The organism is Nonomuraea rubra (genome assembly GCF_014207985.1).
GTDB classification, from domain to species: domain Bacteria; phylum Actinomycetota; class Actinomycetes; order Streptosporangiales; family Streptosporangiaceae; genus Nonomuraea; species Nonomuraea rubra.
Genome location: NZ_JACHMI010000001.1, coordinates 7,792,530 through 8,023,215, shown reverse-complemented (window position 1 = coordinate 8,023,215; position 230,686 = coordinate 7,792,530). Strand labels below are relative to the sequence as shown.

Sequence of the window (230,686 nt, the reverse complement as noted above, 5' to 3'; positions counted from 1 at the left end):
GCACCCACAGCTCGTACGTGGCCGCGTCGAACGTGTGCGGGCTGTGCAGCAGGACCCGGTGGTGTTCCGCGAAGCGCCGGTCGGAGGCCAGCTCCAGGATGTTCGCGTGGGTGACGACGACGCCCTTGGGCGTGCCCGTGGAGCCGGAGGTGTACATGACGTACGCGGCGGCATGCGGATGCACGGCCCGTGCCGCGAACCCGGCCACCCGCTCATGCGGGCCGTCCTGGTCCGGCTCGCCACCGTTCAGCTCCGTCAGGACGAGCTGGGCGCCGCTGTCCTCCAGCAGCCAGTCCAGCCTGGCCCGCGGCTGTCCCGGGTCCAGCGGCATGTAGCAGCCGCCCGCCTTCAGCACCGCGAGCTGAGCCACCACCAGCTCGGGGGAGCGCTCCATGAGCAGCGCGACCGGTGTCTCAGGGGCCAGGCTCAGCCGCGCCGCCACCCGGTCGGAGCGGGCGTCCAGCTCGGCGTAGGTGAGCGGGTGGCCGCCGTGCTCGACCGCCACCGCGTCCGGCGTCCGCGCCACCTGCGCCGCGAACCGCTCCGGCACCGACCCGCCGACGCCCGCGCCCGCCCCGAAACCCGCCCCTGTCCGTTCAAAGGCCGCACCCGGCCGCACAAAAGCCGCACCCGGCCGTTCGAGCGTCGCGTCCGGCTCGGATGCCGGGTCGCCCGCCGCACCACCCCAGGACGCGAGCAGGCGGCGCTCCTCGGCGGGAAGCACGCCGGCGCCGTCCAGGTCCGCCGACCCCAGCGCCCGCACGAACCGGGCGGCGATGGCCTCGGCCTCGGCCCGGCTCACCAGGTCGGGACGGTAGCCGAGCCGCAGCCACAGCCGCTCACCCGCCACCACCGTCACGGTGACCGGGTAGTGGGTCCCATCGTGCACGCCCGTCAGCCGCAGGCCGCTCTGGGAGTCCAGGCCGTCACGGGGGTAGTTCTCGAAGGCCAGCAGGGTGTCGAACAGCTCGCCGCCGCCGCGCCGAACGTCCGCCAGGCGTGCGTGGTGGTACGGGGTGAGCCGGGCCTGCTCGTCCTGCAGCCGCCGCAGCAGCCCGGGCTCGCCGGCCCGGACGCGTACAGGCAGGGTGTTGATGAACAGCCCCACCATCGACTCCACGCCCGCCACCTCCGGCGGCCGCCCGGACACCACCGCCCCGAACACCACGTCCTCGCGCCCGGTCATCCGCGCCAGCACCAGCCCCCACGCCGCCTGCACCAGCGTGTTGACCGTCACCCCGGCGGCGCGCGCCCGCCGCCGCACGGCCTCGCTCAGCTCGGGCGGCAGCTCGCGCTCCACCGCCTCCTGCCGCGGGCTCGCGGCCCCGGCCCCCGGCCTGAGCAGCGTGGGACCCGGCAGGCCGTCGAGCGCCTCACGCCAGGCCTGCCGCGCCTCCTCGCGATCCTGGTAGCTGAGCCACGCCAGGTAGGCGTGGAACGGCGGCGCGGGCGGCAGCGGGGGCCCGCCCGCGTACAGGGTGGCCAGCTCGCGGGCCAGGATCGGCATCGACCAGCCGTCCACCAGCAGGTGGTGCATCGTCAGCACCAGCTCGCGCCGCCGCACGAGCATGGCCCGCACCAGCGGTGGCCTCGTCACGTCGAACGGCCGCAGCAGGTCCGCCTCCAGCATCCGCTCCAGGTCGGCGTCCGCCGGCGGCTCCACCTCCGTCCACGGGACACGGACGCTGCGCGGGACGAGCTGCACCGGCTGGTCGAGGCCCTTGTGGCGGAAGCAGGCGCGCAGGTTGGGGTGGCGTTCGAGCAGGGACTCCAGTGCCGCGCGCAGCCTGGCCGGGTCGGCCTCGCCGTCCAGGGTGAACCTGGCCTGGATCACGTACGCGTCGCCGCCGCCGTACAGGGCGTGGAAGAGCAGGCCCTCCTGGGCGGGGGAGAGCGGCAGCACGTCGGCCAGCCTGCCGCTCACCAGCCGCCGTCCAGGTCCGCTTCGAGGGCCTCGATCTGGGACTGGGTCAGCTCGACCAGCGGGAAGTCGGAGCTGGTCGCGCCGCCCTCACCGGCGTGGGCGGCCAGCTCCGTCAGCGCCGCCTCCCAGAGGCCGGCCAGGTCCGCGACGTCCTGGGAGCCGATGAGCTCGGCGGCGTGGGACCAGCTCGCCGTCAGGCGGGCGCCGTCCGCGCCGGTCAGGACCACCGTGTCCAGCTCCACCGCGTACGCCATCGGGGTGCCCGGCATGCCCACCAGCTCGCCCTCGAACCTGCCCAGATAGTTGAAGCGCAGGTCAGGGGCGGGCAGCGTGCTCAGCTTGGCGGCCGTGTCCCGGTTGAGGTGGCGCAGGAGGCCGTGGCCGAGGCCCGCTCCCGGGATCGAGCGCAGGGTCTCCTTGACGCGCTTGAGCGCGTCGGCGGGGGTGCCGGTGGCGTCGAGGCTGACGGGGTACTGGGTGGTGAACCAGCCGATGGTGCCGGAGATGTCCACGTCGTCGGTGAACGGCTCGCGGCCGTGACCCTCGACCTCCACCAGCACACCCGTCCCGCCGCGCCATCGGGTCACGGCGATGGCCAGGGCCGTGAGCAGCACCTCGTCCGGGCCGCAGCGGAAGGCGGCGGGCAGGTGGGTCACGGCCTGCTCGGTGAGCCCGGGCGGGAGCGTCCTGGTGAGGACGGCACGCGTCCGGCGCCCTCGCGGGCGGCCGGGGCTCAGCAGCGGCTCGCCGGCCGCCATGCGCTCCCACAGCGGGAACTCGGCCGCCACCCGCTCCGGCCGCTGCGCCTCGGCGGTCAGGAGGCGGGACCAGCGGGCGAACGACGTCCCTCGGGCGGCCGGGGTGGCGGCCTCGGCGGGGCCGTTGAGCAGGGCGGCCAGCTCGGGTCCGAGCACGCGCCAGGAGACGGCGTCCACGGCCAGGTGGTGGGCGGTGAGCAGCAACCGGCCGGGCGCGGTCCAGGTGGCCGCGAGCATGGCGCCGCGCAGGGGATCGGGCCGCGCCTCACGCGCGGCCTCATGCCTGGGCTCACGCGCGGCCTCACGCTCGGCCCCACGCCTGGCCTCACGCTCGGCCCCACGCCTGGCCTCACGCGCGGCCTCATGCCCGGCCTCACGCCTGGCCGGGCCGGTGGGATCGGTGGTGGTGGGGCCTGGGGGTCCGGTGTGTCCGGTGGGGCCGTCCGCGTCCGCCCAGGTGCGGATGAACGGGACCTCCGCAGCCTCCTCAGGGACCGGCACCTCCAGCTCCCAGTCCTCCTCGGAGTGCCGCAGCAGCCGCATGCGCAGGGCGGCGTGCCGGGCCGTCAGCGTGCGCAGGGCCGTCCTGATGCGCTCCTCGTCGCAGCCCTGCGGGACGGGCACCACCAGCGACTGGGTGAAGGTGTCCAGCGGCCCGCCGTGCTCGCGCCACCAGTGCATGATCGGCGTGATCGGGAACCGGCCGGTGGGAGAGTCCGCGACGGCACGCGTGGCGACCCGGGCCAGGGCGGCCAGCGCGGCGGGGGTCCTGGCGACGAACACCTCGCGCGGCGTGAGCCCGAGCCCCCGCTCGCGGGCCCGGCTGACGAGCCGGATCGCCGCGACGCTGTCGCCGCCCAGCCGGAAGAAGTCGTCCTCGGCCCCCACCTCCGGCAGGCCGAGGAGCTCGGCGAAGAGGGCGCACAGGGCCGACTCGCGTTCGGTGACCGGCGCGCGCGTCACCTCCGCCGGAGCGCCGGGCGCGGGCAGCGCGGCCCGGTCCAGCTTCCCCCGCGGCGTGAGCGGCAGCGTCTCCACCACCACGAACTCGCTCGGCACCAGGTGCACGGGCAGCGTGGCCATCGCGTGCGCGAGCACGCCGCCGGGGTCGGGCTCGGCCCCCGGGCGAGGGACGAGGTAGGCGACGAGGCGGTCGCCGTGCCGGGCCACCGCCGCCCGCGCGACCGTCGCGTGCGTGGCGAGCGCCGCCTCGATCTCGGCCGGTTCGATGCGGAAGCCGCGCACCTTCACCTGGTCGTCGGTCCGGCCGAGGAACTGGATCTGGCCGTCGGGCCGCCGCTGGACGAGGTCGCCCGTGCGGTACATGCGCTCACCCGGAGCCCCGTACGGGTCGGCGACGAAACGTTCGGCGGTGAGGCCGGGGCGGCCGAGGTAGCCGCGTGCCACCCCGGCGCCTCCCACGTACAGCTCGCCGGGCACCCCGGCGGGCAGCGGGCGCAGGCGGGCGTCCAGGACGTACAGGCGGGTGCCGGTGAGCGGGCGGCCGATCGGCGGGAGCGTGCCGTCCGGGGCGAGCGGGTCGCTGACGCTGGAGCAGACCGTGGTCTCGGTCGGCCCGTACGCGTTCCAGAAGCCCCTGTCCGCCCACCGCGCCACCAGCTCCGGCGGGCACACGTCGGCCCCGGAGGCGACGCCGCGCAGGTCGGGGTAGTCGCCGGGCGGTACGGTGGCCAGCACCGCCGGCGGGATCAGCCCGAACGTGACGCGCCGCTCCCGCAGCACCCGCCCCAGTTCGTCCCCGGCCAGCGGCCCGGCGGGCGGGACGACGAGGGTGCCGCCGGAGCCGAACGCCAGGCACAGCTCGCCCACCGAGATGTCGAACGTCGGCGCCCCGAGCTGCAGCACCCGGCTGCTCCCGCCGAGCCCGAACGACGTCACCAGCGAGTGCGCCAGGCAGGCGACACCAGCGTGGCTGACCACCACCCCCTTGGGGCGGCCGCTGGAGCCGGAGGTGTACATCACCCACGCCGCACTCCGCGGGTCGATGTCCGGAAATTTCGTGATGGGTCCGGAGGCGTCGGGGGAGATCCGCTCCACGTCGAGCGCCGGCAGCACCCCCGGCCCGGCGACCAGCAGGCCCGCCCCGGCGTCCCGGACCAGGTACGCCACCCGCTCCGCCGGATCGTCCGGATCGACCGGCAGGTACGCCCCACCGGCCCGCTGCACCGCCAGGATCGCCACCACCATGGCCGTGGACCGCCCCAGCGCCAGCGCCACCACCCGCTCGGGCCCCACCCCGCGCTCCACGAGCGCCGCCGCCAGCGCGTCGGCGCGCTCCAGCAGCTCCCGGTAGGTGAGCCGCCCGTGCTCCGACTCGACGGCCACCGCATCGGGCCTGAGCCCGGCCTGCCGCGCCACCAGCCCGTACAGCGTCGTCGCAGCGGGCATCACGGCGGGCATCACGGCGGGCACCGCGGCGGACGGCTCGCGCGGCTCCGCGGGCACCAGCGAGGCCCGGGAGACGGGCGCGTCCGGCTCCGTCACGAGCGAGTCCAGCAGGGTCGTGAAGGAGTCCGCCCACGCCCGCACGACCTCGGGCGCGTACACGTCGGTACGGATCTCCAGGCTCGCCTCGAACCCGTCGTCACCGTCACGCACGATCCCGATCAGGTCGTGCTCCCCGCCGGTGTGCACCCGCTCGGGATCGGCGATCTCCCGCAGCCTGGCCACGCTCTCCTGGCGCGGCAGGTGCATGAACACCCACTGGAACAGCGGCGACCGCCCCGCCACCCGCTCCGGGTCCAGCGCCCGCACGATCCGGCCCACGGGCACGTCGGCGTGCGCGAGCACCTGGGGGAACTCGGCGGTGAAACGCGCCAGCAGCTCGGCGAACGTCGTTCCGCCGCCGATCCGCCAGCGCACCGGGACGGAGTTCATGACGTAGCCGATGACGCGGTCCAGGCCCCTGGCCGACCTGTTGGCGACGGGCGTGCCGGTGATCAGGTCGGGCTCGCCGGTGAGCCGGTGCGCGAAGACCGCGAACGCCGTCATCAGCACGCCGTACACGGTGGCCCCGCGCTCCCTGGCCAGCGCGCGTACGGCGGCCTCCACGCGGGCGTCGATGCGGAAGGCGACCTGCTCGACCCCGAAACCGCCGGCCGGCGTCGCGGAGCCCACGGTGAGGGGCCTGGGCGGGTTCGCGAGGTAGCCGCGCCACCAGTCGAGCTGGGCGTCGAACACTCCGGCCGCCTCCAGCTCGCGCTGCCAGCAGGCGAAGTCGGCGTACTGGATGCCGGGCCTGCGCAGGCGCGGCGGGACCCGCTCGCGCACGGTCCGGTAGGCCTCGGTCAGCTCGCCGTGCAGCACGTCGAACGACCACCAGTCCGTCGCGATGTGGTGCAGCGCGAGCACCAGCGTGGCCCGCGTGTCGTCCACGGTGATGAACCGGCCCCTGATCAGCGGCCCGCCGTCCAGCTCGAACGTGCGGCGGCTGAAGGCGTGCAGCGCCTCGCGCAGGCCGGTGCCGCCGCCGCGCAGGTCCTGCCGCTCCAGCCGGAACGGCTCCGCCGGCGCGGACTCCACCCGCAGCTCGCCCACCTCGCCCGTGACGCGCATGCGCAGGGTGTCGTGCTGCCCCTGGACGATGGTCAGCGCCGCCTCCAGGTCGGTCGGGTCGACCGGGGTGCCGAAGTGGTAGGCGCAGCACAGGTTGAGCGCGGCGGTGTCCGGATAGAGCGACTCGTACACCCACAGGTCCTCCTGCGCCGGGCTGAGCCGCACCGGGCGGGCGGGGTCGCGCGGGGGCACGATGTCGGGGATCGCCTCCAGCCGGCCCGCCTCGACCAGGCGGCGCAGCAGCTCCACCCGGCGTTCGGTGCTCAGCGCGGCGAACCTGTCGGCGGTGCTCATCGGTCCTCCCCGCCCAGGTCGGCCAGGCGCCGCAGGCTCTCCAGGACCTCGGCCCTGCCGAGCCCGAAGTCGACGAAGCACGCCACCTCGTCACAGCCGAGGTCGGCCAGGTCCGCCAGGCTCTTGCGGCAGGTCTCGGGCGAGCCGATGAGGCTGCCCCAGGTCAGGTAGCGCCGGAAGGCGAACTCGGTGAGCGTGCCGAGCTGCTCCTCGCTCAGCGCGCCTGCCCGCGCCCCCTTGCCGGCAGCCGGCTTGCTCGCGACCGCCCCCTCGTGCGCGGCCGCCTGCTTGTTCGCGGCCGTCTGTGCCACGTACGACCTCAGGTACTCCTTGAGCGGCGCGCCCGCCTGCTCCCTGGCCGCCTCGTCGGTGCCGGCCACGTACGTGTGGGCCATCAGCGTGACCGTGCCCCTGGGCGGGGCGCCCGGCTGTTCGGGGGCGGCGGCGTAGGCGTCGCGGTAGAGGCGGATCTTGCCGGCCAGCTCGTCGCGGGTCTGGCCGATGGTGGCGCCGAGGATGTTCGTACGCATGCGGCCGGCCGCCTCCCACGTCTGCGGGCTGCCGGAGGTGGTGGTCCACAGCGGCAGGGAGGCCGAGTACGGCCTGGGCTGCGAGACGACCGCGACCCGCCCGCCGGTGCCGTCGGTGAACTCCGCGGCCTCGCCCGCCCACAGCCGCCGCAGCAGCGCGAGGTCGCGGAAGGCGCGTTCCCTGCGGTCCTGGTACGCGGCGGGGGCGAGCACGAAGTCCGTGGAGTGCCAGCCGGTGGCCACCGACACGCCGATCCGGCCGCGTGAGAGGTTGTCCACGACGGCCCAGTCCTCGGCGACCCGCAGCGGGTGGTGCAGCGGGAGCACGAGGCTGCCCGCGCGCAGGTGGATGCGTTCGGTGGCGGTGGCCAGGGCGGCGCTGAGCAGGGCCGGGTTCGGGAAGACCTGCCCGACCTGCTGAAAGTGCCGCTCGGGGGTCCAGATGGCGGTGAAGCCGAGCCGGTCGGCGGCGCGGGCGATGGCCAGGATGTCGTCATATTTGGCGGTATGTCCTGCATATTTGGCAGTGTGTCCGGCGCCGGCGTCGTCGGCGCCGAAGAACATCACGCTGAGGTCCATGAACGTGCTCCTCACCGGGGGCGGGTGCGCGGAGTTCTGGGCAGGCGGGCGATGGCGGGCCCGGGCCGCGTCCCGTCCGGCCCCGAGGCCAGGACGGCGGCCAGCGTGGTGGCCAGCATGGCGACGGTGGGGGAGGAGAACAGGTCGGTGGCGGTGGCGGGCAGGCCCTGGCCGGTCAGGCGGGCGGCGACCCGCACGGCGCTGAGCGAGTTCCCGCCCAGCGCGAAGAACCCGTCGTCCCGCCCCACCCGCGCCACGCCCAGCACGTCGGCCCAGACGGCGGCGATCCGCCGCTCCAGCTCCGCGTTCGGCGCCACGCTCCCGGCAGGCCCTCCGCCGGCGCCCGAGGCGACTCCGGATCGGTGCGGGGCGGATCCGGGTGGCGGTGGGGTGATCTCGGGTGACGATGGGGCGATCTCGGGTGGGAGTGCGGCGGTTTCGGGCGAGGGTGGGAGCGCGATCTGGGAGATGGGTGTGTCAGGCGCCGCCGCCATGCCGTCCAGGACGCGGAGCAGCGCGTCGGCCAGCCACTCCACCACCGCCCGGTCGAAGGCGCCCACGCGGTACTCCAGCGTCACCGCGATCCCGGCCGGCACCCCGCCGGGCAGGTAGTCGTCGGTCACGTCCACCAGCAGCTCGAACCTGGGCGCCCCAGTCCTGACCACCTCCACCCGCGCGTCCACCCCGGGCAGCGCCAGCTCGGCCCGCAGGTTGTTCTGCAACGCCAGCACCACGTCGACCAGCGGATGCCGCCCCGGGTGCCGGGCCGGGTTCAGCTCGTGCACGACCCGCTCGAACGGCGCCTCCTGGTGTGAGAACGCCTCCAGGTCGGTCTCCCGCACCCGCGCCACCAGTTCCCCGGCCGACGGATCGCCCGACAGATCGGAACGGAGCACGAGCAGGTTGACGAAGAACCCCACGAGCTCGTCCACCGAGCCCCCGGGCACTGCGCCGCCGGGCACTGCGCCGCCGGGCACTGCGCCGCCGGGCACTGCGCCGCCGGGTACCGCGCCGCCGGGTACTGCGCCGGACCTCGGGCTGCCCGGCATCGCGCCGCCGGGAACCGGGCCGCCGGACCGCCCCGCCACTGGCGCGCCGATGGCGACGTCGGAGCCCGCGCCCGCCCGCTGCAGCACGACGGCGAGCGCGGCGTGCAGCACCATGAACAGCGTGGCCCCGCGCGCCCTGCCCAGCTTGAGCAGCCGCGCGTGCAGCTCGGCCCCGACGTGCCGGACGACTGTGTCCGCCGCAGCCCCGGCGTGCCGGGCCGCCATGCCCGCCGCCGCCCCAGTGCGCGAGCCGGTGCGCGAGCAGGTGGGCGGGCCGGCGTGCTGGTCGGCGCGCGGGCCGGCCGTTCGGGACAGTGCCGGGTGTTCGGGCATGCCCTTCAGGGCCTCACGCCAGTACGCCAGGTCACCGGCGGCGATGGCGTCCACCCGCTCCCGGTGCCATGCGGCGTACTCGGAGTACCGGACGGGCAGGGGCGTCCAGGCGGCGGGCACGCCGTCCAGCCGTGCCCGGTAGGCGAGGGACAGGTCGCGCATGAGGGGCGGCAGCGACCACCCGTCCACGGCGATGTGGTGCATGACCAGCAGCAACGCGTGCTCGCCAGGCCCCGTCGTGAACAGCACGGAGTGGATGGGCAGCTCGGCTCCGAGGTCGAACCGGTGCCGCGCCGCCTCGGCGACCCGCTCGTCCAGCTCGGCGGCCGGCACCTCGACGGCCGTGAACCCGGGTGCGGGCTCCCCGGCGGGCAGGACCCGCTGCGCGGGCTCGCCGTCGTGCACGGTGAAGACCGTCCGCAGCGGCTCGTGGCGGGCCACCACGTCCTCCAGCGCACCGCGCAGCGCGGGCACGTCCACGGGGCCGCGCAGGCGTACGAGCATCGGCATGTTGTAGGCGACGCCCGCGTCCACCTGGTCGAGGAACCACAGCCTGCGCTGCGCCGCCGACAGCGGCGCGCCGCCACCCGGCACCTCCCGCGCCACCGGCAACGACCCCGAGCCACCCGCCGCCCGCGTGCCCGCCGTGAGTGGCGTGGAGGCGCCCGCGACCGATGGGGAGCGCGGCTCGGCGACGGTGCCGAGGGGCCCGGCGATCGCGTCGATGCGGTCGGCGACGGCGTCGATGTGCTCGGCGATGGCCGCCACCGTGGGGGTCTCGAACAGCGTTCTGACGCCTACCTCCGCCCCCAGCTCGGCGTGGATCCTGCTGAGCAGCCTGGCCACCATCAGCGAGTCCCCGCCCAGCGCGAAGAAGTCGTCGTCCACCCCCACCCCGGGCACCCGCAGCACCTCGGCGAACAGCCCGCACAGGGCCTGCTCCACCTCCGAGCGCGGCTCGCCCGCCCCGGCCGCCTCGTACGAGGGCGCCGGCAGCGCGGCCCGGTCCAGCTTCCCGGTTCCGGTCAGCGGCAGCGACTCCAGCACCACGAACGCCGACGGCACCATGAACTCGGGCAGCACCCCGGCCGCCTGCGCCCGCAACCCGGCCACGTCCACGGCGGCGGCGCCGGGGCGCGGCACGACGTACGCGACCAGCCGCCGATCGCCCGGCACGTCCTCCCTGGCCACCACGCACACCCGCGCCACCCCGGGATGCCGCGCCAGCACGGCCTCGACCTCCGCGGGCTCGATCCTGAACCCGCGCACCTTCACCTGCTCGTCCGCCCGCCCCACGAACTCCAGCACCCCGCCGGGCCCCCGCCGCACCAGGTCGCCGGTCCGGTACATGCGCCCGCCCGGCGCCCCGAAGGGGTCGGCCACGAAGCGCTCGGCGGTGAGCCCGGGCCGGCCGGCGTAGTAGAGCGCCAGCCCGTCCCCGGCCGCGTACAGCTCGCCGACCTCGCCGTCCGCGACCGGCCGCAGCCGCGCGTCCAGGACGTGCACGCGCTTGCCCCGCAGGGGTGTGCCGATGGGCACGGGCCCGCCCGTGTCCGTCACCGGGTGGGTGGTCATGAAGATCATGCCTTCGACCGGCCCGTACCCGTTGCGCAGGCGCAGCCGGGGATGACGGTCGAGGGCGCGGCGGAGGTGCGCGGGCGACGGCGCCTCGCCGCCGACGATCAGGCGGCGGAGCCCGGCCAGCGCGTCCGGGCACTCGTCCACGATCACGTTGAACAGGCTGCCCGACAGGTACGCCGCGCTCACCCCGTGCTCGGTGACCAGCCGCGCCAGCACGAGAGGGTCGGGCCGCGGCCCCGGGTAGAGCACGCACGTCCCGCCGGACAGCAGCGGCCCCCACAGTTCGAGCGCGAACGCGTCCCAGGAGGTCGGCGAGCACTGCAGCCAGACCGCGTCGAACGGCGCGTACTCCTGCCCGGTCACCGTGGCCGTGATCGCCCGGTGCGGCGCGGCGACGCCCTTGGGCCTGCCGGTGGAGCCCGAGGTGAACATCACGCACGCTACCCCGTCGTGCCGGGTCCCGCCGCCCGGCGAACGCTCCCGGCCGGCGGGGGACAGCACGCCGGCACAGGACAGTACGGCGGCGGCGCCGGTGTCGGCCACCATGCCGCGCAGCCGTTCCTCGGGGAAGGCGGGATCGAGCACGAGGTACCCGGCGCCGGCCTTCAGCACCGCCAGCAGCGAGACCACCAGCTCGACGCCGCGTTCCGCGCGCACCCCGACGAGGCGGCCGGCCACGTCGCCGAGCCCGGCGGCCCGCTCCCGGGCGCGCGCGTCCAGCTCGGCGTAGGTGAGCCGCTCGGCGCCGCAGATGAGCGCCGTCCTGCCGGGCGTACGGGCCGCCTGCGCCGCGAAGGCCTCATGAACCAGCTCGGGAACCGGCTCGGGCATGGGCCCCGCAACCGGCTCGGGCCCGGGAGCGTTCACGGCGGTCACGCCCGCGTGAGGCTCGCCGGGCGCAGGTCCGTCCAATGCGTCTCGATGTATTCCAGACAGGCGCCCCGCGGACCGGCCTCCAGCGCCACCCGCCAGCCCGCGGGCACGTCGAGGCCGGCCGGCCAGAGCGAGTGCTGGTTCTCGTCGTTCACGAGCACCAGGTAGGAGCCGTTCTCGTCCTCGAAGGGGTTGGTCGTCATGTCAGCCTCCCGCGGGTTGTTTCTCGAGGTCGGGCGTGAGCACGTCGATGTGGCGTACGGCACGGCGGGCCAGCCCCCACAGGGCGGCGCCGGCGCCGAGCAGGCCGGCGATCAGCAGCATGGCGGCCATGCCGCTGCCGGGGCCGGTCCCCACCAGGGGGCGCAGCAGGCCGGCGAGGCCGGTGCCGGCCGCCGCCTGGGGCTCGAAGACGTGGTCGGCGAGCGGCCCGGAGAAGGCCATCGCGACGGGCGAGGAGATCTGCGAGACGAACATGACGGCCCCGAACACCCGCCCCTGCCGGTCCTCCGGCACCTTGGTCTGGATGATCGACTGCATGGAGCCGTTCACGACCGGCATGATCAGCGCCCCGACGAGGATGGCCGCGGTCCACGCCACCACGCCGTGCACCATGGCCATGACGATCTGCGCGCTCACGCACATGCCGACGACGCCGAGCATCATGCCGCGCACCCGGTTCTTCGGCCCGCCCCAGGCGGCCAGCAGCAGGCCGCCCGTGATGCCGCCGGCGCCGATACCGGCGTTGACCGCGGCCAGGGCGGAGACGTCGCTGCCGGTCCTGGCCAGGATCATGGGCTGCACCACCGCGAACCCGAACACCATCACCAGGTTGACCGTGAAGAACACGAGGATCAGCCCGCGCAGGCTGGGCTGGGCGAACAGGTAGCGCAGCCCCTCCAGGGAGTCGGCGCCGAGCCGCTTGCGGGTGCCCGCCTCGCCGGCCCGGTCGCCGTCCATGCGCACCAGCCGTACGGTCACCAGCGCCACGGCGAAGCTGACCAGGTCGATCCAGAGCACCGCGCCGAGCCCGCCGGTCACCACGAGCAGCCCGGCCAGCGCGGGCCCGCCGACGTCGGCCACGCTCTTGGCGGTGGCCAGCAGCCCGTTGGCGCGCTGCAGTTGCTCCTTGCCGACCAGCAGCGGCACCGCCGACGACAGGGCGGGGAACTGGAAGGCCGCGGCGGCGCCGAGCAGCGCGACTGTCACGTACACCTGCCACAGGCGCAGGTCACCGAGGAAGAACACGGCAGCCAGGCCGGCCACGGCCACGAGCCCGCCCAGGTCGGCGAGCTGCAGCGCGGTGCGCTTGCGGCAGCGGTCCACGATGGCGCCCGCCGTGGGGCTCAGCAACATCTGGGGGAGCAGCGCGCACAGGGAGAGCGCCACCACCTGCGTGGCCTGATGATCGACGGTCCACGCCTGAATGACGAGAGAAAAGCGGAGAACGGAATTCCCGACGAGGGTGACGACCTGGCCACACCACACCAGGCCAAATCTGCCCATTCCAGAAAATCGCTGGATAAATCCGTTTTTTTGGGACGCTGGAGGTTGACCCATCTGTGCCCGAGGCCCTTCTGGTGAAAGGAACCTGCAAGGCGCCCCCGTTTCTCACGGCCGCCTCACCGGTACCTTCACACACAGTTTCGAGCGCGAGCAATAAGCTATTTGTGGTGTGGCAATTACCAGCCGTCAACGCGTGAGGTCAACCAGCCGCAGCGCCTCGGAAGCGACCGCCTGACGGAGCTCGCGGATGCCCTCGCGGCCCCGTACGGGATGCACGGCGTTCGTCAGCAGCACCACCGTCAGCCGCCGGGCCGGGTCGATCACCAGGGAGGTGCCGGTGAAGCCCGAGTGGCCGTACGCGCCGCCCAGCGGGCCCGCGGTGCCGGGGTCGCCGATGCGCACGCCCAGCCCCTGCCGGAACGGCGCGCCCGTCACCCCCTGGTCGCGCGTCATCTCGGCCACGCTGCCGGGGCGCAGCACGGGCCCGCCGCCGCGCCGCAACATCTCGCCGAAGGCCAGCAGGTCCCCGGCGGTGGCGAACAGCCCGGCGTGCCCGGCCACGCCGCCCAGCGCGTACGCGGTCTCGTCGTGCACCTCGCCCCGCACGCAACCGGGCCCCGGACGCTCGGCCTTGAACTCGGTGGCCGCGATCCGGTCCGCGCGAGCGGGCCGGTAACGGGTGTCGGCCAGCCCGAGCACGTCCGTGACGCGGGCGCGGACCAGCGCGTCCAGCGGCGCGCCGCCGGCCAGCTCGGCCAGCCGGCCCGCCATCACCATGCCGACGTCGCTGTAGAGGTACGGCCCGCCGGCCGGGTGGGTGACCGGCGTGCGCACCATGGCGTCCATCCGCGCCGCGGCGTCCGCGCCGGGCAGCTCCCTGTCGATGCGGCGGGTCGGGGGCAGGCCCGCCGTGTGCGTGAGCAGGCGGCGCGGCGTGATCCGCGGATCGGCCCCGGGGATCAGGCCGGTCACCGGCTCGTCCAGGCCCAGCCGCCCCTCCTCGGCCAGCGAGAGCAGCACGACCGTGGTGAAGAGCTTGCTGACCGAGGCCAGGTCGAAGATCGAGCCGGGGCCCGCGGGCGGGCGTTCCTGCGCCAGGCTCCCGGCGGCGTCGGCGTAGCGGACGAGCTCGCCGGTGGCGGCCGAGGCCACCACGGAGCCGTCGGCGGCGATCAGCGCGACCGCGGCCGCGCACACCCGAGGCACCGCGTCCGCCAGGACGGCCTCCAGCCGGTCGCTCATCGTCCCCTCCCCCTCATGCCCCCTCATTGCCCCGTGGCCCGCCTCAGCCGCTCAGCGCGTCGCTCAGGCGCTCGCCGTGCGACTCCAGCAGCGCGCGGGCGCCGTCGGCGTCGAGGCCGTGCCGGATCATCAGCACGGCGACCTTCGCCTGGCCACCGGCCGCGTCCAGCGCCGCTCCCGCGGTCTCGCGGTCGGCGCCGGTGATGTCGGCGACGATGCGCATGGCCCGCCCCGCGAGCTTGCTGTTCATGGCCGACATCTCGATCATCGTGTTCCCGTACGTGCGGCCCAGCTTGACCATCGAGATCGTGGAGATCATGTTCAGCACGAGCTTCTGCGCCGTGCCGGCCTTCAGCCGGGTCGAGCCGGTCACCACCTCGGGCCCCACGACCACCTCGATCGCGTGCTCCGCGGCGGCCGACAGCGGCGCGTCGTCATTGCACGACAGGCCGACGGTGAGCGCACCGGCGCTCGCGGCCTCAGCGAGCGCGCCCAGCACGAAAGGGGCCCGCCCGCTGGCGGACACGCCCACCACCGAGTCGAGCGGTCCCACCTCCAGGTCCTTCAGCGCGGCCGCGCCCGCCTCCGCGTCGTCCTCCGCACCCTCGACGGACCGGGTCAAGGCGTCGGGCCCGCCCGCGATCACGCCCTGCACCAGCGACGGATCGGTGCCGAACGTGGGCGGGCACTCGCTGGCGTCGAGCACGGCCAGGCGCCCCGACGTGCCGGCGCCCACGTAGAAGAGCCGTCCTCCCGCGGCCATCCTGTCGGCGATCGCGTCGATGGCCGCCGAGATCGCCGGGATGACCACCGCCACGGCGGCGGGCACGGCGGCGTCGGCCTGGTTCATCAGGCGGGCGATCCGCTCGGTCGGCAGCCGGTCGATCTGGCTGTAGCGGGGATCGCTCTGCTCGGTGGACAGCTCGGGTAGCGGATCAATCATGTCGCTAATTTCCACCCTCTACTTCTCTCTTGTAAATATCTTTCAGACAATGGGTTGCATGCCACACGTACGAACCGGAGCAGAACGGCTGGCCACGGACCCCTCCCTCGCGGGAGGCGCCCGCCTCGGCCTGATCTCCAACCCCACCGGAGTCCTGCCGGACCTGACCCCCACCGCCGACGCCCTGCTCGCGGCGGGGGTGAAGCTGACCGCGCTGTTCGGCCCCGAGCACGGCATGCGCGGCACCGCCCAGGCGGCGGGGGCCGAGGGCGACACCGTGGACGAGCGGACCGGGCTGCCGGTGTACGACACGTACCAGCTGTCCGGGGAGGCCCTGGACCGCGTGGTGGCCGCCGCCGGCGTGGACACGCTGGTCTTCGACATCGCCGACGTGGGCGCCCGCTTCTACACCTACGTCTGGACCATGTACGACCTGATGGAGTCGGCCGCCCGGCTCGGCCTGCGCTTCGTGGTCCTGGACCGGCCGAACCCCCTCGGCGGCACCGTCGAGGAGGGCCCGCCGCTCGACCCGGCGTTCGCCAGCTTCGTGGGCCGCTTCCCGCTGCCGCTGCGGCACGGCAGGACCGTGGGGGAGCTGGCCGGGCTGTTCGGGCTCGACGTGGACCTGACGGTCGTCACGATGGAGGGCTGGCGGCGCGAGATGACGTACGCCGGGACGGGGCTGCCCTGGGTGATGCCCTCGGTCAACATGCCGACCCCGGACACCGCGCTGGTCTACCCGGGCACCGGGCTCGTCGAGGGCACGAACTTCTCCGAGGGGCGCGGCACGACCAGGCCGTTCGAGCTGATCGGGGCGCCGTACGCCGACGCGCGGCTCGCGCCCGCGCTGGCCGGTCTCGGGCTGCCGGGGGTGCGGTTCAGGGAGGTGTGGTTCACGCCGACGTTCCACAAGCACGCGGGCGTCCCCGTCCGGGGGGTGCAGCTCCACGTGCACGACCGCGACGCCTTCAGGCCGGTGCTGACGGGGCTGTCCATCCTGCACGTGGCCCGCACCCTCTACCCCGAGGACCTGCGCTGGCACGGGCCCGACCTGTTCCTGGACCACCTGTGGGGGTCCGGCACCCTGACCAGGTGCCTGGAGGCAGGCGCCGACCCGCGCGAGCTGTGCCCGCCACCGGGCCGCCCCGAGGGATCGCTGCTCTACGGCTGAGGCCATCACGCCAGGTCGCGCCGGTAGAGCCAGAAGACGCGTTCCGCTCGCGCGCCCACCGCGCGCGAGTAGAACCGCAACGGCCCCACCCACCCGATCTGGGCGCTGTCCTGTCCCGCGGCCCGCTGCTCCGCCAGGCACCTGCGGAGCAGCACCCGGCCCAGGCCGAGGCCGCGCGCGTCCGGGGCGGTGCCCATCGGGCCGAACCAGGCGGGCCGCGCGCCCCAGGCGGCGAAGCCCAGGATCTCGCCGTCGCGCTCGGCGTAGTGCAGCCCGGCTCCGGTGGCCGCCTCCCAGGCCCACCGCTCGTTCCAGTGCTCCTGGACGAACGCGGCCACCCGATCGCGATCGGCACCGGCGGCGCGGACGGTGACGCCGGCCTTCTCCAGCCGCGCCAGGTCGTCCTCGACGGACAGGTCCGCCGACAGGTCGGCCGTCATGTTCCAGGCCACGTGGTAGCGCTCGTAGCCGAGGCTCTCGGCCAGGCAGGCGGCGGCGGTGTACCGCACGTCGATGCCGGGCCAGGCGTAACACGGCGGGTTCCCGGCGAAGCGGGCCTGGCGCGCCCCCTGCTCCCGCAGCCACTCCTCGGCCGCGCGCACCAGCGTCCTGCCGCGCCCCTCGCCCCTGGCCTCCGGGCGTACGGCGAGCAGGTCGAGGTGCCCGACGCCCGGGTCCTTGTCCGACATCGAGGCCATCACCACGCCGCCGTCCACGGCCAGCGCCGTCCACCGCCGCCCGGCCGGGGGCCGCGACAGGTGCCCGACCAGGGCGGCCCCCTCGCCGGCGTCGAGTGTCAGCGCGGCCTCGGCGACCTCGGCCGCCTCCGCGAGCTCCGCCGCCTTGACAGAGGACATCACACCTCGCTCATCGGGCGGGCGATCACGCTGCGCCGCTCGGGGTAGAAGCACGCGTGCTCCTGCGGCGTACCCTCGGTGACCTGCAGCAGCGGCCGCTCGCTCGCGCACCGCTCACCCCGGAACGGGCAGCGGCGGGCGAACAGGCAGCCCTCGTCCGCCTGGCTCTCGTCCAGCGACTCCAGCGGCACCACGGGCTGCTCGCCCGGCTGCTCCAGCCCGTGCAGCACCGGGATGGCCGACAGCAGCGACTGCGTGTACGGGTGCACGGGGTCGGCGATGATCGTGTCCACCGGGCCGCGCTCGACGACCTGGCCGCGGTAGATGACGTACAGCTCGCCGTCGGCGCCGATGTAGCGGGCCGTGGCCACGTCGTGCGTGATGAACAGCACGCTCACCCCCAGCCGCTCGCGCAGGTCCTTCAGCAGCGCCAGGATGCCCAGCCGGAGCGAGACGTCGATCATCGACACGGCCTCGTCGGCGACCAGCATCTCCGGGTCCACGGTCAGCGCGCGGGCGATGACCACGCGCTGCCGCATGCCACCGGAGAGCTGGTGCGGGTAGCGCGAGAGCACCGTGCCCGGGTCCAGGCCCACCAGCGACAGCACCTCGGCCGCCCGCTCGTCCATCCACGACCCGGACCGCCCGGTCTGCCTGGCCCGCAGGCTCAGCGGCGCGTGCAGCGTCTGGTGGATGGTCCTGGTCGGGTTCAGGGCCGAGTACGGGTCCTGGTGGATCATCTGGATCTTGCGGAAGTGCGGCTGGCGCTGCTTGGGCTTGAGCCCCGACATGGGGACGCCGCCGATGGCGATCTCCCCCTCGTCGTACGACTCCAGCCCCGCGATGATCCGCCCCAGCGTCGTCTTCCCGCAGCCGGACTCGCCGATGAACGAGGCCGCGCCGCCCTTGGGGATCGCGAAGTCCACGCCCCGCAGCGCCCGCACCTCGCGGGCCCCGAGCAGCTTGCCGCGCTGCTTGAAGGTCTTGACGACCCCGGTACCGGTGATCATGCATGCTCCTTCACGGTGACGGTCACGGCGTGGCAGGCCACGGTCCTCGGCCCGTCAGCCACCGCCTCGGGATCCACGGTGTCGCACACGTCCATGCGCAGCGGGCAGCGCTCCCTGAACACGCAGCCCTGCTTCGGCACGGTGGCCAGCGTCGGCGGCCGGCCCGGCAGCGCCTGCGCCTCGTCGATGTCGCCGACGAGCCGGGGGATGGCCCTGATCAGACCCCGGGTGTAGGGGTGCCTGGGCGCGCCGAGCACCTCCCTGGTGGGGCCCTGCTCGACCAGGCGGCCGCCGTACATGACGGCCAGCCGGTCGGCCACCTCGGCCACCACGCCGATGTCGTGCGTGATGACCAGCGTCGTCAGGCCGCGCTCCGCGTGCACCTCTCGGACGATCTTCAGGATGTTCGCCTGGGTGATCATGTCGAGCGCCGTCGTCGGCTCGTCCAGCACGACCAGGTGGGCGTTGAGCACCAGGGCCAGCATGATGCCGACGCGCTGGCGCATGCCGCCGGACAGCTCGTGCTGGTGCGAGTCCAGCACCCGGGCGCCGTCCAGGCCCATCCTGCCCAGCAGCTCCTTGGCCTCGCGCACCAGGCCGCGCAGGTCGTCCACGCCGTGCGAGCGGCCCAGGTCGAGCAGCTGCTTGCCGACCGTCTTGAGCGGGTTGAGGGAGTTCTGGGCGGCCTGGAAGACGTACCCGATGTGCTTGCCGCGGGCCTTGCGGAGCTGCTCGCCGCTCAGGCCCACGACGTCGCCGAGCCCGTCGATCTCGACGCTGCCCGCCGCGATCCTGCCGGGCGGCTGGACGGCGTTGAGCAGCGACAGCGCCAGCGTGGACTTGCCGGAGCCGGACTCGCCGACGATGCCGGTGATCGACCCGGGCTCCAGCGTCAGGCTGATGTCGCGGACGGCGGGCAGCTCGCCCGCGGGGGTCTTGTAGACGACCGTCAGGCCGCCGATGCGCACTCCCGGCGCTTGCTGAACCACCTGTTACTCCTCGCGCAGCCGGGGGTTGAAGATCTCGTCCATGGCGTCCACCACGAGCACGATGGCCAGGGTCAGCAGCAGGATCGCCAGCAGCGGCCCCAGCAGGTACCCCAGCGCGCTCGGGACGGTCAGGGCCCCTGAGCGGAACACGGCCGTGTTGAGCATCTGGCCCCAGTTGTTCGACTCGTACGGCAGCACGCCCAGGAAGAAGAGCCCCACCTGCGCGTACACGCCGCCGGTGATCGCGATGAGCATGTTCATCGCGATGTACGGCGCCATGCTCGGCAGCAGCTCCTTGCCCACGATGTGCGTGGTGGACAGCCCCAGTCCGCGCGCCGCCTCGATGAATCCCCGCTCCCGCAGGGACAGCGTCTGCGACCGCACGGCCCTGGCCACGCCGCCCCAGCTCAGCAGCCCCAGCACCAGGCCCATCTGCACGGCGCTGCCGAACTTCCACACGGTGGACAGCACCAGCAGCAGCGGCAGGCCGGGAATGGTCAGCTTCATGTCCGTCAGCCGCATGAGGACGCTGTCCCAGCGGCCCCGCTTGAAGCCGGCGAACAGCCCGATGCCGGCGCCCACCACCACCGTGATGACGGCGGTCACGAGCGCGGCCAGCAGCACGTACCGGGAGCCGGTGACCACCAGCGCGATCACGTCGCGGCCCTGGTCGTCGGTGCCCAGCCAGTGCTGCCAGCTCGGCGGCCTGGTGATCAGGTTCGGGTCGCGGGGCAGCGGGTCCGGGTAGAACATCGGCCCGAAGGCGCCCATGAACACGAAGCCCGCCATGAGCACCACGCCCACCATGCGGCTGGGCTTGCGCTTCATCACCCGCCACACGCCCGCCCAGAAGTTGCGGCGCATCGCGGCGCTCGTCGAGGAGCTCTCCAGGAGCACACTCATGCCGACACCTCCTCCCCGCTGCGGACCCGCGGGTCGATGACGCTGTAGAACAGGTCCGCGAGGATGTTCGCCACGATGATGGCCACCGTGATCAGCAGGAACGCGCCGCCCATCAGCGCGTAGTCGCGCATCGTGATGCTCTCGATGAGCAGCAGCCCGAGCCCGGGATAGTTGAAGATGCGCTCGATGAACACCGCGCCGCCCAGCAGCAGGCCGAGCGAGAGCGCCAGGATCGTGAACAGCGGCAGGATCGCGTTGCGCGCGATGTACCTGAAGATGATCGAGCGCTTCATCCCGCGCAGCTCCGCGGCCAGGATGAAGTCGTCGCCGAGCACCGTGACGACGCTCGACTTCATCGCCAGGATCCACCCGCCGTACGCGGCCAGCGCGTACGTCGCCACCGGCAGCACCGCGTGGTCGAACAGCGAGGCGATGTAACCGGCGTTGAACCCGGGCTCGTACAGGATGTCCACCGGGCCGTCCGCGGGCAGGATCGGGATCAGCGTGGCGAAGACCGCGCTGAGCAGCAGGCCCAGCACGTACTGCGGCACGCCGTGCAGCAGCGACCCGGAGATCGCCAGCGCGTCGCCCAGCTTGCCCGAGCGCTTGATCGCCGCGTAGACGCCGAGGATGATGCCGACCAGGAAGCTCAGCAGCGTCCCCGCCAGCACCGGTAGAACGGTCCACTTGGCCGCCTCGGCCAGCACGTCGGTGACTGGCGCGCCCGCGTGGGTGACCGACTGGCCCAGGTCGAAGGTGAGCAGGCCCGTCATGTAGTCGGTGTACTGCTCCCAGAGCGAGCCCTTGGGCTGGAAGCCGTACAGCACGCGGGTGGCCTGTTCGGCCGCCTCCGGCGCCATGCCCTGCTCGATGAGCTTCTGCACGTTCGCCGCCACAGGGTCGCCCGGGATGCTCCTGACGATGAAGAAAGTGATCGTGGCGACGACGAGGATCATGACGATCCCGCGGGCCAGGTGGCCCGCGAGTCGCCGTGCGATGATCGTCATACGTTCTTTCTCTACTGCTTGGCCTTGATCATGCCGAGCTGGATCCAGACACCGGCGGTCAGGCGCAGCAGGTCACTGTCCTGCTCCGGCCAGCCGGTGAAGCGGGCGGTGTTGGTGAACTGCGTGTTCACGTAGTCCCAGAGCTGGATGGCCGGCAGATCCTGGTTGGCGGTCCTGGCGAGCTGCGCCATGATCGGCTTGGCCTCCTCGGCGGAGGCGGAGTTCAGCTTGGCGGTCAGCTCACCGGGGTTGACCTTGCCGACGCCCTCGACGTCGATCTCCTCGGCGCCGCCCATCCAGTTGCCGGCCTTGCCGGGGGCGTTGTGCGTGACCTTGCCCGCGACGTTGGACCAGCCGTTGGAGACGCCGTAGAGGCGCTGGTAGATGTCGTACGGCGCGGGGCCGAGCGCCATCAGCCAGAAGCCGACGTCGTACTTGCCGGCCGCGATCTCCTCCAGGTAGACGGGGTAGTCGGCGACGGTGACGACCTCGGCGTCCACGCCGTTCTCGACGAGCTGGCTCTTGATGTTCTCCTGCGCGGAGATCCAGTCGGAGAAGCCGTTCGGCGCGGTCATCGTGACCTTCCACGGCGAGCCGTCGGCCAGCGCCCACTTGCCGTCCTTCTTCTGCAGGCCGGCCTCCTTGAACTCCGCCTCGGCCTTGGCCACGTCGTGCTTGTACGGCTCCAGGGCCGACAGCTCGGAGCCGATCCACTCCTGCGCGGGCTTCTGGTGGATGCCGGAGGTCGTGATGGCCGGCGTGCCGCCCTCGGGCGAGGCGACCTTGGTGACCTGGTCGCGGTCGATGAGGTAGGCCAGGCCGCGGCGCACGTGCACGTTGTCGTACGGCTTCTTCGACTGGTTGAACGCCATGCCGACGGCCACCGGCGAGAAGCCCTTGATGGTGTTGGAGCCGGGCGCCTGCTTGATCCGGTTCATCACGTCCGCCGGGGCGGCCACGAAGCCGGAGTGGTCGAGCTTGCCGGCGCTCAGGTAGTTCCAGATCTGCTCGTTGCCGCTGTAGTTGAGGAACTTGACCTGGTCGGGCGCGACGTTCGCGGCGTTGTAGAAGTTCTTGTTCTTCAGCAGCAGCGCCTCGCCGGGGTTGACGCGCTCCAGCACGAACGGGCCGGCGGAGACGTCCTTGGGCGGCGCGAAGGCCAGCACCTTCTGGCCGAGGGCGAGGATCTCCTCGCGGGCCTTCTCGGCGTCGGCGCCCTCACCCCGGGAGGTCTTGATCGTGTCCCAGAAGCCGGCCGGCAGCAGGGTGCCCCAGACGTGCGCCGGGACGACCCAGCTGTCCATGACGCCCCGGGCGAACTTCATGCTCGGGTTGGTCATGTCCTGGGTGACCTTGACCGTCTTGTCGTCCACGATCTGGACCTCGGCCGCGGCGCCCGCCGCGCCCGGCGTGATCGCGAATGCGGTGCTGCCGGTGGTGTAGGCCAGGCCGATGGAGGTGCGCACGTCCTCGGCGGTGACCGGCTTGCCGTCGGACCACTTGCCGTTGGGCTGCAGGTGGATGGTGATCGAGGAGTTGTCGGGCGCGATCTCCCAGCTGGCCGCGATACCGGGGTAGAACTGGTTCGGGTCGGTGAGGTGGTTCTTGACCCAGCCCAGCTTCATCGCGTTGTAGCCCTGGAAGGAGTTACCCTTCGGGGCCCAGGGGTTGGCGGGGCCCGACGCGTCGAGGCCCGGCCTGGTCACGTCGATCGTGGTGAAGAGCCCGCCGCCGCCACCGCCGCCCGAGCCGGATGTGTTGGTCGAACCACCGCTGCACGCCGCAGTCGCGGTGGCAAGGCCCAGCAACGTCACTACCGCTGCCAGTCGCTTCATTTGCCGCTCCGGGGGATGTCTCTAGGGATTGACCGGACATTACGATCGGGCCCGATCGACGTCAATAATCTCCACAGGTTGTGAGGCTAATGTAACTTTCCTTCATGAGTGTATGGACTGGTGCTTATCTCCATCAAGTGCCAGTTCAGCCCATGATCAGGACGGCGGCCCCGTTCACCCGGCCGGCCGCCAGATCGTCAAGCGCCCGGCCGGCCTCCTCGAACGGGTACGTCACCGTCGTCACCCGCGGCGGATGCGCCAGCGCGAGCTCCAGGTAGGCCCGCCCGTCGGCCCTGGTGTTGGCGGTCACGCTGCGCAGCGTGCGCTCCTGGAACAGGTGCCGCTCGTAGTTCAGCACCGGGACGTCGGTCAGATGGATGCCCGCCACCGCGAGCGTCCCGCCCCTGTCGAGCGCCTCCAGCGCCGGCGGCACCAGCTCGCCCACCGGCGCGAACAGGATGGCCGCGTCCAGCGGCTCCGGCGGCCCGTCGCCGGTCTCGTCGCGGGCGCTGGCGGCCCCCAGCTCCAGGGCCAGCGCCCGCGCCGACGCCGACCTGGTGACCACGTGCACCGCCGCTCCCTGGGCGATCGCGGCCTGCGCCGTCAGGTGCGCGGACGCGCCGAACCCGTAGATCCCCAGCCGCCCGCCCGCCGGCAGCTCGCACCGCGCCAGCGCCCGGTAACCGATGATCCCCGCGCACAGCAGCGGCGCCAGCTCCACGGCCGGGCGGTCGCCGGGCAGCGGATAGACGTAGTCCGCGGGCGCGACGACGTACTCGGCGTACCCGCCGTCCGCGTCCCACCCGGTGTAGGCCGACCTGGGGCACAGGTTCTCCATACCCCGCAGGCAGTACCGGCACGTGCCGCAGGTGGAACGCAGCCACGCCACGCCCACCCGCTCGCCCGTGCCCTCCACCCGGCCGACCACCTGGTGGCCGGGCGAGGTGCGCGGGCGGCGCGGCTCCAGATCGCCCTCCGCCAGGTGCAGGTCCGTACGGCACACCCCGCACGCCTCCACCTTCACCAGCACCTCACCGGGCCCAGGCTCGGGCCTCTCCCGCTCGACGAGCCGGAGAGGCCGCGTCGCCATCGGGCCCGGCCGCTCGACCACCCAGGCGCGCATGTCAGGCCGACAGCCGCTGGAACGCCAGCTCGGCGTAGAGCGCGGCGCCGTCGGGCAGCACCGAATCGTCGAAGATCGCCTCGGGGGAGTGGTTGTACGGCGCCGTCGCCGGATCCCGGTCGGACGGGCACGCCCCCAGGAACACGAACGCGCCCGGCACGTTCTCCAGCACGTACGAGAAGTCCTCCGACCCCATCACCGGCTGCGGCGAGACGAAGTACCGCCCCGGCCCGAACAGCCCGTCGGCCGTCCTGCCGACGAACCCCGCCTCGCTCCCGTCGTTGACCGTCACCGGGTAGCCGTTGTTGAACGACGGCTCCACCTCCAGCCCGTGCGCCGCCGCGATGCCCTGCACGACCTCCACCAGCCGCCGCTTGACCAGCACCCGATTCTCCTTGCTGAAGGTCCGCACCGTCGCGTCGAATCTGGCCTCGTCCGGGATCACGTTGTCGGCCGACCCGCCGTGGAAACTGCCCACCGTCACCACGACCGGGTCGAACACGTCGAACGTCCTGGTCACCATCGTCTGCAGCGCCGTCACCATCTCGCAGCCCGCCTGGATCGGGTCCAGCGACCGGTGCGGGCTCGAACCGTGCCCGCCGCGTCCCTTCACCGTCACGCAGAACGTGTCGGCCGCCGCCATGATCGGCCCCGGCCTGGACGCGAACAGCCCCGGAGGCAGCATCGCCGACACCACGTGCATGCCGTACGCCGCCACCGGCCGCGCGCCGGCCGCGTCCAGCACGCCCTCCTCGATCATGTACCGGGCGCCGTGGTGCCCCTCCTCTCCCGGCTGGAACATGAAGATCACATCGCCGGCCAGCTCCTCGCGCCGCGCGCTCAGCAGGTGGGCGGCCCCCGCCAGCATGGCGGTGTGCAGGTCGTGGCCGCAGGCGTGCATCTGCCCGGGCAGCTGGGAGACGTAGTCCAGATCGTTCTTCTCGGTCACGGGCAGGGCGTCCATGTCGCCCCGCAGCAGCACCGCGGGGCCCGGCCTGCCGCCCCGCAGCACGGCGGTGACGGAGCTCAGCGCCGTGCCCGTCTTGATCTCCAGCGGCAGTCCCTCCAGCGCCGCGAGCACCTTCTCCTGGGTACGCGGCAGGTGGAGCCCGAGCTCGGGGGTGGTGTGCAGCGAGTGCCTGAGCCGGACCAGCTCGTCCCGCATGTCCTGGGCGGATTCAGTGAACGACATGAGGAACATTGTTCATGTGCCGGGCAGGAAGTCGATAAGGCGCGCTCGGTACGATGGGCGCGTGACTCAGCGTAAGCGGATCGATTCCTGGTTGTCCGACATGGACGGCGTCCTCGTCCACGAGGGACGACCGGTCCCAGGTGCGGACGAATTCATCAAGCGGCTCAGCGAGTCCGGCAAGAAGTTCCGGGTGCTGACCAACAACTCGATCTACACCCAGCGCGACCTGTCCGTTCGCCTGGCGGGCGCGGGCCTGACCGTGCCCCCCGAGTCCATCTGGACCTCCGCCCTGGCCACCGCCCAGTTCCTGGACGACCAGCGCTCCGGCGGCTCGGCGTACGTGATCGGCGAGGCCGGCCTGACCACGGCGCTGCACGAGGTCGGCTACGTGCTGACCGACCTCGACCCCGACTACGTGGTGCTCGGCGAGACCCGCACCTACAGCTTCACGCAGATCACCCGCGCGATCCGGCTCATCGAGGGCGGCGCCCGCTTCATCGCCACCAACCCCGACCCGATCGGCCCCTCCACCGAGGGCTCCCTGCCCGCCTGCGGCGCCGTCGCCGCCATGATCACCAAGGCGACGGGCGTCGAGCCGTACTTCGTCGGCAAGCCCAACCCGCGCATGATGCGCAGCGCCCTCAACGAGATCGAGGCCCACAGCGAGACCACGGCCATGATCGGTGACCGGATGGACACCGACATCGTGTCGGGCATGGAGGCGGGGCTGTTCACGATCCTCGTCCTCACGGGCGTCACCCAGCGCCACGAGATCGACCGCTTCCCCTACCGCCCCTCCCTGGTCGTCGACTCGGTCGCCGACCTCATCGACCTCATCTGACCCACCCTCCCCGCACCCCGCCGACCCGCCCCTCGCACCGGCTCCCGCCGTGCAGGCCCGCCTGTGGCGCGGGCTCGTGCGGCGGTGGCCCGCCTCCCGCCGCCCCTGGGGCCGTTGCGAGCCCGTCGGCTTCTGCGGCGGCGGTGCGAACTCGCCGCCTCCCCCCGAAGGACCTCGCCGAAGTGCGGGGGCGCGAGGCGAACCTGACGGTCGCTGACAGGTACGCGTGGCAAGCTCGACCCCATGACCCGCGTCTACCTGGAGCTCGGCCCCAAGAAGGTCTTCGCCTGCTCCCTCGACTGGCCCGGCTGGTGCCGGATCGACAAGGGCGAGGAGGCGGCGCTCGACCGCCTCGTCGACTACGTTCCCCGCTACCGGCTGATCGCCGAGCGGGCCGGGCTGGCGTTCACGCCCGGCGATCCCCAGGTGGTGGCCAGGGTGCAGGGCACGTCGACGACCGACTTCGGCGTGCCGTACGAGGTGCCGGACCTCGACCTGGAGCCGCTGCCGGGCGAGGAGGCCGAGCGCGGGGTGGCCCTGCTGCGCGCGGCGTGGGAGCTGTTCGACGAGGTCGCCGCCGTCGCGCCGGAGGAGCTGCGCAAGGGCCCGCGCGGCGGCGGACGGGACCGTACGAAGATCGTCGACCATGTGACGGAGGCCGAGCGCGCGTTCGCCAGGAAGGCGGGCGTGCGGCACAGGCCGTTCACGTCGGTCGGGGACCGCGACGCGATGCGGGCGGAGCTCGCGGAGGTGCTGTCGCGCCCCTGGGAGCCGCCGCGGGTGACCGGCTGGCCGCCCCGCTACGCGCTGCGGCGCATCGCCTGGCACGTCATCGACCATCTGTGGGAGATCGAGGACCGGCGGTAGCCGGGTAGAAGATTTTCCACCCGCCCAGGCCCGTTTTCAGGTGGTCGCATCAGGGATGGAGCCTTCGTCCTCGGCCGGCCCGGAGGAAAGAACCACACCCCTGATTTTCTCCTCGCTCGTCCCGGCCGTTGACGGCCTGCGACGATGGAGTGACGCGAGGCCGTACGGTGAGAAAAGGCAGGGGTGCGTGGACATACGGGCGGAGATTCTCGATCTGAAACTCCGTGTCGAGGATCTTGAGAGCACCACGGAACGGGCCAGGGAGTCGCGCGAGCAGGAGGAGCTGCTGCGCGAGGTCATCGACCGGTCCAAGAGGCTGCAGGCCGAGATGGCCGCCCTGCGGGCGGATCTCGCCCAGGCCAGAGCGGGCCTCGGGGAGGAGGTCGCGGCTGTCGGCACCGAGGTCGCGGGGGTCAGGAGAGCGGTCGCGGCGCCCACCAGGCCCAGGGCCGACGAGGGAGTCGAGGAGGGCGACGTGCGTACGGAGATCGCCGTCGAGTTCGCGGTGATCCGATCGGAGATCGAGCACGAGTTCAACTTCCTCCGGTCCGAGGTCATGGACCTGGCCGTCAAGCTCGACCGGCTGAGCCCCGGCGCGGAGTAGTCCCGGTCCGTTCAGAGGGAGAGCGCGGGCTCCATCGCGGGCTCCATCACCTCGGCCGGGCAGAGCTGGCGGATCACGTTGCGCACCTGGGTGCGCAGGCCGGGGGCGGCCAGGCGGCCGTCCTCGTCGAAGTGCGGCCAGGTGGGCGAGATCACCAGCTCGGCCCCCATCACGACCGCGCCCGCCCCGAGAAGCTGCTTGTACAGCTCCGCCTGCGCCCACATGGCCCCGCAGGCGCGCGCGCTCGCGCTCATCACCGCCACGTGCTTGCCCGACAGGCCCTCCCGCGCCGACATCCAGTCCAGCGCGTACGTCAGCTCCACCGGCAGCAGGCTGTGCTCGGGCGCGGTCAGCAGGATCGCGTCACCGCCCGCGACCAGCGTGACCAGCTCTCTCGCCGGGGCCGGGACGGCGCCTGGCCCTGGACGGTACGCCGGGATCTCGCCCAGTCCCCGCCACACCTCGAAGCCGACGCCCGGCGGCAGCTCGCCGCCCGCCGCGTCCAGCAATCTGGTGATGAATGACCCCGCGTGGAGGCTGGCGGCGATCCCGATGATTTTCACCCTTGCTCCCCAGGGGTTCCGGTGTTACCGAGAACCTGCCCGATGCCTCGGATGTCCAAGACCATCTGCGGGTCAAGAGGCGCACAGACATTGCCGTCAGAACGGGACGCCGCCACCCGTCACGGCATGACAGGGAGCACCGGCGCTCGGGGGGCTGGGCTGCGGCGCCGGGTGCTTGGCTGCGGACGACAGGCGGCGTGGGCCTAACGGCGCACTACCTAGGGGCCTACCAACGGGCCTACCCCGCGGGCCTACTTGCGGGCCTACTTGCGGGCGGCGGCGCGGGCGCGGCGCTCCTCGCGGCGCTCCACGAACCTGGCGGCCGTGGCGTCGGCCTTCTCCAGGAACGCCGACAGCTCCTCGCGCGCCTTCTCACCGTCGGCGTCCAGCCCGGTCTTGTCGAACACCGACCACTGCCGCAGCACCGGCATGAGCACGTCGTCCAGGTGCAGGCGCAGGTCGTAGATGCCCTCGTTCGCGATGATCATGGCCTTGCGGGCGAAGCCGTCCATGCCCTGGCCGGGCATCTGGAACGTGGTCACCACGTCGGTCACGGCCCGCATGGTCTGGTTCGGGTCGAGCTCGAAGGCCGCCTTGAGCAGGTTGCGGTAGAAGAGCATGTGCAGGTTCTCGTCGGCGGCGATCCTGGCCAGCAGCCGCTCGCAGCCCTCCTCGCCGGACGCCCTGCCGGTGTTGCGGTGCGCGATGCGGGTGGCCAGCTCCTGGAAGGAGACGTACGCGAGCTGCTGCAGCATCGTGTCGTACTCCGTCATGAAGCCGCTCTCCATGTGCGCCATGCGAGCCCGCTCCAGCGCCACCGGGTCCACGGCGCGGGTGACGGTCAGGTAGTCGCGCAGGGCGGTGCCGTGGCGGTCCTCCTCGGCGGTCCACCGGTGCACCCACGTGCCCCAGGCGCCGTCGCGGCCGAACGTGGTGGCGATCTCGTGGTGGTAGCTCGGCAGGTTGTCCTCGGTGAGGAGGTTGACGATGAGCGACACGCGGGCCGCCTCGGGCAGTTTGGAGTGCCCTTCCTCCCACGCCTCGCCCCCGTAGATGCCGTCGAAGTTGCGGCCTTCGCTCCACGGGATGTACTCGTGCGGGAACCACTCCTTCGCCACCTTCTCGTGGCGGTTGAGCTCTACCTCCACGACCGGCTCGAGGGCGTGGAGGAGCTCCGTCTGAGTCATCGCCATAAAAGATCTTCTCCTTCAGGTTACGGTACCGTAGGTTAGGCTACCCGAAGGACATACCGGTCAAATAGGCTGTATGTATGCGACCTAGTGTCCGTGGTGTCCTACTCGACCACGACGAGCGGTTGGTCCTCTTCCGGCGCACGGTCCCCGGGCGCGCCCGCTACTGGAGTGTCCCGGGCGGTCACGTGGAGCCGCAGGACGGCTCCCTGGAGGACACCCTGCACCGTGAGCTGCTGGAAGAGCTGGGGGCGACGGTGTCCGACGTGACCTTCCTGGTGACCGTCTCGTACCCGTGGCGGGGCGAGGTCAAGACCCAGCACGTCTTCGGCTGCCGCCTGGTGTCGATGGATCCGGAGCTGCGGCACGGGCCCGAGTTCGAGGATCCCGCGCGCGGCTTGTACGAGGTGGAGCGCGTGCCGCTGGAACGTTCTGAGCTCTTCGCCCGCAACCTGATCCCGGAGGCGGTGGCCGGCTACCTCTCGGCCAACATCGCCGCCCTGCCCCGCCTCATCGGCTGAGGCTGGGGGATCGGCTGACCGGGCGCTAAGGGTTACGGCGCAGGCGCTTGACGTCCGAGCGGTGCTTCTTGGCCGCGATGCGGCGCTCGACGGATCCACGGCTCGGCTTGGTCGGGCGGCGGCGCTTGGGCGGCGGGGCGACGGCCTCGCGCAGGCGCTGCGCCAGGCGGTGCGCGGCGGCCTCGCGGTTGCGCAGCTGCGAGCGGTACTCGGACGCGGCGATCGTGATGGTGTCCGAGCCCAGCCGTTCGAGGGCGCGTGCCTTGAGCGCGGGCGGCAGGGCCGTGCTGGCGGCCACGTCGAAGCTGAGCTCCACCCGGCTGTCCGTGGTGTTGACGCCCTGACCCCCCGGGCCTGAGGAACGGGAGAAACGCCAGACGAGCTCGATGTCGGGAATGACGATCGAGTCGTTGACGACCAGCGGGCCGGGCATGCTGGGAGCTCCTGTTCTCGAAGCATCGCGTTCGTTGTGACATGTCACCGTATCCGGCAGCCATATGCCGCTCGCAATGGCATTTTCGCACCTGCCGCCCGCGCCCGCCGGTTGACGGCCGGTTGCAACCGGCGTATGGCAATATTCCGCCAAAAAATCACGGGGAGGCGCGGTGGCCGTCATCGTCGGCGTGCACGGGATCGGCAAGTACAACTATTACCTCGAGGCAGGCAGGTCCGCGACGGGGGCGGCCGAGGCCATGCGCCGGAAATGGGACCGCTACCTCCACGCGGGGCTCGGCGGGGAGCCGCGGCCGTACTTCGCCGAGATCGCCTACTTCTCCCACCTCCTCAACGACGACGAGCCCGGCGCGGCGGCGCCCAGGAGGGCCATGGAGGCGCAGACCCAGCAGGTCCTCGCCGGCTGGGCGCGGCAGCTCGGCGTGGGCGAGCACGTCACGGGGGCGCTCAAGTCGTTCACCGGCTGGCTGCTGGAACGGCTCGACGGCAGGTCGGCCGCGTTCGCCAGGCTGTTCGCGCCCGAGGTGGCCGCCTACCTCACCGACCAGGCCAGGCGCGAGAAGGTGCGGCGGGCCGTGGCCGACTGCATCAGGAAGAACCGGCCCAGGGTGGTGATCGCCCACTCGCTCGGCAGCGTGGTCGCCTATGAGGCCCTGTGGGCCGACCCCGATCTCGAGGTGGACCTGCTGCTGACGCTCGGCAGCCCGCTGGGCATGCGCAACGTCATCTTCGAACGCCTCCTGCCCGCCCCCGTCAACGGCCGCGGCGAGCGGCCCAAGGGCGTCAGGCGCTGGGTGAACATCGCCGACAAGGACGACATCGCCGCCATCCCGCCCGCACTGGCCGGCAGCTTCACCGGCGTGGACGCCGAGCAGCTCGTCAACCTCGACTGGATCGACTTCCACACCGCCGGGAAGTACCTGGGCTGCCCGGCGCTGGACCCGCATCTGCGACCATTCCTGGCATGACATGGATAGTCTTCGACTACGGCGGTGTCCTCTCCCTCCCGCAACCCGAGTCCGACGCCGACGCCATGGCGCGGGCCGTGGGGGCCGAGCCCGAGCAGTTCAAGCGCGGCTACTGGGAGCACCGGCTGGAGTTCGACCGGGCGAGCCTGACCCCGCACGCCTACTGGTCGGCGGTGCTGGGCCGGCCCGCCGCCCAGAAGGAGGTGGCGCGGCTGGTGGCCATGGACGTGGCGAGCTGGGCCTACCCCAACCGGGGCACGGTCACCCTGCTCGGCGAGCTGCTGGAGATGGGCTGTGACGTGGCGTTGCTGTCCAACGCGCCTGTGTGCGTCGGAGACGGCCTGGACGAGCTGCCCTGGATCGCCGCCATCGGCCACCGCTTCTACAGCGGCAGGATGGGCCTGGTGAAGCCGGACCGGGAGATCTACGAGGAGCTGGCGCGCGGGCTCGGCGCCGACCCCGCCGAGATCGTCTTCATCGACGACCGCCAGGAGAACGTCGAGGGGGCCGAGCGCGCGGGCATGACCGGCGTGCGGTTCACCGACGCCGCCGCGCTCCGTGCGGCACTCCCGGGCGTGCCCCGCGCCTGACCGCCGGTGGATCCCTGGCGCAGGCGGCGCCTGACCGCCGGTGGAGCACGCTGACCGACCGACGCTGTTCACCCGCGCTTGACTCCGCAGTCACGGCGGAGTCAGCGCAGGTGGACATACCTGGGAACGTGGACCGCAGAGCCTTCCTGACAGCGGCGACAGCCGGCCTTCTCCTCCCGCAGCCCGCCGCCCCGGCGGCCGCCGCGACCTCCGCCAGAACCCTCAGATCCGACCCGTTCACGCTGGGCGTGGCCTCCGGCGACCCCTCCACCGACGGTTTCGTCCTGTGGACCAGGCTGGCCGTCGACCCGCTCGGCGGCGACGGCCGCGGCGGCATGCCATCCCGCGACGTCGAGGTGGACTGGCAGGTCGCCACCGACGAGCGTTTCGCCAGGGTCGTCAAGTCCGGAACGGCCACCGCCAGGTCGAGCGCCGCCCACAGCGTGCACGTCGAGCTGAAGGGGCTGGAGCCGGGCCGCGACTACTTCTACCGGTTCAGGAGCCAGGGCCGCCTCTCGCCGGCCGGCCGCACCAGGACGACTCCGGCGGGGGAGACGCCGCTCAACTTCGCCGTCGCCGCCTGCGCGCACTACGAGCACGGCTACTACACCGCCTACCGCCGCCTGGCCGAGCAGGAGCCCGACCTGGTCGTCTTCCTCGGCGACTACATGTACGAGTACGGCCCCAGCGGCTACACGGCGCTGGCCGGCCGCGTACGCACCCACACGCCCGGCAAGTGCCGGACGCTCGCCGACTACCGCCTGCGGCACGCCCAGTACAAGAGCGACCCCGACCTGCAGGCCGCGCACGCCGTGGCGCCGTGGCTGATGTCGTTCGACGACCACGAGGTGGAGAACAACTGGGCCGGCCACGTCTCCAGCACCGGCGCCCCCGGCTTCGAGCAGCGGCGGGCGCAGGCGTTCAGGGCGTACTACGAGAACATGCCGCTGCGCCGCGCCAGCCTCCAGGGCGCCGCGCTCAAGGTGAACCGGCGCATCTCCTGGGGCACGCTGGCGCGCTTCCACCTGCTCGACACCCGGCAGTTCCGCGACGACCAGGCCTGCCTGGACGGCGTGCGGGCCGGCTGCGACGAACGGCTCGCGGACAGGCGCACGCTGCTCGGCACGGACCAGTGGCGCTGGCTGGAGAGCGGCCTGAACGACTCCACCACCCGCTGGAACCTGCTCGGCCAGCAGATCATGGTGGCGCACCGCGACTACAAGATCGGGCCGGGCCGCGAGGTGAACCTCGACTCCTGGGACGGCTACGCCGCCGAGCGGACGCGCCTGCTGCAGTCCCTGTCCCGCACGCCGAACCCCGTGGTGCTGACCGGCGACGCCCACATGCACCACCTGGCCGAGCTCAAGACCGACTTCGACGACCCCGACTCGCCGGTGGTGGCCAGGGAGCTGGTGGCCTCGTCGATCGCCAGCGACGGCGACGGGTACCGGGACCGTACCTGGATCTCGGAGGCCCTCCAGGAGAACCCGCACATCTCCTACATCGACCAGCGGCGCGGTTACCTGATGGCCCGGCTGACCCGGGACGAGCTGTCGGTGGACTTCCGGACGCTGGACTACATCTCCCGCAGGGGCGCCCGCGCCAGGACCGCCCACCGGCTCACGATCCCGGCCGTCACCGGGGCGGCGGCCGCGGGGCAGGCGGCTCCTCGCGCCGGGTGAGGTCGTGGTCTTTGCTGAACGTCCGCTGGGAGCCCGCTGAGGATCTGCTCAACCGGTTCGTCCACATGGTGAGACCCGGCCGGACTCCTGGTGGCAGGCGGATCGGAGTCCGGCCGGGCGGGACCGGCCCGGGCGGGCGGGTGGTTCCGCCCGGACCGGCCGGCTCATCGGCCGGGACACCTCCCGGCGGGGCCGCGGCGTGCGTTCGGTGTGGTCGTGGCGGTGTGGTGATGGGTCATGCGCCCGGCCAGCTTCCGTCGGGGAACTCGCCCGGCGTGGTGCCCGACATGACCACCTGGTCGGCCTCGGTCAGGCCCGAGACGACCTCCACGTACTGGTCGCCGCGAACGCCCGTGCGGACCGCCTTGGCCGAGTCCCGGCCGCCGGAGCGCACGGTGACCACCTGGGTGCCGTCCGACCTGGTGCGCACCGCGGCGGCCGGCACGTAGACGGCGTTCCTGGACTCGTCCGTGGTGATCGTCACCGAGGCGGTCTGGCCGAGCATCAGCCCCGCGGGCGGCTCGTCGAAGGCGAGGGTGACCGGGTAGCGGACGAGCCGGCCGTCCACCGTCGCGGTCGGCGCGATGGCCGTCACCGTGCCCTGGTACCTCTCGCCGCTCCTGGTGGCCAGGGCGATCTGGGCCTGCTGGCCGAGCTTGAGCCGGTTCACATCGGACTCGGTGACCATGGCGGAGACCTGGAGCTCGTCCAGGTCACCGAGGCTGATGAAGGTGCCGGTGCCCGCCGTGTCGCCGGCCTTGCCGGCGATGGACAGGACCGTGCCGGACGCGGGGGCCACGATGCGGGTGCCCCGCACGGCGTCGGCGGCCTCTTCCAGGGCGGCCTCGGCGCGGTCCACGTTCGCGGCGGCCTGCTCCTCGCTCGTCCCGGCCCTGGCGGGCCGGCCCGCGCCCGGGGTGGCCGGGTTGCCGGTGCGGGTGTTCCCGGTGGTCCCAGGGGTGGGGCAGGTGCCCTGCGAGGGGCGCGCGCCGGTCGTGGGCTTGCCGCTCGCCGATGGTTTCCCGCTGGTGGACGGCTTTCCGCCGGCCGAGGGCTTGGCCGTGGTGGACGGGCGTGCGGTGGTGGACGGGCGTGCGGTGGAATCGCCGGTCCCCGACGGCTGCCCTTCCGGCCGGCCGGTCCCATTGCCGCCGGTCCCGTCGCCGCCAGTGCCGGTGCCGCCGTTGGGTGCGCCGCCCGTCGGGGGGGCGGTGACCGTCGTGGTGACGGTGGCAGTGGCGGTGGCCGTCACCGTGGTCGTCACCGTGGCCGTCACGGTGGCCGTCACCGTGGGCTGGGGCTCGGGGTTCGTGGGGCCGGGTGTCGGTGTGGCCGCCGGGTGCGGCGTGGGGTCGGGCTCCGGGCTCGTGCTCGCCTTCGCGACCGCGCTCGTGCCGGTCTTCTCGCCGGACGGCGCGGACGGCCCGAACACACCATGGCCGCTGCCGCCCGTGGAGTGGGGTGCGGGAACGCCGGTCACAGCGCCGCCGGAAGGGGTCGCGGACCCGGAGGGGGCAGCGCTGCCGGTCGGGACAGGAGCGGTGCCGGAGGGGGCCGGGGAGGCGCCGTTCGCGGGCGACGTCGCACCGGGCGTCGCGGGCGCGCAGGTCGTCCCGGGGGTGCCGCCACCGGCCGACGAGGCCCGCCGGCCGGTACCGGCCGAGGGCGCGGCGGAGGTCCCGCCGCCTGTGCCGGCCGCGGCCGGGATGTCACTGCCCGTGCCCGCTGAACCGCCCGTCGAGGCTCCCGCGGAGGTGCCGGAGGACGCCTGTTCCAGGGCCTCCTCGGCGGCGGCCAGATCGGCCTTGGCCGCCGTGTACGCCTCGCGCGCCGCCTGCCCGTCGATCCTGGCCAGGACCTGGCCCTTCTTCACCTTGGTCCCCACCTTGACGTACACCTTGGTCAGCGTCCCGGAGGAGCCGAACGCCAGGTCCCTGCGCGAGCCGTCCACGGTGCTCCCCGCCGCACTCACCGAGGCCGTGACCAGGCCGCGCTGGGCGGAGGCCAGCGTTACCCGGACGGTGGGCGGGGCGTCGTCGCGCAGCACCAGCGCGAGGCCGGAGCCGGCCACGAGCACGGCGAGGGCGAGGCCGCCCAGCGCGAAAGTCGGTCTCATGACGGCACATCATGGCCCCGCAGGATCGCGGCAGCCTGCGAGCCGCCTCAGAGTTACCTGCGGGCCCGGACCAGGCGCGCCGTTCCCAGCGGACGTTCAGCTTGCCCACGGCTGCGGCGCAGCCTGATGTGCAAGGGTCCTCGCTCGTGAAGGTGTCGATCAGGCGCAGAGCGCTGATTACCAACGGAGCGCTCGCGGTGCTCCTGCTGGGCGGTGCCGGGCTCGCCTACGCACAGCTCGGCACGGGACAGGCCGCGGGCGAGACCGCCGTGCGGACGGTGACCGCGGGCCGCGGCTCCGTGACCGCCTCCGTGTCCGCCTCGGGAGCGGTCGAGAGCTCCCGGTCGCGGGCGCTCTCGTTCGGTACGAGCGGGACCGTGGAGAAGATCTACGTCAAGGCCGGGGACAAGGTGTCCAAGGGCGACATCCTGGCCAGGCTGGACGACGCCGCCGCCCAGGAGGGCCTGTCGGCGGCCAAGGCCACGTACGAGAGCGCCCTCGACGACGGGACGGACACGGCCCAGCTCTACGCCGCCTACATCAAGGCCCGCAACGCCTACAGGGAGGCCCGGCGCACGGTCGCGGGCACCGTGCTGAAGGCGCCGTTCAAGGGCACGATCACCGCGGTGAACGGCTCGGTGGGCGGCACGTCCTCGGGCTCGGGCTCCGGCAGCGGCCAGGCCACCGCGGGAGCGGCAGCCGGAACGGGCTCGTCCGGGTTCATCCAGCTGGCCGACACCACGAAGCTCCAGCTCGTCGGCACCTTCACCGAGTCGGACGCCGGCAAGCTCAAGCAGGGCCAGGACGCCACGATCACGTTCGACGCGCTGCCGGGCGTCACGGCCACCGGCGAGGTCACGCAGATCCAGCCGGTCGCCTCCACCAGCAACAACGTCGTCCAGTACCCGGTCACGATCACCTTCACCAAGGTGCCGGGCCAGGTCAGGCTGGGCCAGACCGCCACCGTCGAGGTCGTGGTGGGCCAGGCCGAGAACGTCGTCACCGTCCCGTCCACGGCGGTCTCCACCAGCGGCGGCCAGACCACGGTCACCGTGCTGAAGGACGGCAGGCAGACCAGGACGCCGGTCGAGGTGGGCCTCCAGGGATCCACGCTGACCGAGATCAAGTCCGGCGTGTCCGAGGGCGACCAGCTCGTGCCCCCGGCCACCACGACCGGCACCACGGGCAACAACGGCGGCGGGATGCGCGGCGTCGGCGGAGGCTTCCCCGGCGGAGGCGGCATGCCGGGCGGAGGCGGGCGATGACGGCCGCCGGCCTGCGCGCCGTGGACCCCGTGCCGGTCCTGCGCGTGCAGAACCTGGTCAAGGAGTACGGCGAGGGCGACGCCAGGGTACGCGCCCTGCGTGGCATCAGCCTGGACGTCCAGCAGGGCGACTACGTGGCCATCATGGGCGCCTCCGGCTCCGGCAAGTCCACGCTCATGAACATCCTCGGCTGCCTCGACGTGCCGACCTCCGGCACGTACCTCATCGACGGCACCGACGTCGGCCTGCTGAACGAGCACCAGCTCGCCATCCTGCGCAACCGCAGGGTCGGCTTCGTCTTCCAGTCGTTCAACCTGATCCCGCGCATGAGCGCGCTGGCCAACGTGGAGCTGCCGCTTGTGTACGGCGGCGTCGGCCAGGCCGAGCGGCGCGAGCGGGCGCTGGCCGCGCTGGCGCAGGTCGGCCTGACCGACCGGGTACGCCACGAGCCGAACCAGCTCTCCGGCGGCCAGCAGCAGCGCGTGGCCGTCGCCAGGGCCCTGGTCACCGCCCCGGCGCTGCTGCTGGCCGACGAGCCGACCGGCAACCTCGACACCGCCTCCACCGCCGACGTCCTGGAGATCATGGACGGGCTCAGCGCGTCCGGCCGCACGATCGTGCTGATCACGCACGAGGACGACGTGGCCGCGCACGCCAAGCGGGTGATCAGGCTGGTGGACGGCGAGATCGTGGAGGACCGCCGCCAGGCACCGGTGGACGGCCCGCCGCCGCGCACGGCGGAGGTCGCCCGGTGAACCAGGTGGAGATCCTCCGCTTCGCGCTGCGCGGCCTGCTGGCCAACAAGATGCGCAGCGCGCTGACCACACTCGGCATCCTCATCGGCGTGGCCGCGGTCATCCTGCTCGTCGCGGTCGGCGAGGGCTCCTCGCGGAGCATCCAGCAGAACATCCAGCGCCTCGGCGCGAACACGCTGACGATCTCCCCGTCCTTCTCGGGTGGCGGAGGCGGTGGCGGTGGCGGCATGCGCGCGCCCGGCGCCGGAGGCGGGAACACCGGGCCGCGCACCCAGGCCAGGCAGCTCAGCCTCGCCGACGCCAAGGCGCTGACCGACACGACGCTCGCCCCGTCGGTGCGGAGCGTCTCGCCGGTGGTCAACGCCTCCGCCTCGACCGCCGCGTACGGCGCCGCCAGCCACGCCATCTCGCAGTTCGTCGGCACCTACCCCAGCTACTTCGAGGCCGTCAACAAGCCCGTCGCCAGGGGCACGTACTTCTTCAACGACGACGTGCTGGCCGCCAGGAAGGTCGTGGTGCTCGGCCAGACCGTGGTGGAGGAGCTGTTCGGCGCCGTGGACCCGATCGGCAAGCAGATCAGCGTGTCGGGGGTGCCGTTCACGGTGGTCGGCGTGCTGAAGGAGGCCGGATCCAGCGGCATGCAGGACGCCGACGACGTGGCCATCGCGCCGCTGCCGGCCGTACAGCAGAGCCTGAGCGGGTTCGGCTCGCTCGGCCAGATCGTCGTGCAGGCCACCTCGGCGGAGACCACCACGTCGGCGCAGGCCGAGGTCACGGCTATCCTCAACCAACGGCACGGCATCACGAACGACAACCCCGACTTCCGCATACTCAACCAGGCCACCCTCCAGGAGACCGTCAGTGAGGCGACCGGCACCTTCACCGTGCTGCTGGCCGCCGTCGCCGCGATCTCGCTGCTGGTGGGCGGGATCGGCATCACCAACATCATGCTGGTGACGGTCACCGAGCGCACCCGCGAGATCGGCATCCGCAAGGCCATCGGCGCGCCCAGGAGCGCGATCCTGGGCCAGTTCCTGATGGAGGCGACGCTGCTGAGCCTGGTCGGGGGGCTGTCCGGGGTGCTGGTGGCGTTCGTGGGGACCAGGTTCACCATCGCCGGCATCGAGCCGGTCCTCGTGCCGTCGTCGGTGGTGCTGGCGCTCGGCGTGTCGCTGGGCATCGGGCTGTTCTTCGGCAGTTATCCCGCCAACCGGGCGGCCAAGCTCAGGCCGATCCAGGCCTTGCGCCACGAGTAAGGAGACAAGGACATGGACAAGCTGGACTCCTCGCCGTTCCCCGGCGACCTGCGGGAGGAGCTCGCCGTCCAGCCCGCCAAGGGCACCTCGAAGGTCACGCTGGCGCTGGCCGCCGGCGTCGTCCTGGTGGCAGGCATCCTGATCGGCATCCAGGCGGAGACCTGGTTCGGCGGCGCCGCGGGCGCGCCGCCGCAGGCCGCCGCCCAGCAGCGTCCCATGGGCGGCGGGTACGGCCAGCAGCGCGGCCAGATCCCCGGCGCCGGCCAGCAGCAGCCGGGCGGCGGGCAGCGGATCGGCGGCACCGTCGGCACGGTCGAGAAGGTCGAGGGCGGCAAGGTGTACGTCAAGACCATGGACGGCACCACCGTCACCGTCACCACCACCGACCAGACCACCGTGCAGATCTCCAAGCCCGGTAAGGTCTCTGACCTGGAGGCTGGCACCACGATCGTGGTGCGCGGCCGGCAGGGCGCCGACGGCGCGGTCGCCGCCACCTCGATCAGCCAGGGAAGCCAGGGATTCCAGGGAGGAGGCCCACGATGAGCGAGCCCGAGGCCAGGCTGCTGGTGGTCGACGACGAGCCCAACATCAGGGAGCTGTTCTCCGCCAGCCTGCGCATGGCCGGGTTCGAGGTGCTGACGGCGGCCGACGGCATGGAGGCCCTGCGGGTGGCCGAGGAGAGCACGCCCGACCTGGTGATGCTCGACGTGATGCTGCCCGACCTGGACGGCCTGGCGGTCGCGGGAAGGCTGCGGTCCCGCGGCCGCCGGGTCCCGGTGCTGTTCGTGACCGCCAAGGACACGCCGGAGGACCGCCTCGCCGGGCTGGGGCTCGGCGAGGACTACGTGACCAAGCCGTTCAGCCTGGAGGAGGTCATCGCCCGCATCCGGGCCGTGCTGCGCAGGACCAGGCGCGGCACGCCGCCGCCGAACCGCCTGCGCGTCGCCGACCTGGAGCTGGACGAGGAGAGCCACGAGGTGTGGCGCGACGGGGTGCCCGTGCGGCTGTCGCCGACGGAGTTCCGGCTGCTGCAGTACTTCATGCTGAACGTGGGGCGGGTGCTGTCGAAGACGCAGATCCTCGACCACGTCTGGAACGGCGACTGGCGCACCGACGTCGGCCTCGTCGAGTCGTACGTGTCGTACCTGCGCCGCAAGGTCGACACCGGCGAGCGCAAGTACCTGCACACGTTGCGCGGCGTCGGCTACATCCTGCGCCCGCCGAGAGTATGAGCAGGCACCTGTCCAAGGCCGCGAGCAGGCTCAGGACGCACCTGTCCCGGGCCGCGAGCAGGCTCAGGAAGCAGCTTTCCAGGGCGCCGCTCTGGCTGCGCCTGGTGTCGGCCACCCTGCTGCTGGTCACCGTCGCCATCACGGCGACCGGCCTGTTCGCCGTGCGGCTGCTGCGCAGCTACCTCGTCGAACGGGTGGACGACCAGCTCCGCGTGGCCACCGCGCCGCGCGACCCGCCCCCGCCGCCCGTGGACGCCCGCCCCGACGGCCGGCCGCAACGTTACTTCGGCCTCTTCCACGGCGTGGTGCTCGGACCGGACGGCACGCTCGTCAGGACCATCAGCGAGTCCACCGAGCAGCACTCGCCCGACCTGCCCCCGCTGACCCTCACCGAGGTCATCGAGCTGCGGGGGCGGCCGTTCACCGTGGAGTCACGCGAGCCCGGCGGCCCGAGCTGGCGGGTCGTCGCCGTGCCCACGCGCGCCGGCCAGATTCGCATGATGGCCATCAGCACGGCCGACGTGGACGCGACGGTCTCCCAGCTCATCCTGATCGTGGCGGCCGGCGGCGGCAGCACGCTGGCCGTGCTCGGGTTCGTCTGCTACTGGCTGGTACGCCGCAGCCTGCGCCCCCTGCGCCAGATCGCGATCACCGCGAACGACATCGCCGGCGGCGACCTGTCGCGCCGCGTGCCCCTCTGGGCCGGCACCACCGAGGTCGGCAAGCTCGGCCGCTCGCTCAACACCATGCTCGCCCAGATCGAGGTGGCGGTCCGCGAGCGCGAGGAGGCCGCCGAGTCGGCCCGCAGGTCCGCCGTGTCCGCCCGCGAGTCCGCCACGGCAGCCAGGCGCTCGGAGGAGCTGATGCGCCGCTTCATGGCCGACGCCTCCCACGAGCTGCGCACGCCGCTGACCTCGATCAGGGGCTTCGCCGAGCTGTACCGGCTGGGGCAGGAGAAGGACCTGGCCGAGGCCGTACGGCTGCTGAGCCGCATCGAGGGGCAGGCCGCCCGCATGGGGCTGCTGGTGGAGGACATGCTCCTGCTGGCCCGGCTCGACCAGCGGCGCGAGCTGGCGATGCGGCCCGTGGACCTGCTCAGCCTGGCCGCCACCGCCGTCATCGACGCGCAGACGCTGGCGCCCGGCAGGAAGATCGAGCTGGTCCGGCTGTTCGGCGGCGAGGGCGACGTGATCGTGACCGGCGACGAGGCCCGCCTGGGGCAGGTGATCAACAACCTCGTCACCAACGCGCTCACCCACACCCCGCCCGGCACCCCGTTCCAGGTGCGCGTGGGTCTCGACGGTGACCAGGCCGTGGTGGAGGTGGCCGACCAGGGGCCCGGGTTCTCCGAGGAGGTGGCGGAGCGGGTCTTCGAGCGCTTCTACCGGGCCGACCCCGCCCGCGGCGCCGGAGGGTCGGGGCTGGGGCTGTCGATCGCGGCCACGCTGGTGGAGGCGCACGGCGGGATCGTCGTGGCGGAGAGCGAGCCGGGCAAGGGCGCCCTGTTCCGCGTGATCCTCCCCGTGGAGGGCTCTCAGCCGGAGGCGTAGCCGTCGCCTCGGCCCGTCGCCTTGGCCCGTGGCCTTTGGCCCGTGGCCTTTGGCCCGTTGCCTCGGCCTCAGCCGAAGGTGTAGCCGTACAGGCCGGTCCCCTTGTCGAGCTGCCGCACCTTGCCCAGCTTGACCCGCCCGGACTCCCGCTTCCCCGGCGCGAACAGGATGAGCCCCTGGTCGGGCGCCGCCACCACCAGCCCGTACACCGGCGGCCGCTTGGCCAGCGCCCGGTACCGCTCCCACCCTGGCAGCGCCGCCACCGACGCCCCGAAGTCCTGCCCCTTGCCCTTCACCAGCAGGTTTCCTGCCCGCGTCAGCCCGCCCGACGACCGTCCCGCGAGCACCTGCACGGCCTTCTCACCGGGCACCCCGATGGCCAGCTCGTCGTTGCCGTCGCCGTTGAAGTCGCCGGCGGCCAGCGAGGCGCCGAACCGGTCGTAGTAGCGGGGCCTGCCGTCGAGCGTGTTCTGCGACCACGCCTCCGTCCTGTCGGTACGCAGCCCGGCCCGCGAGCCGTACAGGACGTCCACGGTGCCGTCGCCGTAGTCCATGGCGCGCTGGTTGGCGCTCAGCCCCTCGCCCGGCACCCCGATCGCCAGGTCGGCCTTGCCGTCGCCGTTGAAGTCGCCGCTGGCCAGCGCGGCACCGAAGTTGTCCCACTTCTCGGCGCCGCCCTTGATCCCCGGCGTGCTCTGTGTGAGGAACCGGGCCTTCCTGCCGCGCACGTCGATCACGGTCACCGAGCCCTGCCCGTCCTTCGTCACGCTGTCGGCGGGCGCCCCCACGACCAGCTCGTCCCGCCCGTCCCCGTCGAAGTCCCCGGTCGCCAGCGACGCCCCCCACTGGTCGGTGACGTTCGCCCCCTGCCGCACCCACGGCGTCCTCTGCGTGATCTGGTACGGCCCGCGCCCCTTCATCCAGTACACGGTCACCGCCCCGCCCGACCGGTGGCTCGGCGCCCCCACCGCCAGCTCGTCGCGCCCGTCCCCGTCCAGGTCCCCCGCCGCCAGCGAGGCCCCGAACCGGTCACTGGACGGCTTGCCCAGCTTCAGCTCCTTCCCCGCCACGAGCCCTTCCGGCGACCCGTCGAAGATCTGCACCACCCCGTTCCCGTCACCGCCCGGCACCCGCTCACCCGCGAACTCCTCCGACACCCCCACGGCCAGATCCGCACACCGGTCCCCGTTGAAGTCCCCCACTGCCAGCGCCGACCCGAACGAATCCCCCGGCTCGGCCCCCTCCTGCGTGAGCTTCACCTTCTCCCCGGACCCGTACATGACGGTCACGGACCCGGCCCTCTCGGCGTCGTACGGCGCGGCCACGGCCAGGTCGGGCCGGTCGTCGGCGTCGAAGTCGAGCGGATGCCCGCCACACGCGCGGGCGGCGGCCGGAGCCGCTCCAGAAGCGAGGGGAACGATCAGGCAGGCGGCGAGCAGCGCATTCATACCGGAAGTAATGACCAGGCAGGTCGAACCGGGCCTGAACGGCACGAGAACGGGCCAGGAGGGCAGGATGCACATCGGCTTCCGCGCGCGCACCCACCATGGGATGATGCCGCCACCTGGCTTGAGGTGAGGTGGACGGATGACCGCGCGCCATGCCCTGCTGATCGGTGTACCCCGGTGTGACGACCATGAATTCGACGACATCGGCGACGTGGTGCGGGCCGATGTGCGCGCCATGCGGCAGGCGCTCGACCAGTCCGGCTACACCGTCGTGAAGACCTACGGGGTCGAGGACGGCGAGGAGCCCACCCGCAGCCGGATCAGGAAGCAGATCGAACGCGCCTGCGAGGCGGTGCCGGAGGGCGGCGTGCTCCTGCTGTACTTCTCCGGGCACGGCATCTCCGTCGACGGCATGGACTACCTGGTGCCCAGCGACGCCGACCGCGACCCTGGCGCCGCCGCGCCCGCCGTGGAGGATTTGGTTCCGCTGCTTCCTCCGCTGAAACGATGCAGGGCCGGTCTGGTGGCGTTCTTCGTCGACGCGTGCAGGAACGCGCCCGCCGCCGATCACGGCCCGGCCTCGCGCGGCGGGCTGCTGCCGTACTGGGAGGGCGGCCAGTTCGTCATGATCACCGGCTGCCGCCCCGGGCAGAAGTGCCATTACGGCGAGGCGGGCAGCTACTTCACGCAGGCGCTCGCCCAGACGCTCGATCGCCGCAACGCCGCCCGCACGCTGCAGCAGGTCTTCGACGACGTCACCCGCCAGATGACACGGCGGGCCGGTGCGGCTGACGAGCACCCGCAGCAGCCGCAGGCGCACCATCTCGCCGGCCGCATGCCTGGCGCGGACCTGGCCATTTGCGACGGCGACGAGCTCACCGTGGCCTGGCGCAGAGCCGTGGAGAACACGCCGCTGTGGGAACTCGCCCACGTGTCGGGCGCTGGCCGGGAGGCGGTCCGAGAGGTGGTGGACAGGTGTGCCGTACGCTGCAACGAGGCCGCCGCCGAGCTGATGAGGCACGCCCGGATCCAGGACGCGTGGAGTGACCAGAACTACGCGATCCGCATTCTCGACCACCTGCCGCTCCTGCTCGAAGGCGCCGAGCTGACGCCGTCCGAGGTGGCGTTACTGGTGGCGGCGCCATTCCTGCGCGAGCGGGTGATCGCCGCTGGGATCCGGCAGGCTGCGCGCATCGCGCCGGACACGTTCGAACGCACGTACACCCCGGGGCCGCGCAGCGACCTGGAGGTCACGCACGAGATGCACCAGCACCTCCTGCAGCGTGCGGAGGGCCTGGCCGCCAGAGGGTCGAACGAGGCGCGGGATGCGCTGGGGATGTGGCTGGTGCACCAGTGGCTCGCCGTCGGCTCCGCCCTCTGGCGAGGAGAGGACGCCCGGCAGGTCTACGCCGAGGCCGCGATGGCCCTGAACATCGAGCCGAAGGCACCGAGTGGGGAGCGGGACGGTCTCGTTGAGGCGCTCGTCTGCGCCGTCGGTGCCGACCCCGCCGATCACGCGCTTGCCGAACGGCCCTACCTAACCGATCGCTGGCGGGCCCTGATGAGCCTGCTGGGGCTGGCGGGAACGCTCGCCGTGGACGTCAGGCGCCTCTCTCCGGTGATCGCCGATCACCTCGGCACGCAGCTCGAACTGCCGCTGCCGTCGGTCATCTCGGCGGTGGAACGGCTGGAGTGGCAGCGCGGCGAGGACTTCCTCGACCTCTGCCACAGCTGCGGGCATCCGGCCCTGCACCTGGCCCTGGAGGGGGTGGCACGCGCTGCTCACGACGTCCTGACCGCCGTGAGCGGTGACGCCCGGCTGCTCAAGCGCCTGCCGGCGCAGATCACCAGCACGGGCCTGCGGCCCGAGGAGCGTGGGCAGTCGGCGGCCTACGCGACGCCTGTCAAGACGTTCCGGCTGGCCGAAGAGAAGATCCGCGAGCTGCTCATGGGGCGGCAGCTGTACGACGATCCCTCGCTCGCGATCCGCGAGCTGTACCAGAACGCGCTGGACGCCTGCCGGTACCGGGCGACCCGGCTGGAGTACCGGAGACGCACCGGGCAGGCATGCTCGAAGTGGGACGGGCTGATCACCTTCCGGCAGGGGGCGGAGGACGGGCGGGAGTACATCGAGTGCGCTGACAACGGGGTCGGGATGGACGCCGACACTCTGCTGCACGTGTTCGCCAGCGCGGGGGAGCGGTTCGTGTACCGGCAGCAGTACCGCGCCGAGCAGGCCGAGTGGGAGTCGGTGGACCTGCGGATGGTGTCGAACAGCCAGTTCGGGGTCGGGGTGTTCAGCTACTTCATGCTGGCGGACGAGATCACCGTGCTCACCCGGCCCGTCGGGCGCAACGGCATCCCCTTTCAGGACGCCTACAACGTGCACATCGCCAGCAGCGGGAGCCTGTTGCAGATCACGCCCGCTGACGGCCTGCCCGACGGTGGCACAGTGGTGCGGCTCTACCTCACCGGCGATGACGACGTGTCGGTGCTGCGGACGTTGCGGCAGTTGTTGTGGGTGGCCGACTTCGACGTGGAAGCCGTGGAGGAAGGGGCGGGCAGAGAAAGCTGGCCGGAAGGGGAGCTGCGCTATCAGGGAAGCTCGCTCAAGTGCGGGAAGCACCTGTGGTGGGTGAGTGGAGATGGAGCGTTGCTGGCCGACGGCATCGTCACGGACCAGGGCACGTTCGGTCTGGTGGTCAACCTCCGTGACGTGCATAGGCCGAGGTTCACGGTCGACCGCAAGAACTTGCGGGAATGGGACGAGGACTGGGTGGCCGCGGAGGTCGTTCGCTGGCTGCCGGAGCTGGTGGAGTGGCCGGGGCTGACCATGGCCTGGCTGTGGGAGATGGCCTCCTACTCGCCCGCGCGCGCCCAACAGGTCTTCGACCACCTCGTGGCGGCAGACGTGCACCTTCCCGTCGGCGGGGGGTGGCCGCAGGAGGTGAAGGTCGCACTCAGGCGAGTCGGCTGCATGCCGCAGGACAACGAAATCCTCGCCCGGGAGAGTCTGAGCGGCTTGCGGACCGAGTGGTGGCGTTCCTGGCGCGTGAGGCAGTGGCACGACGTGGCTCCGCAGGTCGTCGAACCCTTGGTAGGGCCGGTCGAGCACGGAAGCATGGTGGGCTTCCCCCTCGTCGGGCCCGAGGACGCGAAGCTGCTGAAGGACCTGCGGCACGGCAGCGTGGACACGAGCACCCTACGCGAAATCCTCTTCGATCCGGCGGAGAGCGCGGAGAGCCGACTGAAGCGGATGCGACGGTACGCGATCACGGGGCTGAACCTATCTGCCGCCCGGAACCTTCCGCTGCCACGGCGTCCGATCAGCGCCGAGGAAAGGCCTCTGTTCGCCGTCCTGCGGCGAGAGGACGGCGCTGACGACGTCCAGACGACCAGACTGGCTGAGGCGTCACACCGCCTGACACTGCCGTTGAAAGAGGTCATCGCGCGTGCCGGGGAGCTCGCACCCCCTGGCTGGGTGCCACCCGACGCCAAGTTGGGCCCACTGAGCTCACACGTCTGCACCGAGCTGGAAGCCCGCCTCCTGTCCAGGGACCTCGATGGCCTCGACCCTTGGCTTTCGGGCGACATTCCGCTCAGCCATATCGTCAACGCGAGCTCGCAGCTGGGATGCCCCATCAGCGAAGTGCTCGACACGCTGGGCCGCCTGGAGCCCCTCGGAGTTCGCATCGGCGAGCGAGAGCACTACCTGGACGACCTCGACCGGTTCGAGGAAGCGGCGCTGCGGCAGGTCTCCATGTTGGGCGGACGGCTCACCCCCCTCGCGCTGGCGCTCATCGCGAGCAAGGAAGGCTTGTCGCCGCGTGAGGCATGGGAGAGGCTGGCGCGGCTGGAAGACGCCGGGATGATCGAGCGGCCGGACATGACGGGACTTCCGGATCTGCACCTGGACACCGAGCACGCCGACGCACTGTCGGCCCATCTGACCCTCCGCCACTTCAGGAGAGGGGCACAGGCGCTGGGCCGGCAAGCCGCCGCCCACGTCGTCTGCCAGCGTGTCGATGGTCGTGCTGATCTCGACGACCGGCGCACGGCGAGGCTGCGTTCGCTCATACCCTTCGCCCAGCCCGAGCGCCCCTTCGCCAAACTGGACCTCGTCCACCTTGCCGCCGTGCTCGCCATGACCGTCGGAGAGGCACGCGAGCGAGTCCGCACGATCTACCCACGGGCCGAGGTGGAAGCGATCACCGCAGAGCAGGCGCTGCTGCGGCCGCAATGGTTCGTGACCGAGCTCATCCCGGCCCCAGAAGGTGCCGAACCGCGTTGGGAGGCCGGAGCGTGGAAGGTCGCCTCGATCGCCTACCGGATGAGCCTGCCGCTCGGCGCCTGCCTTCGGCTGCTGCGCCCGTACCGCGAACTGGGCCTGCCCTTGCCGCCACTCGACGAGGACGCCCTGGACGACCTCCACCCCCAGCCGTCCGACGAGGTGCTGCTCACTCGCCACGACACCAGCATCTCCTGGGTAGGCCCGCTCGACCTCGTACAAGGTGCCGGCCAGCTCGGCTGGACGGTCGCCGAGACCCACCGCCGCCTGTCCCGGTACACCCCCCTCGGACTGACCCTCGATTACCCCCACGATGCCTGCCCCGAGACGATCGTCCACTGGCGGGACCTCCTGGCCCTGACCGTCCACCTCGACGGTCAGTCCCCCGCCATCGCCGGCCCGGTCACCCAGGACCACCTGGCCCACGCCGCGGACCAACTGGACGAGACCCCCGCCCAGGTACACGACCGCCTGCTCCGTTACGCCCCCCTGTTCGGCCTCACCCTCCCTGAGGAGCCACCCGTTGCCCCCTGAGATAGAGAGCCACCGCTCCATCGAGTACCAGCGTGTCAACCGCGGCCCGCAGCAGGACTTCACCGTCGCGAAGTCCCTCACCGAGGAGGGTTTCGAGGTGTCCGGCCTCTGCCCCGAGTGCAAGGGCAAGACCTCCACCCCATGGCCGTTCGGCATCGCCGGGGCCAAGGGCCTGTTCAAGAAGAACGAGGAACCGCACCCCTCCGGACCGCGCACCGTGGGCTGCGAATGCGGGTACGCCCACGCCAACCGCCCCGACGGCCTGTGGATCGTGGGCTGCGGCGCGTACTGGACCGTGGAGCTGCCGCAGTGAACACCGACGTGCTGCGCTGGCTGGAGAAGGCCAAGCAACTGCGGTTCGAGCAGCTCGAGATCGCCCGCAAGCAGGCCGAGAGCTGGCGTACCGGGCTGACCGGGATCACCACGCTGCTGGCCGCCGTGCTCGTCGTCAAGGGCAGGGAGAGCGTCAGCGAGCTGGCGCAGCCGTACAAGTGGGTGGTGCCGCTGCTGCTCGCGCTGGCGCTGGGCGCGCTGGTCTGGGCCACTCTGACCGCCGTCAGCGCCGCGTCCGGGAGCCCGTCGCGCAAGACGCTGCTGACCCCTGAGGATCTGCGTGACTGGACGGCCGGCGAGGTGCGGCGGATCGAGGCGGCGGTCGTGCGGGCGCGTCGGCTGACCGTGGGCGGGGTGGCACTGGTCGCCGTCGCCGTGGGGATGACGTGGCTGGCGCCCGCGGCCACCCCGCCTGCCGCGCTGGTCGTCGTCGAGTCGGCCGCAGGGCGGATGTGCGGGACGCTGGTCGACACGAGCGGGGGGAGCCTGCTGCTCAAGGTCCGTGAGGACCAGCAGGTCATCCCGCTCGCGGGGGTCAGCAGGATCCGCGGGGTCACCACATGTCCCCGCTGAGCGGGCTCTCAGGGCGCGGGGACGTGCCACCATAGACGGGTGGACATCGACCTCGCTGATCTGGATTTCTGGCGCAAACCGCTGAAAGAGCGGAATGAGGCGTTCGCCCGGCTCCGGCAACTGGAGCACCCGGTGTTCTTCCCGGAGAAGAAGGTGCCCTTCCTCCGCTCGGGCAAGGGTTTCTACGCCCTGGTACGCCACACCGACGTGGTCGAGGCCAGCCGCAACGCCAAGATCTTCTCCAGTGAGCCGGCCGTCACCAATCCCGAGCCGCCGAGCTGGGTGAAGCAGGTGTTCGGTGAGTCGATGGTCAACATGGACGACCCGCGCCACGCCCGCCTGCGCCGGATCGTGACCCGGTCGTTCAGCCCCAGGATGCTCGCCGGGCTGCAGAGCGACATCGAGGCCGCGTGCGGGCGCATCGTGGACGACGTGGTCAGGGATGGGCCGCGCGACTTCGTCACCCAGGTCGCCGCCCGGCTGCCCATCCACGTCATCTGCGACATGCTGGACATCCCGCAGGAGCTGCGGGAGAAGGTGCACCAGCACGTCGACATCTCCACCGCCTACACCGGCGTGCGCCCCAGCCTGGCCCGCAGCGTGCAGATGGCCGGGCAGAACATGCTGGCCCTGCTCGCCCTGCAGCGCATGGTCATCAAGCTCGGCCACGAGCGCGTCGCCGACCCCAAGGGCGACCTCGTCTCCCTGCTGGTCAACGCCAACCCCGACGGGGAGAAGCTGACCGACAAGGAGCTCGGCTCGTTCTTCTCGCTGCTGCTGGTCGCCGGCAACGAGACGGCCCGCAACACGATGGCCCACGGCATCAGGCTCCTCACGGAGAACCCCGCCCAGCGCGAGCTGCTGATGAGCGACTTCGACACGCACATCAACGGTGCCATCGAGGAGATGGTGCGGTACGTCTCGCCCATCATGCAGTTCCGGCGGACGGTCACCGAGGACTACTCGCTGCGCGGGCTGGAGCTGAAGAAGGGCGACAAGGTCGTGCTGTTCTACGGCTCCGCCAACCGCGACGAGTCGGTCTTCCCGAACGCGGACACGTTCGACATCACCCGCGACGCCAAGCCGCACGTCGGCTTCGGCGGCCCGGGCCCGCACTTCTGCCTGGGCGCCAACCTGGCCAGGCAGGAGATGCGCACGATGTTCCGCGAGCTGCTGACCCGGCTGCCGGGCATCCGCTCGGTCGGCGAGCCCGAGCTGCTGCTGTCGAACTTCGACAACAGCGTGCGCAGCCAGGCCTTCACCTTCTGACCTCCGGCCGGCCGGCGGGTCAGTCGTCGTCGGCGGCCAGGACGTTCGTCCTGATCGTGAGGAACGTGATCAGCGCGGCCACCACCATCATCCCCGCGCTGATCAGCATCGCCGTGCGGAAGCCCGCGTCGAACACCTGAGGCTGCTCGAACGCGTCTCCCACCAGCCCCACCAGCGGCGGCACCGCGGCCACGGCCAGCAGGCTGCCGGTGCGGGCCACGGCGTTGTTCACCCCGCTGGCCGTGCCCGCGTACCGCTCCTGCGCCGAGGCGAGCACGGTCGCCGTCAGCGGCGCGACCGCCGCCGACAGCCCCAGGCCGAACACGGACACGGCCGGCAGCACCTGCAGCGGGTACGACGCGCCGAACCCGATGGTGCTCATCAGCACGAACCCGGCCCCCGCCACCAGGATCCCGATCGTCATGGGCCAGCGCGGCCCCACCCGCTTGGCCAGGTCTCCGGCCCGCGCCGACAGCAGCAGCATCAGGATCGTCGTCGGCAGCATCGCCAGCCCGGCCGCGATGGGGGAGAACCCGGACACCACCTGGAGCTGCACCACCAGCAGGAAGAACACCACGCCCATGGCCGCGTACATGATCAGCGTCACCACGTTCACCGCCGTGAACACCCGGTCGCGGAACATGCCCACCGGCACCAGCGCGTCCGGCGACCTGCGGATCTCCAGCGCCACGAACGCCGCCGCCAGCGCCAGCCCGACCACCAGCGGCACCGAGACGCCCTTCTGGATCAGCCCGTACGTGATGCCGGCCAGCGCCAGCGCCGCCAGCACCGAGCCGAGCACGTCGAACCGGCCCGACGCCGACTCGTCCTTGCTCTCCGGCACGTGCCGCAGCGTGACGAACACGACGAACGCCGCGAACGGCAGGTTGATCAGGAACGCCCACCGCCACCCGGCCGTCTGCACCAGCCAGCCGCCCAGCAGCGGCCCGATGGCGCTGGCCACGCCCCCGAGCCCGGACCACACCCCGACCGCCCTGGGCCGGTCGTGCCGGACGAAGGACGCCTGGATGATGGCCAGCGAGCCGGGCGTCAGCAGCGCCCCGCCTATGCCTTGCAGGGCGCGGGCGCCGATGAGGAACTCGATGTTCGGCGACAGCCCGCACAGGGCCGACGCGACGGCGAACCAGACCGTTCCGACGAGGAAGAGCGTGCGGCGCCCGTAGCGGTCGCCGAGCGAGCCGCCCAGCAGGATCAGGCCGGCCAGGGTCAGGGTGTAGGCGTTGATCGTCCACTGCAGGCCGGCCATGCCCGCGTCCAGCTCCCGCCCCAGGAACGGCAGCGCGACGTTGACCACCGTGCTGTCGAGCATCGCCAGGCCGGAGCCGAGCACGGTCGCGAACAGGATCCACCGGCCGCGGGCCGATTTGAGCTCGACGTGTCCGTGCAGGAGGGCGGGGTCGTCGGTCATGCCGCCCATCCTGTCACCGGGCACCGACGGTCCTGCTAGGGGTCCTCGATTCAGCCGCCGGGGGGATTTCTCGGCTGGCCGCCAGGGGTTCTCGGCTCAGCCGGCAGAGGATTTCGACACAGGGGGCAGGGTTCTCGGCCCAGCCTGCCGAGCGGCCTCAGCGCCGGGCTGTGGCCCAGCCGGCCGGGTGCCCTCAGCGCCGGGCTGTGGCTCAGTCGCTGCCCAGCGCCCGCAGCACGAACTCCGACACCAGCTCCCCGGCCGTCTCCACCGTCACGTCCCCGCTGATCAGCGGCACCCGCTCGGCGCCGATGACCGCGAGGATCATCCGTGCCGTGGCGTTCACGTCCAGCGCCCGGAAGTCGCCGGCCTCGATGCCGTTCTCGAGGATCTCCACCAGGATGCGCTGCATCGGCGCCACATGCTCGGCCAGCCGCTGGTAGGCGTCCGGCCCGAGCGCGGCGCTGAGGTCGGCCGCCCCCGGGTGCGGGTGCGCGAGCAGCCCGGCGAGCTGCAACCGCACGAACGCGCGCAGCCGGTCGGCGGGCGACGCCCCGGCGGGCAGCTCCCGCTCGTAACTGTCGATGAAGTACCGGGTGACGCGCTCGGTGAACGCCAGCAGCAGCGCCGCCTTGTCCGGGAAGTAGTTGTACAGGACCGTACGCGTGATGCCGGCCTCGCCCGCCACGTCGGTCATGGAGATGGCGTCGATGCCCTGCACCCTGGACAGGCGCGAGACGGCCTGCAGGATTCGGTCACGCGTCTGAGCGCGGTGCTCGCCGATCGTGGCGGCCGAGATGCGGGGCATACGCCCATGGTAGGCCGGGCCGCCGCACATGTTCCCGCACAACGGGATCAAAGGCGAGGTTGCGCTGTGGTGGCTGGAGCGCTCGAACGAAGCGTTCGCGTGCGGGCTGGAGCGCTTGGAGAGGCGTTCGCGTGCGGGGGTGGGGCGACTGGCCGCCGCGCTGAAGAGCCGGAACGACTCCCGGCTGGACGGGCACGTGCACATGCTGCTGCTCCGGCTGGGCGGGTGCGTGCACGTGGTGCTGTTCCGGCGGGGCCGGATCAAGGTCCACGAGTGCACCCGCGAGCTCGCTCGCCACGTCGCGGCCGGTACGGCGTCAGGACTGAAGCCCGAGCCTGAGGGCTGCGGCAGGCGGGCTCAGGCGGCGGCCTTGACCACGTGTCGGAGCTCCGTCAGTACTTCCGTGTTGAGCTGGTAGGCCAGCTTGACCTCGCCGATCATGCGTTGCTGTTCGCGCTCGTCCAGCTCCAGCCCCAGTACGTCCAGACGCGAGCGGTACTCGTTCTTGAACCGGGGCAGACTGCCCAGCTCGTCGAAGAAGTAGAAGTCGACGCCTCCGCCCTTCGCGTAGCCGTAGATCTTCTGCAGCTCCATCCGGATGAACTGGCCCCCGGAAAGGTCGCCCAGGTAGCGGGTGTAGTGGTGGGCCACGTAGCCGCCGGGCCAGTCGGACACCTGGTGGATGCGGGCCACGAGGGTGCTGGTGGACTTCGACGGGGCGATCCGGTCTCGCCAGCTCGGCCCGTAGATCGTCGCGAGGTCGCGCTCCAGGGCCGGCTCGCGGTACAGCTCGGGGAACACGAAGCGGCCGGCCACCGGGTGGTCCGCCAGCCGGCGGGACACGGTGTCGAGTGCGGTGTACGCGAAATAGTGCTGAGCGACCATCTCGCCGTAGTCGTGCTCGCTCAACCGGCCGCCCATCAGCGCAGAGAGGTAGCCCTCCGATTCCGCCGACTGGTGATCGGCCCAGGTGGCGTTGCGCAAAGTTTCGGAGAACGACGTGGTCACGGCCCACCTCTGCTCGTGCTGGCGTTTCATGACGAAGTGTCACAAACGTCGGCGTCCGACGTCAAGCTGATGACGACACCATGTCATCAAAGCCTGCCTCCTCCGACTCGTACCCAGGAATGGCGGAGTCAAGAGCCGTCTTGATCGAGGGTCACCTCCTGGTGGCGGCCGAGGGCGATCAGGGTCAGGTTGCGCAGGGACGGGGTGCCCGGAGTGTAGTAGTCGCTGTGGCCGCCCGTGCCCGTTTCGAAGCGGCGGGCGCCGTACGGGCCCCGCATCGGGTCGGTGCCGAAACCCAGGACGCCGAGCTTGACCTTGGACGAGCTTGATCCAGTCGTTGTCGCCGAGGCCGGCCCAGACCCGGACCCGGACCGGGGGAGTCACGCCGGCCGCGCCTACGCCGGGGCTGCCGATGAAGGCCAGGTCGGTGATCGGTAAGCCGGGGGCCGCGAGGGCGCAGGTGTAGGAGCCGTAGCTGTGGCAGAGGAGGCTGATGGGGGCGGGGGTGCGCCGGTGCAGATCGGCGATCGTGCGGCGGAGCTCCCGGGAGCCGGCGACGGCCGCCGTGTCGGTGAGCGCGGCCAGGCTCAGGGTGGGCTTGAGGAGCGCGGATCGGTGGGTGAGAAAGCAGGTGCTGACGAGGCGCAGCGGGCGGGCGCGCGCAGCCTCGGAACGGGAAAGCGGATCCGATCGGAGTCCCGGTGACGGCAAACCGCACTAGCATACGAGCAACTGCCAGCCGCCCTCCCTGGAGTGATCTTTGTCCGTTCATGCCGATGTCAACAGGCGACGCATCGAAGAACTGCTCCGCCTCCACCAGGAGCAGATCGTCCGCCGCTGGGCGCAGCTCGCCAACGCGTCGTCCGAGGAGCTCACCGAGCTCTACCAGGCGCTGCTCACCGCACTGGACGAGGGCAAGAACGACTTCGCCGACGTCCGCGGCCTGCTGGCCGAGCTGTCGCGGGCCCGCGCCCGCGCCGGGTTCGCGCCGGCCGACACCGCCAGAGCCGTCTTCGGCCTGAAGGAGGCGATGTACGAGATCGTCGAGGTCGACCAGGAGGGCGTCGAGGCGGCACGCGGATTCATCTGGTTCTCCAGGCTGATCGACGATCTGGGGCTGTTCACGTTCGAGACGTACGCGGAAGCCCGCGAGAAGATCATCCTCGACCAGGCCGAGCAGCTCCTGGAGCTGTCGACCCCGGTGGTCAAGCTGTGGGAGGGCATCGTGGCGGTGCCGCTGGTCGGCACGCTCGACTCCGCCAGGACCCAGGTGGTGATGGAGAAGCTGCTGCAGACGCTGGTCGACACGGGCGCCGAGCACGCGGTCATCGACATCACCGGCGTGCCCGCCGTCGACACGCAGGTCGCCCAGCACCTGCTGAAGACGGTCGTCGCCGCCCGCCTGATGGGCGCCGAGTGCGTCATCTCCGGCATCCGCCCGCAGATCGCGCACACGATCGTCACCCTCGGCATCGAGTTCGGCGACATCGTCACGAAGGCGTCCCTGGCCGACGCGCTGGCCCACGCCTTCAAGCGCGGCGGCATCCACGTGAGCGGCGGCCGTGACACGCGCATCGCGATCCGGGCGGAGAGCGCGTAGCCGTGCAGCGCGTACCCATTCTCAAACTCGGCGACATCCTGATCGTCTCCATCCAGGTGGACCTGGAGGACCAGGGTGTGCTCGCCTTGCAGGAGGACCTCGCCGGCGCGGTCGTCGGGAACGGCGCCAAGGGCGTGATCATCGACATCACCGCCGTGGAGATCGTCGACTCGTTCATCGGCAGGATGCTGGCCACGATCGCCTCCACGTGCGGCATGCTCGACGCCCAGACCGTGGTGGTCGGCATGCGGCCCGCCGTGGCGATCACGCTGGTGGAGCTCGGGCTCTCGCTCGGCGGCGTCCGTACGGCACTCAATCTGGAGAAGGGGGTTGCGCTACTGGACCACATCAGGAGCGCGACCCGGTGAGCGGCGCACGCGAGGTCGTCATCGCCGGCAGCGCGGACGTCGTCGGCGTCCGCCAGCTCGTCAGGAGCGTCGCCGTCGAGGCCGGGCTGTCCCTCGTCGACCAGACGAAGATCGTCACAGCCGCCAGCGAGCTGGCGCGCAACGCCCTGGTGTACGCCGGCGGCGGCGACGTCCACGTGGAGATCGTCCAGAACGGCCCGCGGCGCGGCCTCAAGCTGGTCTTCACCGACGAGGGCCCCGGGATCCCCGACATCGACCAGGCACTCACCGACGGCTGGACCACCGGCAGCGGCCTCGGGCTGGGCCTCGGCGGGTCGCGGCGGCTGGTCGACGAGTTCGACCTGATCTCCGAGCCGGGCAAGGGCACGACCGTGACCGTGACGAAGTGGTCGCGATGACCGGCTGGGTCCGCGCCGAGGACCCGAGCGCGGTCGGCGCCGTACGCAGGAAGGCCGTCGCGCTGGCCGAGGCGGCCGGCTTCGACCAGGTGCTCATCGGCCAGACGGCCGTGGCCGTGAGCGAGGCGGTCTCCAACCTCGTCAAGCACGCCACGGACGGCACCGTCATCGTGCGCCCCCACCCGGAGGCCCCCGCCACGGTGGAGCTGATCACCGTGGACCGGGGGCCGGGCATGGCCGACGTCGCCCGCGCGCTGCGCGACGGCTACTCGACCTCGGGGACCCTGGGCATCGGCCTGGGCGCGATCTCCCGCATCGCCTCCGGCTACGACGTGCACTCCCTGCCGGGCAAGGGGACCGTGCTGGCCATGCACTTCACCGCGGGCCGCGCGCCCGCGCCGCCGCTGCGGGCCAGCGGGCTGACCAGGCCGATCGGCGACGAGACGGTGTGCGGCGACGGGTTCGCCATCGCCGAGGCCGGCCCGGCCACGACGGTGCTCGTCTGTGACGGGCTCGGGCACGGCCACATCGCCGCGCAGGCCACGCAGCGGGCGGTCGAGCTGTTCCTCGACGTACGGGACCAGGAGCCGGTCGACATCGTGCGGCGCCTGCACACCGGCATGAACGGCACCCGAGGGGGCGCGGTCGCGGTGGCCCGGGTGGAGCCGGGCCAGGTGCACTTCGCCGGGCTCGGCAACGTCTCCGGCTGGGTCGCGCACGCCGAAGGCCGGCAGGGCATGGTGTCGGTGCCAGGGATCGCCGGGCACCAGGGTGGGCGGCTGCGCCAGTACACCTACGAGCTGCCCGGCTACGCCACCGTGGTCCTGCACACCGACGGGCTCACGGACCGCTGGGACCCCGCGCTCCTGCCGGGCCTGTTCTCGCGCACGCCCGCCGTGATCGCCGCCGGCCTGATGCGCGAGGCGGGCAGCAGACGCGACGACGCCTGCGTGGTGACGGTCAGACCACCCCAGGAGCCCACCCGCCCGGCGCCGCCCGCTCAGGAGACCGGGCGGCATGGCGAAGTCTGAGGCCGGGGTGACCGAGCTCATCCGCGTCCGGCTGGACGCCGACCAGGACGTCTTCGTCCTGCGCCGGCTCGGCCGCGCCGCCGCCGAGCTGGCCGGCCTGGAGCCGCAGGACCAGATCCGCGTGGCGACCGCACTGAGCGAAGCCGGCCGCGAGCTGTTCGGCACCGGCTCGACGGCGGTCCTCGCCCTCGGCGACCAGCACCTGTACATCTCCCTGGAACACTCGCGGCACTCCGCCCCGCCCGGCCTGGAGGGCCTGAAGCTGGCGGGCAGGCTGGTCGACGAGATCATGCTGGACGAGGGCACCGTCACGCTCGCCAAGCGGCTGCACGCGCGCCGCCCGCCCGCCCCGGCGGCGGAGATCCGCGCCAGGCTGGCCGACCTCGCCCCGGTCTCGGCCCTGGACGAGCTGCGCGAGCAGAACAGGGAGCTGGCCGAGACCCTGGAGGACGTGGTACGGCTCAACGCCGAGCTGCAGGAGACCAACACGGGCGTGATGGCGATGTACAACCAGCTGTCGGCCGAGCTGGAGGAGACCAACAGGGGAGTGGTCGCCCTGTACGCCGAGCTGGACGAGAAGTCCAGCCAGCTGAGGGAGGCCAACGAGGCCAGGAACCGCTTCTGGGCCACCGTCAGCCACGAGCTGCGCACCCCGCTGAACTCCGTCATCGGCCTGGTCAGGCTGCTGACGGGCCCCGGCGGCGACCCCATGACCGAGGAGCAGGCCCACCAGGTGCGGCTCATCGGCGACTCGACCGAGACCCTGCTGGAGCTCGTCAGCGAGCTGCTCGACATGGCCAAGGCCGAGTCGGGCCGCCTGGACCCGCAGCCGTCGGCCGTGGACCTGGAGCGGATGGCCGGGCAGCTCCACGTGATGCTGCGCCCGAACGCGAGCAACGGCGTCGAGCTGCGCCACGAGGTGGCTCCCGAGGTCGCCGAGCTGTACGTGGACCAGGTCATGCTCCTGCGTATCCTGCGCAACCTGCTGTCGAACGCGGTCAAGTTCACGGTACGCGGCGAGGTACGCCTGGAGGCCCGCCTCGACCACGCCAGGAACGAGGCCGTCATCACGGTGGCCGACACCGGCATCGGCATCGCACCGGAGCACCTGACCCGCGTGTTCGAGGACTTCTACCAGGTCCCCGGCTCGCTCCAGGTCAGGTCCAGGGGCACGGGCCTGGGCCTGCCGTACGCGCGCAGGCTCGCCGAGGCGCTCGGCGGCACGCTGGAGCTGGCCAGCACGGACGGCGAGGGCACCACGGTCACGCTGCGGTTGCCGCACTACAGCGGCCCGCCCGAGCTGGAGCGCGTGCTGATCGCCGACGACGACGAGGTGTTCCGCGCGGCCGCCCGCCGCATGCTGCACGGCTTCACCGCGAACGTGGAAGAGGCCGCCGACGGCGCCGCCGCGCTCGACCTGATGGCGGCGGGGCCGCCCGACGCGATCCTGGTGGACCTGCTCATGCCGCGCGTGGACGGCAACGTGCTGCTCCAGCGCATGGCCGAGGACGAGCGGCTGAGAGACATCCCGGTGGTCGTGGTCACGATCGCGCCCCAGCGCGCCTCCGGCGACCTGGTCGTGCTGGACAAGCACGGCCTGCGCAGGGAGGACCTGCTGCGGGCCATCCGCAGCGCGATGGAGGGGCGGGCGTGAGCGGGACGGCGACCGTGCTGGTGGTGGACGACACGCCGACCAAGCGGTACATCCTGTCGAGCTGGGTGCGCCGCGCCGGGCACCGCGTGATCGAGGCGGGCGGCGGCGAGGAGGCGCTGGCCACGCTCGCCGCGCAGCACGTGGACCTGGTCATCCTGGACGTCCGGCTGCCCGACATTCCCGGACACGAGGTGTGCGAGCGGATCAAGGCCGACCCGGCGACCGCGTCGATCCCCGTCATCCAGGTGTCGGCCAACGCCATCACCGTGGCCGACCGCGCGGAGGGGCTGGAACGGGGCGCCGACGCGTACCTGGCCGAGCCGATCGAGCCGGCGGAGTTCGCCGCGACGGTGGAGGCCATGCTGCGGTACTACCGGGCGCGGTGGCGGGCCGAGCAGATGGCCGAGCGCCTGGCCCGGCTCGCGGACGTGACGCTGCGCATCAACGAGTCCGAGACGTTCGACGAGCTGCTGTCGGTCGCGGTCGAGGGCTCGGCCCGCGTGCTGGGCCGCTTCTGCGGCACGCTGGCGCTGCTGCCCGACGGGCGCACGCTCCGCTACCGCGCCCGCCCCGGCGAGCCCGCCACCTCCCATCCCGCCGGACCCGACCTGCTGGACCGCTTGAGCCGCATGGTGGAGCGGGAGGCGCAGCGCGCCCACGTGTTCACGCTGCGGGCGGAGGAGTGGCGCGGGCTGTTGCCGGACGTACGGATCGAGGGCAGCAGCACGGGCGTGCTCTGCCGGACGAAGAACTCCGGCCTGCCCATCTACCTGGGCGTGGAGAACGACCCTCCGCTCGACGTCGACGAGGTGAACCTGCTGCGCCAGCTCGGCCAGGAGCTGGCCCTGGCCGTGGCCGCGCTGCGCGCCTACACCGAGGAGCACGCGATCGCGCTGACCCTGCAGCGCAGCCTGCTGCCCACCCGCATCCCCGAGGTGCCCGGCCTGCGGGTGGCGATGCGCTACCGGCCGGCCGCCGACAACATCGAGGTGGGCGGCGACTTCTACGAGGTGCTGCCGATCGGCGACCGGGTGCTGGTGGCCATCGGCGACGTGGAGGGGCACTCGCTGCACGCCGCGACCGTGATGGCGGAGCTGCGGCACGCGATGCGCGCCTCGTTCATCGGCCAGGTGGATCTCAGCGCCTCGCTCGACCTGCTCAACCAGATGATGCGGCGCTACCACCCGCGCATGACGGCCACGCTCTGCCTGGTGCTCATCGACCCGGCCACCGGGGAGGTCCAGGTGGCCAACGCCGGCCACATCCCGCCCCTGTTCGCCGGGCCGGGCTGCGCCTACCACCATCTGGGCAACCTGCTGCTGGGGGCGCTGCCGGAGACGTACACGGTGGACCGGCTGAAGCTGCCGCCCGGCGGGACGCTGCTGCTGTTCACCGACGGGCTCGTGGAGGACCGCGCCGTCTCGCTGGACGAGAGCATGGAGAAGGCCAGGAGGCTCGCCGAGACCGTCGAGGACGACCTGGAGGAGTTCGCCGAGCGCATGCTCGGCGCGTTCGGGTCGCGCGAGGACGACGTGGCGCTGGTGGCCGTACGCAGGGAGCCGTGACGTCGCCTTCGTGGCGGTACGCGGGGAGCCGTGATGCGGACGCGGGCCTCAGGGCTCCGGCGGCAGTCCTGTGGTGTCGAGCAGGAACGAGTCGCGCGCCGGGTCGAGCCGCCGCCCGCCGCCGTGGTCCGGCAGCAGCTCGTACGGCAGCGTGAAGCCCCGGCTCGCGGACACCTGGCGCGGCCATTCGTGCACGTACTCGACCGAGGTCCCGCCCCGCGCCCGCAGTTGCGCGACGATCGCCTGCTCGGCGGCGTCGCCCCAGGTGCCGGGCGGGCCGGAGAACAGGCTCGGGTCCTCCTGGGCCGCCGCCTCGAAGGCCGGCCGCAGGACGGGGCCCGCGCGGCCGATCCGCCGGGTCGCGGGCGGCTCCGTCGCGGGACCGGCCGAGACCATGTTCGCCGGGGCCCTGATGTGCCAGCGGTGGACGATCGCCGTGCCCCGCTCGGAGGTGATCGTCGGCCGTCACCGCGTCCAGCAGGGTCGCCGAGCGCGGCTCACGTTCCGTGGCCGCGTCGGACAGCGACGCGTAGCGCTGGAACTCCATGACCGCCCGCCACGTGACCGCCGTGAACGCCGTCGCGTCCGGCGGCGCGAGCAGGAAACCCAGCTCGCGCAGGTCCCGGTGCAGGTCGCGCACGTGTGTGCTGCCGGTCTGCTCCGGCCGGTCCAGGCCGCCGTACCGGGCGGGCTGCCCGGGTGCCGGATCCCGGTCACCGGGCCGCAGGCCGAACTCGCCGTACAGGCCGGACGCGGGCCCGGCCAGCGAAGCCGTCAGCCAGGCGAACAACCGGCCGAGATCATCCAGCATGAGCCGTCACCTGCCCCGCCGCCCGCACCCGCCCCAGGGATCGCGCTAGGGAAAACTCTGGACCTACCGGGTGTACCGGTGCTTGGCGCCCGGCGGGAAGTACTCCGGGTCGCCCGACTCCCGCAGCCTGATGAACGGCGTCTGCTGCGGCACCGGCACGTACGCCGCGAACTCGCTGTTCAGCCGCAGCAACTGGGCCAGGATCGACTCGCCGACCGCCTGGGCGATCTCGCCGGTGGGCTTCTCGCCCGGCATCAGCTCCACCGTCACGGTCAGGTGCCGGTCGTGCCGCTCGTCCTCGACCGCCTCCAGCACGAACTTCCCCGTCACCCACGCGCTCACCCCGGGCTGCTCCAGGCCGATCGCGATGTTCTCCGGGTAGACGTTCGCGCCGTAGTAGGACACGGTGAAGTGGCTGCGGCCGAAGACGTACACGAACGGGCGCTCGGGCCCCTCCGCCCGCGGCTCGAAGCCGTGCCGCCGCACGAAGTCCAGCAGCTCCCCGTACGGGATGACGCCGCCCTCGTCGGCGATGTGGTAGCGGACGAGCGGGACGCCGTTGTCGCCGGAGAACAGCAGGGTGCCCTCGTGCTCCTCGAAGAAGCGCACGCCCGGGTCGTACTGGACGAGCGTCGGCAGCCGCGACTCGCCGAACAGCTCCCTGGCCTGCCGGGGCCGGTCGGACAGGAAGCGGCGGATCTCCACCGACAAGGGGGTCTCGTTGCCCAGGACGCCCGCGTCGGCGGTGCCGTACAGGGAGGCGACGCCGCGCACGGGGTCGGCGATCCCGGCCCGTTCGGCGACCAGCGCACGCCACTCCTCGCTGAACACCTCGCCCGCCGTCACCAGCTTGACGTTCCAGCGGGCCCACGGCAGGTCCCCGGTGTCGATGACGTTCTTCAGGAACGGCGGGTACCCCAGCAGCACGACCTGGTCGAAGTGCGGCGCCAGCTCGGGGATCACCCGCACGATCTCCCGCCGGTCGGTGCCGGGGGCGACCACGGTGATCGGGTAGCCGCGCTCGGCCAGGTGGCGGCAGCAGGCGACGGTGAACAGGCCGCCCACCCAGGTGCCCAGGGCGAAGCAGACCACGGCCAGCGTACGGCGCTCGCGGGCGGCGAAGGAGCCGCCGAACACCTCCTCGAACCGGTCGGCGATCACCCGCTCGTCCGCCGCCGAGCGCGGCCAGAACGACGGCACGCCCGTGGACCCGGAGGACACGGCGATCAGGTCGCCGATCACGCCGCCCCTGCACAGGTCGGGCAGGGGGTGGCGGAGGGTGTAGTTCTCCTTGGTGGTCATGGGCAGCCGCGCGAAGTCCGCCAGGGTGGTGACCTTCGCGGGGTCCACCCCGTGCTCGGCGAGGAACCTGCCGTAGGCGGGCACGGTGGCCGCCACCTGATGGAAGAGCTCAACCGGGTCCATCCGCCGACTGTACGACGCGGGCCGGGACAGGGGAACGCGCACGCCCGGGGGTGGTGCGCGGTCACTCGCTCCGGCGAGTGCGCCGTTACTCGCCCGGGCGCACCAGCCCGGTCTCGTAGGCGTACACGATCGCCTGCGCCCGGTCCCGCAGGCCGAGCTTCATCAGCACCCGCCCCACATGCGTCTTGACCGTCTGCTCGGCCACGAACAGCTTCCCGGCGATCTCCTGGTTGGACAGGGCCTGCGCCACCAGGCCGAGCACCTCCGTCTCCCGCTCGGTCAGCTCGTCGAGGCGCCGCCCCGCCACCGGCCGCGGCGCCCCCATCCGGGCGAACTCGGTGATCAGCCGCTTGGTGATCGCCGGGGCGATGAGCGCCTCCCCGGCCGCCACCACGCGCACGGCCTCGGCGAGCTGCGCGGCCGAGGCGTCCTTGAGCAGGAACCCGCTGGCCCCGGCCCGCAACGCCTCGTAGACGTAGTCGTCGAGGTCGAACGTCGTCAGGATGAGCACCTTCGCCGTCTCCTGGCGCGCCATGAGCTCCCTGGTCGCCTCCAGGCCGTTCAGCACCGGCATGCGCACGTCCATGAGCACCACGTCGGGGCGCAGCTCGGCGGCCCGCTCCACCGCCTCCCGCCCGTCGGCTGCCTCGCCCACCACCTCGATGTCCGGCTGGCCGCTCAGGAACACCGTGAACCCGGTGCGCACCATGCCCTGGTCGTCGGCGATCAGAACCCGGATCAAGCGCTCCCCCTCTCCGCGACCGGTAACGTCGCGACCACCTCGAAACCTCCGCCCGCCACGGGCCCGGCGTCCAGCGTGCCACCGAGCAGCGCCGCCCGCTCCCGCATCCCCACCAGCCCCTGCCCGGCCCCGCGCCCCTGCCCGCGCCCCGTCCCGCCGGCCGCGCCCGGCCCGTCCACGGCGCCTGGCTCGGTGGGCGAGCCGTTGGTGATCCGCAGCCGCAGCTCGCCGCCCCGGCGGGCGATCTCCACCGCGACGGTGGCGCCGGGCGCGTGCCGCATCACGTTCGACAGCGACTCCTGAACGATCCGGTACGCCGACAGCTCCGTGGCCTGGGGCAGCCCGTCGAGCGCCCCGGACCGCTTGACCAGCACCGTCAGCCCGGCGGCCCGCGTGTTGGAGACCAGCTCGTCGATCCGGTCGAGCCCCGGCTGCGGCGCCGTGTCGGTGGCGCCCTGCGCGTCGCGCAGCACGCCGAGCACCTGGCGCAGCTCCGCGATCGCCTCCAGCGACAGCCCCCGGATCTCCGCCAGGCCCGCCTCCAGCTGCGCCACGTCGCCGGCCGCCTTGAGCGGCACCGCCTCCGCCTGGATGGCGATCACCGACATGTGGTGCGCCACCACGTCGTGCAGCTCGCGGGCGATGCGGGCGCGCTCCTCCAGCACCGCCTGCGCGCCCTCCGCCTGCCGGCTGCGCCGCTCCTCCTCCACCAGGCGGGCCGTGGCGGTGCGCCGCGCGCGCACGTTGTAGCCGAACAGCACCGCCACGGACGCGATGATCGTGCCGATGAACATCGAGTCGGGATGGACGATCCAGAGGGCCAGAACCGTGACGAGCCAGACGCCCCCGGTGATCCGCCGCTCGCACCTGACCGCGACCGAGTAGAGGACGAGCAGGTACATGACGATGGCCGCGATGGGATAGGGCGGCACGACGTCGCCCACCGTCATGGTCACGTAGACGATCAGGGGCGCCATCACGGCGGCGACCCGCCACGCCGCCAGCGGCCATCGGTCGCGCAGGGCGACGGGCAGGGAGACCCCGATCGCGACCAGGTAGAGGAAGATCAACGGGGCGGGCCCGGGGATCAGCGGGTTGGCGGCGTGGGCGCGGGCCGCGGTGTCGTTCCAGTCGAGGCCGGTGCTGATCATGAGGCCGTACAGGAGGAAGGCCAGCACGAGGTCGGCCACCTGGACGAGGTCCCACGAGCCGTAGGGCACCAGCGCCTCGAACCAGCGCGGCACCTTCACCCGCAGGCGGCGTGCGGTGGCCGGCGGGTCGGCGTCTCCCTGGAGCAGCGCCAGCGCGAACGGCCGGATGACCGCCCGCCCGGCCCGCCTGAGCCGCTCCTCCCTCTCACTGCGCCCCTCACCGGGCGCGCCACCGCCCCCGGCGGCGTCGCCCCGCGCCCGCCCCCACGGGCGGCGGCGGGCGATCGACCGGCCGAGCGAGCGGGCACGCTGGACGAGGATCACCTGGTCAAGCTTAGGAGCGCACGCGCCGCCGGTCGTCACCCCAGGGTTTGACGTTCCCGTCCCCCTCAGGTACCGATTACATCATTACGATCGCCGTGAGCGAACATCGGCAAGGAAGGGAACAGCGAGAGGCTCCGATGAGTTGAGCCGGTATAACTCAACCCTTTGGAGTTCGCATGAGTGAGAGCTTGATCCTCCCGGTCCTGCCGCTGGACGACGAGGTCGTCCTGCCGGGCATGGTGGTTCCGCTGGACCTGTCCGACTCCGAGGTGCGCGCTGCCATAGACGCGGCCCGTGCATCCGGTGGCAACAAGCCACGGGTCCTTCTCGTTCCCCGGATCGACGGCCGTTACGGCCCGATCGGTGTTCAGGCCATCGTGGAGCAGGTCGGGAGGCTGCCGGGCGGCGAGCCCGCCGCCGTCGTGCGCGGCGTGAACCGGGTGCGCGTGGGCACCGGCACGACCGGCCCCGGCGCCGCACTCTGGGTCGAGGCCGAGACGATCGACACCGTCGCCGCCGGCGAGCGCGCCCAGGACCTGGCCAAGGAGTACAAGGCGCTGGCCACCACCATCCTGCAGAAGCGCGGCGCCTGGCAGGTGGTCGACCAGGTCAACACGATCGACGACCCCTCCGTGCTGGCCGACAGCTCCGGCTACACCCCGTGGCTGACCACGGCGCAGAAGGTGGAGCTGCTGGAGGAGGCCGACCCGGCCGAGCGGCTGGCCCGGCTGATCGAGTGGTCCCGCGACCACCTCGCCGAGCTCGACGTCGCCGAGACGATCCGCAAGGACGTCCAGGAGGGCATGGAGAAGCAGCAGCGCGAGTTCCTCCTGCGCCAGCAGCTCGCCGCCGTCCGCAAGGAGCTCAAGGAGCTCAACGGCGACTCCACCGAGAGCGAGGAGGAGGACTACCGCGCCCGCGTGGAGGCCGCCGACCTGCCGGAGAAGGTACGCGAGGCCGCGCTCAAGGAGGTCGACAAGCTGGAGCGGACCCCCGACCAGTCCCCTGAGACCGGCTGGATCCGCACCTGGCTCGACACCGTCCTCGACATCCCGTGGAACGAGCGCACCGAGGACAACTACGACATCGCCGGCGCCAGGGTCGTGCTCGACGCCGACCACACGGGCCTCGACGACGTCAAGGACCGCATCATCGAGCACCTGGCCGTGCGCAAGCGCCGCCAGGACAAGGGCCTCGGCGTGGTGGGCGGCCGGCGCAGCGGCGCCGTGCTGGCCCTGGCGGGCCCTCCCGGAGTCGGCAAGACCTCGCTGGGCGAGTCCGTGGCCCGCGCGATGGGCCGCAAGTTCGTCCGCGTGGCGCTCGGCGGCGTCCGCGACGAGGCCGAGATCCGCGGCCACCGGCGCACCTACGTCGGCGCGCTGCCCGGCCGGATCGTCCGCGCCATCCGCGAGGCCGGCTCGATGAACCCGGTCGTCCTGCTCGACGAGGTCGACAAGGTCGGCGCCGACTACCGCGGCGACCCCACGGCCGCCCTGCTGGAGGTGCTCGACCCGGCGCAGAACCACACGTTCCGCGACCACTACCTCGAGGTCGAGCTGGACCTGTCCGACGTGCTCTTCCTGGCCACGGCCAACGTCCTGGAGGCCATCCCCGGCCCGCTGCTCGACCGCATGGAGATCGTCACCCTCGACGGCTACACCGAGGACGAGAAGGTCGCGATCGCCCGCGACCACCTGCTGCCCAGGCAACTGGAGCTGGCGGGGCTGACCGCCGAGGAGGTCACGGTCGAGGACGCGGCGCTGCGCAGGCTGGCCGCCGAGTACACCCGCGAGGCCGGCGTGCGCTCGCTGGAGCGTTCGGTCGCCAGGATCCTGCGCAAGGTGGCGGCCAGGGACGAGCTGCCCGTCACCGTGGGCGAGGGCGACCTGGTCGACTACATCGGGCGGCCGAGGTTCGTGCCCGAGTCGTCCCTGCCCGAGGCCAAGCAGCGCACCTCGGTGCCCGGCGTGGCCACCGGCCTGGCGGTCACCGGAGCCGGCGGCGACGTCCTGTACGTCGAGGCGTCCCTGGCCGACCCGGAGACCGGCGAGACGGGCCTGACGCTCACCGGCCAGCTCGGCGACGTGATGAAGGAGTCGGCGCGGATCGCGCTGTCCTACCTGCGCTCGCACGGCGCGGAGCTGGAGCTGCCGGTCACCGCGCTGAAGGACCGCTCGGTGCACGTGCACTTCCCGGCCGGCGCGGTGCCGAAGGACGGCCCCTCGGCGGGCGTGACGCTGACGACGGCGCTGGCCTCGCTGCTGTCCGGGCGGCAGGTGCGCGGCGACGTGGCCATGACCGGCGAGATCTCGCTGACCGGGCGGGTGCTGCCGATCGGCGGCGTCAAGCAGAAGCTGCTGGCGGCCCACCGGGCGGGCATCACGACCGTCCTCATCCCGGCCCGCAACGAGCCGGACCTGGACGACGTGCCCGAGGAGGTCCGCGAGGAACTGACCATCCACACCGTCAGCGACGTGCGCGAGGTCCTGGACATCGCGCTCACGTCGGCCAAGGTCGCCTCCACTGTGCCATCCACCGCGGCGGCCTGACCCCAGGACGAACGCCCCGCCGCGCCCGGCCTTCCCAGGGCGCGCGGCGGGGCGTTCGCATGCGGGCGCGTACGCGCAGTGATGCAGATCACGAAACAGATCAGGAATACCGGGATCTAACCGCGGCGTTACCAACGGCGTGAACGAGGCAAAGGCGACCTGTCGCGGCATCCCCATGATGGGGGCCGCGTGTCGCCGCCTGCGCACGGGGCGAATGCCGGCCCGTTAAGAGCAACCCGTCCGCCCCGTTCTCCCCGAAGGCCGTCATGATCGCACCTGGTTTCGTGCTGCGCAGGCTGAGTCACCTGCCCTTCCACCCCGGCACCCGCTGAGGTCCTGAGCCCTTTCTCCGCCGGTGATGTACGTTCCCGCGGCCCCGGCCGCCCTCAGTCATGGGGATTCCCAGTGATCCAGGCTTCAGGCCTGCGCAAGCAGTACGGCACGACCGTCGCGTTGGACGGCGTGGACCTGCACGTGCGCGAAGGCGAGATCCACGGCGTGCTCGGCCAGAGCGGCGCCGGTAAGAGCACGCTCCTGCGCTGCGTCAACCTGCTCGAGCGCCCCACCGCGGGCACCGTCACCGTCGCCGGCCAGGACCTGACCGCCCTCGGCGACCGCGAGCTGAACCGCGCCAGGCAGCGCATCGGCATGATCCACCAGCACTTCGCGCTGCTCTCCTCGCGCACGGTCGCCGGGAACGTGGCCTTCCCGCTGGAGGTCATGGGCGTGCCCAGGGCCGAGCGCGAGCGCCGCGTCGGCGAGCTGCTGGAGCTGGTCGGCCTGGAGGGCCGCGGCAAGCACCGCCCCCACCAGCTCTCCGGCGGGCAGAAGCAGCGCGTCGGCATCGCCAGGGCGCTGGCGGGCAACCCGTCGGTGCTGCTGTCGGACGAGGCCACCTCGGCGCTCGACCCGGCCACCACGCAGTCGATCCTGGCCCTGCTCAAGCGGCTGAACACGGAGCTGGGCCTGACGATCCTGCTCATCACCCACGAGATGAACGTGGTCAAGAGCGTCTGCGACTCGGTCGCCATCATGGCGCAGGGCCGCATCGAGGAGTCCGGCTCCATCGCCGACCTGATCAGGACGCCCGGCTCCCGCCTGACCAGGGAGATCTTCCCGCTGCCCGAGCCCGCGCCGTCCGGCTCGGTGACGCTGACGTTCACCGGCGACCCGGGCCGGCCCGTGGTGTCGGAGGTGGTGCGCAAGTTCGACGTGGACCTGAGCATCCTGGGCGGCTCCATCGAGGACCTGGCCGCGGGATCCGTCGGCCGCCTGCGGGTGGCGCTGGACGGGGCCGAGGCCCCCGCCGCGCTGGCGCACCTGCGTGATTCCGGGCTGATCGTGGAGGAGGCGCCGTGACCTGGGAAGAGATGCTGCCGCTGCTGTGGCCGGCGACGGCGGAGACCGCGATGATGGTGGGCTGGGCCACGCTGTTCACCGTGCTGCTCGGGCTGCCGCTGGGCGTGGCGCTCGTGGTGTTCGACCGGGACGGGCTGCGGCCGCTGCCCGCGTTCAAGACGGGGCTCGGGTTCGTGGTCAACGTCGGGCGGTCGCTGCCGTTCATCGTGCTGATGATCGCCATCATCCCGTTCACCCGGCTCGTCGTCGGCACCACCATCGGGACCGCCGCGTTCGTGGTGCCGCTGACCGTGGGCGCGGTGCCGTTCTTCGCCCGGCTGGTCGAGACCGCGCTGCGCGAGGTCGGCAGGGACGTCGTGCAGGCGGCCCAGGCCATGGGCGCGAGCAGGACCGCGATCGTGCGCAAGGTCCTGCTGCCCGAGGCGCTGCCCGGCCTGGTGGCGGGCCTCACCGTGACCGTCGTCGCGCTGATCGGCTACTCCGCCATGGCCGGCACGCTCGGTGGCGGCGGGCTGGGGGACCTGGCCGTCCGGTACGGCTACCAGCGGTTCGAGACGCTCCTCATGATCGTGACGGTCGTGCTGCTGCTCGTGATCGTGCAACTCCTGCAGAGCCTGGGCGACTGGGTCGCTCGGCGCCTATCGCATAAGTAAGGAAAAATCATGAAAATTCACCGCTTTGTGGGTGCTGTCGCGCTGGCTCTGTCGCTCGCCGCATGCGGCACGTCGCAGTCCGCGACCGATGCCGGGACGGACACCGCGGCCGCCCAGGGCGCCGACGCCGTGCTGAAGGTCGGCGCCAGCCCCGTGCCGCACGCCGAGATCCTGAACTTCGTCAAGGACAACCTGGCCCCCGGCGCCGGCATCAAGCTGGAGGTCGTGGAGTTCACCGACTACGTGCAGCCGAACGTGCAGCTCGAAGAGGGCCAGCTCACGGCCAACTTCTTCCAGCACAAGCCGTACCTCGACGACTTCAACGCCACCAAGGGCACCAAGCTGAGCTTCGTCACACCGGTGCACCTGGAGCCGCTCGGCCTCTACTCCAAGAAGATCACCGACGTGTCGGCCCTGGCCAGTGGCGCCACCGTGGCCCTGCCGAACGACGCCACCAACCTCGGCCGCGCGCTCAAGCTGCTCGCGGACAACGGCCTCGTCACGCTCAAGGACGGCGTCGGCACCGCCGCCACCGAGCGCGACGTGACGGGCAACCCGAAGAACCTGCAGTTCAAGCCGCTGGAGGCGGCGCAGCTCCCGCGTTCGCTGGAGGACGTGGACGCCGCGGTGATCAACGGCAACTACGCCATCGAGGCCGGCCTCAAGCCCGCCACGCAGGCGCTCGTGCTGGAGAAGACCGAGGGCAACCCGTACGTGAACGGCCTGGTCGTGCCGGCCGGCCACGAGAAGGACCCGAACATCGTCACCCTCGGCAAGCTCCTCCAGGACCAGAAGGTCAAGGACTTCATCAAGCAGAAGTACGAGGGCTCGGTCATCGCCGCCGAGTAGCCTTCGGCGGGCCGCGGCCTCCGGCGGGAGGCCGCGGCCGGAAGGCGCGCGGGGCCGGGAGGCAGCGGCTCGACCGGCCGGGTTCTGGCGCGGCGGGCGATCAACCGAATACTGTTCTGTTCATGCATCCGGGAGCCATCGCAGCAGTCACCCCCGACAAGCCCGCTGTGATCATGGCGGGCTCCGGGCAGATCATCACCTTCCGCGAACTGGACGAAGAGTCGAACCGCCTGGCCCACCTGTTCCGCGCGGCGGGGCTGCGGCCGGGTGACCACATCGCGTTCATGCTCGCCAACCATCCCCGCTTCCTGGCCATCGCCTGGGCCGCGCACCGCTCGGGCCTGTACTACACCCCCGTCAGCTCGCGGCTGCAGACCGACGAGCTGGCCTACATCGTCGGCAACTGCGGCGCGCGGGTCTTCATCTCCAGCGCGGACCTGGCCGCCGTCGCCACCTCGATCACCGACGCCACCCCCGGCGTCGAGCTGCGCCTCATGCTGGACGGCGTGGCCCCTGGCTTCGAGTCGTACGAGGAGGCGGTGGCCAAGCAGCCGGTCACCCCGATCGACGACGAGTGCACGGGCGCGGACATGCTCTACTCCTCGGGCACCACCGGCCGCCCCAAGGGTGTCAAGCTGGCCGCCACGCACGGCCCGCTCGACGAGCCCGGCATGCTGTTCAAGCTGATCCAGGGCCTGTTCGCGCCCACACCGGACAGCGTCTACCTCTCGCCCGCGCCGCTCTACCACGCCGCGCCGCTGCGCTACAGCCTGACGTTCCAGCGGCTCGGGGCGACGGTGGTGGTGATGGAGCGCTTCGACGCCGAGCAGTACCTGGCGCTGGTGGAACGGTACGGGGTGACGCACTCGCAGCTCGTGCCGACGATGTTCATCAAGATGCTCAAGCTGCCGGAAGAGACCCGAGCGAAATACGATATTTCCTCACTTCAGTACGCCATCCACGCCGCCGCCCCCTGCCCCGTCCCCGTCAAGGAGCAGATGATCGACTGGTGGGGCCCGATCGTCCACGAGTACTACGCGGGCACCGAGGGCAACGGCTTCCTCTACGTCGGCCCCGAGGACTGGCTCCGGCACAAGGGCACGGTCGGCCGCTCCCTGCTCGGCATCGTGCACATCTGCGACGAGGACGGCAACGACCTGCCGCCCGGCGAGCACGGCACGATCTACTTCGAGAGCGGCGGCCGCTTCGAGTACCACGGCGACCCCGACAAGACCCGCTCCTCCCAGGACCCGCTCGGGCGCGGCTGGACCACCCTGGGAGACATCGGCTACCTGGACGAGGACGGCTTCCTGTACCTCACGGACCGCCGCTCGTACATGATCATCTCCGGCGGTGTGAACATCTACCCGCAGGAGGCCGAGAACGTGCTCTCGGTGCATCCGAAGGTGGCGGACGTGGCCGTGTTCGGGGTGCCGGACGAGGAGATGGGCGAGCAGGTCAAGGCCGTGGTCGAGCCGGTGTCCATGGCCGAGGCGGGGCCCGCGCTGGAGGCGGAGCTGATCGCGTACTGCCGGGAGCAGCTGGCCCACTACAAGTGCCCCAAGTCGGTGGACTTCCGCGCCGAGCTGCCCAGGCACCCGACGGGCAAGCTCTACAAGCGGCTGCTGCGCGACGAGTACTGGCCGCGCACCTGAACCGGCGCGGCGCCGGCCCACCCACCGGCGCCGCCCCAGCCCGGCTACGGCGATTGGTGCGACGGTGCGCGACGGCCGGTTCTCCTTCAAGTCACCGGTACGGAGAAGCGCGACAGGGTGGGCGGCGACTTCCCCGGCGCCGAGACCAGGGTGTCTACCAACCGGGCAACAGCGTGAAGGCATCGTCCTGTTCGACAGCCGAAGAACGTCAAGCCCGTGAGCATCGAGCTGCACGACTCCCTGTTCTCCGCAGGCGTGACGGTCTCGCTGACGGGCGCAAATTCTTAGAAGATCTTTTTGTCGCTCCCGTACGGCGGCCACGGCTGCCAGCAGCGCCGATAAGCCGTGCGTGAGCCGTCTCACAGTACTCAGATCACCGGCTTAACCAGGTCTTACGCGCTTGTTGACACCCTTGAACCATCGGGATTCGAGGGAGATGGAAATGAACGCGAACGAGCCTCGCGAGCAGGGCACCGGCGGGTGGAGCCAGTTCGGCGCCACCCCGCCGGCCGCCGGGGGCTTCCCCCGGCGGGACACGATCGCCATGGAGGTGCCCGCGCCCCCGCCGCCCCCTCCGCCGGCCGGTAAGAACCGTCTCACCACCGCGCAGAAGGCCATCGCGGGCCTCGCGATGGCCGCGATGGCCGTCGGCGGCGGTGTCGTGGGGGCCGCCGTCGCCACCTCGTTCCAGCCCGAGCCCGTCGCCGGCAGCAGCGGTCCCAGCTCGCCGAGCCCGGTGTTCAAGTCGGCCTCCGCCCAGCTCACCGTGGCGGAGGTGGCCGCGAAGGTGCAGCCGTCCGTGGTGATGATCCAGGGGCAGAGCGGCGAGGGCTCCGGCGTCGTGCTGTCGGAGGACGGGCTCATCCTCACCAACAATCACGTGGTCGTCGGCGCCGGGCAGGGCGGTCAGATGACGGTCAAGTTCAGCGACGGCAAGACGGCCAAGGCCAGCGTCGTCGGCACCGACCCCGCCACCGACCTCGGCGTCATCCGCGCCGAAGGCGTCTCGGGGCTGACCAAGGCCGTGCTCGGCGACAGCGACCAGCTCAGGGTGGGCGATTCCGTGCTCGCCATCGGCAGCCCGCTCGGCCTGGACGGGTCCGTCACGGCCGGCATCATCAGCGCCCTGGACCGTACGCTGAACCTCGGCGACGACCAGCCGCAGGTGCCGCCCGGCTGGGGCGAGCAGCAGCAGAGCGCGCCCACCACGATCGGCGGCGCCATCCAGACCGACGCCTCGATCAACCCGGGCAACTCCGGCGGCGCGCTGGTGAACGCCGCGGGCCAGCTCGTCGGCATCAACACCGCGATCGCCTCGCAGGCCGCCGGCGGCGGCGTCGGCTTCGCCATCCCGGTCAACACCGCCAAGCAGGTGGCCGACCAGCTCATCAGCACCGGCAAGGTCACCCACGCCTTCCTCGGCGTGAGCGTCACCGACGCGCCCGGCGACGTGCCCGGCGCCCTGGTCAGGCAGGTCACCGCGGGAAGCCCGGCCGAGCGGGCGGGGCTGAAGGAAGGCGACCTGATCACGAAGATCGGCGACAAGGCGGTTGACGGAGGCGATACGGTTGTCGGGCAGGTCAGAGGTTTCAAACCGGGTCAAGAGGTCAAGATCACATATATGAGGGATGGCGCGACGCACGAGGTCGGCGTCACTCTCTCGGAGAACAAGTAACAAGGACCCCCTCATGGACGGGTGTGCCGTTGAGATCGCTGCGGACTCGGCGGCACACCCCCCCGGTTTCTCAGGAGAAGCGCCGGCCCTCGTCGCGCCGGTAGGCCCAGGCCGCCGCGATCGCCAGCACCACGGTCCAGCAGGCCAGCGAGATGAGCGCCACCACGTCCGGCGTGGTGCCCGCCGTGACCGCCCACAGCAGCTCGGCCACCCCGCGCGTCGGCACGAACGGGGAGACGACCTCCACGAAGTCGGGCAGGATCTGCGGCGGCAGCAGCAGCCCGCCCACGATCGCCATCGGGAAGAACAGCACCTGCGACACGCCGATCGCCGCCTTGGCCGCCATCACGTACCCGATGAACAGGCCGATCAGCATGAACGGCACGGTCCCCGCGAGCAGCACGCCCAGCCCCAGCAGGAGCTGTAGCGGCGTGATGCTCGCCTCGGTGAGGAAGATCCCCACCAGCAGCACCGGCACCACCGAGACCAGCGTGACGGCGAGCGTCGACAGGATCCGGCCGGTGAAGCGGGGGAGCGGGCCCGCGGGAAGGGTGCGCAGGTACGGGTTCCACGCCTGCTCGCGGTCCTGGGCGACGGTGATGCTGACGTTGATGATCGAGTTCGCCATCGCGCCGAAGAACATCAGCGACCCCATCGCCATGGTCGCCGCCTTCGGGTCGTCGCCCGCGAACGGCACCACGAATGCCACCATCGAGATGGCCGGGAACAGCGCGCTCGCCAGCAGCCCGACGGGCACCCGGATCTGCTCCAGCAGCAGGAGCCGGGTGTGCGCGACGACCAGCTCAGACATGTGCGGACTCCTTCGAGGTGAGGGCGAGGAAGGCCTCCTCCAGGGTGGTCGGCCTGATCTCCAGGCCCGAGAACGGCGTGCCGCTGCGTACGAGCTCGACGACCAGCCGGTCGGGGTCGGTGGTCATCAGGTCGACCCGCCCGTCCACGCGCTCGGCGCCGAGCACGCCGGGCAGCTCGGGCAGCGCAGGCCGGCCGGGCGCGTCGAACGACACGCGCCGCACGCCCACGAGGTCGCGTACGGCGCGCACGGTGTCGTCGGCCAGCACCCTGCCGGAGCCGACCACCACGACCCGCTCGGCCAGCGCCTCGATCTCCTCCAGGTAGTGGCTCGTCAGCAGCACCGCGCCGCCGTCCTCGTGGAAGGCCCTGATGCCCGCCCAGAGCGAGCGCCGCGCCTCGACGTCCAGCCCGGTCGTGGGCTCGTCCAGGAAGACCAGCCGGGGCTTGCCCGCGAACGCCAGCGCCACCGCCAGCCGCCGCCGCTGCCCGCCGGACAGCCCGCCGACCTGCCGCTTGACCAGGTCATCCAGGCCGAAGCGGGCCAGCAGCTCGCCCCTGTCCTCGCGGTCGGGAAAGTGCGCCGACACGAAGTCGACGATCTCGCCGACCCGTAACGTCTCCGGCAGCCCCGTCTCCTGCGGCGTCACGCCGATGCCGCGGCGTACGGCGGGATCCTGGGGCGAGCCGCCGAGCAGCTCGACCGTGCCCGACGTCGGCCGGCGCAGCCCCACGAAGAGGTTGATCAGCGTGGACTTGCCCGCGCCGTTGGGGCCGAGCAGGCCGACCAGCTCGCCCGCCCTGATGTCGAGCGAGACGCGGTCGAGAGCCTGCACGTCGCCGTAGCGGCGCGAGACCTCGATCGCACGGGCCAGAACCGTCATCACGAGCCTCCAGCGTTGTCCAGCAAGGTACGGATCGCCTTGGTGTAATCCTCGAATGCCAGCCGCCCGCGCTTGGTGAGCCGCGCGAACGTGACCGGCGTGCGGCCCCGGTGGGTCTTGGTGATGGCCACGTATCCGGCCTCCTCCAGCTTGGTCAGGTGCACCGACAGGTTCCCGGCTGTCATGCCGAGCAGGTCCTTCAGCGAGTTGAAGGCCATCTCGTCGCCGTCGGCGAGGACGTTGAGCGTGGCGACCACCCGCAGCCTGGCCTGGGCGTGGATGACGGGGTCGAGCTCGGGCAGGGCCTGGTCCATGCTCACTGGCAGCGCCTCAGGAACACCCCCACGGCGATGAACCCGCCGCCCAGCAGCACGGCCGTGAGCAGCGCGTGCCAGCCGGCGCCGAGCAGCACGCCCAGCGCGTTCACGGCGGCGATCCAGCCGCCGAAGAAGAACATCGGCCAGTTGAGGAAGACCGCGCCGCCGGCCATGTGCAGCGCCGCCACCAGCGTCAGCGAGATGCCCGCCCACAGCAGGCCGCTCTCCTCTTCCGGCAGGAGCGGGGTCATCCTCGTGCAGATGACGACCATGAGCGTGAACCCCGCGAACCAGGCGTAGCCGTACATCGTCCCTCGGGCGTTCGAGTCGCCGCGCACGGCCTTGTTCAGCCGCGCGTATCCGTACGCGGCCAGTGCCCCCGCCACGAGCTGCGACGCCATCAGCACGCCCACCGCCTGCATCTGGCTGATCGGCGCGTAGGACTCGTCGCCCAGACCGTAGTGCAGGAACAGCGCCGTGAAGCCGAGCACCCAGGCCACACCCCACGGGACGTAGAGCAGCAGCGGATCGCCGTAGAGCCACCGGGAGGTGGCGGCGCTCTGCTCCTCGATGACGCGGAGCATCTCCTCGGGACTCGGCGCCTGCTCGTCCTCCGTCATGCAAACCCCCCGACTTCGCAAAGTGGTTTGAATCGTAAACCAGATTGCGTCGTCAACTCAACCACCCGGAAGGTCGGGTCTGCCGGCGGGGCCGGTCACCGCCTCGTCAGGACCTCGGACTCCCACAGGTCGCGGTAGTAGCCGGGCACGGAGACCAGCTCGTCGTGGCGTCCCCGCTGCACGACCCGGCCCTCCTCCAGCACGACGATCTCGTCGACCAGCTCCAGCCCCTTGAGCCGGTGGGTCACCAGCAGCGTCGTGCGGTCGCGGGTCACGTCCAGCAGGTCGGCCATCAGGCGGTCGGCGGTCTCCTCGTCCAGCGCCTCGGCCGGCTCGTCGAGCAGCAGCACCGGCGGGTCGAACAGCAGCGCCCTGGCCAGGGCCAGCCGCTGCAGCTGGCCGCCGGACACGGTCCTGCCGTCCTCGCCCAGCTCGGCGTCCCAGCCGGTGCGCTCCACCCAGCCGTCCAGCCTGGCGTCCCGTACGGCGCGCCGCAGCGCCTCGTCGTCCGCGCCGGGGCCGGCCAGGCGCAGGTTGTCGCGCAGGGTGGCGCGGAAGATGTACGGGTCCTGGGTCAGGCCCGTCATCAGCGCCCGCACGTCGTCGCCCGCCAGGGCTTCGAGGCCGACGCCGTTCACGGTGATCCGGCCGGACTCGGGCTCGACCAGGCGCATCAGAGCGGCCAGCAACGTGCTCTTGCCCGCCCCGCTGGGGCCGACGATCGCGACCCGCTTGCCGGGCGTCAGCCGCAACGACACCCCGTCCAGCGCCGGCCTCCCGGCCCCGCCACGTGCCGGCTCGGCCCCGTCCGGTGCCGGGCGGTCGCCGGGCTCCAGGGGCGGGTGGCCGTCGGTCAGGGGTGGCGTGGCGTGGCGGACCACGAGGTCGTCGATCTCGATGGTCAGCGGCGCCTCCGGCCGGGGAGCGGGTGCGGCGGGCTCCGTGGTCGCGGGCGCGGCGGAGCGTACGTCGCGCAGCCGCCGCAGCGCGGCGGTGATGCCCGCCATGCGCTCGCCCGCCGCGGCCAGCGGCAGCACGGGCTCGAAGGCGACCAGGGACGTCAGCGCCAGCACCGCCGTGCCCACCGAGCCCGCTCCGGCGCCCTGAGCGAGCAGCACGACGCCCGCCACGGTCAGCCCCTGCACCAGGGTGCCCCCTGCCAGGGCGGCGGCGTGCACGCGGGCCTGACGGCGTTCCAGCGCGGCCAGGGACTCGTCGGCCGTCAGCGCCTTGGCCAGCGCCTCGCCGTCGGCGCCGTACGCGGCCAGGTCCGCGGAGCCGTGCACCAGGTCGGCCACCCGGCTCGCCAGCGCAGCTCGCGCGGGGGCGATCCTGGCCGACCAGCGGCGCGCCGCCGCCGCGGTGCCCGCGGGCAGCGCCACCCCGGCCACCAGCAGCCCGGCCACCAGCACCAGCGCCGCAACCGGCAGGATCGCCAGCCCGACGACGACCGCCGCCAGCCCCGCCATCGCCGCCGCCGCGGCGGGCAGGAGGCAGCGGACGAGCAGGTCCTGTACGGCCTCGGTGTCGTCCACCATCCGGCTCAGCAGGTCGGCGCCGCCGTGGCGGGGGCGCTGGGGCGGGATGAGGGCCTCGTAGAGCCGCTCCCGGGTGCCGGCCTGGGCGCGGAGGGCCACGTCGTGGCCGGTGAGGCGCTCGGCGTAGCGGAACACGCCCTTACCGGTGGCGAACGCCCTGGTCGCCACGATCGCCACGCTCAGCGCGGCCAGGGGCGGCTGCTCGGCGGCCCTGGTGATCAGCCATGCGGCGGCGGCGATGAGCCCCAGCCCGGCCAGGTCGGCCGCCGACCCCGCCAGCACGGCCCACACCAGCCGCGTCCCCATCCTCCGGTTCATCGCGAGTCCCCCTCAGGCCGCACCACCGCGGCATCCACCCGCCCACGCGCCCGGCCGTCGTCGCTCTCCTCCTGCGCCGTCCTGCTGCCGGCGCCGGCGCTTCCGTCACGTGCCGCGCTGGTGGTGCCGGAGTGGGGGGTTCGGTCGTGCGCCGCGCTGGTGTCGGAGATGACGCGGCCGTCGTGGATGCGGATGACGCGGTCGGCGAGGTCGATCATGGCAGGGCGGTGGGCGACGATGACGGCCGTGCGGCCCTGGGACAGGTTCGCGGTGCCCGAGACCACCGCCGCCTCGCTGCGCCCGTCCAGGCGGGCCGTGGGCTCGTCCAGGAGCAGTACGGACGCGTCCGGGCGGCAGAAGGCGCGGGCCAGGGCGATCCGCTGGCGCTGGCCGGCCGAGAGGTTGGCGCCGCGCTCGCCCAGCACCGTGTCGAAGCCCTGGGGCAGGGACGCCACGAAGTCCGCGTGCGCCGCCGCCGCGGCCCCGCGTACGTCGTCCGGCGACGCGGAGGGAGCCCCGAGGCGGATGTTGTCGGCCACCGACGTGGCGAACAGGTGGGGCCGCTGTGCCACGAACGCCAGCCGCGCCCGCCAGCCCGCCGGATCGAGGTCGCGCAGGTCCGTGCCGTCCACGAGGACCCGGCCCTCGGACGGCTGGACGAAGCCGAGGATGAGGTGGAGCAGCGTGCTCTTGCCGCCGCCGCTCTCGCCCACCAGGGCGACCCGTTCGCGCGGGCCGATGGTGAGCGAGACGTTCTCCAGGGCGGCGCCGTCACGTCCGGGATAGCGCACGGTGACGTTCTCCAGCCGGATCTCCGGCGCCCCGGACCCGGCCGCGCGCCCGGCCGTCTCCGGCCGGGCGTCGTCCCCCGACCCATCCAGTACGGCGAAGGCCGCGTCGGCGGCCGCCACCCCCTCCATGGAGGCGTGGAAACGTGTCCCCATGGCCCGCAGCGGCAGGTACGCCTCCGGCGCCAGCAGCAGCACCAGCAACGCCGTCGTCAGATCCAGCGACCCCCCGAGCAGCCGCAGCCCGATCGGCACCGCCACCAGCGCCAGCGACAGCGACGCGCACAGCTCCAGCACCAGCGACGACAGGAACGCCACCCGCAACGTCCGCATGGTGGCGCTGCGGTGCGCGTCGGCGATCTGCTGGATCACGGTGGCCTGGTAGCGGGCCCGGCCGAAGGCGCGCAGGGTGGGCAGGCCGCGCACCACGTCGAGGAAGTGCCCGCCGAGCCGCGACAGCGCCACGAACTGCCGTTCGGTCACCGCCTTCGTGGTCATCCCGACGAGCGCCCCGAAGACGGGGATGAGCGGCAGCGTGACGAGGACGATCACCGCGCTGGCCAGGTCGGCGGCGAACAACCGGACGAGGACGGCCACGGGCACCACGGCGGCCACCGCGATCGCGGGCAGGTAGCCGGTCAGGTAGTTGTCGAGCCCGTCGAGGCCGCGTCCGGCCAGCGTGACGAGCTCGCCGGAGCGGTGCGCGGCGAGCCGGGCGGGGCCGAGCTCGCGCAGCCGCTCCAGGAGCCGGTGCCGCAGTGCGGACTTCACGCCGGTGGCGGTGCGCCCGGCGAAGACGCCCTGCGTCCAGGCGAGCAGCGCCCGCACGCCCACGACCGCCGCCAGCACAGCCAGCGCACCCGTGGCGAACCGCCCTGACAGCACCCCGGCCAGCAGCTCGGCCTGCACCAGCACGAGCAGCCCCGCCAGCACGGCGGCGGCCATGGTGACGCCCAGGTGGCGGCGGACCGAGCGTTCGGCCCGCATGAGTGCGAGAAGATCCTTGTGCACGTTCCCTCAGAAGAACGACGGGAGCCGGAAGGCGTCCTTGCCTGGCCGGAAAGTGCGCCATACCCATATTTGCGCCCCGAGCATGATGGGTGCGACGGGCAGGACCATGACACTGAGCACATTCAGCGTGGCCGCGGGCGCGCTGTGCTCCAGCAGGTACGGCATCGCACCCCCCAGCACCCCCAGCGCGGGCAGCGCGGCGACGAGCCCCGACACCAGCAGCACCCGCCCCGGCCTGGTGACCCCGAACACGCCCGGCGTCCGCCAGCCCAGGAACGTCCATCCGTGGAAGGCGAACAGCAGCGTCACCACCATGCCCAGCATGAGCCCGAGCGGGTGCACGGGCGAGGCCTCGAAGCCGGTGGCGGCGGCGTACAGGGCCATGCCCCAGCCGACCGACAGCCCCAGGGAGCCGAACGCGATCGCCGCGTCCCAGAAGCCCCGCCAGGCGGAGCCGTCCAGCCTGCGGCGGAACCACAGCCCGGCGTCGCGCAGCGCCCAGCACAGCAGCATGGCCACGACCAGCGGGTACAGCCCGAACAGCACCTCGCCTTCGAGCAGCGGGTAGACGCCGAACATGGTCCCGGCCACGGCCACCAGCCACACCTCGTTGGCCAGCACGTACGGGGCCATGGCGGCCACCATCCGGTCCCGGTTCCCGCGCGTCCTGCCGAGCACCGGCAGCAGCAGGCCGACGCCCAGGTCGAAGCCTTCGAGCGCGAAATAGCCGGCCAGCAGCACCGTGAAGACGGCGAACCAGATCACTTCCATTCCAGGGGCTCCTCAGTAGCTCATCGCGGGGGTCGGGGGCTCTTCGCGGGCGGTGGCGCCGAGGTCGAGGGCGTGCGGGCCGCGCCTGATCACCCGGGCGATGAGGACGTAGTCCACGATCGCCAGCAGCCCGAGCACGGCGCCGAACCCGATGAGCGACGTCGTCACCATCCCCGCCGTCAGGCCGGGAGACAGGGCGTCGGCGACGGTGAGCCGCTCCCAGATCATCCACGGCTGGCGGCCGATCTCCCTGGCCATCCAGCCGAGGATGGACAGGACGAACGGCAGCGGCGTCATCGCGATCAGGATGGGATGCGTCCACCGCGCCCGCGGCAGGATCGCGATCATCGGCAGCATCACGAACAGCACGACGAGCCCCAGGAGCTGTCCGAACTCGATCATGAACCCGAGCGGGACGGCCGCGGCGACGTTGTGGCTGCCGAACTTTCCCTCGGGGACGCCCGCGAACTGCGCGTATCCGAAGCCCATGGTCAGCAGGATCCCGATGGCCGCCGTGACCACGCCCATCCGCAGCGACCGGCTGAAGAACTCGACCTCCTGGGCCCTGCGCCGCAGCCGGTACGCGCTCGCGCCCACCAGCACCATGCCGCCGGTGAACAGCCCGGCCCCGATCACGTGCGGGAAGGCGAAGACGAGGGTCTGGTTCGTGAGCAGCGCGCCGAAGTCGGTCAGCTCCATCCGGTCGCCGCGGACGACGGCGCCGGCCGGGTTCTGCAGGAACGAGTTGGCCACCATGATGTAGAACGCGCTCGCGTACGCCGTGAGCGTCACGAGCCAGATGCACGCGAGGTGCGCCCACCTGGGCAGCCGGCTCCAGCCGAAGATCCACAGGCCGAGGAACGTGGACTCCAGGAAGAAGGCCACCAGCGTCTCCATGGCCAGCGGCGCGCCGAACACGTCGCCCGCGTAGTGCGACAGCCCGCTCCACGACAGCCCGAACTGGAACTCCATCACCAGCCCGGTCACGATGCCGAGGGCGTAGTTGATGACGTAGATCTGCCCCCAGAACCGCGTCATCCCCTCGTGCACCGGCTTGCCCGACATCGCCCACCGGGTGTGCATGATCGCCACCAGCGGCGCCAGTCCCAGCGTGAGCACCACGAAGAGGAAGTGCAGGCTGCCTGTCACCGCGAACTGTGTTCGTGCCAGATCAAGTACGTCCATGAATCGCTCCGTTGTTGTGCCTAGCTACATATAGGCAGCCTACATGTAGACTGGCTACTTAGCGGAACGATGTTTAGGATCAGAGACATGAACCCGGATGCGCTGCGCGGCCACATGGACGCGCTGTTGCTCTCAGTGCTGGAGCGCGAGCCGCTGCACGGCTACGCCATCATCGAGGCGCTGCAGGAACGGAGCGGCGGCGCGCTCAACGTGCCCACGGGCACCGTCTACCCGGCGCTGCGCAGGCTGGAGCGCATCGGCTACCTGTCGAGCGAGTGGGCGACGGTGGGCGGGCGCAAGCGGCGCACGTACCGGCTGACCGACTCGGGCAGGAAGCAGCTCCAGGGCGAGCGGTCGGCCTGGCAGGAGTTCACCAGCGTGATCGGCAGCGTCCTGCGGGCGGACGTGAGCGCCGTGCGCTGAGTCGTGTGCGGGGGGTGCGGCGGGAGGCTCAGCCGGAGGCCCGCGTCATGCGCACGCAGCGCGTGGCGCAGTAGATCTGGATGCCCCACATGGCCGAGGTCACCAGGTTGGCCAGCACGGCGGGCAGGCCCTGCAGGGTGTTGGGCGACTCCATGCCGAAGGTCATGAGCAGCCCCAGCCCGCCCGTGACCGGCAGGGAGGCGAAGACCAGCACGCCCAGCGACCTGGTCGCCAGCCGTGGCCGGCGGATCCAGCGGGCGCCCCGGCTCAGCGCGAACAGCACGAGGCCGCCGTACAGGCCGGTGCCGAGCTGGATGATGTCGAGCAGCCTGGAGGCGGGGGAGTACCACCACGGCTGGCTGAGCCAGACGTCGTCGCCGGCCGGATAGATCCGCCACAGGACCGACCACATGGCCACGGTGATCGGCACGCTGATGAACAGCAGCACCCCCAGCCGCCGCCCCGCGACGGCGGTCAGCTCGGCCTGGTAGCCGGGCGCGACCTCGTGCACCTCGCCGAACTCCGCCACCGCCTGCCGCTCGGCCTCCGCCCGCTCCAGCCCGTCGGCCTCGAGCGCGTCGGCGGTGTCGACCAGGCTGTCGCGGGCCTCGACGACCAGGTCGCGCTTGGGGCCGTGCGGGCCGCTCAGGACGCCGTCGAGCTCGGCCACGTAGTCGTCGATGAGCATGGCTCAAAGTTTACGGACGGCGATCTAGGGGGTCCATCCGGGAGCACCCTGAGATTCGTCGGGGTTGTCATGTAGGAAAATTCCTACGTATAGTGGCTGACATGCCAATCTCCTCCATCCTCACCATCACCGTGCCCGTCGGCGACCAGGAGCGGGCGCTCGGCTTCTACACGCGCGTGCTGGGCTTCGAGGTCCGCACCGACAACCCGTTCCCGATGGGCCGCTGGCTCACCGTCGCGCCCAAGGGCGCGGAGACCACGCTGCTGCTGGCCTCCTGGTTCCCCGGCATGGCGCCGATCGGCGGCCTCGTCGTGGGCGCGCCCGACCTCGACGCGCTGGCCGCCCGGCTCCAGGAGAACGGGATCGCCTTCCAGGGTCCGAGCGAGGAGGCGTGGGGCCGCCAGCTGCTGTTCCACGACCCGTTCGGCAACGGATTCGTGGTCAGCCAGACGTGACCGCCGATCACGTTTTCACCGCGCTGGCCAGCCCGGCCCGGCGCGAGCTGCTGCGCCTGCTGCTCGACGAGGGCGCCCAGCCCGCCGGGCGGCTGGCCGAGCGGTTCGACATGAGCAGGCCCAGCGTGTCGGAGCACCTCAAGGTGCTCAGGGACGCCGGGCTGGTGGCCGAGTCCCGCAAGGGCAGGGAGCGCCACTACCGGCTGGAGGCGGGGCCCCTCATGGAGATCCGCGACTGGCTCACCCCGTACGAGCGGTTCTGGCGCGAGCGCCTTACTGCTCTTACCGACCTTCTCGACGAAATGGAAGACGACGATGGCTCACGACCGGACCGCTGAAGACCTGCGCGCGATCAGGCTCGACCAGTTCATCGGGCATCCGCCAGCGAAGGTGTGGCGGGCACTCACCGAGCCCGAGCTCGTCGCCCGCTGGCTCATGCCGGGCGACTTCAAGCCGGAGGTGGGGCACCGGTTCACGTTCACCACCCAGCCCAAGAAGCAGGTCGGTTTCGACGGGATCGTCCACTGCGAGGTGTTGCGGATCGAGCCGGAGAAGCTGCTGCAGATCAGCTGGAGCGACAACAAGCGGGCCGACTGGACGGTCACCTGGCGCCTGGAGCCCGAGGGCAAGGGCACGCGGCTCTTCCTCGACCACGAGGGCTTCGACCCGGACGACGAGCTGCAGCAGCTCTCACGGCGGATCATGGGCGGCGGCTGGCCGCGCATGTTCGGCGCCATCGAGCAGATCGCCGGCGAGTTCTGACCCGCCGGTGCTCAGCGGTGCACCGCCGGGCCGACGGTTCCCGGGCGGTGGCCGGCGTGGGAGGCCGAGCTCCACACGACGGCCGCCGCCATCAGGGCCATCACCAGCGCGAGCCAGACCGCCGCGCGGCCCATGCGCATGCCGTACCCGCACAGCAGCCACGACACCGACAGCCACCAGCCGTGACCGGCCTGCCGGCGCATCTCCATGGCGGCGAAGGCGAAGTCGGCCGAGGTGGCGCGGTCGGCGGGCCGCAGCCCGGCGTAGAGCGCCGCCAGCCGGTCGGGTGAGGCGCCAGGGTCGCCGGGGTGGCCGGTGCCGGAACGGCTGTGCATCGTACGCTCGTCGGCCAGCGCCCGCCGCCGCGAGAACCACCGCAACATCGGCCACCGCAGGCTCACCCGCACCCCGCGGGGCGTGAGCGCGAACGTGCACTCCTTCACCCGCACCCCGGAAGGGTGCGCCAGCCCCGCGAACCGGCACGCCGACAGGTCCAGCCCGAACAGCTCCAGGCTGGTCGCGTCGGCCTGCCGCAGCGAGGTCAGCGTGGACCTGCCGCGCCCCATGACGGTGGCGGGGCCGCGCAGCACCGCGCCCTCCAGGTCGGCCTGCGAGTCCGTCAGCCGCACGGTCGTCGGGCCCGTCACCTCCACGTGCCGCAGGTCCACACCGCACCGCGCGACCGCCACGTCGAGCAGCCCGTCGGCGCGCGCCCTGGCCGCCGAGAGCCGGCCGGTCGCCGACAGGTACGCGTCCGCGGCGAAGTGCGCCGCCTCGAACCCGGCGTGCCCGCTGACCTTGCGGAACGACAGCGTACGGCCGAAGCGCGCCCCCCTGAACGCGGCCCCGTCGCCGAGCCGGGCGCCGTCGAAGGTGGCGTACCCGTCGAACCTGGCCCGCTCGCACGACAGCCCGTGGCCGAACACGGCCTGGCTGAACAGCGCGTCACGCGACATCACGGCCCGGTCGAGCGAGACGTGCCCGCGCACGGTGACCCCGTGGAAGGACAGCTCCCTGGTGAAGCGCACGCCCGCCAGCGACACGTTCCCCTCGAACCGGGCGCCGAAGAACGAGGCCAGCCGGTCGAACCGGGCGCCGTCGAGCGAGACGTCCCCGGCGAACGTCACCCCTGACAGCCGGACGTCGCCGGTGAACCTGGCCCGGTCCAGCCGCGTACGGCCCGGCCTGCGATCGGTCGCGTCGAGGACCCTGGACAGCAGGTCGCTGGTGACGGTGGTGCCGCGCAGGTCGATCAGGCGGCCGGGGGAGAGCGCGCTCAGGGCCGCGGCGAGTTGTTCGGGATCGAGGTGAGCCATGCAGAGGCCGGAGGTCCGGCTAGCGACTCCGGTGCAGGCAGCGGAATACGCGCAGGTGACCCAGTCCATGCATGGGTGATACCCGTCGCGGCCGGTGTCAAGGTTCGGGAATTTTATGTCTCCCCATGTTTGTGCGGAAATATGCGGTCTGAATTGGACCGTCCGGCTGTCTCCCGCACCGGGCCACACCGTGCGTCCGAGCATGGAATGCTGGTACTGGGTACGTGGTTGAGACGGATGCACTGCTAACGACAATGAGCGAGGAGCCACTTGTGGCGACCATCGAAGTAACCGAGAAGAACTTCAACGACATCGCCGACAAGGGGATCGTGCTGCTCGACTTCTGGGCCGAGTGGTGCCCGCCGTGCAAGAAGTTCGGGCCGATCTTCGAGCAGGCGTCGGACAAGCACGACGACATCACCTTCGGCAAGATCGACACGGACGCCGAGCAGGGGCTCGCGCAGGGGTTCGACATCACCTCGATCCCCACGCTGATGGCCATCCGCGACGGCATCGTGGTCTTCGCCCAGGCCGGCGCCATCCCGGCACCCGCGCTCGAGGACCTGATCCGCCAGGTCAGGGCGCTCGACATGGACGCGATCAGGGCCGAGCTCAGCGAGGAGCTGAAGAACGCCCAGCAGAACTGACCCGCCTGCGAGCAGGCCCCGCCCGCGCGGCGGGGCTTTCGCCTTTCCGGCGTTCCCTGAGAGCTCTTCCGCGTTCCCTCAGTGCTTTCCGGCGGTCCCTCAGTGCTTCCGGCGGTTCCTCAGTGCTGTCCGGCGGTTCCTCAGTGGGCGGGCTTGCGGCCGACGCCGACGTAGCCGAAGTTGATGCCGTTGCCCGGCGCGGACGGGTCGTCGGGGCGCCAGCCGTTCGGGAACGTCAGCCCCGGCTCGGCCAGCTCGTAGCCCTCGAAGAAGCGCAGGATCTCCTCGCGGGTGCGCAGGTTCAGCGAGGCCGTGGCCTTCTTGTAGATCTCCAGCGCCTGCGGGGTGACGTCCGGCGTGGGGTCCACCGCGTGGCTGATCACCAGATGGCTGCCCGGCGCGCTCGCCTTGCGCAGCTTGGCCACCACGTCGTAGGCGACCTCGTCGGGGATGAAGTGCAGGATCGCCAGCGCCAGGAACGCCACCGGCTGCTCGAAGTCCACCAGGCCGCCCAGCTTGTCGAGCAGCGCGTCCGGCTCGCGCACGTCGGCCTGCAGGAAGTCGACGTTGTCCTTCCTGGCCAGCAGCGCCCTACCGTGCACGCACACCACGGAGTCGTAGTCGACGTAGACGACGCGGGCGTCGGGCGCGATCTCGTGCGTGTTGCCCTGGGTCGGCAGGCCGGCGCCGAGGTCGATGATCTGGCGCACGCCCTGGTCCACCAGGTAGCCCACGGCGCGGCGCAGGAAGGCACGGTTGGCGCGGGCGCCCACCTTGGTGTCCGGGAACTTCTTCAGGATCTGCTCCGCCGCCGCCCGGTCCGCGGCGAAGTTGTCCTTGCCGTCGAGGTAGTAGTCGTACATACGCGCGACGTTGGGGACGTTGGGGTCGACCCCCTCCGGAGCACTGTCCACATCTTCTCCCGAAAAATGGGCTCTTTTCGGGGTGATCATAGCTCCGGAACGTGCAGGAATATCGGGAATTCGGTTTACCTGGAAATGAGAGGTAAATCACTCGAACGGGCTGTGATGACACCGACGCGGGCCGGAGTTCCCTCCGGCCCGCACCGGGCACAGCAGGCGTCCGGCCCCGGGTCAGCCGCGGTAGAGCTCCGCCACGCGGAAGGCGAGGTCGAGGGACTGGCCGCGGTTGAGGCGCGGGTCGCAGGCCGTCTCGTAGCGCGTGGCCAGGTCGGTCTCGCCGATCTCGAACCCGCCGCCCACGCACTCCGTCACGTCGTCGCCGGTGAACTCGATGTGGATGCCGCCCGGGTGCGTGCCCAGCGAGCGGTGCACCTCGAAGAAGCCGGCCACCTCGTCGAGCACGTCGTCGAGGCGGCGCGTCTTGTGCCCGCTCGGCGCCTCGAACGTGTTGCCGTGCATCGGGTCGCAGATCCAGGCCACCCTGGCCCCCGTCGCGGTGACCTCCTTGACCAGCGCGGGCAGGTGCTCGCGGATCTTGGAGGCGCCCATGCGGGTGATGAACGTGAGCCGGCCCGGCTCGTTGGCCGGGTTGAGCTTGTCGATCAGCGCCAGCGCCTCGTCGGGCGAGGTCGTCGGGCCGAGCTTGACGCCGATCGGGTTGCGGATCCTCGAGAAGAAGTCGACGTGCGCGCCGTCGAGCTGGCGGGTGCGCTCGCCGATCCAGACCATGTGCGCCGACACGTCGTACGGCAGCCCCGTCCGCGAGTCGATGCGCGTGAGCGCCCGGTCGTAGTCGAGGATGAGCGCCTCGTGCGAGGAGTAGAACTCGACCGTGTGGAACTCCTCGGGGTCGGCCCCGCACGCCCGCATGAACGCCAGCGCCTGGTCGATCTCCCTGGCCAGCTGCTCGTAGCGGCGCCCGGCGGGCGACTCGGCCACGAAGTCCTGGTTCCACGCGTGCACCTGCCGCAGGTCGGCGTAGCCGCCCTTGGTGAAGGCGCGTGCCAGGTTGAGCGTCACGGCGGAGGAGTGGTACGCCTTGAGCAGCCGCCACGGGTCGGGTCTGCGCGCCTCCTCCGTGAAGTCGAACCCGTTGACCATGTCACCCCGGTAGGCGGGCAGCTCCACGCCGCCCCGCGTCTCGGTGCCCTTGGAACGCGGCTTGGCGAACTGCCCGGCCACCCGGCCGATCTTCACCACCGGCACCCGGCCCGCGTACGTCAGCACGATGGCCATCTGGAGCAACGTCTTCAACTTCTGGCGCACGTTGTCGGCCGTCGCGCCGGCGAAGGTCTCGGCGCAGTCACCGCCCTGAAGGACGAACGCCTCGCCGCGGGCGACCGCGGCCATCTGCTCCTTGAGCTGGTCGCACTCGCCGGCGAAGACCAGCGGGGGCAGGCCGCCGAGCTCGGCGACAACCTTGTCGAGCTCTCCGCGGTCCGGCCAGTCGGGCTGCTGCGCCGCGGGGAGTGCTCGCCAGGAATCGAGATCCACTAGATTGCTGCTCACGAGATACGAGGGTATTCCACTGGCTCGGCCCCACCGACCCTCTTGTCCACGTTGTGAGAATGCGGTTATCCGCGGACGGACCCAGGGATGGTCAACGTTCCTTTACGGTGACGTGCTCGGGCCGGATGCCCTGGCCGATGAAGCGCGGCGCCACCTGGTTCAGCACCGGGATCCTCGTCAGATCGCGCGGCAGCCCCGACGGGTCGAACCGGCGGGTCAGCGCGGGGCTGATCAGCCGGTTCTGCACCAGCCGCTGGGCCGCCTGCGTGACCCTGGTCGGCAGCATGCGCCGGCGCTGCAGCCGGTGCAGCGCCGACTCGGGGATCGGCGCGCCCGACCTGAGCGGCCCTGCCAGCAGGTTCGCGGTGGCCACGGCGTCCTGCACGGCCAGGTTGATGCCCACGCCGAACACCGGCGACATGGCGTGCGCGGCGTCCCCGATGCACAGGAACCCGGGCCGGTGCCAGCGGCGCAGCCGGTTGATCGCGACCGTCAGCACGCTGACGTCGTCGTACGACTCGAGCTGCCCGATCCGGCCGGCCAGCCACGGCAGCAGCCGGGCCACCGGGCGGCGCAGCGCGTCGATGCCCTGCCCGGCCATCTCGTCGTAGCCGCCCTTGAGGATCAGGTAGGCGAGCTGCCAGTAGCTCTCCCGGTTGATGGCGACCATCATGTGCCCCGGCGAGATCCGCAGGAACGTGTCGTCGCGGTCGCCCGGCTCGCGGGGCAGCCTGAACCACACCACGTCCATCGGCGCGCCCACGTCCTCCGGCACGAGACCGGCCCGCTCGCGCAGCACCGAGTGCCGCCCGTCGGCGGCGACCGTCAGCTCCGCCCTGATCTCGTGCTCGCCGGAGGCGTCCCGGTAGCGCAGGCCGCGCACGACCCCGCCCTCGCGTACGAGACCGGTCGCCTCGGCGTTCATCAGCAGCCGGAACCCGGGGTACCGCGCGGCGGCGGACGTGATCAGGTCGAGGAAGTCCCACTGCGGCACGAACGCGATGTACCGGTAGCGGCCCGGCAGCCGGCGCAGCGTCGCGATCCGCACGTCGCCCCTGTCGGTCACCAGGCTGAGGTCGTACGCCTTGCGGTGCGGCAGCTCCAGGAACTCCCGCGCCAGCCCCAGCTCGTCCAGCACCTGCAGCGTCGAGGGGTGGATCGTGTCACCCCGGAAGTCCCGCAGGAAGTCACCGTGCTTCTCCAGCAGCGTCACCTCGACGCCCGACCTGGCCAGCAGCAGGGCGAGCATCGCTCCGGCGGGCCCACCGCCCGCTATCACGCATCCCATAATTCATCACCTAATGAGATTGTGCCATCTCCTCCGAAATGAGCAAGGCCCACGGCCATCCGGCGTGCCCGAGCCATCGAAGTACATGCAGTGAGCCGCCTCTCACACACAGGGAGTGGAAATGAAGGACGAACTCCACACCCTCTCTGGCGCCTACGCCGTGCACGCACTGCCGTACGCCGAGTGGGTGCTGTTCGAGAAGCACCTGCATGCGTGCGGCACGTGCGCGGCCGAGGTGCGCAAGCTGCGGGAGACGGCCGCGAGGCTGGCGGAGACGGTGGCCGAGCGGCCGCCCGCCGCCCTTCGCCGGCGCCTGCTCGACGCCGCCTCCCGGTCACGGGGCTTCGAGGACCCGCCGCGGCAGGCACACGACGACGGCCCGACCGCCTGGATGCGCCGGCCCGGCACGCCCGCACCGGAACAGGCGCGGCGGCCGGCGACGCCCGGCCTGTCGCAGGGGGAGGCCTGGCGGTCCGGGGCGCCCGGCTCCCCGGGAGAGGTTCAGCGGCCGGCGGCGTCCGGCCTGTCGCCGGGCGAGTCCGGTTACCGGATGGGGCCGGAGGTTCCCGTCACGGCCGATGGGGGGCAGGTGGTGCCGCTGCGGCGGAGGCGGACGCGAGTGGCGGCGGTGCTGGTCGCGGTGTCCGCCGCGGCGGCCGCCGTGTCCGGCGTGGTCGCCTACGACGCCCGCCGCGACCTGGGCGAGCTGAGCACCAGGAACGAGGAGCTGGTCAGCGTGCTGGCCGCGCCCGACGCCAGGACCATGCGCGAGGAGGTCACCACCGGCGGCACCGCCACCGTCGTGATCTCGCGCGAGCTGGGCCGCATGGTGTTCACCTCGTCGGGCCTGGCCGACCTGCCCGCCACCAAGGGGTACGAGCTGTGGCTCATGGGCCCGGACGGGCCACGCGCGGCCGGCCTGCTCGACCGGCGGCAGGACGGCGTGAGCCACCCCATGATGCTGACCCCGCAGGACCGGGACGGGCGCGTCGCGCTCACGGTCGAGCCCGCCGGCGGCTCCGAGCGGCCCACCACGCAGCCCATCATGCTGGCCGAGCTGCCCGAGGCGTGATCGGCCGGGAAGGGACGGGCGGGGATGGACGGGCGGCCCCGGCGGCCCGATAGTTCGATCATGCGTATTTTCGCCGCCCTGACACTGGCCACCGCCCTGTTATGCGTGTCCCCAGCGGCACCCGCCTCAGCAGCAGCCGAACCCGGCTCGGCCACGGTCGTGCCCGTCCAGGTGACGGGCGCCCCGGCCAAGAGATTCAACCTGATCATCCTCGGTGACGGCTACACCGAGGCCGAGCAGGCGAAGTTCCGTGCCGACGCCGACCGGCACCTGAACGTGATGTGGTCGATCGAGCCGTTCAAGTCCTACCGGAACTACATCAACGTCTACCGCGTCGACATCGTCTCCGGGGAGTCGGGCATCAGCTGTGACCCCGGGCTCGACGCGCCGCGCCGTACGACGCCGCTCGGCATGGGCTTCTGGGGCCGCTGCAACCCCGCCAGCGTCCAGCGCCTGATCACCATGGACAACGCCGCCGCCACCCGCTACGCCGACCTGGTCACCGGCACCGCCTCGGGCAACCGGCAGATCCTCGCCCTGGGCAACAGCGGCACGTACGGCGGCGCGGGCGGCTCGTACGCCACCGCCTCCGGCAGCAACAGCATGTCCGCCCTGATCAGCCCGCACGAGCTGGGCCACTCCCTGGGCGGCCTCCAGGACGAGTACGACTACTACCAGCGCGGCGTCCCCGGCGGCACGTACGCCGGGCCCGAGCCGTCCAGCGCCCACCACACGCTGCTGACCGAGCAGGAGATGCTCGACCAGCGCAGGAAGTGGTGGCGCTGGCTGGGCGAGCCCAGCGAGTCCGGCGGCCCGATCGGCCGCTACGAGGGCGGCCTGTACTACACGGCCGGCGTGTGGCGGCCCAGCGCCCACTCGATGATGAAGACCCTCGGCTACTACTTCGACCAGGTCAGCCGCGAGGTCATGACCCAGCGCATCACCGCCAAGACCATGCTGATCCAGGACGCCACCCCCGCCGGCGCGCCGGTCGGCGCCGACCGTGTGCTCTGGGTCGAGCCGATGCGCCCCGTCAGCCACTCCCTGGTCACCACCTGGTCCGTGGACGGCCAGGACCTGCCCGGCGACCGCGACTCCCTCGACCTGCGCACGCTCGGCCTGGCCCCGGGCACGCACATCGTCACCGCGACCGTCTCGGACCCGACCGGGTTCGTCCGCGACCCGGCCATCAGGACCGCCATGACCAGGACCCGCACCTGGACCGTGGACACGGCGATCACCACCCCGCCTGACGGCCTGGAGCCCGCGTTCGTCTCCTCCACGCCCACCGACCGGCCGCTCGGCCGCGAGGACGTCGTCTACGTCGAGACCACCCACCCCGCGGCCACCGTCCCCGAGGTCACCTGGACCCTGAACGGCCGCACCTACGAGGGCACCGATTTGGACCTGGGCAAGCTGGACGCCAAGCCGGGCACGCTCACCGCGACCCTCGGCGGCAGGACCCTCACCTGGACGGTAGACGCCACCGGGCCGCGCACGGCGTACGAGCTGTCACGGCCGCTGGCGTCGTCCGGCGACACCTACGTCTACAACGGCCCCTTCACCATGCGGCTCACCGGCACCGACGACCGCGACGGGTACGTGGTGTCGGAGTCGCGGGTGGACGGCGACGGCTGGTTCAACTACTTCGGCTGGCCCACCTCGTCGGAGCTGCCCTGGACGTTCTCCGAGCAGGGCACAGTGATCGACTCCCTCGTGTACGGCAAGCTGCCGCGCGGCAGGCACGTCGTCGAGTACCGCTCGATCGACGCCGCCGGCAACTACGGCAAGGCGAAGAGCTTCACCGTCACCACCATCGCCCCGCCGCCCGCCTGCACCAGGACCGTCACGGGCACCCACCGCGGCCCGCTCACCGTCACCGGCGGCGTCACCTGCCTCGACGGCGCCCAGGTCACGGGGGCCGTCACGGTGCGGCCCGGCGCGTCGCTGGTCGTCACCGGCGGCCGGATCACCGGGGCGCTCAGCGCGGCCAGGCCCGCCGAGGTGCACCTGCTCGGCGCCCGCGTGGACGGCGCGCTCGCGGTGAGCGGCGCCTCCGGCGTGACGATCGTGGGCGCCGACGTGCGCGGCGCCGCGCTGCTCAGCGGCAACACGGCGCCGATCCTGTCGGGCAGCACGATCAAGGGCGCGCTCGCCTGCCCCGGGAACACACCCGCCGACCTGGGCGTGCCGAACACGATCAAGGGCGGCAGCCGCTGCGGCGACCTGTCCGCCGGTCGCCCGTCCGACCGCGCCTACGAAGCCGTCCAGCACACCGGCCGGTGACCGTGCGTGCAGGCGGTCTGCCGCGCAGGCCAGTGACCGCGCTTGCGTAGCGGTCCGGCACAGCGGCCGGTGTCCGTGTGTGCGGGCGGTCCGGCACGCAGGTCCGTGACGCCGTCAGGACGTGCGTGCGAGGCGGTCCAGCACGTCGCTCAGTGACGCCGTCGCGAGATCGCGGACCCTGGCGTACTCGTTCTCCGGGTACTGCCGGGGTCCGTTCTCGACCAGCAGGATCAGGTACAGGTAGGCGCGGTAGAGGTCGAGCCTGGTGCGCGCCGCCGGCGTCAGCTCCAGCGGGGTCACCTCGCGGTACCCCGCCAGCAGCGGATCGTCCTCCGCCAGCTCACCGAAGATCGTCGGCGTGACGAACTCGGCCAGCGGGTCGCCCCAGAAGGCCCGCTCGTGGTCGATGATCGCCTGGATCCGGGGCGTCCCGCTCAGGTCGAGGAAGACGTTGCCCGCCCACACGTCGAAGTGCACCAGCCGCGGCGTCGTCACCTCGTCCAGCGCCGGCGCCGCGGCCTCGAACACGGCCATGACCTCCCCGGCGGGCAGCGGCAGCGGCGTCGGGTAACGCTCCGTGTCGCCGAGCAGCGCCGCCGCCATCGCCAGGAACGCCTCGCGCCATGTCGCGCCGGTGATCCCGGCGTGCGGGTAGCCGAACACCTCGCCCGTCACCGCGTTGAACCTGGCCAGATGCCCGCCCAGCTCCCTGCGCAGCTCCGCGTGGTTGTCCGGCTTGACGTCGTTCCACGACACGCCGTCGAGCGCGGCCAGCAGCAGGTAGTCGCCGCCGAGCACCGGGTCGTCGTAGCCCGCCCGCAGCAGCCCCGCCACGGGCACGCCCGCCGCGGCGGCCAGCCCGATCGCGGCGGCCTCCATGCGCAGCAGGTTGCGCTCGTAGCTGAGCTGCTCCAGCTCGGGCGGGGGAGACAGCTTGAGAACCGCCTCGCGCCCGTCGTCCAGCTTCAGCCGCCAGACGGCGTTGGCGTAGCCGTCGGTCAGCTCGGTCGCGGACGTGACGTCGGCGCCGACCGCGCGGCGCACCAGCGCGCCGAGCTCGGCGTCCGTTAACCGGCGCTTGGTCCTGCTGTCCACGTGACCCCTCTCAGGCCGATTCCCTGCGCACCGGAGTGGCCCTCTCAGGCCGATTCCCTGCGCACCAGATGCGTGTCGAGGATCACGACGGGCTGGCGCAGCTCCTCGCCGTTGATCCTGGCCACCAGCAGCTGCGCCATCTGCCGGCCCATGGCCTCGGTCGGCTGGTGCACGGTGGTCAGCGGCGGATCGGCGTGCAGCGCCGCCTTGGAGTCGTCGAACCCGATCACCGCCACGTCACCGGGGACCGACCGGCCCTCGGCCTTGAGCACGCGCATCGCGCCCAGGGCCATCGGGTCGGACGCGGCGAACACGGCGTCGAGATCGGGATGCGTGCGCAGCAGCTCCTGCATCGCCGCCGCGCCGCTGTGCTCGGAGAAGTCGCCGTACGCGACCAGCTCCGGCAGGCCCGACGGCAGCAGCGCGTCGCGGTAGCCCGACAGACGGTCGACACCCACGCCCATGTCCTGGGACCCGGCGATCGTGGCGATCGCCCTGCGGCCCAGGCCCAGCAGGTGCTTGACCGCCTGCCGGGCCCCGGCCCTGTTGTCCATGTCCACGTAGCTGTAGGGGTCGAGGCCGACGGGGCGGCCGCCCAGCACGGTCGGCACGCCCATCGCCTCCAGCCTGCCCGGCAGCGGGTCGGCGCCGTGCAGCGACAGCAGCAGCACGCCGTCGACGTGCTGGCCCGTCAGGTAGTGCTCGAGCCGCGCGTGCTCCTCCGGGGTGCGCGCCATCGCCAGGATGAGCTGCAACCCGGTCTCGGCCAGCGCCGAGCCGATGCCGCGGATCGTGCCCGCGAAGTACGGCTCGTCGAAGACCCGGAACTGGGACTCGGACACCACCAGGGCCACAGTGTCCGTGCGGCGCGTCACCAGCGCCCGCGCCGCACGGTTGGGCACGTAGCCCAGCTCGCGGATGGCCAGCTCGACGGCCTCGCGGGCCTTCGCGCTGACGTTCGGCGAGCCATTGATGACTCTAGACACCGTGCCCCGGCCTACCCCGGCCCGAGCCGCGACTGCCTCAAGAGTCGGTCGGTTCATGGCGCCTATTCTGCCGGATGATCTCCGAGTACCAGAGCGCGCTGTCCTTGACCAGCCGTTCCTGCGTCTCGAAGTCCACGCGGACCAGGCCGAACCGCTTGCCGTAGCCCCAGGCCCACTCGAAGTTGTCCATCAGTGACCAGGCGAAATACCCCTCCAGGGGCACGCCCGCGTCGATGGCCTGCTTGCAGGCGCCCAGATGGGCCTCCACGTACGCCAGCCGCTCCCGGTCGTGGATGCGGCCGTCGTCAAGCACGTCCTCGAAGGCCGCGCCGTTCTCCGAGACGACCATCGGGATCGGCGGGTAGTCGCGCGCCACCCTGGTGAGGATCTCCACCAGGCCGCCCTCGTCGATCTCCCAGCCCATCGCGGTGACCGGCCGGCCGCCGTTGACGAACGAGACGTGCTCGCTGCCCACCCACGGAGACCCCGAGTCCGTGGGTGCCGCCGCCGCCGACTGCGCGCCTCCCGGTGCTCCCGAGACCGTGAAGCGGCTGTAGTAGTTGACGAGCAGCACGTCGATGGGCGCGTTGATGGTCTTCATGTCGCCGGGCTCGATGAAGTCCTTGTCGAACGGCAGATCCGCCAGCACGTCCTCCGGGTAGCGGCCCAGCAGCAGCGCGTCCAGGAAGAAGCGGTTCTGCAGGCCGTCGATGCGGCGGGCCGCGTCGAGGTCGCGCTCGCTGTCGGTCTCCGGGGTGATGGCGTACAGGTTCACGCAGCCGCCGACCCTGCGCGCGTTCATCGCCTGGACGGCCAGCCCGTGAGCCAGGTTGAGGTGGTGCGCGCCCCTGATCGCGTTCTCCGGCTCGCGCCTGCCCGGGGCGTGCTCGCCCGAGGCGTAGCCGAGGAACGCGGCGCACCATGGCTCGTTGACCGTGCTGAAGGTGTGGACGTAGTCCTTGAGCCCGTCGTGCACGGCCGCCGCGTACTCCGCGAAGCGGTAGGCCGTGTCGCGGTTGGGCCAGCCGCCCTTGTCCTCCAGCTCCTGGGGCAGGTCCCAGTGGTAGAGGGTCAGCCACGGGTCGATGGCGTGCTGGCGCAGCTCGTCGCAGAGCCGCTTGTAGAAGTCCAGGCCCTTCTGGTTGATCGCGCCGGACCCCGCCGGCTGGATGCGGGGCCAGGAGACGGAGAACCGGTAGGCCGACAGGCCCAGGTCCGCCATGATGGCGACGTCGTCCCGGTAGCGGTGGTAGTGGTCGATGGCCACGTCCGCGTTGTGCCCGTTGAGCACCCGGCCCGGCGTCTTGGTGAAGGTGTCCCAGATCGACACGCCGCGCCCGTCCTCGGCGACGGCCCCCTCGATCTGGTACGCCGACGTCGCGGCCCCCCACGCGAAGCCCGCGGGGAAGCGCAGCTCGGCACGCGTCTGTTCTTCTTGAGTCGTCACGCCTTGACCGCACCTTCCATGAGTCCGCCGACGATCTGACGGCCGAAGAGGACGAAAACCAGCACGAGCGGGATGATGGACAGCGCCGTGCCAGCGAAGATCAGCGAGTACTCCGTGGAGAACCTCGCGTTGAGCCCGTTGATCGCGATCTGCACGGTCGGGTTTTCCTGGTTGAGCACGATCAGCGGCCACATGTAGTCGTTCCACATGAGCATGAACGTGTTGATGCCGAGCACGGCCATGCCGGGCCGTACGGCCGGCAGCACGACGTTCCACCAGATGCGCAGCGTGGCGGCGCCGTCCACGCGGGCGGCCTCGACCAGCTCCATCGGCACGGACTGCCGGGTGTACTGCGTCATGAGGAACACGCCGAACCCGTTGAGCAGGTACGGCAGGATGACCGCCTTGAGGGTGTTGGTCCACTCCAGGCTCACCATGAGCCGGTAGAGCGGCACCACGCCCATCTGCTGCAGCGGCACCGCCATCGTCAGCAGCACGAGCAGCAGCAGCGCGTTGCGGCCCTTGAAGTTCAGGTTCGCGAAGGCGAAGCCGGCCAGCGTGGAGATGAGGATGACGGAGACGGTGACGATGCTCGCCACGATGAACGAGTTCGTCAGGCCCAGCAGGAACTGCGCCTCCGGGTGGGTGAGGACCCGCACGATGTTGTCGCCCAGGTTCCCGCCCGGCAGGAACTTCGGCGGCGAGGCCACCGCGTCCGCGTTCGTCCGCGAGGCGATGACCAGCATCCAGTACAGCGGGAACGCCGAGACGAAGATGGCCAGCCCCAGCAGAACCCTGGTGAGGACGGTCGGTTTCCAGACGGTCATCGCGTGCCCCCGATCCTGCGCACGAACAGGAAGTTGATCGCTGCTCCGATGAGGATCAGCAGGAACAGCAGCCAGGCGGCCGCGGAGGCGTAGCCGTAGTCGAACTCCCGGAAGGCCTCCTTGTAGACGAACATGGCCACCGTCTGGAACTGGCCCTGCGAGCCGCCGTCGGGGTTGCCGTTGTAGAACGTCATCGGCTCCGAGAACAGCGTCAGGCCGCCGATCGTGGAGTTGAGCACCACGAAGATCATGGTCGGGCGCAGCATCGGCAGCGTGATCTGCCAGAACTGCCTGCGCCGCGAGGCGCCGTCGATCGAGGCCGCCTCGTACAGGTCGCGCGGGATCGTCTGCATGCCGGCCAGGAAGATGATCGCGTTGTAGCCGGTCCAGCGCCAGTCGACCATGGTGGCGATCGCGATCCACGACGGGACGCGCTCGGCCCGCCAGTTCGTGTTGTCGACCCCGAACAGGCCAAGCAGGTAGTTGACCAGACCCCAGTCGCGGGCGAACAGCTGCGTGAACACCACCGCGACCGCGACCACCGACGTGACGAGCGGAAGCAGCACGCTCATCCGGATCGGCAGGCGGAACCTCATGTGCTTGTTCAGCGCGTTGGCCAGGAACAGGGCCAGGAACATCTGGGGGACCGTGGCGATGAGGAACATGGCCACCGTGTTGACCGTGGCCCGCCAGAAGTCGTCGTCACCCAGGAGCGCGGTGTAGTTGCCCAGCCCGGCCCACTCCGTGGTCCCGGTCAGGTCGTAGTCGTAGAGCGAGTAGTAGAGCGTGAAGGCCAGCGGGAAGAGCCCGAAGGCGGCGAACAGCAGGAAGTAGGGAGACACCAGGGCGTACGGCATCGCCTTGACGTCCAGTCGGGAACGCCAGCGGCGGCCGGGCGGGCGTTCACGGCGGTGGGTGTTCCGTGACGCCCGCGGAAGGGTGTCGAGGCTCATAACAGACCTTTCGGCGGCAACATGCCCGGCCCGCGTCTCACGGGCCGGGCGGGGATGATCAGCCCGCGGCCTTCACCGCGTCGTCGACCAGCTGCTGCCAGGCCTTGTCGTGGGCAACGGAGCCGTCGTCCATGCCCTGGATGACCGACTCGATGGCGTTCTTGACCTGGGCGTGCTTCACGCCGAGGAAGACCGGCTGGAGGCTCGCCGCGGACTTGGCGAAGATCTCACCGATGGGGGCGTCGTTGAAGAACTCGTTCTTCGCGCCCTGGACGGCGGGGTCCTGCTGCGCCTTCGTGTTGCTCGGCATGTTGCCGAAGTCCGTGAAGACGGTCGCCTGTGTCTGCGCCTGCGTCAGGTAGTCGGCCACCATGGCCGCTTCCTTCGGGTGCTTGGTCTGCTTCGGCACGGCCAGCCACGAGCCGCCCCAGTTGCCGCCGCCACCGGGCACCGAGGCCACGTCCCACTGGCCCTTGGCGTCGTCGCCGGCGTTGCCGCTGACCACGCCGAGCATCCAGGAGGGGCAGCCGAGCGTGGCGAACGAGCCCTTCTGGGTGCCCGTCGCCCACTCGTCCGTGAAGTTGCGCAGCTTGGCGGTCAGGCCCTGCTGGGTCATCTTCTGGGCGAAGTCGAAGGCCGTCTTCACGGCCGGGTTCTTGTCGACGATGAGGTTGTTGCTCGTGTCGAAGTAGCTGACGTTGCCGTTCTTGGCCGCCTCCTGGTAGAGGACGACCTGGTACAGCGTGTTGGTGCCGTCAGCCCACTTGGTGTCCTTGACCTTGCCCTGGAACTTCTTGCCGACGTTCATGAACTCGTCCCAGGTCGGCCACAGGGCGCTGACCTCGTCGCGGTTCGACGGCAGACCGGCCTTCTCGAACAGGTCCTTGCGGTAGCAGATGCTCATGCCGCCGATGTCGGTGCCCAGGCCGAACAGCTTGCCGTCGGCGGCGACGCCGTTCTCCCACTTCCACGCCGGGAAGTCGGCCTTGCGGGACTCCAGGCCGTACTCCTTCAGGTCGGCCCACCACTCCGAGCGCGCCTTGGCCAGGCCCATGCCGCCCTCGTCGATGCCGACCACGTCGCCCGCACCGGAGCCCGAGGTCAGCCACTGGATCATCTGCGGCCAGTACTGCTGCTCGAACTGGTCGGTGAGGTTCTCGTGCTTGATCTGGATGTCCTTGTGCTCGGCGTTCCACTTGGCGATGGCGTTCTTGTAGCCGAAGTTCTCGCCGCCGCCGAACGTCTGGACCCGGATCGTGACGGGCTGAGCCGCCGCGGACGACGCGGGAGCGCTGGACTCCGAAGTGCCGCCGGAACCACAGGACGCGACGGTAAGCGCCACCGCGGCCAGGGCCGAAGCCGCGGCGATACCGCCGCGACGCTTGCTGATCATCATGGTGGACCCCTTCTCGGGTGAATGTTGGGGGAGTGCACCGCGGCACGCGCTCCGCCGCGGTGGGAGTCTTTGGGAGCGCTCCCACAAAGGGTGCACTCAGCGGGTGTGCACGTCAATCCCGCGAAACGTAACCGTTACCAATGGTGCAGTTTGGACAGGTGAAACTGGCTTTATGGGGATAAACGCCCCAAAGAGCCGATTGGGAGCGCTCCCACCTCAAGAGGCACTTTTCGTGTCACATCAAGGGCATGTCGCCCGCACCACCGCCCCTTTCCGCCGGTCACGAGGTCCGGTCACCAGGGCGAAGGGTCTACCGTGGGCGCGGTGGACGTGTTCATCTCCTGGCTCGGCGCCGCCCGGGTGTCGAGGTTCGACCTAGAGGACACCATCGAGGACGTCCTCGGCGAGGAGGGCGAGGACGAGCGGCACCTGCTTCGCGAGCTGCTGCCCGGATATGTGCACCCACCCGACCGGTTGCTTGCGGCGGCCGAGGGCATCCGCGGCGGGCTGAGCCGGGCGTTCGCGGCGAGCCCCGGCGGGCACCCGCCGTTCACGTGCCACTCGGGCATGGTGGACGGCACCACGGTGATCACCAACCTCGTCGGCCGGATCGAGGTGGAGGAGGTGCGCGGGCGGGTCCGGAGGTGGTCGGCCGGCGACGCCGCCTTCATGATCGAGGAGCCGCTCAGGCTGGCCGGCGCCACGGCCTGGGAGGCCCACTACAACGGCGTGCCGATCGTGCGGGTGCCCCTGGCCTGAGTCTCACCCGTTCCGGCAGGCGGTGGCGCGCTCCTCCAGCAGGGCGCGCTCGCGGGCGTTGCGCGTCATCCCCGCCGCCCGCTCGAACTCCGCCCGCGCCTCCTCCAGCCGGCCCAGCTTGAACAGCAGATCCCCCCGTACGCTGGGCAGCAGGTGATAGCCCTTGAGCGACGGCTCGGCCACGATCTGGTCGAGCAGCTCCAGCCCGGCCGCCGGGCCGTAGGCCATCGACAGGGCCACCGCCCGGTTGAGCTCCACCACCGGCGAGCGCGACATCCGGGCCAGCGCCTCGTACAGGGCGGCGATCCGCACCCAGTCGGTGTCCTCCGGGGTGAGGGCGCGCGCGTGGCAGGCGGCGATCGCGGCCTGCAGCGTGTACGGCCCCAGCGTGCCCGACAGCTCCTCCGCCCGGTCGAGCGCGGCCAGGCCGCGGCCGATGAGCAGGCGGTCCCAGCGGGCCCGGTTCTGCTCCAGCAGCAGGATCGGCTCGCCCTCCGGGCCGACCCGGGCGGCCGAGCGGGACGCCTGGATCTCCATGAGCGCGACCAGGCCGTGCACCTCGGGCTCCTTGGGCATCAGCCCGGCCAGCACGCGGCCCAGCCGTAGCGCGTCCGCGCACAGGCCCGGGCGCATCCAGTCGTCGCCGGCCGTGGCGGAGTACCCCTCGTTGAAGATCAGGTAGATGACCTCCAGCACCGACGACAGGCGCCCGGCCAGCTCGGCGCCCTGCGGCACCTCGAACGGCACCCGCCTGTCGGCCAGCGTGCGCTTGGCGCGCACGATGCGCTGGGCGACCGTGGACTCCGGGACCAGGAACGCCCGTGCGATCTCGTCGGTGGTCAGGCCGCCGAGCACGCGCAGCGTCAGCGCCACCCTGGCCTCCATCGACAGCGCGGGGTGGCAGGCCGTGAACACCAGCCGCAGCAGGTCGTCCTCGATCTCGTCGATCTCGGGCGGCTCCTCCTCCAGGTCGAGGCGGTGGCCGAGCTCGATGAGGTTGCGCTGGAGGCGTTCGTTCCTGCGGATGAGGTCGATGGCGCGGCGCTTGGAGACCGTCATCAGCCACGCGCCCGGGTTGCGCGGCACGCCCGACTCCGGCCACTGCTCCAGGGCGGCGACCAGCGCGTCCTGCGCCAGCTCCTCGGCGAGGCCGACGTCGCGCACGAGCCCGGCGAGCCCGGCGATCAGCCGGGGCGCCTCGATCCGCCAGACCGCCTCGATGGCACGGTGGGTGTCTGAAGCCGTCACCGGGCCATGAGACCAGCCGGGCGCCCGCCCACGCAACCTGGGCGGGCGCCGCCTGCTCGGGCGCGCGGCCGCCGGCGGGCCACGGGCGGCTCAGGTGGTGGGGTTGTCCGCGCCCAGGCGCTCGCGCAGGGCCTCCTCGCGGGCACGCTCCTCGGGAGGCAGCGAGTCGTCCGGTACGTCCGCGGCGTCGAACACCCGGTAGACCTGCAGCCCCACCCCGTCGTGCCCCGGCGGCACGGGCACCCGCAGGGCCCACTCGACGGCCTCCTCGCGCGACTTGACCTGGATGAGCCAGAACCCGGCGATGAGCTCCTTCGCCTCGGTGAACGGCCCGTCGAGCACGGTCGCCTTGCCGCCGCTGTAGGCGATCTGGACCCCCTGGGAGCTGGGGTAGAGCCCCTCGGCCGTCAGCAGCACCCCGGCCTTGGTCAGCGACTCGTTGTAGGCGTGCATGTTGTCGACCACCTCCTGGCTGGGCAGCGCCCCGGCCTCGGTCTCGGCGCTCGCCTTGCCCACGATCATGAACTTCATCGGTGTCTCCTTCGGTTGCGTACCGGCTCACCGACGCGTCGAACGGCTGTGATGCGGATCGACACGGCCCGCGAACATTTTGCACCCCACCCAATAAATCTACATTGTAAAGGCGCTCAGCTCGTCCAGGAAGGCACGCGCCGCGGGCGCGCAGTCCTCCAGCGACGGGACGGCCAGCGCCAGCGTCCGCGTCATCCCCGGCTCCAGCGGCCGGGTGACGACGCCGGGCAGGCCGGCGGGCAGGCCGAGCGCGGGCACGATGCTGACGCCGAGCCCCGCGCCCACCATCTCCAGGATGGCGGCCGGCCCGCTCGCCTCGAACGCGATGTCCAGCGACACCCCGGCCGCCAGCGCCGCGCCCGTGATCAGCGGCCGGCAGCCGGCGGTGGTCAGGATGAACGGCCGCCCGGCCAGGTCGGACAGGTGCACGGCCGCCTTGGCGGCGAGCGGGTCGCCGGCCGGCAGCACGCTGACCATGTCGTGCGTGCTGAGGTGCGCGGTGTGCAGGCCGGGGGCGGGCAGGGTGACCACGCCGACCTCGGCCGCGCCGCGCTGCAGCCAGGCGCGGATGTCGTCGTCCACGCCCTCGAACAGGCGGACCTTGACCTGCGGGTAGCGGTCGGTGAACGCGCGCAGCAGCCGGGCGACGAGCGTGCCCGTGGCGCTGGGGAGGCTGGCCAGGCGCAGCTCGCCGGTGATCTGCCCGCTGGCGGCGGCCACGTCGGCGCGGATGAGGTCGAAGTGGCGCAGCGCCTCGCGGGCCCGGGCGAGCGCGCGGCGGCCGGCCTCGGTGAGGGCGATGCCGTCGCGGTGGCGGACGAACAGGGCCGCGCCCAGCTCCCGCTCCAGGCTCGCGACGGCGCGGCTGACGGCGGGCTGGGACATGCCCACGAGCTCGGCCGCGGCGGTGAACCCGCCCTGCTCGGCGACCGCGATCAGCACTCTGAGCTGCGCTAACGTCATACCGACATACCTTAAATGGTATTTGACCGGGCGGTTGGCAGAACATCATCGTTATGCCATGTCGACGCGCATGACGATCGAGGTGGACGGGCGGCGGGCCAGCTATCTGACGGCCGGCGAGCGAGGGCCCGTGGTGTTGCTGCTGCACGGCACGTACTGGAGCAGGGTGTGGGAGCCGGTGCTCGACCGGCTGGCGGCGGCAGGGCTGCGGCCGGTCGCGGTCGACCTGCCGGGGCTGGGCCGGTCGGAGGGGGAGCTGACGGCGGAGACGGCGACGGTTCCCGCGCTGGCGGCGTGGGTGGGCCGCTTCGCGGCGGCGTTCGGGGTGGACGGGCCGCTGGCCGTGGCCGGGCACGACATCGGCGGCGGGATCGCCCAGCACGTGCTGGCCGGCGGGGTCGCGAAGGTGAGCAGGCTGGCGCTGGTGAACGCGGTGATGTACGACTCGTGGCCGGTGCCGGCCGTCGCCCGGTACCGGGATCCCGCGGTGGTGGCCGCCACGACGGTGGAGGACCTGCTGGCGGCGCGGCGCAAGGCGGTCACCACCGCGCTGGCCCGCCCGGCCGGTGAGGGGGAGATCGCCGAGTACCTCGATCCGTGGACCGACCCCCGGGTCGCCCGGTCGTGGATGGCGCTCGCGGGCGCGGCCGACAGCCGCTACACCCTGGACCTGGTGCCCGCGCTGCGGGCCGACGAGACGCCGAAGCTGCTGGTGTGGGGGGACGCGGACACCTTCCAGGAGGTGCGTCACGCCGAGAGGTTCGCCGCGGAGATGCCGAACACGCGGCTCGTGCGCGTCCCGGGGGCGGGTCACATCCCGATGGAGAACGACCCGGAGGGGGTGGCCGCGGCGCTGGCCGGGTTCTTCTCCGGTGTGAGCCCATCGGTTTGACCCTCCCGGGGTGGCCGGGTTACCGTCGCATCCATGTCAGACCGATGTGGTCGCATTGAATTGATGCGGTTGCTGCCGCTGGCCGGAGCGCGGCGGGTGGCGCCGTTCGCGGTGCTCGTGACGGGCGCGGCGGTGCTGGGGCCGCTGGGCACCGTCCCGCTCGGCCTGCTGGCTTCGGGTGGCGGGCTCGTCGCGCCGGCCGCGCTGCTGCTGGCGGCGCTGCTGGCGCAGGAGCTCTGCACGGCGTTGCGCGAACCCGCCGGAGCCGCCGTGGCCCGCGGGATCGACGGGGTGCTGCGCGCGCGGGTACGCGCGGCGACGGTCGCCATGCCGCTGGAGCGCCTGGAGAGCCCGCTGGTGCAGGCGGACGTGCGGCTGGCGCTCCACGGGCACCGGGGCAGGACGGCGGGCGCGGCGGCGGTGGCCGCGGCCGGGGAGGCGGGCCGGCTGGCCTCGGCGGTGCTGGGCGCGGCCGTCCTGTCCGCGCACGTGTGGTGGCTCGGGGGTGCCGCGCTCGTGCTCGCCCTGGCCCAGAACCGGCGCATCGAGACCATGCTGGTCGGCCCCGGGGGAGTGGAGTCACTGGCCGACAGCGCCGGTCAGGCCCGGCGCCGGCGGCGGGCCGACTACCTGGCCGGGGTGGCGGGAGGCCCCGGGGGCGTCGCCAAGGAGATCCGCGTGTTCGGGCTGGAGTCGTTCTTCGTGGCGCGGTACGTCGCGGCGATGCGGGCGTACCTCGCCCCGCAGGCGCGCGGGCGGCGGGCCGTGGTCCGGGGGTACGGGTGGGTGCTGGGGGTGCAGGCGGCCGCCGCGTGCGGCACGTTCGCCGTGCTGGGCCGGCAGGCCGGGGCGGGGTGGCTGGAGGCGGGGGCGCTGGCGCAGTGCGTGGTGGCCGCCCTGCTGGTCTTCGCGTACGGGGCCGGCGGCCACCAGATGTTCGACGTCGCGTACGGCACCGAGCCGTTCCGCGCCGTCACCCGCCTCCTGGCGCCCGTGCCCGCGCCACCACCCGCCGGGCACGGCGGCATCGATCTCACCGGCGTCACGTTCGCCTACCCCCACGCCGCCGCGCCCGTCCTGGACCGGCTTGACCTGCGGGTGCGGCCGGGGGAGCGGCTGGCGGTCGTCGGCCGCAACGGCGCCGGCAAGACCACCCTGGTCAAGCTGCTCACCGGCCTCTACACCCCGCGGCTCGGCACCGCCACCACGTGCCCGGCGGCCGTGGTGTTCCAGGACTTCGTCCGTTACCCCCTCTCGCTGCGTGACAACGTCCGGCTCGGGGATCCCTCGTTCGAGGGGACGGACGCCGACGTGCTGGCGGCACTGGAGTCGGCCGGCGCCCTCGACCTGCTGAACTTCCTTCCCGGCGGGCTCGGCACGCCGCTGTCGCGGGCCTTCACCGGAGGCCGCGACCTGTCGGGCGGCCAGTGGCAGAAGGTCGCGCTGGCGCGGGCCGTGTACGCCATGAACGCCGATCCCAGCCGCGCCCTGATCGTGGACGAGCCCACCGCCCACCTGGACGCCCGCGCCGAGCGGGAGGTCTTCGAACGGCTCCTGGACGGCACCGGGGGCCGCACCATGGTGCTCATCTCGCATCGTTTCGCCACCGTCCGGCGGGCCGACCGGATCGTGGTCCTGGAGGGCGGGGCGATCACCGAGCAGGGCGGCCACGCCGAGCTGATGGCCGCGGGCGGCCGGTACGCGCACTGGTACCGCCTCCAGGCGGACCTGATCACGAGGGACGGGCGATGACGCCCGGGCGGGGCACCACGTGGGGCACCCTGCGCACCCTGCTGATCCTGGCCTGGCGGACGGATCGCCGGGCCGGGCTCGTCCTGGCCGCGTTCCTCCTGTCGGGCGCGGCCGGCCACGGCCTGGTGGGCGTCTTCCTGCGGGAGCTGACCGACGCCGCCACCGCCGGCCGGCCGGTCCAGGCCGCGCTCTGGGCGCTGGCGGCGGGCGGCGCGCTGGCGGCCGGTGTCGCGCTGGGGCGGGCCGAGCTGGCCCTGATGCAGGAGCTGGCCGAGCGGATGGGGGTGGCCGTTCAGGCGGAGATCCTCACGCTGACCTCCGGCGTCCCCACGATCGAGCACCTGGAGCGGCCGGCGTACCTGGACCGGTTGCAGACGCTGCACGAGGAGAGCCGGGAGCTCTACTTCGCGGTGTGGGCGCTGGCCCTGGTGGCGGAGCACGCGGTGCAGATCGGGCTGGGCGTGGCGCTGATGGCCGCCGTGCATCCGCTGCTGCCACTGGTGCTCGGGGGTGCCGTCGTGCCGTCGCTGCTCGTCCGGGGCCGCGCCGCCCGCCGGCTCGACGCCGCCGCCGAACGCACCGCCGAGACCACCCGCCTGGAGCGGGAGCTGTCCGAGACGGCCACGGGCGCCGAGCCCTCTAAGGAGGTACGGCTCAGCGGCGCCGCGGCCGCCCTGGACGAGCTGGCCGTAAGGCACTGGGAGGAGGTGTCGGCCGTCCAGGCGCGGGCCGGGGTCCGGGCGGGGCTCCTCACCTTCGCGGGCTCGGCCACGTTCCTGGCCGGGTACGTCCTCGCCCTCGCCGGCACCGCCTGGCTGGCGCGGCAGGGGACGGCCACGGCCGGGGACCTCGTGCTGGTGGCCACGGTCGGCGTGCAGTTCGTCACCCAGGCGTCGCGGCTGGCGTTCCACGCCGGCTCGGTCGCCGCGGGGCTGCGCGCCACCGGCCGGCTGACCTGGCTCCGCGGCTACGCCCGCCGAGCTGCCCGGCCCGCCCGGAACGCCGATCACCGGTCGCCCGCCCTCGGCCCGCCGGAGCGGCTGAGCAGCGGCATCACCCTGCGCCAGGTGTCCTTCACCTACCCCGGCACCGGCCGTCAGGTGCTGCACGACCTCGACCTGCACCTGCCCGCCGGCGCCACGATTGCCCTGGTCGGAGCGCACGGCTCGGGCAAGACCACTCTGGCCAAGCTCCTGTGCGGCCTCTACCACCCGGACCGGGGCGAGATCCGGGCGGACGACGTCCCCCTCCACGCCCTGGCACCGGGGGAGTGGCGGCAGCGCATCAGCGCCGTCTTCCAGGACCTGGCACGCTTCGAGCTGACCGCCGCCGAAACGGTCGGCGTGGGCGACCTGCCTCGCCTTGGCGACCGGCGTGCCGTGGAGGAGGCCCTGGCCCGCGCGGGTGCCGCCGGTCTGGTCGCGGCGCTGCCCGGCGGCCTGTCCACCGAGCTGGGCGACACCTTCGAACGCGGTCACCGCCTGTCGGGCGGTCAGTGGCAGCAGCTCGCCCTGGCGCGCGCCTCGATGCGGAGCTCCCCGCTCCTCCTCGTCCTGGACGAGCCGACGGCCTCACTCGACGCCCCGGCGGAGAGCGCCGTCTTCGCCCGCTACGCCGAGGCCGCCCGCCGCCATCCCGGCGCCGTCACCCTCCTGATCACGCACCGCTTCCCCACGGTCCGGACGGCGGACCTGATCGTCGTCCTCGACGCCGGCCGCATCGTCCAGCAGGGCACCCACGACGACCTCGTCACCCGCCCCGGCCCGTACGCCGACCTGTACGCCATCCAGCGCGACGCCTTCACCACCTGAACGGGTCCGTCAGCCCAGGTCGTCCAGGCCGACCTCCCTGAGGGAACCGTCGGGCTGGTAGCGGAAGATCCTGGGCTCGCCCATCCGCGCCACGATGGCCTCGTACTCCGCCCGCCGCTCCTCAGGAGTGGGCCCGTCCGGGTCGACGACGCTGAAGCCGAGCAGCTCCACGGCCTCCGCGTCCACGTCCCCGGGCTCGATCGAGCCTTCGACAGTGAAGCCGAGCAGCTCGCGCAGCGCGTCCTCGCCCAGCTCCAGCGGGTGGAACGGCAGGGGGTAGGGGTCTTGGTCCTCCCATTCAGGCATGAGCGGGACCGGGTGGTCGCCGTTCCAGTACGGCAGCTCGAACGGGTACGGGTCGCCGAGGTTCTCGATGATGCCGCTGCCCGGGGAGAGGCTGAGGGAGCGGGCAAGGCGGCCGTCCTCCCAGACGGCGAAGGCGAGCCAGTCGACCACGCTGTGCATGGCGTGCAGCACGAGCCGGCGGCCCCTGCTCGCCTCGACGAGGTGGGCGGGGAGCTGCGACGGGTGGTCGAGCATGAACGCCGAGCAGCAGATGACCTCGGCGCCGGGGAAGCTGGTGGCGTAGGCGAGGTCGTCGGGCGGGCGGATGTCGTCGGACAGGTTGCCCGGCCCGGCCGGGGAGATGTGCCGGCCGGGGAAGGAACGCTCGATCAGGGCCCTGGTGGCGGCCTCGCCGGGGCGGGCGGGCGTACGGAGGAGGCGGGGGAGAGGGGTGTCGGCGGAGGAGTAGGCGATGACGCCGGTCTTGGCTCCCATGCGGGCTCCCGGGGGGTGAGAGAGGTCGATGGAGAGGCAAGGTAGCGAGCCGGGCCGACAGAAGCGCGGAAACGCGACGAGCGCGCGTCCCCGGGAAGGGGACGCGCGCTCGTCGCGTCACATGGAAGGCAAGGAGCTGTCGCTCGGCCTTGGAACGTTCCGTCAGGCGGCGTACTGCGGGTAGCCGTAGCCGACGACCTGCGACTTCGGACGGATGCGCTCCTCGACCTTGCCGTTGCCGGTGTTGCCCTCGATCGTGGAGATGGTGCCGTTCTGGTTGTCCTTCACGACGAACCCGACGTGCTGGATGTCGCTCAGGCTCTTGCCGCCGTCCCAGGCGAAGAACACGACGGCGCCGGGCTTGGCGACGGTGCCCCAGCGGTCGTTGGCGGCGAACCACTTGGCGTGGGCGACGGTGTAGGCGTCCCAGCCGACCTGCGGGCGGGCGCCGGTCTGCTCGCCGACCCAGGAGACGAACATCGAGCACCAGGCGGCGTTCAGGTACGCGGCGCGGTTGCCGCCGTCGCGGGCGACGGTCTCGCCGGCGCGCTGCGAGGCGGCGTACCACTGCTGGAACTTGGTGCCGCCACCGGAGGCGTTCTCCGAGGTGCCGACCTGCGCCCTGGCCATGGCCAGGACCTGGTCGGCGGTTACGTTGATCTTGGTCTCGGTGCGGTCGTCCGCGGCGCCGGCCTTGTGGGCGGCGATGGCGGTGTCCGGGTGCCTGGCGGCGGTGGCCGCGGCGACGCCCGTCGCGGTGTCGGCGTTGGCCGTCATGGCGTTGACGCCGAGGGCGGAGGCGATGACGGTGGCGCCGAGGGCGGCGCGGGCGATGTTGCTCTTCGAGACAGCGGTAATACGGTGCTTGGCCATCGAGGGAGGTGCTCCTTGCTTCCATGCCGCTTACCGGGTTAGCTGACGGGCTCGGGCGTGGAAGCTGCCCTACGGCACCGGAGTGCCGATTCGCCCCAAAGACATGGGTCCCCGGTTCCGCCCGGAGGCGGATTCAGCGGTCGCAGGACGATCCTGCGAAGTGTCGTGCGATGGTCTGACATAGCCGGACAAACCGGGCGTATGCCTCAAGATGCCCCATAAGGTAATACATGAGGCAAGAGGATTACAAATCCATAAAAGCCCAGCTAGGCAATCTGCCTGCGAGCGTCGGCCAGAAGCCCCAGCATGGCAAGGGATTCGTCAAGAGGCATGATCGAGGATTCGGTCCTGCCTTCGGCCGTGGCGGCGCGGACTTCGCGTAGCTCTCCGGCGTATCCGTTGTCCGCCGGATCGAGCACATGCTCTTCCGGCTCCATGGAGGGCCCGGTGAGAACGATCCGCTGCGGAGCCCAGAACGGAGTCTGGAGGTCCGCCCGCATCTGAGTACCTACAACACAGGCCGTGTTCGGGTAATTCCCGAGCAATGAGGTCGCCACGAGAGCGTGCCTGCCACCGGGGTAGAGCAATACGCCGGCCGCCTCCGCATCCACCCCGCTGGGGGCCAGGGAGCCCGTGATGCGCAGGTCAGCGGGCATGCCCAGGAGGAGCTGGGCCAGCCCGAACGGGTAGATCCCCAGGTCGAGCAGGGCCCCGCCGCCCAGCTCAGGCGCCCACAGCCGGTGGGCCGGGTCGTACGGCGCCGCGAAGCCGAACGTGGCCTGCACCGAGCGGATCTCGCCGAAGCGCGGATCGGCCGCCAGGCGCCGGACGAGCGGGTTGAACCGCATCCACATGGCTTCCATCAGGAACACGCCCGCCTCGCGCGCCAGGCGCACCATCTTCTCCGCGTCGTCCACGGTGGCCGCCAGCGGCTTCTCGCAGAGCACGGCTTTGCCCGCGGCGATGGCCAGCTCGGCGACCTGCAGGTGCTGCGCGTGCGGGGTGGCCACGTAGATCGCGTCCACCGCCGGGTCGGCGCACAGCTGCTCGTAGGAGCCGTACGCGGACTCGGCCTCCAGCGTGGCCGCCAGGGCCTGCGCCCTGGCCAGGTTCCGTGATCCGACGGCGGCCACCCGCATTCCGGGCTCGGCCGCGATGGCGGCTCCGACCGTACGCGCGATACCGCCGGTCGCCGCAATTCCCCAAGTGAAATCTCGCACGCGGAGATGTTATAGGGCAGGTAAAGGAAAGGTTATGGGGGGATATGTCATTAAAGGCGTGGCGTCACAAATGCCACGCCAGTCACTTACGTCATGTTGAACCGATCGGGGTCCGGCCCGAGCCGCTGCCCCTTGTTCATGGCGCCGATGGCCGACATGTCCTCGGTGTCGAGGATGAAATCGAACACGTCGATGTTCTCCTTGATCCGCGCGGGCGTGACGGACTTCGGGATCACCACGTTCCCGAGCTGCAGGTGCCAGCGCAGCACGATCTGCGCGGGCGTCTTGCCGTACTTGCCCGACAGCACCGACAGCGCCGGGTCCGAGAGCAGGCCCTTGCCCTGCCCCAGCGGGCTCCAGGCCTCGGTGAGGATGCCGTTGGCCTCGTGGAAGGCCCGCATCTCGCGTTGCTGCAGGTACGGGTGGAGCTCGATCTGGTTGATGGAGGGCGTGATGCCGGTCTCGTCCATGAGCCTGGTGAGGGTGTTCACCGTGAAGTTGGAGACCCCGATGGCCCTGACCCGGCCGTCACGGTAGATCTTCTCCATCGCCTTCCACGCCTGCACGTACTTGTCCTGCTCCGGCACCGGCCAGTGGATCAGGAACAGGTCCAGGTGGTCCAGGCCCAGCCTGGCGAGGCTCTCGTCGAAGGCGGCCTCGGTGCGGCCGTGGTCGCCGTTCCACAGCTTGGTGGTCACGAACACCTTCTCGCGCGGCAGCCCGCTGCCGCGCACGGCCCGCCCGACGCCCTCCTCGTTGCCGTAGGCGGCGGCGGTGTCGACGTGCCGGTAGCCGGCCTGGAACGCGGCGGCGACCGCCTGCTCGGCCTCCTCGGCCGGGACCTGCCAGACGCCGTACCCGAGCTGCGGGATCTGCACGCCGTCGGTGTTGAGCATGAGCGAATTCATACCCTCCATTGTTCACGCCGCGTTTCTGAGGGCTTAAGGCGGTGGGGCTAGCTTGAAGCGGTCGTTAACGCGCCATCACCCCGCTGGGAGGGCAACGAGTGGTCGAGCAGGCGTCGGCCTGGGTGGAGTCCCCGCTCCAGATGCTGTGCGCCGTCGAGGCCCACCACGCCGGTCTTCTCGGCCCCGAGACGGCTGTCGTGCCGCGGGCGGGCCTGCGGCCGCTGAAGGCCACGCGCCGCGAGCTGCGCTCCCTGGGGCTGCCCGACGGGCTGGTGCTGGCCGAGCCGCGCGAGCGCATGCCCAGGCGCGTGCAGGCCGTCGGGGACGCCTTCTCCGGCAAGGTGCAGCTGCGCTGGCTCACCTCCAGGCCGGGCCGCATCGTCATCGTGGACGACGGGCTGGCCACGCTGCGGCTGCTCGAACTGCTCGCCGCGGGCCCGTTCCGGCCGCTGCTGCGCGCCCGCGCCAACCGCACCAGGCTGCGCGCCGCCCTCGGCGTGGCGGCCGCGCTGCGGCTGCGCCTGAGCCAGGTGTCCGTCTTCACCGCCCTGAACGTGGACGACAAGCTGGCCGAGGCCGTCCGCGAGGCGGGCGTCGACCTCGTCCGCCACGACTTCGCCTGGCTGCGCGCCCAGCCGCCCAGCGCCGAGAGCCCGGCCGAGCGCACGGTCGTGCTCGGCACCTCCCTGGTACGCAACGGCCTCGTGCACCGCGACCACTACCTGCGCTGGCTGACCGACCTGGCCGCGCGCGAGCCGCTGGCCTACTACCCGCACCGCCGCGAGGACCCCGTGGACGTCGCCCTGATCCGGGAGCGTCCCGGCATCACCGTCCACGACGCCGGCGTGCCCGCCGAGCTGACGCTGCGCGGCCTGGACCCGGGCCAGCGCGTGCTCAGCCTTCCCTCGACCGCGATCACCTCGCTGCGGGTGCTGCTCAGCCCGCGCGGCGTCGCCGTCGAGCCCGTGGACGTTCCCGATGCCTGGTGGACCAGCAGGGCGGCCCCCGCCCTGCGATCGCATTTGACCGGAGTGTCCAGTTGAAAGTGTTGGCGGTCGCCGACTCCGACTCGTATCTGAAATGGGCGGCCTGCCTGCTCGGTGACCTGCCTTCGGGCTGTGTGACGGAGCTGGTCGTGGTGCGTACCCCGATCGCCCCCTCGCGGGAGCAGATCGTCGCGGCGGTCAACGGCAGGGCGGGCGGCCCGCCGCCCGTGCTGTCCGCGCGCTCGGTGCGGCGGCTGGCCGAGCGGACCCAGCCCGACGTGATCCTCGTGGCCTGCACGGGCCCCGTGGTGGACGTGCTGGTGGCCGAGGTGCTGGACGACCTGCGGCCGCGGCCGGTGTTCGTCAGCGGGCTGCCCGGCATCTCGGTGCCGGCGACGGAGAAGGCGTGGTTGTTCCGCAGCGGCTGCGACCTGTTCGTGGTGCACAGCGAGCGGGAGGTGGCCGAGTTCTCCGAGATCGCCTCCAGGCTTGGCGGGGGAGGCGCGATCGGGCTGGCCCGGCTGCCGTTCCTGCGGCCCGAGCCGGCCGCGCCGGGAGGCAACCGGGTGGTGTTCGCCACGCAGGCCAAGGTGCCGAAGGGGCGGGAGGAGCGCGAGCGCGTCCTGCTGTCGCTGGCCGAGCTGGCCGCGCGCCGCCCCGACCTCGACGTGGTGGTCAAGCTGCGCGCGCTGGAGGACGAGCGGCAGACCCACAACGAGCGCTTCCACTACCAGCGGCTGTGGCGGGAGATGGGAGAGCCGGGGCGGCTGGCGTTCGAGGCCGGCTCGATGCAGGACCAGCTCCAGCGGGCGGCCGGCTTCGTGACGGTGAGCTCGACGGCGGCGCTGGAGGCCATCGCGATGGGCGTGCCGTCGCTGGTGCTGCGCGACTTCGGCGTCAGCGCCGAGATGATCAACCTGGTGTTCGAGGGCAGCGACCTGCTGGGCACGCTGGACGAGCTGGCGGCGGGCGAGTTCCGCGAGGCCTCCGGGGCCTGGTGCGCGGCCAACTACTTCCACCCGGCGGCGCACAACGACTGGGCGGGGCTGCTGAGCGGGCTGGTCGTCTCCCGCCCGCGCGTGCCCGCCAGGTCGCTGCTCGACGGGCCGGAACACGCGGCGGGGCGGCGCCGGGCCCGGCTCCGCGTGGAGGTGCCGCCCAAGATGTTGCGGGTGGGCTACCGGGCCAAGCGCCGCATGCGCCGCTACCTCAGATCGCTGACCTGATCTTCCTGCGGATCCTGGAGAACGTGCTGGGCTTCTCGGTGACGAGGCCCAGCGTCTCCAGGCGCTTGCGCTTGAAGTAGCGCCGGTCGAAGTCGATGCCGTCCGGCCGCAGGTCGGGGTAGGTCTCGGCCTGCATGCAGTAACCGACCGAACGCACGAGCGCCTGCAGGTCCGTGACCGGCGGGCGCTCGATGTGCCCCTCGGGCGACAGCCTGGGGAGCATGGCGTCGACGATGGTGGCCGGGATGCGGTTGCTGTTCTCGTACGGGGTCAGCCGCTCCAGCACCAGGTCCGTGCCGTACGAGGCCACCTGCAGCCCGAAGTAGCGCTGCGCGGTCACCAGCCCCGTGGAGAAGCAGCCCACCACCAGCTCGGGCCGCAGCGCCGCGAAGCACACCTCGGCGGGCACGCTCTCCCCCGCGACCGACAGGCGGACTCCCAGCGGCCCCGCGGCGGAGCGCAGGAGCTGGGCGTGCCGGCGGCCGGCCGCCGGGTGCGGCTTGAACACGACCTCGGCGTAGCCGCGGGCGACCAGGGCCTTGAGCATGGTCTCGTGCAGCCCCGCCTCCTCCTCCGGCGTGAGCAGCTCCAGCGCCGACAGGTACTGGCCGAGGATGATCGCCTGCCCGGCCATCATGTCGGGCGCCGTGGCGGTGACCTCGTGCACGATCGACAGGAACCGCTCGTCGGGCAGGATCTCGGGGGTGACGCCGTACTCGCTGAGCAGCAGCGGCTTCAGCCCCGGCACCAGGTCGAGGTGGATCAGCCGCTCGATGCGGCGGAAGATCTCCGCCGGCAGCGGGTCACGGGTCGGGCCGTAGCTCATCAGTCCGTCGGAGTAGACCGAGATCGGGCAGTCGCGTACCAGGCCCGCGATCGTCCGCGCCGGCGGCACCGCGATCGACTCCAGCACCAGCTCCTCGACCCCGTCCAGGCCCCAGTGGGAGCGGATGAGGCGCTCCATCATCGGCACCTCGATGACGCGGGCCCGCCAGTCGGAGGGGTGCAGCGGCGCGATCAGCTCGTTCCACGAGTGCACCTCCTCGAAGCGGGAGCGCAGGGCGGCGAAGCCGGGCGTCCTCTCCAGGGGAGTCGCCACCTCGGGGATGGCCGCGTTGTTCGAGACGATCAGGACGCGCCGGCCGTCGCCGAAGCGTCCCTCGTCGATGGCGGCCGCCAGCGACATCGCCCCGAACAGCGTCGAGGCGTAGAAGACCTTCACCTTTAGGACTCCTCCCGGTCGCGGCGGACCCGGACGTGCGGGCTGGGGGGCAGGTCGGGCACCAGGGCCCGCAGGGTGGCCTCGCGTTCGACGGACATCCGCGACACCGACTCGGCCACCAGCTCCGGCGGCAGCGCCCGCACCATCTGCGCGCCGCGCTCCTCGAAGCGGGCGCGCAGCGCCGGCGTGAGCCGGTCGCCGATCTCCAGGTGGTGCGCGAGCAGCGCGCAGAAGTTCCGCGCCGCCTTGGGCAGGAACTCCCGCTCCAGGTCCTTGAAGACCAGCTCGAACGCGTCGAAGAAGTGCAGCTGGCGCTCGTCGCCCACCTGGGTCAGCGACCCCGACACCATGCGCCGGTAGAACACCCCCGCCAGCGACACCACCGCGAACGTGGCGGCCTCCCTGTGCAGCCGCCAGATCCACGGCCGGTCCTCGGCGGTGTGCAGGGAGCCGGGGAAGTGCAGCAGGTCGCCCAGCGAGCGCCTGTACACGCCGGCCCAGGCGTACGGGTAGTCCACCATCGTGCGCACGTTGGCGGGGAGGATGGCGTCGCGGGGGGCGAGCACCGTGCCCCGTCGCGCCAGCGGGGCCCGGTGCACGACCCGTTTGCGGCCCTCCACCTGCACGTGGTCGACGCGCACGAAGTCGCAGCCGAGCCCGTCGATCGCCTCGACGAGCCGTGCCAGGTAGCCGGGGGCCAGCCAGTCGTCACCGTCCATGTAGGTGACGTACCGGCCGGTCGCGGCCGACAGGCCCGTGTTGCGCGCGTCCGCGAGCCCCACCGGAGCGGGGTTGCGGATCACGACCAGCCCGGGCAGCTCACCGATGAAGTCGTCGATGATGTCGCCCGTGGCGTCCACGGACCCGTCGTTCACGATGATGAACTCGAAGTCGCCCCGCGCGTTGCGGGACAGCGAGGTGAGCGCGTCGGCGATGAAGCGCTCGCCGTCCCGGATGGGCACGACGACCGAGAGCGTGATCAATGTTGTGGTTCTTCCTGATGGGTACGGTCAGACGGTCACCCGGCGAAGGCGGGCCTTCGGAGCCTCCTCACCCGGGAAGACCCGCTTGACGCCGTCGCCCAGGGCCTGCTCGATGATGCGGATGTCGCGGACGAGGTGCTCCAGCCCCGACGGCTCCAGCGAGGCCGCGTGGTCGGAGCCCCACATGGTGCGGTCGAGGGTGATGTGCCGCTCCACGCACACCGCCCCGAGCGTGACCGCGGCCAGCGAGATCTGCAGGCCGCGCTCGTGCCCGGAGTAGCCCACGGGCACGCCGTACCGCTCCTTGAGGGTGGTGATCGTCCGCAGGTTCGCCTCCTCCGGCGGCAGCGGGTACGTGGACGTGGCGTGCATCATGATCAGCTTGTCGGTGCCGAGGATCTCCACGGCGGCGTCGATCTCCGACAGCGTCGACATGCCCGTCGACAGGATGACCGGCTTGCCGGTGGCGGCCAGGGCACGCAGCAGCTCGTGGTCGGCCACGCTGGCCGAGGCCACCTTGTGCACCAGGACGTCCATCTCCTCCAGGAACTCCACCGAAGGCACGTCCCACGGCGAGGCGAACCAGTGCAGCCCGCGCTCGTCGCAGTACTTGGCGATCTGGGTGTACTCGTCGCGGCCGAACTCGGTGCGCTCCTTGTACTCCAGGTACGTCATCTCGCCCCACGGCGTCTGCCGGATCTGGCCCTTCTGCTCCTCCGGCACGCAGATCGCGGGGGTGCGCTTCTGGAACTTGACCGCCTGGCAGCCGGCCTCGGCGGCCACGTCGATGAGCTGCCTGGCCAGGTCGAGGTCGCCGTTGTGGTTGATGCCGATCTCGCCGATGACGTACACCGGCTCGCCGTCACCGACCAGCACGTCGCCGATCGCCACCGGGGCGAACTGCGGCCGGGTGCGCACCTGCACCGGAGCCGGCTCGGGCTCGGGCCTGGCGGCCACGACGCGGTCGCACAGCTCGCGCACCGCGCCGGACCCGCCGGCGGTGGTCAGCACCACACGGGCGGCGGCGCGCACCCTCGGGTGCGCCTCGGGGGTGGCGACGGGCCAGCCGACCTCGGCCATCGGGCCCAGGTCGTTGACGTCGTTGCCGACGTAGGCGACGCGGGCCGGGTCCAGGCCCTCGATGCGCAGCCAGTCGCGCAGCACGGTGCGCTTGTCGGCCAGCCCCTGCAGCACCGGCACGCCGAGCTTGCGGGCGCGGGCGGCCACCACCGGGTTCTGCTCGGTGGACATGATCAGGACCTTGACGCCGGAGCGCTTCAGCAGCGAGACGCCCATCCCGTCGGAGCGGCTGACCAGCACCATCTCGCGGCCGTGGGAGTCGACGTAGGCGCGGTCGTCGGTGTGCACGCCGTCGAAGTCGGTGATGACGGCGTCCACGTCGATCGGCTCGGGCTGGTCGATGAACGGGGCGAGCGCTCGCACGAGCTCCAGGTCCTCCGGGTTGTCGATCTCGATGGCGTGCTGGGGGGGCACCGGCTGGACGGCGATCTCGCCGAAGAAGCGGTGGCCGTGCTCGCGCAGGCCGGCGGTGCGCATGACGTAGAAGGCGCCGTTCTCGCGGAACTCCGGCGCGCGGTCCTGACGGCGCTGCCTGACGGCCGGGTCGTGGTTGATGCCGCCGCCCGTGGCCGTCCAGAGGAACTCGTGCGTGGGCAGCCCGGACACGACCGAGTCGGCCTCGCCGTCGAGCACCTTGCGCACCGCCGCGGAAAGGTCGTCGGGGTCGATGAACGCGCTGGTGGCCTGCACCAGCACGACGACCTCCGGGTCCTCGCCGAGGGCGTCGAGCGCGTGCAGCACCGCCGACTCGCTGGAGGCGGTCGAGCCGCTCAGCTCCGCCGGGCGCTCCACCACGATCGCGCCCGCCTCCCTGGCGGTCTCGGCGATCCCGTCGTGGTCGGTGCTGACCACGACCTGGTCCACCAGCTCGGCGCGCAGGCAGGCCCGCACCGCCCGGGTGACCAACGGGACGCCCCCGACCAGGGCGAGGTTCTTCAGGGGTACGCCCGCCGAACCTCCGCGGGCGGGAACAACGGCCAGGACTCGCAAGGTGTGTCTCCTCAGTGCATCGGATTGCACCCAGAAGCTAGAGGGCCGGATTGAACGGCCAGCGTCACCACCATTAACTTTCCATGGGGATCCGGTAGAGCAACTCTGGCCGGCCCACCCCGCCGTACTGCGGGATGCGGGCCGCCACACCCACCTCGACCAGGTATTCCAGGTACCTGCGGGCCGTCACGCGAGACACTCCGATCGCGTCCGCCACGGCCTGCGCGCCCATCCCTTCCGGGTGCGCGCGCAACTGTGACGCCACGGTGTCCAGAGTGTCCCGCGCCATGCCTTTCGGCAGCTCCGAGGGACCGCGCAGGGTGCCGAGCACCCGGTCCACGTCACCCTGCCCCACCGCCAGGCCCGCCTCCTCCTTGAACCGGGCGTAACGCGACAGCTTCTCCGCCAGTGTCGCGAACGTGAACGGCTTGAGCAGGTACTGCGAGACCCCGAGCGACACCGCTGAACGGACCATGGCCAGATCGCGAGCGGAGGTGACCGCGATCACGTCGCACATGAGGCCGCCCGCCCGTACGGCGCGGCACACGTCCAGGCCGTGCATGTCGGGCAGGTAGAGGTCGAGCAGGATGAGGTCCACGGGCCGCCTGCGCAGGAAGCGCAGTGCCTCCGCGCCCGACCTGGCCACGCCCGCCACCTCGAAGCCCGGCACCCGCTCGACGAAGATGCGGTTGGCCTCGGCGGTGATCTCCTCGTCCTCGACCACCAGCACGGAGATCATGGCTTCGGCAGCCTCACCGTGAACGTCGAGCCGTCCACCTCGATCGTGCCGCCCAGCCGCCGCACCGCCTGGCCCACCAGCGCCAGGCCGAGCCCGCGGCCGTCGCCCTTGGTGGTCCAGCCCCGCTCGAACGCCTCCGTGCCGGTCAGCCCCGGCCCGTTGTCGGACACCCTGATCAGCACGTGCCGCTCGCAGGCGCTCAGGTGCACCTCCACCCGGCCGGCCGCGTCGATGGCGTTGTCGATCAGGTTGCCCACGATCGTGACCAGCTCGCGGGGGTCCAGGCCCAGGTCGTCCAGCTCGCTGTCCTGGCTGATCACCAGCTCGGAGCCGCGCTCGGCCGCCTCGGCGCTCTTGCCCAGCAGCAGCGCCGCCAGGACCGGCTCGCGTACCGCGCCCACCACGCGGTCGGTCAGCGCCTGCGCGGCGCGCAGCTCCGCCGTGCCCAGCGCCACCGCCTGCTCGGTGCGGCCCAGCTCCACGAGCGTGATGACCGTGTGCAGCCGGTTGGCGGCCTCGTGCGCGGCCGAGCGCAGCGACTCGGCGAAGCCGCGCTCGGCGTCGAGCTGGCCGGTCAGCGCCTGCAGCTCGGTGTGGTCGCGTACGGTGACGACCGTGCCGAGCCTGCTGGCGGTGCTGTTGACGGCCAGGACCCGGTCACCGGCCAGGTGGATGCGCTCCTCGCCGGCGGCCGGCACCTCCCGCAGGCCCAGCTCCCGCACGTGGCGGCCCTCGGCGTCGGCGGGCAGGCCGAGCAGCAGGCGCGCGGCGTCGTTGCACAGCGTCAGCGTGCCGTCCCTGCCGATCAGCAGCAGCCCCTCCCTGACGGCGTGCAGCACCGCGTCGTGGTGGTCGTGGATGCGGCCCAGCTCGACCGGGCCCAGGCCGTGCGTCTGGCGGCGCAGCCGCGCCGTGACCAGCCAGGTGCCGGCCGCGCCCAGGCCGAGCGCCAGCGCCACGATCAGGCCGCCCCAGGCGAGCTGGCCACGCAGCCTGGCGCTGATCCGGTCGATCGTGATCCCGGCGCTGACCAGCGCCCGCACCCGGCCGTCCGCCATGACCGGCGTCACCGCCCGCTTGGAGGCGCCCAGCGTGCCGGTGTAGGTCTCGGTGAACGTCTCGCCGCGCAGCGCCGGCTCGATGTGGCCGAGGAAGCGCTTGCCGATCTCGGCCTCGTTCGGATGGGTGTAACGGGTGCCGTCCGGCTTCATGATGGTGATGAAATCGACCCCCGTCGCCGCCCGCGCCCGCTGTGCGTACGGCTGCAGCCGTACGGTCGGATCCCGCTCGCCGAGGGCCTCCAGCACGTCGGGCGAGGTCGCCACGCTGACCGCCACGGCCCTGGCCGTGGCGCCCGCCTCCTCCTGCAGCAGCTCGTGGGCCTGCAGCAGGGCCAGCACCGCGCCGCCCGTCGCCGTGACGGCGACCACGAGCAGCTGCAGGACCAGCATCTGCCCTGCCAGGCTCCAGCGCCGCATCGGATTCCCCTCCATGTACGAAACTTACGCAATGGTGACCTGCATCACTCGTGAGGCGCATAGTCGCACATCGAGAAGGTCCCTCGACAACCGCCGGAGAACCCCCCTATGCGTGATCGCACCCGCTACCTCTACCTGGCCGTCATCGTGGCGGTCGTGCTCGGGATCCTGGTCGGCTTCATCTGGCCGGACGTGGGCAAGGAGCTCAAACCCCTCGGCACCGGCTTCGTGGCGCTGATCCAGATGGTGATCGGCCCGATCATCTTCTGCACGATCGTGCTCGGCATCGGCTCGGTACGCCAGGCCGCCCAGGTCGGCAAGGTCGGCGGGCTGGCCCTCGGCTACTTCATCGCCATGTCCACGGTCGCCCTGGTCATCGGCCTGATCGTGGGCAACGTCATCGACCCGGGCTCGGGGCTGCAGCTCACCGACACCGCCAGGCAGGCCGCCGAGGCGGAGGCGGCCAAGGGCGCGGACGCCAGCACCGTGGACTTCCTGCTCGGCATCATCCCCGAGACGGTCGTCTCGGCGCTCACCGACGGCTCGGTGCTGCAGGCGCTGCTGGTCGCGCTGCTCGCCGGGTTCGCGCTGCAGGCCATGGGGCCGAAGGGCGCGCCGATCCTGCGCGGCGTGGAGCACTTCCAGCGGCTCGTCTTCCGCATCCTCGCCATGATCATGTGGGCGGCGCCGGTGGGCGCGTTCGGCGCGATCGCGGCCGTCGTGGGCGCCACCGGCATCGAGGCGCTCAAGAGCCTGGCCATCATCATGGTCGCCTTCTACGTGACGTGCGTGCTGTTCGTCGGCGTGGTGCTCGGCACCATCCTGTGGCTGGTGGCCCGGATCAACCTGTGGTCGCTGCTGCGGTACCTGGGCCGGGAGTTCCTGCTCATCCTGTCCACGTCCTCGTCGGAGACCGCCCTGCCGCGGCTCATCGCCAAGATGGAGCACCTGGGCGTCAGCAAGACCGTGGCCGGCATCACCGTGCCGACCGGCTACTCCTTCAACCTCGACGGCACCGCGATCTACCTGACCATGGCCACGCTGTTCATCGCCACGGCCACGGGGTCGCCGCTGGAGTTCGGGGAGCAGGTCGCGCTGCTGCTGTTCATGATGATCGCCTCCAAGGGCGCCGCGGGCGTCACCGGCGCGGGCCTGGCCACGCTGGCGGGCGGGCTGCAGGCGCACCGGCCGGAGCTGGTCGACGGGGTGGGCCTCATCGTGGGCATCGACCGCTTCATGTCCGAGGCCAGGGCGCTGACCAACTTCGCGGGCAACGCCGTGGCGACCGTGCTCGTCGGCACCTGGACCGGGGAGTTCGACCGGGACCGCGCGGAGCGGGTCCTGGCGGGCCAGGCGCCGTTCGACGAGGCCACGCTGCTGGACGACGACGACGCGGATGAAGAAGGGCCGCGCGAGCCGGCCAAGGAGCTGTCCCCGGCCTAGCCCGCCACCCCGGCCCGGACCCTGCCCTCTACCCCGGCCCTGACCCCGGCCGGGGTCAGGGCTTGCGGCCGATCCCCGCGTACGCCATCCGCGCCAGGTCCTCGTCCACGAAGACCGGGTTGAGCGGGTCGTGGAACGGCCAGACCCGGTGCGGCGGCAGCCCCGTGGCCAGGCCGGGCGGGATGAGCTCGAAGTCGCCGAAGAAGGCGCGGATCTCCGTCCCCGGGCGCGGCGTGAAGTCGGCGTTGGCCTTGCGGTAGAAGTCCGTGACCTGCGCCGCCCGCTCCGTGGCCACGTCGTTGGTCACGTGCGAGATGGCCAGGTAGCTGCCGGGCGCGAGGGCGTCGCGGTAGGCGGCCATGAACCGCTGCGGCTCGTCCTGGTCGCCGATGAGGTGCAGGACGAACATCATCAGCACGGCCACCGGCCGGTCGAAGTCGATCAGCCCGCGCACCTCGGGGTCGGACAGGATCTCCTCCGGCCTGCGGCAGTCGCCCAGCACCATCGCCACCCGGTCCGGGTCGGCCAGCAGCGCCCTGCCGTGCGTGGCCACCACCGGGTCGCTGTCCACGTACACCACGCGGGCCTCGGGGGTGTGGCGCAGCGCCACCTCGTGCACGTTCTCCTGCGCGGGCAGGCCGGAGCCCAGGTCGAGGAACTGGGTGACCCCCTGCTCGCAGAGGTGGCGCACCACGCGGCCGATCAGCGCGCGGTTCTCCCTGGTTCCCTCGCGCACCTCGGGCATCACGCTCAGGACCATGTCGCCGAGCTCGCGGTCGGCCTTGAAGTTGTCCTTGCCGCCGAGGAAGTAGTCGTACATCCGCGCCGCGTTGGGGACGTGGGGATTCACGCCCTGCGGCGCCTGTTCCGTCATACTTTCATGATCCACGACCGTGGCGGGGGAAATCTACTGATTCGCGAGTGGCAGCCGCAGGACGAAGCGGGCGCCGCCCCTGCAGTCGTCCACGCGGATCTCGCCGCGGTGGGCCATGGCCACGTCCCGCGCGATGGCCAGGCCGAGGCCCGTGCCGCCGGAGTCGCGGCTGCGGGCGGCGTCCAGGCGGGTGAAGCGCTCGAAGATGCGCTCGCGGTCGCTCTCGGCGATCTCCATGCCGTCGTTCTCGACCGCCAGCATCCCGGTGTCCGGCTCCTCCACGGCGACCGTGACGCACACGGTGTGCTCGGCGTGCCGCTGGGCGTTGTCCAGCAGGTTGGTCAGGACCCTGGCCAGCTGCAGCCGCACGCCCTCGACCACGACCCCGTCGGCCAGGTCCACCCGCACGGGCAGCTTGTCGCTGCGTACGGCGAGCTCCTTGCGCACGAGGTCGGCCAGGTCGACCCGCTCCCTGACGACGTCGACCCGGGAGCCGATCCTGGCGAGCAGCAGCAGGTCCGTGATGATCGCCTCCAGCCGGTCGGTGTCGCGCAGCGCGCTGTGCACCAGCGCCCGCATGTCGGTGTCGTCCGGATAGAGCTGGGCGCTCTCGAGCTGGGCGCGCAGCCCGGCGATCGGGGTGCGCAGCTCGTGGGAGGCGTCGGAGGCGAACTGGCGCTGCTGCTCGGCCGAGCGTTCCAGGCGGGCCAGGGTGCCGTTGACGGAACGCGCGAGCTGGGCCACCTCGTCGTCGCCCTGCGGCTGCGTGACGCGGTTGCTGAGGTCGCCGGCGTGCACGGCGTCCAGCTCGGCCCGCATGGTCGCCACCGGCCGCAGCGCCCGGCCGGTGACCAGCCACGTCGCCCACGCCGTCAGCCCGATGAGCATGGCGACCTCGGCGAACACGATGACTTCGAGCGTCCGGCTGGCCAGCACCTCGGGCGTGCTGCGGCCGGCGTAGACGATGGGGGAGTCGGCGAACATGCTGACCCGCACCGCCGTCAGGTGCACGCATTCGGTCGGCAGGCAGCTCGTGGTGTTGACGACCCGGTTCTTCGCCGTGGGGCGTACGTCGCTGAGCGGCGGCAGGGTCCTGGCGGCGTCGCTGCTGCCCAGGATCTGCCCGTCGGGCCCGACCACCTGGATGAGGTCCACCGTCGGGCGCGGCACCGGGATGGCGGCGCCCATGGGCAGGGCGCCGCCGCGCATCTCGTAGGCGATCCGCTCGGCCGTGTCGCGGGTCTCGCTGAACACGCTGGCGTTGATCACCGACCTGGTCACGAGGACGCCGGCGATGCCCACGGGGATGAGCACGAGGGCGGCTACGGCCGTCGCGATGAGGGTGACGCGTCCGCGCAGGGACCTGGCCCACCAGGGTGCCACCCCACGAGGCTACCGAGCATGATCACCGACAATTGTCCCGTAACGGGAAAGATTTCGCCAATCCCGTCAGCGCTGGATCCAGACCGTGGTGTCCGGCGGGATCGTGCCGTCGGCGGGCAGCGGGCCGCTGGACAGCAGCACCTCACCGGGAAGGTCGAGCGCCACCGGCTCCTCGCCCGTGTTGAGCACCACGACGAGCCCGGGGTCACGCTCGACGGCCAGCACGTCCTTGGGGGAGTCGAGCCACCTGAGCGTGCCGCCGCCGAGCGCCGGGTGCCGCTTGCGCAGCGCGAGCGCGGCCCGGTAGAGGTTCAGCGTGGAGCCGGGGTCGTCCTCCTGGGCCTCGGCCGACAGCGCCGCCCACTCGGACGGGATCGGCAGCCACGGGTCGCGCCAGCCGAGGTCGCCGGTGGACGTCCAGGGCAGCGGCACCCGGCAGCCGTCGCGGCTCTCCCCCCGGCGCAGGAACGCGGGGTCCTGGCGCAGCTCGTCCGGCAGGTCGAGCACCTCGGGCAGGCCCAGCTCCTCGCCGTTGTAGAGGTAGGCCGAGCCGGGCAGGGCCAGCATGAGCAGGGTGGCCGCGCGGGCGCGGGCCAGGCTGCCGTGCCGGGTGACGTGGCGCGGCTTGTCGTGGTTGGACAGCACCCAGGTGGTGGGCGCGCCCACCAGGTCGGCCTCGCGCAGCGACTTCTCGATCACGGTACGGAACGACTTGGCGTGGAAGTCGGCCATCATGAACTCGAAGTTGAACGCCTGGTGCAGCTCGTCCGGCCCCACGTAGCGGGCCAGCCGCTCGGGCGAGGACACCCACGCCTCGGCGACGGCCATGCGCCCGCCCGGGTAGGAGTCGAGGATCGGCCGCCACTCGCGGTAGATGTCGTGCACGCCGTCCTGGTCGAAGTACGGCACCCGCTCGTCGCCCAGCATCTCGGCCTGCGGGCCGTCCTTCTGGCCCACGTCCGGCAGCCCCTCGGCCTTGATCATGCCGTGTGCCACGTCCACGCGGAAGCCGTCCACGCCCCGGTCGAGCCAGAAGCGCAGGATGTCGCGGAACTCGGCACGCACCTCGGGGTTGTCCCAGTTGAGGTCCGGCTGCTCGGGGGCGAACAGGTGCAGGTACCACTGCCCGTCCTCGACCTGCGTCCAGGCGGGGCCGCCGAAGATCGACTCCCAGTCGTTGGGCCGGTCGCGGAAGACGTACCGGTCGCGCAGCCCGGCCTTGAACCAGGGGTGCTGGTCGGAGGAGTGGTTCGGCACCAGGTCCACGATGACCCTGATGCCCAGGGCGTGCGCGTCGGTGATGAGCGCGTCGAAGTCGGCGAGCGAGCCGAACATGGGGTCCACGTCCCGGTAGTCGGCCACGTCGTAGCCGCCGTCGGCCATGGGGGAGGTGTAGAAGGGGCTCAGCCAGATGGCGTCCACCCCGAGCCGGGAGAGGTATCCCAGGTGCTGGCGGACTCCTTCCAGGTCGCCCATGCCGTCGCCGTTCGCGTCGGCGAAGCTGCGCGGGTACACCTGGTACACGACGGCGTCACGCCACCAGTCGTCGTTGCCGAGCATGGCTGTCCTTCCCCCGGATGACCCGAGATGTCGGGTGATGTTCTGGTCAACGATGTCGCGATCACCAGAGAACGGTCAAGTGCAAGTTGCGGAAAGTTGCGGACCGCGCTCTCAGCATAAGCGGGCTCAGTCGCGAGGTCAGCCGGGGTGAGCCGGATGTGGATCAGGTAACGCTCTTTCGCAAGTTCTTCCAATTCTTGCAAAGAGCCGCTAACGTCCCGGAAACGTTCAAGCTTTCTTCTCCGGCGGCGGCGCCCCCGAGGCGCCGCCGTTCCTCCGTGACCTCAGGAGGTCCTCCATGCGCAAGCGGGCTCTGGGTGTGGCAGCACTCGCGACCCTGGCGTTCGCCGCGACGGCGTGCGGCAGCTCCCCGTCGGCCTCTCCGACGGCGGCGCCGAGCGCGTCCGCCTCAGCCCCCGCCGCCGGTGGCGGCACGCTGGTGATCTGGGCCGACCCCCTGCGGGTCAAGCCGCTGCAGCCCTTCGCCGAGCAGTTCGGCACCGAGAACGGCGTGACCGTCGAGGTGAAGGAGATCAGCAAGGACAACCAGATGACCTTCCTGACCGCCTCCCAGCAGGGCAGCGGCCCGGACGTCATGATCGGCGCCCACGACTGGATCGGGAACCTGGTGCAGAACGGCGCCATCGACCCGGTCACCTTCACCGAGGAGCAGAAGGCGTCGTTCTCGCCGAAGGCCATCCAGGCCGTGACGTTCGACGGCCAGATCTACGGCGCGCCGTACGCGCTGGAGAACATCGCCCTGATCCGCAACACCGACCTCGCCCCCGACGCGCCCGCCACGATCGAGGACATGATCGCCAAGGGCAAGGAGCTCAAGGAGGCCGGCAAGGTCAAGGAGGTGCTCTGCATCCCGGTCGGCCAGAAGGGCGACGCCTTCCACGTCTACCCGATCTTCGCCTCCGGCGGCGGCGCGCTGTTCGGCGCCACCGCGAGCGGCGACCCCGACCCCAAGCAGGTGCTGCTCGGCTCGGAGGAATCCGTCAAGGCGTTCGGGAAGCTCAAGGACCTCGGCGAGAAGGGCGACGGCGCCCTGCGCACCTCCCTCACCAACGAGAACTACATCGTCAACTTCGCCGGCGGCAAGTGCGCCTACCTCGTCTCCGGCCCGTGGGCGATCAGCGAGGTCAAGAAGGGCGGCATCACGTACGACATCAGCGCCGTCCCCGCGTTCAAGGACGGCAAGCCCGCCACCCCGTTCGTCGGCGTGCAGAGCTTCTTCGTCGCCTCCAAGGGCAAGAACAAGGCCCTGGCCCAGGAGTTCGTCGCCAACTACGTGACCAACAAGGACGTCGCCAAGGCGCTCTACGACGCCGACCCCCGGCCCCCGGCGCTGACCGCCGCGCTGGAGGAGGTCCAGGCGGCCGACCCCGACGCCGCCAAGTTCCTGGACGCCGGCAAGGACGGCATGCCGATGCCCGCCATCCCCGAGATGGCCGCCATCTGGGAGCCGTTCGGCATCGCCGAGAACGCCGTGGTCAGGGGCGGCGACGCGGCCAAGGCCGCCGCGGCGGCGCAGAAGGCCATCGACGGCGCGCTCAAGAACTGACGACATGGCTCTCGACGTGCGAGAGGCCGCCCCCGCAGGAACGCGGGGGCGGCCCCGCCGGGAGATCACCACGGCGTTCGTGGTGAGCAGGATCGTGGTGCTCGCCGTGGCGGCCGCGATCCTGCTCTACGCCGTGCCGCCGCTGGTCGCCACCGGGTCGTGGGTCGCGCTGGGGCTGCTGTGCGGCGTCAGCGCGGCCATCGCCTACCTCTACCTGACCCGGCGCTTCATCCCGGCCAAGTACCTCATCCCCGGCACCGTCTTCCTGGTCGCCTTCCAGGTGTTCCCGGTCGTCTACACGCTGACCACCGCGTTCACCAACTTCGGCGACGGGCACCGCGGCGACAAGGCCGCCGCCGTCACCGCCATCGAGACCGGCTCCGTCCGCCAGGCGCCCGGCTCGCCCGAGTACACCCTGTCCGTCGCCACGCGCGGCGAGGAACTGGTGTTCCTGCTGGTGGACCCGGCGACCAAGCAGGTCTCGCTGGGCACCGCCGACGGGCTGACCCCGCTGGACGGCGCCCGCGTCGGCGTCACCGGCAAGGTGCTCGCCGCGCCCGGCCTGACCGTGCTCAAGGCGCCCGAGGCCGCCGCGCGCGGGCAGGAGATCACGGCGCTGGCCGTGCCCACCGGCGACGGCGTGATCAAGGCCAACGGCCTCAGCCGCGCCGTCGAGGGCAAGGCCGCCCTGGTGTACGACGCCGCGTGCGACTGCGTCCGCGGCAACGGCGGCACCTGGACCGCCGACGAGAGCCAGGGCTACTTCGTCAACGCCAGGGGCGAGCACCTGGCGCAGGGCTGGCAGGTCAACGTCGGCCTGGACAACTTCGCCCGCGTGCTGACGAACCCCACCATCTCCGGCTACTTCGCGGGAGTCCTGGGCTGGAACCTCGTCTTCGCGCTGGTCTCCGTGCTCGGCTGCTTCGCCCTCGGCATGGGCGTCGCCCTCGCGCTGCACCACCCGCGCATGCGCGGCACCCGCGTCTACCGGATCCTGCTGATCCTGCCGTACGCGATGCCGGCCTTCGCCATGCTGCTGGTCTGGCGCGACATGTTCAACCGCGACTTCGGCCTGATCAACCAGCTCCTCGGCGCGGAGATCGACTGGCTCGGCCAGACGGGGACCGCCAGGCTCGGCGTGCTCCTGGTCAACATCTGGCTCGGCTTCCCGTACATGTTCCTCGTCACCACCGGCGCGCTGCAGGCCATCCCGCGCGAGCTGACCGAGGCCGCCTCCATCGACGGGGCCACGCCGTTCAGGGCGTTCCGCCGGGTGACGCTGCCGCTGCTGCTCGTCGCGCTGACGCCGCTGCTGATCTCGTCGTTCGCCTACAACTTCAACAACTACAACGCCATCGCGCTCACCACCGACGGCGGCCCGTTCCCCGCCGACAGCCCGCAGGTGGGCGGCACCGACCTGCTCATCACCTACACCTTCAGGCTGGCGTTCGGCGCGGGCGGCGCGCAGTTCGGCTTCGCGGCGGCGATCTCGGTGTTCATCTTCGCCATCGTGGCCGTCATCTCGGCCGTGGCGTTCCGCCGCACCCGCAAGCAGGAGGAGGTCTACGCGTGAAGATGACGCTCCGGCACGCCTTCGTGCTCGTCGTGTGCGCGTTCGCGGTGTTCCCGATCCTGTTCGTGCTCTCCGCCGCGATCAACCCGATGGGCACGCTCGCCTCCACCGAGCTGCTGCCCACGGGCGCGAGCCTGAACAACTTCGCCAACCTGCTGACCTCCGACACCTACCCGTTCGGGCGGTGGTTCTTCAACTCGGTGTTCATCGCGCTGGCCTCGTCGTTCGCGAGCCTGCTGCTGTCGATGTTCGCCGCGTACGCCTTCAGCCGCATGCGCTTCGCCGGCCGCCGGGTCGGCATGATGGCGCTGCTGCTCATCCAGATGTTCCCGCAGTTCCTGGCCATCGTGACGATCTTCATGATCTTCACCGAGGTGACCGAGCTCTACCCCGCCTTCGGCTTCAACACCGCGTGGGGCCTGCTGCTGCTCTACCTCGGCGGCGCGCTCGGCGTGAACACCTGGCTGATGAAGGGCTTCCTCGACACCGTGCCCAAGGAGCTGGACGAGGCCGCCACCGTCGACGGCGCCACCCACGCCCAGATCTTCTGGAGGGTCATCATGCCGCTGGTCACGCCGATCCTCGCGGTCACCGCGCTGCTGGCGTTCATCGGCACCATGAGCGAGTTCCTCATGGCCAACGTGTTCCTGCGCGACCCCGAGAGCAAGACGCTGGCCGTCGGCATGTACGGCATGATCGCCGGCGACCACCGCAACGCCAACTTCGGCATGTTCGCCGCCGCCACCCTCATTACCGCCGTTCCGACGGTCGGTGTGTTCCTCTGGTTGCAGAAGTACATCGTCTCCGGCCTGACCGCCGGGGCAGTCAAGGGATAGGTGCAGTGCTGCGATTTCTGGGGGAGCCGCATCACGACGGCTCGGCTCTGTATGTCTCCGACCAGCGGCCCGCGCTAGGCGCGCGCGTCACGCTCTGGCTGCGCGCGCCGCTGGCCGCCGGGGTCACCGCCGTGCACGTCCGGGCCGTGCACGACGGCGAGCCGCGCTACTTCGAGGCCGCGGTGGACCGGGGCAGGCAGGCGAGCGGGTACGGCAGGACCGACGTCTGGTGGCGGGCCGAGATCACCGCGGTCAACCCCGTCACCCCGTACCGCTTCCTGCTCCACACCACGGCCGGGCAGCGCTGGCTGACCGCGGCCGGGGTCGCCGCGCACGACCTCACCGACGCCGGCGACTTCCGCCTCGTCTGCCACCAGGCCCCGCCCGAGTGGATGTCGGACGCGATCGTCTACCAGATCTTCCCCGACCGTTACGACCGCTCGCGGCCCATGGCGGAGCTGCCCGACTGGGCGCTGCCGCGCGAGTGGGACCGCGACCCGGTGATCCCGGCCGGCCCCGGCACCGCCGAGCAGTTCTACGGCGGCGACCTCGACGGCATCACCCGGCGCCTCGACCACATCCAGAGCCTCGGCGCCGACACCGTCTACCTGACGCCGATCTTCCCCGCCCGCTCCAACCACCGCTACAACGCCTCCACCTTCGAGCACGTGGACCCGCTGCTCGGCGGCGACGAGGCGCTGCACCGCCTGTCCGGCGCGCTGCACGCGCGCGGCATGCGGCTGCTCGGCGACATCACCACCAACCACACCGGCGACACGCACGAATGGTTCACCGCCGCCGTCTCCGACGTGAACGCGCCGGAACGTGACATGTTCTACTTCGACCCGGTGACCGGCGACTACGAGTCCTGGTGGGGCTTCAAGACGCTGCCCAAGCTCAACTGGGGCAGCGAGCTGGTGCGCAGCCACATGACGGCGGTGCTGAAGAAGTGGCTCGGCCCGTTCGACGGCTGGCGCGTGGACGTGGCCAACATGACCGGCAGGCGCGGCGCCGACGACTACGCGGCCGAGGTCGCCGCCCGGCTGCGCGCCCGGCTCGGCCCCGGCGCCGCCTTCATCGCCGAGCACAACCACGACGCCACCCGCGACCTCGACCGCGACGGCTGGCAGGGCACCATGAACTACGGCGGCTTCACCCGCCCCGTCTGGACCTGGCTGCGCGGCCCCGACTGCGACCTGGAGCACTTCCTCGGCGTGCCCGGCGGCGTGCCGCACCGCGACGGCACCGCCACGCTGGCCGCGTTCAGATCGTTCGCCTCGCAGATGTCGTGGCGCTCGCTCGTGCACTCCTGGCAGCTCCTCGACTCGCACGACACGCCCCGCGTCCGCACAGTGACCGGCTCGCGCGAGCGCCACCTGCTCGCCACCGGCCTGCAGGCCACGCTGCCCGGCACGCCGATGGTCTTCGCCGGCAGCGAGTACGGCCTGACCGGCGTCAACGGCGAGCACTCGCGCACGCCCATGCCCTGGAACCGGCCCGCCGACCAGGACCTCCACACGCTGGCCGGCTACCGCGACCTGTTCGGGCTGCGCCGGGCCGAGCCCGCCCTGCGCCACGGCGGCCTGCGCTGGCTGCACGCCGACGCCGACTGCCTGGTGTTCGCGCGCGAGACCTACGACGAGACCATCCTCGTCTCCGCCCGCCGCGCGCCCGGCGAGCCGCTCGCCATCGGCACGCACGCCACCGGCCTCTACAACGCCCAGGACGGCGACGTCATCCCGGGCGGGGGACCTTCGCTACGCATGTGGCGCCTCACACGCTGATCACGCTACGGTGGCCTCTGCTGACTCTCCCGTCCCAACTAGATAGTGGTGTGCTCGTATGAGGTTGCTGTCCGTAGCCGTGCTGGCCTCGCTCCTGCCCGCAATACCGTCGACGGCCTTCGCTCAGTCCGGCGCCGCCAGTGCGGGCACCACTTACTACGTGGACTCCCGCGCCGGAGACGACGCCGCAGCCGGCACCAGCGCCGCCACGGCGTGGAAGAGCCTGGAGAAGCTCGCCGCCGCCGAGCTCAAGCCGGGCGACACCGTCGCCGTCAAGCGCGGCGGCAGCTTCACCGGCCCGCTCACGCTGGAGGCCGGCGGCACCGCCGCCCAGCCGATCACGATCAAGGCGTACGGCAGCGGCGCCCTCGCCAGGATCACCGGGAGCGACGACGACTGCGTCGTGGTCAAGGGCAACCACTGGGCGATCAGCGGCCTGCACGCCTCCAACTGCCGCTGGGCCGGCTTCCGGCTCGACGGCGACAACAACGAGCTGAGCGGGATCAAGGCCGACCGCAACATCGCCGGCGTCTTCGTCTCGCCCTCCGGCTCCCGCAACACCATCCGCGACAGCGTCCTGACCGACAACAACCGGATGAGCGTCAACGACGACGGCGGCGACAACGACTCCGGCGCCTTCGGCGTGCTCCTCAACGGCGACGACAACGTGGTGACCGGCAACACCATCACCGGCAGCTTCGCCAAGAGCGCCGACTACGGCATCGACGGGGCCGCCGTCGAGATCTTCAACGGCGACCGCAACACGGTCACCCACAACATCTCCAGGAACAACGAGACCTTCACCGAGCTCGGCGCCCAGAAGGGCAAGACCGCCACCGGCAACGTCTTCGCCTTCAACGTCGTCACCTCCTCCCGCAGCCGCGGCTCCTTCCTCATCACCCGCGGCTCCCGCCACATCGTCGGCCCCGTCAAGGGCACGATCGCCGTGCACAACTCCGTCTACCTGCCGGCCAAGGACACCATCGGCTGGTCCTGCCACGACGGCTGCTCCCCGTCGATCCTGAAGCTGCGCAACAACGTGATCTCGGTCGGCGGGGTGGCCGGCTGGGAGGACGGGTCGGGGGCCGACGAGGACGGCGGCGTCTACCAGGGGCGGACGTCGAAGTTCAAGCCGGGGCCCAAGTCGGTGATCGCCGATCCGAAATTCGTCTCCCGTACGGACCTGCGGCTGCGGCCGGGCTCGCCGGCGCTGGGGCGCGGGGTGGCGCTCACGCCCAAGTGGTACGGCGGCAAGGCGTACGGCAAGGACATCAAGGGCAAGGCGCTGTCCCGGCCGCTGGACTCCGGGGCCTACCAGCACTGACCCTCGCCCGGAGCGCCCGCGCCGCCGCGCTTCCGGCCGCGCTGGACCGTTCCGGCGCCCGCCGTTGCGAGGCACGGCCACCATGATTGATCATCTAGGGGTGGGCGGGCGAGGGGGCGCGGGACATGCCGGTGATCAAGCCGCTGCGTGCGGGGGATCCTTCGGAGATCGGGTCGTATCGGCTCGCGGGAAGGCTGGGCGCGAGCACCTACCTCGGTGAGCCGGACGACGGTGAGCGGGTGGTCGTCAAGGTCCTGCCCGCGGACGTCGATCCCGGGCGGTTCCTGGAGGCCGTCGCGCCGCTCCAGGACGTCTCCGCCTTCTGCACGGCGCAGGTCCTCGGCTCCGGCACGCTGGAGGACGGGCGGCCGTTCGTCGTGAGCGAGTACATCGACGGGCCGACGTTGCGGGAGGCCGTCGCCGCGGGGCAGCGGCTGAGCGACGCGGCGCTGCACCGGTTCGCGGTGGGGACGGTGACCGCCCTGGTCGCCCTGCACCAGCTCGGGTCGGCGCACGGCGAGGTGGGGCCGGACACGGTGGTGCTCGGGCCGGACGGCCCCCGGGTGATCGGGTTCGGCCCGGCCCGGGCGATGGCGTCCACCGGTGCGGCCACGACCCGCACGGTGGACGTTCCCGCGTTCGCCGCGCCGGAGCGGTTACAAGGAGCCGCGGCCGGTCCGGCGGCGGACCTGTTCTCGTGGGCGGCGACGATCGCCTACGCGTCGTCCGGGCGTTCGCCCTTCGACGGCGGCTCGATGGCCGGCACGGTGAACCGCATCGCCCACGCCGAGCCGGAGCTGCCGGAGCTCGGCGACCTGCGGGAGCTGGTGCTGGCCTGCCTGGACAAGGATCCGGCACGGCGCCCGCCCGCGAGCGACGTGCTGCTGCGCCTGGTGGGAGAGACGAGCTTCCTGACCGGCACGGTGCCCGGGAGCGGGCCGGACACGGACGAGCCGCCCGGCGGTGAGGCGCCGGCGCCGCCACCGGCCCCGCCGCAGGTCGCGGCGGCCGGACGGCGGCGGGGCACGGTGCTGGTCGCGGTGGCGGCGTTCGTCGCGGGGGCCGTGCTGTCGGGCGGCGGCGTGTACGCGCTCACCGGCCAGCGCGGCACGCCCCCCGGCCCGCCTCCCGCCGCCCTGCCCGCCACCGCCCTGCCCGCCACCGCTCCGCCTGGCACCGCCCTGCCCACCACCGCCGCTCCGCCCACGCAGGCGGGAGCGGTGATCACGGCGGCGCCGCGGATCACGGCCGGTGTGACGGCCGCGCCCGTGCCGTCGGTGGCCAGGAAGGCAGACAAGGACGTCAAGCTGCCCGACATCGGCGCCACCCTGCACGAGCACACCTCCGACGCGGTGCGCCTGGCCGCCTACCTGCAGGCCAAGGAGCCGTACCACGCCTTCGCCCGCGACGCCGCGGGCGCGTTCAAGCAGGCGGTCGAGGCCGAGTACTCCGACGACATCAGCCTGGCGTTCACCTTCACCCCGGACGGCGGGCTGGCACGCGGATACCACGACGGCGACACCAACGGCATCGACTTCTACAACGACGCCGGCCAGGTCACCCGGAGCATGCACTGGGTGGGCAAGCCGCGCAACCGCGACTGGTTCTCCCCCTCGGGCAAGCTGTTCTACACCGTCTGCCCCAAGGGCGGGGAGCTGTGCGTGTGGAACGCGGAGACGGGCGTGCGGGTGGCCACGGTCCCGGGGATCAGCTCCGACGCGCACCTGCTCGGCTGGTTCGACGAGGCCCACCTGCTCCTCCAGCAGCCCGACAAGAAGAACGACGAACGCGCCGAGGTGCGCATCCTGAACCTGGTCGGCGACGTGTCGCGGGTGCTCGCGGACGTCAACCCGCTCAACGGCGCCCTGAACTGGGCGCCCGTGGCGCGATGACGGCCGTGCCCGCCACCCCGCCGGTCCCCGGGGACCCCGCCGAGGTGGCGCCGTACCGCATCCTGGGCCGGCTCGGCGAGGGCGGGCAGGGCGTGGTGTACCTGGGAGAGTCGCCGCGGGGCGAGCGGGTCGCGGTCAAGGTGCTGCGGCACGGCCCGGAGGCCGACGGCGGGCCCGGCGACTGGGCGGACTTCGCCAGGGAGATCGAGCTGACCCGCCGCGTGAAGGCGTTCTGCACCGCCAACGTGCTGGCGACCGGCGACCTGAACGGGCTGCCGTACGTCGTCAGCGAGTACGTGGACGGCCCGTCGCTGGCCCAGGTGATCGCGCGGCGCGGGCCGTTGCGCGGCGCGGAGCTGCGCCGGCTGGCGATCGGCACGCTGACCGCGCTGACGGCGATCCACCAGGCGGGAGTGGTGCACCGGGACTTCAAGCCGGGCAACGTGCTGCTCGGCAGGGACGGCCCGAGGGTGATCGACTTCGGGATCGCGCGCGGGCTGGACGCGGGGGAGCGCACCGCGGGGGAACTGGTGGGGACGCCGCCGTACATGGCGCCTGAGCAGTTCTCCGAGGCGGGCTCCGGGCCGCCGGCCGACCTGTTCGCGTGGGCCTGCACGATCGTGGCGGCGGGTACGGGCCGGCCGCCGTTCGGCTCCGGCCACCTCCCGGTGGTGATCAACCGCATCCTCACGTCGGAACCCGAGGTGGGCGACCTCCAGGGCGATCTGCGGGAGCTGGTGCTGCGTTGCCTCGCCAAGAATCCGGCCGAGCGGCCGGCGGCGTCGCGCGCGCTGCTGGCCCTGCTCGGACACCCCGTGCCGCCCCAGCGCCTCCTCGCCACCGGCCAGGAGTCCGCAGCGCCCCCCGAGTCGCGCCCCACGCCCAACCAGGAGCCCGCGGCGCAATCCGCAGAACCCGGGGTGCGGGCGCCCCGGCGGGGGCGCCGGTACGCGGCCGCCGTGGCGGCGCTGGTGCTGGTGGCGGGTGGCGCGGCGTACGCGCTGACGCGGGCGCCCGGCGAGCAGGCCGCCCAGGCGGTCACGCCCTCGCCGGAGCGCCCGGTGCCCTCATCGGAGCGTTCGATGCCGTCGCCGGGGCGTTCGGCGCCCTCGCCCGAGCGTTCGGCGCACACACCCGCCGAGCCGATGCGGACCTCCTCGACGGCGACCGTCCGTCTCCCCGGCTGGTCGATCAAGGTGCACGACAACCCGGACGACCCGCTGTGGGTGTCGTCGGTCTTCGGCGCGGCGGACGACCCGGTGGTGGGCAACCCGGCGTACGTCCGCGACCCGGCGTCGGGAACGTTCACCTTCTTCGGCAACCTCCAGACCCCGGTGGTCTCCCCCGGCGGCCGATACGTCGCCGCCCTGAGCATCGGCACCCTGGCCCGTACCGACTTCAACGTGCTGCGCCTGGTGACCCGCCGCACCGGTGAGGACGTCGGGATCCGCACGTCCGACAAGCCCGGCGACACCACCGACCTGCGCTGGAGCGACGACGGGCGCCTGCTCCTGAGCGTCCACGAGGGCACGGGCAAGGCCCGCCGCGCCACCGGCTTCGTGGTCGTGGACCCGGTCACCAGGGCCGTCACCGTCCGCGACGTCCCCGGCGGCGGCGCCGGCCCGTACGTCTGGGGGCCGGGCGACAGCGTGCTGCACCAGAGCGGCGACGGCGCGGTCCGCCTGTACGACCTGAAGGGCGCCGAGCTGCGCTCCTTCACCGGAGTCGGCGAGCTCCTCGCCGCCAACGCGGTGACCGGCCCGGGGCACGGCACGGTGTTCGGCACCCGATGCCCACAGCCTGGCCGCCGCCTGTGCCTGTGGGACGCCGTCACGGGCCGGCGCGCGGCCGAGGTGCCGCTCGGCGAGGGCCACGAGTTCCAGGGCTGGCTGGACGGCGAGCACTACCTCGCCACGACCTCCAGCGGCGGCCGCACCAGGATGGTGATGACGGACCTGCGGGGCAAGGCGGTGCGCACCCTGGTCGAGGGCCCGGCGAAGGAGCTGGACGGAGTGACGGTCTCGCTGACCGTCCGGTGATGGCCGGCCGGCGAGAGCGACGGCCCATCCGGCCGGGCGCGCCCCGCACGCTCTAGAGTGGGGCGGTGGTTCCAGATCTCCGCCAGCCGCTGGTGCGGCAGCTCGCCGAGTCCGACGCTCCCCGCCACTACTGGCACCTGGGCGACGAGGACGGGCGGGCCTGGTTGTTCGAGAGCGTCGAGGGCGACCACCGCGAGCAGTGGGCCGTGCGGCAGGTCGAGGTCGGCGCCGACCGGGGTGCCCGCCGCTACTGGTGGCGGCACCTCCAGGACGAGTACGGCTTCCTGACCGACCAGCCGCTGGAGGTGTGGGAGCTGACCGAGATCACCCCCGAGACCTTCGAGGCGGTCTGGGAGGCGGCCGGCTGAGGCTAGCCCTCGTCCTCGTCCTCGCCGGCGCGGGCGTCGTGGGCCAGGATGGCGAGCTGGGTGCGGTTGGCCAGCCCCAGCTTGGCCAGGGCGCTGGAGATGTGCGCCTTGACGGCCCCCACCGACAGGTGCAGGAGTGCGGCGATCTCGGCGTTCGAGGTGCCTTCCGCCACGGCCAGGGCGACCTCGCGCTCGCGTCCGGTCAGCCGGGCCAGGCCGTCGCGGGCGCGCCTGGTGCGGGCGTCGGGAGCGCCGGTGACGTGGGAGATGAGGGTGCGGGCGACCCCGGGGGACAGGACCGGCTCGCCGGCGGCGGCCCGCCGTACGGCCTCGACGATCTGCTCGGGCGGCGTGTGCTTGACCAGGAACCCCGACGCGCCCGCCCGCAACGCCTCGATCACCGTCCCGTCCGCGTCGAACGTGGTCAGCACGATCACCCGCGGCGCGCGGCCCCGGCGCGCGGCGAGCGCCCGGGTCGCGGCGATCCCGTCCAGGTACGGCATCCGGATGTCCATCAGCACCACGTCGGGGGCCAGCCGCTCGACGGCCCCCGGCACGTCGGCCCCGTCGGCGGCCTCCCCGACCACCTCGACGTCGGGCGCGCCGCGCAGCATCAGCCGCAGCCCGGCGCACACCAGCGGGTCGTCGTCCACGAGCAGGACCCGGATCGGCTCAGCCACACGCCCTCCATCGATGAGTCCCTAGATCTGCCACGGTAGCCGCGCCGACAGCACGAACACCCCGCCGCGCACCCCGTGCTCCAGGCCGCCCCCGTCGAGCACGGCCCGCTCACCGAGCCCGATCAGCCCCTTGCCCCCGCCCGCCCCGGCGGGCGACCCGCCGCCGGTGACGGGGTTCTCCACCGTGACGATCAGCTCGTCGCCCGGGACGCCGGTCACGCGTACCCGCACCTCGGCGCCCGGCGGCCCGTGCCTGCGCGCGTTGGTGAGCCCCTCCTGAACCGTCCGGTACGCGGTCCGCTGCACGTGCGCCCGCACCGAGCCCGCCCGCGCCGCCACCTCGTCCCCGACCGTGAGCTCCACCCGCTGCCCGGCGGCCTCCGCCTCGGCGACCAGGCGCGGCAGGTCGGCCAGGCCCGGCTGCGGCGGGGCGCCCGCGGGCTCGCCGTCCCGCAGCACCGACAGCACGTCCCGGAGCTCGTCCAGCGCCAGCCGGGCGTTGTCCTGGATCACCTCCACCGCCCCGGCCACCTCCTCGGCGTCCAGCGGCGGCCCCGTCCCGGCGGCGGCGCGGGAGCTGCGGTAGGCGAGCGCGCCCGCGTGCACGCTCAGCAGCGACACCCGGTGGGCCAGCACGTCGTGCATCTCACGGGCCAGCCGCTCGCGCTCCGCCCTGCGCGCCTCGGCCAGCGCGAGCCGGTGCTCCCGCTCGGCCCTGCGCGCCTCGGCGAGCTCCAGCCGGTGCTCGCGCGCGCTCACCTCGGCCTCCCGCCGCAGGCCGGCGACCAGGAGGCGGCGCGCCCGTACGGCCATGCCCAGGCACAGCGGCCCGCCGAGCATCAGCAGCAGCGAGGCCAGCAGCACCGGCCGCTGCACCCCCGGCGGGTCGGCGAACAGCCCGTAGTACCCGCACACCAGCAGGTACGCCCCCGTGACCGCCGCCGCCCGCCCCCACGGCCGGTGCACGGCCACGGTGAGCCCCGCCACCATCGCCGCCCCCATGGCCGAGCCCGACAGGGCCAGCGCGCCGATCATCGCCACCGCGAGCCCCGTCGGGTGGCGCCGCCGCCACCACAGGGCCAGGCACGCCACCGCCGCCACCCAGGGATTGACCGCCACGAGCCACGCGGGCACGAAGTCCGCCCCGGCGGGAGGGTACGCGGCGGCCTGCTCCACCGCGATGATCACGGCGAACGCGAACAGCCCGGCGTCGGCGGCCCAGTCGCGTGCCGTACGGCGGCCGGCGGGCCACCCGTCGAGCGCGGCGAGCTCGGCGGGCAGCAGCCGGCGTGGCACGACCGTCATGCCGGGGAGCCTATGCGAGCACCGGCCCGCCGATCACTGGCCGATCGGCCACACACCCTGGCCACCCGGCCAGTGCACGCCCCCGGCCGGCCTTGCTGGACTGGCGGCATCCGCTTTCATGAGGCCCGGATCTTTCAGGAGGCCCAGATGACGACCACCAGGACGCTGCTGCTCTGTGGCGCCGCCGGCGCGCCCCTCTTCGTGATCGTGCTGCTCGCCGAAGGCGCCCTGCGCCCCCACTACAACCCCGTGTACCACTCCGGCAGCCAGCTCAGCCTCGGCGACCGCGGCTGGATCCAGATCGCGAACTTCGTCGTGTCCGGCCTGCTGATGCTGCCCTACGCCGAGGGCGTGCGCCGCGCCCTGGCCTCCCGCTGGACGGCCGTGCTGATCGCCCTGGTCGGCGTGGGCCTGGTCGGCGCGGGCGTGTTCGTGATGGACCCGATGCAGGGTTACCCGCCGGGCGCCCCGCCCGGGATCCCGGCCGCCACGAGCGGGCACCACAGCGCCCACGACCTGGCCTCGCTGCTGGTCTTCCTCGCGCTGCCGCTCGCCTGCGTGACCGCCGCGTTCCGGCTGAAGGGCTGGTGGCGGGCGTACTCGCTGGTCACGGCGGTCGCCACGGTGGCGCTGTTCCTCGCCTACGGCCAGGCGTTCACGCAGGACGCGCCCAACGCGGGCCTGATCCAGCGGGTGCTCATCGTGACGGGCTGGACCTGGCTCACCCTCCTGGCACTGCGGCTCAGCCGGACAGTCCCGACATCCCGGCCAGCCCGCCGATGATCAGCTTGATGGCCGTGTCGAAGTCCCGCTCGACCTCGTCGGGCGGCAGGTGTCCCGTCGTCTCGGCGATGACGAAGCCCGTGACGAAGGCGTGCAGCACGTCGCTCGTCCGCCGCAGCTCCTGCTCCGGCAGCCCGGCCAGGCGCAGGATGCGGTAGAGGGTCTGCCAGATGACCAGGCCCCGGTCCGCGATGATCTCGGGGTGGTTGTGCAGGTGGTGCCACATGGCCGGGTGTTCCAGCGCGTTGCGGTGGTAGGCCAGGGCCAGCGCCCGGAGCTGGTCCTGCCAGGGCGAGCCGTCGTCCGGCGGCAGCTCCATGCGCTGCGCGGCCGTCGAGCAGATCAGCCTGATCAGCGCTTCCTTGTTATCCACGTGGTGATACAGCGACATGGGGTTGACGCTCAGCTCGGCCGCCAGCTTGCGCATGGACAACCCTTCGACGCCGCCCTCGTCCATCAGACGCAGGGCGGTGGAGCTGATCTCTTCGAGAGTCAGGGGTGCGCCCCTGCGCGCGCTCACGGCCATACACCGTATGGTAGCGTCAGCCATACGGTGTATGGCTATGGAAGGGAGCACTCATGGCTCGGATCCCCGCCCCCGCGGGCCTGCCCCTCGTGGGCAACACGCTGCAGATCCCCTCGCACGCGCCGGTGGAGCACTTCGTCAAGGTCGCCTCGCAGTACGACGAGGGCATCTTCCAGCTGGAGATCGCCGGCCGGCGGGTCGTCCTCGTCTACGACCCCGACCTGGCCGCCGAGGTGTGCGACGAGAGCCGGTTCGTCAAGCGGATCAGGCCGCCGCTGTCGATCGTGCGCGACTTCGCCGGTGACGGCCTGTTCACGGCCGACCACGACGAGCCGGTGTGGGGTCACGCGCACCGCATCCTGATGCCGGCCTTCAGCCAGCGCTCGATGAAGGCGTACTACCCGCAGTTCCTGGAGGTCGCCGAGCAGCTCGTCGCGTCGTGGGCAGCCCGCCAGGGGGAGGACCTGCCCGTCGCCGACGACATGACCAGGCTGACGCTGGACACGATCTCGCTGACCGGGTTCGGCTACCGGTTCAACTCCTTCGACTCGCCGCACCTGCACCCGTTCCTGCAGGCCATGGGCGGGGCGCTGACCGAGGCCATGCACCGCAACCAGCAGCTCCCGTTCGTCACCAGGCTCAAGAAGCGCAATGAGGAGAGCTACCGGCGCGACATCGCCACCATGCATGAGCTGGTGGACGAGGTGATCAAGCAGCGCCGCGCCGAGGGCGGCGGGGGCGCCAAGGACCTGCTGGGGCTGATGCTGGAGGCGTCCGACCCGCAGACGGGCGCCCGCCTGTCGGATGAGAACATCCGCAACCAGGTCCTCACCTTCCTCATCGCCGGCCACGAGACCACCAGCGGCCTGCTCTCCTTCGCCCTGTACAACCTGCTGCGCGAGCCGCACGTGCTCGCCCGCGCGTACGAGGAGGTGGACCGGCTGCTGCCGGGGGACGAGCCGCCGGCGTACGAGACGATCATGAAGCTGGACGTCATCCCCCGCATCCTGGAGGAGACGCTGCGGATCTGGTCGCCGATCCCCGTCTTCGCGGTGAGCGCAGTCCAGGACACCATGATCGGCGACTACCTCATCCCCAGGGGGCAGGGCGTCGGCGTGCTGCTGCCGCCGTTGCACCGCAGCGCGAAGGCGTGGGACCGGCCGGACGAGTTCGACATCGACCGCTGGCTGCCGGAGAACAGGAAGCAGCACCACCCGGGCGCGTACAAGCCGTTCGGCAACGGCGAGCGGGCCTGCATCGGGCGGCAGTTCGCGCTGACCGAGGCCAGGCTGGCGCTGGCGATGATCCTGCGGCGCTTCGCCCTGTCCGACCCGAACGTCTATCGCATGAAGATCAAGCAGACCCTCACGCTCAAGCCGGACGGGTTCACGCTGCGGGTGCGCGAGCGGCGCGCGCACGAGCGGGCCGTCGTGGCCGCGCTGCCCGAGCAGGAGAGCGAGCAGCATGACATCGCGGTGACCGGCGTGCCGCTCACCGTCGCCTACGGCTCCAACCTCGGCACCAGCGCCGACCTCGCCGAGCGGCTGGCCGAGCGGGCCGGGCGGGCCGGGTTCGCCACCACGCTGACCACGCTGGACGAGCTGACGCCGCCCGCCGAGGGGCTGCTGATCGTGGTGGCCTCCTCCTACAACGGCAAGGCGCCCGACAACGCCCAGCGCTTCGACGCCCTGGAGACGCTGCCCGACCTGTCCGGAGTGCGGCTGGCCGTGCTGGGCTGCGGCAACACGCAGTGGCCCACGTACCAGGACTTCCCGCGCCGCGCGCATGAGAAGCTGGCGGCGGCGGGGGCCGTCCCGCTCATCGAGCGGGGCGAGGCCGACACGGACGGCGACTTCGACGGCGACGTGTCCGCGTGGACGGCCCGCCTGTGGGCGGCGCTGGCCGAGGAGTACAGCGCCTCGGCGGCCGACGCGGGGCCGCGGTACGAGATGGAGGTGCTCAGCGAGGCCGAGGTCAGGCCGTCGGTGGTGTCGGAGCGGGCCTTCCCGCTCACCGTCGTCTCGAACGAGGAGCTGACCGGCGACCCCGAGGGGCTCTGGGACTTCTCCACCGAGGCGCCCCGCCCCGGCGTGCGCTCCATCGTGGCCAGGCTGCCCGAAGGGGTGACGTACTCGGCCGGCGACCACGTGGCCGTCTTCGCCAAGAACGACCCCGAGCTGGTGGAGTGGGCGCTGCGCTGCCTGCGCGTCCCCCGCGAGCAGGTCGTACGGCTGCGCGCCGCCGGCGCCACCCACCTGCCCGTGGACACGCCGGTCACGGCCGGGCTGCTGCTGACCGAGTTCGCCGAGCTGCAGGAGGTGGCCACCCGGGCCGACCTGGAGGCGCTGGCCGCGCACACCGCCTGCCCGTGGACCAAGGGGCAGCTCGCCGAGCTGACCGCGAGCTACCCCGACGAGATCCTCGCCAAGCGGGTCTCCCCGCTGGCCCTGCTGGAGCGCTTCCCGGCGATCGAGCTGCCGCTGCCGGTGTTCCTGGAGCTGGCCGGGCCGATCAAGCCGCGTTACTACTCCGTCTCCTCCTCGCCGCTGGCCGATCCCGGGACGGTCCGGCTCACCGTGGGCCTGGTCGAGGGACCCGCCTGGTCGGGCACGGGCACCTACCAGGGCATGTGCTCGGCGTACCTGGCGGGGCTGAAGGAGGGCGAGGTCTTCTACGGCTACGTCCGGGTGCCCGCGCCGCCGTTCCGGCTGCCGGACGACCCGGCCACGCCGGTGATCCTCGTCGGCCCCGGGACCGGGTTCGCGCCGCTGCGCGGGTTCCTGGAGGAGCGGGCGCTGGGCGGGGCGACGGGGCGGGCCGAGGTGTTCACCGGGTGCCGCCATCCCGAGCACGACCTGCTGTACGCCGATGAGCTGGCCTCCTGGGAGGCGGCCGGCGGGGTGGGCGTGCATCGGGCGTACTCGGCCGTGGCGGGGCATCCGTACCGGTTCGTTCAGGATGCCGTCGCGGCTCGGGCCGATGAGGTGTGGGAGCTGCTGGAGCAGGGGGCGCACGTGTACGTCTGCGGCGACGGGCTGCGGATGGCGCCGGCCGTACGGCAGGCTCTGCTGGACATCCACCGGAACAGGACCGGCGGGGAGGACGGCGCGGCGTGGCTGGCCGCGCTGGAGGCGGACGGGCGTTACCAGCAGGACGTGTTCGCCTGACCCGCGGCGGCCCTTGAGTGGCGGCCCCGACCCTCGGCCCGCCGCGCCCCGGCCCGCCGCGCCCCGGCCCGCCGCGCCCCGGCCCGCCGCGCCCCGGCCCGCCGCGCCCCGGCCCGCCGCGCCCCGGCCCCCGCGCCCCGGCCCCCGTGCCCCGTGCCCCGGCCTCCGGCCCTGGGGGCCGGGGCGCCATGGCTCAGGATGCCGGGCGGAAAACCTCAACTTCCCTTTATCGACAATCCGGACTTAACACTGCATCTTGGGATATAACCGCAGCATGCGCGACATATCCGTGGAACATGCTCGAAACCTTGCCACGGCACTGTGAGAGCCTCTGGAAAGGGGGCGGAAATGCTGCTGCGACTGAGGGTGTCGTTGCCCGACCGGCCGGGAGGTCTCGGCCAGGTCGCCAAGGCGCTGGGCGCGCTGGGAGCGGACATCCTGCAAGTCACCGTGCTCGAACGCGAGGCCGGCCGCGCCGTGGACGACTTCACCGTCTCCTGGCCGGGGCCGGTGACCGCCGCCGAGGCGCGCGAGCGGCTGTCCGCCATGCCCGGCGTCCGGGTGGAAGGCGTGTGGGCCACCAAGGAGGTGCCGGGCTCCGCCCCCGACTACGACCTGCTCATGCACGTGGCCGCCGAGCCCGCCAGGGGCTTCGCCACGCTCGTGGACGCCCTGCCGGCGTTGTGCGGCGCGGAGTGGTCGGTGGCGGTGGCCGACGGGGCCGTGCGGCACGCCTCGCTGGCCGCGCCCGCCGAGTTCGAGCTGCCGGAGCCGCCGCCGCGGGCCATCTGCGTGGAGGCCAAGGAGGTGCGGCTGATGCTGCTGCCCGTCCTCACGGCCGGGCTGCACGTGGTCGTGGCGCGGGCGGAGGGGCCGCTGTTCCACCGGGCCGAGGTGGAGCGGGCCGCCCGCATCGTGGACGTGGTCTCGAAGCTGGCGGCGCGCGCGTCCTGACGTGATTGACCGAACAATGATCTGGTCACTAACGTGGGCCTCCTGATCGCGTAGCAACAGGAGCAGCCCGTGACCGTGCACGAGCCCGCCATCGGCCGCTACTACGAGGACTTCACCGTCGGCGACGTCTACCAGCACCCCATGGGCCGCACGATCAGCGAGGCAGACAACACCTGGTTCACGCTCCTGACCATGAACACGAACCAGAACCACTTCAACGCCCACCTGGCCGCGAAGTCGCCGACCGGCAGGATCATCGTGAACTCCGGGCTGACCGTGGCCATCGTGCTGGGCCTGTCCGTCATCGACGTCAGCCAGACCGCGATCATGAACCTGGGCTGGGAGGAGATCAAGCTCACCCACCCGGTGTTCGTGGGCGACACGCTGTACGCCGAGTCGAAGGTGACCGCGAAACGGGAGTCGAGGTCCCGCCCGTACGCCGGCATCGTCACCTGCTACACCCGCGGGCTCAACCAGGACGGCGACGAGATCATGTCCTGGACGCGGACCGTCATGGTCTACCGGCGCGACGCCCCGCACGACAAGGGTTACTTCCCCCAGGCCAGGACCGGCCCGCTCTGAGGAGGCGCACATGGACTTCGAGCTGACCGACGAGCAGAAGGCGTTCCGCGAGACCCTGCGCGCGTTCGTGGACAAGGAGATCGTGCCGGTGGCGACCGAGTGGGAGCACTCGGGGCGCTATCCCGCCGAGATCGTCGACAAGATGAAGCAGATGGGGCTGTTCGGGCTGTCCGTGCCCGAGGAGTACGGCGGCATGGCGGCCGACATGGTGTCGTTCGCGCTGGTCTTCGAGGAGATCGCGCGCGGCTGGATGGGCGTGGCCGGCACCATCGGCTCCCACTCGCTGGCCTGCTGGATGATCGCCCGCCACGGCACCGAGGAGCAGAAGCGGCAGCACCTGCCCGACCTGGCCACCGGCGCGCGCCGTACCGCGATCGCGCTGACCGAGCCCGGCGCGGGCACCGACCTCCAGGGCATCCAGACCCGCGCCGTCCGCGACGGCGACCACTACGTCGTGACCGGCACCAAGACGTGGATCACCAACGCCCGCCACGCCGACCCGCTGCCCGTCCTCGTCAAGACCTCGATCGCCGAGCCCGCCCACAAGGGCATGTCGGTGCTGCTGGTGGACCCCTCGTCGCCCGGCTTCGGCGTCAGCCGTGACCTGCCCAAGCTCGGCTACAAGGGCACCGAGACGTGCGAGGTGGTGCTCGACGAGGTCCGCGTACCGGTCTCCTGCCTGCTCGGCGGCGTCGAGGGGCGCGGCATGCAGCAGGTGCTCGGCGGGCTGGAGCTGGGCCGCGTCAACATCGCCGCCCGCGCCGTCGGCGTCGCCCAGGCCGCCTACGACGCCGCGCTCGGCTACGCCCGCGAGCGCACCGCCTTCGGGCAGCCGATCTCCGACTTCCAGGCCATCCAGCTCAAGCTCGCCGACATGGCCACGGAGATCCAGGCCGCCCGGCTGCTCACCTACTGGGCCGCGTCCCAGGCCGACGGGGGCAGGCGGGTGGACATGGAGGCGGGCATGGCCAAGTACTTCGCCTCGGAGGTGGCGCTCAAGGCGTCACTGGAGTCGATGCGCATCCACGGCGGGTACGGGTACTCGCAGGAGTACGTGGTCGAACGCCTCTACCGGGACGCGCCGCTGATGGCGATCGGCGAGGGCACCAACGACGTGCAGCGCATGGTCATCGCCCGCGCGCTCGTCTCGGGGAAGGGCAAGGTCGGCTGGTAGGCGGCCGATCGCGACTCCCTATCCTGAGGGAAGGGACGAAGGGCGCAAGCGAGGGATGCCATGTCCGACCAGCACGATCCCGCCGACGACGACCATGGGCACGGGCACGGGCATGGGCACGAGCACGGGCACGGGCATGCGAAGGCCGGGATCAGGGGCGTGCTGGGCAGGATCGGCCACGCCATCGCCCCGCACAGCCACGACACCTCCGACAAGACCGACAGTGCCCTGGAGGCCAGCGACCGGGGGATGCGCGTGCTGGCCGTCTCGTTCGCCGCGCTCATGGTCACCGCCGCCGTCCAGGCCGTCATCGTCGCCGCCTCCGGCTCCGTCGCGCTGCTCGGCGACACGCTGCACAACTTCGCCGACGCCCTCACCGCCGTGCCGCTGGCCATCGCGTTCTCGCTCGGCCGCCGCGCCGCCAACCGCCGCTTCACCTACGGGTACGGCCGCGCGGAGGACCTGGCCGGCATCGTCATCGTGCTGCTCATCACCGCCTCTGCGGCCCTGGCCGGGTACGAGGCCGTCCGGCGGCTGCTCGACCCGCAGGAGATCAGGGCCGTGGGCTGGGTGGCCGCGGCGGCGGTGATCGGGTTCGCCGGGAACGAGTGGGTGGCCCGCTACCGCATCAAGGTCGGCAGGGAGATCGGCTCGGCCGCGCTGGTGGCCGACGGACTGCACGCCAGGACCGACGGATTCACCTCGCTGGCCGTGCTCCTCGGCGCGGGCGGCGCCGCGCTCGGCTTCCCCGTGGCCGACCCCATCGTCGGCCTGCTCATCACGGTCGCCATCGGGTTCGTCCTGCGTGACGCGGCGCGCGAGATCTACCACCGGCTCATGGACGCCGTCGATCCCGCGCTCGTGGACGACGCCGAGCGCATCCTGGCCACGGTGGACGGGGTGCGGCGGGTGGAGTCCGTACGGCTGCGGTGGATCGGCCACGCGCTGCACGCAGAAGTGGAGATCCTCGTCGATCACGACATGTCCGTCGTGGCGGCGCACAAGGTGGCCGTCGAGGCCGAGCACCGCCTCATCCATGACCTGCCCCGGCTGCGCGCGGCCACCGTCCACACGGACCCGGACGGCCCCGACGGCGCCGACCACCACGCCAGCCTCACCGCCCACCGCGGCCCCTGAGGACCTTGGATGAGCCGGGGATCCCGGCATCACCGGCGCCGGAAAGGGTAGGTTGAGGCGGGTGTCCGCCGCCGCGCTTCCCGCCGTCACGCCCTCCGCCCCGTCCGCCGCGAGGCTCGCCTGGCTGGACGCCCTGCGCGGCATCGGCGCGCTCGCCGTGGTGGCCGAGCACCTGCTGCCCTGGTTCCTGCCCGCGCTCCGGCCCTACTGGTTCAGCCTGGGCGTCTACGGCATCCTGGTCTTCTTCCTGGTCAGCGGCTACATCATCCCGACGTCCCTGGAGCGGCACGGCGACGTCAGAGCCTTCTGGATCAGCCGCTTCTTCCGCCTCTACCCTCTCTACCTCGCCGTCATCGCCCTCGTCCTGGCCCTGGCGTGGTGGGTGCCGGTGCGGGGGGAGGTGCCGCGCGACGGGAGCGCGGTGGCGGCGCACGCCACCATGCTGCTGGACGTCGTCAGCGTCGGCGGCGTGGCCGACACCATGTGGACGCTGTCGTACGAGATGGTGTTCTACCTGCTGGTCACGGCGCTGTTCCTGATCCGCGGGCACGACCGCAGCGGGCTGCTGTCGATGGGGTTCGCGGCGGGGGCCGTGGTGGTGGGGCTGGTGGCGTCGGGCGCGGTGCTCAAGGGCGGGTGGCCGGCGTACGTGTCGTGCGCGGTGTTCGTCGTCGGCCTGGCCGGGGTGCTCCTGGGCAGGCTCCGTACGCTGTCGGCCTGCGTGCTCGGCCTCATGGCGGTGACGTTGCTGGTGCTGAGCAGCCGGGTGCCGTGGCTGGGCACGGCGGTGCTGGCCGTGATGTTCGCGGGCACGGCGATCCACCGGTGGGAGCGCGGGACGGGCCGGTTGTGGCCGGTCGCGGTCACCACGGCGCTCGTTGCGATCTCGCCCCTGTGGGCGATCGAGAGCGGCTGGTGGTGGGTGCGGGCAGACGTGTGGATCACCACGATCGGGCTGGCCGGGGCCACGTTCGCGATCGGGATGGCGCTGCGCGGCCGGCGGCTGCCACGGGTGCTGGTGTGGTTCGGCCTGATCAGCTACTCGCTCTACCTGGTGCACCACCCGGTGCTGAAGTACTTCGTGGAGATCTCCGGCGACCTGCGGCGGGCGGCCCTGCCGGTCCAGCTCGGCCTGTCGGTGCTGGCGGTGGCCGTGATCGTCGCCGCCAGCGCGCTGACCTACCGGTACGTCGAGCGGCCCATGCAGGAGCTGGGCCGCCGCGTGTCACGCCGGTGCCGTCACGGGCTCCAGGGCGGAGGCGATCAGCGGGTGGCGCGCCAGGACCCCGGACACGACAGGGTCCTCGGCCATCAGGAACGCCAGGTGCCTGACCGCGTGCGCGACCACGTTGGCCAGGGCGACCCGCTCGGGTGACGGCGTCGCGGGGGCCTCGCCGCGGGCGATCTCCAGCACAGGCACCTCGACGGCCGCCAGCCAGGGCTCGGGATCGGGGCAGATCGCGTACGTCAGCACGATCCTCCCGCCCGGCTCGTACCGCCAGCTCGTGGAGTGCACGACGACGCCGGGATCGCCGGCCGTGACGCCGGCCAGCCTGCGGGCGGCCTCGTCGGGGCTCTCCCCGTGTAGTGGCTGGGTAATGGCATGCCGGTATGACCACCGCTTGTCGGTGCTCACCCGTAGCATGAGCGTCTCAACCGAGACCACGTGTCTCCCCGTCACCGACAACAACTTACTGCCAATCATATGCAAGTGCGTTCGTGAGGCATATGTGTCCTGGTCTTGAAACTTCGCGGCGGGCCGGGTTGTAGTCGAGGGCGTGCGAGAGAGAGGCCGACACTGATGCCCGGTTTGCTGGTGTTGATGGGGTCGGGCGAGACCAGCCCGACCATGGTGGAGATCCACCGCGCCGCCGCGCGGACGCTGCGTGCCGGGGCGCGGGCCGTGCTGCTCGACACCCCGTACGCCTTCCAGGAGAACCGCGCCGACATCTCCGCCCGCGCTCGCGGATACTTCGCGCGCAGCGTCGGCCTGGATGTCGAGGTGGCGCCGGCGATCACCGGCGCCGACTGGGTGTTCTCCGGTCCCGGCAGCCCCACCTACGCGCTCGACCGCTGGGCGGGCTCCGGCGTGGCCGGCGACCTGCGGGCCAGGATCCGCGCCCGCACGGGCGTGACCGTGCTGGCCTCGGCCGCCGCCTGCACCGCCGGCCTGGCGACCGTGCCGGTCTACGAGATCTACAAGGTCGGCGCCGAGCCCCACTGGCGCGAGGGCGTCGACCTGCTGGAGCCGCTCGGGCTGCGAGCGGTGCTGATTCCGCACTTCGACAACGCCGAGGGCGGCACCCACGACACCCGCTACTGCTACCTCGGCGAGCGCCGGCTGTCCCGCATGGAGCGCGAGCTGCCGCCCGGCACGGCGGTGCTCGGGCTCGACGAGCACACCGCCCTGATCATCGACCTGGAAAGCGAGTCGGTGCGCGTCGCCGGGCGCGGCGGCCTGACCGTGCGGCGGCCGGGCTCGCTCACGGTCCTGCCCACGGGCACCACCACCGACCTCGGCGAGCTGCGCAGCCTGGCCGAGGGCCGCGCCGGCACCTCCGTCCCGCTCCCGCGTCCGGACACCGCCTCGGCCGGCGCGCCCGCCGAGGTGACGCTGGAGGAGTCGATCCGCTCCTGCGAGGAGCTCTTCGCCGCCGCCGCCGACCGGCCCGACATGGTGGCGGCGGCGCAGGCCGTGCTCGACCTGGAGGCGGAGATCGTCAAGTGGGCCGCCGACACGGAGGAGGACGCGGGCGGGGTGGAGCAGGCCAGGGAGCTGATGCGGCTGCTCATCGCCCGCCTGGGCGAGCGCGCCCAGGCCGCCGATCGGCGCTCCGAGGGGCTGCCCGCGCTGGTGGAGCCGCTGCTGGCGCTGCGGGCGGAGCTGCGGGGGAAGGGGTGTTACGACGTGGCGGACGCGTTGCGGGATGCGATGGGGCGGGGCGGGGTGGCGGTGGAGGACACTCCGGACGGGCCCCGCTGGAGCCCGGCCTCCTGAGAGCGATCGGCTGCCGCCGCCAGAGCGGCCAGGGTAACGTGACACCGTCGCGTTCCGTGCTCATCGGGTGACGCCAAGGAGTGGCGAGGGATGACTGCTTTGCCGGATGACGGCTGGCTGGCCGCGCACGCGCCACCGTGGCGGTTCCGGCTTCTTCCGTCGCCACGCGCCGCGGAGGGGTACACGGTCGAGGACTGGCTCGCGCTGCCCGTGACAGGGGAGCGGATCGAGTTGATCGATGGGCGCTACGTTGTGAGTCCCATGCCCGGCTACGCGTCCGCGGTCGCGGTCGGCCGACTGGTCGGCATCCTCGACGCGGCCCGTCCCGGGGACTACGAGGTGGTGGCCGAGGCCAAGGCGGGTGGCACGCTGACGGCGAGCGTGCCGTTCCCGATCACCTTCGACCCCGCCGCGCTCACCGGCCCGCGCCGCTAGAACGTCCTGGCGATCTCCCTGGCGCGCTCGTCCGCCTGCTTGCGCTCGTTCTCGTACGACCCCATCAGCGTCGGATGGTGCCGGATCGCCCGCACGTCGCCGACCCCCGCCCACCTCAGCCACTCCTCCAGGAACGTGGACTGGAAGTCTGCCCCGAACTCGGGCCCCAGCCCCGGCCCCCACACCGCGCTGGTGTAGACGACGGCGGCGCGCTTGCCCGTGACGAGGCCGCGGTAGCCGGTCTCCGGGTGCACGTCGAAGACCATCGCGGGCTGGCTGACGACGTCGATGAACTGCTTCAGCTTGTACGGCACCCCCGAGTTCCACATCGGCACGCTGAACAGATAACGGTCGTAGGCGTCGAAGCGCTCGAACGTGCGCACGGCCGCCTCCCAGGACTCCGCCTGCTCGCCCGCAGGCGTGCCGCCCCCGAACACGGTCATCTTGGCGTGCGCGGCGGCCGGGCCGAACTCGGGGAGCGTCCCGTCCCACAGGTCGAAGTGGTCGGCGGAGGAGCCGGGGTGGGTGGCGAGGTACTCGTCGGTGAACGTGCGGGCGATGGCCAGGGAGATGGACTCCGCTCCGCGCGGCGAGGCGGAGATGTGCAGCAGGCGGCTCATGGTGCAGGGTCCTTTCGCGGACGATTTCGGACTGTGGTCCGGTTGCGTGAGACGACGATACGGACTGCGGTCCGATTAGGCAAGCGAAAGAAAGGCCGGATGCCATCGGGGGTGGCATCCGGCCTGAGAGAGAAGGTTCAGCGGCGCGGTGGGTCGATGCGGGCGCCGTCCATCGTGAAGATCATGATGCGGGACAGGTCCACCCCGACCTTGGCGGCGTCACCGGCGCGCCAGATGGGCCGGCCGCCGAGCCGGACGATCAGGTCGGAGCGGCGGTGGATGCCGCTGTTGGGGTTCGCGCCCACCTGCTCCTGGTCCTGCCACTCCTGCTCCTGGCGCGGGAACAGCCGCCGCACCAGGCCCGACAGCTTGCCCGCGCCGTTCTTGTCGCCGTTGGCGCGCCCGCCCCTGGCGCGCGGGTCCGGCGGCTCGGGCACCGGAACGGCCGGCATCCCGCACTCCAGGTACGCCAGCCACTCGTGCCCGTGGTACTCCAGCGCCCGCACCCGCCCGAAGAACGACGGCCCCTCGTACGACTCCGGCACCGGGGCCAGCCCGTCCGGCCGCAGCCCCACCAGGACCTGCCCGCCGGTGTGCTGCGAGATGGCGTACGCCCTGGGATCGCTCCAGGGCATCGTGAGCCGGTGCGGGCCGAAGTCGAGCATCACGTACTGGTTCTGCGGCGTCCTGACACCCGCCGCCAACAGGTTCAACTGCTGGGAGTTGAGGAAGGCCGCCACGAAGGCCGTCGCTGGATCGTTGTAAATCTGGGCCGGAGTGCCGACGTCCTGGAGGACGCCGCGATTCAGGATCGCGATCCGGTCGGCCAGGGTCAGGGCCTCGACCTGGTCGTGCGTGACGTAGATGGTGGTGACGCCGAGCGACCTGACCAGCGCCGAGATCTCCATCCGCAGCTCGGTGCGCATGCCGGCGTCCAGGTTCGACAGCGGCTCGTCCATGAGGAACAGCCTGGGCTGGCGCACGATCGCCCGGCCCATCGCCACCCGCTGCCGCTGGCCGCCGGAGAGCGTGCCGGGGCGGCGGTCCAGCGTCTCGTCGATGTGCAGCGCCTTCGACAGCTCCGTGACGCGCTCGCGCACCAGCGCCGGGTCGGACTTGGCGATCTCCAAGGGGAAGGCGATGTTCCCGCGGACCGTGCGGTGGGGGTAGAGGGCGCCGTTCTGGAACACCATCGCCACGTCGCGGTCGCGCGGGGCCAGGTGGTTGGCCATCTGGCCGTCTAACCAGAGCTCGCCTTCGGTGATCTCCTCCAAACCCGCGATCATGCGCAGCAGCGTGGACTTGCCGCATCCTGAGGGGCCGAGGAGGACGAGGAACTCGCCGTCTTCGGCCCGGAGGCTCAGCCGGTCGACTGCCAGGTAGTCGCCCGGATACACCTTGGTCACTTTGTCGAGAACGACCGAGCTCATGGGCTCACACCTTGCGCGCGTGTCACCTGTGACGAGGCTGATTGAAGAGGTAGTACATCGCGCCTTAACGCTACATGTCCACCCTTGACATAAAGAATCTCTTTCGGGGGTGTTTCGGGCAGGAGTTTTGGGCATCCGAACGCCGAAATTTCCGGATCCGTCGGGCGTGGAAGGACTTGCGTAAAGTTGCGGAAAGGGCTTTCATAGTCGGGACGTTCAGGGGATGACTCGGGGGAAAACCATGGCCGCTTGGTGGCGAGACGCCGCGATCTACCAGGTCTACGTGCGCAGTTTCGCCGACGGCAACGGTGACGGCATCGGTGACCTGATCGGCGTACGCGATCGCCTGCCGTACCTGGCCGACCTGGGTGTGGACGCTCTCTGGCTGACGCCGTTCTACACCTCGCCGATGGCCGACTTCGGCTACGACGTGGCCGACTACCGCGATGTCGACCCGCTCTTCGGCACGCTCGCGGACGCCAAGGCGCTCATCGACGAGGCCCACGAGCACGGCCTGCGGATCATCGTGGACGTCGTGCCGAACCACACCTCCTCCGCCCACCCCTGGTTCCAGCAGGCGCTGCGCGGCGAGAGACGCGATCGTTACATCTTCCGCGACCAGCCGAACGACTGGGAGTCGATCTTCGGCGGGCCCGCCTGGACGCAGGTCGAGGACGGGCAGTGGTACCTGCACCTGTTCCACCCGTCCCAGCCGGACCTCGACTGGGACAGCGAGGAGGTGCGCGGGGAGTTCCTGTCGATCCTGCGCTTCTGGCTCGACCTGGGCGTGGACGGCTTCCGCGTGGACGTCGCGCACGGCATGGTCAAGCCGGCCGGCCTGCCCGACGTCGGCCGCGGCAACCAGGCCAGGATGGTCGGCAGGGAGCCGGTGCCGTTCTTCGACCAGGACGGCGTGCACGACATCCACCGCGCCTGGCGCGCCGTGCTCGACTCCTACCCCGGCGAGCGGATCGGCGTGGCCGAGGCCTGGGCGCCGACCCCCGAGCGGCTGGCCAGGTACGTCCGCCCCGACGAGCTGCACCAGGCGTTCAACTTCCACTACCTGTTCGCCCCCTGGGACGCCGCCGAGCTGCGTACGGTGATCGACTCCTCGCTGGCCACGGCCGGCTCGGTCGGCGCGCCGACCACCTGGGTGCTGTCGAACCACGACGTCAAGCGGCACGTCACCCGCTACGGCAGCCTGGCCCGCGCTCGCGCCGCCGCGCTGCTGACGCTCGCCCTGCCCGGCTCCGCGTACGTCTACAACGGCGAGGAGCTCGGCCTGCCCGAGGTGCTCGACCTGCCGGCGGAGCTGTGCCAGGACCCGCAGCGGCTGCGCGACCCCGACAGCGGCCGCGACGGCTGCCGCGTGCCGATGCCGTGGACGCGCGACGGCGGCTGGACCGATCCGTGGCTGCCCATCCCCGCCGCGTGGGCCGAGCTGAGCGTGCAGGCCCAGCACGGCGTGCCCGGCTCGACGCTGGAGCTGTACCGCCAGGCCCTGCGGCTGCGCAGAGAGATCGAGGGCGAGCTGGTTTGGCACGACTCGCCGGAGGGCACGCTGGTGTTCTCCCGCGGTACGTTCGTCTGCGCCGTCAACCTGACCGACACGCCCGTGGACCTCGGCGTCGACGGCGAGCTCCTGATCGCCTCCGATGTCCCTGGAGCAGCGGATTCGGCGGCCTGGTGGAAAGTAAAGTAAGTGCCATGAACGGTCACGCTCGCCTAGCCGACATCGCCGCCCAGGCCGGGGTGAGCGAGGCCACGGTCAGCCGGGTCCTCAACGGGAAACCCGGAGTCTCGGCCGCCACCCGCCAAGCGGTGATGACCGCGCTCGACCTCATGGGCTACGAACGCCCGCCCCGCCTGCGGCAACGCAGCAACGGGCTGGTCGGCCTGGTGACGCCGGAGCTGGACAACCCGATCTTCCCCGCGTTCGCGCAGGCCATCGAGAAGGCGCTGACCCAGCACGGCTACACGCCCGTGCTGTGCACCCAGCTCCCCGGCGGCGCGCCGGAGGACGAGTTCACCGAGCTGCTGGTCGATCGCGGCGTGAGCGGCATTGTGTTCGTCTCAGGGCTGCACGCCGACACCACCGCGCGGATGGACCGCTACACCCGGCTGACCGACCGCGGGCTGCCGATCGTGCTGGTCGACGGCTACAGCGAGCACATCGACGCGCCCTTCATCTCGCCCGACGACCGCATGGCCGCGCGGCTGGCCGTGCAGCACCTGGTCGACCTCGGCCACGAGCGCATCGGCCTGGCGCTGGGGCCGCGCAGGTTCGTGCCGGTGATAAGGAAGATCGAGGGCTACCGGCAGGCGATGGCGCAGCTCCTCGGCGCGGCCGGGCTGGACGACCTGATCGCGCACTCGCTGTTCTCCGTCGAGGGCGGGCAGGCCGCCGCGGCCCAGCTCCTCGCGCGCGGCTGCACCGGCATCGTGTGCGCGAGCGACCTGATGGCGCTGGGCGCGATCCGCGCGTGCAGGGAGAAGGGGCTGTCGGTGCCCGCGGAGGTGTCGGTGGTCGGGTTCGACGACTCGCCGCTGATCGCGTTCACCGACCCGCCGCTGACCACGGTGCGCAAGCCGATAGGAGCGATGGCCTCGGCGGCCGTGCAGACGCTGCTCGAAGAGGTCAACGGCGCGCCCGCCAAGCACGTCGAGCTGATCTTCCAGCCGGAGCTCGTCGTCCGCGGCTCCACCGGCTCAGGGCCTCTGGTGAACCGGTGAGCGCCGACGTTCTCGTGCTGGGCGGGTCCGGGGTCGACACCACCGTGTACGTGCCCGAGCTGCCCCTGCCCTACCGCGACACCTACCACGTGCCGCCGGTCGTCGACAGGATCGGCAACACCGGCTCCGGCGTCGCGCTCGGCTGCCACGCGCTCGGGCTCGGCGTCGTCTTCGCCGACCTCATCGGCGACGACCCGCAGGGCGCGCTGATCCGCGACGCGCTGAGCGGGCTCGACTGCCGCTGGGGCCGGGCCGAGGCCGGCACCACGCGCAGCGTCCTGCTCGTCGGCCCCGACGGGCGCCGGCTGTCGCTGCACGACCCGAAGGCCACGCCCGGCGAGCGCCTGCCGAGGGAGCTCTACACCGGCGTGGACGCCGCCCACGTGCACGTGTCGATCAGCGACCGCTGCCGCGACGTGCACCACGACCTGGAGGGCAGGTCCGTCTCCACCGACCTGCACGACTGGGACGGCGTCAACGACTACCACAAGGACTTCGCCTACCGCTCCGACCTGGTGTTCCTGTCGGCCGCGGCCCTTTCTGACCCCGCCGCGGCGATGCGCGGCATCCTGCGGCACGGGCGCGCCCACACGGTCGTGTGCACGCGCGGCGCCGACGGCTGCCTCGTCCTGACCCGCGACGCCGGCGAGGTGCGCGCGTTCCCCGCCGCCCCGCTGCCCGGCCCGGTGGCCGACAGCAACGGCGCCGGCGACGCGTTCGTCTCCGGCTTCCTGTACGGCCTGCTGCGCGGCAGGCCGCTGGAGGAGTCCGTACGGCTGGGCGCCATCGCCGGCGCGCACGCCTGCACGGTCACCGGCACCCACGAGTCCCCGATCGGCGAGGCGCTGCTGCTGGCCAGGGCTCAGGCGTCGGCCGGCTGACGCCGGTCGAGCTCCCGCCAGGCCCGGCAGACGAACGGCGGCACGGAGATCAGCAGGTAGACGCCGGTGAAGGCGAACAGGGTGGCGCCGAGGCCGATGACCGCGGTGAGCGAGCCGGCCAGCAGCCCGCCGAGCGGCATCCCCGCGTACGCGGCCGCCGTCATGGTGCCGATCACGCGGGCGCGCAGCGGGGCGGGGATCCGGTCGTACTGGAGGATGCCCAGGATGGGGTTGATCGCGCCCGCCGCGAACCCGGACATCGCCGTGACGGCGAGCGCGGCGGGGAACGGTGCGCCCATGGCCAGCACCAGCACGCGCGGCACCCCGGCCACGAGGAAGCACCATCCGTACGTCAGCCGCATGGGTAATCGGCCGCCGGCCGTGCCGTACACGATGGTCCCGGCCACCGCGCCCGCGCCCAGCACGCCGGTGAGCAGCCCGAACGCCCGCGGGTCGCCGGTCACCTCGCGCGCGTACAGCGCCAGCAGCACCTGGGTCACGCCGGTGTCCAGCAGGTTCACCACCACGATCATGGCGGTGGCGCTGAGCTGCAGCCGGTCCCGCCGCAGGAAGGCCAGGCCGGCCCGCAGCGCGGCGGCGTACCCGGCGGGGTCGCGCCGCCCCCGTTCCACGCGCGGCACGCCCGCGGCGACCAGCGCCGCGGACAGCAGGAACGTCACCCCGTCCACGAACAGCAGCAGGTTCGGCCCGAGCCACAGGATGAGCACCCCGGCCAGCGGCGCTCCCACCATCGCGGCCCCGCGGTGGACACCGTCGTAGGCGGACGTCGCCCGCTCGATCCGCACGCCCGCCGCCGCAGACAGGTCGGGCAGCATGGCCTTGCGCGCGGTCTCGCCGGGCGTGGCCGCCAGCCAGCGCAGGAACAGCAGCGCCAGCAGCAGCGGGTAGCTCAGCCCCACGGTCAGGAAGAGCACCGGAACGGCCAGCACGATCAGCCCGCTGACCAGGTCGGACAGCACGCTCACCGCGCGGAACCCGAGCCGGTCCACCATCGTGCTGCCGAAGGCGGCGGAGATGACGATGGGCAACGTCGTGGCGAACGAGGCCAGCCCGGTGAGCACGGGGCTGCCGGTGGTGTCCAGGACGAACCACGGGACGGCGAGCAGGCAGAGCATGGTTCCCGTGACGGAAAGGGCGTTGGCGGCCAGCAAGGTGATGAATGCACGCCTCACGCGGTATGCCCCCGGGCAACGACTCCGAATTGTCAGCGTTTCTCATGGGCGGCTTGTGGTCAAGGGGGCATGTTTGCGCACGCATGTCGTAAATAAGGTGATTTGATAGTACGATTCACGTGATCACGCCGTAAGACCGTCCACGCCAGGGGCTCGCACATGACGGCGGAGAGTCGGACGCTGTTGACATCCGAGAAAAGGAGTCCCATGTACCGCTGGGAGATCGTTCAGGCGGTCACCGAACAACGGGTGTTCGGGATCGTCAGGAGCGCGGGCCCGCAGGAGGCGCTGTCCGCCGCCGAAGCCGTGCTGGACGCCGGGCTGCGGGCCGTGGAGGTGGCGCTCACCACGCCCAGGGCGCTCACCGCCGTCGCGGAGCTCACCACACGGCGGCCCGAGGCGCTGGTCGGCGCCGGCACCGTGCTCGACGAGGCCGCCGCCCGCGCCGCAGTCGAGGCCGGGGCCCGCTTCCTGGTCTCGCCCAACCTGCACCCCGGCGTGATCCGCGCCGGGCACCGCTACGGCGTGCCGGTCTTCCCCGGCGTCGCCACGCCGACGGAGATCGTCCGGGCCCTGGAGGAGGGCGCGGACGCCGTGAAGATCTTCCCGGCGTCGGCGGTGACGCCGTCCTGGCTGCGTGACGTGCGGGCCGCGCTGCCGCAGGTCCCCGCCATCCCCACCGGCGGGGTGACCATCGACAACGCGCCCGCCTGGATCGCCGCCGGCGCCGTGGCCTGCGGCATGGGCTCCGCGCTGACCTCGGGCGGCGCCCAGGCGGCGGGGGAGCGGGTCGCGTCGCTGCTCGCCCGCCTCGCGCAGGCGGGCTGACGGGCGTGAAGCTCCAGGGCCTGCACGGGCAGGTGGTCGACGGCCTCGGCCGCTCGCTCGCCGCCGGTGAGCTGCGCGCCGGCTCGGTGCTGCGGCTGGAGGACGTCCAGGAGCGGTTCGGGGTCTCCCGTACGGTCGCCCGCGAGGCCGTACGCGTGCTGGAGTCCAAGCGGCTGGTCAGCAGCCGCCCGCGCGTCGGCGTCACCGTGCGGCCGATGAGCGCCTGGAACCTCTACGACCCCCAGGTGATCCGCTGGCGGCTCATCTCGCCTGGACGCGAGGCGCAACTGCGCGAGCTGGCCGAGCTACGCGCCGCCGTCGAGCCCGCCGCCGCCGCGCTGGCCGCCCGGCACGCCGCGCCCGCGGTACGACAGGAGCTCATGGAGCACGCGCGCGCCCTGACCGCCGCCGCCAGAGCCGGCGACAAGGAGGGCTTCGTGACCGCCGACGCCGCCTTCCATCGGGTGCTGCTCGGGGCGTCGGGCAACGGCATGTTCGCCCAGCTCTCGGAGGTGACGGAGGAGCTGCTCGTGGCCCGGCGCGACCTGCTGCTCCTGCCGGAGCGGCTCGACAACCCCGCCGTCCGGCGCCACCTCGACGTGGCCGCCGCCGTCGCCGAGGGCCGCGGCGAGGACGCGGCACGGGCGGCCGGCTCGATCGTGGCGGCGGCGCGCGACGAGGTGGAGAGCATCCTCGGCGGCACCGCCTGCCCTCTCGCCACGTGAAGGCGCGAGCGCAACCGCACCGCCGTCACACGACGGCGGCGAGCGTCACCGCACCGCGGCCCAGTGCCGCGCGGGGGCGGCACTGCGCCACCGTCGCCTGACAGCGCGGGCCGTCACCGCGCCGTGCGCCCGGTGATCGCCGGGCGTCATCGCGGCGCGCCGTTCAGGGGTACGCGAGCGTCACCGCAACCGCCGTCACGCGGCCGAGCCTCGCGACGAGGGCGCTGAACCCGTGGCCAGGGCTCGCAGTTCGTCCGCGATCGACGGCCAGAGGCCGCGCGGGAGGTCGTGGCCCATGCCCGGGTACAGGACCAGGCGCGCGCCGGGGACGGCGCCGGCGATCTCCCTGGCCGCCCGGAGGCGCACCATGGGATCGGCCTCGCCGTGGATGACCAGCGTGGGCGCGGTGACGCCACCCAGCCGCGGCAGCAGGTCACCGGCCGCCTGGAGCGCGGCGGCCTGCCGCATCGAGCCGGGGCCGGGCTCCGGGCACCGGTCGAACATCGTCAGCGCGATCTCCCGCCACAGCTCCTCGTCCAGCGGATGATCGGCGGAGGTGAGCGGCCGGACCGCCTCCACGAACCCCCGCGCGTAGCCCTCCCGCCCCGGCGCCGGCCGCCGCAGCCCCTTGGCGAGCATGCGCAGGATCGCGCCGGGACGCATCCGGCCGAGCCGCCACCCGGCGTACGAGGCGGCGAGGGCGAGCGTGCGCACCCGGTGCGGCCGGCGCAGGGCGACGAGCTGCGCGATCGTGCCGCCCGCCGCCGCGCCGAACAGGTGGGCACCCTCCCAGCCGAGCGCGTCCATGACGGCCACCGCGTCGTCGGCCATGTCGTCCAGCGTGTACGCGGGCCTCCTCCTGGACCCGCCCCGCACCTGTGACGACAGCCCCGAGTCGCGATTGTCGTACCTGACCACCGCGAACCCCCTGGCCCCCAGCTCGGCGCAGAGCCCGTCCGCCCAGGCGACCATCTGCAGCGCGGTGCCGGCGATCAGCAGCAGCGGCTCCCCGTCCTGAGCCCCCATCCGTTCGTAGGCGAGCTTCACCTCGCCGTTGCGCGCGAACTCGATCGGCATCCCGCCGCCCCCTTGTTCAGTTTTTTCAATGCAGTCGCATTTTAACCGGCGAGGCGAGGCCCGGTCGATCCGGACATCGTGTGCGATATAAGCTCACTCGTGATCAACGTGCTCTGACCGGGAGGCTGCTCCGATGACCGCCGCTGTTTACGTCGGCCCCGAGCCCGTGCCCGCGCTCATCGACGCCGTACGCCGCGCCGGCGCCCGCGTCGTGCCCCTGGCCGAGGCCGAGGCGATCGTCTACTACGGCAACGACGACCCCGCCGAGGTGCGCTCCATGCTGCACGAGGGCATCCGCTGGGTGCAGCTCCCGCACGCGGGCGTCGAGCGGTGGGCCGACGCCGGCGTCATCACCGACCACCCCGTCTTCACCGCCGCCACCGGCTCGTACGGCCGCCCCGTGGCCGAGCACGCGATGGCCCTGATGCTGGCCGCGGCGCGCGGGCTGCACCGGCTGGCCAGGGCCACGACCTGGGGGCCGAACACGTCCAGGGAACTGAGCGGGTCCACGGTCGCGATCATCGGCGCCGGGGGCATCGGGCGGGCGCTGATCGGGATGCTGGCGCCGTTCGAGTGCCGGGTGGTGGCGGTCAGCGACAGCGGCCGGGTGCCGGGGGCCGCCGAGGTGCTGCCGCGCGCCCGCTACCGCGAGGCGCTGCCCGAGGCGGACTACGTGGTGATCGCCGCGCCCGCCACGCCGGGGACCAGGGGCATGTTCGGGACGTACGAGTTCGAGCTCATGCGGCGGGACGCGTGGCTGGTGAACGTGGCCAGAGGCGGCCTCGTCGTCACCGATGAGCTGGTCGAGGCGCTGCGCGCGGGCCACATCGGCGGGGCGGCGCTCGACGTCACCGACCCCGAGCCGCTGCCCGACGGCCACCCGCTCTGGTCGCTGGAGAACGTCCTGATCACGCCGCACTCCGCGAACCCGCGCCCCGCCTACTGGCGCGGCCTGGCCGAGCGCGTCACCTCGAACGTGCGCCGCTTCCGCGCCGGCGAGCCCCTGGAAGGGGTCGTGTCCCCGGCGCGCGGTTTCTAGTACTCCAGCCGCAGATCGGGTCTTGATGGGCTGTGGCTGGGCGCGGTTGGTACGTACATGGGTACGTAGCCATGTCAACGTCGAGCGGCCACCGCTGTGATCATTCAGGTGTGATGGAACTGAAGATCATGCGGTGGCTGCGTTGGCCAGGGTAGAACGTCTCAGCGCCGCTCGTCTGCAGGCTGGTCCGGATGCCACGTTCGCGCTGGTAGCCGACCGGTTCAGACGTGCCGTTCGGCTGGGTGACCGCCGATGAGGCCTACGGCGACAACGGACCCCTGCGCCGCTGCCTGGAAGGCCACGGATCGGCTACGTGCTCGCGGGTGGCCGGAGCTCGCTGGACGATCGAGGAAGGCTTCCAGACCGGCAAGAACGAGACCGCCTTCGACCACTACCAGGTGCGTCTCTATCCTGCCTGGTATCGCTACATCACCCTTGCCATGCTCGCCCTGCCCTTCCTGGCCGTGACCCGCGCCGCCCTGCGCGCCAGCCCCGACCCACCGGCCCGGACCGGCCCGCTCGTCGAGATCTCCGCCAACGAGATCCGCAGCCTCTTCGCCCTGCTGACCCGGCCACTCGCCAGCCGGTCCCACATCCTGCACTGGTCACGCCGGCGACGACGCCATCAAGCCCGCGCCCGGCAGCGGTCCGCGTCGCCCCTGACGAAGCGTCCCTTTGGACCGCGTTTCCGGAGCCGGTGAGCGGCTGACCGCCGGCCGTCCGGTGCTCGTATTCCGGGCTCATCCCCTGGGTATACCGAGGGCCTTTACTGTGCTGCGTCAGGTCAGGTGAACGTCCACCCCAGACGTGCAATGCACGGTGAAGGAGAATCAGTGCCACCTCTCACGCGTCTCTGCGTTCCCACGGTCGGAGCGGCTCTCGCCGCCACCCTCGGAGCCGGCCTGCTGGTGGCGCCCGCCGCGCAGGCCGCGCCGCCCGACCAGAGAATGGTCTATGTCAAGCGCGTCAAGCCGATCCAGACCGTGTCCACCACGGTCAGCATCAAGGACCACCGCGGCCGGAACTATCCGATCAAGGTTTCCGTCACCTTCCGCTACCTGGGTCCGAAGTCCGCCCAGATGCGGACCATCGTGCTGCGCGAGGCCGGCTTCCCCAAGAACGGCTGCATCTACCCGGACCTCGCCCTGACGACCTCGAGCTGGAAGGCCTTGCGCAACAAGCACGGCATCCTCTGCGATGGCGGACACAAGGCTTACACGGTCATGAGGACCCTCACGGTGCGCCAGGCCCGTAACCTCGGGCAGCTCTGGATCCGCACCCCCAACCCGAGTCACCCCGGCTGCTGCGGCGCGCGGCAGTACACCATTCAGTACAACATCGCGGCGAGGTGAGCCCACCCTTCGGAACGCCGGGCCGGCTCGACAAGGGTTGGAGGGCGGCGGCAGGGAGTCGCCAGCGTGCCCTCATGGAGCGGTACGCGGACTCGGGGCCGGTGCGGATCTGGGCGGAGCGCATCGGGGACGCGGGGAGCCCGTGGTGCTGATGGTCATGGGGTCCGCGTCGTAGGGCGTCAGCTGCCCCGATGCGCTCGTGCGGCGGCTGGTCGAGCGCGGGGTGCAGGTGATCAGGTTCGATCACGGGGACACCGGCCGGTCGAGTGTCGTCGACTTCGACGCGCACCCGTAAACGACGGAAAGCCAGCCGACCCAGCCGGCCTGCCGCCGGGCGTGGAGTCGGAGGTAGCGCTGTTCCGGGCCTTCAACGAGCCGGTCCGGCCGTTCGACGAGCAAGCCGCTAGCGCGATGCTGGAGCCGGCGCTGCGCGGGCCACCTAGCCCCACGGGAGGGGCGTGTCGCCGGCGCGCGCTTCCGGCCTCTACGGGAGGTTGAGCCGGCTCCTGCGTTCCAGACCCTACGGGAGGTTGAGCCGGGCTCCCGCGCTCAGCCCGGAGTCGTGCACCTCGAGCCCGACCGGTTCGAGCTCCTTGGGCAGCTCGAACACCAGCGCGCCGGTGAACGACGCGCCGGCCTCGATGCGGATCGGCGTGATCTCCTTGCCGCCCTGGTCGAGCAGCTTGGTGCCGCCGTGCAGCTCGTCGTCCTCGTCGATGAGCTTCTGCTGGCCGGGGTAGAGCACCCTGGCCTCCTCACCGACGTTCCTGATCTGCACGCCGATCTGGCACGTGCGCTCGGCCGCGGCCTTGGCGGGCTTGGGGCACTTGGCGCTCGTCACGGCGAAGCGCAGCTTGCCGTCCTGCACGGGGCCGTCCTCGCCGACGGCGGGCGAGCGGAACAGCCACGCCAGTACGGCCAGCAGCACCACCATGAGCACCACGGCGATCACCAGCGCGGTCAGGCAGCCCGCGAACACGCCCCGCTTCGGCCTGGCCGGCCGGTAGCCGGGCAGCCGCCCCTGGCCGGTGGCCGAAGGATCGGGCAGCGGCCCCTGGCCGGTGGTCGAGTGGTGTGGCGCCTGGCCGGTGTGCGGCGGCGCCTGGCCGGTCGGGGGCGCGAGCGGCATCTGGCCGGTCTGGTGCGGTAACGGCCCCCGGCCCGCGCCCCGCGGTTGCGGCCCGCGCGAGGAGCCGGGCGCCGGCCCCGTCCGCTCGGCCGGCGACGGCGCGCGCCCGGGCATGGGCGTCGGCCCCGTCCGCTCCGCGGGCGGCGGCTGCGGCACGTGCGACCCCCCGGGCGCGCCCTGCGGCCCCCTGCCCGCCCCCGGCGTAGGGCCGGTGCGCTCGGCGGGTGAAGGTGCGTGGCCCATCCCCGACCCGGCTCCCGTGCGTTCGGCGGGAGAGGGCGCGTGGCCCATCCCCAGACCGGGGCCCGTGCGTTCGGCGGGGGAGGGCGCGTGGCTCATCCCGGGCGTGGGGCCGGTGCGTTCGGCGGGTGGTGGCTGGGGTGCGCGGTGCTGCTCCGGGTGGCGGGGCGGTCTCGGGCCGTGGCCGGTGCGGTCGGGTGGCGGCATCAGGGGGCCGAACTCCGACGGGTTCCACGCGTTGGTCAGGTGCTTGGTGGCGGCGAGCTGCGCGGCCGGCTCGTCGGAGGCCTCCACCAGCTCCAGCAGCAGCTGCCGGGCCGCGGGCCGCCGCGCCGGGTCGGGGTGGATGGCCGCCGCGACCAGCCGGTCCAGCGGCGCGGGCAGCCCCCGCAGGTCCGGCGGCGCCTGGCGGGCCCTGGCCGCCATCACGTACGCGTCCCCCTCGCCGAACGGATGCCCGCCCAGCCCCGCGTACGCGATCAGCGACCCCCACGCGAACACGTCGCCCGCCGGGCTGGAGACCCCCTCGAAGACCTGCTCGGGAGCGATCCATCCAGGGGTGCCCATCACCATGCCGGCGTTGGTGTGCCGGGAGTGCACGTGCGTCGAGCGCGCCAGGCCGAAGTCGATCACCCGCGGCCCGGCCAGCGTCAGCATCACGTTGGCCGGCTTGAGGTCGCGGTGCACCAGCCCGGCGGCGTGGATGGCGGTCAGCGCGGCGGCCACGCCGACGGCGGCGGCGTGCAGCACCGACGGCGACAGCGCGCCGTGCTCGATGAGGTGGTCCTCCAGCGAGATGCCGTCGATGTACTCGGTGACGAGGTAGAGCACGCCCCGGTCCTCGCCGTGGTCGAGCACGCGCGCCGTGCAGAACGAGGCCACCTTGCGGGCGTTGGACACCTCTTCGTGGAAGCGCGCCCGGTAGACGGGGTCGGCGGTGTAGTCACGCCGGATGGCCTTGAGCGCCACCCGCGAGCCGTCGGCGGCCTTGGCGAGATAGACGACCCCCATGCCGCCGGAGCCGAGACGGCTGATCAGCTCGTAGGGGCCGATCGCCGGCGGATCTTCCGGCTGAAGAGGAGTGCCTGCGGAGCGCCCCAACGTCGCCGTCCTCTCGCCGTCGTCTTCCCGTCTCAATCCGAACCGTTCCTCCCGCCGGTTCGTTACTCTGGCAACCCTCTGGCAACCCGAACCGTTCCGCCGCCCGGCATCCCGTTTGTACCCCAGACTCTAACGGAGGAAGGGCCTGTCCGTAGGACACTAGCCCCCAGGAGGGTCCCGCCGGAGGGGCCGCATGGCCACCCGCAGCCGCGCGAGATCGATCGTGTGGGGGAGCGGCCGGTGCTGGGAGATCAGCCGCCCGACCGGCTTGGGGCGGGCCGCGCTCAGCACGGCCCCGAGGAAGGCGGTGCCGACGGCGAGCGTCAGGTGCATGCCGCCGCAGCCGGGACGCGCCCACCACTCGCCGGCCGCCGTGCCGTCCAGCCAGATCTCGGGCGCGAACGTGTTCGCGTACGGCAGGCGCCGGCTGCGCTGGTGCGCCGCGACGGGCACGAGCACGGTGGTGCCGGCGGGCAGGACGCTGCCGTACCACTCGGTCTCGGCGGTGGTGACCCGGGCCAGGGCGGGCACCGGCGGCCACAGGCGCAGGCCCTCGCGCAGGCACGCCCGCAGGTGTTCCGGGTCCTTGCGGGCGGCCTTGCGGTGGGCGGGATGGGCGGCGAGCAGCGCCAGGGTCTGCGTCAGGCCCGCCGCGGTGGAGCCCAGCCCCATCAGCCAGAACGCGGCGTGCATCAGCGCGCGCGACTCGTTCTCCGGCGTCTCGGCGATCAGCCCGGCCAGGCTGCCGGGCTCGGCGCGGCGCAGGTGGTCGATGATGCGGGCGTCGTAGCGCCCGGACAGGATCTCCTGGCGCCGCCTGGCCCGCCACCGGCCGGCCCGCGTGACGCCTTCCAGCAGCCGGGTGAGCTCCTCGTCGCCGGCCGCGCCGTCGCCGTAGACGCAGCGCCTGGCCACGCGCTGCCAGCAGGCGTTGAGCCGCGCGTGGTCCACCACGCCTTCCGTCAGCTTGGCGGCCTCCTGCCTGGCGATCTCGATGAAGCGCGGCCGCAGCACGTCCGTGGGCAGGCCGAACGGGCGCTCGTCCAGGGTGGCGGCGTAGGCGTCGTCGTCCTCGGACAGCACGCGCAGGGCGTCGCGTTTGGACAGGACCAGCAGGGCGCGGACGTGCGGGCCGCGGACGAGCACGGGCCGGCCGCCGTACCGGGACTCCAGGGTGGCCAGCAGTGTGCGGGCCCGCAGCGGGTCGCCGCCGCGGGTCAGGTGCGGCGTGCCCGGCGGGACGAGCGCGGCCGCCAGGCGCAGGCTCTCCAGCAGGGTGGCCCTGGGCAGGCCCCTAGGCACGGGTGACCTTGTGCGCTCTCATGCGTCGATGTGATCGCCCCGGGGTGCGCGTTCGCAATGCCGGGTTTCGGTCAGTGGAACACTTCCGGTCTCAAGATCTGCGAGTGTTCCGGTGACCGGAACGGGGGTCACGCGGGGAGGAGCGCGGCGGAGATGGCCTGGGCGGCGCCCCGTACGGAGATGCCCAGCTTCGCCAGCGGCGCCAGGTGCGCGGGCGCGGCCACGCCGACCGACATGCAGATCCGCCCGCCCGGCCCGAACACCGGGGCCGCCACGCAGGCCACGCCCTCGGTGAACTCCTCCTGCGAGTAGGCGATGCCGTGCCGGCGGACCTGCGCCAGCTCCCGTTCGAGCCCGGCCAGGTTGGTGATCGTGCGGCGCGTCAGCCGTTCGAACGCGCCACGCGCCATCAGCTCCTGGCGCAGCTTCGGATCGAAGGCCAGCAGCGCCTTGCCGGTCGCCGTGCAGTGCAGCGGCGCGCGGTCGTGGCCGTCGGAGCGCGAGCCGACGCGGTTGTGGCCGTACAGGCGCTCGACGTAGCGGGCCTCCAGGCCGGACGGGACGGCCAGGTTCACCGTGTGCCTGGTGGTCTCGAACAGGTACAGCAGGTAGGGGAGCACCACCCTGCGCGTGCCGGGCACGCGCGCGCGGGTGATGCCCGCCATCGACTCCAGCAGCTCGCCCGGCAGGTACGCGTTCCCCACCCGCCGGGCCAGCTCGCGCGAGCAGAGCACGCCCAGGATCCGGTGCGCGGTCGACTTGGGCAGGCCCGTGCTGCGGCACAGCTGCGACAGCGTGACCGGGCGGGAGGCGGCGCCGAGCGCGAGCAGGATGTCGATCCCGCGCTCGAGGCTGCCCGGCTGGGACGCGGGGCGCTCGTCCGTCATCGGCTGCGCTTGGCTGACCGTTTCCGTCGGCATCAATATCCCTTTCGCTCTCCGGATAGCGGAAGGGGCTTCCCGGGGCTCGGCTTTACCTTCCCTGGCGTACCCGGTCGCCGCGCGCTGATACCCCGCCGTTCAACGCAGCCGGATGATCTCCGCGTACACCGAAACAGCGACCTCACCAGGCGTTCTGGCCCCAATGTCCAGGCCTGCGGGGACGTGCACGCGTTCGCCGCCCGCCACCCGCGCCAGCACCGCCGCGCCCCGCTTGCGGCTGGCGATCAGCCCGACGTACGGCACGCCCGCCGCCAGCGCCTCGCGCAGCACCGGCTCCTCGCCCACCCCGTGCGAGGCCACCAGCACGGCGGCCGTGTCGGCCGCGATGGGGCCCGCCCCGGGCTCGACCGTGTACCCCATCGCCCGGCCCACCTCGGCGAAGGCCCGCGCGATCGGGCTGTCGCCGTGCACGCGCACCAGCCTGGGCGGCGAGACGGACTCCAGGAAGATCTCCAGCGTGCCGCCCGACAGGCACGGCTGCCCCACGGCCACCAGGCCCTCCTCCTCGCGCGGCGCGTCCTCCTCGGGGGTGATCCGCAGCAGCGTGGCCCCGCCGGTGCCCATCAGGCGCAGGCCCTGCGCGCGTACGGTGTCCGTCGCGCACACGCCGCCGACGAACCCCTCGATCGTCCCGTCGGCCAGCACCAGCGCACGATCGCCCGCCTTGGCGCTGGTCGGCCGCTGCGCGCGCACGACGGTGGCCATGACGTACGGCTCCCGCCCCGACCGCAGCCCCGCCACCCTCACGTCGAGGTCGGCGGCGGGCCGCGGCCGGGACGTCGGCATGCCCAGGAACTCGGTCATGGGATCGCCAGGTCCGTCCTGAAGGGGTCGCCGTTGACGACGCGCCACACGTTCGCCGGCGTCAGCGGCATGTCGGCGTGCCGCACCCCGTACGGCCCGAGCGCGTCCACCACGGCGTTGACCACGGCGGCGGGCGAGCCGACCGTGGCCGACTCGCCGACGCCCTTGGCCCCGATCGGGTGCGTGGGCGAGGGCGTCACGGTCTCGCCCAGCTCCCACGACGGGCACTCCATCGAGGTCGGCAGCAGGTAGTCCATGAACGAGGCCCCCAGGTGGTTGCCGTCCTCGTCGAACGCCATCACCTGCATGAGCGCCATGCCCACCCCGTCGGCCAGCCCGCCGTGGATCTGCCCCTCGACGATCATCGGGTTGATCCGCACCCCGCAGTCGTCCACCGCCACGAACCTGCGCACCTTCACCTGCCCGGTGCCGGGGTCCACGTCCACGACGCAGATGTAGGCGCCGAAGGGGTAGGTGAGGTTCGGCGGGTTGTAGACGGTGACGGCGTCCAGGTGGCCCTCGACGCCTTCGGGCAGCTCCAGGTTCGAGTGGGCGGCCAGCGCGATCTCCGCCAGCGACTTGCCGGTGGACGGGTCGCCCACCACCGACCACTTGCCTTCGGCCCACTCCAGGTCGTCCGGGGAGGCCTCCAGCATGGCCGCTGCGACGATCTTGGCCCGGTCCCGTACCTTCCTGGCCACGATCGCCGTCGCGGCGCCCGAGACGGGCGTGGAGCGCGAGCCGTACGTGCCCAGGCCGAACGGCGTCTGGTCGGTGTCGCCGTGCACCACCTCCACGTCGTCGGCCGGGATGCCCAGCTCCTGCCCGACGATCTGCGCGAACGTGGTCTCGTGTCCCTGCCCCTGCGACTGGCACGACACCCGCAGCACCGCCTTGCCCGTCGGGTGCACGCGCAGCTCGGCGCCGTCGGCCATGCCGAGGCCGAGGATGTCCATGTGCTTGCGCGGGCCCGCGCCGACCGCCTCGGTGAAGAAGCTGACGCCGATGCCCATCAGCTCGCCCCTGGCCCGCTTGTCGGCCTGCTCGGCGCGGAGTTTGTCGTAGCCGGCCATGTCCATGGCCAGGCGCAGCGCCTTCGGGTAGTCGCCCGAGTCGTACTCCCAGCCGGTGGGGGAGGTGTAGGGGAACTGGTCCGGCTTGAGCAGGTTGCGCATGCGCAGCTCGGCCGGGTCCAGGCGCAGCTCGGTGGCCAGCACGTCCACCATGCGCTCGACCAGGTAGACGGCCTCGGTGACGCGGAAGGAGCAGGCGTAGGCGACGCCGCCGGGGGCCTTGTTGGTGTAGACGCCGGTGACCTCGCAGTGGGCGGTCTCGATGTCGTACGAGCCGGAGAAGACGTGGAAGAACCCGGCGGGGAACTTGGTCGGCTGCGCGGTGCCGTTGAACGCCCCGTGGTCGGCCAGCACCTTGACCCTGATGCCCTGGATCTTCCCGTCGCGGGTCGCGGCGATCTCGCCGCGCATGTGGTAGTCGCGGGCGAAGGCCGTGCTCATGAGGTTCTCGGAGCGGTCCTCCATCCACTTGACCGGCCTGCCGGTGACGATCGAGCCGACGATCGCGCAGACGTACCCCGGATAGATGCCGACCTTGCCGCCGAAGCCGCCGCCGATGTCCGGGGAGATGACCCGGATCTTGTGCTCGGGCAGCCCGGCCACCATCGCGTACAGCGTGCGGTGGGCGTGCGGCGCCTGCGTCGGGCACCAGACGGTCAGCTTGCCCGTGACCTTGTCGAAGTCCGCGAGCGCGCCGCACGTCTCCAGCGGGGCGGGGTGCACGCGCGGGTAGATCATGTCCTGCGCGACGGTCACCTCGGCCTGCTCGAACACGGCGTCGGTGCGCGCCTTGTCGCCGGCCTCCCAGTCGAAGATGTGGTTGCCCGTACGCCCTTCGAGGTCGTCGCGGATCACCGGGGCGCCGGGGTCGAGGGCCTTCCTGGCGTCGATGACCGCGTCGAGCGGCTCGTACTCGACGTCGATCAGCTCCAGCGCGTCGCGCGCCGAGTACGCGTCCTCGGCCACCACGAACGCGACCTCCTGCCCCTGGAAGCGCACCTTGTCCGTGGCCAGCACCGCCTGGGTGTCGTTCGACAGCGTGGGCATCCAGGCCAGGTTCAGCCCGGCCAGGGTCTGGCCGGTGATGACCGCCTTGACCTTCGGATGCGCCTCGGCCGCGCTGGTGTCGATGGAGACGATGCGCGCGTGGGCGTGGGGGCTGCGCAGGATGGCGCCGTACAGCATGCCGGGCAGGCGTACGTCGTCGGTGTAGTTGCCGCGCCCGCGGATGAAGCGGGCGTCCTCTTTGCGGTGCATGCGTCCATACGTCATTTGGCCTCCGTCGCGGACTCGGCGACATCCGAAGTCGCCGCCCATCGGATCGAACGGACGATGTTCTCGTAACCGGTGCACCGGCACAGTTGCCCCGAGATGGCCTCGCGGATCTGTGACTCGTCGGGGTCGGGATGGCGGTCGAGCAGGGCCCGCGCCGTCAGCAGCATGCCCGGCGTGCAGAACCCGCACTGCAGCCCGTGACACTCCACGAACCCCTTCTGCACCGCGTCCAGCTCGCCGTCCCGCTCCAGCCCCTCCACCGTGGTGACCTCGTGCCCGTCGGCCATGACGGCCAGGACCGTGCACGACTTGACCGGCACGCCGTCGAGCCGCACCGTGCACACCCCGCAGTTGGAGGTGTCGCAGCCCCAGTGGGTGCCGGTCAGGTCCAGCTCGTCGCGCAGGAAGTGCACGAGCAGCAGGCGCGGCTCGACGTCCCTGGTGTACGACTGCCCGTTCACGGAGACCGTGATCCGCATCGTCAGATCCTCCCTGCGGCCCTGGCCAGCGCGCGCCGGGTCAGCTCGGCGGCCAGGTGGCGCTTGTAGTCGGCGGGGCCGCGCTGGTCGGCGTGCGGCTCGCAGTGTTCGGCGGCGATCCGGCCCGCCTGCGCGAACGCCTCCGCGTCCGGCACCCGGCCGTCGAGGTAGGCCTCGGCCTCGGGGGCGCAGAAGTGCGCGGCGCCGACAGCCGTCAGCCCGATGCCGGCCTGGACGATCGTGCCGCCCTCGATCCGCAGCACCGCCCCGGCCGCCGCCACCGGCCAGTCGCCGACGCGCCGCTCGACCTTCTCGTACGCGCTGCCCGTGCCGGGCGCGACGGGCACGCGGAGCTGGATCAGCAGCTCGTTCGGCTCGACCGCGGTCTCGTAAGGCCCCTGGTGGAATTCCCTGACAGGAACGGTGCGCGTTCCGCCCGGCCCCTGGATGACCGCGGTCGCCCGCAATGCCGCGAACACGGCCGACAAATCCTCCGAGGGATCCCCTTGGCAGAGAGAACCGCCAACGGTCCCCCGATTTCGCACAATTGGGTCAGCGATAACACGCTCCGCATCCCGAAATATCGGGAAAAGGTCGGTGGCGGTGGCGCTCTCCAGCAACTCCGTGTGCCGCACCATCGCCCCGATCGCCAGCTCGTCGCCCTCCACGGCGATGCCGCCCAGCTCATCGGCCAGGCCGTTGATGTCGATCAGCGCCTCCGGCTGGGCCAGGCGGAGCTTCATCATCGGGATGAGACTGTGCCCACCTGCGACGACCCTCGCCTCGGGGCCGTAGTGCTCCAGGAGCTCCAGCGCGTGCGGGACGCTGTCCGCTCTTTCGTATTCGAACGTCGCGGGAACCTGCATGAGAGCACATTGCTGTTCCCGATTTGTCGCGACAATCCGCAAATAAGTCTTTCCTTAATGCGGGCCGGAGAACTAAGAAGGGATACGTGACTCTCAGCCAGCTCGGCGCGTTCGTTTTCGTCGCCCGCCTCGGCTCGGTCAAGGCCGCCGCGCGGGCGCTCGGCGTCAGCGAGCCCGCCGTGTCCCAGTCGCTGGCCCAGCTCCGGCGGCACCTCGGCGACCCGCTGGTGACCCGCTCGGGCGACCGCATGGTGCTCACGGAGGGCGGCCGCCGGCTGCTCGGCATCGCCGCCCAGATCGTCGCCCTCGGCGCCGAGGCCGTCGCCGCCGTCCAGCCGGGCCGTCCCGCCCGCCTGCACGTGGTCATGGACGCCGGCCTGGCCGAGTACGTCGCGGGCCCGCTGCTGTGCCTGTTCGCCCAGCGCAAGTCGGTGGAGGCCACCACCGGCGTGTCCGCGACCGCCGAGATCCCGCTGCTGCTGTCCAGCCGCCTGGCCGACGTCGCGCTCGGCGCCCAGACCGCGGGGCAGGGCCTGACGAGCCGCCCGGTGCTGCGCTGCCGCCTCATCGTGGTCGGCTCGCCCCGGGGGCGCCGCGACCACTGGCTGGTCGGCCCGTCCGGCACCGACCCGGCCAGCGACACCAGCCGCCTGCTCCGCCTGCTGCGCGTCCAGGAGTCGCAGGTACGCGTGTTCGCCAACCAGACCGCCGCCTGGAAGGCCGCGGCCGAGGGCGCCGGCGTCGCGCCCGCCACCGCGCACCTGGTGTCGTCGCAGTTACGCCGGGGCGAGCTCGTCCCCATCGAGACGCCCGCCACCCCGCTGCCCGCCTACTGGTACGCCACCGCCCTGGAGCCCGCCACCCGATCGGCCGCCGCGGGCACCTTCCTCGACTTCCTCACCACCCCGGCGGCCACCCAGATCATGCGGACGCCGGACGAGGGGATACCGCGCAGCCGCTTCCGGCCGCCGGTGCACGTGTCGATCTGGAGCTGATCACCTGCTGCGATAGAGCCGTCTGTCGAACAGGTGGCCGTTGCTCACCTCTTGGCCGGCCAGGAGGTGCACGTTCAGGTGGGCGTTGTTCGCCAGCGGCGCGAGATCCAGGCCGGGAGGGCAGGTGGACAGCCAGAGCGTACGCAGCCTGGGCAGCTGTGCCAGGGGCGAGAGATCCCGCACCGAGGTGCCCGCGAGCTGCAGCGATCGCAGCGTCCGACATCCCGCGATCGGGGAGAGATCGTCAAGCCAAGGGACCTGCCAGAGGACGAGCGCCTCCAACGCGAGTCGGGAGAGCGAGTCCAGGTCGGCGATGTTCTCGCGGTCACCGAGGACCAGGTCTCGCACGTGGGGGGCACGCTCCACGACGTCACGCGCGGAGACCAGCAGCGGAGTGCCGGAGAGCGACAGCTCCCGCAGACGGTCGAGTGGAGGCAGGGCTTCCCAGGCGGTCAGGGAGGCGGCCTCCGTGATATGCAGGGCCCGCAACCTGTCGAGGCCGCTGAGGAGGGTGAAGTCCGAGAGCCGGGGCACCTCGGCGAGCTGCAGGAAGGAGAGGTTCCGGAGACCGGTCAGAAAGTCGATCGTCGTGACGCCGCTCACGGTGAGGTCCGTCAGCGCGCTGAGCCGGCTCAGTGTGCGGAGCTCCGCCTTGTCGACAACGTTGCTCAGGTGAAGCTCGGTCAGCGATTCGCGATGGGTGAGCAACGGGCTGAGGTCCTTCACCCGCGCGCTGATCACGATGTGCTGCTGCGGGGGGAGCTCGCGCACGGCCTCCAGCTGCCCCGCGGTGACCACGGTGAGCCGGGGCGGGGTCTCCATGGCGGACAGCACCCGACGGGCGTAGGCCCGCGGCTCGAAGTAGCGCCAGCTCTTGACCAGCTCGTGCTGGACCCGCTCGTCGGCGGCGTAGCCCGCCAGCAGGTCGAGGGCCGCGGGCCCGTTGATCAGCTGAGCCGTCCTGGCGCAGGCCAGCGCGACGGCGGGAGAGAGCCCGCTCAGGTCCGCCGGTAACCGGTCGAGGACCACCTGCCCCGCCGGTGCCAGCGACCGCGCCGCGGTCGTGTCCCGCGGCGGGACGAGGTCGTCCAGGCACCGGTCCACCGCCTCCCGCAGCCGCTCGGGCACCGACGGCAGCGTCTCCAGGCACGCGCACACCAGGACCTTGAGCCGGCGCGCGCGCCGCGGCTCGGCGGCGATGCGGGACAGCAGCCCGCCGAGCAGCTCCTCGCGCAGCGGCCCGTTCGCGTGCCCGGCCGTCATCACCACGACCTCGCGCCACTGGTCGCGATGCGCGTTCGAGACGAGGGGCTCGACGTCGCCCACCTCGGCGGCGGCCCGTGCCGTCAGGTACTCCTGCATGGTCCGGTGCACGAAGTCGATCCGGCCCTCCGCCGCCTCGCGGATCACGCCGCTGCGTTCCAGCAGGTAGTCCAGCACCTGCGCGCCCGTGGCCCGCAGGCGCGGCATGGTGGCGACGACCCTGCTCGCCCACGCCAGCGCGGCCGGCTTGGCCAGCTCGACCCGGTTGGTGACCGACAGCTGCCAGGCCAGCTCCTGCAGCACCTGGATCTTCTGCGGGCGGTTCAGATGGACCTCGCCGTAGCTGGGGATGACCCGCTCGGCGTCCCTGCGCTCCAGCAGCATCTCCAGCGCCGCCGCGTACAGGCCCATGCGGTCGGGCGGGAGCTGGGAGGCCCGGTCGAGGTTGAGCGCGCACAACATGGACGCGAGCAGCGGCGTGGCCGCCAGCGCGCGCAGGTGCGGCGCGCTCTCCAGGTGCGACAGCAGCCGCGCCTGCACCACGGGCAGCTGCTCGGCCGGGCAGGGCAGGTCCGCGCTGCTCCTGATGGCCTCGTGCCAGTGCTCGACCAGCGCCCGCGTGTCCGCGGGCGTCATCCGCTCCAGGAACGCCGGAGCGAATCCCTCCTCCTCCAGCCACGACGACGAGGCGGCCGACGGGCGGCTGGTGACCAGGACCCGGATCGCGGGGAACGCGGCGAGCAGCCCGCGCAGCCACGGCTTGATCGCCCTGCGCTGCGCGCCGGTCAGCTCGTCCACGCCGTCGATCAGCAGCAGCGCCCGCCCCGACGCGAGCTGCCGGTGCGCCCACCCCGCCGGCATCAGCCCGGCCAGCGCCCCGGCGGTCAGGTCCAGGAACTGCTCCGGCCTGGGCAGCTCCCGATCGGCGTAGCTGCGCAGCTTCACCAGGAACGGCACGCATCCGTTCCAGTCGGCCAGCTCGCCCTCGAACCCACCCCGCGCGGCCGTGATCGCCAGCCAGCGCAACAGCGTGCTCTTGCCGCCTCCGGCCTCGCCCCGCAGCAACATCCGGCGGCCCTGGCCGAGCGCGCTCTCCACGCGCATGGTCGCGGGCTCGTCAGGAGAGTCGTGCCACGCGACGTGGGCGCCCGCGGCCTGGGCGGCGGTGACGGACAGGCTGATGTAGGCCACGCTCAGCGGCGTCCGGGGGCGGAAGCGCTCGACGCGCACGCCCAGCAGCTCCAGGTTGTCGAGCGTCCGGGAGACGTGCTCCAGGTAGCGGTGGGCGAACGCGGCGTCCCTGTCGGTGCCGTCGGGGGCCTCCAGCGTGCGGACGGGCAGCCGCGCCAGCATGGCGGCGAGCTGCTCGCCGAGCCCCGACAGGCGCGAGAGCGTCTCGGCGGCGGCGCGCGGCTGGAACTCCGGCAGGTGCCGGACGACCCTGACCAGGCAGTCGCAGCACTCGTCGAGCACGACGTCGTACAGCCGCGACTGCCCCTCGTCCAGGTCCCTGGGCGCGGGCAGGGTCCGGCGCAGGCCCCGCGCGAGCCGTACCGGGTCGGCGTCGGCGGCCAGGAGGGCGCCGTCGGACAGGTCCGCGAGGGTCAGGGTGTGCTGGACCTCGGCGAGCACGACCTCCCGGTCCTCGTCGCCGAGCCCGGGGAACTCGTGCCCGCACAGCTTCATGACCCGCGCCGTCACCGCGTCGGCGATGTCGTCGAGCTGCCGCTGCGCCTTGCGCCGCACGAGCTGGTCGGGCAGGCGCGTCCGCATCAGCTCGACGAGCGGCAGGCGGCTGCTCTCGCCGGCCGACCGGGAGGTCAGCCAGGCGCGCATGGCGCGCTCGCCGACTGCGGTGCCCACCTTCAGGGCGGCTGTCTCCAGAGCCACCCGATCATTATCCCGGGGATCAGCGCAGCGCGGCCGCCTCCGCGGCGAGCTTCTCCACGCGGCCCCAGTCCCCGGCGGCCAGCGCGTCGGCCGGGGTCAGCCAGCTGCCGCCGACGCAGCCCACGTTCGGCAGCGCGAGGTAGTCGCGGGCGGTCTCGGGCTTGATGCCGCCCGTCGGGCAGAAGCGCACGTCGGGCAGCGGCCCGGACAGCGACTTGAGGTACGGGACGCCGCCCGCGGCCTCGGCGGGGAAGAACTTCAGCTCCTTGATCCCCCGCTCGGCCAGCGCCATGACCTCCGACACGGTGGCCGCACCCGGCAGGTACGGCACGCCGCTGGAGTCCAGCGCCTCCACCAGCGACAACGTCGTGCCAGGCGAGACGAGGAACCTCGCCCCGGCCGACACGGACGCCGCGATGTCGTCGGTGGTCCGGATCGTCCCCGCGCCCACGGTCGCCTCCGGCACCTCCTCGGCGATCCTGGCGATGGCTTCCAGGGCGGCGGGCGTGCGCAGGGTCACCTCGATGACCGGCAGCCCCCCGGCCACCAGGGCGCGGGCCATCGGGACGGCGGTCCCGGCGTCCTCGATCACCACGACGGGGACCACTGGGGCGAGATCGAGCAGGCTCATGGGGTTACTCTCTCCTCGTCGGCCTCTCACGGCCGTCGTCTTGTCCTGTACAACCTGGTCACCTGCCCACCTGGTGGGCTTCAGTCAGCCCACCAGCTCGGTGCGGGCGTGCTGGCTCAGCCAGGCCGCCGCGCCCGTCATCCCGGGCTGGGCCGCGACGATCAGCACGGTGCCGATCTCCGACAGGTAGGCGGCCATGTCGGGGTTGTCCTCGAAGCGCGTACGGAACGCGCTGGCACGCACCCGCTCCACGATACGGGGCAGCACCCCGCCGGCCAGGTACACCCCTCCCCGGGCGCCGAGCGTCAGTGCCACGTTGCCGGCGAAGGTGCCGAGCATGCCGCAGAACACCTCGACCGTCTCCGCGCACAACGAGTCGTCCACCCTGGCGACGATGTCGGAGGCGGTCAGGTCGGGTGCGGTGACGCCGTTCACCAGGGCCAGCGCCCGGTGCAGGCGCACCAGCCCCGGGCCCGACAGCAGGTGCTCGGCCACCACGTGCGGCAGGCCCTGCGACTGGACGGCGCGGACGATCTCGATCTCGCGCGGCTCGAACACCGGCACCGTGGCGTGCCCGCCCTCGCCGGGGATCGCCGTCCAGCCGTGCACGCTGGGCACCAGCCCGCCGACGCCGAGCCCGGTCCCCGGGCCCAGCACCGCCTTGACGCCGTGCTCCGGCGCGGGCCCGCCCAGGGACACCAGCTCGTCGCCCGCCAGGTGGGGCAGCGACACGGCCAGCGCCTCGAAGTCGTTGAGCAGCCGCGCGTACGGCACATCCAGGTCCCGGATGGAGCCGGACCAGTGGGAGTTCGTGAGCCGGTAGTGGTCGCCGTCGATCGGGCCCGCGAGTGCCAGGCAGGCCGCCCCCGGCCGCACTCCGCCCGCGTGCTCCGCGAGATAGGCGGCTACGGCTTCGGGGAGGGTGGCGTAGTCGGCACCCGGCAGGACCGCGACGTCCGACGGGCGCGCCCCCGGCGCGGTGACGAGGCCGAACCGGGCGTTGGTCCCGCCGATGTCGGCGACGAGCCACGGAAGGTCAAAGGCACTCACGGATACCTCCGGCATTCGGGGCGGCGTCAAGATCGCTCGCCATACACCGAAGGATCCTACGATCGTTCACGTTTCCCCATGCGGGGTGGTGCGGACGTACGGGCTCTGGAGCGTTCAGCGCGCGCCAAACGGACACAGAGCACCGTACCGGCAAATATCCCGTCACCGGACCAGCGCGCCGACCGGCGCGCCCGTCTCGAGGTGGGACGAGCCCGCCTCGGCGGGGAAGCCCAGGCCGGGGCCGTGGTGCGGCGACTCGGCGCCGCTCACCCCGAAGATGCCGGCGCCCTGCTCGGCGTGCCCCGCCATCCGGCGGAAGGCGGCGAACAGCTCCCGTCCCGTGCCGACCCACTGCGCGTCGCTCAGCGGCCGGCCCTCGGGCGTGCGGCGGGCCAGCTCCTCGGCCGGCACCCGCAGCTCCAGCGTGCCCGCCGCCGAGTCCAGCCTGATCACGTCGCCGTCGCGGACCAGCGCGATCGGCCCGCCGTCGGCCGCCTCGGGCGACAGATGGATGGCCGCCGGCACCTTGCCCGACGCGCCCGACATGCGGCCGTCGGTGACGATCGCCACCCGCTGGCCCCTGTCGAGCAGCACCGCCAGCGGCGAGGTGAGCTTGTGCAGCTCGGGCATGCCGTTCGCGCTGGGGCCCTGGTAGCGGATGACCGCCACGAAGTCCTGCCCGTCCAGCTCCCCCGCCTCGAACGCCTTCAGCAGGTCGAGCTGGTCGTGGAAGACCTTGGCCGGCGCCTCGATCACCAGGTGCTCCGGCTTGACCGCCGAGACCTTGCTGACGGCGCGGCCCAGGTTGCCCTCGACCATGTGGATGCCGCCGTCGGCCGAGAACGGGTCGGCGGCCGGGCGCAGCACGTCCAGGTCCTTGCTGCCGCCGGTGACCGGTGCCCAGACCAGCTCGCCGTCCACCAGCTCGGGCGCCTCGCGGTAGCGGTCGAGGCCGGGGCCCGCCACGGTCATGACGTCCCCGTGCAGCAGGCCCTCGTCCAGCAGGTCGCCGATGAGCACCTGCATGCCGCCGGCGTCGCGGAAGTGGTTCACGTCCGCCTGGCCGTTCGGGTAGATCTTGGTCAGCGACGGCACGACCTCGGACAGGCAGGCCAGGTCGTCCCAGGTCAGCACGATGCCCGCGGCGGCGGCCATGGCGACCAGGTGCAGCGTGTGGTTCGTGGAGCCGCCGGTGGCCAGCAGGGCGACGCAGGCGTTCACGATCGACTTCTCGTCCACCAGCTCGCCGATCGGCGTGTACTCGGCGCCGTGCGCGGTGATCTCCACCGCCCTGCGCCCGGCGGCCTGCGTGAGCGCGTGCCGCAGCTCGGTGTGCGGGTTGACGAACGTCGAGCCGGGCAGGTGCAGGCCCATGACCTCCATCAGCGCCTGGTTGGAGTTCGCGGTGCCGTAGAAGGTGCAGGTGCCGGGGGAGTGGTACGACTTGGCCTCGGCGTCCAGCAGCTCCTCCCTGCCGACCTTGCCCTCGGCGAACAGCTGCCGGGTGCGGGCCTTGACCTTGTTCGGCAGGCCCGAGGCCATCGGGCCTGCGGGCACGAAGATCGCGGGCAGGTGGCCGAAGTGCAGCGCCCCGATGAACAGCCCCGGCACGATCTTGTCGCACACGCCCAGCAGCAGCGAGGCGTCGAACATGTCGTGCGACAGCGCGATCGCGGTGGACATGGCGATCACGTCGCGGCTGTAGAGCGACAGCTCCATGCCGGCGCGGCCCTGCGTGATGCCGTCGCACATGGCGGGCACGCCGCCCGCCACCTGCGCCACGCCGCCGGCCTTGCGCACGGCCTGCTTCAGCTCCGGCGGGTAGGTCTCGTACGGCTGGTGCGCGGACAGCATGTCGTTGTAGCTGGTCACGATGGCCACGCCGGGCTTGGCGGAGCCGCGCAGAGCCGGCTTGTCCTCGGCCGGGGCGCCCGCGAAGCCGTGCGCGAGGTTCGCGCAGCCCAGGTGCGCCCGCGCCGGGCCCTTCGCCCTGGCGGCCTCGCCCTCACGGCGGATCCGCTCCAGGTAAGCGGTACGGCTGGCGGCGCTGCGCTCGGCGATCCGGTCGGTGATCTCCTGGATGACGTGGTTCATCACATTTCCTCCTCGTGCCAGGCACGACCGCTGCGGCCGAGCAGCTCGTGGGCTCCGGCGGGCCCGGTGGTTCCTGCGGGGTACGGCTCGGGCAGCGCGGGGTCGGCCTGCCAGGCTTCGAGGATCGGGTCGATCCACCGCCAGGCCGCCTCGACCTCGTCGCGGCGCATGAACAGCGTCGGGTTCCCGGCCAGCACGTCCATCAGCAGCCGCTCGTACGCCTCGGGCACCCGCGCCGTGAACGTCTTGCCGAAGCTCAGCGACAGCGGCACCGGCTTGAGCGTCGTCTCGCCCGCGCCCGGCTCCTTGGCCATGATGTGCAGCTCGATGCCCTCCTCCGGCTGGAGCCGCAGCACGAGCCGGTTCGGGGCGCCGCCAGGGAAGATGGAGTGCGGCACGTCCTTGAACTGCACCACGATCTCCGAGCGCCGGTACGGCATGCGCTTGCCGGTGCGCAGGTAGAACGGCACCCCCGCCCACCGCCAGTTCTTGACCTCGGCCCGGATCGCGGTGAACGTCTCCACCCGCCGCGAGGCCTCGTTCGGCGGGGTGGAGGCGGGCTCGTCGAGGTAGCCGACCAGGTCGCCGGCCTCGGTGTACTGGCCGCGCACGGTGAAACGGTCCACCTCGCCGCCCGCGATCGGCCGCAGCGCCTGCAGCACTTTGACCTTCTCGTCGCGGATGGCCTCGCGGTCGTTGCGGGCCGGCGGCTCCATCGCGGTCAGCGTCAGGAGCTGCAGCAGGTGGTTCTGCACCATGTCACGCAGCGCGCCCGCGTGGTCGTAGTAGCCGCGCCTGCCCGGCGTGCCGACCGTCTCGGCGGCCGTGATCTGGACGTGGTCGATCCACAACGAGTTCCAGATCGGCTCCAGGAAGGCGTTGGCGAAGCGCAGGACCAGCAGGTTCTGCACCGTCTCCTTGCCCAGGTAGTGGTCGATGCGGAAGATCTGGCGCTCGTCGAAGATGGCGCCGACCTCGTCGTTGATGCGCTGCGCGCTCGTCAGGTCGTGGCCCAGCGGCTTCTCCAGCACCACGCGCGAGCGCGGCGTCACCAGGCCCGCCCGCTCCAGCTCGCGGCAGAAGGGGCCGAACGTCCTGGGCGGGCTGGCCAGGTAGAACACGCGGTCGCGGGCCTCGTGGCCGGCCAGCAGCTCGGCCAGCGCGCTCCAGCCTGAGCTGTCGTCGCGGCCGACGTCCACCGACACGTGGTGCAGGCGGGCCAGGAAGTGCTGCCACTGGCCCTCGTCCGTGACCGGGAGCTGGTCGCGTACCTCGGCGTCCACCTTGCCGCGGAAGTCGGCGTCGGTCAGCCCGCCCCTGGACATGGCGATGACGCGGGTCTCCGGGGAGAGCCTGCCCTCCCTGTCGCTGTGGTACAGCGCCGGGATCAGCTTGCGCATGGACAGGTCGCCGGTGCCGCCGAACACGACGAGGTCGGCGGTGTGGGCGGCAGGGCCGGTCGCGGGAGCGGCGGTTCCGGCGGCTTCGACGGCTTCGGCGGCTTCGGTGGTGGACGCGGTGGACACGGTGCGGGACTCCGATGATCTACCAAGCAGGGACAGAACGGACACTAACGAGAGTTTGGGTCTCACACAAGCGGAGTTTTGGTATTTGAGATAAAAAAGTCACGACTTTTCATGACACAACCGCATGTGGTTCACTTAGCCGATGCCTCGACGTACCGCTGCCGCCCTCGCCACCAGTGGCGAGGTGCTCCGCCTCATCCGCACCGGTGAGGCCGTGACGCGGGCCGACCTCGGCCGGGTGACCGGCCTGTCGCGCCCCGCGGTGCAGCTGCGCGTCGGCGAGCTGCTCGAACGCGGCCTGGTCGTGGAGCGCACCGACGCCCCGTCCACCGGCGGGCGGCCCCCCGTCCGGCTGGAGTTCAACGCGTCGGGCGGCGTGGTGCTGGTGGCGGCGCTCGGCGCCTCACGGACCCGCGTGTCCGTCTGCGACCTCGCCGGGGCCGAGCTGGTCGGGCGCGAGTTCGCGATGGACGTGGAGCAGGGGCCAGACACCGTGCTGCCGGTGCTCATGGACACCTGGGACGAACTGCTCGGCGACCGGCCGCGCTCGATGATCCAGGGCGTCGGGATGGGCGTGCCCGCCACGGTGGAGTTCGCGCAGGGCCGTACGGAGAGTGCCCGCGTCATGGCCTCCTGGACCGGCGTCGTCATCCCGCCGATCATCCGCGAGCGCTTCCCCGTACCCGTGCTCGTCGACAACGACGTGAACGTGCTGGCCATCGGCGAGCACCGCGGCGCGTACCCCGACCTCGACGACCTGATGTTCGTGAAGATCTCCACCCGCATCGGCGCCGGCGTGATCGCCGGCGGCGGCATCCTGCGCGGCGCGCTGGGCGCGGCGGGCGAGATCGGGCACATCCCCGTGCTGGACGGCGGCGGCGTGCTCTGCCGCTGCGGCAACTACGACTGCGTCGACTCCGTCGCCAGCGGCACCGCGCTGCTGCGCGAGCTGCGGGCGGGCGGCAAGGACGTCAGGACGATCGCCGACGTGACCGCCCTCGTACGGGCCGGCGACGCCGAGACCATGGCCACGGTCCGCGAGGCCGGCCGGCGCATCGGCGAGGTGCTGGCGGGAGCCGTCAACATCCTCAACCCGTCGGTGGTGGTGCTCGGAGGTGACGTGGCGGAGGCGTTCGGCCCGCTGGTGTCGAGCATCCGCGAGGTCGTCTACCGCCGCTCCACCGCCCTGGCCACCCGGCGGCTGCGCATCGAGCCCAGCCGGCTGGGAGCGGGGGCCGGGATCAGCGGGTGCGCGGTGATGGTGCTGGACCACGTGCTCTCGCCCGAGGCCGTGGACGAGACCATGACCCTTACGGCCTTGCGGCGGGACCGCCTGCCCGTCACGGAAGCGGGCTGAGGGCCCGCCGGGAATAACCGGTAGAGGATCACCAGAGGGCATGCCAGCATGACCCGTGGCATGCCCGGATTTTTCCGGCATCGAAGGCTTCCACTAGATCGGAGGTGCGGAGCGACGTGACCTCTCGTCTCATCGCGCTCTGCTTCGACGCGCACGACCCGACCGGTCTCGCGCGATTCTGGTCCGGCGTCCTGAACTGGGAGACCGCCGACGACCCCAGGGGCGGCATCACGCTCCTGCCGAACGATGACACCGGCTTCCGGCTGCGCTTCCTGCCCTCGCGGGAGCAGAAGGTCGGCCAGAACCAGATGCACTTCGACCTGACGAGCACGTCCCTGGAGAACCAGCGGGAGACGGTGGCCAGGGCGCTCGAGCTCGGCGGCCGCCACCTCGACATCGGTCAGGGGCCGGACGAGGAGCACGTCGTGCTCGCGGACCCCGAGGGCAACGAGTTCTGCGTCATCGAGCCGGGCAACAAGTTCCTCGCCGACTGCGGGTTCATCGGGGCGCTCGCGTCCGACGGCTCGCAGCAGGCCGGCTACTTCTGGAGCGCCGCGCTGGGCTGGCCCCTGGTCTGGGACCAGAACGAGGAGACCGCCATCCGCTCACCGCACGGCGGCCCGAAGATCACCTGGGGTGGCCCGCCGCTGGAGCCAAAAACCGGCAAGTACCGGCTGCACTTCGACCTCGCCCCGCCGGCCGGCGGCGATCAGCAGGCGGAGGTCGACCGGCTCATCTCCCTCGGGGCGGCGCCCATCGACATCGGCCAGGGCGACGAGGCCGACTGGGTCGTCATGGTCGACCCCGACGGCCACGAGTTCTGCGTCCTGCCATCTGCCTGACCGATCGCGCTGCTACCGGTCTGATAGATCGCGCTGCGATCGGCCTGATCGATCGCGCTGCCATCTGCCGGATCGATCGACGGCGCTCAGCCCTCACCGATCGCGGCCAGCTCTTGCGCCATGGCGGGGCGGGGAGCCGGCTTCCTGATCGCTTGACGGGCGCTCACCCTCCCGCACCGCAAGGTCGCAGCTCTTGCACAGAGGATGACACCTCCGGCGCCTGCTGCGAGGCGCGTTGATCCGCACCTCGTGCTCCGCCGGCTCGCGGACGGTCCGGCGTCAGAGGTCCCAGCGCGGTGTGTCGCTCTCCCGGACCAGCCCGTCCGCGCCGAAGATCAGATACCGGTCCAGGTCGTCGGCGAACCAGCGGTCGTGGGTCACGGTCAGCACCGTGCCCTCGAAGCCGCCGAGCCCGGCCTGCAGGGCTTCGGCGCTGGCCAGGTCCAGGTTGTCCGTCGGCTCGTCGAGGAGCAGCAGCGTCGCGCCCGACAGCTCCAGCAGCAGGATCTGCAGCCGCGCCTGCTGCCCGCCCGACAGCGTCTCGAACGGCTGGCCGCCCGCCGGCGCCAGCTCGTAGCGGGCCAGTGCCGCCATCGCCTCGTTGCGGGTCAGCGCGTGCTCGTGCATGACCACCTCGGCTGCGGGGCGGCCGAGCAGGTCCGGGCGCAGGTGGGTCTGGGCGAAGTGGCCGGGGGAGACGCGGGCTCCCAGGCGGGCGACGCCGGTGTGCGCGATCGGCTCGCCCGCCAGCAGGCGCAGGAAGTGGGACTTGCCGGTGCCGTTCATGCCGAGCACGCCGACGCGTTCGCCGTACCAGATCTCGGTGGAGAACGGGCGCAGCAGGCCCGTCAGCTCCAGTTCCTCGCAGACGATCGCCCGCTTGCCGGTGCGGCCGCCGCGCAGCCGGATGCGGACGTTCTGCTCCTTGGGCGCGCGCTGGGGCGGCCCCGCCCGCTCGAAGCGGTCCAGCCGCGTCACCGCCGACTGGTACGCCCCCGCCAGCGCGTCGTTCCCGGCCGAGCGTTGCCGCAGCACGTGGACGAGCCGCCGCAGCCTGGCCCGCTCCTCCTCCCAGCGCTGCCGCAGCTCCTCCAGCCGCTCCTTGCGCCGCCTGCGGGCCTCGGCGTAACCGGCGAACCCGCCGCCGTGCACCCACACGCCGCGCCCCTCGACCGTGATGATGCGATCGGCGGCCTCGGCCAGCAGCCGCCGGTCGTGCGAGACGAGCAGCACCGTCTTGCCCGAGCTCCTGATCGCCCGCTCCAGCCACTGTTTGCCCCGAACGTCCAGGAAGTTGTCGGGCTCGTCGAGCAGCAGCACCTCGTCCGGCCCGCGCAGCAGCGCCTCCAGCATGAGCCGCTTCTGCTCGCCGCCGGACAGCGTGGCCAGGCTCCGGTCCTTGATCTCCTCGTACGGGAGCCCGAGTGCCTCGGTGGCGCACACGTCCCACACCAGCTCCAGCTCGTAACCGCCGGCGTCGGCGTAGTCGGCGATGGCCTGGGCGTAGGCGAGCTGCCGCTCCTCGTCGTCGTGCGCTGCGATCGCCGCCTCGGCCCGCTCCAGCGCCGCCCATGCCCGCCCGGTCTGCGGCGGCGCCACGCTCAGCAGCAGATCCCGTACGGTGCCCTCGCCGAGGAACTGCCGCATGACGCCGACCCCGCCCGTGGCGGCCACCCGCCCCTCGTCCGGTGCCACCTCGCCCGCGATGAGCCGCAGCAACGTGCTCTTACCCGCACCGTTCGGCCCGACCAGCGCCGCCTTGGCGCCATCGCCGACCTTGAAGGACACCTCCAGCAACAAGGGACGTCCATCGGGCAGCAGGTACGTCACTCCGCTCACGTCGACATGCCCCATCCCCTGACCCTCTTCCCTCGCTGGTCCGGTGCTCGACTGTCCGGATCGTCGATCCGGCACTGGACCGATGTTCCATTCACTAGACCATTGATCCGGTCGTCGTACAACGTATTATCCCGGGGTGGACAACGTGTGGTCGCGCAGTCAGAAGTCCCCGAGACAGACGCTGACGCTGGAGCGGATCGTGGCGGAGGCGGTGGCGCTGCTGGATGAGGAGGGCGTGGGGCGGCTGACCATGCGTCGCCTCGCCGAGCGGCTCGACACCGGCTCGACCACGCTCTACTGGCACGTCAAGACCAAGGACGACGTGCTGGATCTGGCCATGGACGAGGTCTTCCGCGAGGTGCGGCTGGACGACCTCGCCGGACCGGCGGGCGGGGTGTCAGTGCTGGGTGGCGACGGTGCCGACAGCGCCGCGCCGAGCGACGGCGGGGGCGTGGGCAGAGGTGCGCCGGGCGGCGGTGGCGTGGGCAGAGCTGCGCCGGGCGGCGGTGGCGTGGGCGGTGCGCCGAGTGAGAGAGGCATGGCCGGCGGTGTGCCGCGCGGTGGCGCCGCAGGGGAGGCTGCGTTGAGCGGTGGTGGACGTGGCGGCACTGCTGGGGCGAGTGGCGCTGGGGGTGCAGGCGCTGGTGCGGCGAATGAGGCCATGGGCGCCGACGCTCCGGCGGTGAGTGGCCGTGATGGCGGTGCCGGCGTGGTGAGGGGCGGCGGGGGCGATGCTGGGGCTGCTGCGGTGAGGGGTGGCGGGGGCGATGTCGGGGCTGGTGCGGTGAGCCGTCCGGGTGATTGGCGGGGGCCGGTGCGGGGGTTGATGCGGCGCTGGCGGGCGGCGTTGCTGCGGCATCCCTGGTCGGCGACGCTGCTCGATCGCCCGCTTATGGGCCCCAACGCGCTGCGGCGCACCGAGTTCCTGTACGAGACGCTGACCGCCGCCGGGTTCGCCGCGCCGAAGACGGCCGCCTTCAGCCTCTCGAACTACGTGATGGGTTCGGTGATCATGCAGGTGACCTGGGAGCGGAGTGGGGGCACCGACACCGGTGCGTTCCTGCGCGAGCGTGCCGACCGTTATCCGGCGCTGGCCGAGCACGGGCTGGAGCACGACTGGGACGCCACGTTCGACGAAGGGCTCGGCTACCTCCTGGAGGGGATGGCCGCCTCCCGTGCCTGAGGCGGGCCGCCCCTCGCGTGAATCTTTCATGATCCACAATGAAGATCTCACGAGATGGTAGAAATGGGGCGAAAGTAGGGCCTTGAGGCTAGGAGCGAGGAATGATCCGGGTTCTGCTCGCCGAGGACATGCACCTCGTCCGCGGCGCGCTGGTCGCGCTGCTCGACCTCGAACCCGACATCAAGGTCGTCGCCGAGGCGGCGACCGGTGACGAGATCGTCCCCAAGGCGCTGGAACACGAGCCCGACGTGGCGGTGCTCGACGTCGAGCTGCCCGGCGTCGACGGGCTCACTGCCGCGGCCGAGCTGCGCAGGCGGTTACCTGGCTGCCGGGTGCTGATCGTGACCGGTTACGGCCGGCCCGGCAACGTGCGCAGGGCGTTCGCGGCGCAGGCGGCCGGGTTCATGGTGAAGGACGCCCCGCCCGGTCAGCTCGCCGACGCGATCAGGAGGGTCGCGGCGGGGGAGCGGGTGGTCGATCCGCAGCTCGCCGTGGCGGCGCTGGAGGCGGTCGAGAGCCCGCTCAAGCCGCGCGAGCTGGAGGTGCTCAGGCGGTTCGCCGAAGGTGAGGACGTGGAGCAGATCGCGCAGGCCCTGTTCCTGTCCGCGGGCACCATCCGCAACTACCTCACCCAGATCGTCACCACGCTGCACGCCCGCAACCGGCTGCACGCCGTGCGGATCGCCCAGGACGCCGGGTGGCTCTGAGCCCGACGTCCAGCTCGGGATTCCGGGTGGTGGCTCTGAGCCCGACGTCCAGCTTGGGATCCCGGGTGGTGGCCCTGGACTGGCCCAGCTCAGGATTCCGGGCGGTGGTGGCGATGAGCCGGTCCAGCTCATGGCACCGCGTGGTGGCTCTGGGTCCGCCCAGCGCAGCGCCCCTGGTTCGTCCGGCTCAGGGCGACGGATGGCGCCGGATTCGTCCGGCTCAGAATGGCGGATGGTGGCGGGTTCGTCCGGCTCAGAACGGCGGATGGCGCTGAGCCCGCCCAGCCCCCAGGACGCCGGATGGCGCTGAGCTCGCTCGGCGCGGCTCGCCCAGGCGAGCTGAGCCCGGTCCGTCTGGTGCTCGCGTTCATCGCCGTGACCGGCCTCCTGCGGGTGAGCTTCTACTTCACCGTGCAGGAGTTCGACCCGCTGACCGTGGCCTGCGTGGCCGTGGTCGCCGCGCTCCAGATTCCGATCTCGCTGCCGGGCCGCAGGCGGCTGTCCCTCGCGCTCCTCCCCGTGCAGGCCGCGGTGAACTACCTCCCGCTGCTCGCCGACCCCGAGAGCTGGGAGGTGGGCGGTTCGGGGTTCGTCGCGGCCTCGGCCCTGCTCGTGGTGAGCGGCCCTCCCGCGTGGCTGATCCTCGGCCTGGTCGCGGCCCTGGAGTGCGCCGTCGCGCTCGCCCACGACCGCCTCCCGTACCTGGTCTACTACGCGATCATCGCCCCGATCAACGTCGGCCTGATGCTGTACGGCATCAGCAGCCTCGCCGTCCTGCTGGACCAGGTGAGCCGGGAACGGTCCGAGCTGGCCGCCAGGGCGGGGGCGGTCGAGCGGCTGCGGCTGTGGGGGCGGATCCACGACCTCGTCGTACGGAACGTCGCCGCCGTCGACCGCCTCACCCGGGAGGCGCGGGAGGCGTCCAGCAGGGGCGACGCGGCGGCGGTGCGAGCGGCGGTGGGGACGGCGGTGACCCTCGCGCGGGAGGCGCTGGGCCGGGTACGGTCCCTGCCGCCCGCCGACGAGACGATCGAGGTCCCGCCCCGCGAGGACGACGGCCGCCTCCTGCGCCTGGCCACGCCGATCCTCCTCATCACCCACGTGCTGTTCATCGGGCAGGCGGTCTTCTACTTCGTCGCGGACGCGGAGCGCGGCCCCGGCTTCACGCACGCCGGCTACCTGGTGCTCTTCCCGTTGACGTTCGCCCTGCAGTTCTGGCATCTGGCCGCGCTGCGGTCGGGCGTCCGGCGCAGGACGCTGGCCTGGACCCTGACCGCGCACGCGCTCGCCATCTACGCGCCGCTGGCACTGGGCGAGGGCTCGGGGCTGCTCGCTTCGGGGTTCTTCGCGGGGGTTCTCCTGCTGTACCTGCCGTGGCGGGTGGCGTGGCCGCTCTGCGTGGTGATGAGCGGCGTCGCGGCGGCCGAGGAGGCGCTCTCCCTGGGACCGGTGGCTGCTCTCTATCCGTTCTTCAGCGTCCTGAACACCGCCCTGGCGGTGTACGGCCTCACCCGGCTGGTGGAGCTCGTCGGCGAGCTCAGCCGCACCCGGGCCGAGCTCGTCGAGGTGGCGGCCCTGCGCGAACGGCTCAAGGTGGGCAGGGACGTCCACGACCTGCTCGGCCGGGGCCTCACCACGATCGTCCTGCACGCGGAGCTGGCGCTGCGGCTGCTCGGCACCGATCCCGGCCAGGCAGGCGGCCGGTCCGGACGGCAACGCACCGATGCGGACGCGCAGCTCGAACGCCTGGCCGGAGCGGCGCGCGCGGCACTCTCGGACAGCGTGCGGCTGAACGCTCCCGGCCTGCCCCTGTCCCTGGAGGCGGAGATCGGCTCCGCCGGGGCCGTGCTGGAGCAGGCGGGCGTGCGGGTACGCATCGACGCGGCACCCGTGACCGGGACGGCAGGGCCGGTGCTCGCGGTGGTGTTGCGCGAGGCGGTCACGAACGTGCTCAAACACGGCACCCCGGCCGAGTGCACCATCGAGCTCGCCGTGGCGGACGGCCAGGTACGGCTCCGCGTCACCAACGACGGGGCCACGGCGAGCCAGGAGGTACGGCTTCGTGTGACCAACGACGGGGCCTCGGACGGGCAGGAGCCGGCGTACGGCTCGGGCCTGCGGAACCTGCGCGCCCGCGTGGCCGCCATCGGCGGCGAGCTGGCCACCACCCGGACCGGCGACCGCTTCGAGCTGCTCGCCCGCGCCCCGGTCGATCATGAGGATCTCACGATCACGAGGTGAGCCCGGCGACTGTGCCGGGGAGCCGCCGGTGCCGCACAGTGGGTCCGCCACACCCACACGAAAGATCATCCGGGGATCATGAACCGTCGACAGTTCCTCGCCATCGCCGCGCTCTCCGGCCTGGCCTCCACCACCGCCTGCGGTCCGGGCGAGCGGCCCGCAACGGCCGATCCGGCCGCCTTCCGTACGGAGCTGCGGGTGCCACCGCTCCTGAAACCCGAGGTGGACCGGAACGGGACGCGGCACTTCGCCCTGACGATGCAGCGGGGCCGCAGCGAGCTCCTGCCGGGCAGGCCGGTCGAGACCTGGGGGTTCAACGGCCCGTACCTCGGCCCCACGATCCGGGCGGCCCGCGGCGACCGGGTGCGCATGACGGTCACCAACCGGCTGGCCGAGGCGAGCACCGTGCACTGGCACGGCATGCGGCTGCCCGCGAAGATGGACGGCGGCCCGCACCAGCTGATCGAGCCGGGCGGCACGTGGAGCCCGCACTGGACGATCGACCAGCCCGCCGCCACGTCCTGGTACCACCCGCACCCGCACGGCCAGACGGCCAGGCACGTCTACCGCGGCCTGGCCGGCCTGTTCATCGTCGACGACGGGGACACGCCGGGCCTGCCCTCGGCGTACGGGATCGACGACGTGCCCCTCATCCTTCAGGACAAGGAGTTCGCCGAGGACGGCTCGCCGGCCGGCGACGTGCTGAGCGGCACCTTCGGCCTCCTCGGCGATCACGTGCTGGTCAACGGCGTGCACGCGCCGTTGATGAACGTGCGCGCCGAGCGGGTGCGCTTCCGGGTGCTCAACGGCTCGAACGCCCGCAGGTACCACCTCACGTTCGCCGACGGGCGCCGGTTCCACGTCGTCGGCGGCGACGCCGGCCTGCTGCCCGCGCCGGTCGAGGTGGAGCGGGTCTCGCTCTCACCGGGGGAGCGCGCGGAGGTCGTGGTCGCGTTCGCGCCCGGCGAGCAGGTGTTCCTGCGCACGGTCTCAGGCGGCGACGACCTCGACGAGGGCGACTTCGACCTGCTGAAGCTGGTCGCGGCGGAGCGGCTCACCCCCTCGCCCGGCCTGCCGGCCCGCCTGGCCGCGCCGGAGACGATCGCCGTCCCCGCGAACGCCAGGGTCCGCCGGTTCCGCCTGAACGGGCACGACGCCATCAACGGCAAGGAGATGGACCTGTCCAGGATCGACGAGGTGGTCCCGGCCGGCGCCACCGAGATCTGGGAGATCGAGAACACCGTGTACGCCCACAACTTCCACATCCACGAGGTGGCGTTCCAGGTGCTCGACGTGGACGGGGAGAAGCCGGCGGCGTACGCGAGCGGCCACAAGGACACCGTCTACGTGCCGCCGAAGAGCACCGTGCGGCTCGCGGTGCGGTTCGGCGGCTTCACGGACCCGGCCACGCCGTACATGTACCACTGCCACATCCTGCGGCACGAGGACTCCGGCATGATGGGCCAGTTCGTGATCGTCGAGCCTGGCACCGAGAGCCAGGTGTCGCGCACGATCGCCACCGCTCACCTGTCGCACTGACGGGCCGTGCGGCTCACCCCTTCGGGCCTCGCGTCTTGTGCGGATTCCTCGTGTGGCCTGGGGGCGTGCGGCCGGTCGTGGTGGGTGCCGGGGAGGCGGGCGCGGTGGTCGCCGGGCGCGTGGCGGTGGGCGTCGCGGACCGGCTCGGGACGGGGGTGCGCGAGCGGGTGACGCTGCTCGCCGGCGACGGCGCGGCCGTCCTGGTCCTGGTGCGGACGGGCGCCGGCGTGGAGCTGCGCACCGCCGGCGCGGTCGTGGCGAGGGGCCGGGCGCTGATCGGCCCAGGCGACTGCTCCGGCTCGGGCTCCGGTTCCTCGTCGGTGCCGGTGTCGGTGTCGGTGCCGGTGTCGGTTTCGGGGCCGGATGCGGAACGCGACCCGGGGGCGGGCTCCGGGCCGCCCGCGTCGACCCGGCTGCCGTTGAACGCGCCGCCGATGAAGACCACCGTGCAGGCGAGCAGCAACGTCCCGCACAGGACGCCGATGATCGTCACCATCCGCCTGCGCCGCCCGCTGGGGTCGGCGGGCTCCGCCGCGCCGGTCTTCCGTCGTGCCTCACTCACGGTCAGAGATCGTAGGGACTGCGGCGCCCGCGTCCGGCAGAAGACGGAATTTGCCGGACGAAATGTGATCAACCGCGCTGTCAGCTCGCTCCACAGCGGCGTGTCAGCAGGTGCACAGCAGCCCTCGCAGTGCCGTCTCCAGGCACAGGCCGGAACGCGCGGGCGTGGGCCAGGGGAAGCGCACCAGCGACTCGTCCACCCGCACCGTGGCCCCGAACCGGTCCAGCTCCCACAGCCACACGTCCGCGGCGGGCTCCCCGAGCTGCTGGGTGACCCCGGCGGTGAGCTGGGCCCGGTGGGAGGAGTTGACGTGGGCGAGCACCCGCTCCGCCGTCTCGGTGAGCGGATCGGGTGCCGCCCCCAGGTAGTCGTCGGCGTCCAGCACGCCCGACTCCTGCCCGGTCAGGTAGACCACCTGCCCCACGTCCAGCCGCAGCAACCGGGGCGCGTCGGGCTGCCCGAAGCGCTCCAGCGCGTCGAACAGGGCCTCGTCCGCGGTGTGCTCGGCCACCGCCACGGCCGCCGAGCGCGCCTCGGCCTCCGGTACGGCCTCCGCCCAGCCCTGCACCTCGATCAGCCCGCGCGGGTGGGTGACGGTGCCCAGTTGCCGCATCGCCGTCAGGTTCACCGCGACGACCGCGTCCGCGCGCAGCCCGTGCAGGGTCTCGCCGGGCCGGACGAGCAGGATGGGGCGGCCGCGCTCGTCCACGCCGCCGCGCGCGGGGGAGGGGGCGCCGTCAACGGAGAGCTTGGCGACGTCGGCCGTCGCGGCGAGGGTGCGGACCCGTTCGGGGATCGGCAGCATGGCGCCTCCTTGAGCAAAAGTGGTAGGTTAGGCTTGCCTAAGTAAGGATTACCTAATCACATCGAGGTGAACGTGCGCTACACCGGCCCGAAGGTGCGACTGTCGCGTCGCGCGGGCGTCCCGCTGACCAGGAAAGCCGTCCGCTACTTCGAACAGCGCCCCTACCCGCCGGGCGAGCACGGCCGCAAGACGAACCGCCGCAACACCGGCGACTACGGCCTGCGTCTGATGGAGAAGCAGAAGCTGCGCTGGTACTACGACGTGTCGGAGCGGCAGCTGCGCCGCTACTGGGACCTCGCCGTGCGCAAGTCGGGCGCCTCCGGCGCCGAGCTGGTCACGATCCTCGAGACCCGCCTGGCCTCGCTGGTGCTGCGGGCCGGCCTGGCGCCGTCGATCTACGCGGCCCGCCAGTACATCAGCCACGGGCACATCGCCGTGGACGGCCGCAAGGTGGACATCCCGAGCTACCTGGTCAAGCCGGGCCAGGTCATCTCGGTGCGGGAGCGCTCGCGCCAGATGCAGCCGTTCGTGGCTGCCGCGGAGGGCATCCACGCCGACGACCGCACGGCCGCGTACCTGTCGGTCGAGCTGCCGGAGCTGCGCTTCACGCTGGTCAGCCGGCCGCAGCGCGAGCAGATCGCCATCCCGGTGGACGAGCAGCTCGTGGTGGAGTTCTACTCCCGCTAACGTCGGCCGGGCCGGGCCCGGGGGCAGCGATCACGCGGACCGTGACCGCTTCCCCCGGGCCTTCTTCATACCGGGGGAGGGGGCCGGCTCGCGCAGGCCGCGCAGCTCGGCGACCTCCTTGCGCAGCTCGGCCAGCTCGTTGAGGATCTGCTGGGTGTGGGCCCTGGTGTCCTCCATGATGTGCGCGGAGGTGTCCTCCAGGGCCGCCCGCTCCTCGGCGTTCTCCTCGTCCATCGCGCTCACCACGACCGCCAGGAAGAGGTTGAGCACGACAAACGTGCACACGAGGATGAAGATGGTGAAGAAGATCCACGCCGTCGGGTGCCGGCTCATCACCTCCCTGGCGATGTTGCCCCAGTCGTCGCCCGTCATCGTCTGGTAGAGCGTGAACAGCGAGGTCGGCAGGCTGCCGAAGCGGTCGGGCGCGGTCTGCCCGTACAACTTCGTGGCCATGACGGCGGCCACGTACAGCACCAGCGACAGCAGCACCACGATCGAGCTCATCCCCGGCATCGCGCGCAGCAGCGCCGAGACCACGCGGCGCAGGCTCGGCACCACCGACAGCAGCCGCAGCACGCGCAGGATGCGCAGGGCGCGCAGCACCGACAGGCCGCCGTTGGTGGAGGCGAAGGCGACGGCGACGATGAGGGTGTCGAAGAGGTTCCACGGGTCGCGGGCGAAGGCGGCCCGCTCGGCGTAGAGCTTGGCGGCCAGCTCGGCGGTGAAGATGTAGAGCGCCACGTGGTCGACGACGGTCAGGAGTGTGCCGTACTCCGCGACGACGGCGGGGAAGGTCTCCAGGCCGAGGGTGGCGGCGTTGATCAGGATGACGCCGATGATGAACCGCTGGAAGTGGCGGTGGGCGAGCAGGGCGCGGGTGCGTTCACGCACGGGGGCAGGACTCCTCGGGGGTGGATCATGTGCCCTGCCATGATGACGCATGATGATCAAGTAGGAGACTGTGGTATAAAAGCCCGACCATGTCCTATCCCGAGTACGGCCCCGGCGGTTACGGGCCGCCGCCGCGCAGCCATCCCAATGGCACGGTCATCCTCGTGCTGGGCATCGTGAGCCTGGTGGCCTGCATGCTGACCGGCCCCTTCGCCTGGTCGATGGGCAACAGGGCACTGCGCGAGATCGACGAGAGCGGCTACTTCTACGAGAACCGCGGCATGGTCCAGGCGGGGCGCATCTGCGGCATCATCGGCACCGTGCTGCTGATCATCACCTTCAGCTTCGTGGCCCTCGGCGTGACCCTGGGCATCATCGGCGCCGCCATGGAGGGCTCCTGAGGGGCCGGGCCCCGGCCCCTCGGAGCGAAGGCCGTCAGGCCCCGTTCCTGAACCGCTTCTGGAGCGCGGCGATGATCCCCGCAGGGTCCACGGTGCCGTAACCGTAGTCGTAGTCGAACCCGACCTCGCTGCGGTCCTCGGCGGTCCTGCGCAGCAGCGCGCGGAGCTGGGCCGGCGACAGCCTGCTCGCGGGCCAGCGGGAGCGCACCGCCGCCACGAGCCCCGCCGCGACCGGGGCCGCCGCCGAGGTGCCCGAATCGGGCCGGCCGGCGCCGAACGCCTTGGAGCCCAGGAAGTGCGTGTACGCGCAGACGTCCGGCTTGCGGGCGGTCAGCCGCCCGGGCCCCTGCGAGGAGTACCCCACCCGCTCGCCGTTGACGTCGATGCCGCCCACCGACAGCACCTTGGGATGCGAGTTGGCGCCCACGATCGGCCGGCCGGAGTAGGCGCAGCGCCCGTCCGGGCAGTCGCGCCCGCAGTTGCCGGCCGCGAACAGGACGTCGGCGCCGGCCTTGTCGAGCGCGGCCACCATCAGGTTGAACGGGTGCGCCGCGTTGTCGGAGTAGTTGCCCGGATGCCCCACGGGAAAGTCCCACTCGGGGGAGAACGACCCCCACGAGTTGTTCACCACCAGCGCCCGCGACTCGGCGGGCTGGGCGTCGAGCACGGTACGCAGGTGCGCGAAGGCGGCCACCGCGTCCGACAGCAGCCCGTCCAGCGCCGAGCCGCCCGGCCGGGTGGACAGCAGCACGGGCAGGTCGATCAGCGTGGCCTGCGGGGCGGCGATGAGGGCGTCGAACGCGCACATCGTGCCGTGGTCGACCTCGAACTCGCCCGGCCTGCCGGACACGCCCGAAGGGCTCCAGCACCGCTCGGCGTCCAGGGTGACGCCCCTGCCGAGCTGCCTGGCCGTGTGCGCCGCGTTGATCCCGGTGTCCAGCACGGCCACCGTCACGCCGTCGCCGTCGAGCCCTTCGGCGTGCAGCCCGGGCACGTTCAGCAGCCGCTCGACGTCGTGCCAGTCGCCGGACGGCGGGTCGCCCCCGCACACCGGGGTGGACTCGATGACGGGGTCGGCGAAGACACCCACCACGTCCGGCCTGAGCGCGGGCAGCAGCGCGACCCTGGCGGTCAGCTCGTCGTCCGAGATCGTGCCGCGCACCAGCACCGAGGCGTCCTCCGCGGCGAGGGAGAAGTCCAGCGGCTGGCTGAGCGAGAGCGGATCGCCGTCCGCCGCGGGCACCGGGCGCGGCACGGCCACGGGCGTGAACGCGGGGTCGAGCTCGACGCCCGGCAGCCCGTCGGCGACGTCGGCCGTGGTGGCGGTCTGGCCGGGGTCCACGACCGCGGCGACCAGATCGGGGGAGGGACGGAGCTGGATCAGGATCCGCATGTGTCACCACCGAGACGTTTGTGGAGGGAAACGAACCTCCCAACATTCCTTCATCGGCAGGCGGCTCGTCCAGCGGATCTGAGGTGTTTTGACCTGCGGAAACTCCCTAAGTGGGGCGAAGCGGACGACATTTGTTCTGGGACGTCAGACTTCCTTGTTTTCGGTCTGTTCACTACGGTGAGGCGTTATGACGCTCCAGGCGCAAAAGCCGGTCGACGGCGGCGAAAAAGCCCACTGGTTGGCGGTGCGGCCGAGGCTCGTCCTCGCCAGTGCCTTCATGCTCTTCCTTGAGCTGGCACTGATCCGGTGGACCGGGTCCAACATCGTCCATCTCAGTTATTTCACCAATTTCGTGCTGCTCGGCTCCTTCCTTGGCATCGGGCTCGGTTTCCTGCGCGTGGGGCGCTCGCAGCGGCAGCCGTACTACTCGCCCATCGTCCTGGCCGTCCTGACCATCGTCGTGCTGACCTTCCCCGTCACCGTCGACCGCAATACCGAGGGCGTCCTGTACTGGACGAGTCTGTCCACCAACGGTCCGCCCGCGTGGGCGATCCTGCCGGTGATCTTCTGTGCCGCCGCGGTCGTGCTCATGGGCCCCGCCGAGCTGGTCGGGCGGTGCTTTCCCGAGCTGCCGCGCCTGGAGGCCTACCGGTACGACCTGATCGGCAGCCTCACCGGCATCGCCGCGTTCACCGCGCTGTCGTTCCTCAGCGCGCCGCCGGTGTTCTGGGGGCTCATCGCGGCCATCTGCTACGGCCTGCTGCTCGTGCCGAAGCCGCGGGTGCTCTACGTGGGGCTCGTGACCGTGCCCTCCCTGGTCGTGGTCGGGCTGCTGCTGGCCGAGACGCTCACCGCCGGGGCGATCTGGTCGCCGTACTACAAGGTCACCACCAAGCAGCTCGTGCAGGTCGGCATTCCCGTCACCGACATCGCGGTCAACGGCATCCCGCACCAGCAGGCCGTGCCCGCCCATGCCCGCCTGCAGTGGGAGGCCCAGTACGGCCTGCCGTACGAGCGGGCGAGCAAGCAGCCCAGGGACGTGCTCATCGTCGGCGCGGGCAGCGGCACCGACGTGGCGATCGCGCTGTCCAAGGGCGCCACCCGCGTCGACGCCGTCGAGATCGACCCGAAGCTGCGCGAGCTGGGCGGCTCCGTCCACCCTGACAAGCCCTACCAGGACCCGCGCGTCACCACCCACGTCACCGACGGCCGCGCCTTCCTGGAGCGCACCGGCGACAAGTACGACCTCATCCTGTTCGCCCTGCCCGACTCGCTCACCCTCGTCTCCGGCGCCAGCTCGCTGCGCCTGGAGAGCTACCTGTTCACCGAGGAGGCCATGCGGGCGGCCCGCGCCCACCTCAAGCCGGGCGGCACCTTCTCGATGTACAACTACTACCGCGAGAGCTGGCTGGTCGACCGCCTGGCCTCCACCATGCAGCTCGCCTTCGGGCACAAGCCCTGCGTGGACGTGGTCAGCACCGCCGGGCAGCAGGCCGTCATCACCGCCGGCCTGGCCGCCGCCGACCAGCGCTGCGCCGCCGAGTGGCCCGGTGCCGCCCCCGGCACCCCCGAGCCCGCCGGCGACGACCGGCCCTTCCTCTACCTGAAGGAGGGCACGATCCCGCCGATCTACGTCATCACGCTCGGCCTGATCCTCATCGTCAGCCTGCTGGCCGTGCGCGTCGTGGCGGGCCCGTACCGGCGGATGCGCCCGTACGCGGATCTGTTCCTGCTGGGCGTGGGCTTCATGCTGCTGGAGACCAAGAGCGTGACCGGGTTCGCGCTGCTGTTCGGCACCACGTGGGTGGTCAACGCGATCGTCTTCGCCGGCGTGCTCGTCGCGGTGCTCGCCGCCGTCGAGGTGACCCGCCGCTTCCGCACCCCGCCGCTGCCGGTCATGTACGGCGTGCTGTTCGCGGGCCTGCTGCTGGCCTGGCTCGTACCGAACGAATGGCTGCTGGCGCTCCCGGTCCCGCTGCGCGCGGTGGCCGCCGTGACGGTGGCATTCCTGCCGATCTTCGCCGCGAACGTGGTGTTCGCCAAGCGTTTCGCCGAGACGGCCGACGCGACCACCTCCTTCGGCGCGAATCTGCTGGGCGCCATGGTGGGCGGCTGCCTGGAGTACGTCGCGCTGGTGATCGGCTACAAGGGTCTGCTCATCGTGGCGGCCCTGCTGTACGTCGGCGCCCTGGCCCTGCTGCCCAGGAAGAACTCCGCCCTGGCGTGACCGCTCCGGAAATGCCGAAGAGCATTTCCGAAATAGTCTCCGTAATGCCTTGACCGATGGTCAGATGAACTGTTTCCGGCATGGGTTGATTTGTCGGAGACGGCGAGGTGAGCTAGAGATACCAGCCATGCCTTGATCGCGATGATCGTTTGTCTGAGAAAAGCGAAAATGCATCTTCCCGAAACGGAGGTAGGAGATCGGGGGTGACGTCCGGTAAACCCACGAGCAAAGGTGTAATCATGGCGACACAAGGGGCAGCAAGGATAGATGTCGAGCTCGCCCTGCGGCAGGAGTCCGACCCGGTGCCCGCCGGTCGTGCCGAGCAGATCGCCGCGGTGCTCCCGAAGGGGGTCCTGTTCGCGACCTCGGCACGGGTGGCCGGCCAGCCACCCGCTGAGCAGGCGCGGGTGCCGCAGATGGAGTGGGCCCTCACCTCCGCCTGGCCCTACCAGGGCCGCACCGCCACCGGCAGCGCCGCCGTCCACTACGCGGCCGGTCACGAGCGCCTCGTCCGGCCGATGATCCTGGCCGACGGCTTCGGCTACGGGCCCAGCGACGTGCGGAGCCTGTGGCACCACCTCAACACGCCCTACCCGCCTCACCAGCAACGCCTCCTGGACCAGCTCCTCGCCCAGGGCATCGACGTCGTCCTGCTCGGCTTCGGCGCCAGGCACACGCACATCCAGGCCAACGCCGGCGTGGCCGCCACCTGCATCCGCCGCGCCATCAGCGAGCAGGCCGGCAACGCGCCGCTGGTCGTCGGCGGCCTCGGCATGGGCGGCCTCGTCACCCGCTACGCCCTCGCCGAGATGGAGAACCGCGGCGAGGACCACCAGACCGCGACCTACCTGTCCTACGACGCGCCGCACAACGGCGCCTGGATCCCGCTGATACTCCAGCAGCTCGCGTACTTCGCCCAGGCACTCTCCCCGGCGGAACCCGGCCAGGCGGCCCTGATCGCCAGCCCCGCCGCGCAGCAGCTCCTGTGGGCGTGGGTCGAGAGCGGCCGCTACTCGGGGCCCGTCGCCACCTCCAGCCCGCTGCGCACCGAGTTCCTGGCGGATCTGCGCCGCGTCGGCTGGTTCCCGGTCCGGCCGCGCAAGCTCGGCGTGGCCAACGGGGCCGCCGACGGCACCGGCAGGAACGTGCCACCCGACCACCTCGTGTTCGAGTGGAGCGAGCTGGGCGGCCTCGTCGGCGCCACCGTACGCACCCAGCCGGAACGCGGCCTCAACCGGCACCTCGGCGGCATGCGCGCGGTGCCGATGTGGGCCAGCAAGAGCTACACCAGCGACGTCGGCGCGTTCGACGGCGTGCCGGGCGGCACGCTGCCCCTGTACGGCATGCTCGCCGACCAGCTGGGCGCGCCGATCGCGGGCCGGTACAGATCCACCTGCTTCGTCCCCTCGGTGAGCGCCGTCGCCCTCCAGTACGACCCGCTGGAGTGGCCGATCGACCTCTACACCGACATCACGTCCCTGTCGCCCGAGCAGAGCCAGCTCGACGACTACCAGTGCGACTCGCACAACTCCGAGCACGGCCAGGTGACAGGCGTGCTCGCCGACTGGATCCTGGGACAGCTCGGCAAGTAGCGGCGGCGCGGCGGGCACGCCGCCCGCCGCCCGTCCACCCTGGAGCTCGCACCCATGCTGAACGAGATGTTGCCCGGCTACGAAGGGCTGGTGGCCGACCCGTACCCGGCCTACGCCGACCTGCGGGCGTCCGGCGCGCCCCGCCTGGTGACCATGCGCAGCGGCCTGTACGGCTGGCTCGTGACCCGCTACGACGACGCCCGCGCCGCGCTCGCCGACCCGCGGCTGAGCAAGGACCCGCGCCACGCGCCCGCCGACTGGCGGGAGGCGGGGCGCGGGCGGCCCCTGGAGGACCGGTCGGGGCTGGGCACGCACCTGCTCACCACCGACCCGCCCGAGCACACCCGGCTGCGCCGCGTGGTGTCGGGGTTCTTCACGCCGCGCCGGCTGGCCCGGCTGCGGCCGGGGATCGAGTCCGCCGCGCGCACGCTCGCCGCCGGGCTGTCTCCCGGGGCCGACCTGGTGGGCGACTTCGCCTCGCCGCTGCAGTCCGGGGTGATCTGCGACGTGCTCGGGGTGCCCGCGGCCGACCGTACGGACTTCCAGCGGTGGACGGCGGCCGTGGTGTCGTCGGAGCCGGGGGAACCGGACGCCAGGCCCGCGGCGCTGCGGGCGCTGGGCGCGTACGTAAGCGGGCTGGCCGAGGGCAAGCGGCGGGCGCCGGGGGACGACGTCATCAGCGCCATGATCGCGGCGGCCGACGACGGGGACCGGCTGGGCGAGGACGAGCTGCTCTCGATGATCTTCCTGCTGCTCGTCGCCGGGTACGAGACGACGGTGGGGCTCGTGGGGCTGGGCACGTACACGCTGCTGCGGCATCCCAGCGCCCTGGAGCAGCTGCGCGCCAGGCCCGAGCTGATCGAGCAGGCCGTGGAGGAGCTGCTGCGCCACGACAGCCCGGTCGAGCTGGCCACGTGGCGGTTCACCCTGGAGCCGGTGGAGATCGGCGGGGTCGTGCTGCCGGCCGGGCAGCCTCTCCTGGTGGCGCTGGCCGCGGCCAACCGCGACCCCCTCCGGTTCGCCGACCCCGACCGGCCCGACCTCACCCGGCAGGACAACGCGCACCTGAGCTTCGGTCACGGGCCGCACTACTGCCTGGGGGCGCTGCTGGCCCGCCTCGTCGGGCGGGCGGCGCTGGCGGAGGTCGTCCGGTTGCCGGGGCTGGCGCTGGCTGTGCCGGTGGAGCGGTTGCGGTGGCGGGCCAGCCTCACGGTGCGGGGGCCGCGAGAGCTGCCCGTGACGTTCGGCTAGCCCGGCCGGGCTTCGGCTAGCCCGGCCGGGCGGCTGGGCCTGTCGGCAGGCCGGCCCGGCCGGCGCCGGGGCCTGGGTGGGGTCAGAGGCCGCAGAGGTCGTCCAGGGACTGGGCTCCCGCCTTCTGGCTGTTGCGGGTGGGGGTCTGGGTGGGGGTGGACGTGCGGGGCTTGGCGGGGGTGGAGCCGGTGACGCTGGGGGAGGCGCTCACGTTGGCCGTCTGGGCGCGGCGGGCCGGGCGGGTCGAGTCGTTGATCGCCTTCCTCGTCGCCGTACGGATCTTGGCCCAGTCGGGGCGGCCCGAGTAGAACTCCGGGGGTACGAACTGGAGGCTGGTGATCTTGGCGTCCTTGACCTTGACCGCCAGCTCCATCAGCGGCTTGACCAGGGTGCGGGGGATGTTGGTCTGGGCCAGCTGCTTGGCGGCACGGGCGATCTTCTCGAAGCGGGTCAGGATGACCGACGGGGTGGCCTGCTGCGCGAAGGCGCCGATGACACAGCGCTGGCGGGACATGCGGGAGAAGTCATCACTGCCGACGCGGGAGCGGCCGTACCACAGGGCCTCCTCGCCCGAGAGCTTCCGGTAACCGGCCTTGATCGTACCCGCGGTGCCGTAGAGGCCGCCCCACTTGACGTCCTGCTCCACCTTGATCTTGAGGCCGCCGATGGCGTCCACGAGGTCGGCGAAGCCGTACATGTTCATCAGCATGTAGTAGTCGATCTTCAGGCCGAGCGTGTGGCCGATGGCGTCCATCAGCGCGCGCGGGCCCTGGTTCTTGCCGCCCATGAGCTGCGGGTTGTCGTTGGCGTACTGCCAGACCTCGTTCAGCAGGCCGCCGTTGGGCAGCTCCGCCATGAACCCGTTCGGGAACTGCTTGTGCAGCGGGGAGGAGGCGGGGAAGCGCACGTGCTGCAGGTTGCGGGGGAGGCTGAACAGCACGGTCGCGCCGGTCTTGAGGTCCACGCTGGCGACGTTCATGCTGTCGGTGCGCACGCCCGTCCTGTTGCCGGCCGCGTCGCCGCCGATGAGCAGGAAGTTGACGCGGTCCCTGTCGCCCCAGGGGTTCTCCTCGTCGTGCGCCACCGGCGACTCGCCGGGCTCGGGAGCTTTGAAGATCGAGCCGACCGCGTCCCTGAGGGTCACGACGTAGTTCGCGGTGAGGGCGAACGGCGACATGACCGCCACGCACAGCACGCCCACCACGATGCCGGTCAGTACCTGGCCCTGCTGCCGCAGCCTGTTCGGGCCGAGCGCCACGTAGGAGGTCACCACCACCGCGAACCAGCCCAGTGCGAGCACCGAGGCGAGCACGACCACCACGACCATGTTCGAGTCGTCCACGAGGATGGACGCGTTGGACAGGTCGCCGGCGACGCTCAGGCCGTAGGCCAGGGCCGCGAGCAGCAGCACCGCGTACACGCTGATCAGCGCCAGTCCGGTGCGGCGGTGTCCGGCACGCAGGTGGGCGGCGCCGGGCACGATGGCGGACAGGGCCGTCCAGCCGAGCATGGAGGCGGGGGTCAGCGGTCTGGCGAAGCGCGGCGCGCCCGAGCCCGAGCGGGGCTTGCCGGGGCGGGAGGCGGCGGACGGCTTGCGCGGCTTGCCTGAGCGGGCGGAGGGCTTACGGGGGTTGCCGGACGTCCCGGAGCCGGAGCGGGATGTCTTGGGGCCGGACGCGCCGGAGCCGGACGGGTCAGCGCCGGGCGTGCCGGGGTCGGACGGGTGGGAGCCGGCCGCGCGGGAGTCGGGCGTGCGGGAGTCGGGCGTGCGGGGGCCGGACGAGCGGCGGGCGGAGCCGGCGACGAGCTTTCCGGGGGCGGCGGGCCCGGCGGGCGCTCCAGGGCTGGGAGTGCCCGCCGCGCCAGGCGCCGGCCTGCCTTTCGCGCCGGACGCCGGAGCGCCACCCGTGTCCGGGACGGGCCGGCCGCCCGCGTCGGGGGTGGGCCGGCCGCCCGTGCCCGGCGTGGACCGGCCGCTCGCGTCCGAGGCGGGCCCGCCGCCCGTACCCGGGGCGGGCTGGTCGCCTGCGTCCGGGGCGGGCTGGCCGTTCGTGCCGGAATTCGCGCGCGATCGTCGCGGGGGGCGCCGTTTCCTGCCTTCCGGCGTGGTGTCTACCCCATCGCGATTGCTCACACCTGGCTCCTTACACGCCTACCAGGCAAAACCCTCGTTTTGCCCCCCGATCGGCACAAGATTGCCAGGATTCTAGTCCCCATACCTGGACATCAGAGACATGTGCCCAAGCTGAGATGAACGCCACGCGTCCATCAGGAGACTGTTGAAGACGGCGCCAGCCACGTATTGCACTGGTACGCCTTGCTCCTCTCCCACCCCTGCCGGAACCACCGGCCGCTGTTCACCGGCTTGCCGTGGTCGCGCGGGTATCCCGGATGGTCGCCCACCTGGCTGAAGAACCAGAACAGCCGGCTGCGGTTGGCCGTGTTCACCGGGTACGTCGCCGCGACCGACCGCATCCACATGGCGCCGAAGCAGTTGGCCTGCAGCTCCAGCCGGCGGCTGAGCGCCAGCTTGCCGCTCTGGCTGGTGGAGTCGAGCGTCGCGGACCACCAGGAGTTCATCAGGCCGGTGAGGTTCTGGACGTGGTGGCCGTACTCGTGGGCCATCATGCCGATGATGCCGCCGTGCCAGGTGATGATCTGGCCGTAGCCGGCGGCGTTGCCGCGGCCCCTGGCCATGGCGGAGGTGGAGGCGTAGATGGTGTTGTTCCGCGGGCAGTAGTACGGCACCGTGCTGCCCGGCGACGGGTAGTCGCCGCAGGCGCCGCGGCCGCTCTGGGCCGCGATGGCGTAGTTGGGCGGGCTGAACCTGAAGCCCTGCTTCTCCAGCACCGGCTTCCAGGCCCGGTCCATGCACCTGCCGGTCTTGATGATCAAAGATTTGAGCTGGCTGTGGCTGAAGATGCTGGCGTTCCCGGCCGGGCAGCTCAGCCTGGGCAGGACACCCGCGCGGTACACGCTGTTGTTCTTCAGGCTCGTGTTGACCGTGACCTGGGCGGGCGGCGTGACGGTGGTCGACGGCTCGTCGTCGTCCTCGCTCTGGGTCGGCGTGGGCTGCCTGCTCCGCGACGGGGCGGGGTCCGGGTCGTCGTCCTCGGTGGCCCTGAACGAGGGCTCCTCGGACGGCTCGTACGTCGGGACCGCCACCGGCGTCGAGGTGTCAGAACCGGACGAGGCGGACAACATCACCGCCCCGACGATGATCAGCACGAAGAGCGCCGCCAGCGAGCCGAAGACGGCGCCGAGCACCCCGAGGACCCCCATCCCCGACTTCTTGCGCTGCGGCGGCCGGTGCCACTGCTGCGGCGGCATGGGCGGCGGCGGCGGTGGTGGCGGAGGAGGGGGCGGCGGCTGACGGTACGGCTGCTGCCCGTACGGCGGCTGCCCGTACGGCTGTTGCGGGTAGGTCGGCTGCTGCTGGTACGGGTTCCCCTGCGGAGGCGGAGGCGGTGGCGGTGGCGGGGGCGGGGGCGGCGGTTGGGGCGGCTGCGGGTAGGCGCCCCCCTGCGGTTGCGGCTGCCGGTATCCGGGCGGCGGCCACGGCAACGAGGGGGGCCGCTGGGGCTGGCCTGGCCCCTGCGGCGGGGGTGGATATTGCCCGTTCCCTGTCACCGTGTCTCCCGTTCGCCCCGTCGTCCGAAATGAAGGCATTTGCCATGCGACTTGTCGGACCCTTGCCAAATTTGGGGCAAAAGCATACTGATTTATCACCCGTCACGGATGTAGCAGTGCTCGGTTACAGTCCGAAATCATTCGAGGTGATCTCCGCTATCTCCCGGTCCGGGCGGCGGGCGTTGTCCTAGCTTCTTTTGCATGAATCTCCAGCAGCTCCGCTATGTGGTCGCGACTGCGGAGCACCGCACCATGACCGACGCGGCCAGGTCGCTCTACATCGCGCAGCCTGCGCTGTCCCGCGCGATCCGCGATCTCGAGCGCGAGCTCGGCATGACGTTGTTCGCCCGTTCCGGGCGCGGAGTGGTCGTCACCGCGCAGGGACGCCGGGTGGTCAAGCTGGCGAGGGAGGCACTCGACGCGGTTCACGAGATCGAGGGCCTGGCCAACCAGAGCACACCCACCGACGCGGAGCTCCGCATCGCGTCCACCCCCAGCCTCGAGCCCGGTCTCGCGGGGCGGCTGCTGCCCGCCTACGCGGCCGAGCATCCAGGCGTACGCGTGCACATCGTGCGCTGCGACGGCCGCGACGGCGTCGTCAGCGCCATCAGGGACCAGCGGGCCGACCTCGGCCTCACGGACCTGCCCGTGCCCACGGACCTCATCACCCACCCCCTCGAACGCCAGGAGATCGTCCTGATCTCCCCGCCGGGGCTCGAACTGCCCAACCCGGTGCCCATGGGCAGGCTGCACGGCATGCGCCTGGCACTGCCCGCCCGCGGCAGCATGCGGCGCAGGGAGCTCGACGCCATGTTCGGCAAGTACGCGGTCACCCCGGTGGTCGTGCTCGAGACCGACGAACGCAACGGCTGGCTCAACGCCGTCCGCGCGGGGCAGGCGTCGCTGCTGTGGTACCGCGGCATGGCCGAGCAGGCCGGACGCGCGGGCCTGGTGGTGCGCTCCCTCGAACCCGCCGTGCGCCGCGTCATCGCCGTCGTGCACGCCCGGCGCCGGCTGCCGCTCATCGCCCAGGACTTCCTGGCCACCGCGGAGAAGGGAACCGCCGCCTGACGACTCCTTTGGGAACGATCCATTTCCCGTCTCGCGTGACCTGATGGAGCACGCGACAGCAGCAGCCATGGGGCCCGGCATCGGCGCCGCGCCCCTGATGGCCTCCGGGGATCGATGGCCTCCGGAGAGCCCCGCCGTCAGCCCGTGATCCGCAACACCTCCCCGGACCCCGCCAGCGTGCCCCTGTTGGACACGTAGTACGCGCCGTCCGGCCCGGCCGCCACTCCCGTGGGCGTGAACAGGCCGTCCCCGGCGATGAGCGTCCTGGTCCCGTCGCGCTCGACGCGGTGCAGGGCTCCCGCCGGGTCGCCCGACAGCAGCCCGTTGGCGGCGATCTCCAGCACCAGCAGCCTGCCGCGCCGATCGAAGGCGAGGTCCACGATGTTGGTGAACCCGGAGGCGTACACCCGCGGCGGCTCGCCCGGCGACAGACGCCACACCTCGGCTCCCCCTACGGGGAAGGGGAAGCCCGTGAGCCGGCCCACGTACAGGGCGCCGTCGGGGCCGCGGGCCACGCTCGTCGGCACCGGATGCATCGGGACCTCACCGCCGCCCGGGCCCGGGACCGTACGGACGTCGAACACGGCGACCGTCGAGATCCGGCCTCCCGGGCGCACGCGGAGCAGGTCGTTGGCGCCCGCGTCCACGACCAGCGCGCCCGCGCCGTCGGGGAGCACCGCGTAGGGCTGGCTGTCCGGGCCGGTTCCCGGCTGGCCCTGGTCGGGGTCGTGGGCGGCCTCGTACGCGCCCAGGTCGGCGATGCTCCTCCAGCGCTTGCCCGTCGCCTTGACCAGCGTGGCGACGGCGGCCCCGTCCGGGCCGAGCTGCGCGCGCCTGGCCGGGTCGGTGCCCAGCCCGATCGGGACGAGCAGCCCGCCGTGTGCCGCGGCCACGTCGTGGGCGCCGAGCACCTCGCTGAGGTCCGGCGTGCCCAGGGACGGCAGGCCGGTCACGACGCGGCGCTGCCGGCCCTTCGAAACGGCCGTCACGGCGCCCGTGGGGCCCAGGCAGAACGTCTGGTTCTGGGCGCCGGCGATGCACGGCCCCGGGCCGCCCCTGCCCGCCTCGGCCACGTAGAGGACGCCGCCGGGGCCGAAGTTCAGCCCTCTGGGGTTGTCCAGGCCGGAGGCGATCACGGTCATGGTGGTCCGCGGGCCGGCGGTCGTTCCCGGGCCGGATCCGGCCGTGGCGGGAGCGGCGGCCACGGCGAGCGCGAGGCTCGCCGCGACGGCGGCGGCCGGGAGGGTGCGGCCTGCGGGTCGTCTGCGTGCTGCACGCATGCCCCGTGCGTAACACGCCAGGCGCCCGGTGACCAGGGCCCCTGGCCCCCACGTGACAGGAATGGTCTGACGCGCCCCCTGAGAGCGCGGGACAGGGCGGCTGGTCACGGGACGGGCCAGCCGGACGCCGGACGCCGGCCGACCGCGGGTCGGGTCAGCCGGCCACAGGGAGGCGGACGACCGCGCGCAGGCCCGGGTCAGCGTCCTCCAGGACCACCGTCCCCCCGTGCGCCCGCACGGTCTCCCGCACGATGGCCAGGCCCAGCCCCGCACCACCCTCGTCCCGGCTGCGGCCGGAGTCGAGCCGGGTGAAGCGGTTGAAGACCCGCTCGCGATCCTGCTCGGGAATCCCGGGCCCGTCGTCGGTGATGGTCAGCACGCCGTCGCCCGTCAGCGCCACCTCGACCTTGGAGGCGGTGTGGCGGACCGCGTTGTCCATCAGGTTCGTCAGCACCCGGCTCAGGTCGAGCGCGTCGCCCCGGACCACGACCGGGTCGCACACGGTCAGCCGGGCCTCGGCGTAGCGGTCCACGACCTGCCGCACCACCTCGTCCAGGTCGACCGGCTCGCGCCGGGCGGGCACGCCGCCGCGCTCGTCCAGCCTGGCCAGCGCGAGCAGGTCCTCGGCCAGCCGGGACAGCCGCATCGTGTCCTCCAGCACGCCCTCGGCCGTCTCCTGCCAGTGCTGCCCGTCGGGATGCCCGAGCGCCACTTCGAGCTGCAGCCGGATGCTGGCCAGCGGGCTGCGCAGCTCGTGCGCGGCGTCGGAGACGAGTGCGCGCTGGCGCTGCTCGGCCTCCTCCAGCCGGGCCAGCATGTCGTTGAGGGTGGTGGCCAGGGAGTGCACCTCGTCCTGCGACTGCGGCACCGGCAGCCGGCGCGACCTGGCGGTGTGCGTGATGTCCGCCGCGCCCCTGCGCAGCGCCGCGATGGGCCGCAGCGTACGGCCGATCATCAGCCAGCTCGCCACCGCCAGCAGCACGACCAGCGCCGGCGTGCCGACCAGCAGCACCCGCCCGGCCGTGACGAGGCTGTTCTGGATCTCGCTGATGGGGCGGGCCGCCACCACCGTCTGCCCGTGGTCGGCGCTGAGCACGACGACCCGCAGGAATCCCGGGATCGCGTACGGCCGCCCGTCCAGCAGCGTCGCCTGCCCGCTCTGCAGCACCCGCGCCCTGGCCCGGGCGTCCAGCATCGGCACCAGCCGGTCGGCGCCGTACGTGACGTGCGTGATCCGCCCCCGTGCGTCGATGACCTGCACGATCGTGCCGTCGTGGGTGGTGATGGGGCTGGTCAGCGTGCCCGCGTCGGCGGCCACCCGCACCGTCTGGGCCTGCGCCCTGGTGGAGTCGTCCACGGTGTCCATCAGGGCGCGCTCCAGCACGGTCACCAGCACCGTGGCCGACAGGGCGAGCGCCAGCGCGAGCACCGCGGCGGCCGCCACCGTGAGCCGGAAACGCAGCCCCTGCCGCCGCCACCAGACCAGCGGCGAGTCAGCCACCGTCGCCCGCCAGCCGGTAGCCCGCGCCGCGCACGGTCTGCAGGGCGTTCCTGCCGAACGGGGCGTCGATCTTGCGGCGCAGGTAGCCGACGTACACCTCGACCACGTTCGGGTCGGTGTCGAAGGTGTCCCACACGTGTTCCAGGATCTCCGACTTCGAGACCACCTCGTCCCGCCGCCGCATCAGGTACTCCAGCAGCGCGAACTCCCGGGGCGTCAGCTCGACCTGGCTCTGCCCGCGCTCCACCAGGCGCCTGGCCGGGTCCAGCGACAGGTCGCCCGCCGTGAGCACCGACGGCCGCCGTCCCGCGTCGCGCCGCATCAGCGCCCGCAGCCTGGCCACCAGCACCACGTACGAGAACGGCTTGGTCAGGTAGTCGTCGGCCCCCAGGTCGAGCCCGTCGGCCATGTCGTACTCGCCGTCCTTGGCCGAGAGCATCAGGATCGGCACCCAGTTCTCCTCGGCCCGCAACTGCTTGCAGACGTTGTAGCCGGACAGCCTGGGCAGCATGATGTCGAGCACCACGACGTCGTAGTCGCCCTGCCTGGCCGCGTGCAGCCCCTCCTCGCCGTCGTGCGCGAGATCCACGGCGAACCCCTCCGCCTGCAGCCCGCGCTGCAGCGCGGCCGCCATCCGCCGCTCGTCCTCGACGACAAGTACTCTCATATGGCAATTCTCCCGTCCTCGCGCTGAGACAACGCTGAGAAGGCTGAGAGCCGTCTCAGACTGTCTCAGGGTTGCCACAGGAACCATGACGCAGGCTCTGGGCATCGACATAACGTTAAGGAGTGAGATGCGCAGAGGCACGTTCGTGAGGTGGGGAGTGCCGATCGCGGCAGCGGCCGTGATCGGAGCCGCGATCGGCGCCGGCCCCGTCATAGCCGCGGTCAGCGGCGACCCTGTGCTGCCCGAGCGTTCGGCCGAGCAACTGCTCGCCGACGCCGTGGCGGCCACCAGCAAGGAGGGCGGCATCCCGCCGATGTCGGGCACCGTGCAACAGACGGCCTCGCTCGGCCTGCCGGCGCTGCCGCAGACCGGCGCGGTGTCGCCGCTCAGCCTGCTGTCCGGCTCGCACGAGGTGAAGGTCTGGTACGGCGCGGCCGACAAGCTCCGCGTCGCCATGCCGACCCAGCTGAACGAGACCAACCTGATCGTGAACGGCGGCCAGGCCTGGTACTGGGACAGCGCCACCAACACCGCCACCAAACTGACCGTCAAGCAGGGCACCGGCGGCCCGGCGGCGCACGCCACGCCGCTGCCCCAGGAGACCGAGCTGACGCCGCAGCAGCTCGCCGAGCGGCTGCTGGCCGCCGCCGACGAGCACACCGCGGTCCGGGTGATCAACACGGCGGAGGTGGCGGGCCGCCCGGTCTACCAGCTCGTGCTGGCGCCCAAGGACGAGAGCTCGCTGGTGCAGGAGATCCGGATCGCCCTCGACGGCGAGACGTACGTCCCGCTCCAGGTCCAGGTGTACGCCAAGGGCTCGGCCGAGCCGGCGTACCAGATCGGGTTCACCCAGGTGACGTTCACCCCGCCGGCGGCGGAGAACTTCACCTTCACCCCGCCCGCGGGCGCCAAGGTGGAGGAGCGGACGCTCGGCCTGAACGCGGACGACGCCGCCACCGCGGAGGAGCGCGCGGAGCACGCCAGGGAGGTCGCGGGCGACCTGAAGGTCGTCGGCGAGGGCTGGACGGCCGTCGCGGTCGTGCCGTTCTCCCCGTCGGACCTGACGGCGGCCCAGCAGTCCGCGAAGCCGGAGGACGGCGGCGAGCGGTTCGGCGGGCAGGGCGGCGACCCGGCCGCGCTGGTCGACAACGTGCTCAAGTCCGCCACCCCGGTGAGCGGCACGTGGGGCTCCGGCAGGCTGATCAGGACCAAGCTCGTCACGGCCCTGCTGACCGACGACGGCCGGCTGCTGGTCGGCGCGGTCACCCCGGAGGAGATCACCAAGGCGGCGGGCGTCAAGTGACCACCGTCACGCAGGAAGCGGGGGCGCCCTTCGGGGCGGCCCCGCCCTCCGGGGACCCGGCGGAGGACGCCGCGATCCTCACCCGGGGGCTGACCAAACGATTCAAGGGCGGCCAGGTCGCCGTGGACGCGCTCGACCTGACCGTGCCGCGCGGCTCGGTGTTCGGCTTCCTCGGGCCCAACGGCTCCGGCAAGACGACCACGATCCGCATGTTGCTCGGCCTGGTCGCGCCCACCGAGGGCGAGTACTCCGTGCTGGGGCTGCCGCAGGCCAGGGCCCTGCCCAAGGTGGGGGCGCTGGTCGAGGGGCCGGCGTTCTACCCGTACCTGTCGGGTGCGGCCAACCTGATGCGCTTCGACGCGGCCGACCCGACCGCGCGGCGCGGCACCGCCAAGAGTCGGATCGCCGACGCGCTCGACCGGGTGGGCCTGTCGGCCGCCGCGGGCAAGCGTTACCGCAACTACTCGCTCGGCATGCGCCAGCGGCTGGCCATCGCGGCCGCGCTGCTGGGGCCGCGCGAGCTGCTCGTGCTCGACGAGCCGACCAACGGGCTCGACCCGCAGGGCACCCGCGAGGTGCGCACGCTGGTCAAGGAGATCGCCGCGGAGGGCACCACGGTGTTCGTCTCCTCGCACCTGCTGGCCGAGGTCGAGCAGATGTGCACGCACGCCGCGATCATGCGTACCGGCAGGCTCGTCGCGCAGGGCACGATCGCCTCGCTCAGCGCCGGCCTGGTCACCCGCATCAGGGTGGAGACGCCGGATCCCGACGACGCCGCGCGGGTGCTGGCCGGGCTCGGCCTGGCCGACGTGCGCGCCGAGGGCCGCGAGGTCACGGCGGAGCTGGGCGGGCACGCGCCCGAGCAGGTGAACGCCGCGCTCGTGGGGGAGGGCGTGGCCGTACGCGGGCTGGCCGTGGCGCGGCCGAGCCTGGAGGACGTGTTCGTGGGACTGACAGGGGAGGGCTTCGATGTCGACGGGTGAGGACCCGGGGGCGGGCGGTGCGCGGACGGCCACGCTCGGTCCGCGGCGCACGCCGGGGCTGGTCCCGGTGACGGAGACGATGCGCACCACCGAACGCCACGAGCCGGAGCCCGCGCCCGCGGCCCCGCCCGAGCCGGCCGGGCGGGCGACGTGGGCGTTCTGGCGGCTGCTCGGCTCGGAGCTGGGCCTGACCTTCCGCCGGCCGCGCAACCTGGTCATGCTGTCCGTGCTGGCCGTCGTGCCGGTCGTGGTCGGCGTCGCGCTGCGCATGTTCGGCTCGTCGACGGACGACGACATGAGCGGGCTCGTCCAGGACGTGGCGGGCAACAGCCTCATGCTGACGTTCGTGTCGTTCTCGTTCCTGGTGCTGCTGCTGATGCCGGTGGCCGTGAGCGTGGTGGCGGGCGACTCGATCGCGGGGGAGGCCGGGGGCGGCACGCTGCGCTACCTGCTGGCCGCGCCGGCCGGCCGTACCCGGCTGCTGGCGATCAAGTACCTCAACGCGGTCGTCTACGCCTACGCGGTGACGGCGGTGGTCGCGCTGTCGGCGCTGGTGACGGGGCTGGTGCTGTTCCCGGCGGGGGACGTGACGCTGCTGTCCGGCACGACGGTGCCGCTGACCGACGGGCTGCTGCGGATCGCCATCTCGGTCGGGTACGTCGGAGCCGGCATGGCGGCGCTGGCCGCGGTCGCGCTGGCGCTGTCGGTGTTCACCGAGGTGTCCATCGGGGCCATCGCGGGGACCGTGGTGCTGGTCATCGTCTGCCAGGTGCTGCGGGCCATCCCGGAGCTGGGCTCGATCGCGCCGTACCTGCTGCCGACCAGGTTCACCAACTTCGACGCGGTGCTGCGCAGCCCGATCGACGTGGCGGCCCTGCGGGACGGGCTGCTGACGTTCGGGGCGTACATCGTGCTGTTCGGCTCGATCGCCTGGGCGCGGTTCTCCGGCAAGGACATCACGTCCTGATCTCCGCCACGCCGCCGCCCGTGCCCGGGACCGAGGCACGGCCGGCGGCGGCGCAGCGGGGGAGCCGTGCCCGTCAGGCGGACGGGCGGCGGCGCAGGCCCAGGGCGCCGATCACGACGCCGATGATGCCCACGACGAGCCCGGCCCCGCCGAGCAGGCGGGCGGTGCCGTCCGACGACGAGGCGGCCGCGACCGGCGTCACCGACGGGGCGCCGGAGGCTGACGCCGCGGCGGACGCGGACGCCGCGGCGGTGGCGGGGGTGGCCGTGGCGCCGTCCTCGGCGGCGGGCACCAGCTTGAGCAGCGGCGCCGGGTGCTCGGGCTCCGTGCCGTCGGCCTTCGGGGCCTCCGACCAGTCCACGACCTCGCCGCCCGAGTACGTCTGCTTGGTCGGGAACATCAGCGAGTCCACCTCGGGCAGCTGCCCCATGGACACCTCGAACTCCTGGAACTCCCCAGGATTGATCTTGCCGCCCTCCCAGACGACCTTGGTGACGGCCTCTTCCAGATCGCCGTACTCGGTCTTGACCGGCGCGGGCAGCTTGCCCTCGGTGACCTTGACCGTCCACCCGGGCACGGGCTTGACGGAGACGAAGGCCAGCGGGTGTTCGGTGGGGAAGGAGACCTCGATCTTGGTGGTCGAGGCGTTGTCGCGCTCGTTCGGCACCCGGAACGCGACCTTGGTGAACCCGCCCTGCTCGGCGGTGCCCGGCTGGATGGTGACGTGCGCGAACGCGGGCAGGGCCAGAGCGGCGGTGAGCGCGGTGGCGGCGGCGACCACGGTCGCGGCACGGCGTACGAAGGACATGTCGAAGGCTCCACTTGGGTGATGGGGGATGAAAAAGGGGTGTCAGAAGCTCAGGCGGGAAGTGGAGGACCACGCCTGGCCACGCTGTGCCGGAGATCCGGCTGCGGCGGCACCACCCTGGTGCGGACGACCGGCGCGCCGGGCCGCGACACGGGCGCGGCGGCCGGGGGGAGCAGGAGGACGAGACGGCGGCCGATGCGGCGCAGCAGCGACCAGAGCGCGGCCTCGCCGCGCGACAGCCACAGGCCGGTGATCACCGTGGCGGTGAGGTGCGTGAGCAGCATGCCGGCGTTGACGGCCAGGCCGCCCTGAGCGTGCCCGTGCACCGAGACGTAGGAGGCGCCCTCGCCCGCGAACAGCTCGTGCAGCCCGACCTGCGCGCCGACCAGCACCAGGTTGATCGTGCCCGCCGAGCGCTCCCTGCCGCACAGCGCCAGCCCGAGCGCGGACACGCCCGCGAGCCCGAGCGCGGCGGCCCAGGGCGCGGGTGCGGCGCCGCCGCCGAGGACGTGGGCGAGCGCGGCCAGGGTCACGCAGACGGCGGCGAAGGCGGCCGTCCGCGCGAGCCGGAGGGGAAGTCGCGCACGCATGGGTGTGCCCCATGCTCTCACGGGGCAGGGGAGGATGAGACCTCGAGTCCCAAGCTGGTCAATGCCTGGTCCGAAAATGGCATTTGTCGCTAGGGTCGTGCCGATCGCGCTGACATAGAGGTGAGAACGTTGCGGCACTTAGGTGGTTTGCTGGTCGGCCTATTGGTGACGGCGGCCGTGCTCGGGGGCGGCGGATGGGCGGTGCAGCAGGCCGTCGGGAACGCCGCGGCGAATCCACCGGACAGCCAGGGGATCTGGATCGCGCTCGGCGCGATGGCCGCGGTCGGGCTCGTCGCGGGCCTGGTTACGGCCGGCCGGATCTCCCCGCTGGCTACCTTCGTCCCGTCCATGGTGCTGCTGGCCTGGACGGTCGTGTACGCGCTCGACATGAACCGGGCGCTCTCCTTCATCCCGGCCGAGCCCTCGGTCAACCAGATCATCCGCGACGCCGGCTTCGGCGCCAGGACCCTCCTCACGACCGGGGTGTACGCGCTGCTCGGCGTGATCCTGTTCATCCCCGTGCTGATGCCGTCGCGGTGGTCGCGCCGCGACGACGAGCTCGACGAGGACTACGAGACCACCCCCGAGGGCAGCTACTACTGACCCTCGTGAACACCTGGACCGCGGCCGCCTCTTGCCGGGAGGCGGCCGCAGTCATGTGACGCAGGTCACATCGAAAAGCGCGAACTCCTCGCGGCCGTGCGGGCGAAAGCCAGCGGAAACACCGTACGGACGGGAGCGACATGTGATCGACGAAGTGCCCGGCGAGCCGGCCGACTCCGAGCTGATCCGGCGGTCCGGGCAGGTCCCGGAGATCTTCGCCGAGCTCTTCGACCGGCACGCGGCGGCCCTGCGGCGCTACGTCGCCAGGCGGCTCGGGGAGTCGCTGGCCGACGACGTCGTCTCCGACGCGTTCCTGGCCGCGTTCCGGCGCCGCCGCCACTACGACCCGAGCCATCCCGACGCCCGCCCCTGGCTGTACGGCATCGCCGCCAGGCTCATCCAGCGTCACCGCCGGGTCGAGGTCAGGCTCTACCGGGCCCTGGCCCGCACCGGGGTGGACGAGATCACCGAGCCGTACGCCGACAGGATCGACGACCGCGTAGCGGCGGAGCAGGCGGGCCTGGCCGCGGCGCTGGCGGACCTGCCGGCCGCCGACCGGGAGGTGCTGTTACTCGTGGCCTGGGCGGACATGACGTACGAGGACGTGGCCCGCGCACTGGGCATCCCCATCGGCACCGTCCGGTCCCGCCTGCACCGCGCCAGGGCCAGGACCCGCGCGGCGCTCGGCGGGAGCGACCCCACCACGGCACGAGAGGAGTCCTTCGGTGGATGACCTGCGATCCCTGCGCGAGCTGCGTGCCGTGGTGCCGGAGCCGGGCGAGGAGTGGACGGCCCGGGGCCGCCGCCGGCTGCTGCGCCGGATGCGCACGCGCAGGCGCGGATTCGGCCGCGCGCTCCTGCTGGCCGGCGCGCTGGGCACCGCGGCCGCGGTCGCCCTGGTCGTCGTCCGGCCGCAGGCGCCCGCGCAGCCGGTTCCATCGGCCCAGCCGCGGACCGTCCAGCTCGACCCGGACACCGTCCTGGCCCTGGCCGCCGACACGGTGGGCAGGCGCCGGGCCGCCGAGGTGCCGCTGCCGACGCAGTGGCAGTACAGCAGGACACTGGACAAGCAGCCGGCCCGGGACACGATCGAGACCAGGGAGTCCTGGATCCGCTACGACGGCAAGCAGACCGCCGGCTTCGGCAGGGACGGCAGGCTGTCCGTCCGGGACGTCCCGCCCGACCCGGGTGACGACGACCTGTCGCCGCAGCAGTACGACCGGAAGCTGCGCGAGCTGCCCACCGACCCGAAGCGGCTGCTCGCCAAGGTGACCAGGGACCGGCACTGGATCGACTACCCCAGGGAGGAAGGCGTCCCCCATGTCGTCGCCCCCGACGCCGCCCGCGCCTACGGCGTGATCATGCTCTACCTCAGCCGGTCCGGCGTCATGCCGCCCGAGCTGGAGTCGGCCCTCTTCGAGGCCCTGGCGCTCATCCCCGGCGTCCGGGTCGAGCAGGGCGTCACCGACGCGGCCGGCCGCAGCGGCCTGGGCATCTGGCGGGACACCGGCGAGGCGGACCCGGCCACCCGCCGCTACCGCATCCTGGACCCGCGGACCTACCGCTACCTGGGCGAGCGGACGATCTGGCTGCGCGACGAGAACATGTTCGGCGACGCGGAGCCCGAGGTCCGCAAGGGTGCGGTGTGGGCCACCGCCCAGCTCGCCTCGGTCATCGTGGACCGCCCAGGCGAGCGGGGCTGACCGGGCGGCGGTCCGGCGCCGCCGGCCTGCGTCCGGCGCCGGCGTGAGTCCGGCGCCGCCGGCATGCGTCGTCCCGTGCTGTCAGCGGGCGGTGCCCGTGTAGAGGCGGGTGACCACCTCCTCCAGCGACGCCTGGTCGGGGGCCGTGGCCATCAGGTCGTCGAGGGTGCCGTCGAACGCCAGCCGCCCGTGGTCGATCAGCATGACGCGGCGGCACAGGCGCTCGATGTCGCCGAGGTCGTGCGTGGTCAGCAGCACGGTCGTGCCCCGCTCCGCGTTCTGCCGCAGCAGGAACTCGCGGATGCTGGCCTTGCTGACCACGTCGAGCCCGATCGTCGGCTCGTCGAGCACCAGCACGTCGGGCGCGTGCAGCAGCGCCGCCGCCAGGTCGCCCCGCATGCGCTGGCCGAGGCTGAGCTGCCGCACCGGCGTGCGCAGGAACTCGCCCAGGTCCAGCGTCTCGGTCAGCTCGTCGAGCCGGGCGGCGAAGGCGGCGCGGTCGACCCGGTACAGGTGCCTGATCAGCTCGAAGCTGTCCCGCAGCGGCAGGTCCCACCACAGCGTCGTACGCTGCCCGAACACCACCCCGATGCGCCGCGCCAGCGTCGTGCGGCGGCGCGAGGGGTCCAGCCCCGCCACCCTGACCCGGCCCGAGGTGGGGGTCAGGATGCCGCACAACATCTTGATCGTGGTGGACTTGCCGGCGCCGTTGGGGCCGAGGTAGCCGACGAACTCGCCCGCCGACACCGTGAACGACAGGTCGCGCACGGCGTGCACGACGTTCCTCTTCACCTTGAACGAGCGTCCGGCCCGGTCAAGCTCGATCATTCGCGTCACCTCCCCGTGGATCGGTAGTGCCGGACGCCCTGCCGCCAGGCCAGCGCGGCCAGCAGGGCCAGGACCAGCGCGGCGGCCGGCCCGATGAACCGCATGAACCCGGGCGTGCCGAACGGGTCCGCCCTGCCCAGCACGTACAGGCCGGGCTGCCAGTTGACGAACGCCAGCGGCAGCACGTACGTCACGGCCCTGGCCAGGTCGCGGCCGTAGACGCTGAGCGGGTACTGGGTGAGCTGGCTGCTGCCGTAGGTCAGGGTGTTGACCACCTCGGGGGCGTCGGTCAGCACGAACTGCAGCGCGCCGGCGATCGTCCACAACGAGGTGAAGATGACGATCCCCGTCACCACCATGACCGGGATCATCCAGGCGCGCCCCCCGTCGATGCCGAGCGCGGCGACCGCGTAGCCGAGCACCAGCGCGGCCTGGAGGATGCGCCCGACGCGGTTGGCCATGAAGCGGTCGGCGGCGAGCTGGATCCACGCGCCGACCGGCCTGATCAGGAACGTGTCGAGGGTGCCCGCCTTGATGTGCTGGCTGACCCGGTCGAGGTTGCTGACGAACGTGTCGCAGATGGCGAAGGCCAGGCCCGCCGTCCCGTACAGGAACAGCACCTCCTCGCGGGAGAAGCCGGCCAGGGTGGTGGTGTTGGCGAAGACGACCAGGATCACGCCCACGTCGATGGCGGCGATGGCGAAGCCGAACGCGGTCATCATCGCGAACGAGACCGGGTACGCCGCCGCCGCGCGGGTCCACGTCCACAGCAGCAGGAAGTACGTCCTAGCCACCCTGGATCACCACCTTGTGGCGGATCGCCCGGGTGCCGAGCGCGCCCAGGCCGAGCAGGACCACGGCCCAGAACGCCTGGAACGCCAGCGTCTCCAGCACCGGGGCGTTGCCGAGGTAGAGGTCGGTGGGCAGCTGCACCATGGCGGCCCAGGGCAGCGCCATGGCCAGGTCGCCGAACCAGCCGGGGAACAGGTGCAGTGGCACCATCATGCCGCTGAAGAACGTGCTCAGCACCAGCGACACGACCGCGACGCCGCGGTCGTCGAGCAGCCAGCAGACCGACAGCGCGACCAGGTAACGCCAGCCGAAGCTGACGACCACGGCGATCGCGAAGCCGGCCAGGAACGCCAGCCACTGGCCGGGCGTGGCGGGCACGTGGATGCCGAAGATCGCGGCGCCGAGCAGCATCGGCGGGATGCCGCGTACCAGGAACAGGTAGGCGGCCCTGCCGACGTCCTCGGCGAGCGTCCAGAGCTGCAGCGAGGCGGGACGGACCAGGTCGAGCGCGATGTCGCCGCTGCGGATGCGCTCGGGGATGGCCAGCCCGCCGCCGAAGAGCTGCATCGGCCCGATGAAGGCCTGGGTGACGAAGCAGAAGGTGATGGCGTCGGTGATGTCGTAGCCGGCCAGGCCGGGGCGGGCCTGCCAGAGCGCGATCAGGATGTACGCGCGCAGGATGCCGAAGACGCTGTTGGTGAACGCGCCGGCGAGCGCGGCCCAGACGTAGGTGGCGTGTTTGCGGAAGCCGTACCGGACGAGCCGGGCATAGAGCGGGAAGGTTTTGCACCTCCAGGGGGTGATGACACGGTTACGCACCGTGCCTGGACCCGCGCACGGGTCTGCCGGTGGGAAACACGGATTATCCGTCGCGGGGTCGGCGGCCCGCAACGGGATTTTCCGGGGGCGCGGCGCGGGCGGTCATCGTGCCGAAATATCCGCGTAAGAGATGAGTTACTTACTGGCCGGTAGGGATCTCGCGAGAGAGGGAAGAAATCTTCTGGAAGGGGGCGGTATGCGAGTCGACAGGGACGTGATCCCGGAGTATCCGCTGAGCTGGCAGGCCAGGGCGCTCACCGGCCTCCTGCGCGGCACCGTGAAACCGGCCTCCAGCCTGCTGATGCGCCACCCGCTGGCCCTGTCCGGAGCCGCCCGGCTCGGCGAGCTGGCCCGGGTGGTGAACGTGCCGCATCCCGAGCACGTCGCGGTCGTCCCGGCGGCCTTCTCCGCGTGCGGCGGGGAGTGGGTGCGCGGAGGGCAGGGGCTCGACGAGCGCAAGGTGGTGCTCTACTTCCACGGTGGCGGCTACTTCTCCTGCTCGCCGCGCACCCACCGGCCCATCACCTGGCGGCTGTCGGCGGTGTCCAGGCGGCCGGTCCTGGCGCTGGACTACCGCCAGGGCCCGGTGCACAGGCTGGCCGACTCCCTGGCCGACGCGCTGGACGCCTACGACTGCCTCCTGCGGCGCGGGCACGCGCCGCAGGACGTGATCCTGGCGGGCGACTCGGCGGGCGGCCATCTCACGCTGGCGACCCTGCTGGCGCTGCGCGACAGGGGCCTGCCGCTGCCCGCGGCGGCGATCTGCCTGTCGCCGTGGGCCGACCTCACCGACTTCCCGCGCCGGGCGAACCGCTGGCAGGACCCCATGCTCCCGGCGAGCAGGGTGCGCTGGCTGGCCCGCCGGTGGACCTCCGGCCTGGACCCCTGGGACCCGCTCGTCTCGCCGGTGCACGGCGACTTCGCGGGGCTGCCGCCGCTGATGATCGTGACGGGCTCGACGGAGGTGCTGCGGGACGAGGCCAGGCGGGTGGCGCAGCGGGCGCGGCTGGCGGGGGTGCAGGTCAGGTACGAGGAGTGGCCGCGCATGCCGCACGTCTTCCCGATCCTGGCCGACGTGCTGCCCGAGGCGCGGCTGGCGTTCCGGCACATGTCGCAGTTCCTCCAGGCGGTGGCGGAACTGCCGGAGGCGATGGGGGATTCGGCGGCGGCGTGAGTTTTTGCCTGTCTCGTTTGGGGTGATAGGTCTGCGGTAGGAGCGAGGGACGGTATAAGGTTAGGTATGCCTAACTCAGGGGGGCTGTCCTATGGCTGAACAGCGTACGGATCACCACCGGGGTGTCGTCCAGCGAACCGAGCGCCTCTCGCGCAACATGGTCCGCGTGGTCGTGGGCGGGGACGGGCTGGCGGAGTTCGCCACCCGGGGGCTCACCGACCACTACGTCAAGCTGGTCTTCCTCTGCGAGGGCGTCGAGTACCCGCGGCCGTTCAGCGTGAAGACCTGCCGCGAGACCCTGCCGCGCGAGGTCTGGCCGAAGCTGCGGACCTACACCGTACGCGCCTGGGACCCCTACACCCGCGAGCTCACCCTCGACTTCGTCGTGCACGGCGACGAGGGCCTGGCCGGCCCGTGGGCGGACCGCGCGCGGCCGGGCGACGAGCTGCTCATCCTGGGCCCCGGCGGCGGCTACGCGCCCGACCGCGAGGCGGGCTGGCACCTGCTCGTGGGGGACGAGAGCGCGCTGCCGGCCATCGCCGCCTCGCTGGAGGCGCTCCCCGACGCCGTCCCCGCCCGCGTCCTCATCGAGGTGGACGCCCCAGAGGACGAGCTGAAGCTCGAAACCGCCGCCGACGCGCGGATCCGCTGGCTGTACCGGGGCGACCGCCCGGTCGGCGAGCGGCTCGTGGCCGCCGTGCGCGAGCTGGACTTTCCCGACGGCGACGTGCACGCGTTCGTGCACGGCGAGGCCGGATTCGTCAAGGAGCTCCGCCGCCACCTGCGCCTGGAGCGGGGGATCCCGCTCGACCGGCTGTCCATCTCCGGCTACTGGCGGCTCGGGGCGGACGACGAGGCGTGGCGTCAGGTCAAGGGCGACTGGAACCGTCAGGTCGAGGCCGAGGAAGCCGCCGCAATCGCCTCCTGACGCAGGAATCGCCTGGTTTCCCACCCCTTACTTACCTCGAAGGAATGATCGCCTTCCCTCCGATACCCCTTGCGTAAGACATGCGGAAAGCCCGCCCCGGATGCCGCCACAGTGTGCCTTGCCAGCACACTGATCAGGAGAGGCGAAACCGGATGGCGCGTGGTGCGAGCGAGCTGCCTCCTGGCGTGCGACCGCTTACGGTGGGGGACCCGGTCATCATCGGCCGATACCTGCTCCTCGGCCGCCTCGGAACGGGCGGGATGGGAGTGGTGTATCTGGCGGAGCACCCTCAGGGGGGCCTCGTCGCGCTGAAGACGCCGCATGCGGTGCATCTCAACGATGCCACGTTACGGGCGCGCTTCGCTGAGGAAGTGGCGTTCTCGCGAAGATTGGTGCCCTTCTGCACGGCCGCGGTCGTCGAGGACGGCACCGACAGGGACCGCCCGTACCTCGTCACCGAGTACATCCCCGGCCCCGCCCTCTCCCAGGTCGTCAGGGCCGGCGGGCCGCTGGCACCCGACCTCGCCTACGGGGTCGCGCTCGGCGTCGCGGCGGCGCTGGTCGCCGTGCACGAGGCCGGGCTGGTGCACCGCGACCTCAAGCCGGGCAACGTGCTGCTGTCCGCCCAGGGGCCGCGCGTCATCGACTTCGGCATCGCCCGTGACGTGGACACGCTCGCCGCGCACACCCAGGCCGGGCAGGTCATGGGCAGCCCCGGCTGGGTGGCGCCCGAGCGGCTGACCGGCGGCGCCGCCCTGCCCGCCTCGGACGTCTTCGCCTGGGGCTGCCTGGTGGCCTTCGCGGCCACGGGGCACCACCCGTTCGGGGGCGGGGAGCCGGACGTGCTGACCCGGCGCATCCTGTTCGACCCGCCGCGCGTCGAGCGCGTGCCGGCCCTGCTCAGGCCCGCCGTCACGGCCGCCCTGACCAAGGATCCCGCCGACCGGCCCAAGGCCGCCGACCTGCTGAGGGCGCTGCTGGCCGCCGGAGGGGTGGGGGATCCGTGGGAGCTGCGCCGGGCGGTGGAGGAGGTGCTGGGCAAGATCTGGACGCCCGTGCCCTATCCGCCCGGGGGAGGGCTGGTACGGCTGGTGGAGGAGCCCTCCGCGGAGGATGTGGAGCGTTCCGAGGCGCCTGGGCGGCGCGGCCGCGCGAAGTCCCGGGCAGGGGCTCGGGCGAGGTCGCGGGCTCAGCTCTCGCAGGCCAGTTTCGCGGCCCTGGCCACGGTCTCGATCGCGGCCATCACGGTCATCGCCGCCTCGGGCGGGGACGGGCTGAGCGTGGGCGGTGGCTCGCTGCTGCCCGGCAACCCGCCTGCCGTACGGTCCTCGGGCAGCGCCGGCTCGACCGTCCGCCCGCCGGCCGTCACCAGAGGGAACCCGCCCCCGGTCCAGCTCGCGACGAGGACGGCGGCGCCGGGCACGCCCACGGTGTTCGTCACGCAGACCAGGACGAAGGGGCCCGTCGTCGTGCTGACGCCCTCCGGCGAGCGGCGTGGCACGTTCCGGCCCACCCAGACCAGCGGTCCCGGTGACGGGGGCGGGGACGAGGGGGAGGCGTGCGCGTCACCGGCGGCCCGCAGGCGGGGCAACGCGGCGGCCAGGCGGGACTGCCCGCAACCGTCGGGCTCGATCAGCACGATCCCGCAGGACGGGCCGGGCGAATCGCCGGACCCGACCGGCTCGCCCTCGGACACCCCGGCGACGACCGGCACCGCCACTCCCTGAGGCCGTGAGGAGGCGGCGCCGGCCCCGCCGCTATCAGGGAAGGCATAAGGAGCCGCCCGCGCACCGGAACGGTCTCGCCGCGATGGTGGCCGGGACGGCACCGGCACGGCAACGCCGATCGAGGTGCGGGCGCCCTTCAAGGTGCCGGTCGAGGTGCCGGTCGAGGTGCCGGTCGAGGTGCCGGGCCGGGCGCAGATCAAGATGCCGAGCGAGGTGTCGCAAGGTGTCTCCTGACACGGACGGTGGTGCTGGTGCCAGTGTGACGAAACGGCACCGCCAACGGCTGTGCCGCTGGTCACAGCCTTGTTGTGCCGCCGGTGACACCCCGGGCGGGCAAAAGGGGCGAGCCGCGCCGGTGCTGGGGGGACCGGCGCGGCCCGCGTTCGCCGGGGGAACCTTCCCATGCCCTGGAGGTGGCCGGCGAGCTCATGGGTGGATCAATGGCCGAACTGCTCCTCCTCGGTCGATCCCCGCAGCGCGGTGGTCGAGGAGTCGGGCGCCACGGCCGTGGAGACCAGGTCGAAGTAGCCGGTGCCGACCTCGCGCTGGTGGCGGGTGGCGGTGTAGCCCCGCGCCTCGGCGGCGAACTCGGCCTCCTGCAGCTCGACGTACGCGGTCATGCCGTCCGCCGCGTACCCCTGGGCCAGGTCGAACATGCCGTAGTTCAGCGAGTGGAACCCGGCGAGGGTGATGAACTGGAACTTGTACCCCATGTGCCCCAGCTCCCGCTGGAACTTGGCGATGGTGGAGTCGTCCAGGTGCTTCTTCCAGTTGAACGACGGCGAGCAGTTGTAGGCGAGCATCTGGTCCGGGTACTCGGCCTTGATCGCCTCGGCGAACGCGCGGGCCACGTCCAGGTCGGGCGTGCCGGTCTCCATCCAGAGCAGGTCGGAGTACGGCGCGTACGCCAGGCCGCGCGCCACGCACGCCTCCAGCCCGTTCCTGACCCGGTAGAAGCCCTCGGACGTGCGGTCGCCGGTGGTGAAGGCCTGGTCGCGCGGGTCCACGTCGCTGGTCAGGAGCGTCGCGGCCTGGGCGTCGGTCCGCGCGACGATCAGCGAGGGCACGCCGGCGACGTCCGCGGCGAGGCGGGCGGCGTTCAGCGTCTTGATGTGCTGGCCGGTCGGGATCAGCACCTTGCCGCCCAGGTGGCCGCACTTCTTCTCGGAGGCGAGCTGGTCCTCCCAGTGCACGCCCGCGGCGCCGGCCGCGATCATGCCCTTCATCAGCTCGAACGCGTTGAGCACGCCGCCGAAGCCGGCCTCCGCGTCCGCCACGATGGGCGCCAGCCAGTGCGGGGCGTCATCGTCGCCCTCCGACCAGGTGATCTGGTCGGCGCGCAGCAGCGCGTTGTTGATGCGGCGCACGACGGCAGGCACGGAGTTGGCCGGGTACAGGCTCTGGTCCGGGTACGTCTGCCCGCCCAGGTTCGCATCCGCGGCCACCTGCCAGCCGGACAGGTAGATGGCCTTCAGACCGGCCCTCACCTGCTGCACCGCCTGGTTGCCGGTGAGCGCGCCGAGGCTGTTGACGTAGTCCTCGGTGTGCAGGAGCTGCCACAGCCGCTCGGCGCCGAGCCGGGCCAGCGTGTGCTCCTCCTGGACGCTGCCGCGCAACCTGATCACGTCTTCCGCGCTGTACGTGCGCTCGATGCCCGCCCAGCGAGGGTCGTTGTCCCATTCGTCCTGCAGCTGCTCGGCAGCTCCCTTGAGGCGATCGATCATTGTTCACTCCTTTGTCGTCCCCTGGGGCTCACGCCGAGTCTCTGCCCTGGCGACCACCGCCAAACAGTCCGAAGAGTGGAGAAGAACAGCGAATCTTCTGCTCACGTGCATTACCAACGGGTATTCAGTAGTGAAGAAATCGCAACTTTTACCGTTGGCCTAGACCAATCGAGCGCCGGGAACGCCCGGCGCGACACCGGCAACCGAGACCGCGCGAAGGCTAGAAAATGGGCCGAATTTCTGTCTAAGATTCCGGCATGGCCTCCTTGCTGGGCGAAGAACCGCTGTCTTTGACGCAGGAGCTTGATCTGATCGCGTTTGGCCAGCGCCTGCGCCACCTGCGCAAACAGCGCGGCCTGACCCTGTCCGACCTCGGCTCGCGCGTCGGCAGGGCGCCCAGCCAGCTCTCCCTGCTCGAGAACGGCAAGCGCGAGCCCAAGCTCTCCCTGCTCAAGTCGCTGGCGACCGCCCTGGGGGTCCCGGTCGAGGAGCTGCTGCGCCGCCAGCCGCCCAACCGCCGCGCGCAACTGGAGATCGCGCTGGAGGAGGCCCAGCGCGACCCCGTCTACGCCGGGCTCGGCCTGCCCCGTCTGAAGGTCTCCGCGCGCGTCCCGAACGACGTCCTGGAGCACCTCCTCGGCCTGTACGGCGAGCTGCGCGCCCGCCAGGCCCGCGGCACCGCCACCCCGGAGGAGGCCAGGGCCGCCAACGCCGAGCTGCGGCGCAGGCAGCGGGAGGTGGGCAACTACTTCCCCGACATCGAGAAGGCCGCCGCCCAGGCGCTGGAGGCGGTCGGCTACCGTACGGGCGCCCTGTCGCAGAGCACGATCCAGGGCCTGGTCACGCACTTCGGCTACACCGTGCACACCGCCCAGGACCTGCCCCGCTCCGTACGCTCCATCACCGACCTGCGCAACCGGCGCATCTACGTCAAGCACGAGCAGCTCGGCATGCACACGCCGCGCACGATCCTGCTCCAGACGCTCGGGCACCTGGCGCTCGGCCACGACAAGCCGCGCGACTTCGCCGACTTCCTGCGCCAGCGCACCGAGGCCAACTACTTCGCCGCCGCCGTGCTCGTCCCCGAGAAGGCCGCCGCCCTCTACCTCCAGGAGGCCAAGTCCGACCGGGCGCTGTCGGTGGAGGACCTGCGCGACGTGTTCGCGGTGTCGTACGAGATGGCCGCCCACCGCTTCACCAACCTCGCCACCCACCACCTCGGCCTGGTCTGCCACTTCGTGCGCAACGACGCCGGCGGCACCATCTACAAGGCCTACGAGAACGACGGCATCGTCTTCCCCGCCGACGAGCAGGGTGCGATCGAGGGTCAGCGGATGTGCCTGCAGTGGTCGGGGCGGCAGGTGTTCGCCTCGCCCGACCGGTTCTCGGTGTACTACCAGTACTCCGACTCGCCCACCGGCACGTACTTCTGCGTGGCGCACGTCGATCCGTCGCGCGAGCGGGACTTCGCGATCACGCTGGGGGTGCCGTACAAGGAGTCGCGCTGGTTCAGGGGCCGGGAGACCACCCACCGCACCAAGTCCGGCTGCCCGAACGGCGACTGCTGCCGGCGGCCGCCCGCCGAACTGGCCGAGCGCTGGGAGGGGTACGCCTGGCCGTCGGCCCGCGCCAACTCCCACGTGCTGGCCGCGCTGCCGCCCGGCTCGTTCCCCGGCGTGGACGAGGCCGACGTGTACACGTTCCTGGAGCGGCACGCCGCCGCAACCTGAGCGTCAGTCATCGGGCAGGCAGACGGTCAGCGCGCCCGCGGCCACCTCGGCCTTGAACCGGGTGGTGTGCCCGCGCTCGCCGCCGTCGAGCTCGAACCTCAGCGGGCGGCCGAAGCGGGCCGAGACCTTCCTGGCGCGCGAGACCCGGACGAGCGGCGAGCCGTCGGAGCGGCCCGTGGCCATCCTGGCGAGCACCCGCGCCCACTGCACCGGGCCCTGGGCGGTGGTGAGGCCCACCTCCAGCCAGCCGTCGTCCGGCCGGGCGTCGTCGAACGCCTCGACGCCGGCGGCGATCGTGCTGACGTTGCCCAGCAGCAGGCAGCTCGCCCTGCCCTCGAACCAGGTGGCCCCGTCCAGCTTGATCTTCATCGGCACGCGCGGCCCGCCGACGTGCCGTACGGCCGCCCTGAAGTAGCTCAGCTTGCCGAACCGCCGCTTGGCCCGCCCGTCCACGTCGGCGATCATCTCGGCCTCGAACCCGGCCCCCGCCATCACCGCGAAGTGCTCGCCGTTCAGCACGCCCAGGTCCAGCTTCTCGCGCCGCCCGTGGAAGCCGATGCGCACGGCCCCTTCCAGGTCGGCGGGGATGCCGAGGTTGGCGGCGAACAGGTTCGCGGTGCCTGCCGGGAGGATGGCCATCGGCACGCCCGAGCCCGCCAGCGCGTCGGCGCAGCGCTGCACCATGCCGTCGCCGCCCCAGACGAACACCAGCTCGGCCCCCGCGTCGAGCGCCTTGCGCACCTTCTTGCCGGCCTTCCTGCTCTTCGACACCTCGTGCCAGAGGACGTCGCCGACGTCCTGCTCGGCGAGGAGCACGCGCAGGGCGTCCAGGCCCGCGCCCAGGGACTTCTTGCGGTGTGCCACGACGGCCACGATGGGGGGCATGGGCTCGCGACTACCCCCGGCGCGTGCGGATATCCCTCGTGCACGATCGTCGTCCCGCCACGAAAGTGGGTAGTGTTGATGCACACTATCCATTCGGAAAGGGCAACCATGTCCGAGCGGACGAGCCGGCTGATCGTGCCGATCGGCGTCATCACCGGAGTGGCCACGACCGCGAGCGACCGCGGCCTACCTCGCCTACCGCCCCGAGCCGCCGCCCGCCTCACCCGCGGGCCTCACCTGGTCGGTGCCGGTCACCGGCCGCGTGGGCCTGGTCCGCATCGACTATCAGCTCAACCGGTTACCCCGCCTGGCCAGCAACCAGCTCGCCATCTGGATCGAGGACGCGCGGGGGCGTTGCGTGCGCACCCTGTTCGCCACCAGCTTCACCGCCAACGGCGGCTTCGAGCGCAGGCCCATGTCGCTGCCCCTGTGGCGGCAGGCGTCCGGCTGGGAGTCGGCCACCGACAGCGAGGTCAGGGCCGCCGGCCGGCCCGCCCAGGAGAGCGGCAGGCAGAGCGTCTACTGGGACACCACCGACCGCAGCGGCAAGCCGGTGCCGCCGGGTTCGTACACCTATCGTGTGGAGGGCAATGTGGTGTGGGAGAAACGGGTGCTGTTCACCGGCTCCATCGAGGTGGGGGACACGCCGCACGCCTCCCTGGCGCGGGTGGAGTTCCTGCCGGCGGACACCGGGCAGGAGCCCGCGCTCGTCGCCGACGTCCGCGCCGGCTACTCCCCGGGCCAGGGGCTGCCCGCCGGGGCCGTCACGACGTTCACGAGAGGGTCCTGAGGTGAAGGTCCTGCGCGATCGGGTGATGGGCACCGACCTCATGCTCGTCCTGCCGCCGGGGGAGCACGCCGCGGTGCTGGAGTGGCTGCGCACGGTGGAGCGCACCTTCAGCCGGTTCGACCCCGGCAGCGACACCAGCCGCGTGAACGCGGGCGGCGCGGTCGTCGTCTCCGAGCTGTTCCTGGCGGCGCTCGACGAGGCCTGCGGCTACCTCGGCGCGACCGGCGGGCTGTTCAGCCCGTTCCTCGGCGCCGAGCTCGCCCGGCTCGGCTACGACACCGACTTCGCGCTGGTGGGGACGCCCGACGTCGCCGCCGCGCCGCTCCCCATGGGAGTCCCCGCCGTGCACCTCGACCACGACCGCCGCACCGTGACGCTCTCGCCCGGCCTCGCGGTCGACCTCGGCGGGTTCGTCAAGGGGTGGAGCGTGCAGCGGGCCGCGGAGGCGCGGCGCGAGGGCGGGCGGGTGCCGTACGGGATGATCGACGCCGGCGGGGACCTGGTCGCCTGGCGGCCGGAGGGGGGCAGGCCGTGGCGGATCGGCGTCGAGCACCCGCTGCGCGAGCGGCCGGTCGGCACGCTGGAGCTGCCCGCGGGCACGGCGGCGGTGGCCACGAGCAGCGTCGTGCGGCGCAGCTGGCGCGACCGGGCCGGCACCGTCCTGCACCACATCGTCGACCCGCGCACCGGCGAGCCGGCCGCCTCCGACTGCGCGCAGGCCACCGTCATCACCGCGGACCTGGCCGCCGCCGAGGTGTACGCCACCTGCCTCATCCTGCTCGGCACCCGCGAAGGGCCGGACTGGCTGGCCGGGCAGGACCCGGACGCGCGCTGGATCACCGTCGGCCGCGACGGCCGGGTACGCTCCTCGGCGGCCCTGTCATGACCCGCGTCCTGATCGCGGCAGCCGTCTCCTTCCTCCCGCTGCTGCCCCTCGCGCTGCGCGCCTCCGACCTCGGCGACGTGGCCAACCTGATCGGCCTGGCCGGCACGCTCGTCAGCTGGTGGCAGGTGCTGCTCGGCGTGCGCCAGATCTCCCACCGGCTGGGGGACGACCGGCTGGCCTTCATCATGTTCCTGGTGCTCTGGCTGACCAGCACGCTGGCGCGCTACCTGGTCAGGCACCGGGTCTGGCGGTACGCGCACTACCTGTCCTACCCGCTGCTGGCGCTGGTGTTCGTGCACTCCTGGGGGCTGGGGAGCTTCCTGGCGGAGACGCCGTGGCTGCAGGCGTACTGGCTGGGGCTGGCCGTGGTGTTCGCCGGGGTGGTGGTGTGGCGGGGGTCGGTGCCGCGGTGGGCGGTGCCGTACCGGCTGGAGCGGGCCGAGCGGCTGCGCGCTCTCGGGCCGGGTGCGGTCGTCCACCTCGCCGGCCCCTACGGCACGTTCACCCGCTAAGCCCTGACCGGGGCCCGCCGGCCTGCGGTGCTGATCGCGGGCGGCATCGGCGTGACCTCCTTCGTGGAGCTGGTGCGCCAGGGCGATGACCTGCCCCTGTCGCTCGTCCACGTGGTGGCCTCGCCGCAGGAGGCGGTGTCCGGCGCGGAGCTGCGCCACCGCCTCGGCGAGCGCTACCAGGAGGTCGTACGCCCCCACCGGCCCGCCATCCCGGTCACGCCGCGCGCCCGCTACTTCATCTGCGGCAGCCCCCGCTTCGTCGACACCACGGCCGCGGGCCTGCGGGCGAGCGGCGCGCGCAGGGACCAGCTGTACATCGGGCGGTTCGACTGCTGATCGGCGGGCGCGTGCCCCGCGTCCGCCAGGATCCCGTGCTGGAGCCGCCTGGCCTCCGCCGAAGGCTCCAGCCCGAGCTCCTCGTCCAGGATCCTGCGCAGGTCGTGGTAGGCGAGCAGGGCCTCGCCGCGCCGCCCGCACCTGCACAGGCACTCGATGAGCCGCAGGTGGTACCACTCGTTGAGCGGGTTCCTGGCGATCAGCGTGCGCAGCTCCGCCACCAGCTCCCGATGGTGGCCGAGCCGCAGATCCGCCTCCAGCCGCAGCTCGACGGCGCGGTTGCGGATCTCCTCCAGGTACGTGAGATGCCGGGCCACGACCGGCCCCGGCGTGACGTTGGCCAGCGCGCGCCCCCGCCACAGGCTCAGCCCGTCACGCAGCCGCCGCGCCGCCTTCTCGGCCGCGCCCGAGCTCATGAGCTGCCGCCCCTCGGCGACCGAGTCGGCGAACGCCTCCGCGTCGAGCTGCCCGGGCTCGACCCGCAGCAGGTACCCGGTCGGCTCGGTGACCAGCATGTCGGCCACCGCGCGGGTGGCGGGCTGGGCGGCCAGCGCCGAGCGCAGGTTGTAGACGTGCGTGCGGATCGCGCCGACCCCCCCGCCGCGACCCTCCCACAGCTCCTCGGCGAACGTCTCCACGTCCACCACCTCGTTGGCCCGGAGCAGCAGCAACGCCAGGACCTGGCGTGCCTTCCGGCCCTTGGGCAGAGCAGAATCGGCTTCCGTGCGCACTTCCAGCGGACCGAGAACATTGAATTTGATCATCAAGTGCTCAATTCCCCGTCATTTGCGTACTCTCGAGAGAGAGCCGTTCTGTCGGATGGTACGACGGCCATCCCGATCCACCTCGGTGCCCGGCGGCACAGGCTGTCCGAAAGCGGAAGACGAATGTTTCCTTCGGCACATGAGCTGACCCGTTAGATCCGGCCGCTGTCACCCTTCGCTGGAGTCGCCCGGGACCACCCCCTGCCTACGGTGGCGCGGTGGACACCGAGAAGATCTCCCTGCCCGTCCTGGTCGTGGGCGCCGGCCCCACCGGACTGGCTCTCGCGACAGAGCTCCGCAGGCAGGGCATCACCTGCCGGATCATCGACCGTTCCCTCGACAGGCCCGCCCACCAGGCCAGAGCCGTGGCGATGTGGCCCGGCGCGCTGGACGTCCTCGCCCGGCACGGCACGGCCGACGGCGTGATCGCCGCCGGCCTCCGGATGGGCGCCGCCCGCTACTGGTCGGGCTCCAGGAACGTGGCGACCGTGCGCCTCGGCGACTGGCACAACGGCGGCCCGACCATGCTGGGCATCACGCAGCCCGCCGTCGAGGCCGTCATGGCCGCCAGGCTGCGCGAGCTCGGGGTGGCGGTGGAGTGGCGTACGGAGCTCGTCGGGCTCACCGGCCACGGCGACCACGTCGGCGTCCGGCTCGACGGCCCCGGCGGGCTCGAAGAGCTCACCGCCGCGTACGTGGTCGGCTGCGACGGCGCCCACAGCACCGTCCGCGAGCTGTCCGGCATCCCCTTCGCGGGCACCACCTACACCCAGAGCTTCATCCTCGGCGACGGCCACGTCTCCAGCGCCGTCCCGCGCGGCGAGGCGCACTACCACCTGCACCCCGACGGCGTGCTCGTGCTGGTGTCGCTGCCGGGCGGCGGCCTGCGCGTGTTCGCCGACGCCGGCCGGGCCGGCAGGCTCGACTCCGCGCCGAGCGCCGAGGAGCTGCAGCGGCTGGCCACCGAGCGCGCCCCCTACCCGGTGCAGATCAAGGACCTGACGTGGAGCACCCGCTTCCCCGTGCACATGCGCCAGGCCGCCGCCTACCGGGCCGGCCGCTGCCTGCTGGCCGGCGACGCCGCCCACGTGCACAGCCCGGCGGGCGGCCAGGGCCTCAACACCGGCATCCAGGACGCCGCCAACCTCGGCTGGAAACTCGCCCTCGTCCTCAACGGGCACGGCGACGCCGACCGGCTGCTGGACAGCTACCAGGCCGAACGCTCGCCGGTGGCCGCGCAGGTGCTGCGCGGCGCCCACCAGCA

At 72.3% G+C, this 230,686-nt stretch carries 197 protein-coding genes, 2 pseudogenes and 1 riboswitch (2 of these 200 only partly in view); of the genes and pseudogenes, 97 read left to right on the top strand and 102 right to left on the bottom strand.

All coding sequences use genetic code 11. The features are described from left to right. The 8 genes from HD593_RS36400 to murQ all read right to left on the bottom strand — a co-directional run. A protein-coding gene (locus tag HD593_RS36400) for a non-ribosomal peptide synthetase (RefSeq protein ID WP_185106461.1) crosses the window boundary here: on the bottom strand, positions 1-1,924 show its start. It extends 1,958 nt beyond the left edge of the window; only the first 1,924 of its 3,882 coding nucleotides appear in the window; it begins with the start codon at positions 1,922-1,924; its stop codon lies off the left edge, out of view. After that, the gene (locus tag HD593_RS36395) at positions 1,921-6,552 is read right to left on the bottom strand and encodes a non-ribosomal peptide synthetase (RefSeq protein ID WP_185106460.1); all 4,632 of its coding nucleotides are present in this window, start codon (positions 6,550-6,552) and stop codon (positions 1,921-1,923) included. The genes HD593_RS36400 and HD593_RS36395 overlap by 4 nt, the downstream gene beginning before the upstream one ends. Then, positions 6,549-7,661 (bottom strand): MupA/Atu3671 family FMN-dependent luciferase-like monooxygenase, encoded by a 1,113-nt coding sequence (locus tag HD593_RS36390; RefSeq protein ID WP_185106459.1) that lies wholly within the window; start codon positions 7,659-7,661, stop codon positions 6,549-6,551. The genes HD593_RS36395 and HD593_RS36390 overlap by 4 nt, the downstream gene beginning before the upstream one ends. 11 nt (positions 7,662-7,672) lie before the next feature. Next, on the bottom strand, positions 7,673-11,500 hold the full coding sequence (locus HD593_RS36385; protein ID WP_185106458.1) for a non-ribosomal peptide synthetase: 3,828 nt from the start codon (positions 11,498-11,500) through the stop codon (positions 7,673-7,675). Beyond that, the gene (locus tag HD593_RS36380; RefSeq protein ID WP_185106457.1) at positions 11,497-11,700 is read right to left on the bottom strand and encodes an MbtH family protein; all 204 of its coding nucleotides are present in this window, start codon (positions 11,698-11,700) and stop codon (positions 11,497-11,499) included. The genes HD593_RS36385 and HD593_RS36380 overlap by 4 nt, the downstream gene beginning before the upstream one ends. A 1-nt stretch (position 11,701) precedes the next feature. Continuing rightward, on the bottom strand, positions 11,702-13,003 hold the full coding sequence (locus HD593_RS36375; RefSeq protein WP_185106456.1) for an MFS transporter: 1,302 nt from the start codon (positions 13,001-13,003) through the stop codon (positions 11,702-11,704). 186 nt (positions 13,004-13,189) lie between these two features. Further along, positions 13,190-14,245 carry a serine hydrolase domain-containing protein gene (locus HD593_RS36370; protein WP_185106455.1) on the bottom strand — a complete coding sequence of 352 codons (1,056 nt, stop codon included), beginning with the start codon at positions 14,243-14,245 and terminating at the stop codon, positions 13,190-13,192. A 43-nt stretch (positions 14,246-14,288) separates the two neighbouring features. After that, on the bottom strand, positions 14,289-15,188 hold the full coding sequence (murQ, locus tag HD593_RS36365) for an N-acetylmuramic acid 6-phosphate etherase (RefSeq protein WP_185106454.1): 900 nt from the start codon (positions 15,186-15,188) through the stop codon (positions 14,289-14,291). Between the two features lie 58 nt (positions 15,189-15,246). On the opposite strand from murQ, the gene HD593_RS36360 reads away from it, so the two are divergent. Continuing rightward, the gene (locus HD593_RS36360; protein ID WP_185106453.1) at positions 15,247-16,359 is read left to right on the top strand and encodes an exo-beta-N-acetylmuramidase NamZ family protein; all 1,113 of its coding nucleotides are present in this window, start codon (positions 15,247-15,249) and stop codon (positions 16,357-16,359) included. Between the two features lie 5 nt (positions 16,360-16,364). Here the strand turns inward: HD593_RS36360 and HD593_RS36355 are convergent, their stop codons facing one another. From HD593_RS36355 to HD593_RS36320, 8 genes are all read right to left on the bottom strand, one after another. Continuing rightward, on the bottom strand, positions 16,365-17,216 hold the full coding sequence (locus tag HD593_RS36355; RefSeq protein ID WP_185106452.1) for a GNAT family N-acetyltransferase: 852 nt from the start codon (positions 17,214-17,216) through the stop codon (positions 16,365-16,367). After that, positions 17,216-18,226, bottom strand: a complete 1,011-nt coding sequence (locus HD593_RS36350) for an ABC transporter ATP-binding protein (protein ID WP_185106451.1) — start codon at positions 18,224-18,226, stop codon at positions 17,216-17,218. The genes HD593_RS36355 and HD593_RS36350 overlap by 1 nt, the downstream gene beginning before the upstream one ends. Next, a complete protein-coding gene (locus HD593_RS36345) occupies positions 18,223-19,215 on the bottom strand; it encodes an ABC transporter ATP-binding protein (protein ID WP_312903951.1) in 993 nt (330 codons plus the stop codon). Before HD593_RS36345 ends, HD593_RS36350 begins: the two co-directional genes overlap by 4 nt. A 3-nt stretch (positions 19,216-19,218) precedes the next feature. Next, a complete protein-coding gene (locus tag HD593_RS36340) occupies positions 19,219-20,118 on the bottom strand; it encodes an ABC transporter permease (RefSeq protein ID WP_185106450.1) in 900 nt (299 codons plus the stop codon). Next, entirely contained in the window at positions 20,115-21,125 is a 1,011-nt protein-coding gene (locus HD593_RS36335; protein WP_185106449.1) for an ABC transporter permease, read from the bottom strand. Before HD593_RS36335 ends, HD593_RS36340 begins: the two co-directional genes overlap by 4 nt. 11 nt (positions 21,126-21,136) lie before the next feature. After that, positions 21,137-22,960 (bottom strand): ABC transporter substrate-binding protein, encoded by a 1,824-nt coding sequence (locus tag HD593_RS36330; protein ID WP_185106448.1) that lies wholly within the window; start codon positions 22,958-22,960, stop codon positions 21,137-21,139. A 145-nt stretch (positions 22,961-23,105) separates the two neighbouring features. Then, positions 23,106-24,083, bottom strand: a complete 978-nt coding sequence (locus HD593_RS36325; RefSeq protein WP_185106447.1) for a zinc-dependent alcohol dehydrogenase family protein — start codon at positions 24,081-24,083, stop codon at positions 23,106-23,108. Between the two features lies 1 nt (position 24,084). Then, on the bottom strand, positions 24,085-25,275 hold the full coding sequence (locus HD593_RS36320; protein ID WP_185106446.1) for a M20 metallopeptidase family protein: 1,191 nt from the start codon (positions 25,273-25,275) through the stop codon (positions 24,085-24,087). A gap of 100 nt (positions 25,276-25,375) precedes the next feature. Here HD593_RS36320 and HD593_RS36315 point away from each other — a divergent pair, with 100 nt between their 5' ends. The 3 genes from HD593_RS36315 (at position 25,376) to HD593_RS36305 (ending at position 27,587) form a co-directional block, all read left to right on the top strand. Continuing rightward, a complete protein-coding gene (locus HD593_RS36315; protein ID WP_221526303.1) occupies positions 25,376-26,116 on the top strand; it encodes an HAD-IIA family hydrolase in 741 nt (246 codons plus the stop codon). A 243-nt stretch (positions 26,117-26,359) separates the two neighbouring features. Beyond that, entirely contained in the window at positions 26,360-26,983 is a 624-nt protein-coding gene (locus tag HD593_RS36310; RefSeq protein ID WP_185106444.1) for a hypothetical protein, read from the top strand. Positions 26,984-27,170: 187 nt separating this feature from the next. Next, entirely contained in the window at positions 27,171-27,587 is a 417-nt protein-coding gene (locus HD593_RS36305) for a hypothetical protein (RefSeq protein WP_185106443.1), read from the top strand. Positions 27,588-27,598: 11 nt separating this feature from the next. Here HD593_RS36305 and HD593_RS36300 read toward each other — a convergent pair whose 3' ends face one another. After that, the gene (locus HD593_RS36300; RefSeq protein WP_185106442.1) at positions 27,599-28,150 is read right to left on the bottom strand and encodes an NADPH-dependent FMN reductase; all 552 of its coding nucleotides are present in this window, start codon (positions 28,148-28,150) and stop codon (positions 27,599-27,601) included. A gap of 263 nt (positions 28,151-28,413) precedes the next feature. Next, positions 28,414-29,343 (bottom strand): acyl-ACP desaturase, encoded by a 930-nt coding sequence (locus HD593_RS36295; RefSeq protein WP_185106441.1) that lies wholly within the window; start codon positions 29,341-29,343, stop codon positions 28,414-28,416. Between the two features lie 77 nt (positions 29,344-29,420). Between HD593_RS36295 and HD593_RS36290 the strand changes: the two genes are divergently transcribed. Then, the gene (locus HD593_RS36290; RefSeq protein WP_185106440.1) at positions 29,421-29,861 is read left to right on the top strand and encodes an NUDIX hydrolase; all 441 of its coding nucleotides are present in this window, start codon (positions 29,421-29,423) and stop codon (positions 29,859-29,861) included. A gap of 25 nt (positions 29,862-29,886) precedes the next feature. Here HD593_RS36290 and arfB read toward each other — a convergent pair whose 3' ends face one another. Then, positions 29,887-30,294: an alternative ribosome rescue aminoacyl-tRNA hydrolase ArfB gene (gene arfB / locus HD593_RS36285; RefSeq protein WP_185106439.1), complete on the bottom strand. Its 408-nt coding sequence runs from the start codon at positions 30,292-30,294 to the stop codon at positions 29,887-29,889. Positions 30,295-30,466: 172 nt separating this feature from the next. On the opposite strand from arfB, the gene HD593_RS36280 reads away from it, so the two are divergent. From HD593_RS36280 to HD593_RS36270, 3 genes are all read left to right on the top strand, one after another. Beyond that, entirely contained in the window at positions 30,467-31,282 is an 816-nt protein-coding gene (locus HD593_RS36280) for an alpha/beta hydrolase family protein (RefSeq protein WP_185106438.1), read from the top strand. Then, the gene (locus tag HD593_RS36275; RefSeq protein ID WP_185106437.1) at positions 31,279-31,872 is read left to right on the top strand and encodes an HAD family hydrolase; all 594 of its coding nucleotides are present in this window, start codon (positions 31,279-31,281) and stop codon (positions 31,870-31,872) included. The genes HD593_RS36280 and HD593_RS36275 overlap by 4 nt, the downstream gene beginning before the upstream one ends. Positions 31,873-32,000: 128 nt before the next feature. Continuing rightward, positions 32,001-33,554, top strand: coding sequence for an alkaline phosphatase D family protein (locus HD593_RS36270; RefSeq protein WP_185106436.1), 1,554 nt, complete (start codon positions 32,001-32,003; stop codon positions 33,552-33,554). Positions 33,555-33,789: 235 nt separating this feature from the next. Here the strand turns inward: HD593_RS36270 and HD593_RS36265 are convergent, their stop codons facing one another. Then, positions 33,790-35,670 (bottom strand): efflux RND transporter periplasmic adaptor subunit, encoded by a 1,881-nt coding sequence (locus HD593_RS36265; protein ID WP_185106435.1) that lies wholly within the window; start codon positions 35,668-35,670, stop codon positions 33,790-33,792. A 146-nt stretch (positions 35,671-35,816) separates the two neighbouring features. Here HD593_RS36265 and HD593_RS36260 point away from each other — a divergent pair, with 146 nt between their 5' ends. Genes HD593_RS36260 through HD593_RS36235 form a run of 6 tightly spaced genes read left to right on the top strand, consistent with a single transcriptional unit; the run spans position 35,817 to position 41,728 of the window. Further along, complete coding sequence (locus tag HD593_RS36260; protein WP_185106434.1) at positions 35,817-36,935, top strand: efflux RND transporter periplasmic adaptor subunit; 1,119 nt, start codon at positions 35,817-35,819, stop codon at positions 36,933-36,935. Continuing rightward, a complete protein-coding gene (locus HD593_RS36255; RefSeq protein ID WP_185106433.1) occupies positions 36,932-37,690 on the top strand; it encodes an ABC transporter ATP-binding protein in 759 nt (252 codons plus the stop codon). Before HD593_RS36260 ends, HD593_RS36255 begins: the two co-directional genes overlap by 4 nt. Beyond that, complete coding sequence (locus tag HD593_RS36250) at positions 37,687-38,946, top strand: ABC transporter permease (RefSeq protein WP_185106432.1); 1,260 nt, start codon at positions 37,687-37,689, stop codon at positions 38,944-38,946. Before HD593_RS36255 ends, HD593_RS36250 begins: the two co-directional genes overlap by 4 nt. Before the next feature lie 12 nt (positions 38,947-38,958). Beyond that, the gene (locus tag HD593_RS36245; protein ID WP_185106431.1) at positions 38,959-39,489 is read left to right on the top strand and encodes a hypothetical protein; all 531 of its coding nucleotides are present in this window, start codon (positions 38,959-38,961) and stop codon (positions 39,487-39,489) included. Beyond that, positions 39,486-40,178: a response regulator transcription factor gene (locus tag HD593_RS36240; RefSeq protein WP_185106430.1), complete on the top strand. Its 693-nt coding sequence runs from the start codon at positions 39,486-39,488 to the stop codon at positions 40,176-40,178. Before HD593_RS36245 ends, HD593_RS36240 begins: the two co-directional genes overlap by 4 nt. Further along, complete coding sequence (locus HD593_RS36235) at positions 40,175-41,728, top strand: sensor histidine kinase (RefSeq protein ID WP_185106429.1); 1,554 nt, start codon at positions 40,175-40,177, stop codon at positions 41,726-41,728. The genes HD593_RS36240 and HD593_RS36235 overlap by 4 nt, the downstream gene beginning before the upstream one ends. Positions 41,729-41,796: 68 nt before the next feature. Here HD593_RS36235 and HD593_RS36230 read toward each other — a convergent pair whose 3' ends face one another. After that, complete coding sequence (locus HD593_RS36230; RefSeq protein ID WP_185106428.1) at positions 41,797-43,176, bottom strand: FG-GAP-like repeat-containing protein; 1,380 nt, start codon at positions 43,174-43,176, stop codon at positions 41,797-41,799. Positions 43,177-43,315: 139 nt separating this feature from the next. Here HD593_RS36230 and HD593_RS36225 point away from each other — a divergent pair, with 139 nt between their 5' ends. From HD593_RS36225 to HD593_RS36210, 4 genes are read left to right on the top strand one after another with little or no spacing between them, the layout of a single operon-like run. Next, positions 43,316-47,998, top strand: a complete 4,683-nt coding sequence (locus HD593_RS36225; RefSeq protein ID WP_185106427.1) for a wHTH domain-containing protein — start codon at positions 43,316-43,318, stop codon at positions 47,996-47,998. Next, positions 47,988-48,311 (top strand): hypothetical protein, encoded by a 324-nt coding sequence (locus HD593_RS36220; RefSeq protein WP_185106426.1) that lies wholly within the window; start codon positions 47,988-47,990, stop codon positions 48,309-48,311. Before HD593_RS36225 ends, HD593_RS36220 begins: the two co-directional genes overlap by 11 nt. Next, complete coding sequence (locus HD593_RS36215; RefSeq protein WP_185106425.1) at positions 48,308-48,904, top strand: hypothetical protein; 597 nt, start codon at positions 48,308-48,310, stop codon at positions 48,902-48,904. The genes HD593_RS36220 and HD593_RS36215 overlap by 4 nt, the downstream gene beginning before the upstream one ends. Positions 48,905-48,943: 39 nt before the next feature. Continuing rightward, positions 48,944-50,173 (top strand): cytochrome P450, encoded by a 1,230-nt coding sequence (locus HD593_RS36210; RefSeq protein ID WP_185106424.1) that lies wholly within the window; start codon positions 48,944-48,946, stop codon positions 50,171-50,173. A 19-nt stretch (positions 50,174-50,192) separates the two neighbouring features. On the opposite strand, the gene HD593_RS36205 is transcribed toward HD593_RS36210, so the two are convergent. The 5 genes and pseudogenes from HD593_RS36205 to HD593_RS65305 all read right to left on the bottom strand — a co-directional run. Further along, positions 50,193-51,602, bottom strand: a complete 1,410-nt coding sequence (locus HD593_RS36205; protein WP_185106423.1) for an MFS transporter — start codon at positions 51,600-51,602, stop codon at positions 50,193-50,195. A 211-nt stretch (positions 51,603-51,813) separates the two neighbouring features. Further along, a complete protein-coding gene (locus HD593_RS36200) occupies positions 51,814-52,410 on the bottom strand; it encodes a TetR/AcrR family transcriptional regulator (protein ID WP_185106422.1) in 597 nt (198 codons plus the stop codon). Positions 52,411-52,767: 357 nt separating this feature from the next. Continuing rightward, a complete protein-coding gene (locus HD593_RS36195; RefSeq protein ID WP_185106421.1) occupies positions 52,768-53,448 on the bottom strand; it encodes a biliverdin-producing heme oxygenase in 681 nt (226 codons plus the stop codon). Between the two features lie 98 nt (positions 53,449-53,546). Beyond that, positions 53,547-53,696 carry a hypothetical protein gene (locus HD593_RS62235; RefSeq protein WP_246546892.1) on the bottom strand — a complete coding sequence of 50 codons (150 nt, stop codon included), beginning with the start codon at positions 53,694-53,696 and terminating at the stop codon, positions 53,547-53,549. 52 nt (positions 53,697-53,748) lie between these two features. After that, positions 53,749-54,129, bottom strand: a pseudogene (locus HD593_RS65305) (alpha/beta hydrolase); the annotation flags it as partial. Between the two features lie 49 nt (positions 54,130-54,178). On the opposite strand from HD593_RS65305, the gene HD593_RS36185 reads away from it, so the two are divergent. The 6 genes from HD593_RS36185 to HD593_RS36160 are packed head-to-tail and all read left to right on the top strand — an operon-like array spanning position 54,179 to position 60,034. Further along, on the top strand, positions 54,179-55,018 hold the full coding sequence (locus HD593_RS36185; protein WP_185106419.1) for an STAS domain-containing protein: 840 nt from the start codon (positions 54,179-54,181) through the stop codon (positions 55,016-55,018). A gap of 2 nt (positions 55,019-55,020) precedes the next feature. After that, the gene (locus HD593_RS36180; RefSeq protein WP_185106418.1) at positions 55,021-55,386 is read left to right on the top strand and encodes an STAS domain-containing protein; all 366 of its coding nucleotides are present in this window, start codon (positions 55,021-55,023) and stop codon (positions 55,384-55,386) included. Then, entirely contained in the window at positions 55,383-55,784 is a 402-nt protein-coding gene (locus HD593_RS36175) for an anti-sigma regulatory factor (RefSeq protein ID WP_185106417.1), read from the top strand. Before HD593_RS36180 ends, HD593_RS36175 begins: the two co-directional genes overlap by 4 nt. Further along, on the top strand, positions 55,781-56,815 hold the full coding sequence (locus tag HD593_RS36170) for an ATP-binding protein (protein WP_185106416.1): 1,035 nt from the start codon (positions 55,781-55,783) through the stop codon (positions 56,813-56,815). Before HD593_RS36175 ends, HD593_RS36170 begins: the two co-directional genes overlap by 4 nt. Next, positions 56,802-58,469, top strand: coding sequence for an ATP-binding response regulator (locus HD593_RS36165; RefSeq protein ID WP_185106415.1), 1,668 nt, complete (start codon positions 56,802-56,804; stop codon positions 58,467-58,469). Before HD593_RS36170 ends, HD593_RS36165 begins: the two co-directional genes overlap by 14 nt. Continuing rightward, positions 58,466-60,034 carry a fused response regulator/phosphatase gene (locus tag HD593_RS36160; protein ID WP_185106414.1) on the top strand — a complete coding sequence of 523 codons (1,569 nt, stop codon included), beginning with the start codon at positions 58,466-58,468 and terminating at the stop codon, positions 60,032-60,034. The genes HD593_RS36165 and HD593_RS36160 overlap by 4 nt, the downstream gene beginning before the upstream one ends. Before the next feature lie 48 nt (positions 60,035-60,082). On the opposite strand, the gene HD593_RS36155 is transcribed toward HD593_RS36160, so the two are convergent. The 4 genes from HD593_RS36155 to HD593_RS64630 all read right to left on the bottom strand — a co-directional run bounded on the left by HD593_RS36155 (position 60,083) and on the right by HD593_RS64630 (position 64,487). Next, positions 60,083-60,430 (bottom strand): hypothetical protein, encoded by a 348-nt coding sequence (locus HD593_RS36155; protein WP_185106413.1) that lies wholly within the window; start codon positions 60,428-60,430, stop codon positions 60,083-60,085. A gap of 478 nt (positions 60,431-60,908) precedes the next feature. Next, a complete protein-coding gene (locus HD593_RS36150; protein ID WP_185106412.1) occupies positions 60,909-62,270 on the bottom strand; it encodes a phenylacetate--CoA ligase family protein in 1,362 nt (453 codons plus the stop codon). Between the two features lie 85 nt (positions 62,271-62,355). Further along, positions 62,356-63,012 (bottom strand): response regulator, encoded by a 657-nt coding sequence (locus tag HD593_RS36145; protein ID WP_185106411.1) that lies wholly within the window; start codon positions 63,010-63,012, stop codon positions 62,356-62,358. Continuing rightward, a complete protein-coding gene (locus tag HD593_RS64630; protein WP_185106410.1) occupies positions 63,009-64,487 on the bottom strand; it encodes a sensor histidine kinase in 1,479 nt (492 codons plus the stop codon). The genes HD593_RS36145 and HD593_RS64630 overlap by 4 nt, the downstream gene beginning before the upstream one ends. Before the next feature lie 176 nt (positions 64,488-64,663). On the opposite strand from HD593_RS64630, the gene lon reads away from it, so the two are divergent. The 6 genes from lon (at position 64,664) to HD593_RS36110 (ending at position 73,227) form a co-directional block, all read left to right on the top strand. Then, a complete protein-coding gene (gene lon / locus HD593_RS36135) occupies positions 64,664-67,036 on the top strand; it encodes an endopeptidase La (protein WP_185106409.1) in 2,373 nt (790 codons plus the stop codon). 405 nt (positions 67,037-67,441) lie between these two features. Beyond that, a complete protein-coding gene (locus HD593_RS36130; RefSeq protein ID WP_185106408.1) occupies positions 67,442-68,395 on the top strand; it encodes a methionine ABC transporter ATP-binding protein in 954 nt (317 codons plus the stop codon). Continuing rightward, entirely contained in the window at positions 68,392-69,048 is a 657-nt protein-coding gene (locus HD593_RS36125) for a methionine ABC transporter permease (protein ID WP_185106407.1), read from the top strand. Before HD593_RS36130 ends, HD593_RS36125 begins: the two co-directional genes overlap by 4 nt. 9 nt (positions 69,049-69,057) lie before the next feature. Then, the gene (locus HD593_RS36120; protein WP_185106406.1) at positions 69,058-69,897 is read left to right on the top strand and encodes a MetQ/NlpA family ABC transporter substrate-binding protein; all 840 of its coding nucleotides are present in this window, start codon (positions 69,058-69,060) and stop codon (positions 69,895-69,897) included. Between the two features lie 122 nt (positions 69,898-70,019). Beyond that, positions 70,020-71,552, top strand: a complete 1,533-nt coding sequence (locus HD593_RS36115; protein ID WP_185106405.1) for an AMP-binding protein — start codon at positions 70,020-70,022, stop codon at positions 71,550-71,552. A 442-nt stretch (positions 71,553-71,994) separates the two neighbouring features. Beyond that, positions 71,995-73,227: a S1C family serine protease gene (locus HD593_RS36110; protein WP_185106404.1), complete on the top strand. Its 1,233-nt coding sequence runs from the start codon at positions 71,995-71,997 to the stop codon at positions 73,225-73,227. A 70-nt stretch (positions 73,228-73,297) separates the two neighbouring features. On the opposite strand, the gene HD593_RS36105 is transcribed toward HD593_RS36110, so the two are convergent. The 8 genes from HD593_RS36105 to HD593_RS36070 all read right to left on the bottom strand — a co-directional run bounded on the left by HD593_RS36105 (position 73,298) and on the right by HD593_RS36070 (position 81,469). Further along, positions 73,298-74,038, bottom strand: coding sequence for an ABC transporter permease (locus HD593_RS36105; RefSeq protein ID WP_185106403.1), 741 nt, complete (start codon positions 74,036-74,038; stop codon positions 73,298-73,300). Further along, entirely contained in the window at positions 74,031-74,921 is an 891-nt protein-coding gene (locus HD593_RS36100; RefSeq protein ID WP_185106402.1) for an ABC transporter ATP-binding protein, read from the bottom strand. Before HD593_RS36100 ends, HD593_RS36105 begins: the two co-directional genes overlap by 8 nt. Further along, on the bottom strand, positions 74,921-75,235 hold the full coding sequence (locus HD593_RS36095) for a winged helix-turn-helix domain-containing protein (RefSeq protein WP_185112341.1): 315 nt from the start codon (positions 75,233-75,235) through the stop codon (positions 74,921-74,923). The genes HD593_RS36100 and HD593_RS36095 overlap by 1 nt, the downstream gene beginning before the upstream one ends. Before the next feature lie 2 nt (positions 75,236-75,237). Beyond that, positions 75,238-75,858 (bottom strand): hypothetical protein, encoded by a 621-nt coding sequence (locus tag HD593_RS36090; RefSeq protein ID WP_185106401.1) that lies wholly within the window; start codon positions 75,856-75,858, stop codon positions 75,238-75,240. Between the two features lie 95 nt (positions 75,859-75,953). Then, the gene (gene cydC / locus HD593_RS36085; RefSeq protein ID WP_246546890.1) at positions 75,954-77,714 is read right to left on the bottom strand and encodes a thiol reductant ABC exporter subunit CydC; all 1,761 of its coding nucleotides are present in this window, start codon (positions 77,712-77,714) and stop codon (positions 75,954-75,956) included. Beyond that, positions 77,711-79,513, bottom strand: a complete 1,803-nt coding sequence (gene cydD, locus HD593_RS36080) for a thiol reductant ABC exporter subunit CydD (protein ID WP_185106400.1) — start codon at positions 79,511-79,513, stop codon at positions 77,711-77,713. Before cydD ends, cydC begins: the two co-directional genes overlap by 4 nt. Positions 79,514-79,519: 6 nt before the next feature. Further along, positions 79,520-80,284, bottom strand: a complete 765-nt coding sequence (locus HD593_RS36075; RefSeq protein ID WP_185106399.1) for a cytochrome d ubiquinol oxidase subunit II — start codon at positions 80,282-80,284, stop codon at positions 79,520-79,522. A 12-nt stretch (positions 80,285-80,296) separates the two neighbouring features. Further along, complete coding sequence (locus HD593_RS36070; RefSeq protein ID WP_185106398.1) at positions 80,297-81,469, bottom strand: cytochrome ubiquinol oxidase subunit I; 1,173 nt, start codon at positions 81,467-81,469, stop codon at positions 80,297-80,299. Between the two features lie 87 nt (positions 81,470-81,556). Here HD593_RS36070 and HD593_RS36065 point away from each other — a divergent pair, with 87 nt between their 5' ends. After that, the gene (locus tag HD593_RS36065; protein WP_185106397.1) at positions 81,557-81,892 is read left to right on the top strand and encodes a PadR family transcriptional regulator; all 336 of its coding nucleotides are present in this window, start codon (positions 81,557-81,559) and stop codon (positions 81,890-81,892) included. Positions 81,893-81,920: 28 nt separating this feature from the next. On the opposite strand, the gene HD593_RS36060 is transcribed toward HD593_RS36065, so the two are convergent. Continuing rightward, entirely contained in the window at positions 81,921-82,580 is a 660-nt protein-coding gene (locus HD593_RS36060; protein WP_185106396.1) for a permease prefix domain 1-containing protein, read from the bottom strand. Positions 82,581-82,681: 101 nt separating this feature from the next. Between HD593_RS36060 and HD593_RS36055 the strand changes: the two genes are divergently transcribed. Genes HD593_RS36055 through HD593_RS36045 form a run of 3 tightly spaced genes read left to right on the top strand, consistent with a single transcriptional unit; the run spans position 82,682 to position 83,797 of the window. Beyond that, positions 82,682-83,035: a VOC family protein gene (locus HD593_RS36055; RefSeq protein ID WP_185106395.1), complete on the top strand. Its 354-nt coding sequence runs from the start codon at positions 82,682-82,684 to the stop codon at positions 83,033-83,035. Next, positions 83,032-83,373: an ArsR/SmtB family transcription factor gene (locus HD593_RS36050; protein WP_185106394.1), complete on the top strand. Its 342-nt coding sequence runs from the start codon at positions 83,032-83,034 to the stop codon at positions 83,371-83,373. Before HD593_RS36055 ends, HD593_RS36050 begins: the two co-directional genes overlap by 4 nt. Further along, a complete protein-coding gene (locus HD593_RS36045) occupies positions 83,351-83,797 on the top strand; it encodes an SRPBCC family protein (RefSeq protein ID WP_185106393.1) in 447 nt (148 codons plus the stop codon). Before HD593_RS36050 ends, HD593_RS36045 begins: the two co-directional genes overlap by 23 nt. Before the next feature lie 11 nt (positions 83,798-83,808). Here HD593_RS36045 and HD593_RS36040 read toward each other — a convergent pair whose 3' ends face one another. After that, positions 83,809-85,113: a pentapeptide repeat-containing protein gene (locus tag HD593_RS36040; protein WP_185106392.1), complete on the bottom strand. Its 1,305-nt coding sequence runs from the start codon at positions 85,111-85,113 to the stop codon at positions 83,809-83,811. Between the two features lie 272 nt (positions 85,114-85,385). On the opposite strand from HD593_RS36040, the gene HD593_RS36035 reads away from it, so the two are divergent. Continuing rightward, positions 85,386-85,760, top strand: a complete 375-nt coding sequence (locus HD593_RS36035) for a thioredoxin family protein (RefSeq protein WP_185106391.1) — start codon at positions 85,386-85,388, stop codon at positions 85,758-85,760. Between the two features lie 140 nt (positions 85,761-85,900). On the opposite strand, the gene HD593_RS36030 is transcribed toward HD593_RS36035, so the two are convergent. From HD593_RS36030 to HD593_RS36020, 3 genes are all read right to left on the bottom strand, one after another. Continuing rightward, the gene (locus tag HD593_RS36030; RefSeq protein ID WP_312903948.1) at positions 85,901-86,674 is read right to left on the bottom strand and encodes an SAM-dependent methyltransferase; all 774 of its coding nucleotides are present in this window, start codon (positions 86,672-86,674) and stop codon (positions 85,901-85,903) included. Between the two features lie 180 nt (positions 86,675-86,854). Further along, positions 86,855-88,192, bottom strand: a complete 1,338-nt coding sequence (locus HD593_RS36025; protein WP_185106389.1) for a class II 3-deoxy-7-phosphoheptulonate synthase — start codon at positions 88,190-88,192, stop codon at positions 86,855-86,857. Positions 88,193-88,283: 91 nt separating this feature from the next. Next, a complete protein-coding gene (locus tag HD593_RS36020; RefSeq protein ID WP_185106388.1) occupies positions 88,284-89,480 on the bottom strand; it encodes an FAD-dependent oxidoreductase in 1,197 nt (398 codons plus the stop codon). 121 nt (positions 89,481-89,601) lie between these two features. Here HD593_RS36020 and HD593_RS36015 point away from each other — a divergent pair, with 121 nt between their 5' ends. Beyond that, positions 89,602-90,552, top strand: a complete 951-nt coding sequence (locus HD593_RS36015; RefSeq protein WP_185106387.1) for an anti-sigma factor — start codon at positions 89,602-89,604, stop codon at positions 90,550-90,552. A 60-nt stretch (positions 90,553-90,612) separates the two neighbouring features. Continuing rightward, the gene (locus HD593_RS36010) at positions 90,613-92,838 is read left to right on the top strand and encodes a M64 family metallopeptidase (protein WP_185106386.1); all 2,226 of its coding nucleotides are present in this window, start codon (positions 90,613-90,615) and stop codon (positions 92,836-92,838) included. Positions 92,839-92,952: 114 nt separating this feature from the next. Here the strand turns inward: HD593_RS36010 and HD593_RS36005 are convergent, their stop codons facing one another. The 6 genes from HD593_RS36005 to HD593_RS35980 are packed head-to-tail and all read right to left on the bottom strand — an operon-like array spanning position 92,953 to position 99,542. Beyond that, positions 92,953-93,933 (bottom strand): phosphotransferase family protein, encoded by a 981-nt coding sequence (locus tag HD593_RS36005; protein ID WP_185106385.1) that lies wholly within the window; start codon positions 93,931-93,933, stop codon positions 92,953-92,955. Positions 93,934-93,977: 44 nt separating this feature from the next. Then, positions 93,978-94,976 (bottom strand): LacI family DNA-binding transcriptional regulator, encoded by a 999-nt coding sequence (locus HD593_RS36000; protein WP_185106384.1) that lies wholly within the window; start codon positions 94,974-94,976, stop codon positions 93,978-93,980. Further along, positions 94,957-96,366, bottom strand: coding sequence for a GH1 family beta-glucosidase (locus tag HD593_RS35995; RefSeq protein WP_185106383.1), 1,410 nt, complete (start codon positions 96,364-96,366; stop codon positions 94,957-94,959). The genes HD593_RS36000 and HD593_RS35995 overlap by 20 nt, the downstream gene beginning before the upstream one ends. Next, a complete protein-coding gene (locus tag HD593_RS35990; protein ID WP_185106382.1) occupies positions 96,363-97,193 on the bottom strand; it encodes a carbohydrate ABC transporter permease in 831 nt (276 codons plus the stop codon). The genes HD593_RS35995 and HD593_RS35990 overlap by 4 nt, the downstream gene beginning before the upstream one ends. After that, on the bottom strand, positions 97,190-98,146 hold the full coding sequence (locus HD593_RS35985; RefSeq protein ID WP_185106381.1) for a carbohydrate ABC transporter permease: 957 nt from the start codon (positions 98,144-98,146) through the stop codon (positions 97,190-97,192). Before HD593_RS35985 ends, HD593_RS35990 begins: the two co-directional genes overlap by 4 nt. Before the next feature lie 58 nt (positions 98,147-98,204). Continuing rightward, a complete protein-coding gene (locus tag HD593_RS35980; RefSeq protein WP_185106380.1) occupies positions 98,205-99,542 on the bottom strand; it encodes an ABC transporter substrate-binding protein in 1,338 nt (445 codons plus the stop codon). A 324-nt stretch (positions 99,543-99,866) separates the two neighbouring features. On the opposite strand from HD593_RS35980, the gene HD593_RS35975 reads away from it, so the two are divergent. Continuing rightward, a complete protein-coding gene (locus tag HD593_RS35975; protein ID WP_185106379.1) occupies positions 99,867-100,301 on the top strand; it encodes a hypothetical protein in 435 nt (144 codons plus the stop codon). Positions 100,302-100,304: 3 nt separating this feature from the next. Here HD593_RS35975 and HD593_RS35970 read toward each other — a convergent pair whose 3' ends face one another. The 3 genes from HD593_RS35970 to HD593_RS35960 all read right to left on the bottom strand — a co-directional run bounded on the left by HD593_RS35970 (position 100,305) and on the right by HD593_RS35960 (position 103,043). Beyond that, on the bottom strand, positions 100,305-101,549 hold the full coding sequence (locus HD593_RS35970; RefSeq protein WP_185106378.1) for an RNA polymerase sigma factor: 1,245 nt from the start codon (positions 101,547-101,549) through the stop codon (positions 100,305-100,307). A gap of 90 nt (positions 101,550-101,639) precedes the next feature. Continuing rightward, positions 101,640-102,080 carry a YciI family protein gene (locus HD593_RS35965; protein WP_185106377.1) on the bottom strand — a complete coding sequence of 147 codons (441 nt, stop codon included), beginning with the start codon at positions 102,078-102,080 and terminating at the stop codon, positions 101,640-101,642. Between the two features lie 99 nt (positions 102,081-102,179). After that, complete coding sequence (locus HD593_RS35960) at positions 102,180-103,043, bottom strand: LysR family transcriptional regulator (RefSeq protein WP_185106376.1); 864 nt, start codon at positions 103,041-103,043, stop codon at positions 102,180-102,182. A gap of 58 nt (positions 103,044-103,101) precedes the next feature. Between HD593_RS35960 and HD593_RS35955 the strand changes: the two genes are divergently transcribed. From HD593_RS35955 to HD593_RS35945, 3 genes are all read left to right on the top strand, one after another. Then, the gene (locus HD593_RS35955; RefSeq protein ID WP_185106375.1) at positions 103,102-103,935 is read left to right on the top strand and encodes an alpha/beta fold hydrolase; all 834 of its coding nucleotides are present in this window, start codon (positions 103,102-103,104) and stop codon (positions 103,933-103,935) included. Positions 103,936-103,998: 63 nt separating this feature from the next. Further along, a complete protein-coding gene (locus tag HD593_RS35950; protein WP_185106374.1) occupies positions 103,999-105,687 on the top strand; it encodes an ATP-binding cassette domain-containing protein in 1,689 nt (562 codons plus the stop codon). Beyond that, the gene (locus tag HD593_RS35945; protein ID WP_185106373.1) at positions 105,684-107,498 is read left to right on the top strand and encodes an ABC transporter ATP-binding protein; all 1,815 of its coding nucleotides are present in this window, start codon (positions 105,684-105,686) and stop codon (positions 107,496-107,498) included. The genes HD593_RS35950 and HD593_RS35945 overlap by 4 nt, the downstream gene beginning before the upstream one ends. Before the next feature lie 9 nt (positions 107,499-107,507). Here HD593_RS35945 and HD593_RS35940 read toward each other — a convergent pair whose 3' ends face one another. From HD593_RS35940 to HD593_RS35925, 4 genes are all read right to left on the bottom strand, one after another. Then, positions 107,508-108,278 (bottom strand): DUF6928 family protein, encoded by a 771-nt coding sequence (locus tag HD593_RS35940; protein ID WP_185106372.1) that lies wholly within the window; start codon positions 108,276-108,278, stop codon positions 107,508-107,510. Between the two features lie 162 nt (positions 108,279-108,440). After that, positions 108,441-109,151: a CHAP domain-containing protein gene (locus HD593_RS35935; protein WP_185106371.1), complete on the bottom strand. Its 711-nt coding sequence runs from the start codon at positions 109,149-109,151 to the stop codon at positions 108,441-108,443. 12 nt (positions 109,152-109,163) lie between these two features. Then, positions 109,164-109,300: riboswitch (cyclic di-AMP (ydaO/yuaA leader) on the bottom strand. 117 nt (positions 109,301-109,417) lie between these two features. Next, positions 109,418-110,371: a Gfo/Idh/MocA family protein gene (locus tag HD593_RS35930; protein ID WP_185106370.1), complete on the bottom strand. Its 954-nt coding sequence runs from the start codon at positions 110,369-110,371 to the stop codon at positions 109,418-109,420. Positions 110,372-110,457: 86 nt separating this feature from the next. Continuing rightward, on the bottom strand, positions 110,458-111,279 hold the full coding sequence (locus HD593_RS35925) for an aldo/keto reductase (RefSeq protein ID WP_185106369.1): 822 nt from the start codon (positions 111,277-111,279) through the stop codon (positions 110,458-110,460). 98 nt (positions 111,280-111,377) lie between these two features. On the opposite strand from HD593_RS35925, the gene HD593_RS35920 reads away from it, so the two are divergent. After that, positions 111,378-112,322, top strand: a complete 945-nt coding sequence (locus HD593_RS35920) for a hypothetical protein (RefSeq protein WP_185106368.1) — start codon at positions 111,378-111,380, stop codon at positions 112,320-112,322. A 2-nt stretch (positions 112,323-112,324) separates the two neighbouring features. Further along, positions 112,325-113,491 carry a DUF6716 putative glycosyltransferase gene (locus HD593_RS35915; RefSeq protein WP_312904466.1) on the top strand — a complete coding sequence of 389 codons (1,167 nt, stop codon included), beginning with the start codon at positions 112,325-112,327 and terminating at the stop codon, positions 113,489-113,491. Here the strand turns inward: HD593_RS35915 and HD593_RS35910 are convergent. The 5 genes from HD593_RS35910 to HD593_RS35890 all read right to left on the bottom strand — a co-directional run bounded on the left by HD593_RS35910 (position 113,475) and on the right by HD593_RS35890 (position 119,998). Then, a complete protein-coding gene (locus HD593_RS35910; protein ID WP_185106366.1) occupies positions 113,475-114,713 on the bottom strand; it encodes a polysialyltransferase family glycosyltransferase in 1,239 nt (412 codons plus the stop codon). The two genes, HD593_RS35915 and HD593_RS35910, sit on opposite strands and share 17 nt — an antisense overlap. A gap of 2 nt (positions 114,714-114,715) precedes the next feature. Further along, positions 114,716-115,696, bottom strand: a complete 981-nt coding sequence (locus HD593_RS35905; RefSeq protein WP_185106365.1) for a glycosyltransferase family 2 protein — start codon at positions 115,694-115,696, stop codon at positions 114,716-114,718. 27 nt (positions 115,697-115,723) lie between these two features. After that, entirely contained in the window at positions 115,724-117,766 is a 2,043-nt protein-coding gene (locus tag HD593_RS35900; protein ID WP_185106364.1) for an N-acetylneuraminate synthase family protein, read from the bottom strand. Between the two features lie 73 nt (positions 117,767-117,839). After that, positions 117,840-118,505, bottom strand: a complete 666-nt coding sequence (locus tag HD593_RS35895) for a response regulator (RefSeq protein ID WP_185106363.1) — start codon at positions 118,503-118,505, stop codon at positions 117,840-117,842. Continuing rightward, positions 118,502-119,998: an ATP-binding protein gene (locus HD593_RS35890; protein WP_246546888.1), complete on the bottom strand. Its 1,497-nt coding sequence runs from the start codon at positions 119,996-119,998 to the stop codon at positions 118,502-118,504. Before HD593_RS35890 ends, HD593_RS35895 begins: the two co-directional genes overlap by 4 nt. 93 nt (positions 119,999-120,091) lie before the next feature. Between HD593_RS35890 and HD593_RS35885 the strand changes: the two genes are divergently transcribed. Beyond that, positions 120,092-121,426, top strand: coding sequence for a cation:dicarboxylate symporter family transporter (locus HD593_RS35885; RefSeq protein ID WP_185106362.1), 1,335 nt, complete (start codon positions 120,092-120,094; stop codon positions 121,424-121,426). Positions 121,427-121,481: 55 nt separating this feature from the next. On the opposite strand, the gene HD593_RS35880 is transcribed toward HD593_RS35885, so the two are convergent. The 3 genes from HD593_RS35880 to HD593_RS35870 all read right to left on the bottom strand — a co-directional run bounded on the left by HD593_RS35880 (position 121,482) and on the right by HD593_RS35870 (position 125,243). Further along, complete coding sequence (locus tag HD593_RS35880) at positions 121,482-122,300, bottom strand: SAM-dependent methyltransferase (protein WP_185106361.1); 819 nt, start codon at positions 122,298-122,300, stop codon at positions 121,482-121,484. Positions 122,301-122,333: 33 nt separating this feature from the next. After that, complete coding sequence (locus HD593_RS35875) at positions 122,334-123,683, bottom strand: sensor histidine kinase (RefSeq protein WP_185106360.1); 1,350 nt, start codon at positions 123,681-123,683, stop codon at positions 122,334-122,336. Positions 123,684-123,749: 66 nt separating this feature from the next. Continuing rightward, a complete protein-coding gene (locus tag HD593_RS35870) occupies positions 123,750-125,243 on the bottom strand; it encodes a glycoside hydrolase family 13 protein (RefSeq protein ID WP_185106359.1) in 1,494 nt (497 codons plus the stop codon). Between the two features lie 298 nt (positions 125,244-125,541). Between HD593_RS35870 and HD593_RS35865 the strand changes: the two genes are divergently transcribed. The 8 genes from HD593_RS35865 (at position 125,542) to HD593_RS35830 (ending at position 136,626) form a co-directional block, all read left to right on the top strand. After that, complete coding sequence (locus HD593_RS35865) at positions 125,542-126,810, top strand: sugar ABC transporter substrate-binding protein (protein WP_185106358.1); 1,269 nt, start codon at positions 125,542-125,544, stop codon at positions 126,808-126,810. 4 nt (positions 126,811-126,814) lie between these two features. Continuing rightward, entirely contained in the window at positions 126,815-128,383 is a 1,569-nt protein-coding gene (locus tag HD593_RS35860) for an ABC transporter permease subunit (protein ID WP_185106357.1), read from the top strand. Positions 128,384-128,385: 2 nt separating this feature from the next. Then, positions 128,386-129,219 (top strand): sugar ABC transporter permease, encoded by an 834-nt coding sequence (locus HD593_RS35855; RefSeq protein ID WP_185112338.1) that lies wholly within the window; start codon positions 128,386-128,388, stop codon positions 129,217-129,219. A 5-nt stretch (positions 129,220-129,224) separates the two neighbouring features. Next, a complete protein-coding gene (locus HD593_RS35850) occupies positions 129,225-131,003 on the top strand; it encodes a glycoside hydrolase family 13 protein (protein ID WP_312903946.1) in 1,779 nt (592 codons plus the stop codon). A 58-nt stretch (positions 131,004-131,061) separates the two neighbouring features. Continuing rightward, positions 131,062-132,327 (top strand): right-handed parallel beta-helix repeat-containing protein, encoded by a 1,266-nt coding sequence (locus HD593_RS35845; RefSeq protein WP_246546886.1) that lies wholly within the window; start codon positions 131,062-131,064, stop codon positions 132,325-132,327. Positions 132,328-132,452: 125 nt separating this feature from the next. Beyond that, a complete protein-coding gene (locus tag HD593_RS35840; protein ID WP_185106356.1) occupies positions 132,453-134,219 on the top strand; it encodes a serine/threonine protein kinase in 1,767 nt (588 codons plus the stop codon). Next, the gene (locus HD593_RS35835; protein WP_185106355.1) at positions 134,216-136,258 is read left to right on the top strand and encodes a serine/threonine-protein kinase; all 2,043 of its coding nucleotides are present in this window, start codon (positions 134,216-134,218) and stop codon (positions 136,256-136,258) included. Before HD593_RS35840 ends, HD593_RS35835 begins: the two co-directional genes overlap by 4 nt. Before the next feature lie 65 nt (positions 136,259-136,323). Continuing rightward, complete coding sequence (locus HD593_RS35830; protein WP_185106354.1) at positions 136,324-136,626, top strand: hypothetical protein; 303 nt, start codon at positions 136,324-136,326, stop codon at positions 136,624-136,626. Positions 136,627-136,628: 2 nt separating this feature from the next. Here the strand turns inward: HD593_RS35830 and HD593_RS35825 are convergent, their stop codons facing one another. Both HD593_RS35825 and HD593_RS35820 read right to left on the bottom strand, forming a co-directional pair. Then, entirely contained in the window at positions 136,629-137,306 is a 678-nt protein-coding gene (locus HD593_RS35825) for a response regulator (RefSeq protein WP_185106353.1), read from the bottom strand. 21 nt (positions 137,307-137,327) lie between these two features. Then, complete coding sequence (locus HD593_RS35820) at positions 137,328-138,611, bottom strand: sensor histidine kinase (RefSeq protein ID WP_185106352.1); 1,284 nt, start codon at positions 138,609-138,611, stop codon at positions 137,328-137,330. A 147-nt stretch (positions 138,612-138,758) separates the two neighbouring features. Here HD593_RS35820 and HD593_RS35815 point away from each other — a divergent pair, with 147 nt between their 5' ends. Beyond that, positions 138,759-139,394: a DUF998 domain-containing protein gene (locus HD593_RS35815; protein ID WP_185106351.1), complete on the top strand. Its 636-nt coding sequence runs from the start codon at positions 138,759-138,761 to the stop codon at positions 139,392-139,394. On the opposite strand, the gene HD593_RS35810 is transcribed toward HD593_RS35815, so the two are convergent. Beyond that, positions 139,354-139,920, bottom strand: coding sequence for a TetR/AcrR family transcriptional regulator (locus tag HD593_RS35810; RefSeq protein ID WP_185106350.1), 567 nt, complete (start codon positions 139,918-139,920; stop codon positions 139,354-139,356). The genes HD593_RS35815 and HD593_RS35810 overlap by 41 nt on opposite strands. A 53-nt stretch (positions 139,921-139,973) precedes the next feature. On the opposite strand from HD593_RS35810, the gene HD593_RS35805 reads away from it, so the two are divergent. The 8 genes from HD593_RS35805 (at position 139,974) to HD593_RS35770 (ending at position 150,367) form a co-directional block, all read left to right on the top strand. Then, complete coding sequence (locus HD593_RS35805; RefSeq protein ID WP_185106349.1) at positions 139,974-143,087, top strand: bifunctional cytochrome P450/NADPH--P450 reductase; 3,114 nt, start codon at positions 139,974-139,976, stop codon at positions 143,085-143,087. 348 nt (positions 143,088-143,435) lie between these two features. Continuing rightward, complete coding sequence (locus HD593_RS35800) at positions 143,436-144,041, top strand: ACT domain-containing protein (RefSeq protein WP_185106348.1); 606 nt, start codon at positions 143,436-143,438, stop codon at positions 144,039-144,041. A gap of 69 nt (positions 144,042-144,110) precedes the next feature. Further along, on the top strand, positions 144,111-144,623 hold the full coding sequence (locus HD593_RS35795) for a MaoC family dehydratase (protein ID WP_185106347.1): 513 nt from the start codon (positions 144,111-144,113) through the stop codon (positions 144,621-144,623). Positions 144,624-144,633: 10 nt separating this feature from the next. Beyond that, entirely contained in the window at positions 144,634-145,797 is a 1,164-nt protein-coding gene (locus HD593_RS35790; protein ID WP_185106346.1) for an acyl-CoA dehydrogenase family protein, read from the top strand. Between the two features lie 60 nt (positions 145,798-145,857). Further along, positions 145,858-146,934 carry a cation diffusion facilitator family transporter gene (locus tag HD593_RS35785; RefSeq protein WP_185106345.1) on the top strand — a complete coding sequence of 359 codons (1,077 nt, stop codon included), beginning with the start codon at positions 145,858-145,860 and terminating at the stop codon, positions 146,932-146,934. Between the two features lie 61 nt (positions 146,935-146,995). Further along, positions 146,996-148,309 (top strand): acyltransferase family protein, encoded by a 1,314-nt coding sequence (locus HD593_RS35780; RefSeq protein ID WP_185106344.1) that lies wholly within the window; start codon positions 146,996-146,998, stop codon positions 148,307-148,309. A gap of 426 nt (positions 148,310-148,735) precedes the next feature. Then, the gene (locus HD593_RS35775) at positions 148,736-149,932 is read left to right on the top strand and encodes a CysS/YqeB C-terminal domain-containing protein (protein ID WP_185106343.1); all 1,197 of its coding nucleotides are present in this window, start codon (positions 148,736-148,738) and stop codon (positions 149,930-149,932) included. A 90-nt stretch (positions 149,933-150,022) separates the two neighbouring features. Beyond that, positions 150,023-150,367 (top strand): hypothetical protein, encoded by a 345-nt coding sequence (locus HD593_RS35770; RefSeq protein WP_185106342.1) that lies wholly within the window; start codon positions 150,023-150,025, stop codon positions 150,365-150,367. Here HD593_RS35770 and HD593_RS35765 read toward each other — a convergent pair. Both HD593_RS35765 and HD593_RS35760 read right to left on the bottom strand, forming a co-directional pair. Beyond that, a complete protein-coding gene (locus HD593_RS35765) occupies positions 150,364-150,987 on the bottom strand; it encodes an FMN-dependent NADH-azoreductase (RefSeq protein WP_185106341.1) in 624 nt (207 codons plus the stop codon). The two genes, HD593_RS35770 and HD593_RS35765, sit on opposite strands and share 4 nt — an antisense overlap. A 137-nt stretch (positions 150,988-151,124) precedes the next feature. Continuing rightward, positions 151,125-152,417, bottom strand: a complete 1,293-nt coding sequence (locus HD593_RS35760) for an ABC transporter ATP-binding protein (RefSeq protein WP_185106340.1) — start codon at positions 152,415-152,417, stop codon at positions 151,125-151,127. Between the two features lie 241 nt (positions 152,418-152,658). Between HD593_RS35760 and HD593_RS35755 the strand changes: the two genes are divergently transcribed. From HD593_RS35755 to HD593_RS35745, 3 genes are read left to right on the top strand one after another with little or no spacing between them, the layout of a single operon-like run. Beyond that, complete coding sequence (locus HD593_RS35755; RefSeq protein ID WP_246546884.1) at positions 152,659-154,119, top strand: glycoside hydrolase family 13 protein; 1,461 nt, start codon at positions 152,659-152,661, stop codon at positions 154,117-154,119. 5 nt (positions 154,120-154,124) lie between these two features. Next, positions 154,125-155,150, top strand: coding sequence for a LacI family DNA-binding transcriptional regulator (locus HD593_RS35750; protein ID WP_185106338.1), 1,026 nt, complete (start codon positions 154,125-154,127; stop codon positions 155,148-155,150). Further along, positions 155,147-156,031 carry a carbohydrate kinase family protein gene (locus HD593_RS35745; protein ID WP_185106337.1) on the top strand — a complete coding sequence of 295 codons (885 nt, stop codon included), beginning with the start codon at positions 155,147-155,149 and terminating at the stop codon, positions 156,029-156,031. Before HD593_RS35750 ends, HD593_RS35745 begins: the two co-directional genes overlap by 4 nt. Here the strand turns inward: HD593_RS35745 and HD593_RS35740 are convergent. After that, positions 156,013-157,224, bottom strand: a complete 1,212-nt coding sequence (locus HD593_RS35740) for an MFS transporter (protein ID WP_185106336.1) — start codon at positions 157,222-157,224, stop codon at positions 156,013-156,015. The genes HD593_RS35745 and HD593_RS35740 overlap by 19 nt on opposite strands. A gap of 207 nt (positions 157,225-157,431) precedes the next feature. Between HD593_RS35740 and HD593_RS35735 the strand changes: the two genes are divergently transcribed. Next, the gene (locus tag HD593_RS35735) at positions 157,432-158,052 is read left to right on the top strand and encodes a bifunctional 4-hydroxy-2-oxoglutarate aldolase/2-dehydro-3-deoxy-phosphogluconate aldolase (RefSeq protein WP_185106335.1); all 621 of its coding nucleotides are present in this window, start codon (positions 157,432-157,434) and stop codon (positions 158,050-158,052) included. Between the two features lie 5 nt (positions 158,053-158,057). Continuing rightward, positions 158,058-158,777 carry a FadR/GntR family transcriptional regulator gene (locus tag HD593_RS35730; protein WP_312903945.1) on the top strand — a complete coding sequence of 240 codons (720 nt, stop codon included), beginning with the start codon at positions 158,058-158,060 and terminating at the stop codon, positions 158,775-158,777. 195 nt (positions 158,778-158,972) lie between these two features. Here HD593_RS35730 and HD593_RS35725 read toward each other — a convergent pair whose 3' ends face one another. Then, on the bottom strand, positions 158,973-159,854 hold the full coding sequence (locus tag HD593_RS35725) for an alpha/beta fold hydrolase (RefSeq protein WP_185106334.1): 882 nt from the start codon (positions 159,852-159,854) through the stop codon (positions 158,973-158,975). Between the two features lie 133 nt (positions 159,855-159,987). Between HD593_RS35725 and HD593_RS35720 the strand changes: the two genes are divergently transcribed. From HD593_RS35720 to HD593_RS35710, 3 genes and pseudogenes are all read left to right on the top strand, one after another. Further along, positions 159,988-160,893 (top strand): D-isomer specific 2-hydroxyacid dehydrogenase family protein, encoded by a 906-nt coding sequence (locus HD593_RS35720; protein WP_185106333.1) that lies wholly within the window; start codon positions 159,988-159,990, stop codon positions 160,891-160,893. A gap of 320 nt (positions 160,894-161,213) precedes the next feature. Next, positions 161,214-161,594 (top strand): annotated as a pseudogene (locus tag HD593_RS62225) (hypothetical protein); the annotation flags it as partial. Positions 161,595-161,726: 132 nt separating this feature from the next. Then, on the top strand, positions 161,727-162,245 hold the full coding sequence (locus tag HD593_RS35710) for a hypothetical protein (protein WP_185106332.1): 519 nt from the start codon (positions 161,727-161,729) through the stop codon (positions 162,243-162,245). Between the two features lie 520 nt (positions 162,246-162,765). Here the strand turns inward: HD593_RS35710 and HD593_RS35705 are convergent. The 7 genes from HD593_RS35705 to HD593_RS35675 all read right to left on the bottom strand — a co-directional run bounded on the left by HD593_RS35705 (position 162,766) and on the right by HD593_RS35675 (position 171,455). Then, on the bottom strand, positions 162,766-164,715 hold the full coding sequence (locus HD593_RS35705; protein WP_185106331.1) for a serine/threonine-protein kinase: 1,950 nt from the start codon (positions 164,713-164,715) through the stop codon (positions 162,766-162,768). Positions 164,716-164,874: 159 nt separating this feature from the next. Beyond that, complete coding sequence (locus tag HD593_RS64625) at positions 164,875-166,017, bottom strand: cytochrome P450 (protein ID WP_185106330.1); 1,143 nt, start codon at positions 166,015-166,017, stop codon at positions 164,875-164,877. Between the two features lie 128 nt (positions 166,018-166,145). Next, positions 166,146-166,937 (bottom strand): IclR family transcriptional regulator, encoded by a 792-nt coding sequence (locus tag HD593_RS35695; protein ID WP_185106329.1) that lies wholly within the window; start codon positions 166,935-166,937, stop codon positions 166,146-166,148. 99 nt (positions 166,938-167,036) lie between these two features. Beyond that, positions 167,037-167,762: an XdhC family protein gene (locus tag HD593_RS35690; RefSeq protein ID WP_221525163.1), complete on the bottom strand. Its 726-nt coding sequence runs from the start codon at positions 167,760-167,762 to the stop codon at positions 167,037-167,039. After that, positions 167,759-170,107 carry an aerobic carbon-monoxide dehydrogenase large subunit gene (locus tag HD593_RS35685; RefSeq protein ID WP_185106328.1) on the bottom strand — a complete coding sequence of 783 codons (2,349 nt, stop codon included), beginning with the start codon at positions 170,105-170,107 and terminating at the stop codon, positions 167,759-167,761. The genes HD593_RS35690 and HD593_RS35685 overlap by 4 nt, the downstream gene beginning before the upstream one ends. After that, on the bottom strand, positions 170,104-170,589 hold the full coding sequence (locus HD593_RS35680; RefSeq protein WP_185106327.1) for a (2Fe-2S)-binding protein: 486 nt from the start codon (positions 170,587-170,589) through the stop codon (positions 170,104-170,106). Before HD593_RS35680 ends, HD593_RS35685 begins: the two co-directional genes overlap by 4 nt. A gap of 2 nt (positions 170,590-170,591) precedes the next feature. Then, positions 170,592-171,455 carry an FAD binding domain-containing protein gene (locus HD593_RS35675; RefSeq protein ID WP_185106326.1) on the bottom strand — a complete coding sequence of 288 codons (864 nt, stop codon included), beginning with the start codon at positions 171,453-171,455 and terminating at the stop codon, positions 170,592-170,594. A gap of 86 nt (positions 171,456-171,541) precedes the next feature. Between HD593_RS35675 and HD593_RS35670 the strand changes: the two genes are divergently transcribed. Beyond that, positions 171,542-172,450: a LysR family transcriptional regulator gene (locus tag HD593_RS35670; protein ID WP_185106325.1), complete on the top strand. Its 909-nt coding sequence runs from the start codon at positions 171,542-171,544 to the stop codon at positions 172,448-172,450. Here HD593_RS35670 and HD593_RS35665 read toward each other — a convergent pair whose 3' ends face one another. From HD593_RS35665 to zwf, 5 genes are all read right to left on the bottom strand, one after another. Further along, entirely contained in the window at positions 172,451-175,603 is a 3,153-nt protein-coding gene (locus HD593_RS35665; RefSeq protein ID WP_185106324.1) for an NACHT domain-containing protein, read from the bottom strand. A 19-nt stretch (positions 175,604-175,622) separates the two neighbouring features. Beyond that, positions 175,623-176,234 carry a bifunctional 4-hydroxy-2-oxoglutarate aldolase/2-dehydro-3-deoxy-phosphogluconate aldolase gene (locus HD593_RS35660; RefSeq protein ID WP_185106323.1) on the bottom strand — a complete coding sequence of 204 codons (612 nt, stop codon included), beginning with the start codon at positions 176,232-176,234 and terminating at the stop codon, positions 175,623-175,625. Positions 176,235-176,318: 84 nt separating this feature from the next. Continuing rightward, positions 176,319-177,284: a glucokinase gene (gene glk, locus HD593_RS35655; RefSeq protein WP_312903943.1), complete on the bottom strand. Its 966-nt coding sequence runs from the start codon at positions 177,282-177,284 to the stop codon at positions 176,319-176,321. 162 nt (positions 177,285-177,446) lie between these two features. Then, positions 177,447-179,378 carry a phosphogluconate dehydratase gene (edd, locus tag HD593_RS35650; protein WP_185106321.1) on the bottom strand — a complete coding sequence of 644 codons (1,932 nt, stop codon included), beginning with the start codon at positions 179,376-179,378 and terminating at the stop codon, positions 177,447-177,449. Next, on the bottom strand, positions 179,378-180,805 hold the full coding sequence (gene zwf / locus HD593_RS35645) for a glucose-6-phosphate dehydrogenase (protein ID WP_312904465.1): 1,428 nt from the start codon (positions 180,803-180,805) through the stop codon (positions 179,378-179,380). Before zwf ends, edd begins: the two co-directional genes overlap by 1 nt. Before the next feature lie 241 nt (positions 180,806-181,046). On the opposite strand from zwf, the gene HD593_RS35640 reads away from it, so the two are divergent. Next, the gene (locus HD593_RS35640) at positions 181,047-182,261 is read left to right on the top strand and encodes an ROK family transcriptional regulator (protein WP_185106319.1); all 1,215 of its coding nucleotides are present in this window, start codon (positions 181,047-181,049) and stop codon (positions 182,259-182,261) included. A gap of 116 nt (positions 182,262-182,377) precedes the next feature. Then, positions 182,378-183,103: a VOC family protein gene (locus HD593_RS35635; RefSeq protein ID WP_185106318.1), complete on the top strand. Its 726-nt coding sequence runs from the start codon at positions 182,378-182,380 to the stop codon at positions 183,101-183,103. Positions 183,104-183,382: 279 nt separating this feature from the next. On the opposite strand, the gene HD593_RS35630 is transcribed toward HD593_RS35635, so the two are convergent. Further along, the gene (locus HD593_RS35630; protein ID WP_185106317.1) at positions 183,383-184,957 is read right to left on the bottom strand and encodes an ABC-F family ATP-binding cassette domain-containing protein; all 1,575 of its coding nucleotides are present in this window, start codon (positions 184,955-184,957) and stop codon (positions 183,383-183,385) included. 121 nt (positions 184,958-185,078) lie between these two features. Here HD593_RS35630 and HD593_RS62215 point away from each other — a divergent pair, with 121 nt between their 5' ends. The 4 genes from HD593_RS62215 to HD593_RS35605 all read left to right on the top strand — a co-directional run bounded on the left by HD593_RS62215 (position 185,079) and on the right by HD593_RS35605 (position 190,612). Next, positions 185,079-186,125, top strand: coding sequence for a TetR/AcrR family transcriptional regulator (locus HD593_RS62215; RefSeq protein ID WP_312903941.1), 1,047 nt, complete (start codon positions 185,079-185,081; stop codon positions 186,123-186,125). Between the two features lie 101 nt (positions 186,126-186,226). Beyond that, complete coding sequence (locus HD593_RS35615) at positions 186,227-186,832, top strand: response regulator transcription factor (protein ID WP_185106316.1); 606 nt, start codon at positions 186,227-186,229, stop codon at positions 186,830-186,832. 300 nt (positions 186,833-187,132) lie between these two features. Then, positions 187,133-189,073: a sensor histidine kinase gene (locus HD593_RS35610; protein ID WP_185106315.1), complete on the top strand. Its 1,941-nt coding sequence runs from the start codon at positions 187,133-187,135 to the stop codon at positions 189,071-189,073. A 78-nt stretch (positions 189,074-189,151) separates the two neighbouring features. Continuing rightward, complete coding sequence (locus HD593_RS35605; RefSeq protein WP_185106314.1) at positions 189,152-190,612, top strand: multicopper oxidase family protein; 1,461 nt, start codon at positions 189,152-189,154, stop codon at positions 190,610-190,612. 13 nt (positions 190,613-190,625) lie between these two features. Here HD593_RS35605 and HD593_RS35600 read toward each other — a convergent pair whose 3' ends face one another. Beyond that, the gene (locus HD593_RS35600; RefSeq protein WP_185106313.1) at positions 190,626-191,174 is read right to left on the bottom strand and encodes a hypothetical protein; all 549 of its coding nucleotides are present in this window, start codon (positions 191,172-191,174) and stop codon (positions 190,626-190,628) included. A 103-nt stretch (positions 191,175-191,277) separates the two neighbouring features. Beyond that, positions 191,278-191,979: a DUF2470 domain-containing protein gene (locus HD593_RS35595; RefSeq protein WP_185106312.1), complete on the bottom strand. Its 702-nt coding sequence runs from the start codon at positions 191,977-191,979 to the stop codon at positions 191,278-191,280. Positions 191,980-192,051: 72 nt separating this feature from the next. Here HD593_RS35595 and rpsD point away from each other — a divergent pair, with 72 nt between their 5' ends. After that, complete coding sequence (gene rpsD, locus HD593_RS35590; protein WP_185112332.1) at positions 192,052-192,666, top strand: 30S ribosomal protein S4; 615 nt, start codon at positions 192,052-192,054, stop codon at positions 192,664-192,666. Positions 192,667-192,696: 30 nt separating this feature from the next. Here rpsD and HD593_RS35585 read toward each other — a convergent pair whose 3' ends face one another. Further along, positions 192,697-193,557 carry an ion transporter gene (locus tag HD593_RS35585; RefSeq protein ID WP_185106311.1) on the bottom strand — a complete coding sequence of 287 codons (861 nt, stop codon included), beginning with the start codon at positions 193,555-193,557 and terminating at the stop codon, positions 192,697-192,699. An 89-nt stretch (positions 193,558-193,646) separates the two neighbouring features. Between HD593_RS35585 and HD593_RS35580 the strand changes: the two genes are divergently transcribed. Further along, entirely contained in the window at positions 193,647-193,958 is a 312-nt protein-coding gene (locus tag HD593_RS35580; RefSeq protein WP_185106310.1) for a DUF4190 domain-containing protein, read from the top strand. 34 nt (positions 193,959-193,992) lie between these two features. Here the strand turns inward: HD593_RS35580 and HD593_RS35575 are convergent, their stop codons facing one another. Together HD593_RS35575 and HD593_RS63730 are read right to left on the bottom strand one after the other, a co-directional pair. After that, on the bottom strand, positions 193,993-195,351 hold the full coding sequence (locus HD593_RS35575) for a S8 family peptidase (protein ID WP_185106309.1): 1,359 nt from the start codon (positions 195,349-195,351) through the stop codon (positions 193,993-193,995). Positions 195,352-195,495: 144 nt separating this feature from the next. Then, complete coding sequence (locus HD593_RS63730; RefSeq protein ID WP_281402492.1) at positions 195,496-195,630, bottom strand: hypothetical protein; 135 nt, start codon at positions 195,628-195,630, stop codon at positions 195,496-195,498. On the opposite strand from HD593_RS63730, the gene HD593_RS35570 reads away from it, so the two are divergent. The 3 genes from HD593_RS35570 (at position 195,629) to HD593_RS35560 (ending at position 200,421) form a co-directional block, all read left to right on the top strand. Further along, positions 195,629-197,578, top strand: coding sequence for a spermine/spermidine synthase domain-containing protein (locus HD593_RS35570; protein WP_246546882.1), 1,950 nt, complete (start codon positions 195,629-195,631; stop codon positions 197,576-197,578). The two genes, HD593_RS63730 and HD593_RS35570, sit on opposite strands and share 2 nt — an antisense overlap. Before the next feature lie 239 nt (positions 197,579-197,817). After that, the gene (locus HD593_RS35565) at positions 197,818-199,170 is read left to right on the top strand and encodes a hypothetical protein (RefSeq protein ID WP_185106307.1); all 1,353 of its coding nucleotides are present in this window, start codon (positions 197,818-197,820) and stop codon (positions 199,168-199,170) included. Between the two features lie 54 nt (positions 199,171-199,224). Further along, positions 199,225-200,421 carry a cytochrome P450 family protein gene (locus HD593_RS35560; protein ID WP_221525161.1) on the top strand — a complete coding sequence of 399 codons (1,197 nt, stop codon included), beginning with the start codon at positions 199,225-199,227 and terminating at the stop codon, positions 200,419-200,421. Positions 200,422-200,503: 82 nt separating this feature from the next. Here the strand turns inward: HD593_RS35560 and HD593_RS64620 are convergent, their stop codons facing one another. Continuing rightward, positions 200,504-202,555 (bottom strand): LCP family protein, encoded by a 2,052-nt coding sequence (locus HD593_RS64620; RefSeq protein WP_312903939.1) that lies wholly within the window; start codon positions 202,553-202,555, stop codon positions 200,504-200,506. A 134-nt stretch (positions 202,556-202,689) separates the two neighbouring features. After that, the gene (locus tag HD593_RS35550; protein ID WP_185106306.1) at positions 202,690-203,751 is read right to left on the bottom strand and encodes a neutral zinc metallopeptidase; all 1,062 of its coding nucleotides are present in this window, start codon (positions 203,749-203,751) and stop codon (positions 202,690-202,692) included. A 501-nt stretch (positions 203,752-204,252) separates the two neighbouring features. On the opposite strand from HD593_RS35550, the gene HD593_RS35545 reads away from it, so the two are divergent. Further along, positions 204,253-205,122, top strand: coding sequence for a LysR family transcriptional regulator (locus tag HD593_RS35545; RefSeq protein WP_185106305.1), 870 nt, complete (start codon positions 204,253-204,255; stop codon positions 205,120-205,122). Positions 205,123-205,259: 137 nt separating this feature from the next. Here the strand turns inward: HD593_RS35545 and HD593_RS35540 are convergent, their stop codons facing one another. The 3 genes from HD593_RS35540 to HD593_RS35530 all read right to left on the bottom strand — a co-directional run bounded on the left by HD593_RS35540 (position 205,260) and on the right by HD593_RS35530 (position 208,570). After that, a complete protein-coding gene (locus tag HD593_RS35540) occupies positions 205,260-206,402 on the bottom strand; it encodes a ScyD/ScyE family protein (protein WP_185106304.1) in 1,143 nt (380 codons plus the stop codon). A gap of 154 nt (positions 206,403-206,556) precedes the next feature. Then, a complete protein-coding gene (locus tag HD593_RS35535) occupies positions 206,557-207,903 on the bottom strand; it encodes a sensor histidine kinase (protein ID WP_185106303.1) in 1,347 nt (448 codons plus the stop codon). Then, a complete protein-coding gene (locus HD593_RS35530; RefSeq protein ID WP_185106302.1) occupies positions 207,896-208,570 on the bottom strand; it encodes a response regulator transcription factor in 675 nt (224 codons plus the stop codon). The genes HD593_RS35535 and HD593_RS35530 overlap by 8 nt, the downstream gene beginning before the upstream one ends. 127 nt (positions 208,571-208,697) lie before the next feature. Between HD593_RS35530 and HD593_RS35525 the strand changes: the two genes are divergently transcribed. Genes HD593_RS35525 through HD593_RS35515 form a run of 3 tightly spaced genes read left to right on the top strand, consistent with a single transcriptional unit; the run spans position 208,698 to position 211,823 of the window. Further along, positions 208,698-209,873: a LolA family protein gene (locus HD593_RS35525; RefSeq protein ID WP_185106301.1), complete on the top strand. Its 1,176-nt coding sequence runs from the start codon at positions 208,698-208,700 to the stop codon at positions 209,871-209,873. Then, positions 209,870-210,856 carry an ABC transporter ATP-binding protein gene (locus tag HD593_RS35520; protein WP_185106300.1) on the top strand — a complete coding sequence of 329 codons (987 nt, stop codon included), beginning with the start codon at positions 209,870-209,872 and terminating at the stop codon, positions 210,854-210,856. Before HD593_RS35525 ends, HD593_RS35520 begins: the two co-directional genes overlap by 4 nt. Beyond that, the gene (locus tag HD593_RS35515; RefSeq protein WP_185106299.1) at positions 210,843-211,823 is read left to right on the top strand and encodes an ABC transporter permease; all 981 of its coding nucleotides are present in this window, start codon (positions 210,843-210,845) and stop codon (positions 211,821-211,823) included. Before HD593_RS35520 ends, HD593_RS35515 begins: the two co-directional genes overlap by 14 nt. A gap of 73 nt (positions 211,824-211,896) precedes the next feature. Here the strand turns inward: HD593_RS35515 and HD593_RS35510 are convergent, their stop codons facing one another. Further along, a complete protein-coding gene (locus HD593_RS35510; protein WP_185106298.1) occupies positions 211,897-212,631 on the bottom strand; it encodes a YcnI family copper-binding membrane protein in 735 nt (244 codons plus the stop codon). 50 nt (positions 212,632-212,681) lie between these two features. After that, entirely contained in the window at positions 212,682-213,221 is a 540-nt protein-coding gene (locus HD593_RS35505) for an MFS transporter (RefSeq protein ID WP_185106297.1), read from the bottom strand. A 129-nt stretch (positions 213,222-213,350) separates the two neighbouring features. Between HD593_RS35505 and HD593_RS35500 the strand changes: the two genes are divergently transcribed. The 3 genes from HD593_RS35500 to HD593_RS35490 all read left to right on the top strand — a co-directional run bounded on the left by HD593_RS35500 (position 213,351) and on the right by HD593_RS35490 (position 215,527). Next, positions 213,351-213,824, top strand: a complete 474-nt coding sequence (locus tag HD593_RS35500; protein ID WP_185106296.1) for a hypothetical protein — start codon at positions 213,351-213,353, stop codon at positions 213,822-213,824. A gap of 142 nt (positions 213,825-213,966) precedes the next feature. Continuing rightward, a complete protein-coding gene (locus HD593_RS35495; RefSeq protein WP_185106295.1) occupies positions 213,967-214,557 on the top strand; it encodes a sigma-70 family RNA polymerase sigma factor in 591 nt (196 codons plus the stop codon). Next, entirely contained in the window at positions 214,550-215,527 is a 978-nt protein-coding gene (locus tag HD593_RS35490; RefSeq protein ID WP_185106294.1) for a CU044_5270 family protein, read from the top strand. Before HD593_RS35495 ends, HD593_RS35490 begins: the two co-directional genes overlap by 8 nt. A gap of 81 nt (positions 215,528-215,608) precedes the next feature. Here the strand turns inward: HD593_RS35490 and HD593_RS35485 are convergent, their stop codons facing one another. From HD593_RS35485 to HD593_RS35475, 3 genes are read right to left on the bottom strand one after another with little or no spacing between them, the layout of a single operon-like run. Further along, entirely contained in the window at positions 215,609-216,355 is a 747-nt protein-coding gene (locus HD593_RS35485; protein ID WP_185106293.1) for an ABC transporter ATP-binding protein, read from the bottom strand. Between the two features lie 5 nt (positions 216,356-216,360). Beyond that, positions 216,361-217,149, bottom strand: a complete 789-nt coding sequence (locus HD593_RS35480; protein WP_185106292.1) for an ABC transporter permease — start codon at positions 217,147-217,149, stop codon at positions 216,361-216,363. After that, positions 217,142-217,966: an ABC transporter permease gene (locus HD593_RS35475; RefSeq protein ID WP_312903937.1), complete on the bottom strand. Its 825-nt coding sequence runs from the start codon at positions 217,964-217,966 to the stop codon at positions 217,142-217,144. Before HD593_RS35475 ends, HD593_RS35480 begins: the two co-directional genes overlap by 8 nt. Positions 217,967-218,162: 196 nt before the next feature. Here HD593_RS35475 and HD593_RS35470 point away from each other — a divergent pair, with 196 nt between their 5' ends. From HD593_RS35470 to HD593_RS35460, 3 genes are all read left to right on the top strand, one after another. Then, positions 218,163-219,140, top strand: coding sequence for an alpha/beta hydrolase (locus tag HD593_RS35470; protein ID WP_185106291.1), 978 nt, complete (start codon positions 218,163-218,165; stop codon positions 219,138-219,140). 91 nt (positions 219,141-219,231) lie between these two features. Further along, positions 219,232-220,068, top strand: coding sequence for a siderophore-interacting protein (locus tag HD593_RS35465; protein WP_185106290.1), 837 nt, complete (start codon positions 219,232-219,234; stop codon positions 220,066-220,068). A 185-nt stretch (positions 220,069-220,253) separates the two neighbouring features. Then, complete coding sequence (locus HD593_RS35460; RefSeq protein WP_185106289.1) at positions 220,254-221,795, top strand: serine/threonine-protein kinase; 1,542 nt, start codon at positions 220,254-220,256, stop codon at positions 221,793-221,795. 437 nt (positions 221,796-222,232) lie between these two features. Here HD593_RS35460 and aceA read toward each other — a convergent pair whose 3' ends face one another. Next, positions 222,233-223,519 carry an isocitrate lyase gene (gene aceA / locus HD593_RS35455; RefSeq protein ID WP_185106288.1) on the bottom strand — a complete coding sequence of 429 codons (1,287 nt, stop codon included), beginning with the start codon at positions 223,517-223,519 and terminating at the stop codon, positions 222,233-222,235. A 257-nt stretch (positions 223,520-223,776) separates the two neighbouring features. On the opposite strand from aceA, the gene HD593_RS35450 reads away from it, so the two are divergent. After that, complete coding sequence (locus HD593_RS35450; protein ID WP_379478828.1) at positions 223,777-225,249, top strand: helix-turn-helix domain-containing protein; 1,473 nt, start codon at positions 223,777-223,779, stop codon at positions 225,247-225,249. A gap of 3 nt (positions 225,250-225,252) precedes the next feature. Here the strand turns inward: HD593_RS35450 and HD593_RS35445 are convergent, their stop codons facing one another. Continuing rightward, positions 225,253-226,134 (bottom strand): diacylglycerol/lipid kinase family protein, encoded by an 882-nt coding sequence (locus HD593_RS35445; RefSeq protein ID WP_185106287.1) that lies wholly within the window; start codon positions 226,132-226,134, stop codon positions 225,253-225,255. 244 nt (positions 226,135-226,378) lie between these two features. Between HD593_RS35445 and HD593_RS35440 the strand changes: the two genes are divergently transcribed. The 4 genes from HD593_RS35440 to HD593_RS35425 are packed head-to-tail and all read left to right on the top strand — an operon-like array spanning position 226,379 to position 228,658. After that, positions 226,379-226,924: a DUF2271 domain-containing protein gene (locus HD593_RS35440; RefSeq protein ID WP_185106286.1), complete on the top strand. Its 546-nt coding sequence runs from the start codon at positions 226,379-226,381 to the stop codon at positions 226,922-226,924. A gap of 1 nt (position 226,925) precedes the next feature. Continuing rightward, positions 226,926-227,810, top strand: coding sequence for an FAD:protein FMN transferase (locus HD593_RS35435; protein WP_185106285.1), 885 nt, complete (start codon positions 226,926-226,928; stop codon positions 227,808-227,810). Further along, positions 227,807-228,322 carry a ferric reductase-like transmembrane domain-containing protein gene (locus HD593_RS35430; RefSeq protein ID WP_185106284.1) on the top strand — a complete coding sequence of 172 codons (516 nt, stop codon included), beginning with the start codon at positions 227,807-227,809 and terminating at the stop codon, positions 228,320-228,322. Before HD593_RS35435 ends, HD593_RS35430 begins: the two co-directional genes overlap by 4 nt. 27 nt (positions 228,323-228,349) lie before the next feature. Continuing rightward, positions 228,350-228,658 carry a ferredoxin reductase domain-containing protein gene (locus tag HD593_RS35425; protein ID WP_185106283.1) on the top strand — a complete coding sequence of 103 codons (309 nt, stop codon included), beginning with the start codon at positions 228,350-228,352 and terminating at the stop codon, positions 228,656-228,658. Here the strand turns inward: HD593_RS35425 and HD593_RS35420 are convergent. Next, positions 228,553-229,422, bottom strand: coding sequence for an AfsR/SARP family transcriptional regulator (locus HD593_RS35420; RefSeq protein ID WP_185106282.1), 870 nt, complete (start codon positions 229,420-229,422; stop codon positions 228,553-228,555). The two genes, HD593_RS35425 and HD593_RS35420, sit on opposite strands and share 106 nt — an antisense overlap. Positions 229,423-229,640: 218 nt before the next feature. Here HD593_RS35420 and HD593_RS35415 point away from each other — a divergent pair, with 218 nt between their 5' ends. After that, on the top strand, positions 229,641-230,686 hold the 5' portion of the coding sequence (locus tag HD593_RS35415) for an FAD-dependent monooxygenase (RefSeq protein ID WP_185106281.1). Its footprint extends 550 nt past the window's final position; 1,046 of the gene's 1,596 nt are visible here — the first part of the coding sequence; it begins with the start codon at positions 229,641-229,643; its stop codon lies beyond the right edge, outside the window.

Excerpts from the sequence above, each read along its gene's own strand:
- HD593_RS35820 (WP_185106352.1), bottom strand. The coding sequence starts at position 138,611 with ATGACGGTCGTGCCACGCCGGCTGCTGCCCGCCGAGCTCGCCGCGCTC.
- HD593_RS36000 (WP_185106384.1), bottom strand. The coding sequence starts at position 94,976 with ATGAACCGACCGACTCTTGAGGCAGTCGCGGCTCGGGCCGGGGTAGGC.
- HD593_RS35580 (WP_185106310.1), top strand. The coding sequence starts at position 193,647 with ATGTCCTATCCCGAGTACGGCCCCGGCGGTTACGGGCCGCCGCCGCGC.
- HD593_RS35980 (WP_185106380.1), bottom strand. The coding sequence starts at position 99,542 with ATGATGATCAGCAAGCGTCGCGGCGGTATCGCCGCGGCTTCGGCCCTG.
- HD593_RS36245 (WP_185106431.1), top strand. The coding sequence starts at position 38,959 with ATGGACAAGCTGGACTCCTCGCCGTTCCCCGGCGACCTGCGGGAGGAG.
- HD593_RS35940 (WP_185106372.1), bottom strand. The coding sequence starts at position 108,278 with ATGGGAGCCAAGACCGGCGTCATCGCCTACTCCTCCGCCGACACCCCT.
- HD593_RS36320 (WP_185106446.1), bottom strand. The coding sequence starts at position 25,275 with ATGTCGTTCACTGAATCCGCCCAGGACATGCGGGACGAGCTGGTCCGG.
- HD593_RS35790 (WP_185106346.1), top strand. The coding sequence starts at position 144,634 with ATGGACTTCGAGCTGACCGACGAGCAGAAGGCGTTCCGCGAGACCCTG.
- HD593_RS35925 (WP_185106369.1), bottom strand. The coding sequence starts at position 111,279 with ATGAATTCGCTCATGCTCAACACCGACGGCGTGCAGATCCCGCAGCTC.
- HD593_RS35735 (WP_185106335.1), top strand. The coding sequence starts at position 157,432 with ATGTACCGCTGGGAGATCGTTCAGGCGGTCACCGAACAACGGGTGTTC.
- HD593_RS35465 (WP_185106290.1), top strand. The coding sequence starts at position 219,232 with ATGGCTGAACAGCGTACGGATCACCACCGGGGTGTCGTCCAGCGAACC.
- HD593_RS36155 (WP_185106413.1), bottom strand. The coding sequence starts at position 60,430 with ATGGTCTCGGCCGGTCCCGCGACGGAGCCGCCCGCGACCCGGCGGATC.
- HD593_RS36360 (WP_185106453.1), top strand. The coding sequence starts at position 15,247 with ATGCCACACGTACGAACCGGAGCAGAACGGCTGGCCACGGACCCCTCC.
- HD593_RS35805 (WP_185106349.1), top strand. The coding sequence starts at position 139,974 with ATGGCTCGGATCCCCGCCCCCGCGGGCCTGCCCCTCGTGGGCAACACG.
- HD593_RS36065 (WP_185106397.1), top strand. The coding sequence starts at position 81,557 with ATGAACCCGGATGCGCTGCGCGGCCACATGGACGCGCTGTTGCTCTCA.
- HD593_RS35890 (WP_246546888.1), bottom strand. The coding sequence starts at position 119,998 with ATGGAGGGGAATCCGATGCGGCGCTGGAGCCTGGCAGGGCAGATGCTG.
- HD593_RS36070 (WP_185106398.1), bottom strand. The coding sequence starts at position 81,469 with ATGGACGTACTTGATCTGGCACGAACACAGTTCGCGGTGACAGGCAGC.
- HD593_RS36330 (WP_185106448.1), bottom strand. The coding sequence starts at position 22,960 with ATGAAGCGACTGGCAGCGGTAGTGACGTTGCTGGGCCTTGCCACCGCG.
- HD593_RS35470 (WP_185106291.1), top strand. The coding sequence starts at position 218,163 with ATGCGAGTCGACAGGGACGTGATCCCGGAGTATCCGCTGAGCTGGCAG.
- HD593_RS35615 (WP_185106316.1), top strand. The coding sequence starts at position 186,227 with ATGATCCGGGTTCTGCTCGCCGAGGACATGCACCTCGTCCGCGGCGCG.
- HD593_RS35595 (WP_185106312.1), bottom strand. The coding sequence starts at position 191,979 with ATGCTGCCGATCCCCGAACGGGTCCGCACCCTCGCCGCGACGGCCGAC.
- HD593_RS35985 (WP_185106381.1), bottom strand. The coding sequence starts at position 98,146 with ATGAGCCTCGACACCCTTCCGCGGGCGTCACGGAACACCCACCGCCGT.
- HD593_RS35965 (WP_185106377.1), bottom strand. The coding sequence starts at position 102,080 with ATGAAGTTCATGATCGTGGGCAAGGCGAGCGCCGAGACCGAGGCCGGG.
- HD593_RS36395 (WP_185106460.1), bottom strand. The coding sequence starts at position 6,552 with ATGAGCACCGCCGACAGGTTCGCCGCGCTGAGCACCGAACGCCGGGTG.
- HD593_RS36100 (WP_185106402.1), bottom strand. The coding sequence starts at position 74,921 with ATGACGGTTCTGGCCCGTGCGATCGAGGTCTCGCGCCGCTACGGCGAC.
- HD593_RS36295 (WP_185106441.1), bottom strand. The coding sequence starts at position 29,343 with ATGGCGATGACTCAGACGGAGCTCCTCCACGCCCTCGAGCCGGTCGTG.
- HD593_RS36165 (WP_185106415.1), top strand. The coding sequence starts at position 56,802 with ATGGCGAAGTCTGAGGCCGGGGTGACCGAGCTCATCCGCGTCCGGCTG.
- HD593_RS62235 (WP_246546892.1), bottom strand. The coding sequence starts at position 53,696 with ATGCGGGGCCCGTACGGCGCCCGCCGCTTCGAAACGGGCACGGGCGGC.
- HD593_RS36060 (WP_185106396.1), bottom strand. The coding sequence starts at position 82,580 with ATGCTCATCGACGACTACGTGGCCGAGCTCGACGGCGTCCTGAGCGGC.
- HD593_RS35935 (WP_185106371.1), bottom strand. The coding sequence starts at position 109,151 with ATGGCCAAGCACCGTATTACCGCTGTCTCGAAGAGCAACATCGCCCGC.
- HD593_RS36090 (WP_185106401.1), bottom strand. The coding sequence starts at position 75,858 with ATGACGGAGGACGAGCAGGCGCCGAGTCCCGAGGAGATGCTCCGCGTC.
- HD593_RS35505 (WP_185106297.1), bottom strand. The coding sequence starts at position 213,221 with ATGCGTGCGCGACTTCCCCTCCGGCTCGCGCGGACGGCCGCCTTCGCC.
- HD593_RS63730 (WP_281402492.1), bottom strand. The coding sequence starts at position 195,630 with ATGAAGGCACTGGCGAGGACGAGCCTCGGCCGCACCGCCAACCAGTGG.
- edd (WP_185106321.1), bottom strand. The coding sequence starts at position 179,378 with ATGAACCACGTCATCCAGGAGATCACCGACCGGATCGCCGAGCGCAGC.
- HD593_RS35750 (WP_185106338.1), top strand. The coding sequence starts at position 154,125 with ATGAACGGTCACGCTCGCCTAGCCGACATCGCCGCCCAGGCCGGGGTG.
- HD593_RS35675 (WP_185106326.1), bottom strand. The coding sequence starts at position 171,455 with ATGCAGGTTCCCGCGACGTTCGAATACGAAAGAGCGGACAGCGTCCCG.
- HD593_RS35430 (WP_185106284.1), top strand. The coding sequence starts at position 227,807 with ATGACCCGCGTCCTGATCGCGGCAGCCGTCTCCTTCCTCCCGCTGCTG.
- HD593_RS36275 (WP_185106437.1), top strand. The coding sequence starts at position 31,279 with ATGACATGGATAGTCTTCGACTACGGCGGTGTCCTCTCCCTCCCGCAA.
- HD593_RS36240 (WP_185106430.1), top strand. The coding sequence starts at position 39,486 with ATGAGCGAGCCCGAGGCCAGGCTGCTGGTGGTCGACGACGAGCCCAAC.
- HD593_RS36045 (WP_185106393.1), top strand. The coding sequence starts at position 83,351 with ATGGCTCACGACCGGACCGCTGAAGACCTGCGCGCGATCAGGCTCGAC.
- lon (WP_185106409.1), top strand. The coding sequence starts at position 64,664 with ATGAGTGAGAGCTTGATCCTCCCGGTCCTGCCGCTGGACGACGAGGTC.
- HD593_RS35540 (WP_185106304.1), bottom strand. The coding sequence starts at position 206,402 with ATGCGTGCAGCACGCAGACGACCCGCAGGCCGCACCCTCCCGGCCGCC.
- HD593_RS36010 (WP_185106386.1), top strand. The coding sequence starts at position 90,613 with ATGCGTATTTTCGCCGCCCTGACACTGGCCACCGCCCTGTTATGCGTG.
- HD593_RS35695 (WP_185106329.1), bottom strand. The coding sequence starts at position 166,937 with ATGCCGACGGAAACGGTCAGCCAAGCGCAGCCGATGACGGACGAGCGC.
- HD593_RS36200 (WP_185106422.1), bottom strand. The coding sequence starts at position 52,410 with ATGCCCCGCATCTCGGCCGCCACGATCGGCGAGCACCGCGCTCAGACG.
- HD593_RS36340 (WP_185106450.1), bottom strand. The coding sequence starts at position 20,118 with ATGAGTGTGCTCCTGGAGAGCTCCTCGACGAGCGCCGCGATGCGCCGC.
- HD593_RS35870 (WP_185106359.1), bottom strand. The coding sequence starts at position 125,243 with ATGCTCGGCAACGACGACTGGTGGCGTGACGCCGTCGTGTACCAGGTG.
- HD593_RS35785 (WP_185106345.1), top strand. The coding sequence starts at position 145,858 with ATGTCCGACCAGCACGATCCCGCCGACGACGACCATGGGCACGGGCAC.
- HD593_RS35845 (WP_246546886.1), top strand. The coding sequence starts at position 131,062 with ATGAGGTTGCTGTCCGTAGCCGTGCTGGCCTCGCTCCTGCCCGCAATA.
- HD593_RS36355 (WP_185106452.1), bottom strand. The coding sequence starts at position 17,216 with ATGTCCTCTGTCAAGGCGGCGGAGCTCGCGGAGGCGGCCGAGGTCGCC.
- HD593_RS36170 (WP_185106416.1), top strand. The coding sequence starts at position 55,781 with ATGACCGGCTGGGTCCGCGCCGAGGACCCGAGCGCGGTCGGCGCCGTA.
- HD593_RS36195 (WP_185106421.1), bottom strand. The coding sequence starts at position 53,448 with ATGAAACGCCAGCACGAGCAGAGGTGGGCCGTGACCACGTCGTTCTCC.
- HD593_RS36055 (WP_185106395.1), top strand. The coding sequence starts at position 82,682 with ATGCCAATCTCCTCCATCCTCACCATCACCGTGCCCGTCGGCGACCAG.
- HD593_RS36230 (WP_185106428.1), bottom strand. The coding sequence starts at position 43,176 with ATGAATGCGCTGCTCGCCGCCTGCCTGATCGTTCCCCTCGCTTCTGGA.
- HD593_RS35605 (WP_185106314.1), top strand. The coding sequence starts at position 189,152 with ATGAACCGTCGACAGTTCCTCGCCATCGCCGCGCTCTCCGGCCTGGCC.
- HD593_RS35765 (WP_185106341.1), bottom strand. The coding sequence starts at position 150,987 with ATGAGCCGCCTGCTGCACATCTCCGCCTCGCCGCGCGGAGCGGAGTCC.
- HD593_RS35530 (WP_185106302.1), bottom strand. The coding sequence starts at position 208,570 with ATGAGAGTACTTGTCGTCGAGGACGAGCGGCGGATGGCGGCCGCGCTG.
- HD593_RS35420 (WP_185106282.1), bottom strand. The coding sequence starts at position 229,422 with ATGATCAAATTCAATGTTCTCGGTCCGCTGGAAGTGCGCACGGAAGCC.
- HD593_RS36370 (WP_185106455.1), bottom strand. The coding sequence starts at position 14,245 with ATGAGCGACCGGCTGGAGGCCGTCCTGGCGGACGCGGTGCCTCGGGTG.
- HD593_RS35565 (WP_185106307.1), top strand. The coding sequence starts at position 197,818 with ATGGCGACACAAGGGGCAGCAAGGATAGATGTCGAGCTCGCCCTGCGG.
- HD593_RS36015 (WP_185106387.1), top strand. The coding sequence starts at position 89,602 with ATGAAGGACGAACTCCACACCCTCTCTGGCGCCTACGCCGTGCACGCA.
- HD593_RS35800 (WP_185106348.1), top strand. The coding sequence starts at position 143,436 with ATGCTGCTGCGACTGAGGGTGTCGTTGCCCGACCGGCCGGGAGGTCTC.
- HD593_RS35445 (WP_185106287.1), bottom strand. The coding sequence starts at position 226,134 with ATGCCCCCCATCGTGGCCGTCGTGGCACACCGCAAGAAGTCCCTGGGC.
- HD593_RS35770 (WP_185106342.1), top strand. The coding sequence starts at position 150,023 with ATGACTGCTTTGCCGGATGACGGCTGGCTGGCCGCGCACGCGCCACCG.
- HD593_RS36265 (WP_185106435.1), bottom strand. The coding sequence starts at position 35,670 with ATGAGACCGACTTTCGCGCTGGGCGGCCTCGCCCTCGCCGTGCTCGTG.
- HD593_RS35690 (WP_221525163.1), bottom strand. The coding sequence starts at position 167,762 with ATGACCGAGTTCCTGGGCATGCCGACGTCCCGGCCGCGGCCCGCCGCC.
- HD593_RS35815 (WP_185106351.1), top strand. The coding sequence starts at position 138,759 with ATGACGACCACCAGGACGCTGCTGCTCTGTGGCGCCGCCGGCGCGCCC.
- HD593_RS35575 (WP_185106309.1), bottom strand. The coding sequence starts at position 195,351 with ATGCGGATCCTGATCCAGCTCCGTCCCTCCCCCGATCTGGTCGCCGCG.
- HD593_RS35960 (WP_185106376.1), bottom strand. The coding sequence starts at position 103,043 with ATGACGTTAGCGCAGCTCAGAGTGCTGATCGCGGTCGCCGAGCAGGGC.
- HD593_RS36325 (WP_185106447.1), bottom strand. The coding sequence starts at position 24,083 with ATGCGCGCCTGGGTGGTCGAGCGGCCGGGCCCGATGGCGACGCGGCCT.
- HD593_RS35810 (WP_185106350.1), bottom strand. The coding sequence starts at position 139,920 with ATGGCCGTGAGCGCGCGCAGGGGCGCACCCCTGACTCTCGAAGAGATC.
- HD593_RS35885 (WP_185106362.1), top strand. The coding sequence starts at position 120,092 with ATGCGTGATCGCACCCGCTACCTCTACCTGGCCGTCATCGTGGCGGTC.
- HD593_RS35950 (WP_185106374.1), top strand. The coding sequence starts at position 103,999 with ATGCGGTTGCTGCCGCTGGCCGGAGCGCGGCGGGTGGCGCCGTTCGCG.
- HD593_RS36105 (WP_185106403.1), bottom strand. The coding sequence starts at position 74,038 with ATGTCTGAGCTGGTCGTCGCGCACACCCGGCTCCTGCTGCTGGAGCAG.
- HD593_RS36290 (WP_185106440.1), top strand. The coding sequence starts at position 29,421 with ATGCGACCTAGTGTCCGTGGTGTCCTACTCGACCACGACGAGCGGTTG.
- HD593_RS35570 (WP_246546882.1), top strand. The coding sequence starts at position 195,629 with ATGCTCTTCCTTGAGCTGGCACTGATCCGGTGGACCGGGTCCAACATC.
- HD593_RS36115 (WP_185106405.1), top strand. The coding sequence starts at position 70,020 with ATGCATCCGGGAGCCATCGCAGCAGTCACCCCCGACAAGCCCGCTGTG.
- HD593_RS35775 (WP_185106343.1), top strand. The coding sequence starts at position 148,736 with ATGCCCGGTTTGCTGGTGTTGATGGGGTCGGGCGAGACCAGCCCGACC.
- aceA (WP_185106288.1), bottom strand. The coding sequence starts at position 223,519 with ATGATCGATCGCCTCAAGGGAGCTGCCGAGCAGCTGCAGGACGAATGG.
- HD593_RS36375 (WP_185106456.1), bottom strand. The coding sequence starts at position 13,003 with ATGGGCAGATTTGGCCTGGTGTGGTGTGGCCAGGTCGTCACCCTCGTC.
- HD593_RS35895 (WP_185106363.1), bottom strand. The coding sequence starts at position 118,505 with ATGATCTCCGTGCTGGTGGTCGAGGACGAGGAGATCACCGCCGAGGCC.
- murQ (WP_185106454.1), bottom strand. The coding sequence starts at position 15,188 with ATGATTGATCCGCTACCCGAGCTGTCCACCGAGCAGAGCGATCCCCGC.
- HD593_RS35610 (WP_185106315.1), top strand. The coding sequence starts at position 187,133 with ATGGCGCTGAGCTCGCTCGGCGCGGCTCGCCCAGGCGAGCTGAGCCCG.
- HD593_RS36020 (WP_185106388.1), bottom strand. The coding sequence starts at position 89,480 with ATGGGATGCGTGATAGCGGGCGGTGGGCCCGCCGGAGCGATGCTCGCC.
- HD593_RS35725 (WP_185106334.1), bottom strand. The coding sequence starts at position 159,854 with ATGCCGATCGAGTTCGCGCGCAACGGCGAGGTGAAGCTCGCCTACGAA.
- HD593_RS35955 (WP_185106375.1), top strand. The coding sequence starts at position 103,102 with ATGTCGACGCGCATGACGATCGAGGTGGACGGGCGGCGGGCCAGCTAT.
- HD593_RS35560 (WP_221525161.1), top strand. The coding sequence starts at position 199,225 with ATGCTGAACGAGATGTTGCCCGGCTACGAAGGGCTGGTGGCCGACCCG.
- HD593_RS36380 (WP_185106457.1), bottom strand. The coding sequence starts at position 11,700 with ATGACGACCAACCCCTTCGAGGACGAGAACGGCTCCTACCTGGTGCTC.
- HD593_RS36390 (WP_185106459.1), bottom strand. The coding sequence starts at position 7,661 with ATGGACCTCAGCGTGATGTTCTTCGGCGCCGACGACGCCGGCGCCGGA.
- HD593_RS35485 (WP_185106293.1), bottom strand. The coding sequence starts at position 216,355 with ATGATCGAGCTTGACCGGGCCGGACGCTCGTTCAAGGTGAAGAGGAAC.
- HD593_RS35660 (WP_185106323.1), bottom strand. The coding sequence starts at position 176,234 with ATGAGCCTGCTCGATCTCGCCCCAGTGGTCCCCGTCGTGGTGATCGAG.
- HD593_RS35630 (WP_185106317.1), bottom strand. The coding sequence starts at position 184,957 with ATGGGGCATGTCGACGTGAGCGGAGTGACGTACCTGCTGCCCGATGGA.
- HD593_RS35525 (WP_185106301.1), top strand. The coding sequence starts at position 208,698 with ATGCGCAGAGGCACGTTCGTGAGGTGGGGAGTGCCGATCGCGGCAGCG.
- HD593_RS36315 (WP_221526303.1), top strand. The coding sequence starts at position 25,376 with ATGGACGGCGTCCTCGTCCACGAGGGACGACCGGTCCCAGGTGCGGAC.
- HD593_RS35945 (WP_185106373.1), top strand. The coding sequence starts at position 105,684 with ATGACGCCCGGGCGGGGCACCACGTGGGGCACCCTGCGCACCCTGCTG.
- HD593_RS36225 (WP_185106427.1), top strand. The coding sequence starts at position 43,316 with ATGACCGCGCGCCATGCCCTGCTGATCGGTGTACCCCGGTGTGACGAC.
- HD593_RS35840 (WP_185106356.1), top strand. The coding sequence starts at position 132,453 with ATGCCGGTGATCAAGCCGCTGCGTGCGGGGGATCCTTCGGAGATCGGG.
- arfB (WP_185106439.1), bottom strand. The coding sequence starts at position 30,294 with ATGCCCGGCCCGCTGGTCGTCAACGACTCGATCGTCATTCCCGACATC.
- HD593_RS36205 (WP_185106423.1), bottom strand. The coding sequence starts at position 51,602 with ATGACCGACGACCCCGCCCTCCTGCACGGACACGTCGAGCTCAAATCG.
- HD593_RS36255 (WP_185106433.1), top strand. The coding sequence starts at position 36,932 with ATGACGGCCGCCGGCCTGCGCGCCGTGGACCCCGTGCCGGTCCTGCGC.
- HD593_RS35880 (WP_185106361.1), bottom strand. The coding sequence starts at position 122,300 with ATGACGGAACAGGCGCCGCAGGGCGTGAATCCCCACGTCCCCAACGCG.
- HD593_RS36040 (WP_185106392.1), bottom strand. The coding sequence starts at position 85,113 with ATGGCTCACCTCGATCCCGAACAACTCGCCGCGGCCCTGAGCGCGCTC.
- HD593_RS35515 (WP_185106299.1), top strand. The coding sequence starts at position 210,843 with ATGTCGACGGGTGAGGACCCGGGGGCGGGCGGTGCGCGGACGGCCACG.
- HD593_RS35720 (WP_185106333.1), top strand. The coding sequence starts at position 159,988 with ATGACCGCCGCTGTTTACGTCGGCCCCGAGCCCGTGCCCGCGCTCATC.
- HD593_RS35860 (WP_185106357.1), top strand. The coding sequence starts at position 126,815 with ATGGCTCTCGACGTGCGAGAGGCCGCCCCCGCAGGAACGCGGGGGCGG.
- cydC (WP_246546890.1), bottom strand. The coding sequence starts at position 77,714 with ATGAACCGGAGGATGGGGACGCGGCTGGTGTGGGCCGTGCTGGCGGGG.
- HD593_RS35990 (WP_185106382.1), bottom strand. The coding sequence starts at position 97,193 with ATGACCGTCTGGAAACCGACCGTCCTCACCAGGGTTCTGCTGGGGCTG.
- HD593_RS35680 (WP_185106327.1), bottom strand. The coding sequence starts at position 170,589 with ATGCGGATCACGGTCTCCGTGAACGGGCAGTCGTACACCAGGGACGTC.
- HD593_RS36335 (WP_185106449.1), bottom strand. The coding sequence starts at position 21,125 with ATGACGATCATCGCACGGCGACTCGCGGGCCACCTGGCCCGCGGGATC.
- HD593_RS36150 (WP_185106412.1), bottom strand. The coding sequence starts at position 62,270 with ATGGACCCGGTTGAGCTCTTCCATCAGGTGGCGGCCACCGTGCCCGCC.
- HD593_RS36350 (WP_185106451.1), bottom strand. The coding sequence starts at position 18,226 with ATGATCACCGGTACCGGGGTCGTCAAGACCTTCAAGCAGCGCGGCAAG.
- HD593_RS35550 (WP_185106306.1), bottom strand. The coding sequence starts at position 203,751 with ATGCCGCCGCAGCAGTGGCACCGGCCGCCGCAGCGCAAGAAGTCGGGG.
- HD593_RS35760 (WP_185106340.1), bottom strand. The coding sequence starts at position 152,417 with ATGAGCTCGGTCGTTCTCGACAAAGTGACCAAGGTGTATCCGGGCGAC.
- HD593_RS35855 (WP_185112338.1), top strand. The coding sequence starts at position 128,386 with ATGACGCTCCGGCACGCCTTCGTGCTCGTCGTGTGCGCGTTCGCGGTG.
- HD593_RS36075 (WP_185106399.1), bottom strand. The coding sequence starts at position 80,284 with ATGGAAGTGATCTGGTTCGCCGTCTTCACGGTGCTGCTGGCCGGCTAT.
- HD593_RS35450 (WP_379478828.1), top strand. The coding sequence starts at position 223,777 with ATGGCCTCCTTGCTGGGCGAAGAACCGCTGTCTTTGACGCAGGAGCTT.
- HD593_RS35835 (WP_185106355.1), top strand. The coding sequence starts at position 134,216 with ATGACGGCCGTGCCCGCCACCCCGCCGGTCCCCGGGGACCCCGCCGAG.
- HD593_RS35510 (WP_185106298.1), bottom strand. The coding sequence starts at position 212,631 with ATGTCCTTCGTACGCCGTGCCGCGACCGTGGTCGCCGCCGCCACCGCG.
- HD593_RS35545 (WP_185106305.1), top strand. The coding sequence starts at position 204,253 with ATGAATCTCCAGCAGCTCCGCTATGTGGTCGCGACTGCGGAGCACCGC.
- HD593_RS36120 (WP_185106406.1), top strand. The coding sequence starts at position 69,058 with ATGAAAATTCACCGCTTTGTGGGTGCTGTCGCGCTGGCTCTGTCGCTC.
- HD593_RS35755 (WP_246546884.1), top strand. The coding sequence starts at position 152,659 with ATGGCCGCTTGGTGGCGAGACGCCGCGATCTACCAGGTCTACGTGCGC.
- HD593_RS35640 (WP_185106319.1), top strand. The coding sequence starts at position 181,047 with ATGCCTCGACGTACCGCTGCCGCCCTCGCCACCAGTGGCGAGGTGCTC.
- HD593_RS36235 (WP_185106429.1), top strand. The coding sequence starts at position 40,175 with ATGAGCAGGCACCTGTCCAAGGCCGCGAGCAGGCTCAGGACGCACCTG.
- HD593_RS36310 (WP_185106444.1), top strand. The coding sequence starts at position 26,360 with ATGACCCGCGTCTACCTGGAGCTCGGCCCCAAGAAGGTCTTCGCCTGC.
- HD593_RS35685 (WP_185106328.1), bottom strand. The coding sequence starts at position 170,107 with ATGACGTATGGACGCATGCACCGCAAAGAGGACGCCCGCTTCATCCGC.
- HD593_RS35865 (WP_185106358.1), top strand. The coding sequence starts at position 125,542 with ATGCGCAAGCGGGCTCTGGGTGTGGCAGCACTCGCGACCCTGGCGTTC.
- HD593_RS36110 (WP_185106404.1), top strand. The coding sequence starts at position 71,995 with ATGAACGCGAACGAGCCTCGCGAGCAGGGCACCGGCGGGTGGAGCCAG.
- HD593_RS36095 (WP_185112341.1), bottom strand. The coding sequence starts at position 75,235 with ATGGACCAGGCCCTGCCCGAGCTCGACCCCGTCATCCACGCCCAGGCC.